We start from the raw sequence: 174,217 nt of genomic DNA, 5'->3' as shown, positions 1-174,217 counted from the left end.
AGCTTCACAGGTCCCTGAGCCGTCCGGATCTTGCGGATCTCGAAGTCCATCGCATCCCCTGAACTGGGGTGTTGCAACGACTCCTAGAACCCAAGCGACTGCGCGGCGGCCCTTTCAGCACTCCCAGGACTCTCAGGCGTCGAGGACCTGGCCCTCGCGCTTCACGACGGGCGGCTCGACCGACCACGGGAAGTTGATCCACTCGTCGGTCTTCTTCCACACGTACTCGCACTTCACGAGCGAGTGGGACTTCTCGTAGATGACGGCGGACCGCACCTCGGCGACGTGGCCGAGGCAGAAGTCGTGGACGAGCTTCAGGGTCTTGCCGGTGTCGGCCACGTCATCGGCGATGAGGACCTTCTTGTTCGTGAAGTCGATCGCCTCGGGGACGGGTGCCAGCATGACCGGCATCTCCAAGGTGGTGCCCACACCGGTATAGAACTCGACGTTCACCAAGTGGATGTTCTTGCAGTCGAGCGCGTACGCCAGCCCGCCGGCGACGAACACCCCGCCGCGGGCGATGCTCAGGATGATGTCGGGCTCGTAGCCGTCGTCGGCGATGGTCTGCGCGAGCTGCCGCACGGCCCGCCCGAACCCCTCGTAGTCAAGGTTCTCGCGCACTACGTCACTCATGCCTCGTGCCTCACCTGGGTGCGGTGGAAGTTCTGGAAGGAGCGCGAGGCGGTCGGCCCGCGCTGACCCTGGTACCGGGACCCGTACCGCTCGCTGCCGTACGGGAACTCCGCCGGCGAGCTGAGCCGGAACATGCACAGCTGCCCGATCTTCATGCCCGGCCAGAGCTTGATCGGCAGCGTGGCGAGGTTCGACAGCTCCAGGGTCACGTGGCCCGAGAATCCGGGGTCGATGAACCCGGCCGTCGAATGCGTCACCAGACCGAGGCGGCCCAGGCTGGACTTCCCCTCCAGTCTGGAGGCGATGTCGTCGGGCAGCGAGATGACCTCGTACGTGGAGGCGAGCACGAACTCACCGGGGTGCAGGATGAAGGCCTCGTCCCCGTCCGGCTCGACCATCCGGGTCAGGTCCGCCTGCTCGATCGCCGGGTCGATGTGGGCGTACCGGTGGTTCTCGAACACCCGGAAGAACCGGTCGAGGCGTACGTCGATGCTGGAGGGCTGCACCATCGACTCCTCGAACGGGTCGATGCGAACCCGTCCGCTGTCGATCTCGGCCCGGATGTCTTTGTCAGAGAGAAGCACGTCCCGAGGATACGCAGAGCGCGCGGGCCACCCCCAATCGAGAGCGCGCCCGCGCGCCCGCGCCGACCGGGCCTAACGCCTGACGGCACCGCCCACGGGCACGGCCTGCCTCAGCCGCGCGCACCGCGGACACCGCAACAGCCGCCCGGGCCCGATCCGGCCGGCACCGAGGTGCTGCAGCGGGAAGGAGGCGGTACTGAAAACGTGCCCTTCGGCACAACGGACGACGGTGTGCTCCATCGAGTCCCTTTCCCCAATGAGCTGTACTGCGACGAATCGCCACATTAGGGGATGATCGCGACCCACTCCAGCCGCCGCTCCGGACCCCACCGTACGCCCCAACTCCCGCGCACACACGCCCCCGTGCACACCACACATGACAACGACCCCGCGGCAGATTCACCGGGGGGCGATCATGAGGTAGAGTGAACGACGATACCGCTCCAGGCAACTGGAACGCTGTGCGGATGTAGTTTAATGGTAGAACATGAGCTTCCCAAGCTTATAGCGCGGGTTCGATTCCCGTCATCCGCTCTTGCGAGAAGGCCCAGGTCAGCGACCTGGGCCTTCTTTGTTGTCTAGACCTCTCGGGGGCCCGCGTGCCCGTCGCGTGCCGCAAGTGCCCTCATCGAAGGCCGCGTTGAGCCCGGATCGCTGCTCTAAGACGCCCGGCAGAAGGGTGGATCCGAACCTCACCGTCGGCGTTTCAGCGCCCTTGCCAGGCGGGGGAGCTCGTCGTGGAGCAGCCGGCCGGCCAGGGCGCCGCCGAACACGACGACGCCCACGCCGACCAGCCAGGACTGGATGACCAGGACGGTCCCGAACGGGCCGTAGGTGACGGCGCTGGATGCGATCAGCGGTGAGAAGACGAGCCCGGAGAACAGCCTGAGGCCGAGCAGCCCGAGCATGGTGGCGACCGCCCCCGGCAGCAGCGTGGCCCAGGTGACCCGGCCGCCCAGCAGCAGCCGCTGGGACCACCAGAAGAACAGGGTGCCGCTGACCACCGTCAGCGCCCCCCGTGCCGAGGAATCCCGCCACAGGGGTGTGAGCGCGGACAGGAAGAGGACGCCGATGAGGACGGCGAGCCACAGCACGTGCCGCCACCTGGCCCACCAGCGGGCCGGGGGCAGATCCCAGACCTTCTCGTAGCCGCTCTGCACCGCCGCCCCGAACGACAGACCGAATACGGCGAGGACGGCGAGGCCGAACGCCGTCGTGGTCCGCCACGCCTGGCCCGGCAGGGCGAACAACCGCTCGATCTCCCCCCTGGCGGACTTCGAGACGCCGAGCCCGTCTCCCAGCCACTGCGCGAACCCCCGTCCGCTCGCCGGATCGGCCGCGGACACGACGATCAGCAGGGGCACCAGCGTCAGGAAGCCGAGCGCCGCGAAACCCAGTGAACGCTGCCACACGTCGACATCGCTGCCCCACCCCCACCTGCGTCCGGCCCGCGAGCGGCGGATCCCGCTGCGCAAGCGCCCGAACGCAGACGAGCGGCCCGCGGCATCGGACATGCCCTCGCCAGGGCGCACTTGGGCTCTTCTCCGCGAACGGACGCAGCGTCTCGCCCAGGCTCGCGGGCCCGGCCGGCCCCGCGACGACACGCCGCGCCGGCCCGCTCATCTCGCGGTCGGCCTCCTCGCCGCGCCGACCCTCATCCGTGGCCACCCTTCGTACGTCGTGCGCCGGTATGCATGGGGCGGCCTACCGGGGCTCCGATCGGTGCTTGAACGGGTTGAGGCCCCTGCGGTGCTCGCCCTCCGGGTTGGGCTCCTCGCCCCCACCCGTTTCCTCCGGGCGGGCGGTGCCGCGCCGGCCCACGACGTCTGCGCGGTCGCTGTCGGCGGCGGCTGTCCCCCGGCGCGCCGCGCGTCCGGGGCGTGCCTCACGGCTGCGGTAAGAGGTACGGCGGGCACCGGCCACAACGAGGCTCAGCCCGAGCAGGGCCACTGCCCCGACGACGATGCCGTAGAGGAAGAGGGTGCCGGTGGATCCGGTGACGTGGTAGTCGAATACGGAGAATCCGCCGGTCAGCTGGTGGGCGGCGCCGTCGTTGGTGAGGACGCCGGCCACACCCACGACCAGCGCGGCAATCAGGAGGACGAGTCCGAAGAGGATGACGAACATGGCGCGCTCCAGAGGTCTGGTCGCTCTTTCTCCACGGTAGGACCGTCCTGCCCGGGAAGCCACGGCCGGAGGGCGGATCTACCCTGGGGACAGGGGCCTCGCCCCATCCCGTGAGATCGGCGGACATCATGATCGTCCTCGGAATCGTTCTCCTGGTCGTCGGCTACGTGGTCGGCATCTCCATCCTGTGGACCATCGGGATCATCCTGGTCGTCATCGGCGTCATCCTGTGGATCCTGGGGTCCGTCGGACACGCGGTCGGCGGACGACGGCACTACTGGTAGCCGCCTGCCCCGGCATGGGCACGTGGGGGGCACCCGCGTGCACACACCCCCGTGCCGAGGACGCGTACGAGCACCCTGGCGCGCCTCCGGCACGTGCACGCCCGCCGGACGGCGCCTGGGTGGCCCTCCCCTCACGTGCTGCGCTGGTCGTGGGTGTCCTGGCGGAGCCGGTCGGTGTGGCGGGTGAGGGCGTCGATGGACTCGGCGAGGTGGGCATCCTCGGGCCGCAGGTGGGCGCGGGTGTCGGCCAGGGGGCGGACGAGGCGGGCGGCGTCGTGGTGGGCGAGGGCCTCGTTCAGGTCGCGGACGGCGCCGACGGGCAGGCCGGTGAGAGCGGTGATCTGACCGGCGAGGCGGCGCAGGTCGGCGGCGTTGTCGCGGGCCCAGGCGGTGACCGTGCGGTCGGCGGCGCGGGCGTCGCGGGTCGCCTGGACGCGCTCCTCGCCTGTACTTCCGGCCCTGCCGGGGCGCATCCGGAGGTAGCGGCGTTCGGCGGCCTGGCGGCTGGCGACTCCGAGGGGACCGGCGAGGTCGGCCCAGCTGGCGCCCTGGCCGCGGGCGGTTTCGATCAGACCCGTTTCCCAGCCGGCGAGCTGCTCGCGGACCTCGCGCAGCGTCAGCAGTGCGGCCAGAGCCGGGTGCGGCCCTGCGTCCGGCGCCGACATCGCGGTCGGCGTGCTCGCGGAGGCCTGCTGCGCGTCCTTGACGGCCTGGTTGATGGCCTCCAGTGCCGCGGCGGCGGCGATGAAGGGGACGGGGGTGGTCGGCTCTGCGGCCTCGGTCATGACGGTCTCCAGGGTCTGTCATCCTCCAGATGACTTCTTGCTTGTCGTCGTTTGGATGACATGTTACAACGGGAGCACCTTGAAGCGCATGGGCAGTTTCCCCTGAACCCACTGGAGGTGTTTCGCGATGTTGATGCGCACCGACCCGTTCCGCGAGATGGACCGGATCAGCCAGCAGCTTCCGGGCGCGGCGGGCACGTGGTCGAAGCCGTCCGTCATGCCCATGGACGCCTACCGCGACGGCGACGCGTACGTGATCGCCTTCGACCTCCCCGGTGTCGGCACCGAGGCGATCGACATCGACGTCGAGCGGAACATGATGACCGTCAAGGCCGAGCGCCGGCCCGCGGAGGCGGCCGACGGCGTGCAGAGGGAACTCTCCGAGCGACCCTTCGGTGTCTTCTCCCGCCAGGTCATGCTGGCCGACACCCTGGACACCGAGCGCATCGAGGCCGACTACGAGGCCGGTGTCCTCACGCTGCGGATCCCGATCGCCGAGCGCGCCAAGCCGCGGAAGATCGTCATCGGCGGCGGCTCCGGCCGCCGCAAGCAGATCTCCGGCTGACCGGGCTGGTACGAGCGGCGGAGACGGGGCTCCCGAGACCTGCGCCCTGATCCTCCTCCGAGGCCCCGCTCCCGCTCCCGCTTCCGCTCCCGCCCGGCTACGGCCTCCTCTTCGGCCACCCCAGCCCACCGGTCCGGCCCGCCGCCGGCCGCATTCCGAACCAGCGAAGAGAAAGGCAACCACGGCACCATGCACGACCAGCCTCGACCGGCCCCGGCCCAGCCCGCCATGACGTTCGAGCAGATGCTGGAACGCGTGCGCTACGAAGGCGCCTACCCCACCCGCGAACGCGCCGAAGAAGCCGTTCGCACCGTCCTGGCCGCCCTCGGCCGGCAGCTCGTCGGAGACGAACGCGTCGACCTCGCCCAGGCCCTGCCCGTCGAAGCCGCCCTCGTCCTGGCCGCCCAGATCCCCGCCACCGAACAACTCACCGGCTGGGGCTTCGTCAAGGACCTCGCCACCCGCACCGGCACCACCCCGGCCATCGCCCGCTGGGACACCGGCGCCGTCCTCGCCGCCGTCACCCGCCTCGCCGGACCCGACCTCCTCGCCCGGATCCTCGACCGGCTCCCGGGCGGCTACGCCCTCCTCTTCGGCCAGGCAGAACTGCGGCAGCATCAGCCCGCCGCCTGACCAGGTCGCGTTCGAGCCCGATTACCTCCTTACCGAACACGCGAAAATCTATGGCGGCTGGAGTAGATATTCGGTGCCGGGATGGCTATGGTTTCTCTCGTAGCCGAGATCGAAGCAAGGCCCGGAGGGACGAACTGCCGGGCAATCAGTACACGCAGTGCGCAGGACGGTCCGGTGGTGGAGTTCCGAAGCCAGGGTTGTCGCAGGACGGCGACGGAGCTGACGACCGGAGCGGGTGGCCCGCAGCACAGGGGCCGCCGTGAGCAGTAACGCAGTACCAGTTCGGCAAGTGCGGTTCGCAGTACCAGCAGTACCAGCAGTACCAGCAGTACGCAGTACCAGCAGTACGCAGTCCCCCGCTTGGCAAGTGATCGGTTCAGAGGGAAGAACGGAGGAGTTGACCGCCATCAGGATCGCCCGGGACGAAAGCCTGAACCCGGGTACCGCAGGACATCGATAGCGAGGTGGTCTCCGGTCAAGCAACCGCGATCCCCGCGCCCCCGGCCGAGTTCGGGCCAGGTCCGCGGAAACAGAAGGCCGACGCAGTATTAGGGTCGGCAGATGGTGAAGCAGTTCCTTCGGGGCCCTGGTGCCGTACGGCACCAGGGCCCCTCCACGCGTTCCAGAGAGAGGTGCAGATGACAGCACACAACTCGTTCGACGATCGTCTCGACGACGACGACTACCCCGCCTACACGATGGGCCGGGCCGCCGCCATGCTCGGCACCACCCAGGGCTTCCTCCGCGCCATCGGCGAAGCCCGCCTCATCACCCCGCTGCGTTCCGAGGGCGGACACCGCCGCTACTCCCGCTACCAGCTGCGCATCGCCGCCCGAGCCCGGGAACTGGTCGACCGGGGCACACCCATCGAGGCCGCCTGCCGCATCATCATCCTCGAGGACCAGCTCGAAGAAGCCCAGCGCATCAACGCCGAATACCGCCGCACCGCCCAGGCATCCGATCCACCAGCAGCAGTGTGACGACCACGCCTGCCAGGCGCGGTACGCGGTGGCGCCGCCCGCGTGGACACGGTGCGCTCTAGGCCCGCGCACTCCTGGCGTCGCGCCGCCGCGCCACGTAGCGGAGCAGGGCCCAGATCGCCGCGGCGTTGACCAGGGCGCCGACCAGGACCGGAGCGTAGAAGCCGAGTCCGTCCATCATGTCGAGCTTGGTGTCCACGGAGGTGTCCGGGACCCAGTCCGCGGGGAGCGGGTCCGACTCCGAGGGGTAGTCCGTGGGCAGCTTCGTGGGCGGCTCAGAGCCGTACTGGGGATGGGGATCCATGGGCGGGGCCGCGTCCACGGCGTCCGACGCGGGCCCGAAGGACATCAGCAGCCAGAGGCTGACCGGCGCCGTGGCCAGGATCGGCCAGGCTCCGAAGAACCCGATGTCCCCGATCCGGCTGCCGACCGCGACGTAGACCAGCATCGCGACCACCAGCGCCAGGTACGCGCCGGGCACCCACATCTCAGCCTTCGACCAGCGCCGCACCATGACGTTCCCCGTTCCGTTCCGCTTCGCTCAACCTGCACCCAGTCTCGAAGCTGCGAAGGCCCGCCACGTGAGTACGCCTACTCATCCAGGTAGGCCCCGAGTACCTGTTCAGAGCCGTGCAGCTCCGCGGCCGGCGCCTGTGCGGTCGTGCCGCCGGCCCGCCAGCGGTCCTCCGCTCCCCCTTCGGACGTCTCGGACGTCTCGGACGTCTCGGACGTCTCGGACGTCTCGGACGTCGTGAAGATCCGGTCCAGGTGGTGGCGGAGCACCGCGATCGTGGACTCCGGACTCCGCTGGCCCACGAGGATGCTGGTGCCCATGGTCGCCGCCATCGCGAGCAGGCTGATCGCCTCCGTGCGCGCATCGGCGTCCGGGTCGGCGAGGCCTGCCTTCTGCGCCTGCTCGAGGAGTCCGGTCAGGGCGTTCTCCGCGGCGTCGGGGTTGTCGATGAAGGGCTGCGCGGCCAGCGCCCCGTCGGTCACGGACAGGATCGCGTAGGAGCTGTACAGCAGGTGGAACGTACGGCTCTCCTCGTCGGTCGGAAGCGAGGCGAACAGCAGCGCCTCCACCGTGGCGCGCGGGCCCGGGTCCGGGCCGGCCGCGGCCAGGCGGGCAGCCACCCTCGCGGTGAAGCGGTCGGTCAGGTGCCGCAGGCCGTAGAAGAGCAGTTTCTCCTTGGTCTCGAAGTAGTACTGCACGAGCCGGAGCGACACACCGGCCTCCGCGGCCACGTCGCGCATGCCGACCGCATGCAGCCCCCGCCGCCCCGCGACCTGAATGAGCGCCTCGGCGATCTGGGCGCGCCGCTCCTCGTGATCCACGCGCTTCGGCATGTCCCGTGTCTCCGCCTGTCGATGGTGGGTTCGCGCTCGGCTCACCCGAACCCTTTCATGATACTGATGTACCACATTGATGGTACGGTCGTACCACGAAGAACGGATCCCCCCAGGAGGTGCCACCGTGCCCGAGAACACCGCCCGCGTACGCCGCGACGTCGGCCGCTACGTCAACGACACTCTGCGCGACCGCTACTTCGCCGCCGAGGACGTGCTCTACGCGATGGGGGCACCCGTCCGCTCCGAGACGGACGTCGAGACGAGCTTCGGCACCACCCACGTCTACCGGTACGGACCCACGGACCCCGCGGCCGAATCCCGGACCCCGATCGTCCTGATCCACGGCTCGGGCTACAGCTCGGCGATGTGGTATCCCAACACCCCCGGGCTCAGCCTCGACCGCCCCGTCTACGCCCTCGACACCCCGGGCGACGCGAACCGCAGCATCCACCGCGAGCCCATGTGGCAGCCCGAGCGCGCCGCCCAGTGGATGGACGAGGCCCTCGACGCGCTCGGCCTCGACCGGGTCCACCTCGTCGGCGCCTCCTACGGCGGCTGGCTCGTCCTCAACCAGGCCCACCGGCGGCCCGGACGGCTCGCCTCGGTCACCGCACTCGACCCGGGCGGCCTGGAGAAGGTCGGCCTGCGCTTCTTCGCCTGGGTCTTCGTGAGCCTGTTCGCCACCCTCGCCCCGAAGGCACTGCGCCCCCGGCTCGCCACGTGGCTGGACCAGCCGGTCATCGCCGTCCCCGAGATGCGCAAGTGGATCCAGCTCGGCGCCCGCGCGTACCGGATCCGCCGTCCCGCACCCCTGCCGCTGGCCGAGGACGCGCTGCGGTCCATCCGGACCCCGCTCTACGTGATCATGGGCAAGCACAGTCTGCTCGTACACCCCAAGCGGCAGCTGGAACGCGTACCGCGCCTCGTCCCCGGAGCCCGCGCCGAGATCATCACCGCGACCGGGCACGGCCCGCAGATCGACCACCCCGACCTCGTCAACTCCCGGATGCTGTCCTTCATGGAGGACGTCGACTCCCTCGGCCCCGGCGCCCGAGCGTGAAGCCGTATCAGAAGGCAGCCATGCCGGGCACCTTGGGGGCGGGGCACTGACAGCCACCCGAAAAAAGTGTCCGGTTCTCGGCAACCCTTTGCGGGGCCCGCGACCACAAGGAGTCGGATCCGCCACTGAGCGTGGATCCACCTTTCTCTGGTGAACGGCGCGCAAGGAGAACACCCCCCATGAACAACCTCACGCACCGCGGGCGCCGCGGGCGTCACCGGCGTCGCTGGACCGCGACCGGTCTCATGCTCGGCGTCCCCGCCATCGTCGTGCCGTACCTCCTGTTCGCGCAGGAGGACTCACAGGCCGCGACGGTCGACGGCAACGCCTACTACCGGCTGGTCTCCGTGCACAGCGGCAAGGTGCTGGACGTCAACGGCTTCTCCACCGCCGACGGCACCCGCATCCAGCAGTGGACCGACCAGAACACCGCCAACCAGCAGTGGCGGCTGAAGCCCACCGGGGACGGCTACTACGAGCTGGTGAACCGCAACAGCGGCAAAGTCCTCGGCATATCCGGCGACTCGACCGACGAGAGCGCGGCCGCCGAGCAGCAGACCGACAGTTCCTCCCCCTCCCAGGAGTGGCGGATCGACGACGTGAGCGGTTCCGGCGCGGTCACCTTCACCTCCCGCAAGAGCGGCCGGGTCCTGGACGTCTTCGGAGCCTCCACCGCCGACGGGGCGGCAGTCATCCAGTACCACGGCAAGGGCAGCGGCAACCAGCACTGGAAGCTGGTGAAGTCGGCCGAGGACAAGACGGCCGCGGCCGGACCGTACGTATGGAAGAACGCCCAGGTGGTGGGCGGTGGTTACGTCACCGGGCTGGTGTTCAACCCGCGCGCGCAGGGCCTGTTGTACGCGCGCACCGACATGGGCGGCGCCTACCGCTGGGACGTCGCCGCCGAGCAGTGGATCCCGCTGACCGACTGGGCCGGCGAGAAGGACTGGAACCTGCTGGGCATCGATGCGCTGGCCACCGACCCCGTCGACCCCGACCGGCTCTACCTCGCGGCCGGGACCTACACCAACAACTGGGCCGGCAACGGCGCGATCCTGCGCTCCAAGGACCGGGGCCGCACCTTCCAGCGCACCGATCTGCCCTTCAAGCTGGGCGCCAACGAGGACGGCCGCGGAGCGGGCGAACGCCTGGCGATCGACCCCTCGAACAACGGCACCCTGCTGCTGGGCACCCGCAAGAACGGCCTGTGGCGCAGCACCGACCACGGCACGACATGGAGCCAGGTCCCCTCGTTCCCCGTCAAGGACGGGGCGGGCAGCGGCGCGGGCATCTCCTTCGTGACGTACGGCCCCGCCGGAAGCAAGACGGTCTACGCCGGCGTCGCCGACAAGTCCACCTCCCTGTACCGCTCCACCGACGGCGGCACCACCTGGCAGGCCGTCCCCGGACAGCCCACCGGCCAGATGCCGCAGCACGGCGTGCTCTCCGGTGACGGCTCGCTGTACCTGACGTACACCAACGCCCTCGGGCCCAACGGCGTGACGGGCGGCTCGGTGTGGAAGTACGCGCCCGCCGCAGGGGCGTGGAAGAACGTCTCCCCGTCCCAGGGCAGCTACGGGTTCTCCGGTCTGGCCGTCGACCCGCAGAAGCCGTCCACGGTGATGGTCACCACCCTCAACCGCTGGTGGCCCGAGGACGAGGTCTACCGGACCACCGACGGCGGTACGACCTGGAAGGCGCTGGCCGATCAATCGGTACGGGACGCCTCCGCCGCTCCGTACGTCGGAACCGGCACCGGGCACTGGATGACCGCCCTGGCCATCGACCCGTTCAGCTCCGGGCACGTGCTGTACGGCACCGGCAGCGGCATCTGGCGCAGCAAGGACGCCAACGCCACCGACGGCGGCGGCACCAGCCACTGGACCGTCGGGTCCCGGGGGCTGGAGGAGACCGCACTGCTCGACGCGGTCGCCCCGCCCGGCGGCGCCGCCGTCGTCACCGCCATGGGTGACCTGGGCGGTTTCCGCCACGACTCGCTGTCCGAGGTGCCCGACGGGCGGCTGAAGAACCCGATGATGACCAACAGCACCGACATCGACTTCGCCCAGAACAACCCCGCGCTGATGGTTCGCGTCGGCCGCGGCGGCGAGCAGGACGGCGCCTACTCCACCGACGGCGGCAGCACGTGGACCGGCTTCGCGTCGGAGCCGGTGGCCGGCTCCGACACCGGCCATGTCGCGCTCGCCGCGGACGGCTCCGCCATCGTCTGGACCCAAGCCGGTCAGGTCCCGTACCGCTCGACCGACAAGGGGAAGAGCTGGTCGAAGGTCAGCGGCCTGGGCACTGGCGCCGTGGTCGTCGCCGACCGCTCCGCGGCCAAGACCTTCTACTCCCTGGCCGGCGGCACGCTCTACGCCAGCACCGACGACGGCGCGACCTTCACCGCCCGCGCCACCGGCCTGCCCGCCGGCCGGCTCGCGGCCGTCCCCGGCATCGCCGGAGACCTGTGGATCTCCGGCGGCGGCGAGGGGCTGCGGCACTCCACCGACGGCGGCCGCACCTTCACCACGCTCACGACGGTGCAGTCCGCCTCCGCCCTCGGCTTCGGCAAGGCCGCACCGCGCACCGACTATCAGGCCCTGTACCTGATCGGCACCGTCAAGGACGTCACCGGCGTCTTCCGCTCCACCGACAAGGGCGCCACCTGGCTCCGCGTCAACGACGACGCCCACCAGTGGGGCAGCATCGGCGGCGTCGGCGTCATCACCGGCGACCCCGACACCTACGGCCGCGTTTATGTCGGCACCAACGGGCGCGGCCTCCAGTACGGCGACCCGTCCTGACCCCGACGCCCGGGCGGGGCTGCGGGCACGGCGCCCTGCGGCCCCGCCCGGGCACGCGCCTCGCCCCGCCGGCCCGCGTTCAGCGCAGGGTGAGGGGGGTTTCCGATGCGGCGCGGGTCAGTTTGTGGGGGTTGCGGACGTAGTAGAGGCCCGTGATGCGGGCGGCTTCGACGCGGATCGCCATGATGCCGTCCAGTTCCCCGTCCAGGTGGACGACGAGGGCCGGGCTGCCGTTGACCGTGGTCGGGCCGACCGTGAGCGGGCGGTCGTTCTTGCCGAGGCCGCCGACCATGAAACGGGCCACCTTGCCGGCGCCCGACACCGGGTGCCGCGCGGCCTGTTTGATGCCGCCGCCGTCGCTCAGCAGGACGACCTCGGGGGCGAGCACGTCGAGCAGGGCCTGGAGGTCGCCGGTGGCGAGCGCGCGCTGGAACGACTCCAGGGCCGCCCGGGTCTCGGCCGGGGAGGCGACCTCGCGGGGGCGGCGGGCATCGACGTGCCGGCGGGCGCGGTGCGCGATCTGGCGGACGGCCGCGTTGCTCTTGTCGACGGCGGCCGCGATCTCCTCGTAGCCGAGGTCGAAGACCTCCCGCAGCACGAACACGGCGCGCTCGGTCGGCGACAGCGTCTCGAGGACGAGCATCAGCGCCATCGACACGCTTTCGGCGAGCTCCACGTCCTGGGCCACGTCCGGCGCCGTGAGCAGCGGCTCGGGCAGCCAGGGGCCGACGTACGACTCCTTGCGGCGGGTCATGGCGCGCAGCCGGTTGAGCGACTGGCGGGTGGTGATCCGGACCAGGTAGGCGCGCTCGTCGCGTACCTGGTCCAGGTCGACCCCGACCCACCGCAGCCAGGTCTCCTGCAGGACGTCCTCCGCGTCGGCCGCCGAGCCGAGCATCTCGTAGGCGACGGTGAAGAGCAGGTTGCGGTGCGCCACGAAGCTGTCGGTCGCGAGGTCCGCGGCCGGGCCGGTGGCCGGGTCCGCGGCCGGGCCGGTGGCCGGGTCCGCGGCCGGGCCGGTCATGCCCGGACCTCCTCAAGGGCCGAAGCCCCGTCGCGCCGGGCCCGCAGGAGCTGCGCGCGCGTGGCGTCCTTGGCCCACCACTTCCGGGCGCCGGGCTTGCGCGCCTCGTACGCCAGCTGCCAGGGGATGCCCTTGCAGATGAACTCCTTGACCGTCGCGGCCGGGCGGCCGCCGAAGGAGAACTTCTTCGCGCTGTCGTCCTTGGCGGTGAGCTGGAGGATGCCGCCGCGACGGCCAAGGCTGAGGCACTGGCTGACGAACCCCACCTGGACGGGCGCGGGCTGCGCACCGGCGAGCCGGCTGAGCACCGTCTCGGCGGCCTGCGGGCCCAGCTGGACCGCGGCCTGGCAGCTCATCCGGAACGGCAGGTCGGACGGCGCCGCCGAATCCCCGGCCGCGACGATGCGCGGGTCGTCCACGCTGGTCAGCGTCTCGTCGGTGAGCAGGCGGCCCAGGGCGTCGGTGCTCAGACCGCTGCGGGCGGCCAGGTCCGGCACGCCGAATCCGGCGGTCCAGATCGTCACCGCGCTCCGCAGCTCGCGGCCGCCGCCGAGCCGCACGGCGTCCCGCGTCACGGCCGTCACCTGCGCGTCGGGCCCTTCGAGCACGGTCACGGCGAGGTCCGCGAGCCGCTCGGCCACCCGGCGGCGGCCCCGCGGGTGCAGGGACGGGCCGAGCGCCCCGCCGCACACCAGGGTCACGGCGCGGCCCTGCTCGGCCAGTTCGGCGGCGACCTCGATGCCGGTCAGGCCGCCTCCGACCACCGTCACCGGGGCCGTCGCGGGCGCGGCGTCGAGGACCGGGCGCAGCCGCTGCGCCTCCTCCAGGCCGGCGATCGGGTAGGCGTACTCGGCCGCTCCGGGGACGCCCGGGTCGGCGCTGCCGCTGCCGACCGCGTAGACCAGGTAGTCGTAGCCGACGGTGCCGCCGGCCGCCAGTGTCACGCTGCGCCCGGCCGCGTCGATCCGGGTGACGGTGTCGACCACCAGGCCGACGCCCTCGGCCAGGACCTTGCGGTAGTCGACGACCGCGTCATGGGACCCGCCCACCAGCTGGTGCAGGCGGATCCGCTCGACGAAGGACGGGCGCGGGTTGACCAGGGTCACGTTCACGTCCGCGCGCTGCGTCAGCCGGTTGGCGGCCATGACGCCGGCGTACCCGCCGCCGATCACGACGACCTCGGTGTGCACGGCGTGTCCGGTGCGTCCGGCGTGTCCGGTGTTTCCGGTGTACTCGCTCACGGTGTCTCCTCGGTCTCCAGGGGTTCGACCTGAAGACACCGCAGGGCCGGTCGTTGTGACAGCGTGTGTGCCAGATCACATGGAGCGGTCCGGCGGCGGTTCGGACGGCGTCGGCGGCTCCGTCGGGGAAGGGGGCGGCGTGGCGGGCGGGGTGGGTTCGCGGGTCGGCCGCGGGGCGTGGGGGTCCGGCGGGAAGGGGTGCGCGGGGCGTGCGGGGCGGGGATGCCCGTACGGGTCCGGCGGGAAGGGAGGGGTCTGCGGGGTGGGCTTCGTGTTCGTCATCGGGACTCCCGTTGCTTCGTACGTGCGGAGGCGGACGGCCGGGCGAGGTCGGCGCGGACCAGGGCCGCCGCCAGTCTCGGGAGGTCGTCGGCGCCGACGAGGCCGGCCAGCTCTGCCGGTGAGGCCGGCAGGCCCAGGCCGGCGGCGGCGCGGCGGGCCCGGCGGTCGAAGGACGGGCGCAGTTCGGGCCACAGGCCCTGCGCCTCACGGCAGAAGATGTCCGCTCCGACCGGGCCGATCCTCGGAATCTCGCGAAGCAGCTCGCGGATCCGCTCCGGGTCCCCGGCGGCCTCCTCGCGCAGCCGCCGCAGGTCTCCGCGGTAGCGGTCGAGCAGGAACCGGGCCCCGTCGCCGAGTGCGGTGGCCGTGCTCTCGTCGTAGCGGACGTAGTGGGCCCGTCCCAGCGCGTCCACCAGGTCCTGCAAGTCGGCCGCGGCCATGGCCCGGGGCGTGCGCAGTCCGGCCGCGAAGAGCTCCCGGGCCGCGGCCACCGCGATGTCGGCCTTGATGCGCACGGCGAACAGGACGCACAGCGTCAGCAGCCGGTAGAGCGGCGCCGGGGTGTTCCGGAGCCGGATTCCCGCCTCCTCCGCGTGTGTCTGCCCGTACTCCTCGAGCAGCTGCCGTACGGCCTCGCGGCGGGGCATGGCGGCACGGCCCTACGGCCGCAGCTGGCTGAAGCCGACCTCGAAGCGTTCGACCGAGACGATCTGCTGGCCCTCGCGGCGGGCCGTCTCCTCGCGGATCTCGGCGGCCCGCTCCTCGCTCTCCCGCATGGTCCGCTCGTCCTCCCAGAGGGTCAGCGAGGTCGCCTTGCCCGAGGCGCGGTCGACGAGGTAGTACACGCCCCGGAAGCCGGGGAGGTCCTGGACCTGTCGGACGATCTCCTCCGAATGGGCGCTCAGGTCCCCCTCCGCGGGAACCGGTGATCCCTGGTAGGTGCTCAGCCTCGCGAACATCTGCCGCAGTCCTTTCCTCGAGCCCCAGGACCAGCCTGCTCCGGCAGGTCACGCGCCGCACGCCGAGCGGCGTGACAATGGTGGGGAAGACAGCGTCTGCCGTTGCGGAGAGCCGAGGGCCGAGGGCGGAGAGGCGGGGCGTCGAGGTGCCGTACATAGCCGTGACCGCACTGAGCCATCCCGGGCTCGTCCGCGATCACAACGAGGACAGCCTGGTCATCGGACCGTGGACGCTGTGCGGGACCTCGACGGAGAGCCCCCAGACGCTCGTGTTCCCCCTCGGCAGACCGCTCGTCGTCGCGGTCGCCGACGGGCTCGGCGGGCAGCCGGCCGGCGAGGTGGCCAGTGAGCTGGTCGTCCGCGAGCTCTCCGTGCTGGGCCCCACGCTGGACGGGGACCAGGCCGTCCGCGAGGCGCTCGAGGTCTGCAACCGCGCGGTGTACGCGGCCGCCGAGGGCCGTCCGGACCTGACCTCCATGGGCACCACGGTCGCCGGCACGCTCGTACTGGAGGAGTCGCTGCTGGCCTTCAACGTGGGCGACAGCAAGGTGTTCCGGGCGACCGCGGACGGGCTGCGCCAGCTCAGCGTGGACGACAGCCCGCCGCCGGCGCCGGGGCACCGCACCACGTCGGCCGTCACCCAGGTGCTCGGCGGCAGCCGCGGGCACAGCGCGATCACTCCCCACCTGGCGGACGTCGCGCTGTCCCTGGGCGACCGCTACCTGCTGTGCAGCGACGGGCTGACCGACCCGGTGCCCGACGAGGCCATCGACGACGTGCTGCGGGTGCACGACGACGGGAAGGCCGCCTTCGAGCTGTGGAAGGCGGCCATCGAAGCCGGGGGGCCGGACAACATCACCCTCGCGCTGGTGCGCATCGGCGAGTAGCGACCGCCCGACCACGCCCCCCTTCCCGCCGCCGTCAGGGCTTGGCGCCCCGGGGCACGGCGAGCTCGGTCAGCCGGGCGGCGCCCGCCGCGAGGGAGGCCCAGGGGCCGGGCACCTCCAGCACGGCGATCGCCGACGTGGGGAACTTCGTACGGGCCTGCTCCAGCGCCTGGGCGTCGCCCTCGCCGGCGAGCAGCAGCACCAGCTCCTGCGCGCCCGGGTTGTGCCCGACCAGCAGCAGCGTCCGCACCTGCGCGGGGGTCTCCCGTACGAGGTCCAGCAGCTCCTCGGCGCTCGCCCCGTAGAGGCGTTCCTCGTACGTCACCGGGGTCGTGATCCCGGACTCGGCCGCGACCAGGTCCCAGGTCTGGCGGGTGCGGCGGGCGGGCGAGCACAGGACCCGGTCGGGTACGGGGCCCGCCTCGCGCAGCCGGCGGCCGGCGGCCGGGGCGTCGCGCAGGCCGCGCGGGCCGAGGGGCCGCTCGGCGTCGGGCACGTCCGGCGGCCAGGCGGACTTGGCGTGCCGCAGGACGACCAGGCGCCGGACCGGACCGGCCGTCACGGCGCCCTCACGTGTGCAGGCGGCTGTTGGGGCCGTCCTGGTCGCCGGCGCTCTCGTCGTTGAACCAGTAGTCGCCGGCGGCCAGGTACCGGAAGGAATGCGCGCTCTCGCTCGGCAGCTCGACCGTGACGGCCCGCTTCCCGTCCTTGCGCGGCCTCAGGGTGTGCGTTCCGGGCTGCCAGTCGTTGAAGTCGCCGACCACGCTCACCGGTCCGGGCGGCGTGTCCGCCGGAAGGACGAACGTGACTTCGGTGCGGTCCTTGCGCAGCTTGCGCTCCAGCATGGGAAACAGCTCCTGACTGCGGAGGGGGACGGGTCGCGCCCATCCTGGGGGCCGCGCGGGCGGCCCGCAATGCCGAAGCCTCCGCCCGCGCCGGGGTGTCACCCGTCCACCACGGTCCGCGGCATGGCGCCGCGTATCGCCTGGGGCTGCGGGCCGTTCTCCTGAAGCCATGGAGGGCAACGCAGCCCCGCACCGTCGTCACGCTCGTGGCCGGCCTGGGGCTGTTCGGGTGGCCGGCCGCCTGGCAGGTGGAGGCGGGGGACGGACGAGGGGCCCGGCACGTGGAGCCGCGCGGATATCGGGGTCAGGAGCCGATAAACGCGAATTCGCTTATATGACTTTCCCGTACGATTACCGGTTCCCGTCGACGAGGAATGGAAATTACCTGCCCACCACAGCCCCTGTGTTACGGTTCCCTCAATTGAAGTTGTGGTTCCCGAAATACTTCCGATGTACCGGTGAGCTTTCCGGCGGGGCGTTTCCGGGCACTGCCCCAAAGGAGAATCAATATGGCATCCGGCACCGTGAAGTGGTTCAACGCAGAAAAGGGCTTCGGCTTCATCGAGCAGGAGGGCGGCGGCGCCGACGTGTTCGCCCACTACTCGAACATCTCCTCCTCCGGCTTCCGTGAGCTCCAGGAAGGCCAGAAGGTCACCTTCGACGTCACGCAGGGCCAGAAGGGCCCGCAGGCCGAGAACATCGTTCCCGCCTGACGCCGGCCGACGCCCACGCATCACTGCCGGGGTCCGCACCATGGGGGTGCGGACCCCGGCGGCTTGCTAGAGTCCCGCCCATGTCGACCCCTGACGACCTGCTCATCGATCTCGCTGCCATGGTCGAGTCGGAGCAAACCAATCAGATGTCCCTGACCGTCGTGGTCCACGGCGCCGTCATCACCGGCCGTCTCGCCCCCGAGAGCGTCTGGCGCCAGCGCGTCGCCGAGGTCCTCCAGGACTCCGACCAGCTGACCCGGTTCGCCGAGGTCTTCAGAACCTCCGGGCCCATGGGCCGCCCCTCGCACCTGCACTTCCACGTGGCGCGCATCCTCCAGGGCACCCTGGGCATCCCCGAGACCGGCGGCATGTACCGCATCGCCGTCAAGGACGTCAGCGCCTGGACCGTCGGCGACTTCAGCTACTCCGACAAATAGGCGCGGGCCGCCTTCCCGGCCGCGCCGGCCAGGCCGTGCCCGGCGGCGCGCACCTGGCCGCAGGCGGGCGTTCTGGTGGGGTACGCGTTGGTTCGGACGGGTATATCCCCTGAGACTGGAACGTGAGACAGCGCCGAACAGCGCGACGACGCACCCCGGCAACCACCGGGGCCGCCCGTCCGAGGAGCGCAGCGCCATGCACCGTACAGACCTCACAGACGTCGCCACCCACGAGGCCAGGGCACTGTCCGTGTCCCTGTTCCGGCGGCTGGCCGAGCTGGAGGAGGGCAGCGCGGAGTTCAGTTACGTCCGCAACACCCTCGTCGAGCTGAACCTCAGCCTGGTGAAGTACGCCGCCCGGCGGTTCCGCGGCCGCAGCGAGCCGATGGAGGACATCGTCCAGGTCGGGACGGTCGGCCTGATCAAGGCCATCAACCGGTTCGACCCGGAGCGGGGGGTGGAGTTCACCTCCTTCGCCCTGCCGACGATCACCGGGGAGATCAAGCGGTTCTTCCGGGACACCAGCTGGGCCGTCAAGGTTCCGCGCAGGCTCCAGGAGCTGCGGATCGACGCGGCCAAGGCGCACGACGCCCTGGAGCAGGAGCTCGGCCGGGAGCCCACGGACTCCGAGCTCGCCGGACAGCTGCACGTGACGCCCGAGGAGCTGGCGGAGGGCCGCAAGGCCGCGTCCGCGTACTCCGTGCGCTCCCTGGACGCGCCCGCCCAGGAGGAGGGAGACCGGGACCCCGGCGCCGACCGGCCGTCCCTCGGCGAGGAGGAGCCGGCGTACGACCGCATCGAATGCCTGGAATCGCTCAAGCCGATGCTGGCCTGCCTGCCCGAGCGCGAGCGCATCCTGCTCTCCCTGCGGTTCGGGCAGGAGCTGACGCAATCCGAGATCGGCGACCGGCTGGGCCTGTCCCAGATGCACGTGTCCCGCCTGCTGACCCGCACCCTGGAGCGGCTGCGCACCGGGCTGCTCACCGACCCGGACGAGGCGGACGGCGAGGCGGACGAGGAAGTCTCCGCGGCCTAGTGCGCGATCCCGGCCGGCTGCGCTATCCCGGCCGCTGCGCGATGCCGGCTAGCGGGCCGGCCGGGGCGGGTCCTGGAGCCGTCCGCGGGCCGGGACCTCCAGCCAGACGGTCTTGCCCGGCCGGCCGTCCTCCGACGGGACCCAGCCCCAGCTGCGCGCGAGCCGTTCCAGCACGATCAGCCCGTGTCCGCCGGGCAGGGCGCGGTCGCCGGGCGGCCGGCGCCTCGGGGGCTCGCCGCTGTCGTCGCTGACCTCCACGCGCAGCCGCTCCGAGGTGTGCCGCAGGACCAGCTCCCGCGGGCCGCCCCCGTGCAGGCAGGCGTTGGTGACCACCTCGGAGACCAGGAGCAGCACGTCCTCCACGGACTCCGCCTCGCCCGGCCAGGCCCAGTCGGCCAGCGCCTTGCGCGTGAAGTCGCGGCACCGGCCCACGACTCCGGTCGTGGCGCCGCCGAGAACGAGCCTCCGCGTCTGCTCGGCCACAGGGCCTCCGTTCTCCGCGCCTCTCCGCGCCGCATGTACCCCTACCCGGGGCTGTCAATCCTAGGGCGGCCGGCAACCCCCGACCTCCTCTCAAATTTCACATCTCGGAAAACAGATTCCGTCATGCGATAACCTAGGATTCCCTCTGCTCGACCCGGAAACCAGCGGAACCCAGGAGGCACGCATGACCGAGAGCCGCGTCGCCCTGATCACCGGATCCTCTTCCGGGATCGGCGCAGCCGTCGCCCGCAGGCTGAGCGCGGAGGGCATCCGCGTCGTCGTCAACTCGGCCCGCAGCGAGAGCGCCGGAAAGGCGCTGGCCGCAGAGCTGCCGGGCGCCGTGTACGTGCGCGGCGACGTCGCCGACGCGGCGGATGCCCGGCGGATCGTGCAGAGCGCCGTCGACGCCCACGGACGGCTCGACATCCTGGTCAACAACGCGGGCGTCACCCGGTTCATCCCCCTGGACGACCTGGAGGCCGCGGACGCCGACGCCTGGCGCGAGATCTTCGACGTCAACGTGATCGGCGCCTGGCAGATGGTCACCGCCGCCGCCCCCCACCTGCGCGCCTCCGGGGCGGGCTCGGTCGTCAACATCTCCTCGGTCTCCGCCACCCGGGCGCTGGGCAGCTCCGTGCCGTACGCCGTCAGCAAGGCGGCGGTGAACCACATGACCCGCCTGCTCGCCTCCCAGCTCGGCCCGGCCGTCCGGGTCAACGCCATCGCCCCCGGCCTCATCGACACCCCCTGGTACGAGGGCGCCGAACAGGTCTGGGAGAGCTCGCGGGAATGGATCACCGAGAACACCCCGCTGCGCCGGGTCGGCACCCCCGAGGACGTGGCCGAGGCCGCGCTCTACCTGGTGAACGCCGCCTACACGACGGGGGACGTCCTGACCGTCGACGGCGGCCGGCACGTGGTCTGAGCGGCCCGGAGCCGCAGCCGCCCCCGATTCCACATCGTGGACAACTACTCTCGTTTCATGAATGCAGAAGCCCACGACCTCGCCGCCGCGAAGGACGCCGTCAAGGACGCTGTGAAGGACGCCGACCGGAAACACGTCTTCCACTCCTGGTCGGCGCAGGAGCTCATCGACCCGCTCGCCGTCGCCGGGGCCGAGGGCTCCTACTTCTGGGACTACGACGGCAACCGGTTCCTCGACTTCTCCAGTGCCCTCGTCTACACGAACATCGGGTACCAGCACCCGAAGGTCGCCGCGGCCATCCAGGAGCAGGCGGCGCGGCTCTGCACGGTCGCGCCCGGTTTCGCCGTGGACGTCCGCTCCGAAGCGGCGCGGCTGATCGCCGAGCGCACCCCGGGCGACCTCGACAAGATCTTCTTCACCAACGCCGGGGCCGAGGCCGTCGAGAACGCCGTCCGCATGGCCCGGCTGCACACCGGCCGGCCCAAGGTGCTGTCCGCGTACCGCTCGTACCACGGCGCCACCTCCACCGCGATCAACCTGACCGGTGACGCCCGGCGCTTCGGCAACGACACCGCGACCGCCGGCGTCGTGCACTTCTGGGGCCCCTTCGCCTACCGTTCGCCCTTCTACGCGGCCACCGAGGCCGAGGAGTGCGAGCGGGCCCTGCGCCACCTCGAGGACACCATCGTCTTCGAGGGCCCGCAGTCCATCGCCGCGATCATCCTGGAGACCGTCGGCGGCGCCCCGGGCGTCCTGGTGCCCCCGGCCGGCTACCTGCCCGGCGTGCGCGCGCTCTGCGACCGCTACGGCATCGTCCTCATCCTCGACGAGATCATGGTCGGCTTCGGGCGCACCGGCCGGTGGTTCGCCGCCGAGCACTGGGACGTCGTCCCCGACCTGCTGTGCTTCGCCAAGGGCGTGACCAGCGGATACGTGCCGCTCGGCGGGGTCGCCATCTCGGCCGCCATCGCCGAGACCTTCGCCCGCCGGCCCTACCCGGGCGGGCTGACGTACTCCGGGCACGTGCTGGCCTGCGCTGCCGCCGTCGCCACGATCAACGTCATGGAGGAGGAGGGCGTCGTCGAGCGGTCCGCCCGCACCGGCACCGAGCTGCTCGGCCCCGGGCTGCGCGCGCTCGCCGAGCGGCACCCCTCGGTCGGGGAGGTCCGCGGGCTCGGCACCTTCTGGGCCCTGGAACTCGTACGGGACAGGGCGACGCGCGAGCCGCTGGTGCCCTACAACGCCTCCGGGGCGGACAACGCGCCGATGGCCGCCTTCGGGGCCGCCTGCAAGAAGGGCGGGCTCTGGCCGCTGATCGCCGGCAACCGCATCCACGTCGCGCCGCCGTGCACCATCTCGCCCGAGGACGTGGCCAAGGGCCTGGCGATCCTCGGCGAAGCCCTGTCGGTCGCCGACGCTCACACCGCCTGACCTGCACGGACGTACGGTCGCCCAATCCGTGGGTGCCGCTCTCGGAGGATCCGCGCCATTACGAACGGCCCGTGAACGTGCTGAAATCCGAAAGAGCACCTACGGACCGGGATGCACGTCAGTCCCGGGGCGGTCCTCCGTGACCGAACGGCGGGGAGCGGGCCGACCGCTGGACGCCGGGCGTACGGGATCCCCTCAACCGGACTCCGTGTACCCGAAGGAAGACAGGCATGAGCAAGCACGTCCTCGCGCAGAACCAGTACGGCAAGGCCGAGAACCGCATCGTCAAGGTCACCCGCAAGGGCAGCGACGGCTCGTGGCACGAGATCCGCGACCTGAACGTGTCGGTCGCGCTGCGCGGCGAGTTCCGCGACGTCCACCTGACCGGCGACAACGCCAACTGCCTGCCCACCGACACCACCAAGAACACGGTGTACGCCTTCGGCAAGGAACACGGGATCGACTCCCCCGAGGCCTTCGGCATCCTGCTCGCCAAGCACTTCGTCTCCTCCCAGTCGCCGATCCGCGAAGCGCAGATCCGCATCGAGGAGTACGCGTGGGACCGCATTCCGGTCCCGACGCGCAAGGAGCAGCACTCCTTCGTCCGCAAGGGCCAGGAGGTGCGCACCGCGCAGATCACGTACAGCGAGACGACCGGGCTGCAGGTCATCTCGGGCCTGAAGGACCTGACCGTGATGAACTCGACCAACTCCGAGTTCCACGGCTACATCAAGGACAAGTACACGACCCTCCAGGAGGCGTACGACCGCATCCTGGCGACCAAGGTCACCGCGCGCTGGGCGCACTCGGCGCTGGCGGCCGACGACGCCTCGTACGACTGGGACCAGTCGTACAAGAAGGTCCGCAAGAACATGCTGGAAGCCTTCGCGGAGACGTACTCGTACTCGCTGCAGCAGACCCTGAACCAGATGGCCGAGCTCGTCCTCGACAGCTGCCCCAAGGTCAACGAGGTGCGCCTGAACCTCCCCAACAAGCACCACTTCCTCGTGGACCTGGAGCCCTTCGGCCTCAAGAACGACAACGAGGTCTATTTCGCGGCGGACCGGATGTACGGCCTCATCGAGGGAACCGTCCACCGCGACGGCGTCCAGCCGGTGATCGCGACCTCCGACTGGATCGTCGCGTAACCCCTTCCGCTTACCGCTCCGTTCGGCCCGGACCGCTCCGCGGGGTCCGGGCCGTTCGCTGGGGTGGACGAGTTCCAGCCGTGGTTCCGGTTCGGTAGCCGAAACGGACCCTTGTGCCGATCGCCGTACGCAACGAGGCTGTTCAGCCGGTGAGTTGACGACGAGTGGGCGAGGGGGCCGGTAGTTCATGCCGACGGCGATCAGGGAGTGGCGGGGCTGGACGGGCGCCGCCCCCTTCTGGCTGAACTCCTTCCTGCTGCTCCTGGCCCCCTTCACGGCCGTCACCCTGTTCGGCCAGCTCGGTGTGATCGCGGCCCTGGCCGCGCTGGGCGGCCTGGCGCGGCACCTGTGGTCCGGGGACTACGGCCACCCGGCGGTCCACCTCGCCGCGGTGCTGATGGGCGTGGCGACGGCGACTCTGGTGACGACCTGACTCACCCGTTCGGGCGTACGACGCCCCACCCGGGGCGGGGGCGGCCCGACCGTGTCCCAGCTGGGAAAACGGCCGCATCGCGCGGCGACACGCCCGTGACGTTCCGTCAGTCTCCCGTGTTTCACCGGGTGCCGGAGGGCAGAGGAGGTATCCACTGCTCATATGACCCGGCCGCCCGAGCCGGACCGGAGGGACCCGCATGCCCCGCGCCAAGTCGGTCGTCGCCGCGCTGACGGTGGTTCTGCTGGCCACCGGGATCGGTGTGCTGCAGCGCACCGAGGGCGCCGGCCCCGCGGCCGCGAACACCGACGACGCCCTGCCCTCGCGGGCGCTGGGACTGTCCGACCACCGGCGCCTGGCCCGGCAGCGGGAGTACTCCGGTGAGCACCTTCCCGCGCACGGCGCACGTGCGCCGAGGACGGCCGCGGGCCCGTTGCGGCCGGTCACGGAAGCGCTGCCGGCCGCACGGCCGGTGCGGCTGCGCGTGCCGAGCCTGGGCATCGACGTACCGCTGACCGGCGGGCCCGACGGCGCCGGCGGCGCCGGTGGGACCGGCGCTCGTGGCGGAGTCTTCTGGCAGGCCGACGGTCCGGCGCCCGGGTCGGCCGGCACCGCCGTGGTCGGCGGAGCGGGCCTGGACCTCTCCGGGCTGCAGCGGGGCCGCACCGTCGAGATCACCCGCGCCGACGGCCGGACCGCCGTGTTCACCGTGGTCCGGCTCCTCCCCGGCGGGTCCGGCGGGTCCGGCGGCTCCGGCGTCCCTGCGGACCGGGACCGTGCGGGGCGCTCCCACCTGCGGCTGGCCGGCGGGGACACCGCCGCGCTGGCCCGGCTGACGGGCCAGCGCAGGGGCCGCTGACCGGTCCCCCTCCGTCATCCGTGCGGGGCACTTCGTTCCGCCGGTCGGGGGCTTCTGGGGACCCGGCCGGGAGCCGCCCGGCGTGTCGGGGCACACCCCTCGCATGAGCGGGAGTCGGCACGTGCGCGCCGCCGTGACCAGGGCCCTGACCAAGGTCCTGACGGCGGCCTGCGTCGTGCTGCTGTGCGTGTTCGGCGCAGGTCCGGCCGCGGCGACGGTCGCCGAGTCCCGGCCCGCGTCCACCGCCCCCGCGGAGCCCACCGAGGGACAGTCCGATCCGGCCGCCGAACCCGAGGCGCGGGCCGCCGTACGGTCGCTGTCGCGCGCGGTGCCCGGCGTACGGCGCACCCCGCTGCCGGTGTTTCACGTGAAACACGAGCCGGACCAGCCCCCCGTGGCGGCGCCCGTGCGGCGGACGGCCCAGCCGGCGCAACCGGCCCTGTCCGCGCGGACGGTGCGGAGTGTGGTCCTGCGCTGCTGAGCGGGCCGAGGCCCCCAGCGACACAGTCCCCCACACACCCCCCAACACCGTGAGGTTCCGCCATGCCCATCGACGCCTACGCCGCCCTGAACGCCATGCTCCGCGCCGAGGCCGCCCGGTTCACGCCGCCGGTACGCCAGAGCGCCGACCCGGCCGCTGCGCACAAGACCCCGGCCCCGTCCCCCGAACCGGAGAGGGAACCGCAGCAGACCGCCCCCGCGGACTCCTCCGCGTAGACCTGCCGCGCCGGATGGAGGAGCACCGGTTCCCGCGCCCCTCGGCAGCGGAGCGTGGTCACGTGAGGTTCGACCACGGGCACGGGAACCGGGCCCACCCCCCCCCGATCCTGCGAAAGGACCGGGGGACGGCTACGTGCGGTTGTAGAGCCGCATCGTGACGGGCCCGAAGACCAGGACCAGGAGGCCCGCCCACCCCAGCGACCAGGCGATCTCGGTCGCCGGCCACTCCCCCGCCATCAGACCGCGCACCGCGGTGGTCAGGTGGGTGACCGGGCTGTTGTTGACGAAGGCCTGCAGCCAGCCCGGCATCGTCCTCGGGTCCACGAAGATGTTGCTGAGGAACGTGAGCGGGAACAGCACCATCATGCTCACGCCCATGACGGACTTCTCGCTGCGCAGCAGCAGCCCGAACATCGTCCACACCCACGAGAAGGCGAAGGAGAAGACGATCAGCAGCGCCACGCCGGCCAGCACCCCCATGGCCCCGCCCGCCGGACGGAAGTCCAGGATCAGGCCGACGGCCAGCATCACGGCGGACGCGATCGTGTAGCGCAGCATGTCGCCGAGCAGGTAGCCGACCATCGTCGAGGGCCGCCAGATGGGGAGCGTGCGGAAGCGGTCGAAGACGCCCTTCTCGATGTCGGTGTTGACGGAGACCCCCGTGTACATCGTGATCATCACGATCGACATGACGAGGATGCCGGGCAGCAGGGTCTGGATGTACGTCCCCGGGGAGCCGGCCAGCGCACCACCGAAGAGGTACGTGTACATCAGCACCATCATGATCGGGAAGGCGGTCACGTCGAAGAGTTGCTCGGGCACGTGCTTGATCTTCAGGACGGCCCGCCAGCCGAAGGTCAGCGAGGTCGCGAGCGCGCTCGGGCGGGGCGGGCGGCGGCCGGAGACCAGGAGGGCGGCGAGCTGATCGGCGCGCGGGGCGACGAACTCCAGCTCCGAGGTGACCGTTCCGGCGCTCCCGGCGGACCCGGCGGACCCGTTGATGCCGGTCCCGTCGGCCCCGGTCCCGTCGGCCCCGGTCTCGTCGGTCTCGACGCTCATGTCGTCACCCCCTTGTCGTCGGTGAGCGCGAGGAAGACCTCGTCCAGGCTGGGCTGGCCCAGCGCGAAGGTGTCGACGACGATCCCGGCCCGGGCCAGCTCGGCCAGGGCCGCGGCGGCGGACCGGGCGTCGTCGACGCGGGCGGTCAGCGCGACCGGATCCGGATCCGGCGTGACGGACTCGTCGAGTACGGCGGCCAGCAGGCGCACGGCTTCGTCCCGTTGGGCCGCATCCCGCAGGCGGACGTGCACGCTGCCCGAGCCGACCGAGGCCTTCAGCTCGCCCTTCGTGCCCTCGGCGATCACCTTGCCGTGGTCGATGACGGCGATCCGGGAGGCCAGGTGATCGGCCTCGTCGAGGTACTGGGTGGTGAGCAGGACCGTGGTGCCCTGCGCGACGACGGCCCGCACGATCTCCCAGACCTGGTTGCGGCTGCGCGGGTCGAGGCCGGTGGTCGGCTCGTCGAGGAAGAGCAGGTCGGGGGTGTTGAGGATGGAGGCGGCGATGTCGATGCGGCGCCGCATCCCGCCGGAGTACTGCTTGACCTGGCGGCCGGCCGCGGCCGAGAGCCCGAAGGCCTCCAGCAGCTGGGCGGCGCGCTCCCGGGAGGCGGGCCGGGAATGCCCCAGCAGCCGTGCGAGCAGCACCAGGTTCTCCGTACCGGTCAGGTCCTCGTCGACGGAGGCGTACTGGCCGGTGAGGCTGACCCGGCTGCGCACGGCGTCCGGTTCGCGGGTGACGTCCTTGCCGAAGACGCGGGCCTCCCCGCCGTCCGGGCGCAGCAGGGTGGCCAGCACCTTCACCACGGTGGTCTTGCCGGCCCCGTTGGGGCCGAGGACCCCGTAGACGGTTCCCTCCGGCACGGCGAGGTCCACCCCGTCGACGGCCCGGGTGTCCCCGAAGACCTTGACGAGGCCGGCGGTCTCGATGGCGTGGCCGGCGGGAGCCGTGGGACTCAGTCCTCGCGCGTGTAGTAGCGGTAGAACGCCACCCCTCCGACGCCCAGGCCGGAGAACAGGCCGATCACGGCGGCGCTGAGCACGCTGGAGCCGGTGAGGCTGTGCAGGTAGCCCACGGCGACGCCCGCGAAGACGCCGTACGCGGCGGCGTGCGCCTCGCGCTTCAGCCGGGGGCCGACCCGGTTGAGGCCGAACATGACGGCGGCGAACAGCGCGCCGCACAGGATTCCGTAGAACACGTTGCCCGCGTCCACCGGGCCCATCTGGCGCTGGAGGAAAGCGGCCCAGACTCCGTAGACGAGTCCCATGAGCAGGGCGCGCGTGAGGGCGTTCTTGGCGAGGTGGTCCGAGTCCGCCGTCCGTCGGATGTGGTGCCGCCGGTGGACGGTGGGTGCCGCATGTGCCATGACGGGCTCCTCTCTCCCATCCTCCAGGGCACACCCGCCGCCCCCGAGCGGCAAGTGGATCAACCGCGTCAACCACGTACCGCCACGGCGTCGATCTCGAAGAGCATGCCGGGCAGGGCGAGCGCGGCCACCCCGATCAGGGTCTGCGCGGGCAGCTCGGTGCCCCAGGTGGCCCGCAGCTCCTTGAGCAGGACGGCCAGCTTCTCCTCGTCGTGACCGACGACGTAGGTGCCGATGCGGACCACGTCGGCGGGGCCGAGACCGACGGCTGCCAAAGCGGTACGGAGGTTGGCGAAGGCCTGAGCCACCTGGTCGGCGAAGTCCTCGGAGACCACCTGACCGCTCTCGTCGGAGCCGTACTGGCCGGCTATGAACACCTGCTCGCCGCGGGCGGACACGATGTGGCTGTAGCCGTAGCCGGTCGGGGTGTGCAGTCCTGCGGGGTTGACGATGCTGCGCGTCATGCCGAGCTCCCTGGTTCCGTGTCCGTACGTGCGGGGGGGTGTGACTACTGCGCGGCCAGCCAGGCGCGGAGCCGCTCCGGGGCCTCGGGGGCCTGCCGCTCGGCCTGCCGCCGGACCTCCTCGAGGTCCTGCGCCGCCAGGGCCGTGCGCCAGGCCAGCTCGGCCCGGGACATGGCGTGCGCGATGGCGCAGCCGGGCGCACCGGCGGCCCCCTGGTCCGAACGCCCGGGCCCCTGGCGGCGGATCTCCGTGCACCGGAACGCCTCCTCGGGTCCCTCGACGGCGGCGACCACGTCCATGAGCGAGATGGCGGCGAGCGGGCGGGCCAGCCGGAATCCGCCGCGGGGGCCGGACACGGAGGTGACGATGCCCGCCCGGGCCAGCGCCTGGAGCTGCTTGTTCAGATAGGCGGCGGGCAGGTCGTGCCACGCGGCCAGCCGCGCCGCCGGCACGGCACGGTCCGGCCCGATCCACGCCAGGTTGACGCAGCTGTGCAGCGCCCACTCGACGCCCTCGCTCATCCTCATATCCTGGATATTACATATCCAGAATGTTGGCCCGCAAGGGCGCCGCGCCACCCGCCCGCAGCAACACCGCTCGCGCCCGGTCCCGCCCCGGCATTCCCTGGTGACGTGCGCACCATCCTGTCGGCGGTACTGATCGCGCTCGTGGCCCTCCTGGTACCCGCGAGCGCCGTCGCGTACTGGGCCGACCGCGAACTGGGCAACGCCGACCGCTACACCGCCGCCATGTCCCCGCTCGCGGGGAACCCCGCCGTCCAGGGCGTCGTCGTCACCCAGGTCACCCGCGCCCTCGCCGGCCAGATCGACGCGGGCCCCTTCCAGAGCGGGGTCGACGCCCTGCTCGGCGAAGCCCTGGGCTCCTTCGCCGGCACGCCGGCCTACCGCACCGCCTGGGACGCGGCCAACCGGGCGGCCCACGCCGCCTTCCTCGAGGCGCTCACCACCGGCCACGGCGACGCCGTCACCATCGACCTCGCGCCCGTCATCGCCCAGGTCAAGGCCGAACTCGTCGACGACGGCGTGCCGTTCGCCGACCGCATCCCGGTGACCCGCCTCTCGGTCAAGGTCATGGAGTACGACAACCTCGGTGCGCTCCGGAAGGGTTTCCACATGCTCCAGATCGCGGGCGTCTGGCTCCCCCTGCTGACCGTGGTGCTGGCCGCGGCGGCCATCGCGGTCGCCGTCCGCCGCCGCCGGGCCGTGATGGCCACCGGGCTGGGACTCGCCGCGGGCGCCGCGCTGCTGTGGATCGCCGTGAGCGTCTGCCGCCGGATCACGCTGGACGACCTGCCGGCCGACATCGACCGGCAGGCCGCCGGAGCGGTCTACGACGCCCTCACCGCGTTCCTGCGCACCACCGCCTGGGTGGTGCTGGCCGTCGGGCTCGCCGCCGCGCTGGGCGCCTGGGTGACGGGCCGACTGCGCCGCACCCCATAAGCTCGGAAGGTACCAACGCACGCAGAACGACGCAGAAGAGCCCAGAAGAACCGATTCGCAAGCGGCGGCACGGAAGCGGAATGAGCACCGAACGCACCGAACACATAGCGGCCGGGCGAGGCCGGAGCCATCCGCTGGCACCGCCCTCCTGGCTGCTGGGCGGACTCCGGCCGAGCACCGCACCCATCCCGTGGGCCGCCGTGGCACGCGCGGGTGCCGCGCTCGCCACCCCGCTCGCCGTCGGATTCGCCCTCGGCGAGCCCGAGTACGGCGCCCTCGTCTCCATGGGCGCCCTGTCCGGAGTCATCGGCGACACCGCCGACGCCTACCGCATGCGGATCCTCAACATCGGCGTCCCGCAGCTCTTCGGCGCCGTGGGCATGGCGCTGGGCACCCTGGTCTTCGGGCACGGCTGGCTGGCCGTCGGCGCCCTCACCCTCGTCGCCCTGATCTCCGGGATGATCTCCTCGATCGGCACGATCGCCTCCGTCTCCGGTCTGCTGCTCCTGCTCAACGCCGTGATCGGCGCCGGTCTGCCGCTGCCGCAGCCCTGGTGGACGGCCCCCCTGCTGCTGAGCGCGGGCGGGCTGTTCGTGCTCGCGCTGACCCTGCTGGGCTGGCCGCTGCGCGGCCGCCGGCCCGAACGCACGGCCGTCGCCGCCACCTACCGGGCGCTGGCCGACACCCTCGAGGCGGCGGGCGGCCCGGAGTACGAGGAGCGCCGCCAGCAGCTCACCCAGGCCCTGAACCAGGCCTACGACCTGGTCCTGGGCCGCCGGGCCCGGGTGCACGGGCGCAGCCCCTCCCTGGTGCGGATGCTGGCCCAGCTGAACGTGGTCATCCCGCTGGTGGAGGCCGCCCCCGCCGCCCACCTGCGCGGCCGTCCGCTGCCGCCCGGGATCCCGGCGGCCGTACGGGAGCTGGCCGACGCCGTCGAAGAGGAGCGCACCGGATCCCCCGTACTCGACCTGCCCGCCCCGCACACCCCGGCCGACCGGGCCATCGACTCGGCCCTGCGGCACGCGGCGGCCCTCGTGCACCGCACCGGACCGGACCCCTCCCCGGGCCGTGGCGGCCCGGCGGGGTCCCCGCGCGTCGACGACCGGCTCGGGCGGCCCGCCGCCCTGCGGGTCCGGGTCCGGAGCGCGGTGCGGGACATGATGCTGTCCGGAGCGTCCTGGCGGTACGGACTGCGCCTCGCCCTGTGCATCGGGCTCGCCCAGTGCCTGGTCTCCCTCATCGAGGTGGAGCGGTCCTACTGGGTCGCGCTGACGGTCACCTTCGTCCTCAAGCCCGACTTCGGCTCGGTGTTCTCGCGGGCCGTGCTGCGCGCGCTGGGCACCGCGGCCGGGCTGGTCGTCGCCGCCGCCGTACTGGCCGAGGTACCGCGCGGCTGGTGGGACGTGCCGGTGATGGTGGTGCTCGGCGCGCTGATCCCGGCCTTCTCGGCCAAGGGGTACGCCTTCCAGACCGCCGCCATCACCCCGGTGATCCTGCTGCTCTCGGACCAGCTCAACCACCAGGGCTTCGACCTGATCCGGCCGCGCCTGCTGGACAGCCTGATCGGCTGCGCCATCACCCTCGTCGCGGGCTACCTGCTGTGGCCCGAGAGCTGGCACACCCGGATCGGGGACCGGCTGGCCGACGCCGTGGACGACGCCGCCCGGTACCTCGAGCGGGCCTTCGCGCCGGTCCCGGACGAGGCCGCGCGCGCGGCGGCGCGCACCGCCCGCCTGCAGACCAGGCGGCGGATCTACCGGGACCTGTCGGACGTGCGCAGCGAGTTCCAGCGCGCCCTGACCGAGCCCCCGCCGACGGGCCCCCGGGCCGCCGCCTGGTGGCCCCTGGTGGTGGCCGTCGAACGCATCGTGGACGCGACCACCGCCGCCCGCGTCCGCGTCAACCACGGGGCCGAGCCGCCCGCGTCGGCCGAGGTGGAGGCGCTCGCGGGCCAGTTGCACGCACTGGCGGAGCGCGTCCGCAGCAGTACGACCCCGGTCCGGGTCGACGCGGAGCCGCCGGCCGACGGGGCGGGAGTCCTGTCCCCGGTCCGCCAGGAAGTGGCGGCGGCCCGCGCCCTCGCCCGTCCGGGTGACTGACCGCCGGGAGGACGCGCACCGCATCGCCCCGTCCGCTCCCCCGAACGGCCCCGAGCCCAGGCCGGGAGCCACCGGGCGGGAGAACCTGGGGGCATGCACCGCGCCCCGGCCCTACCGGTCCTCGCCGTCCTCGTGGCGGCCGCGGCCGGGTGCGCCGATGTGGAAGGACTGCGCAGCCAGGGCGACCTCGGTACGGTGCACGCCCCGAAGAGCCTGTGGAAGGACGTCCGCCCCTCCCCGCCCGGCCCCGGCCAGCAGCCGGGGACGGCCGCCGTGGTGCCCGGCCTCCCCAAGGCGGCCGCGCTGAGCATGCGCGGTGTGAACGCGCTGGACGTCGTACGCGCCGACATCACCTCCGCCACCGCACAGGACGGCGGGACGGGCCGGCTCGTCGACCCCCGGGCGGTGCAGCGGCTCGCGCTCTGCACCGGGGCCGCGGACGGCGGACCCGACTGCCCGGTGCGCCCGGGCGTGCTGCACGACCTCACGGGCAACGGCCGGGAAGAGCTGATTACCGCCCTGGACATCGACGGCCGGCTCAGCGAACTGCGCGTCTACACCGTCCGGGACGACGGCTCCATCACCCGGGTGCTGGCCCGGCGGGCGGTGCTGGAGGGCGTGGAGGTCGCCGCCGAGCACCTGGCCGTGCGCGAGCCCACCTCGAACCCGGCGTACGTGGCCGTCTCCGACTACGAGTGGGACCCCGCGGCCGGGGTCATGAACCTGTCGCAGCTCACCCTCGACGAGTGCCCGTCCCTCACGGACCTCCCGCTGGGCGGGGACGGGTCGCGATGCGCGCGCTGAGCAGCCTGCGCTGGAAGATCGCCCTGACCACCACGGCCGTGTGCTGCATGGTCGCCGCCGCGCTCGGGATCCTCGTGCACAACGTGGTCGCCCGGCAGATCGTCGGGGAGGTCCGCACGAAAGCGGAAGCGGACCTGGACCACGCCCTCGGCCACTACGAGTACGGCACGTCCCACGGCGACGTGGACGTCGCCCTGGACCCGCCCGGCCTGCCGAAGCCGCTGCGCGAGCTGGTCGCGCGCGGGCACACCGGCAGCATGGTCGGCCGCCGGGGGGACGAGCCCGTCATGTGGGCGGCCGGACCGGCCGACGAGCACGCCCTCGCGATCTGGATCCCGTACGGGAGCACCCGCGCCCGGCTGCGGGACATCGACGCGGCGATCCTCGCGTCCGCAGGTCTGGCGGCCGGGGTGGTCGCGCTGGCCGGCCTGTTCCTCGCCGGGCGGATCAGCCGGCGGCTCGTGACCACGGCCGCCGTGGCCCGCCGGATCAGCTCCGGGGACCTGGACGCGCGGGTCGGCTTCCCGGCCGACGGCGGAGGCGGCCGAGGCGGCGGAGGCGGCAGCGGCGGCGGAGGCGGCAGCGGCGGCCGGGGCGGCGACGGGGACGACGGGGCCGGGGACGGCCGGCGGCCCGCCCGCTCCCGGGACGAAGTACGGGACGTGGCGCAGGCGCTGGACTCGATGGCCGGGTCGCTCCAGGGCCGGCTGGAGGCGGAGAAGCGGTTCACCGCGGACGTCGCGCACGAACTGCGCACCCCGCTGACGGGCTCGCTGGCCGCGGCGGCGCTGCTGCCGGAGGGCCGCCCCAAGGAAATGATCAACGACCGGCTCAAGGCCCTGCACCTGCTCACCGAGGACCTGCTGGAGATCTCCCGGCTGGACTCGGGGGTCGAACGGGCCGAACTCGCCCGGGTCGAGCTGGGCCGGGCGGTACGGCGCGCGGTCACCGGGAGCGGGCGGGAGGCGACGGTCCGGGTCGTCCGGGACGCGGAGGTGCTCACCGACCGGCGCCGGCTGGACCGGATCCTGGCCAACCTGCTGGTCAACTCGCACAAGCACGGCCGGCCGCCGGTCGAGGTGACGGTGGAGGGGCCGGTGGTGGTGGTGCGCGACCACGGCCCCGGATATCCGCCCGAGCTGATCGAGCAGGGCCCCCGGCGGTTCCGCACCGGGGATCCGGGGCGCGGGCGGGGCCACGGGCTCGGGCTGACGATCGTGGCCGGCCAGGCGGCCGTGCTGGAGATCGAGCTGACCTTCGCCAACGCACCCGACGGGGGTGCGGTGACCACCCTCAGGCTGCCGGTCGGACGGCTGCCGGAGGCGGGCTGAGGGTGGTCGCCCGGCGTCGGGATCAGACGCCGATGTTCTTGCCGTCCTTGCGCCAGACCGAGACGACGGCCGGGCGGACGAGCTTGCCGGGACCGTCGGGCCACGCGGACTGCGGGTTCTCGACGGAGGCCCCGTCGAGCTCGCCCGGGTGCTGCACGGCCACCAGGACGCGCTTGTCCTGGATGATCGGGCCGCAGGTCTCGGCGCCGCGCGGGACGGTCAGGAACTGCTTCAGCTCGCCGCGGCGCTCACCTGAGGTCGCCACGCCGAACAGGCCGTCGTGGGAGCCGAGCTGGTTGCCGTCGGTGGAGATCCACAGGTTGCCGTGCGGGTCGAAGGCCACGTTGTCCGGGCAGGAGATCGGGCTGACCTTGTCCTTCGGGAAGCCGGCGAAGTAGGTCGCCGGGTCGTTCGGGTCACCGGCGACCAGGAACAGCCGCCAGGCGAATCCGTCGCCGGCCGGGTCGTCGAAGTTCTCGGCGAGCTCCAGGATCTGGCCGTGCTTGTTGCCGTTGCGCGGGTTGGCCTCGTCCGCCCCGGCCTTGCCCGCCTTGCCGCGGTCCTTGTTGTTGGTCAGCGCGACGTACACGCGGCCGGTGCGCGGCGAGGGCTCCACGTCCTCGGGGCGGTCCATCTTGGTCGCGCCCACCTTGTCGGCGGCCTCACGCGTGAAGACGTACACCTCCTCGGCGGTCATGCCGGGCACGTGGGAGGTGGTGCCGGTGGCCAGCGGGATCCACACGCCGACGCCGTCGAACTCGCCGTCCGCGGGGTACGTGCCGGAGCCGTCGATCTCGGCGGCCGGGGAGTCGCCGGTCAGCTTGGCGACGTAGAGGGTGCCCTCGTCGAGCAGCGTGAGGTTGTGCTCCTTCGCCGCGCGCGAATTGCCCTTCTTCATCCGCTTCGACGAGACGAACTTGTAGAAGTAGTCGAAGCGCTCGTCGTCGCCCATGTAGACGACCGGGCGGCCGTCCTCGGTCAGGCGGGGCTGCGCGGCCTCGTGCTTGAAGCGGCCGAGGGCGGTGTGCTTGCGCGGGACGGAGTCCGGGTCGTACGGGTCCAGCTCGACGACCCAGCCGAAGCGGTGGGCCTCGTGGGGCTCCCGGGCCACGTCGAAGCGCTTGTCGAACCGCTCCCACTTGCGCTCGGAGGCGGCGCCGGTGATGCCGTAGCGCTTCAGGCGCGCGGCCTGGACGGGCTCGGTGACGCTGTCGCCGTTGGCGAAGTACTGGTTGAAGTTCTCCTCGCCGGACAGGATCGTGCCCCACGGGGTGGTGCCGCCGGCGCAGTTGTTGAGGGTGCCGAGCACCTTGGTGCCGGTGGGGTCGGCGGAGGTCTTCAGCAGGGCGCTGCCCGCGGCCGGGCCGGCCAGCTTGAACTCGCTGGTGGCGGTCAGACGGCGGTTGAGGTGGTGGCGGGAGACCGCGGTCAGCTTGCCGCTGCGGTGGTCCTCCTGGACGACGACCACGGACAGGCCGTGCGCGGCCCAGGCGATCTCGGCCTGCTCGCGGGTCGGGTTGGCCGGGTCGTACCCCTTGAACATGAGGTTTTCGTCGGTGTACTCGTGATTGGCCACCAGGAGCTGCCGGCGCTCGTACGCGTCGCCGAGGGGGAGCAGGCTCAGGAAGTCGTTGTTGTAGCCGAACTGGCCGGCCTGGGCGGCGGCGGTCTGCTGGTCCGGGTTGAAGCCCGGGGCGCCCTTGAGGATCGGGTCGCCCCAGCGGATGACCACGTTCTGCTCGTGGCCCTCGGGGACGGTGACCTGGTCGGCGGTGTTCGGCGCGACGGCCTTGAAGCGCAGACCGCGGGCGGCCTCGCCGCTCTTGCCCGCACCGGCGGCCTCGGCCTCGCCGGCCGGGGCGGCGTTGGCGGACTGGCCGGGGCCGGCGAGGGCGACGGCGGTGCCACCGGCGGCGGCGACCGTCACGACGGCGGCGGTACGCAGCATCGAGCGGCGGGAGTACGCGCGGGCTATGACATCGCCGGCGTACTCGTTGTCGCTGGTGTTGGGCACCTCGTGGAAGCATGCGTCGCCACAGCGGTAGCGGCAGGTGAGAGCGGAACGGCCGCCCCCATGCGGGTTGCCGATGAACGGCAGGAGCTTGCGCACGAGTTTCCTCCGAGTAGCTGCGTGGGCGCCGACAACCTGTCGGAACGATCCAGCGGTGACGCTAGGCCCGGGTGGCGCCGAAGCGGCGGCGCGGGGATGAACGATCGGTGAACCCGGCACGTCGGGGCGGGAGTTCGGACGGGGTGTGCGCGCGGATCGGAGCCGGACGCCACGAAAGGCGCCCCTGCCGAAGTTCCAGCCGGGCGGCCGATAACCTTACGTGTCCACTCTGGGCAGGGATCATCCGCGCAGCACGGACAAATGACGCACGCACTCATGCGAAAGGCCTGGCCCATGGGTATTCGGAGCTTGTTGCGCAAGGTGTTCGGTCGGTCTGCGGAACCGGTACCGGAACCGTCGGGCACGCCTTCGGCGGCCCTCCCGAGCCAGTCGGAGCGCACCCCCCTGGACGCGGCGGCCGAGCTGGTGGCCGCCTCGTTCGACAACCCCACCGTTCCGCCGCAGTCCGCACCGCGGGACCGCGAGCCGGGGACCGTCCTGACGGCCCCGGCCCCGGACCCCTCCCCGGTCGCCGACCCCACGGTCCCGGAAGCCCGCCGGGCGCCTGCGGCAGCTCAGCAGGACCCCGCCCCGGCGGGCGGCGCCCCGACCCCGGAGGCCGCCGAGCCCGTCGCGGAGGCGGAGCCGGAGCCCGTGGCCGCGGAGGTGGCCGAGGTCGTGGCGGAGCCCGTCGCGGAAGCGGAGCCCGTGGCCGCCGAGCCCGTGGCGGAGCCCGTCGCCGTCGCGGAGCCCGTAGCCGCCGAACCCGAGGCGGAGCCCGTCGCGGAGGCGGAGCCCGTAGCCACCGTGGCCGAGCCCGTCGCGGAGCCCGAGCCCGTCGCCGCCGAGGCCGAGCCCGAGCCCGTCGCCGAGGCAGAGCCCGTAGCCACCGCGGCCGAGCCCGTCGCCGAGGCAGAGCCCGTCGCCGCCGAACCCGAGGCCGAGTCCGCCGTGGAGGCCGAGCCCGAGCCCGTCGCCGTCGCGGAGCCCGTCGCCGCCGAGGCCGTGGCGGAGCCCGAGCCGGTGGCCGCCGAGCCCGAGGCCGTCGCCGACGGCCCCGCGCATGCCGCGGCCGCGGTGCGGCGGCGGGCGCCCGGGGTGGCCGGGGCCTACAAGGCGGCCGGTCAGGTGCTCAAGAGCAAGGGCAAGGCCGGGGCGCGCGCCAAGGTGTACCTGGTCCTGGACCGGTCCGGCTCCATGCGCGGCTTCTACAAGGACGGCAGCGCCCAGCACCTCGCCGACCACGCCCTCGCCCTCGCCGCGCACCTCGACGACGAGGCCACCGTCCACACGGTGTTCTTCTCCACGGAGCTGGACGGCACCGCCGACCTGGCCCTCGACACCCACGACGAGGCCTGGGTCGAGGCCCGCCACGCCGAGCTCGGCCGGATGGGCCGCACCAGCTACCACGTCGCCGTCGAGGCCGTCGTCGAGCGCTACCGCAAGGACGGCGGCGAGGGCCCGGCCCTGGTCGTCTTCCAGACCGACGGCGCCCCCGACAACGTCCGCCCCGCCCGCCAGGCGATCGCCGACGCGGCCACCGCCGCCCCCGGCATCCACTGGCAGTTCGTCGCGTTCGGCGACCACGACGCCAAGGCCTTCGACTTCCTGCGCAAGCTGGACGCCGAGAACGCCGGCTTCTTCCACGCCGGGCCCGCCCCGCGCGAGCTGACCTCCACCGCGCTCCTCAAGGGCCTCCTCGAGCGGTTCTGACCGGAACGCGGCGGTACGGCGAAGGGCCCGGGATCATCCGATCCCGGGCCCTTCGTCACACCTGGTACGACTACCGCGCGGCGTCCGGGTGGACGGCCTCGGTGATCGGCTTGGCGTCGGCGGGCTTCGTCTCCACCGGCTTGCGCAGGGCGATGTTCAGCTCGCGCAGGCGGGACTCCTCCAGCACCGTCGGCGCGCCCATCATCAGGTCCTGCGCGTTGCCGTTCAGCGGGAAGGCGATGGTCTCGCGGATGTTCGGCTCGTCGGCCAGCAGCATCACGATGCGGTCCACGCCCGGGGCGATGCCGCCGTGCGGCGGGGCGCCGAGCCGGAAGGCGCGCAGCATGCCGGCGAACTCGCGCTCGACGGTCTCGGCCTCGTAGCCCGCGATCTCGAAGGCCTTCAGCATGACCTCGGGCTCGTGGTTGCGGATGGCGCCGGAGGACAGCTCGATGCCGTTGCAGACGATGTCGTACTGCCACGCCAGGATGTCCAGCGGGTCCTTCTCCTCCAGGTCCTTCATCCCGCCCTGCGGCATGGAGAAGGGGTTGTGGGAGAAGTCGATCTTGCCGGTCTCCTCGTCCTTCTCGTACATCGGGAAGTCGACGATCCAGCAGAAGCGGAAGACGTTCTCCTCGAACTGGCCCGCGCGCTTGGCCGCCTCGACGCGGACGCCGGACATGATCTTGGAGACCTCGTCGAACTCGCCCGCGCCGAAGAACACGGCGTGGCCGGCGGCCAGCCCCAGGCGCTCGGTGAGGACCTTGACGTTCTCCTCGGTGAGGAACTTGGCGATCGGGCCGGTCAGGGCGCCGTCCTCGCCGACGCGGACCCAGGCCAGGCCCTTGGCGCCCAGCGAGATCGCGTACTCGCCGAGGCCGTCGAAGAACTTGCGCGGCTGCGCGGCGGTGTCCGGGACGGCCAGCGCGCGCACGTGCTTGCCGGCGAACGCCTTGAACTCCGAACCCTCGAACACGTCGGTGATGTCGACGAGTTCCAGCTTGGCGCGCAGGTCGGGCTTGTCGTTGCCGTACTTCAGCATCGACTCGCGGAACGGGATCCGCGGGAACGGCGAGGTGACCTCGCGGCCGCCGCCGAACTCGGTGAAGAGCTCGGTCATCAGGCGCTCGATCGGCTGGAAGACGTCCTCCTGCTCGACGAAGGACATCTCCACGTCGAGCTGGTAGAACTCGCCCGGCGAGCGGTCGGCGCGGGCGTCCTCGTCGCGGAAGCAGGGCGCGATCTGGAAGTACCGGTCGAAGCCGGAGATCATCAGCAGCTGCTTGAACTGCTGGGGGGCCTGCGGCAGGGCGTAGAACTTGCCCGGGTTCAGGCGGGACGGGACGACGAAGTCACGGGCGCCCTCGGGGGAGGTCGCGGTGAGGATCGGGGTGGCCATCTCGTTGAAGCCGAGGGCCACCATCTTCGAACGGATCGAGGCGATGACCGCCGAGCGCAGCATGATGTTGCGGTGCATGCGCTCGCGGCGCAGGTCGAGGAAGCGGTACTCCAGGCGCCGCTCCTCGTTCACCCCGTCGTCGGTGTTGATGGTGAAGGGGAGCGGGGCGGCCGCGCCGAGCACCTCGACCTCGGCGGCCTCGATCTCGATCTCACCGGTCGGCAGCTCGGGGTTGATGTTCTCGGCACCGCGCGAGACGACCTTGCCGTCGACCCGGATCACGGTCTCCTTGGAGAGCTTGTCCAGGACGGCGGCGGCGGCGGTGCCGGGACGGGCCACGAGCTGCGTGATGCCGTAGTGGTCACGCAGATCGATGAAGAGGATGCCGCCCAGGTCTCGACGGTTGTGCAGCCAGCCGCTCAGCCGGACGTCGGCGTTGACGTCAGAGGCGCGGAGCTCGCCGCAGGTGTGGGACCTGTACCGATGCATCAGTCATCCAGTTCTTCGCGATACCAGGGTGGATTCAACCCTCACAAGGTTACCGTCCGGGCGGGGGGCGGGTCGGGCACGCCCGGCGGGGGTCGGGCGAACGCGGCAGGTGCACCGGCCGAACAGGCACGCGGGACGGATGACCTGTAAAGATGACCGGGTGCGCACCGAGGACGTCCTGGCCGCCATCGCGACCGGCCTGTGGCGATGGGACAACGCCTCCGGGACGGTCACCCTCGACGGCGAGGCCGCCCGGCTCCTCGGGCTGCCCGCGGATCCGGTGGTGCTGCCGGAGGTCGCCGTGCGGTCGCGGTTCCACCCGGTGGACTGGAACGAGATCAACGGCATCGTGACGCTGGCCGTCGCGGAGGGCACGCTCGCCGAGGCCCGTCTGCGGATCATGGACGAGGACGGGCGGGTCCTGCGGACCGTGCGCAGCCGCTCCAAGCCGGTGGAGAACCGCACCACGGACGGGCGCGTCGACTACGAGCTGATCGGCACCATCCAGGAGATCGCCGAGCCGCAGCCCGGCACCACCGCCGTGCACACCCCGATCACGGGCGACTGGCGGCGTTCCCGCGAGGCCTTCCTGCTGGACGCGGGGCGGGCGCTGGCGGAGGCCCTCTCCACGGCGGAGGTGCTGCGGGTCGCGGCCTCCCTGTCGATGCCCGGTTTCAGCCCGGACGGGCTGGCCGTCTTCGGGGTGGCCGGCGACCGGCTGTCGATCATCGGGCACCACGGGCACGACGTCGGCGACGAGGCGCCCTTCGCGGACATGCGGCTGGAGACGGACTACCCGGCCGCGGAGGTGGTCCGCACCGGACGGGCGATCTACCTGCCCAGCCCGGAGGACTACAAGCGGCGCTTTCCGGCCACCTGGCCGCTCGCCCAGCGCTTCGGGCGGGTCTCCTGGGCCTTCCTGCCGCTGATCGTCGCCGGACGCACCATGGGCGCCTGGATGGCCGCCTTCAAGCACCCGGTGTCCTTCTCCCCCGACGAGCGGTCGGTCCTGACCACCGTGGCCCGGATGCTCGCCCAGGCCCTCCAGCGGGCCGGGGTGGCCGAATCGGAGCGGGAACTCACCACCGGCCTCCAGCGGTCGATGATGCCGCAGCTCGGCCCGGAGATCCCCGGCATGCGGATCGCCGCCCGGTACGTGCCGACCGGCGGCGGGCTCCAGGTCGGCGGCGACTGGTACGACATGATCCCGCTGCCCTCGGGACGGTTCGCGCTGGTCATCGGGGACGTCCAGGGCCACGACGTGCGCGCGGCCGGGCTGATGGGCCAGCTGCGGATCGCGGTGCGGGCGTACGCCTCGGAGGGCCACCGGCCCGACGCGGTGCTCTCCCGCGCCTCCCGGTTCCTCGCCGGGCTCGGCTCCGCGCAGGACTCCGACGCGGACGGGGACCCGGAGGACCCGGATTTCCAGAGCCCCCGGTTCGCGACCTGCCTGTACGTGGAGTGCGACCCGCGGACCGGCGTACTGGAGGTGGCCCGCGCCGGCCACCCCGACCCGGCGATCCGGATGCCCGACGGCACCGTCCTGATGCGCCCCACCGCGGGCGGCCTGCCCCTCGGCATCGTCCCGGACACCGACTACCCCACGACCCGGTTCACCCTGGAGCGCGGCGAGACGATGATGCTGTGCACGGACGGGCTCATCGAGACCGGCGGGCACGACCTCGACACCGGCTGGGCGCGGCTGCGCGCGATCCTGGAGTCCGACACGCACGGGGCCGAGTCGCTGGAGAAGCTCGCCGACCTGCTGGTCCAGGCCGTGCACGGGCCGTCCTCGCACCACACCACCGGCCCGCTGGCCGACCGCCGCGAGGACGACATAGCCGTCGTGCTGCTGTGCCGCGAGGGAGAGGGCTGCGGCTGCGGCCCGGCGCTCGCGCACCCGGTCCGCCCGGCACGCCGCACGATGCTGACCGTGGCCCAGGCCGAACCGGAGCGGATCGCGGGCGCCCGGCAGCAGATCCGCGAGCTGCTGCACGACTGGGCCGACGGCGAGCAGGTGGACTCGGCGGTGCTCATGGTCTCCGAGATGGTGACCAACGTGCTCATGCACACCGACGGCGACGCCCTGCTGGTCGCCGAGGCCGTGGGCGAGCTGGGCGAGCGCCGGCTGCGCGTGGAGGTCGCCGACGGGAGCGACGAGCTCCCGCACAAGCGGCATCCGGGGGAGATGGCGTCCAGCGGCCGCGGCGTCCTGCTGACGGAGATGCTGGCCGACGCCTGGGGCGTGGACCCGCGCGGTGAGGGCAAGTCCATCTGGTTCGAGCTGTACGAGCGCTCCAAGCAGCCCGACGCCTGATCCGGCCGGGCCCCCTAACCCCGGGCGTACGAGCCGAGACCGACCAGGCAGTAGACGTACTCGTTGATGACGGCGCCGTTGAGCGTGTAGCGGTGGGAGAAGGCGTACTGCGTCTTCGGATACGCGTCGCAGCGGTCCATGTCGGAGGTCATCGGGATGCTGCCGATCACCCGGTAGTGCGCGTCGGAGGCCGAGCAGGGCACTTCCTCCACGTCGTCGACGCGCTGCGCCGTCGTCGAGTCCGGCAGGGTGCCGTTGAGGCAGGTGCCCTTGTCGTACGGGGTGGGGGCCGCCTCCTCGGTCGGTTCGGGCTCCTCGGTCGGCTCGGTCGTGGCCGGGGGCGTGGGTGAGGCCGGGGCGGCGGACGGGCTGGAGGAGGGGCTGTAGGACGGGCTGGAGGACGAGGACGACGGCTCGGGGCCGGCCGAGTAGGTGGGCGTCGCGGAGCCGGACGCCTTGCTGTCGCCGCCGTCGCCGGAGCCGGCCGCGATGACGGCGATGAGCAGGGCCGCGACGAGGCCGCCCCCGACCAGCCATCCGACGACGGGCTTGCCGCCCCGGCGCGGCGCGGCCGGCGGCGGCGTCGCGAAGGGGTTGCCTCCGCCCGGCTGCGAGGGCTGCGGCGTCGCGAAGGGGTTGCCTCCGCCCGACTGTGAGGGCCGCGGCGTCGCGAACGGGTTCCCGCCGCCCGGCTGGGCCGGTACCTGCTGCGTCGGCGCGGACGGGGGAACGGGCTGCGCCGGGGCGGGCCCGGCGCTCGCCGGCCGGGCGGGGGACGGGGAGCCGGACACCCGGACCCGCGCGAGCACCTCGCCACCGCCGACGCGGACCCGGACGAGCTCGCCGTCCCGGGTGCCGGACGGGATGCGCAGGCGGGCCGGCCCGGTCGGGAGCGTAACGGTCAGGATCACCCCGTGGGCGGCCTGCTGCGGAGTGATCGTTACATCGACTTCCTGCGACGACACCAGCTGCTCCTCAGGGCTCGTGGCGTGATGCCGCCGGGACGGGTCTCCTCGGAGTGTGACGCGCCCATGCCTGCGGACGCAGCCGTTCCGTCAAGCCGCCCCCACCCGGCCGTGGTTGGATGACGGCGTGTCGAACCCCCTGCTTCCCGAGCCCGTGCGGCGGCTCGCCGCCTGGTGCGCCGTCGTCCTCGTCGTGACCGCCGTGCTCGCCGTCGTCGGCGGGGCCTCGTACGTGGTCGTGCTCGCGCTCATCGAGACCGGCGACCAGATCGTGGACGCGCTGCGGCGGGCCGGCCAGAGCCTCTCGGAGCACTTCGGGGCGCTCGGCACCTCGCTCGAGGACGTGGCGAAGAACTCCAAGGACCTGCTGGCCAAGTTCGGCGGCACGGCCGCCTCCGGCGTCGTCGCCGGGCTCAGCGTGGTGGGCACGATGCTCGCCACCGCCCTGCTGGCCCTGGTGCTGATCTTCTTCTTCCTGCGCGACTCCGACCAGGCCGTGGGAACGCTGCGCTCCCTGGTCCCGACCCGCTCCGGCGACCTGATGGAGGCGATGGGGCGGCGCGCCTTCGAGGCCGTCGAGGGCTTCATGCGCGGGACCACCTTCATCGCCCTGGTCGACGCCGTGCTGATCGGCGTGGGGCTGCTGGTGCTCGACGTGCCGGGCGCGCTGGGCCTGGCGGCCCTGGTGTTCGTGACCGCCTACATCCCCTACCTCGGAGCCTTCCTGTCGGGCGCCGTGGCGGTCCTCGTCGCCCTCGCCGACCGGGGCTGGGCCGTCGGCCTGTGGGCGCTGGGCCTGGTGCTGGCGGTCCAGATGATCGAGGGGTACGTACTCCAGCCGATGGTGCAGAGCCGGACGGTGCAGATGCATCCGGCCGTCGTCATGCTGGCCATCACGGCCGGGGCGAGCGTCGCCGGCATCCTGGGGATGCTGCTCGCGGTCCCGTTGACCGCGGCTGCCTTCGGGGTGGTCTCGGAGCTGCGGGCCCTGTACGCGGAGCCGGTGGGAGACGCGGGTGCGGGCGGCGCCGAGGGTGCGGAGCGCGCCGGGTAGCGCACAGATCCGGCCAACCCCCAAGCGGTCCCTGATCATCCGTTCGCGGAGGATCAGGGGCTTTCGCCTATCCAAAGGGCGCTCTCCTGCGATGACCGCGTAATGGATCACCACGCTTGTGAACGTCTGCGCGAGCGAGGGAAGAAGAATTCCGGCCTCTCTCGGCCGGACCCCCGATATCCCCTGGCGCGACATATGTGTTCGTGCCATCGTCTGTCTCCGGACCGGGGGGATCCGAACGCTGGAATTCCTCTCGGGCTGCAGCAAGACGTGTCCGATCATCAAGAGGAGACAGCGTGCGCAAGGCAGCAAAGCTCAGCGCGGTGGCGCTTTCCACCGTCGCGATCGTCATGGGGTCGGTCACCGCCGCCCACGCCGGCGACTACACCGAGGACGGGGTGCGGATCCGCTCCAACTCCTCCACCACGTCCACCGTTCTCGGCCTCGGCTACCGGAGCCACACCATCACGCCCATCTGCTACAAGGCGGGCACCGTCATCAACGGCAACAAGTGGTGGGACAAGCACCGGAACAACAACACCAGCGTGACCGGCTACACCTCGATGACCCTGCTCACCAAGTGGGCCAAGACCCCCTGCTGATCAGGCGCCCGCGCGTACCCGGGGCCGGGACCGCTGGAATCGGTCCCGGCCCCGGGCGCGCCGGGCAGTGTACGGCCCCCGTCCCACCACGGAAAGGCTGATCGTGCTCCACGCGCGCCAACGGCTGCCCCTGCTGATCGCCGGCGCCGTCGCGGCCGCGGCCCTCAGCGCCTGCACCGCCGGTCCGGCGGGCCCGGAACAGGGCGCGGCGGCCGGCCCCTCGGGCGAACCCCAGGTGACCGTCACCCCGCAGCCGGACCCCGCGAACGCCGCGCTCCCCCTCGACGCCTACTCCTTCGACAAGGCGCAGCAGAAGGTGATGGAGCAAGCGCAGGACATCCTCACCGAATCCTGTATGCGTCGCGTCGGATTCGCCTCCTTCAAGAATTCGAGTACGTACGCCAAGACCACGGCAAAGCCGGCCACCAGCGGAATCGGCCTGGTGGACGCGGAATCCGCGAAGAAATACGGATACCGCTCCGGCGCATTACCGGACCGCGGTGCGCAGGCCGGGACAGCACGCGACCCGAACGAGACGGCCGCGCTCTTCGGTCCGCAGGACGGGGCGGCGCCGCACCCCGGAGCCCCGGAAGGGGGCTGCTCGGGCGAGGCCACCCGCAAGCTGTATCCGAAGAGCAGCGAGAGCGGCACCAAACTGCTCGACGAACTCGTCCAGCAGGCCGGTGACCGGGCTCGGGGCGACAGCCGGATCACCGCCGGCATCGCCCAGTGGAGCAGCTGCATGCGCGAGGCGGGCTTCCAGGTGGGCACTCCCTGGGAGCTCCAGCAGATGGAGGGCACCCGGTGGACCGGGACGGTCACCTCCGAGGAGATCACCGCCGCCACGACGGACGTGTCCTGCAAGCAGCGGACCAAGCTCACCGACACCTGGACCGCCGTCCTCACCGCCTACCAGAACGGCCTGGTCGAACGCCACAAGGAGGGCCTGGACCAGGAGAAGAAGCGCCTGGGCGAGCAGATCAGGTTCGCCCAGAAGGTCCTCCAGGACGGTTCCGCGTGAGGGCGCCGGCAGCGGTGGTGCCCGCGTCGCTGCTGGTCCTGGTCCTGGGACTGACTCTGGCGACCGGGTGTACCACGGCCGCCTCCGGTACCTCCGGGGCGGAGGGCTCGCCCAGCTCCTCGGCCGGGCCGCCGAGCCCGGACGTGGCGCAGGCGTACGACACGTACTGGAGCACCTGGCTCGCCGCGAACCGGACCCCGGACCCTCAGGATCCGGGCCTGGAACAGGTGGCCACCGGCGGCCAGCTGCGGGAGCTGCGCGACAACCTCGCCCAGTCGAAGGAGGCGGGGCAGGTCCTGCTCGGCGAGGTCGGCCACCGCGTCACCGGCATGGAGACCACCGGAGAGCACACCCGGGTGCTGCACGACTGCGTCGACCTGGACCGCTGGCTGATCCACGACACCGCGACCGGCCGGCCCGTCGACCAGCTGGAGGACAAGCCCTCCCAGCAGGGCGCCTTCACCCTGATCCGCGAACGCGAGGGCGCCCCCTGGAAGGTCGGCGCCGTCGACGTCATCGGCGAGAACTGTTGAAACGAGAAGTGGGTTTCACGTGAAACATGAAGAGCCCACCGCTCCCGGGGAGGCCGACGCTCCCGGAGCGCCGGACGCGCCGTCCTCACTCGGCAGCCGCCGCCGCATCCTGACGTGGGTCGTCGCCGGCGCGGTCGTGCTCACCACGGCCGGGATCGTCGTGGCCACCACGATCCGCTCCCCCGCGCAGGTCGCCGCCGACGCCGCGCCGCCGCCCGCCTCGGTGCTCGCCGACCGGGTGGAACGGCGGGTCCTCACCTCGTCGGTGGTCGTACGCGGCACCGTGACCGCCGAGCAGACCCTGACCGTCACGCCCGGCGCGGGCGCAGGGGCGGCCGCGGGTGCGAAGCCCGTGGTCACCCGGGTGAACAAGCAGCCCGGGACGTCCGTACAGGCCGGCGAGGTGCTCCTCGAGGTCTCGGGGCGGCCCGTGTTCGCGCTGGCCGGGGCGCTGCCCGTGTACCGGGACCTGAAGCCGGGTGCCACCGGCAAGGACGTGGGACAGCTCCAGCAGGGGCTGAAGGCGTTGGGGCACTCGACCGGCGCGGACCCGGCCGGCACGTACGGCGCCGGGACGAAGGCGGCCGTCACCGCCTTCTACACCGCGCTCGGATACGCCCCGCGGCCCTCCGATCCGGCCGACGCGGAGAACGTACGGGTGGCCGAGGACGCGGCGGACGCGGCCGCGCGGCAGGTCACCACGGCGAAGAACGCCCTGAAGAAGGCCAAGGAGGGCGGTGGTGGGGGTGGGGACGCCTCGGAGGCGCAGCTGCAGCTCACCTTCGCCCAGCAGGACCTGGCCAAGGCGAAGTCCCGGCTGGACGCGGCCCGGGCGGCGGCCGGTCCCATGGTCCCGGCCGACGAACTGCTCTTCGTGAAGGGTTTCCCCGCCCGGGTGGACGCGGTGAAGGCCTCGGTCGGCGAGGCCGTCCCGGAGGCCCTGCTGAGCGTCTCGGCGGGCGCCCCCGTCGTCCGGGCCTCCCTCCCGGCCCACCAGAAGGACCTCGTGAAACCGGGGATGAAGGTCCAGCTGCTGTCCGAGGCCACCGGCCTGAGCGCGACCGCGACCGTCGAAGCGGTGGCTGCCGATCCCACCCCGGCGGCGGCGGGGCCCGCCCCGGCGGGCGGCGGCGGCTCCGGCCAGGCCGCCCCGGACTCCCCGCAGAACCCCGGCGGTTACGCCCTGACGGTCACGCCCGACCAGGCCCTCGACCCCCAGCTCACGGGGCAGGGCGTACGGCTCACCGTGACCGCCGCCTCCTCGGGGGAGCCGGTGCTGATCGTGCCGCTGTCGGCCGTGTCGGCGGGCGCGGACGGCCGGACCACCGTCACGGTGCTCGGCAAGGACCCGCAGGCGCAGGGGGACCGGCGCCGGGTCGAGGTCCGGGCCGGGATGTCCGCCGACGGGATGGTCCAGGTCGATCCGATCGGCGGGGGCGCGCTCGCCGACGGCGACCGGGTGCTGGTCGCCCAGGCGAAGCCGTGACCGGGGCCGGCATCCCCCCGGTGGTCCGCTTCGAGGGCGTCGGACTGACCTATCCCGGACCACCGCCCGTCCACGCGCTGCGGCCCTGCGAACTGACCGTGGAGCGCGGCGAGTACGTCACCGTCGTCGGCCCCTCCGGCTCCGGGAAGTCGACCTTCCTGAACGTCGCCGGGCTCATCGACGCCCCGACCGGCGGCCGCTACCTCCTCGACGGCATCGACACCGGCGCCCTGCGCGACCGCGACCGGACCGCCCTGCGCGGGCAGCGCATCGGCTTCGTCTTCCAGTCGTTCCACCTGCTGCCCCACCGCAGCGCCCTGGAGAACGTGCTCCTCGCGATGGTCTACAACGGCGTCCCGCGAGCGGAGCGCGCCGAGCGGGCCCGCAGCGCACTCGACCGGGTCGGCCTCGGACACCGCACCGGCCACCTGCCGACCCGGATGTCCGGTGGTGAGCGCCAGCGCGTGGCCATCGCCCGGGCCCTGGTCGCGGAGCCGTCGCTGCTGCTGTGCGACGAGCCGACCGGCAACCTGGACACCGCCACGGCCGACTCCGTACTGGCCCTGCTGGACGAACTGCACGCCGACGGGCTGACCCTGCTGGTCATCACGCACGATCCGCGGGTGGCCGGGCGGGGCCGGCGGACCGTGTCCATCCGCGACGGAATGCTGGGCGAGGTCGTACGCACATGACGACGCAGGGATGGACATCGTGAGGTGGAAGGCGAGGTGGAGCGTGGGGCGGGGACGGAAGGACACCGCGGCCGGCATCACGCCCTCCCGGTTCTCGCCGCGCGACGTGCTCGCGGAGGCACTCGCCGGAATGCTCCAGCGCCCCGCCCGCTCCGCCCTCACGGGCCTGGGCACGGTGCTGGGCGTGGGCACCTTCGTGGCGATCCTGGGCCTGACGGGCACCGCGTCCTCGCAGATCGACAGCCGGTTCAACGCGATGACGGCCACGGAGGTCGGGGTCGAGGACACCGCCGGCCGCGGCGATCCACAGCTCGCGCAGCAGGTGCCGAACGCCTTCCCCGCCGACGCCGACGCCCGCGCGGAAGCCCTGAACGGGGTCACGGCCGCAGGGGTGTTCTGGCCTGTGCCGCTCGGCGGGACCACCGTGCGGTCGGCCCCGGTGGCCGGGGCCGCGGGCGAGCGGATCCCCGTGGTCGCCGCGTCCCCCGGGATGCTGCGCGCGGCCGGGCTGACCCTCGGCTCCGGCCGGGGCTTCGACGGCTTCCACGACGGGCGCGGCGAACAGGTGGCGGTGGTCGGTTCGGCGATGGCCGCCCGCCTGGGCATCACCACGCTGGAGAGCCGCCCCGCGGTGTTCATCGGCGACCATCCGTTCACCGTGATCGGCATCGCCACGGGCGCCGACCGCAAGGCGGACCTGCTGCTGTCGGTGGTCGTGCCCCGGCGGACCGCCGAGAAGCTGTGGGGGCCGCCGGACAACGCCCAGCGGGCCCGGATGCTGGTGGTGACCGAGCTGGGCGCGGCCCGCCAGGTGGCAGGGGAGCTGCCGCCCGCCCTGCGCCCGGACCATCCCGACTGGCTGGGGCCCGTCCCGCCGCCCGATCCGCGGAGCCTGCGGGCGGGGGTCACCACCGACCTGGACCAGCTGTTCCTGCTGCTCGCGGCGATCTGTCTGGTCATCGGCGCGGTGGGGATCGCGAACACCACGCTGGTGGCGGTACTGGAGCGGACCGGGGAGATCGGGCTGCGCCGGGCCCTCGGCGCGCGCGGGCGCCACATCATGGTCCAGTTCCTGGCCGAATCCGCGGCCCAGGGCGCCGTGGGCGGCCTGGTCGGCACCTCGCTCGGCACGCTCACCGTGGTCGCGGTGTCGGCCCTGCGCGACTGGACCCCGGTGATGTCGCCCGTCACGGTCGCCGTGGCGCCGCTGATCGGGCTGGTCACCGGGGTCCTGGCCGGGCTCTATCCGGCGTGGCGGGCCTCGCGTACCGAACCGGCGGAGGCCCTGCGCCGCTGACTCCTGCCTAGGAGTGCTGCTCCGCCGACTTGGTGCGCTCCCGGGCGGTGGTCGGGATGGTGCCCAGCCGGCCGGCCTGGAAGTCGTCGAAAGCCTGCTGGAGCTCGTGCTTGCTGTTCATGACGAACGGCCCGTAGTGCGCCATCGGCTCGCGGATCGGACGCCCGCCGAGGAGGACGACCTCGAGGTCCGGAGCGTTGGAGTCCTGGGATTCGTCCGCCCGCACCGTGAGCGAGCCGCCCTCGCCGAAGACGGCCGTCTGCCCGGTGTGGACCGGCCGGCGGTCCTCGCCGACCGAGCCGCGCCCGGCCATGACGTAGGCGAGGGCGTTGAAGTCCTCGCGCCACGGCAGGGTGATCTGCGCGCCCGGGGTGACGGTCGCGTGGATCATCGTGATCGGGGTGTGGGTGATGCCCGGTCCCTGGTGGCCGTCCAGCTCGCCGGCGATCACGCGGAGCAGCGCGCCGCCGTCCGGGGTGGTCAGCAGCTGGACCTGGCCGCCGCCGATGTCCTGGTAGCGCGGGGGCATCATCTTGTCGGAGGCCGGGAGGTTCACCCACAGCTGGAGGCCGTGGAACAGCCCGCCGGACACGACCAGGGACTCCGGCGGGGCCTCGATGTGCAGCAGGCCCGAACCGGCGGTCATCCACTGCGTGTCACCGCCGTTGATGACTCCGCCGCCGCCGTTGCTGTCCTGGTGGACGAAGGTTCCGTCGATCAGGTACGTGACGGTCTCGAAGCCGCGGTGCGGGTGCCACGGGGTGCCCTTGGGCTCGCCCGGGGCGTACTCCACCTCACCCATCTGGTCCATCATGATGAACGGGTCGAGGTACGGGTAGTTGATGCCGGCGAACGCGCGGCGCACCGGGAATCCCTCGCCCTCGAACCCACCGGGAGCGGTCACGACGGCCAGCACCTTGCGCGGGGCGACCGCGGTCGGCTCGGCCACGCGGGGGAGCGTCAACGGGTTCTCAACAGTCACTGCGGGCATGGTCAGGACCTCCTTCTGCGTCGAGTTTAGTTGAAACTCGAACTTTCTGCCACACCCGACAGAACGCGACGGCCCCCGGGGGCATTCCCCCGGGGGCCGTACGTGCATATGCGCAGGTCAGGTCAGCAGTGGTCGAGCCCGTACCAGTCCGGGTGCGCGTCGAACTCCGACGAGGTGTTCACGTACTGGGCGGGAACGAACCCGAAGGCACCCCGCACGTCGCCGCGTGCGCCGTACCAGGTGGAGTTGCCGCCGCCGTGCCAGTCGCCCCTGGTCCAGCAGTCGAACGCGCTCGGGTTCGTCTTCAGCGTGTCCGCGTACGGCGCGCTGAAGCTCGCCCACCGGTACATGTCGATGTTCGGGGTGTTGCCGCAGTACAGCGTCCCCCCGCTCACCCCGCACCCTGCGGCCTGCGCCGGTGCCGCCGCCAGGACCCCCGTGCCCAGCGCCAGCATCCCCGCGGCCGCGACCGCGGCGAGCTTCGTTCGGATCGGCGTACGAGCCATCACTGCCTCCTCGTGGTGGTGCGGGCGGAGACCCCCCGTGGATTCCCCCCGCAGCACCGATACTCGGCAGCCGCCGCAGCGCACGCGATCCTTTCGGGCACCCCCGAAACGTACGGGGCTAGCCGTACATGCGGCGCATGGCGAAGTCGACCATCTGCTCGACCGCCTTGGCGTCGAAGACCATCCGGTGGTCGCCCTCCATGTCGAGGACGAAGCCGTACCCGGTGGGCAGCAGGTCGATCACCTCGGCGCCGGTGATCACGAAGTACTTGGACTCCTTGCCGGCGTACCGGCGCAGCTCCTTGAGCGTGGTGAACATCGGGATGACCGGCTGCTGCGTGTTGTGCAGCGCCAGGAAGCCCGGGGTCTCGCCGCGCGGGCAGTACACCTTCGAGGTGGCGAAGATCTGCTGGAAGTCCTCGGCGGACAGGGACCCGGTGGTGAAGGCCCGCACCGCGTCCGCGAGGGAGGGCGGGGACGGCTCGGGGTACAGCGGCTGCTCGCCGTAGCCCATCTGCTGGGGCGCGGCGTAGCCCTGCTGGGCACCCTGGTTCTGGTCGTAGCCGTACATGGCCGACAGCCTACCGAGGCGGGGCCGCCTTTAGGGCGGCAAGGAACGGCACCCATGCGGTCGCGCTGACGATCAGCGCGGGCCCGCCGGGCCTCTTGGAGTCCCGAACCGGGACGATCCCGACGAGGCCGTCGGCGACCTCGACGCAGAGGCCCTCAGTAGCCGTGCTGTAGCTGCTCCTCCGCCAGGCGGCTGCGCTCTCGTCGACGTGCATGGGTGCCATTGCCGTAGTCCTCCGCTGCTGCCTCGATCATCTTCAGAGAAGCCTCCGGCGGCAGAGCGGCCGCCCGAAGGCGGTTGTACGCCTGCTGGTACTGCCTCACGATGCCCGGATCGTCGATGATCTGGCCGCTGTACATGCCCTCCGTGTACATGACGGGCGAGGCGTCGCTGAAGCTCATGAGGAACGTCGACCCCATCATGAACGGGTGCGCCCCGGCGTTACACGGAAGGATCTGTGGAATGTAGCGACGGCGGCGCGCAACAGCCGCCACGTGGGCCAATTGCTCCGCCATGACCTGGTCTCCGACGATGGGCTGTCGAAGGATCGACTCGTGGAAGACGACCCACGACGCGGGACCCTCGGGCTCCTCGAATACCCAGGCGCGGGCACGCCGCGCGGCGACCTTCCGCTGGACCTCCGCCTCATCGTCCGAGGGGTTGAAAGTATGGACGAGCTGCCGGATATAGGGCTCCAGTTGGAGGGGACCGGGGATGAGCATGGGAGACCATTCCTCGAGGTCCCGGGCGTGCGCCTCCATTTCCACGGCGTCCGCGAAGTACGGCGCGTACAGGCTGGTACGGGCATTGCGGACGTCCTCGCAACGTCGCGCGAAGAAGCCGTCGGTCTTCAGCACCCGGTCGACGTGCCGGGCCAGCTCCAGCGGCATGCGTCGATGACCGCGCTCGATCTCGCTGAGGTAGCTGCCGCCGTAGAAGCAGCCCTCCACCGTTTGCTGGAGCGTGAGGCCCGCCGCCTCCCGCTTCCAGCGCAGCTCCTTGCCGTAGAAGGCAGGGACGCTCGCCGATCCGTCAATCTCCTTGCGTGCGGCCACTAACGCCCGCCCTTCCACACCTCGTTCTGTGGAACAGAAACCCTTCCCACGGTACGCCGCCCCCCGCCAGGCTGTGAGCGCTTCGTCACAGTCCGCACAGGAAGGCCGTCCCCCCATGAGCGACCCCGCCAACGACCGCGAGGCCATCGCGGCCCTCGCAGAGCTCCGCGCCGCGCTCGCCGCGCACGGCGTCACGCTGCCCTCCCTCGCCCTGCACCTCCCCTCCTACGCCAGCGCCTACCGCACGCCGCCCCTCATCGCCCTCGGCAACTGCAACGCCGCCACCGCCCAGCGCCTCGCCGACGTCCTGCGCACCCCCCGGTGAACGCCCTCACCATCCGACTGCTCGCCGTCCCCACGGCCGTGCCGATGCTGCGCCACGCCGTGCGCGAGCACCTCGGGAGCGCGGCGGCCTGCCGCGACGCCGAGCTGTGCGTCAGCGAGCTGATGGGCAACGTGATCACCCACCTCGGCGAGGGCACGCCGGTCACCCTGCGGATCACCGGAAGGGCAACCCGTACGCGGGTCGAGCTCACCGATCCCGGTCCGCGCGCGTGGCCCGTACCGCGGAACGCGACCGGCACCGAGGAGTCCGGCCGCGGTCTGGCCCTGCTCGAGGCCGTGTCCCTACGGTGGGGAGTCACCCAGAGCCACGGCAGCAAGACGGTCTGGTGCGAGCTTTGACCCTGGTCACAGTCGGCGCGGAAGGGTTGCCGTTATTACCGGTGGGTAGCATCATGTTGTTACCGATTGGTATGTACGAGGAACCTGTCTCCCCGAGCCTTAACGGAGCCGTCGCCATGGGGCACTACAAGTCGAATCTCCGCGACATCGAGTTCAACCTCTTCGAGGTGCTCGGCCGCGACAAGCTGTACGGCACCGGTCCGTTCGAGGAGATGGACACCGAGACCGCCAAGAGCGTCCTCTCCGAGCTCACCCGCCTCGCCGAGAACGAGCTGGCCGCCTCCTTCGAGGACGCGGACCGCAACCCGCCGGTCTTCGACCCGGCCACCAACACCGCGCCGGTCCCGGCCTCCTTCAAGAAGAGCTACGAAGCCTTCATGGACTCGGAGTACTGGCGCCTGGGCCTGCCCGAGGAGATCGGCGGCACCACCTCGCCCCGTTCCCTCATCTGGGCGTACGCGGAGCTGCTGCTCGGCTCGAACCCGGCCATCTGGATGTACTCCTCCGGCCCGGCGTTCGCCGGCATCCTCCACGAGGAGGGCAACGAGGCGCAGAAGAAGATCGCCCAGATAGCCGTCGAGAAGCGCTGGGGCTCCACCATGGTCCTCACCGAGCCGGACGCCGGCTCGGACGTGGGCGCCGGCCGCACCAAGGCGATCCAGCAGGCCGACGGCTCCTGGCACATCGAGGGCGTGAAGCGCTTCATCACCTCCGGTGAGCACGACATGGAGGAGAACATCCTCCACTACGTCCTCGCCCGCCCCGAGGGCCACGGCCCGGGCACCAAGGGCCTGTCCCTCTTCCTCGTCCCGAAGTTCCACTTCGACTGGGAGACCGGCGAGCTGGGCGAGCGCAACGGCGTCTACGCCACGAACGTCGAGCACAAGATGGGCCTCAAGGCCTCCAACACGTGCGAGATGACCTTCGGCGACCAGCACCCCGCCAAGGGCTGGCTGATCGGTGACAAGCACGACGGCATCCGCCAGATGTTCATGATCATCGAGTTCGCCCGCATGATGGTCGGCACGAAGGCCATCGCGACGCTCTCGACGGGCTACCTGAACGCGCTGGAGTACGCCAAGGAGCGCGTGCAGGGCCCGGACCTGGCCAACTTCATGGACAAGACCGCGCCCAAGGTCACCATCACGCACCACCCCGACGTGCGCCGCTCGCTCATGACGCAGAAGGCGTACGCGGAGGGCATGCGCGCCCTGGTGCTGTACACCGCCTCCGTCCAGGACGCGATCCAGGTCAAGCAGGCCGCGGGCGAGGACGCCTCCGCCGAGATCGGCCTGAACGACCTGCTCCTGCCGATCGTCAAGGGCTACGGCTCGGAGAAGTCCTACGAGCTGCTCGCCCAGTCGCTGCAGACCTTCGGCGGTTCCGGTTACCTCCAGGAATACCCGATCGAGCAGTACATCCGGGACGCCAAGATCGACACCCTCTACGAGGGCACCACGGCGATCCAGGGCCAGGACTTCTTCTTCCGGAAGATCGTCCGCGACCAGGGTGCCTCGCTGAACGTCCTCTCCGAGACGATCAAGAAGTTCCTGGCCGAGGCCGTCGGCGGCGAGGAGCTGGCCGGCGCCCGCGACGCGCTCGCCAAGGCCGCCGTCGACCTCGAGGCCATCGTCGGCCAGATGATCGTCGACCTCACCGCCACCGGCGAGGACGTCAAGAACATCTACAAGGTCGGCCAGAACACCACCCGCCTGCTGATGGCCTCCGGTGACGTCGTCGTCGGATACCTGCTGCTCAAGGGTGCCGCCGTGGCCGCCGAGAAGCTGGCAGGCGCCTCCGCCAAGGACGTGCCGTTCTACACCGGCAAGATCGCCGCCGCGAAGTTCTTCGCGTCCCAGGTCCTGCCCGGCGTCTCGGTCGCCCGCTCGCTCGCCGAGGCCGTCGACAACTCCCTGATGGAGCTCGACGAGGCCGCCTTCTAAGCAGCGCTCGCCGCACCTCCGCGCCGTCCGGCCGGGCCCCCTTCCGCGGGGGCCCGGCCGCTCGCTTACCAGCGCGTTCTTCCGTTGTCGGTCGTTCATGGGACGCTCATACGCATGAGTCCACAGGAGCAGCAGCACAGCAGGGGGTACTCCGTCCCGACCGGGCGGCCGTACGCCCTCAAGGAGCTGCAGGCGAGCCTGGGCAGCCTCGGCGACCACCTCCGGGAGCTGTACGACGGCGCGCACCCCGCCGAGTACGAGGGCATGGCCGACGCGCTGTACGTGGCCTTCCAGACGGCCGCCGGACTGGCGCCCGCCAGGAGCTACACCGGCTGTCCCGAGCACCCCAACGGCGCCCTCGACCCCGAGGCCCCCGACGGCTGGGGCCGCTGCCTCATCTGCAACGACCGGCGCCGCCTCGGGCGGCGGCTGCAGGGCGCCCGGGCGGCCGGCCCCGCACCGGCCGCGGAGCAGCGGCGCCTGGGCTACCCCGTGCCGGAGGGCCCGTACACCCTCGAGCGGCTGCGCGCGTGCCTGCGCACCGTCGAGGACCAGCGCTTCCACCTCGCCCTGTCCTCGCCCGCGGAGGACTTCGTCCGCATCGCCGACGACCTCCACCGCGCCTTCATCGTCGCCCGCGAGCTGTCCCGGCCGCGCAACGCGTCCGGCTGCTCCGAGCACCCCGGGGCGCCCATCGACCCCGACGCACCCCCGGGTGAGGGCTGCATCTTCTGCGCCGGACGCAAACGACGCGCGCAGCGCTCCCCGCAGACCCCCGAGATGCTCCCGCGCATCCGCCGGGGCGAGCGCAGACAGCTACAGCGCCGATTCGAGCGCCCGCCGGGCTGAGAACCCCGGGACCGCAGATCACACCCCCTGCGTCGCCGGCCTCTCGGCTGTCAGCCGTCGTCCGGAGAGGGTGAACGCTCCCGTTAAGGTGAACCACTCCCGTCGAGGTCTGACACCCGTTCCACAGGCAGTCGAGATACGCACACCAGCACAGGTCACAGCATCACGCGACGGCACACCGCCGCCGCGCGGCTCCGAGCCATGGATGCGTTTCCTCCCCCGGCGGAAGCCGGCGATATCCACGCAAGGAGATTGGGATGAGCTCTCCCGCCCGCTTCGACCGCGGCCACACCGACGATCTGATGACCTATCTGACGGCCAGTCCGTCGCCGTACCACGCCGTCGCCAACGCGGCCGAGCGGCTGGAGAAGGCAGGCTTCAGGCAGTTGTCGGAGACGGACGCCTGGGATGCGAGCACCGGAGGCAAGTTCGTGCTCCGCGGCGGCGCGCTCATCGCCTGGTACGTCCCCGAAGGGGCCGCGGCGCACACCCCGTTCCGCATCATCGGCGCGCACACCGACTCCCCGAACCTGCGGGTCAAGCCGCTGCCGGACACCGGCTCCCAGGGCTGGCGGCAGATCGCCGTCGAGATCTACGGCGGGACCCTGCTCAACACCTGGCTCGACCGCGACCTGGGCCTGGCCGGGCGGCTGACCCTGCGCGACGGCACCGAGCGCCTGGTGAACGTGGACCGCGCGCTCATGCGCGTGCCCCAACTGGCCGTGCACCTGGACCGGTCGGTGAACACGGACGGCCTCAAACTCGACAAGCAGCGGCACATGCAGCCGATCTGGGGTCTGGGCGAGGTCCAGGAGGGCGACCTGATCGCCTTCCTGGAGGAGGAAGAGGGCCTGGAGCAGGGCTCGGTGGCCGGCTGGGACCTGATGGTCCACTCGATCGAGCCGCCCGCCTACCTCGGCCGCGACCGCGAGCTGCTGGCCGGCCCGCGCATGGACAACCTGCTGTCGGTGCACGCGGGCATCGCGGCGCTGGCGGCGGTCTCCTCCGGGAAGCTGGAGTACATCCCGGTGCTGGCCGCCTTCGACCACGAGGAGAACGGCTCGCAGTCGGACACCGGCGCGGACGGGCCGCTGCTGGGGAACGTGCTGGAACGTTCAGTCTTCGCGCGCGGCGGCTCGTACGAAGACCGCGCGCGGGCCTTCGCGGGCACCATCTGCCTGTCCTCGGACACCGGTCACGCCGTGCACCCCAACTACGGGGAGCGGCACGACCCGACGCACCACCCGCGGGCCAACGGCGGACCGATCCTGAAGGTCAACGTCAACCAGCGGTACGCGACGGACGGCAGCGGGCGCGCGGTGTTCGCGAGCGCCTGCGAGCGGGCCGGCGTGCCGTGGCAGACCTTCGTCTCCAACAACTCCATGCCGTGCGGCACGACGATCGGCCCGATCACGGCCGCCCGCCACGGCATCCAGACCGTCGACATCGGCGTCGCGATCCTCTCCATGCACAGCGCCCGCGAACTGTGCGGCGCGGACGACCCGTACCTCCTCGCCAACGCCCTGGTGGCCTTCCTGGAGGGCTGAGCCCCCAGGAAGGCGCCGCGTCCTACCCCTCGTCCTGCCCTTCGTCCTGCCCTTCGTCCTGCCGCTCGTCCATCCCGGCGAGGACGAGGGGCAGCCGGGCGGCCCCGCCGTCGGCAACGCGGACGGGCACGCCCCAGTCCTGCTGGTGGACGTGGCAGGCCGGGTACTCGTTGTCGGGGTCGTCGTCGCAGGACGCCGCCATCGCGGAGACGTGCAGGACGCCCTCGGTGACGTCCGGGTTCAGCGCGAGCTCGCGGAACAGGTCGGTCCCCGCGCCCTCGCCCGCCGCGAGCAGCTCGGGCGGCGTCGAGGAGACCAGCAGCCGGGTGGACGGCCCGTAGCGGGTGTCGAGCTTCTGACCGCTCGGCGCCTGGAACACCACGTCGAGGCGGAGCGTGCCGGGCGCCACCTCGGTCGCGGCGCGCTGCGTCCGGTGGGCGACCGCGTCCACGCGTACGGCGTCCTCCGGGAGCCGCAGCCGGGTCAGCCGGTGCCGGGCGGACTCGACGACCACGACGTCCTCGCCGGCCAGGACGGCGGCGCTGGGCTCGCGCAGATCGGTGGCGAGGGTGGACACCTGCCCGGTCGCCGGGTCGAACCGCCGCAGCGCGTGGTTGTACGTGTCGCACACCGCGACCGAACCGTCGGGCAGGGCGGTGACCCCCAGCGGGTGCTGGAGCAGGGCCTGGCCGGCGTCGCCGTCCCGGTGCCCGAAGTCGAACAGCCCGGTGCCGACGGCGGTCGTGACGGCGTAGCCGTCCTCGGTGGGGTGGACGTACCGCAGCGCGCTGGTCTCGGAGTCGGCGATCCACAGCCGGTCCCCCGCGGCCGCGAGCCCGGAGGGCTGGGCGAACCAGGCCTCGGCGGCCGGCCCGTCGTGCAGCCCCTCGTTGGTCGTACCGGCGGCGGCCTCCACGAGGTCCGTCTCCGGGTCCCACGTCCACAGCTGGTGCACGCCCGCCATGGCGATCCACACCTTGCCCTGCCACCAGGCCACGTCCCACGGCGAGGACAGGTCCACCTCGAGGGCCGGCCCGGAGGTGGGCGAGCCCTGCCACCACTGGCGGCCGGTGCCGGCGACGGTCTCGACGGCCCCGCTCTCCAGGTCGAGGACGCGCAGGGCGTGGTTGACGGTGTCGGCGACCACGACCCTCCCGTCGGGCAGCAGCGCCAGCCCCTGCGGCTCGCTGAAGCTGTCGCCGCCGAAGCCGCGCTCCCCGCTCCCGATGCGCCGTACGACGGTTTCCGCGTCGGGGGCCAGCTCCACCAGCTGGTGCCGGGTCGAGTCCGACACCAGCAGGTTCCCGCCGGGCAGCACCAGGGCCTTGCCGGGGAACCTCAGGTCGCTCGCCACCGGCTCCGGCGCCACGTACGGCCCGTCGCCGCGCCGCAGCGTCCCCTTGGCCCCGTGAGCGGCCTCCAGCTCCTCGACGAGCCGCTCGATGGCGTGCGCGTGCCCCTCACCGGCGTGCTGCGCGACGATGTACCCCTCGGGGTCGATCACCACGAGCGTGGGCCAGGCCCGGACGGCGTACTGCTTCCAGGTCGCGAGCTCCGGATCGTCCAGCACCGGGTGGTGCACCTCGTACCGCTCGACGGCGTCGACGACGGCGGCGTGCTCGGCCTCGTGCACGAACTTCGGCGAGTGCACCCCGATGATCACGACGGTGTCGCGGTGCTTCTCCTCCAGCTCGCGCAGCTCGTCGAGGACGTGCAGGCAGTTGATGCAGCAGAAGGTCCAGAAATCCAGGATCACGATCCGCCCCCGCAGGTCGGCGAGGGTGTACTGCTTCCCACCGGTGTTCAGCCAGCCCCCCTTCCCGACCAGCTCGGGAGCACGGACACGGGCACGTCGGGGCGCGGGCGCGGCAGAGTTCATGGCTCAAGGGTGCCACCCCCCGGCCTGTGCACCCGTGCGGGCTCTAAGAGGGTGTCTCCTGGTCGAAGAGGGCGCTCAGGCGGGGGAGGCGGGCCGTGGTCTGCTCCGTGTCGTCGAAGTCGAAGTCCCAGGCTGCTGGCGGAGTCCTACCGCAGCCCCCTCTGGGCCGCGGCCTACGTGATCAACGGCGGCTGCTCGGACGACGGCTTCGACTACTTCCGCGGCTGGCTCCTCACCAGGTCCCACAGCACCTGCTGGGCCCCGGCTATCTCCGCCTCCGGAAGGCGTGCGAGCAGCGCCGCCGCACGCTCCGCCACCAGGTCCTGCGCCGCCTCCGCGCGGGCCGTGCCGATCAGCTGCCAGAACGTCTGCTTGTCCATGGACAGAGCCTCGCACCCGGGTCTGACATCAGGTGAGGAAGGAGCGGAGAGATCCCGTGAGCGAGGTGACGAAGGCGTCCTGCACCGCGGGCGGGACCAGGTCCAGGGACAGGTACGGGTTCAGGTCCTCCAGCTCCACGAGGAGGAGTTCGCCCGAAGGCGCCCGGCAGGCGTCCACCCGCTGGATGCCGTGGGAGAGGGTGTTCCACTCGACGAAGACGCGGGCGAAGTCCAGGTCTGCGCCCGTGGGTTCGTAGGGCCGCAGCTCCCAGCGGCGGTCCGGGTCGGGGGCGTACAGCGCGTACTGGAAGGTGTCGTCGACGAAGTAGAAGGACACCTCGTACGCGAAGTCGACGCGCGGCTGGATGAGGATCTCTCCCGCCGTCCCGGACGGGTCCGCGGTGAAGGTGAGGCCGATGGAGTCGGCGCCCTGCTTGGGCTTGACCGCGTACTGGGGCACCTGCGGCAGTTCCGACAGCCGGGCCGGGTCGTCGACGGTCGGGATGACCGGGTAGCCGGCGGCCGTGAGGTCGAGCAGGTACTGCTTGCCCGCCATGTCGCCGCGGCCCGTGAGGGGGTTGTAGACCGGCGTGCCGGAGGCGAGCGCGGCGGCGCGGAAGGCGTCGTAGGCCTCCTGGTGGTGCAGGACCGGCCCGCTGTTGCGGACGATCACGGCGTCGAAGCCGGGCATCAGGCGCTGCGCGTCGCGCGGATGGCACAGGGCCAGCGCGAAGTGCTCGCGCAGCCGGGCGGTGAGGAATATGTCCTCGTCGCCGTAGCGGCGGCCGCGCGCCGGGTACGCCAGGTCGGTCACGTAGAGCAGGGGCATGGGAGCAACCTATCGCGGGCACGGATCAGCGCATGAAATACCTCGTACGGGACAAAATGCTGGCCATCGGGGACGACTACTGGATCGAGGACGAGGACGGCCGCCACGCCTTCCTCGTCGACGGCAAGGCGCTGGCGGTCCGCGACACCCTGGAGCTCAAGGATCCGGACGGCCGGATCCTGATCACCCTGCGGGAGAAGATGCTCTCCTTCCGCGACGCGATGACCCTGGAGCGGGACGGCCTGCGGCTGGCGGTGATCCGCAGGAAACGGCTGTCCCTGCTGCGCAACCACTACCGCGTGACCCTGGCCGAGGGGACCGGGCTCGACGTCAGCGGGCGGATCCTGGACCGCGAGTTCAAGGTCGAGTACGAGGGTGAGCTGCTCGCCCTGATCTCGCGTCAGTGGTACCGGCTCCGCGACACGTACGCGGTGGACGTGGTCCGCGAGGACGCGGACGCGGCGCTGCTGGTCGCGGTGGCGGTGTGCGTGATCCGGATGGCCGAGAAGGAGCGCGAGGACGGGTAGCCGCGGCGGGGCCGGTGGTCATCGGGCGGCCGGGGGGCGAAGGCCCAGCACGCGGTCCTTGAGGGCCGGGAACCGGTCGCGGGTGTCGGGGACCTGCGCCGGGTCGAGGTCGACGGTGAGGACGTCCTCGGCGGGCCCGGCCTCGGCCAGGACCTCGCCCCAGGGGTCCACCACCAGGCTGTGGCCCGCCTGTTCGACGCCCGCGTGGGTGCCGGCGAGCCCGCACGCCAGGACGTACGACTGGTCCTCGACCGCCCGTGCCCGGTTCAGCAGCGTCCAGTGCGACCGGCGCCGTGCGGGCCACCCGGCGGCCACGACCATCGTGGTGGCCCCCGCGTCGACCAGGCCGCGGAACATCTCGGGGAAGCGCAGGTCGTAGCAGGTGGCGATGCCGAGGGTCTGCTCCGGCAGCTCCACCGTGGTCAGGGTGTCGCCCGCCGCCATGAGCACCGCCTCGCCCTGGTCGAAGCCGAAGCGGTGGATCTTGCGGTAGGTGGCGGCCAGCTCGCCCTCCGGGGAGAGCACGAGGGTGGTGTTGTACAGCGAGCCGTCGCCCGCGCGCTCCACGACCGAGCCCGCGTGCAGCCAGACCCGGGCGTCGCGGGCGGCCCCGGCCATGGCCGCGTAGGTCGGGCCGTCCAGCGGTTCCGCCTCGGTCTCGAACTGCTCGTACGCGAAGGCCCCGACCGTCCACAGCTCGGGCAGGACGACGAGATCCGAGCCGGCCTGCTCGCGTACGAGATCGGCCACCCGGGCACGCCGGGAATCAACCGACTCGCCCTCGTTCACGGCGATTTGAATCAGCGAGGCGCGCACATTACCACCGTCCTGGCCTTCCGGCCGACAACTCGGGCCTACGATCGTCACACGAAAGCACTGCCGGGGTGCTCACCGGCAGCGTAGTTTTGGAAACCGAGTCTGATGTCCAGAGCTTCCAGAACGCGCCACTGAACAGCACCGCGAGGGGTCCCGTTGACCGTCCATCCCAGCCTTCAGCCCTATGCCGACGCGTGGACGCACTCCATCGAGGCGATATCCGAGCTGGTCCTTCCGCTGACGGAGGGCGAGTGGAACCGGGCGACACCGTGCCCGGGCTGGTCGGTCCGTGACGTCGTGTCACACATCATCGGCATCGAATGCGAGCAGCTCGGAGACCCGCGGCCGATCCACACCGTGGCCCGCGACCTGCGGCACGTGGTGGACGAGTTCAGCCGGTACATGGAAGTGCAGGTCGACGTACGGCGCCACCACACCGCGCCGGAGATGACCTCGGAGCTCGAGTACACCGTCATCCGGCGCGCGCGGCAGCTGCGCAACGAGAAGCGGGATCCGGCCACGATGGTGCGGGGGCCGCTGGGCGACCAGGTGACGCTGGAGCAGGCGCTGCGGCTGCGGGCGTTCGACGTGTGGGTCCACGAGCAGGACCTGCGGGCGGCACTGGGCGTGCCGGGGAACTGGGACTCCCCGGGCGCGTACGTGGCGCGGGACCTCCTCCTCGCCGGGCTGCCGAAGGTGGTCGCGAAGCGGGCGGGGGCGCCGGCGAACTCGGCGGTGGTGATCGACGTGCACGGTCAGCTGGAGTTCATGCGGACGGTACGGGTCGACGCGGAGGGGCGCGGGACCGTGGACAAGGCCCCGTCGCTGGGACCTGCCGTGACGCTCACGATGGACTGGGAGACGTACGTCCGCCTGGCCGCGGGACGGGTCCGCGCGCGCTCCGTCGCCGACCGGGTGAAGGTGGAGGGCGACACGGAGCTGGCGGACGCCATCCTGGCGGGCTTCGCGGTCACGCCGTAGCCGGGGCTGCCCCGCCGTTCCGCTGCACGGAAGATCAACAGATCGTGCGCGCACGGCACACGCCCCGTGCCCGTCCGTCCCTAGTCTCGACCTCGTTGAGCGCGTCCGGGCGGGGTGGGACGGGGGTCCGCCCCGCCCGGTGGCTCGGCCTTCAGCGCGGTACGCCGGCCCCGGCCCCAGTCGGGGCCGTCGCGGCCGCGCGGCGGAACTCGGTGGGGCTGAGCGCGTACGCGGCGCGGAACGCGCGGCTGAAGGCCGGGGCGTTGGTGAAGCCCCAGCGGCCCGCGATCTCGTGCACGGGCCGGCCGGCCAGCTCGGGGCGGGCCAGGTCGGCGCGGGCCCGCTCCAGGCGCCGTCGCCGGACGGCGGCCGAGACGCTCTCCTGCCGGCCACGGAAGAGCGCGTGCAGGCTCCGTACGGAGATGCCGTGCGCGGCGGCGATCATGCCCGGGGCGAGTGCCGGATCCCCGAGGTGGTCGGCGATGAACGCGTCGATCCGCTCGCGCAGGGCCCGCTCGCGGGCCTCGGTGGGGAGCTCCCCGTAGGCGTCGAGGCGGTGGGCGAGGCAGGCGGCGGCCAGGTCGACCGCCACCGAGCCCAGTCGGCGCAGCTCCTGCGGCTCGCACGCGGAGCCGTGCTCGCCGAGCGAGGAGATGAACTGCGCCAGGACCGCCGCCATGCCGCTGTCCGTGGGGATGCGCCGGCCGAGCAGCCCGCCGAGCCGGTCCGGGCGCAGCGGCAGGACCTCCTTCGGCAGGTGGAGGATGATCGACCGGTTCGGGCCGTCCCCGGGGTGGGCGACGGCGTCCTGGGGACGCGAGGTGTCCCAGAGGATCATGTCGCCGACGCCGAACTCCTCGTCGCCGCCCTGATGGGCCATCCACCACCGGCCGCCGGTGATCAGCGCCAGCTGGTACTGCTCGGGGTCCCCGCGCCGGATCAGGGCGGGCGTGCGGCGCGAGCTCAGGGGAGAGTGCGCGAAGGTGGACACCTGGATGGCGCCGAGGTCCAGCATCGCCGCCTCGGCCTGGAAGTCGGCGCACCGCTCGCTCTTGATGGCCGTCGGTATCAGGGCGGAGGCGACGAGGTCGTTGAACCACTCGAACCTGTCCGCCACCGGCACGGCAGCGGCGGACACACTGGTCCACATGCGGGTACGTCCTCCTCGGCCCATGCCGTCGACCGCCGACGGCGGGCCTACTGTGACCCGCTCCCCGACGTCTCCGGAAGGGGACACGCGCGGGGAACCTCCTCCGGTTGCGCGGCCCGGTCCTGTGGCCGGTCCTGTGGCCGGACCTGCGGCGCGGGGACCACGGGGCGGCCGCCGGCGGCTTCGCGGGACAGGGCACGGCCGCGCAGCCGCAGGATCTGGCTGATGCCGAGCGCCTGCACGGCGAACACCGTCGAGAACGCGATGCGGTAGTCGTCGCCGGTGGCGTCCAGCAGGACGCCCACCGCCAGCAGGGTGGTCATCGAGGCGATGAATCCGCCCATGTTCGTGATCCCCGAGGCGGTGCCCTGGCGCTCCGCCGGGTTGGCCGGGCGGGCGAAGTCGAAGCCGATCATCGACGCCGGCCCGCAGGAGCCCAGCACCAGGCACAGGGTGACCAGCAGCCACATCGGGGCCCGCTCGCCCGGGTGGACGAGGACCGCCGCCCACAGCAGGGCCGTCACGCCCACCGTGCCCAGGGCGAGCGGTATCCGCGCGGCCTGGGCGCGGCCCACGATCTGCCCGTAGACCAGGCCGAGCGCCATGTTGGAGGCGACGACCAGCGTCAGCAGTCCGCCCGCGGTGGTCCGGGACAGCCCCTGCGCCTCGACCAGGAACGGCATGCCCCACAGCAGCAGGAACACCATCGCCGGGAACTGCGTGGTGAAGTGCACCCACAGGCCCAGCCGGGTGCCCGGCTCGCTCCAGGACTCACGGATCTGCCGGCGGACGAAGCCCCCGCCCGCGCCGCGCACCACCGGCGGCGGCGCATGCCCCTCCGGGTGGTCGCGCAGGAACAGCACCAGCGGGACCAGCACGACCAGCCCCGCCGCCGCGCTCCCCGCGAAGGCCGGCACCCAGCCGGCCCCGTGCAGGACGGGCGCCAGCACCAGCGTGGAGACCAGGTTGCCGGCCATGCCGACCAGCCCGGCCAGCTGCGCCATCAGCGGGCCGCGCCGGGCCGGGAACCACCGGGTGCCGAGCCGCAGCACGGAGATGAAGGTCATGGCGTCGCCGCAGCCCAGCAGGGCCCGGGCGGCCATCGCCATCTCGTACGAGGGGGACAGCGCGAAGCCGAGCTGTCCGGCGGTGAACAGGACGGCCCCGAGCGTCAGCACCCGCTTGGTGCCGAGCCGGTCCACCATCAGCCCCACCGGTATCTGCATCCCCGCGTACACCAGCAGCTGGAGCAGCGAGAAGGTCGCCAGCGCCGAGGCGTTGACGTGGAAGCGGTCGGCGGCGTCGAGTCCGGCCACGCCCAGGCTGGTCCGGAAGATCACCGCCACGAAGTAGACGGCGACGCCGATGGACCAGACGGCGACGGCCCTGCGCCCGCCGGGCGGGTCGAGGGCGCTCACCGGGCGTCGCCGCGCATCAGGGTTCCGACCCGGCCCAGGTGCGCCCGTACGCGGGCCGCCGCCCGGTCCGCGTCGCCCGCCCGCAGGGCCGCCAGGATCTCGCGGTGTTCGACGAGGTTCTGTGCGACCCGGTCCGGGTGGGCGTGCATCACGGCGATGCCCATCCGCAGCTGTCGGTCGCGCAGTTGGCCGTAGAGACGGGACAGGATCTGGTTGCCGGCGTGCCGGACGATCTCGGCGTGGAAGCAGCGGTCCTCGACCGCGAAGGCCGCCAGGTCGCCGCTGTCCGCGTGCCGCTCCTGCGCGCGCAGCAGCTCCTCCAGCCGCTCGAGCAGCGCGGGCGGGGCCGGGACGGCCCGGCGCACGGTGAACTCCTCGACCAGCAGCCGCGTTTCGACCACGTCCGCGATTTCCTGCGCCGACACGGGCAGGACCAGCGCGCCCTTCTTGGGGTAGAGCCGGATCAGCCCCTCGGTCTCCAGCCGCAGCAGTGCCTCGCGCACCGGTGTGCGGGACACGCCCACGGCCTCGGCGACCTCCCCCTCGGTGAGCAGCGTGCCGCCCTCGTACCGGCGGTCGAGCACGCCCTGCTTGATGTGCCGGTAGACGCGGTCGGCGGCGGGCGCGGGCGCGAGGGAGGGCGAGGGCGAGGGCGAGGGAGACGGCATGGGCACAGCATAGATACATGCCGTGTACAGCCTCGTGGTGTCTCGGCATCCAAGACCGCCCCGGGGACTGCATCGAAGGATGTACCGCCGGTTCGTCCACCGGCACGACGTACGGAGCCCCGCGCACCGGGACGCTGAAGTCATGGCCGACACCCTGACCACCGTCCCGGCGAACCGGACGACCGCCCGGCTCCCCCTCCTCGACGTCCTGCGCGGCGCCGCGATCCTCGGCACGCTCATGACCAACGTCTGGATCTTCGCCTCGCCCGGCTCGGAGTGGGGCGTGCTCACCGGCGGGCTCACCACCCCCGACCCCGTCACCGACCCCTCGGCCGCGAACATCGCCGAGAGCGTCTTCCGCTTCCTCGCGGACGGCAAGTTCCTGGCGCTGCTGACGGTCCTGTTCGGGGTGGGCCTGGCCATCCAGTACGACTCCGCCGCCCGGCGCGGCGAGCCGTGGCCCGGCCGCTACCCGCGGCGCGCGGCGTTCCTGTTCCTCGAGGGCACCGTCCACTTCGTCCTCGTCTTCGCCTGGGACGTGCTGATGGGCTACGCCGTCACCGCCCTCCTCGTCGCCTGGCTGCTCGCCCGCTCCGAGAAGGTCCGCCGGCGGGCGATGTGGACGGCCGCCTGCGTCCACCTGACCCTGGTCGCCCTGCTGACGCTCGCCGGCCTGGCCACCGCGGACGGCACGCCGAAGGGGCCGGATCCGGCCGCCGTCGAGCTGTACGCGCACGGCGGCTACGCCGACCAGATCGCCTTCCGGCTGGAGAACGCCCTGGCCCTGCGCATCGAGCCCGTCTTCTCCTTCGGGCTGCTGGTGTTCCTCTTCCTCCTCGGCGTCCGCCTGCACCGCGCCGGTGCCTTCACCGCCACCGCGGAAGGCCGCCGCATCCGGACCCGGATGGCCGCCTGGGGCCTCGGCCTCGGGCTGCCCCTGAACGCGGCGACCGCGCTGGGCGGCGACGCCTTCTTCCTCCTGGGCCGCTACGGGGCCGCGCCGCTCGTCGCCGTCGGCTACATCGGCCTGATCGGCATCGCCCTGGACCGGCTGTGGATCCCCCGGCCGGTCACCACCGCCCTCGGCTCGATCGGCCGCACCGCCCTGACCTGCTACGTCGCCCAGAACCTGCTGTGCATGCTGCTCTGCTACGGCTTCGGAGCCGGCCTGGCCGAACGGTTCGCCGGGACGGGCCCCTGGTGGGTCATGGGCCTGTGGGCGGCCGTCGGGCTCGCGCTGGCCGCCGGGTCGTGGCTGTGGCTGCGCCGCTTCGACCGGGGCCCGCTGGAATCCGTACAGCGGTGGGCGCTCAGGTGACCTCGACGTCCAGGACGAACTCGTCGTACGGGGCCTCGTCCGGGTAGGGCGGCCGGATCTGCGCGAACCGGATCCGGGCCCGGCCGCCGCCCGGGGGACGGCCCCGTACGACGTACGTGCGCTCCACCACCGCCCCCGGGGCCGGGCGGCCCTCCCCGGAGGCCGTCGGGCCCTCCGACACCGCCACCGCGTCCGTGTCCCCGGTGACCTGCCAGGTCCACACGTACCCGCGCGCCCCGCGCCCGGTCAGCCGCAGCTCGTACGGCTCACCGGGGCTCAGCACGACGCTCCGTACCTCCACGCGCCTCGGTCCTCTCAGCCGGGGCCGATGACCTGCCCCTCGTGCCAGCCGGCGCTGTCCCGCCAGTAGTGCTGGAGCAGGCGGTCGGTGCGCAGGACGATCACTTCCAGGTTGAACCCGAAACTGCCCTGGAGCATCCCGGTGACCGCCCGTACGCCGTGCCCGAAGACCGCGCTGCGGCTCCAGGGCGAGCCGCTCGCGTTGCCCCGCCACCAGTGCTCGACGCGGCCGTCGGCAACGGCCACGCACAGCTCGTAGTTCCCGGCGGTGTCCTCGTCCACGGCCCCGTACTGCCCCTCGATCAGGCAGGGCGCGGAGACCGCCCCCTCGCCGAAGACCTCCCCGGCCCGCCACACGAAGCCGCTCCCGTCGTCGCGCCACCACAGCTGCATCCGGCCGTCGGCGCGGGCGGCGACGAGGTCGAGGCGGCGGTCGCGGGTCTGGACGAGGGCGGGGCCGTAGTGGGCGATGCCGGAGGCGAAACGGCCGCCGTCGTTCCAGGTCCAGGGGGCGCCGTTGATCCGCCACCAGTGGTTCAGGCGGCCGTCCGCGGTCCGTACGACCGCCTCGAAGTTGCCCGGCTTACCGTAGTCGCTTTGGATGAAGGCGGGGGTCGAGCCGATGGCCGCGTCGCCCGGGCCGAAGGCGCCGCCGTCGCGCCAGACGCGGGCGGACTGCTCGTAGTACCAGTGGCGCAGCCGGCCGCCGGTGGTCACGTGCAGGGACTCCATGTTGCGGTTGTAGGTGGTGCCGGTGAAGGCGGGCGGGCCCGAGGCGTCGTTCGCGAAGGTGCCCGCGCGGGCCCACGCATAGGGCGCGTCACCCTCGCGCCACCAGTGCTGGAGGCGTCCGCCGCCGGCCCGCGCGAGCAGCTCGAAATTGCGGTGGGCGCGGCCGTTGCCGCTCTCGTAGACGTTGCCGGTGTGCAGGCGGCGCTTGCTCCACGGGTCGATGTTGGTGCCGCGCAGGCCGCACTTGGCCCAGTAGTCGATGTTGACCTCGCCGTAGGCGATCCGGCCGTGGCCGCCGACGTGATAGCCGGTGCCCCAGGAGTTCTTGAACAGCCAGCAGCCCGCCGCGTCGTCGTAGCCGGTGATCAGCACGCAGTGGCCGCCCGCGAGCCGGCCGCCGGTGCGGTGGTAGACCCCGGCGCCGAGGGCGAAGAAGTCGTCGTACACGTCGAAGCAGGCGGTCAGCGGGCCGACCGTGTCCAGCCACACCTTCTGCTGCTCGACGTCGGCGAGGCGGACGTAGTCGCCGATCCGCACGGTCCGGCCCGACCGGTCCCAGCTGGGCGTGTACTCGGCCCGCCAGGCGTCGCGCCGGGCCGCGGGCAGACCGGCGGGCGGGGTGCTGTAGGGCCGGCAGTCCGGGTCGGCGAGCCCGCCGTTGGTCCTGATCCAGTCCAGGGCGGTCTCGGGGTTGCTGCCCTGCCCGCAGCTGAACCTGAGCCCGTCGTGGACGTCCCCCTCGGAGCGCTCCGCCCACACGCAGTGCTCTATGCGGGCCATGGACTCCACCAGACCTGCGGCGGCGAACGCCCAGCAGGAGCCGCACGGGTTCTGGTCCTTCACCTTGGTGATCCAGGACGTGCCCCAGCGGCTGCGCCAGTCGACGGCGGCGGGCCGGACGCCCGCGCGGGTGCCGGGAAGCAGCCCGTGGGCGGCCCGGCGCCGGGTGAGGTGCGGATTGCCGCTCTCGTGCCCGATGAGCGCCCGCAGGTCGGCGACCCCGACCGCCTCGGCGGGGGTCAGGTTCGTCCCGGGCTCCAGACCGAGCGAGGGCCGCGGCACCGGATCCTCGTCGGCCAGGTGCTCCAGGACCGACCACCGCGCCCCGCGCGCCGCGAGCCGTGCCCGCAACTCCCCCGCTGTCTGGACAGACTCCTCCGGCATGGCGGCCCCCCAGCTGCACCCGTTCGGATCCCGACGTGGGAGCGTCTCCCCGCGCCCGGGCCCCGTCAAGGGGGTCCGTGAGGTCGCGCGGTGGCACGAGGGGGGCTCCCCCCGGCGCCTCCTGCCGGCGCCTCCTGCCGGGCACCCGAAGACGGGCGATGCTCTCGGTGGCGTGACCGCGGCGCAGCCGCGCGCAGACTTCGTGTAGTCGATGAGCCGAAAAAGTCACCGCCAACTAGCCTGGCGCACATGACTGTTGAGCTGAACGAGACCGTGCGCGGGCTGCTGGACGCCCCGCATCCCGCCGTCCTGTCGACGATCAACCCCGACGGAAGTCCGCAGAGTTCCGTGGTCTGGGTGTCCCGCGAAGGCGGCGATCTGCTGATCTCCACCGAGCAGGGCCGCCGCAAGGAGCGCAACATCGGCCGTGACGCGCGGGTCGGCCTGACCGTCTTCGACCTGGCCAATCCCTTCCTCTACGCCGAGATCCGCGGCACGGCCACCGTCACCGAGGACGCGGGGCGGGCGGTGGCCGTCCGCATCGCCGAGGAGTACCTCGGCCCGGGCGCCGGCAAGGAGTACCAGGACGCCCCGGCCGAACAGGTCCGCGTCGTCGTCCGCATCACCCCGACCAAGGTCCTCGGCAACGCGGCGCGCGCCGCCGCCGCCGAGGGCTGAGCGGCGCAGCACAGCCGGGAGCCCCGGCCTCCGCGCGGTGCGTCGCGGGGGCCGGGGCTCCGGTCCGTGCAGCGTGGTGCGTGCGGTCAGCCCAACGTGAAGTAGCCGAGCAGGTCGGTGATCACGTGGTTGCTGCCGCCCCAGCTGTTGAAGACGCTGACCTTGCCGTCCCCGACCGGGGTCGTGACGTGGTTCGGGACGGTCAGGCCGGGCAGCGTGTTGAGGCTGCTCGCGTCCGTACGGGCGGTTCCGTACCCGTGGACGGTCAGGAAGCCGGGGCCGGTGGTCTCGGTCGCGGTCACGTTCAGCACCGCGCCGACCGCGTGCGCGGGGAGACCGGCCACCGTCGTCGTGGCGCCCGGGGCGAGCTTGCCGGTCGTACGGGTGTCGGCGAGGCGCTTGGGCACCACCGGGTGGAACAGGGCCTTGCCGTCCTTGCCGTAGTAGCCGACCGCGTCGACGACCAGGTGGGTGGCACCGGAGTTGGTGAACAGGGTGATGGTGCCGTTCGGCCCGACCGGGACGATCGCCTGGTTGGACTTGTCCTTGCCCGGCTCCACGTTCAGGTTCGACGTCGTCGGACGCTTCGCCGGGTCCGGGTAGGCGATGACGTGCGCCTGCTCGGTCGCACCGGTACCGGTCAGGTTCAGCGCGACCGCAGTGGCGTCGGCCGGGATGCCGTTCACACCGGCGACCTTCACCGTGCGGGTCTGGCCACCGCCCAGCGCCCCACCGCTCGTGCGGGTGTCGACGACCCGGGTCGGGGTGACCGGGCTGAAGCGCTGCCCGATGTTGGGCTGGTAGTAGCCGACGAAGTCGACGATGAGCGCGGCCTTGCCGGAGTTGAGCTGCGCGGAGACCTTTCCATCGGCGCCCACCGGCACGGTGACCGTGTTCGACGAGGTACCGCCCGCCTTGACGTTGACGTTCGAGGTGACCGGGCGGGGCTGACCCGAGGGCCAGACGCTGAGGTGGGTGTCCTCGGTGGCCCCCGTGACGGTCACGTTGAGGACCGCCGCCGCCATGCTTCCGGAGAGCTCGTGACCCGGCACGGCGAGGCCGACGGGCAGGACCACGGGAGTGACCGCCCCGCCCTGGACGGGCGCGTTGGTGGCACGCGTGTCCAACAGCCGGAAGGGCGCCGTCGCCACATACCCGGACGCCGCGTAGTCGACGCGGACGTTCTGGCTGACGCTGGACGTGCCGCTCTTCGCGTCGTAGAGGGTGAACGTCACCTTGTAGTCGCCGGGCTGACGGTAGGTGTGCCGGTAGGCGCGGTCCATGTGGTCGCTGTGTTCGGAGGTACCGTCACCGAAGTCCACGTACACGTCCGTCACCGGCCACGGCGCCGCGGTGGCGGGCCGGGGATCGAACGACATGGTCAGCGGGGCGCCGCTGCCGATCGGGCTGTCCGAGGTCGGCAGTACCGGCGTGGCGGTGAAGCCCGCCGTCAGCGGACCCGGTGCGGTCACCTTGGTCGTCTGCGGCTCGGCGGAGACCTTCTTCCCCACTGCGTTGACCGCCGTCACATTGACCACGTAGTCGCCCGGCTTGCCGTAGGCGTGCGCGGCGCTGCGCTCCTTGGTTATGACCGGAGCCGTCCCGTCACCGAAGTCGTAGTGGTAGGTCAGGGCCGCGGACCACGTGCTGTTCGGGAAGGCCTTGGCCGTCACCGTGGTGCCGGCCGGAGCCCAGAGCGGATCGAGCTGCATCGAGACGCCGCGCAGGTCGTCCTGGGTCTCGCGGGCCCCGCGGTCGATGAAGCCGCCGTCCTTGCCCGTGTTGGGCACGCGCGGGTCGTCCGCTGTCGGGAAGAACCGGTTGTCCGAGGGCAGCACGCCCGGCGCCGTCGCATCACCGGAGTCGACGGCCATGGAGCCCTGGTCCCCGTGGATGGTGCCGGGGGCGGACGGGGTCACGATGTCGTGCGCACCCTGCCCGGTCGCGGCCTGGAACGCCGCGGCGGTCTCGTAGGCGGTACCGGCCCAGTTGTAGGCGTTCAGCTGGCTCCCGGCTCCGTCGACCAGCAGGTTGGAGCCGGCACGCGTACCCGCGGCGGCGCTTTCCGACACCACGATGCCGCTGTGCGCACTGCCGGACGGACAGGCGGTGAAGTCCACCGGGTGGATCACGTTGTTGAACACCGCGGACCCGGTGGAGGCACCACTGAGGGAAAGGGCTGCCACGCAGTCGAGGAGGAAGGTGTTGTTGGTGACCACCGTCCCAGGCGCGTCCACCGCCGTGACCAGCGTCTCGGTGGAGCTCCTGATGTAGTTGCGGCCGAGGAGCGTGCCCCGGGCACCGCCTTCGATCCGGACGCGGTACGCCTCGCTCCGGGTGAGGCGTACGTCGGTGCTCGCGTCGCCGACCACGACGCCGTCGTCGCCCTCCACGTCCATCCAGTCGAGTTCGACATCCGTGGAACCGCCGACCCGGACGGGACCGGTCGTGACCAGCCCGCGGAGCACCACGTGGGAAGCGCCGCTGACGGTCACGGAGCCCGCACCGAGTGACACCCTGGCCGGGAGTCCGACCTCATCGCGGCCTTCGGCGACGAGGGTGATCGGCTTGCCGGGCTCACCGGAGCGGTTGACGGTGAGGGACTCGTCGTACCTGTTCCCCGGCTTGATCAGGACGGTCTGGCCCGGCTGGACGGCCTTGGCCGCCGCCGAGATCGTGCAGAACGGGGCCGCCTGCGTGCCGGATCCGGCGTCGGAGCAGTTGGCACCGGCCTGATTGCTCACGTAGAGGTTGGCCGGGGTCTCGGCGGCCGCGGCGGCCGGAGCGCCGAAGAGGGTGACGAGGCCCGCGGTGAGCAGGACCGTCGTGCGAGTGGGACGCACCAGGAGGGTTTCCTTCGCGAAAGAGGACTGCGTGGAGTCACGAAGGATGCAGCGGCGCCGCACGGCTGGCAGGCCTTGCGTTCCCCCAGCGCACGTCAGGCGCACGCGTCCCCCCGCGCACTGCACCCATCATCACATTGTCCGAAAGTCGATGTCACCCCCATTGCCGCCCCTTGCCGTGCGGACCTACGGCAGCTGCGGACGCACCGCCGTCCACGCGTCCACCTCGGCCGCCAAGGGGTCGCCGTCCCCGAGGTACGGGCGTACGACGGCCAGCCACGGCAGCAGGTTCTTGACGCGGCGCAGGTGCACGATGCGCGGGCGCGGCAGGTCGCGCCAGGTGCGGGCCTGTGCCGCCGCCTCCACCGGGGTCAGGTCGATCAGGGCCAGCAGCTCCCGGCACAGGGCGGCCGGGTCGCCGCCGCGGTCCGGGCCGAACTCCCGGATCAGGTAGCCCCGTACGGCGGCCAGCTCGGCCCCCCGGGCCAGCTCGCCCGTCCCCTCGGCCTCCGCGCAGCGGTACGTCGCGGCGAGCGCCACCCGGCCCCAGCGCAGCCGGATCCCGTCCGGCGCCGCGTCGTCCTGCATCCGCCCGACCGCCAGGCTGCGCAGGGTCCGCGGAGGCGGCTCGTCGCCCAGCGGCGGGCCGGTGGCCAGCCACTCCTCCAGCTCCTGAAGCGAGCGCCCGTCCGGCGGCACGGAGGTCAGCACCTGCCCGCGGCTGAGCAACGCGACCACGGCGCCCGTGAGATGGACCCTGGCGACGTGCCCGGCATCGCAGAAGCCGACGGTGCGCCCGTACCGCTCGATGCGGCGCAGCCCGAGCCGCAACTCCCCCGCCGCGTACACCTGTCCGGCGCGCGCCACCCCGCCGATGCAGCGGACCACGCACACGCCGCCCGTGACGTCGGCCTCCTCCACGGAGTACACCTGCAACTCGGCTATCGGCACGCCGGGAGGCTACCGCCTCTGTCCCGTACGCAGGGCTCACCCCGTTGCCGGGGCGCGAGGGGGGCGATCTAGCATGAGCCGGCGGTCAGACCGACCGCCTGACTTTCCGGGGGGAACTTTCCATGCGCGCATCATCCCGTGCCGCGGCCGCGGCCGCCCTTGTCCTCGCCGCCTGCGCCGTCCTGCCCGCCGGCAGCGCGACCGCCGCAGACGCTCCGCAGGTGGGCCCGGCCAGCACCTACTTCTCCGTGTCGAACTACCGCCTGGTGGACACCCGGGTCGGAAACGGAGCCCCGTCGGGCAAGGTCGGCCCGGGCAGCGTCACCAAGATCGACATCTCCAAGAGGCTCGGCCTCACGAGCGGTGCCGTCCCGACCGCCGTGGTGATGAACGTGACGGTCGTCGACCCGACCATCGACAGCTTCGTGACGGCGTACCCGGACGGCAACGGCGTTCCCGCGGTCTCCAGCATCAACTTCACCGCCGGCCGCGGTGTGACCACCAATCGCGTGACGGTGCAGGTCGGCGCCAACGGCGTGGTCGACCTCTACAACAACACCGGGAACGCCCACCTGGTCGTCGACCTCCAGGGCTTCTACACCGCCAAGGGCGCCCACAGCTACCCGGGTACCACCTTCACCATCGGTACGCCGACCCGCCTGCTGGACACGCGCACCACGATCGGCGACCGCCAGGGCCGGGTGGGCGCCGGCGAGCAGAACGCGATCGCCGCGGACGTCTCCTCGGTCCTCGACCCCAACCAGCCGTACACCACGCTCGCCCTCCAGGTCACGGCCACCCAGCCGACCGAGGCGAGCCATGTCACCGTCTACCCCGCCTCCCAGAACGTCTGGAAGACCTCCGACCTCAACTTCGGTGCCGGCCAGACGGTCACCAACATCTCCTACATGGGCATCGGCAGCGGCGGCCTCGGCCTCTACAACAACGCCGGCCAGGTCGACCTGGTCGTCGACTACGTCGGCAGGTTCCGCCAGCACAGCGGGGACGTCGGCACCAGCGGCCTGTTCGTCCCCGCCACCCCGACCCGCGTCCTGGACACCCGCAGCGGTCTCGGTGGCCGGGCCGGGCAGGCCGGGCCGGGGTCCAGCACCCGGGTGAAGGTGACCGGGCTGAACGGCGTGCCGGAGGGCGTCGCGGCCGTGGTGATCAACACGACCTCCACCAACGCGAGCGAGGACGGCCACATCACGGCGCACGCCGCCGGCACCGCCGTCCCCGCCACGTCCAGCCTCAACTACCGGGCCGGCAAGGACGTCGCCTCGATGACCATCGTCGCGGTCAGCGCGGACGGTTACATCGAGCTGTACAACCCGCACGGCCGTACCGACCTGGTCGTCGACGTCCAGGGCTACTACACCGGCTGACGCCGGCCCCCGCCGGACGGATACGAGGTCACGCCGTAGGCGCCTCCAGGACGAGGCGGATCTCCGTCACCTCGTATCCGGCCCGGTCGAAGGCGGCCGCCATCGGGACGTTGACGGTGTCCGTGGTCGCGGTGATGCGCTCGGCGCCCGCGGCCGCGTGGAAGCGGGTGATCTCGGCCAGGATCTCGTCGATCAGGCCCCGGCCGCGCTGCTCCGGTACGACGCCCAGGTATCCGACATTGCGGTGGTACGGGGTCGCCGAGGGGATGGCCAGGCCGGCGAGGGTGCCGTCCGGGAGCTCGGCGAGGCGCCACCAGGAGCGCTCGCCGGGGCAGTCGCGGTAGAACGCGACGTCCTCACGGGCGAGTTGCTCCGCGTCCATCGACTTCAGCTCGGTCTGCGTGTGCAGGTCGAGGCTGCCGGCCGAGAGGCGTACGAAGGCGTCGAGGAACTCCTCGTCGGTGCCCTCGCGGAAGACCAGCCGCCCGCTCGGCCCGGCCGGCGTCCCCGCGGCCGCCGTCCCCGCGGCCGCCGTCCCCGCGGCCGGCGTCCACTCGTAGCGCAGGCGCTCGATCTCGCGCGTCAGGCCGGCCTCGTGGGCCGCCTCCTGGCGCCAGGCGACCGCCGCGGCCAGCTCGGGATCGGCCCGCCAGTCGCGCGGCAGCGACAGGTTGTAGTCCGGGAGCTTCCCGAAAGCGGCGTGCCCGGCGGCGAGCAGCCCGGCGGCCACGGCGCCCGGATCGGCCACCGAGGACCGCACCTGGAGGCAGTCGAGCGCGAGGGGCCGCTCGCTGTCGCCGCGCCCCCACCACAACGCCCGCGCGAGCACCTGCCCGTCCTCGTCCTCGGCGAACCAGATCCACTCGGGCCGGAACTGGTTCCCGGCGAGCTCCTCACGGATCCGCTCGGCGGTCAGGGCGGGGACGGGGCCGTCGGCCGGGTAGGCGAGGGCGAGGTCCAGATCGGCGGGGTCCGCGGTGGCGGGTCGAAAGCGCATCCGGCGATGATCACACGAAGTGACCGCCCCGACCAGGGAATTCGTGCACGGCCGAAGGCCGGCCCCCGCGTCGCGGTGGCCGGCCTTCGGGAGGTGCTTCCCGCCCGCTACGCCCAGGTGATCAGGCGGCGGGGGTGTTCCAGGACCGCCGCGATGTCGGCGAGGAACTTGGAGCCGAGTTCGCCGTCGATGAGACGGTGGTCGAACGACAGGGCCAGCGTGGTGACCTGGCGCGGCTTCACCTTGCCCTTGTGGACCCACGGCTGGAGCTTGATCGCGCCGACCGCGAGGATCGCGGACTCGCCCGGGTTCAGGATGGGCGTACCGGTGTCGACGCCGAAGACGCCGACGTTGGTGATGGTGATGGTGCCGTTCTGCATGTCGGCCGGGGAGGTCTTGCCCTCGCGGGCCGTGGCGACCAGCGAGGAGAGGGACTCCGAGAGCTCGCCGAGCGTCTTGGCGTGGGCGTCCTTGATGTTCGGGACGATCAGCCCGCGCGGGGTGGCCGCCGCGATGCCCAGGTTGACGTAGTGCTTGAGCACGATCTCCTGGGCCGCCTCGTCCCAGGACGCGTTGACGTCCGGGTTGCGGCGGATGGCCACCAGGACGGCCTTGGCGATGAGGAGCAGCGGGTTGATCCGCAGCCCCGCCAGGTCCGGGTCGTCCTTGAGCTCCTGGACCAGCTTCATCGTGCGGGTCACGTCGAGCGTGATGAACTCGGTGACGTGGGGCGCGGTGAAGGCGGATCCGACCATGGCCTGGGCGGTGACCTTGCGGACGCCCTTGACCGGGATGCGGGTCTCGCGCGCCGACGCAGCCTCGGCGGCAACCGCCGCGGCCGGAGCCGCGGCCGGAACCGGAGCCGGGGCCTGCTCGGGCGCCGCGGCCGGCGCCGCCTGCGGGGTGAGCGCCGCGGCGGCCGCCGCGTGGACGTCCTCCCGGGTCACGACCCCGCCGTCGCCGGTGGGAACGACCGAGGCCAGGTCGATGCCGAGGTCCTTGGCGAGCTTGCGCACCGGCGGCTTGGCGAGCGGGCGCTCGCCGGCCGGCTGGGCCGGGACCGCGGGAAGCACCGGAGCCGCGGGAGCGGCCGGGGCCGCCGGAGCGGCGGCGACGGCGGCCGGAGCCGCCGTGCCGTTCTGCGCGGCCACGGCGGGCGCCGGGGCGGCCTTGCGCGGGCGGCGCTTGGTGGAGGCCTCGGAGACGCCGTAGCCCACCAGGACCGGCTGGCGGGCCGCGGGGGCCGCTTCCCCGGCGGCGGCGGCAGCGGCGGCAGCGGCCGGAGCCGCTTCCTGGACCGGGGCCTCGGCGGCGTCGCCGGAGCCGGTCTGCACCGAGATGATCACCTGGCCGACGTCGACCGTGGTGCCCTCCTCGAAGAGCAGCGCGTGCACGACACCGTCGAACGGGATCGGCAGTTCCACGGCGGCCTTGGCCGTCTCGACCTCGCAGACGACCTGGCCGTCGGTGACCGTGTCACCCGGCTGGACGTACCACTTGAGGATCTCGGCCTCGGTGAGGCCCTCGCCCACGTCGGGCATCTTGAATTCGCGGATGGTCATGAACGTGGCTCCTCAGAACGCCAGCGAGCGGTCGACGGCGTCGAGCACCCTGTCCAGGCCCGGCAGGTACTCGTCCTCCAGGCGGGCCGGCGGGTACGGGGCGTGGAAGCCGCCCACGCGCAGGACCGGCGCCTCCAGGTGGTAGAAGCACCGCTCCGTGATGCGAGCGGCGATCTCCGAGCCCATGCCGAGGAAGGTCGGCGCCTCGTGGACGACCACGAGCCGGCGGGTCTTCTCCACCGACGCCTGGATCCCGTCGAAGTCGACCGGGGACATCGACCGCACGTCGACGACCTCCACCGACTTGCCCTCCTCGGCGGCCGCGGCCGCCGCCTCCAGGCACACCTTCACCATCGGACCGTACGCGGCCAGGGTGATGTCGGAGCCCTCGCGCGCCACCCGCGCCTTGTGCAGCTCGTAGGGGATGGCCTCGACGTCGACCTCGCCCTTGTCCCAGTAGCGGCGCTTCGGCTCGAAGAAGATCACCGGGTCGTCGCTGAGGATCGCCTGCTGGAGCATCCAGTAGGCGTCGCTCGCATTGGACGGGGAGACCACCTTGAGGCCCGGCACGTGCGCGAAGAGCGCCTCGGGGGACTCGCTGTGGTGCTCGACCGCGCCGATGCCGCCCGCGTACGGGATGCGCACGACGACCGGCATCTTGACCTTGCCCAGGGCGCGGGCGTGCATCTTCGCGAGCTGCGTGACGATCTGGTCGTACGCGGGGAAGACGAACCCGTCGAACTGGATCTCCACGACCGGCCGGTAGCCGCGCAGCGCGAGGCCGATGGCCGTGCCGACGATGCCCGACTCGGCGAGCGGGGTGTCGATGACCCGCTCCTCGCCGAAGTCCTTCTGCAGCCCGTCGGTGATCCGGAAGACGCCGCCCAGCTTGCCGACGTCCTCGCCCATGATCAGGACCTTGGGGTCCGTGTCCAGGGCCTTGCGCAGCGACTCGTTGAGCGCCTTCGCGATCGACATCTTCTCGATGGCCATGGTGGTCACTCCCCACCCTCGAAGGACGCGAGGTAGGCGGCGAACTGCGCGCGCTCCTCGTCGACGAGCGCGTGCCCGTCCGCGTAGACGTTCTCGAAGATCGCCATGGTGTCGGGGTCGGGCATGGCGCGCACGGCCTCGCGCACGCGCTTGCCCATCGCCTCGCTCTCCGCCTCCAGCTCGGCGAAGAAGGCCTCGTCGGCGCCGCCGGAGGCGAGCAGGTGGGCCTTCAGGCGCAGGATCGGGTCCTTGGCCTCCCACGCCGCCGTCTCCTCGTCCCGCCGGTACTTCGTCGGGTCGTCGGAGGTGGTGTGGGCGCCCATCCGGTACGTGAACGCCTCGACCAGGGTCGGGCCCTCGCCGCGGCGCGCCCGGTCCAGGGCCCAGCGGGTCACGGCCAGGCAGGCCAGCACGTCGTTGCCGTCGACGCGGACGCCCGGGAAGCCGAAGCCCTGGGCGCGCTGGTAGAGCGGCACGCGCATCTGGCGCTCGGTCGGCTCGGAGATCGCCCACTGGTTGTTCTGGCAGAAGAACACCACGGGCGAGTTGTAGACGGCGGAGAAGTTGAAGGCCTCCATCACGTCGCCCTGGCTGGACGCGCCGTCGCCGAAGTAGGCGATGACCGCGGAGTCCGCGCCGTCCTTGGCCACGCCCATCGCGTAACCGGTCGCGTGGAGCGTCTGCGAGCCGATGACGATCGTGTAGAGGTGGAAGTTGTTGGTGTTGGGGTCCCAGCCGCCGTGGTTCACACCGCGGAACATGCCGAGCAGGTTGGTCGGGTCGACCCCGCGGCACCAGGCCACACCGTGCTCGCGGTAGGTCGGGAAGACGTAGTCCTCGTCGTTCAGGGCCCGGCCGGAGCCGATCTGGGCAGCCTCCTGCCCGAGCAGCGAGGCCCACAGGCCCAGCTCGCCCTGGCGCTGCAGGGCGGTCGCCTCCCCGTCGAAGCGGCGGGTCAGGACCATGTCGCGGTACAGCCCGCGCAGGTCCTCGGTGGTGATGTCGGCGACGAAGGGGGCGAACTCCGCGTTTTCCGCGTTGTCGACCCGATCCCCTTCGGGCGTCAGCAGCTGTACCAGCTGGGGTTCGGCGTTCTGCGTCTGCGCGGTGGCAGCGGTGGGCTTGGCGGCGTTGGCCGCGCCTGCCGCCCGCTTGGTGCCGCTGCTGCGTCGCGGCTTGCGCGCGGCAGTGCTCTCCACGGTCACGTGTGCTCCTCCGTCGGTCCGGCACCCGGGTTCTCCGGGGTCCAGTGCGGCTCACCTGAACCTGTACCCGCGCACGGGGTGGGTGCGCGCTGTGTACGGGATTCAGGCGTGACAGGTGCCCCGGCGAGTGCCCTGCGCAATGCACGTTACCCAGTGCGCCGCATATCTGCGAAACCCCGTTTGACCTGGGATTTTGCTTGGATTTCCAAGTAAATCCGCCGGCGCGGGAACAACCACTGGTCACAGCCTTGCAGGGGCCGGGAACAACGGCACGTTATCCCGGGTAACTCCGGCAGGGAAGGGGTGAGTGTGTGAAACTGACGTCGTGCGCGAAGACGGAAAAATCAAGGTATTCCTCTTGGACGACCACGAAGTGGTACGTCGGGGGGTCCATGAGCTGTTGTCGGTCGAAGAGGACATCGAGATCGTCGGCGAGGCGGGTACGGCAGCCGACGCCCTGGTCCGCATTCCCGCCACGCGCCCCGACGTCGCCGTCCTCGACGTGCGCCTGCCGGACGGCAGCGGCGTGGAGGTGTGCCGCGAGGTCCGCTCCCGGAACGAGGACGTCAAATGCCTGATGCTGACCTCGTTCGCCGACGACGAGGCACTGTTCGACGCGATCATGGCCGGCGCCTCGGGCTACGTGCTCAAGGCGATCCGCGGCAATGAGCTGCTGAGCGCCGTACGGGACGTGGCGGCGGGCAAGTCGCTGCTGGACCCGGTGGCCACCGCGCGGGTGCTGGAGCGGCTGCGCGACGGCAAGAACGGCAAGGGCGACGACCGGCTCTCGAACCTCACCGAGCAGGAGCGCAAGATCCTCGACCTGATCGGCGAGGGCCTGACCAACCGCGTCATCGGCGAGCGGCTCCACCTGGCCGAGAAGACGATCAAGAACTACGTGTCGAGCCTGCTCTCCAAGCTGGGCATGGAGCGCCGCTCGCAGGCCGCCGCCTACGTGGCCCGGCTGCAGGCCGAGAAGCGCCACTGAGGGGAGGCGGTTCCCTTCGGGACCAACGTCCCCGATCATCGGGGCGGGCTCCCCTTACCCGACCGCTCGTCGGCACCGGAGAGTGGAGGCATGTCCCCAGAGGAACTCCACGCCATCGAACTGCTGCGCCGGGTGCCGTACGGCCGGGTGGCCACCAGCATGCGCGCGCTCCCCTTCCTCGCCCTCGCCCGCCACATCGTGGTGGACGGCGAGGTCCTGCTGAGAATGCACTCCGGTTTCGGCTACCACCAGGCGTGCAACGGCAGCGTGGTCGCCTACGGGGCCGACAACTTCCCTTCGCGGGACGCCCGGCTGTGGTCCGTCCAGTTCACCGGAACCGCACGAATCGTCGAACCGTCCCACGCGGAACTGGAGCTTTTCGGGCCCGGTCCGCATTTCATCGACGGAGCGGTCTTCGACCCGGTCTACATGCGGATCGAACCGCAGTTCGCCACCGTCCACTCCCTTGCGGGGAATCCGGATGCCGGGAATCCGGATGCCGGAGATCCGGATGCCGGGAATCCGGAACGGCAGTACCAGCACGCCCTCTGACGGGATGAGACGGGAACGGGCCCGGCGGAATTGATTCCGCCGGGCCCGTTCGCGCGTTCCGCGTACGCGGGCCGGGTCCGGGTCACTCCTCGAAGAGGCCGCCGCCGCCCGTCTCCACGGGCTTGGACGGCGTCGCCGACGGGGTCTTCGACGGCGTGGAGGACGGGGACCTGGAGGTCGACGGAGACGTCGACGGGGAGGTCGAGGGCGAGCTCGACGGCGTGGGCGACTGGCTGAAGCTCGGCGTCCGGCTGCGGCTCGGCGTGAACGAGGGCTCGCTCTGCGAGGGGGTGTTGTCCGGGGTCGGCTGCGACGGGGTGTTCTGCGGCGTGCCGGACGTGCTCGGCTGGCTGGAGGAACTCGTGATCGGCGCCGTCGGACCGTTGTCGCCGGTCTTCTTGCCCACGCTGCTGACGGCGTACGCCACGCCGCCCGCCACCGCGATGACCGCGAGCACCGCGAACAGCCACATCTTCCAGCGGCTGCCGCCGCGGTCCTCGTACCCGTCGTAGCCGCCGCCGTGGCCGCCCTGGCCGTGCCCGCCGCCGCCCGGGAAGGCGGACCCGTCGTCCGGGTTCAGCGGCGGCACCATCGGCTGGTTGAACTGCGAGGTCGAGGCGTTCGCGGCGTACTGCGGCTGCCTGCCGCTGCCGCCCACGGGCATGGCCGTGGTGGCCGCCGCCCCGCCGCGTCCGTGCGGCAGCGCCATGGTGACCGGGCCGGTGTTCCAGGTACCGGTGTTCGGCCCCTGGTCGTGCAGCATCTGCAGCGCGTACTGGACCAGCCCGCGCATCTCCTCCGCGCTCTGGAACCGGTCGTCCGGGTCCTTGGCCAGCGACCGCATGACCAGACCGTCGAGCTCCTGCGGGATCTGGTGGCCCTCCGGCAGCTGCGAGGGCGGCACGGGTGCGTCCTGGACGTGCTGGTAGACCACCGACAGCGGGGTCTCACCGGTGAACGGGGGACGCAGCGCGAGCAGTTCGTACAGCAGGCAGCCGGTGGCGTACAGGTCCGAGCGGTGGTCCACGGCCTTGCCGAGGGCCTGCTCGGGCGACAGGTACTGCGGGGTGCCCATGACCATGCCGGTCTGGGTCATCGTCGACTGGACGCCGTGCAGGGCGCGGGCGATGCCGAAGTCCATCACCTTCACCGCGCCGGTGTCCGTGATGATGACGTTCGCCGGTTTGATGTCGCGGTGCACGATGCCGTGCTGGTGCGAGTACGCGAGCGCCTCGAGCACGCCTGAGGTGATGATCAGCGCCTGCTCGGGGCCCGGTGCCTCCGCGCTCATGAGGAGGTCGCGGATGGTGCGGCCCTCGACCAGCTCCATGACGATGTACGGGACGGTGTTCGGGCCGACCCGGTCCTCGCCCGAGTCGTACACCGCGACGACCGCGTGGTGGTTCAGTCCGGCGACGGACTGCGCCTCGCGGGTGAAGCGGGCCTTGGACACCGGGTCCTCGGCCAGGTCGGCGCGGAGCAGCTTCACCGCCACGGTGCGGCCCAGGCGCACGTCCTCGGCCGCGAACACCTCGGCCATGCCGCCGCGTCCGAGCCGGTGTGTCAGCCGGTAACGGCCGTCTCCCACCAGGCCGCCGGCGCCCCAGTGCTCAGGACCATCGGCCATCCCGGCGCCGTTTCCCTCGGGTTCGGGTGCCATCAGTCCTCGCCGTCGTCTCTCTCGGCCGCCGCTCAGCGGTGTCCTCTGCTCTGGTGCTCCGATGAACGCTACAGCCTCGGAACCGGTCACCGTTCGGACAAGGGCGAGCGTGGCCGTGTGGTCACGGAACGGGTACCTGGCTTGACGTGTGCTTGCCCTCCGGCAGACTGGGCGCGACATGCGCTCAGCCAGAGGCGTAGGGACACATCCCGAGGGGAAGCAACAGTCATGAGCCAGGACGGCACTCAGGGCCAGTACGCGGGCGGCTCTCTGGCCGGTGGCCGTTACCAGCTAAGGGACTTGCTGGGTGCCGGCGGCATGGCCTCCGTGTACCTGGCGTACGACTCGGCGCTCGACCGGCAGGTCGCCATCAAGACCCTGCACAGCGATCTCGGCCGCGAGGCGTCCTTCCGCGAGCGTTTCCGCCGCGAGGCCCAGGCTGTAGCCAAACTGTCGCACACGAACATCGTCTCGGTATTCGATACCGGTGAGGGCGAAGTGACGTTCGGCTCGGGCGGCGGCGACGGCGCGGTGATGCCGTACATCGTCATGGAGTACGTGGAGGGGCGGCCGCTGGGCTCGGTGCTCGACGCGGACATCCGGCAGTACGGGGCCATGCCGGCGGACAAGGCGCTGAAGGTGACGGCCGATGTGCTGGCCGCGCTGGAGACCAGCCACGAGATGGGCCTGGTCCACCGCGACATCAAGCCGGGCAACGTCATGGTGAACAAGCGCGGCGTGGTCAAGGTGATGGACTTCGGCATCGCCCGCGCCATGCAGTCGGGCGTCACGTCCATGACGCAGACCGGCATGGTCGTCGGCACCCCGCAGTACCTCTCGCCCGAGCAGGCGCTGGGCCGCGGGGTCGACGCGCGCTCCGACCTGTACTCGGTCGGCATCATGCTGTTCCAGCTGCTGACCGGCCGGATCCCGTTCGACGCCGACTCGCCGCTGGCCATCGCCTACGCCCACGTGCAGGAGGAGCCGGTCGCCCCCTCCTCCATCAACCGGTCGGTGACCCCGGCGATGGACGCGCTGGTGGCGCGGGCCCTGAAGAAGAACCCGAACGAGCGCTTCCCCACGGCCGCGGCCATGGCCGACGAGGTCGCGCGCGTGCTGGGCTCGGGACAGACCGGGGCTCCGGCCATCGTCCACGGCGCCACGACCGGCGGCAGCGGCGCGGGCGTGGCCTCGGCCGTGTTCCCGCCGGTGGACTCCGGCTTCCAGGCGCCGCCGCAGTCCGTGCAGCACCCGTACCAGGCCCCGCACACGCCGGCGCCGTCCCCGTACGCGCCGACGCCCGCCCCGCAGCCGCACGCCCAGGGCGGCTACGCGTATCCGCACACGACCGCGCCGCAGCAGCAGTACGCGCCGCAGACCCCGCCGCCGTACACGATCTCCCCGGCGAGCGCCCCGGCCTCGGCCGGGAACGGCGGCAAGCGGAACATGCCGGTGGTCGCGGGCGCGATCGCGGTGGCCCTGCTGGCGGTCGGCGGCCTCATCACCGCGATCGTGATGAACGGCGACGACGACAAGAAGGACGACCAGGCCGGTCCGGGCGCCTCCACGTCGGCGAGCGCCTCCGCCAAGGCCGGGTTCAAGGGGCCGGACCCCACGCGCACGATCGACCCGAAGAAGTGCAAGGAGCCGACCAAGCACTACAGCGAGGCGGGCAAGTACCAGGCGCCCGACCTGCGCTACAAGAACCTGCTCTCCGTGAAGGAGTGCATCCAGGCCTCGGGCGGCAAGTACAAGATCGTCGAGAAGGACGAGGCCGTGTACGGCAAGGACATGGTGCTGGAGCAGAACCCCGCGCCCGACGACAAGATCGACAAGGAGGGCACGGAGTACACGCTGACCGTGTCCACCGGCAACCCGGGCTAGGCCCGACCGACGCGGCCGCTCCGCCCCGCACGACACACCGGCATCCCGGGCCCCTCGATGAGGCGCCCGGGATGCCGCTTTTGCCCCACTATGTAAACCTGAGCGCGAGACATCCTGGCTTCCCCCAGACTGCGTCCGGGGGCCTCACGGGACGGGAGGGGCACCCCGTGATCCACGGCTTCCGTCCGCCGCGCTGGCTCGCCTGTGCCGCACTGGCCGCCGCCACGCTCAGCTCCGCCGCCCCCGCGCACGCCCGGGCCCTGGCACCGGCCCCCGGCGCCGCACGCGCGGTTCCGCTCACCCCCGCCCACGCAGCCGCCCCCGCAGCCGTACGCGCGCCACAGGCCCGGGAGCCCCGCCCGGCCGAACCGACGGCGGTCCCGGAAGGCCCGCGGGAGGGACTGGCCGGCAGCGCCGCCGGGGCCGGGCGGCCGCGGCCCGGCAGGCCCGTCACCGAGCCCGCCAATCCGGAGATGCTGGTGGCCTCCCGCCCGCTGCCGGTACGGCCGCGCCCCGAGGCCCCCGAGCCGCCCAAGCCGCCGCCGGCCGTGGCGATCCCGCCCTCGTCGGTCGGCGCCCTCGGCACCGAACCGAACGAGCGGGCCGCCGACCTGGCCGCCCACATACTGCCGCTGGGCACCGGATTCGCCCTGATGGGAGTGGGTCTGGGCTACCTCGGCATGCGGCTGCGCAAGGGCCTCTAGGAGGCGTCCGGGGGGCGCCGTCCCCCTTCCGGCGTACGACTCGAGATGGTTGCCGGGAGGGAACATACTCGGTATACATACTCGGTATGTCGATCCGTCACGGGCTTCTCGCCCTGCTGGAACGGGGTCCTCGGTACGGCTCCCAGCTGCGCACCGAGTTCGAATCCCGCACCGGCTCCACCTGGCCGCTCAACGTCGGGCAGGTCTACACCACCCTCGCCCGGCTGGAACGCGACGGACTGGTCGCACCCGGCGGCGAGGACGCCGCCGGCCACACCCTTTACGCCATCACCGACGACGGCCGCTCCGAACTGCGCCAGTGGTACGAGCGTCCCGTCGACCGCGCCAACCCGCCCCGTGACGAGCTGTCCATCAAGCTCGCCATGGCGGTGGGCGCCCCCGGCGTGGACATCCGGGCCGTCATCCAGTCCCAGCGGCACGCCACGATCAAGGCGATGCAGGACTACACCCGGCTCAAGGCCAGGGCGCTCGCCGCGATCGAGAGCGGGGAGTTCCACGAACGCGACGACGTGGCCTGGCTGCTGGTGCTGGAACAGCTGATCTTCCAGACCGAAGCCGAGGCGCGCTGGCTCGACCACTGCGAAGCCCGGCTCGTCCGGCTCTCCCGGACGGCCGACGGGAGAGCCGACGAGCCCGTACCGCCTCCGGCCGCCTCGGGAGCCGCGGCTCCCGCTCCGACCACCACCGACCGACCCCGCACCGCCCGCACGCGGCGGAGCTGAACGACCGTCCCAGGGGGGACCCTTCATGCCTGACCAGCACCAGCGCTCACAACCCGTACTCCAGTTGGACCAGCTCGTACGCACCCACGGCAGCGGCGCCACCGAGGTGCACGCCCTGCGCGGCATCAACCTCTCCGTCCACCCCGGCGAACTCGTCGCCGTCATGGGCCCGTCCGGCTCCGGCAAGTCCACGCTGCTCACCCTGGCCGGCGGACTCGACACCCCGAGCAGCGGCCGGGTCGTCGTCGAGGGCACCGACATCACCACGGCGAGCCGGGCGCAGCTGGCCGCGCTGCGCCGCCGCAGCATCGGGTACGTCTTCCAGGACTACAACCTGATCCCGGCCCTCACCGCCGCCGAGAACGTGGCCCTGCCCCGTGAACTCGACGGCGTCTCGGCCCGCAAGGCCCGGACCTCCGCCCTCGCCGCGCTGGAGGAGATGGGGCTGGGCCGGCTCGCCGACCGCTTCCCCGACGAGATGTCCGGCGGCCAGCAGCAGCGCGTGGCGATAGCCCGCGCCCTCGTCGGCGACCGCCGCCTGGTCCTCGCCGACGAACCCACCGGCGCACTCGACTCCGAGACCGGCGAGTCCGTCCTCGCCCTGCTGCGCTCCCGCTGCGACGCGGGCGCCGCCGGGGTCCTGGTCACCCACGAACCGCGGTTCGCCGCCTGGGCGGACCGCGTGGTCTTCCTGCGCGACGGCAGCGTGGTCGACGAGACCCTGCGCAGCCACGCCGACTCCCTCCTCTCGGGGCGGGCGGCCGGCCAGTGATCTCCTCGCTCCAAGGCTGGTACCACTCCTGGATCGCGGCCCTGCGCATCGCGCGCCGCGACGCCTGGCGCGCGAAGGGCCGCAGCGCCCTGGTCCTGTCGATGATCGCCCTGCCCATCGTGGGGGTGAGCGCCGCCGACCTGACCTTCCGCAGCGGCCAGCTGACCGTGGAACAGCAGGTGACCCGCAAGGTGGGCAGCGCCGACGCCCGGCTGGAGCCGGCCCACCTGGGCACGGCCATCTACCAGGAGCCCGTGGGCAACGGATACGCGCCCGTCGGCGGCTTCGACGCCCACACGCCGCCGTCCCGGGGGAAGGACGCGGACGAGCAGGCGCTCACCTCGGCGATCCCGCCGGGCGGCCAGTCCGTCAAGGAAAGCCGGAGCCACGCCAAGGTCCACACCGCCCACGGGGTGCTCGGCATCGAGCTCCGCGAACTCGACGTGCACAGCCCGCTGACCGCGGGCCTGATCACCCTCGACCGCGGCCGGCTGCCGGAGGGCGCGGGCGAGGTCATCGCCACCAACGCCTTCCTGGAGCACTCCGGCCGGTTCGTCGGCTCCTCGGTCACCCCGCGCGGCGGCACCGCCTCGTACAAGATCGTCGGTGCCTACGAGGTGCCCTCCGCCCTCAAGAGGGACGAGCTCATCGCCCCGCCGGGGACCCTGCTCGGCCCGCTCGACGCGGCCCTGCAGGCCGCCGGCGCGAACGGGCTGCGCGTCCAGGACTCCTACCTCGTCAAGGTCGGCGGCGAAGGTTTCACGTGGAACATGGTCAAGGAGGCCAACACCAAGGGCGTGCAGGTCCTCTCCCGCGCCGTGCTGCTCGACCCGCCGGCCGACTCCGAGGTGCCGCTCTACCAGCAGCAGCCCAAGGAGCGGTTCAACGTCTCCGGTTCCACCCGGGCGACCGAACTGGCCGTACTGGCCACCGTCGTCGGCCTCGCCATGCTGGAGATCTGCCTGCTCGCCGGACCGGCCTTCGCCGTGGGCGCCCGCCGCTCGCGCCGCCAGCTCGGCCTGGTCGGGGCCAACGGCGGTGACCGGCGGCACATCCGCGCCATCGTGCTCTCCGGAGGCCTGGTCATCGGCGCCGCGGCCGCCGTCATCGGCACCGCCGTCGGGGTGGCCCTCACTGTCGGACTGCGCCCGCTGCTGGAGCAGTCCATCGGCGAGCGCTTCGGCGGCTTCGAGGTCCGGCCGCTGGAACTGGCCGCCATCGCCCTGCTCGCCGTCCTGACCGGCCTGCTGTCCGCGATCGTACCGGCGATCACCGCGTCCCGGCAGACCGTGCTGGCCTCCCTGACCGGCCGCCGCGGGGTCCGCCGCGCCAACCGGATCCTGCCCGTCTTCGGCCTGCTCGCCTTCGCGGGCGGCGCCGTCATCGCCCTGTACGGCGCGGCCTCGGGGATGGGTTCCACCGTCGTGGCGGGCGGCAGCGCCCTCGCCGAGCTCGGCATCGTCGCCCTCACCCCGGTCCTGGTCGGCCTGTTCGGGCGGCTCGGGCGGTGGCTCCCGCTGTCTCCGCGGCTCGCCCTGCGCGACGCCGTGCGCAACCGGGGGCGTACGGCACCGGCCGTGGCCGCCGTGCTGGCCGCCGTCGCCGGAACCGTCGCGGTGGCCACGTACGAGCACAGCCGGGACGTGCAGAACCGGCACGAGTACGTCGCCTCCTTCCCGTTCGGCTCCGGACTGGCGATGGTCACCGACAACACCGACCACAAGGACGTGCCCGCGGTACGCGACGCGCTCGCCAAGGAACTCCCGCTGGCTGTGCGGGCGGACGTGGACCGGCTCGTGGTGGGCAGGCCCGGCTGCGACGGTTACTCCGTGGAAGAGGGCTGCGGACGGGCCGAACTCATCACGCCCAAGGAGCACCGCTGCCCCCTCTACGAGGCGCCCAACGGGCCCGCGTCCTTCACCGTGGAGCAGGCCCGGGTACTGCGCAACGACTGGCGGTGCGCGGAAGCCCGGTTCGGCCGGGCACACGACACGGTCGTCGCCGACGAGAAGCTGCTGACCGCGCTGGCCGTCACCGACCCCGGTGCGGTCGCCGCCCTCAACGCGGGCAAGGCGGTCTCCTTCGACAAGCGCAACGTCAAGGACGACAAGGTCACCGTCCGCCTGATCACCGACCCGGAGAAGGCCCAGAGCGTCAAGTCCGGCGAGGATCCGCCGGGCGAGGACAAGGTCCTCGCCGCCTACCAGGTGCCCGACGGCGTCAGCGGCTATGGCCTCGCGCTGGTGCTGACGCCCGAGACGGCCAGGAAGGCCGGGCTGGCGACCGAACCGTTCGGCTCGTACTTCACCCTCGACGCAGCGGCCTCCACCGAGCAGCGGCAGCGGCTCGACGGCACCCTCGACCGGATGGGGGTGGACGCCTCCGTGGAGATCGAGGCGGGCTACCAGGGCGACACCGACCTCGTCCTGCTCCTGCTGACCGTCTTCGCGGGCCTGGTCACCATCGGTGCGGCCGGCATCGCCACCGGCCTCGCCCAGGCCGACGCGGAGGCCGACCTGAAGACGCTTGCGGCGGTCGGCGCGGCCCCGCGGGTCCGGCGGACGCTCAGCGGCTTCCAGTGCGCGGTCGTGGCCCTGATGGGGGTCGTGCTCGGATCGGCGGCCGGGGTGCTGCCTGCGGTCGGCCTGCGGCTCCTGGAGCGGCAGGACATGGAGCGCCTCTACACGTACGGCATCACCCACGGCACCGTCGGCTCGGACACGGCCGGGGCCTACGTCCCGATCGCCGTGCCCTGGGAGACCCTCGGCGCGCTGATCGTCCTCGTCCCGCTGGGCGCGGGGCTGCTGGCGGCCCTGGTGACCCGCTCGGGCGGGGCGCTCGCGCGACGCGCCGCCGGCTAGCACACGCGGAGTGACAACGTGCCTCCGTACAGGGTGGATCACGCCTGTACGGGGGCACACCGTGTGAGTACGGAGGTGTGCGAGAGAATGACGGCATGGAGATGCCGAGGAGTGAACGGTCGCAGGACAGCCCCCCGCACGTCCTGATCGTGGGACAGGACGGGATGGCGGTCGGCGGCGCCGATGACGAGTCGCGCGAGGTCCCGGTGACGGAGATGGTCGAACAGCCCGCCAAGGTCATGCGCATTGGCAGCATGATCAAGCAACTCCTGGAAGAGGTACGCGCCGCGCCTCTCGACGAGGCGAGCCGGGTCCGGCTCAAGGACATCCATGCCGCCTCGGTGAAGGAGCTGGAGGACGGTCTGGCCCCCGAACTCGTGGAGGAACTGGAGCGCCTGTCCCTCCCGTTCACCGAGGAGGCCATCCCCTCCGAGGCCGAGCTGCGCATCGCCCAGGCACAGTTGGTGGGCTGGCTGGAGGGCCTCTTCCACGGCATCCAGACGGCCCTGTTCGCCCAGCAGATGGCGGCGCGGGCCCAGCTCGAACAGATGCGCCGCGCCCTCCCGCCGGGCGCCCCCACCGACGACGACGATGACGGCCACCACGGAGCCATCCGCTCGGGCCCCTACCTCTAGTGCCGCTGGTGCCGTGACCGGACGGCGGGCCGGGACGCGCGCCCCGCGCGCATCCCGGCCCGCCGGCACGTTCCGGATCAGCCGCAGCCAAGCGGGGGTCCCCGCCGGGGACATGCCCGACGCATACTCAGGGGCATGAGCTACGACGCCATCGTCCTGGCAGGCGGCACGGCGCAGCGCCTCGGCGGGGCGGACAAGCCCGCGCTGAGCGTCGGCGGCCGCCCCCTCCTGGACCGGGTCCTCGACGCGTGCGCCGACGCCCGCACCACCATCGTGGTCGGCGGGCGCCGCCCCACCGCCCGCCCGGTGCGCTGGACCAGGGAGGATCCGCCCGGCGGCGGGCCCGTGGCCGCGCTGGACGCCGGACTGCGGCAGACCACCGCCGGACTGGTCCTCGTACTCTCCGCGGACCTGCCCTTCCTGGACCGGGAGACCGTACGGACCCTGCTGACCGCAACCGGCGGAACCGGGGCCGGACAGGGCGGGCACGGCGGACAGGGCGGGCACGGCGTTGGCGGTCAGGGCGGGGACGGGCACGAGGGCGCCCTGCTGCGCGACCCGGACGGCCGGGACCAGCCGCTCATCGCCGCCTACCGCGGCGAGCCGCTCCGCCGCGAGCTGGCCCTCCTCGCCGCCGAACACGGCAGCCTCGCCGGGCTCCCGCTGCGCGCGCTCACCGCCGAACTCGACCTCGTCCGTGTCACGGCGCCGCCGTTCGCCTCCTTCGACTGCGACACCTGGGACGATCTCGCCGCCGCCCGCGCCCGGATCAGGGAGCATGGAACCGTGCTGGACCAATGGATCACCGCCGTCAAGACCGAGCTCGCCATCGACCTCCCCGTGGACGTCAAGGCCCTGCTCGACCTCGCCCGCGACGCCGCCCACGGCGTCGACCGGCCCGCCGCACCGCTGACCACCTTCCTGGTCGGCTACGCCGCGGCACGGGCCGAGGCCGCCGGGGCCGACCCCGCCCAGGCCGTCGCCGAAGCCTCCCGCAAGGCCGCGGACCTGGCGCTGCGCTGGGCCGCCGAGGCGAAGGCCGCCGACTCCCCCGACGCCTCCCACGAGAACGGCTCCGGATGACCCCCGCGAACTCCGCCGAACAGGCCCTCGACGAGGCCCTGGCCCTGGTCAGCCGCACCCCCGACGGCGGCAGCGCCTCCGGCGGCCCCGGCGGCTCCGGCGGCCCCGGCGGCCCCGGCGGCTCCGGCGGCCCCGGCCACCGCGCCTGCGCCTGGACGCGGGCCCGCGACACCGCCGCCCGCGCCGGTGCCGGGGTGCGCCCCCGCACCCGCCGGGTCCCCCTCGCGGACGCCCTCGGCGAGGTGCTGGCCGAGCCCCTGGACGCCCTGACCGACCTGCCGTCCTTCGACACCTCGGCCATGGACGGCTGGGCCGTCGCCGGTCCCGGCCCGTGGAGCGTCCGTGCCGGTGCCGGGGTGCTGGCCGGCTCCGACCGGCCCGAGCCCCTCGCCGACGGGGAGGCCGTACGGATCGCCACCGGCGCCCGGATCCCCGCCGAGACGACCGCGGTCATCCGCAGCGAGCACTGCCGTGAGAGCGGTACGCAGCTCTTCGCCGACCGGCCCGTCCTCACCGGCCAGGACATCCGCCCCCGCGGCCAGGAGTGCCGCTCCGGCGACCTGCTGCTGCCCGCGGGATCTCTGGTTACCCCCGCCGTACTGGGCCTCGCCGCGGCCGCCGGGTACGACGGGCTGACCACCCGGCCCCGCCCCCGCGTGGAGGTCCTGGTGCTCGGCGACGAGCTCCTCACGGAAGGCCGCCCGCACGACGGTCTGATCCGGGACGCCCTGAGCCCCATGCTCGGGCCCTGGCTCACCCGGCTCGGCGCCGAGGTCATCGGCACGCGGCGGCTCGGCGACGACCCCGCCGGAGCCGAAGCCCTCCTCCAGGCCGTCACCGGCTCCGCCGCCGATGTGGTCGTCACCACCGGCGGCACCGCCTCCGGGCCCGTCGACCACGTGCACCCCGTACTGCGCCGCGCCGGAGCGGAACTCCTGGTCGACGGCGTCGCGGTACGCCCCGGCCACCCGATGCTGCTGGCCAGGCTCGGCGACCGGGCCGACGGCCGGCACCTGGTCGGGCTGCCGGGCAACCCCCTCGCCGCCGTCTCCGGGCTGCTGACACTGGCCGAACCGCTGCTGCGCGCCCTCGCCGGCCGCCGCCCGCGCCCCCGCTACACCGCGACGGTCCAGGGCGACGTACCGGGCCACCCGCACGACACCCGGCTGGTCCCCGTCCTGCTGACCGGCGAGCAGGCACAGCCGCTGCGCTACAACGGTCCCGCGATGCTGCGCGGCCTGGCCGCCGCCGACGCGCTGGCCGTCGTACCCCCGCACGGCGCGCGGTCCGGGCAGGAGCTGGAGATCCTCGATCTGCCCTGGGCGTCGGGGGGATGTTTCACGTGAAACTTCACGCACGCGACGCCATGGCCCGGGGCGCCGACGAGAAACTCGTCTCACGGCGCATCAAGCTTCCCCGGCGGATCATCGAGAAACCGCTGCAACAGGTCGCCAAGCGCGTGCTGATGGCCCTGTTCGTGCTGTTCCTGACGGTCATGATCGTGTGGCTGGACCGCAAGGGCTACCACGACAACGCCAACGAGACGGTCGACTTCCTCGACTGCTTCTACTACGCGACCGTGACGCTGTCGACGACCGGCTACGGCGACATCGTCCCGCACAGCGACAGCGCGCGGCTGGTGAACGTCCTGCTGATCACCCCGCTGCGCATCCTGTTCCTGATCATCCTGGTCGGTACCACCCTGGAAGTGCTCACCGAGCGCACGAGGGAAGAGTGGCGGCTGAGCCGCTGGAGGAAGAACTTGCGTGAGCACACGGTGGTCGTCGGATTCGGCACCAAGGGCCGTTCGGCCCTCCAGACGCTGCTGGCCACCGGTCTCTCCCGGGACCAGGTCGTCATCGTCGACCCGAGCGCCAAGGTGATCGACACGGCCAACGCCGAGGGCTTCACCGGCGTGGTCGGCGACGCCACCCGCTCCGACGTCCTGCTGCGGGCCGAGGTCCAGAAGGCCCGGCGGATCATCGTCGCCACCCAGCGCGACGACACGGCGGTACTGGTCACGCTCACCGCCCGGCAGCTCAACCGGGGCGCGAAGATCGTCGCCGCCGTGCGCGAGGAGGAGAACGCCCCGCTGCTGCGCCAGTCGGGTGCCGACGCGGTCATCACCAGCGCGAGCGCGGCGGGCCGGCTGCTGGGCCTCTCGGTCCTCAGCCCCAGCGCGGGCACCGTGATGGAGGACCTGATCCAGCAGGGGAGCGGCCTCGACATCATCGAACGGCCCGCCAACCGGTCCGAGGTCGGCAAATCGGTGCGCGAGACGGACGACCTGGTCGTGAGCGTCCTGCGCGGCCACCGGCTGCTGCCGTACCACGATCCGCACGCCAGCCCGATCCAGCTGACGGACCGTCTCATCACCATCGTCCGGGCGGCGCCGCCGGCTTCGCCACCGTTGACGCTGCCGTCCGCCGATTAGATCGCGTAGCCTCCGGGCCATGCATGCGATCACCATCGAACAGCCCGGCGGTCCCGAGGCCCTCCTCTGGACCGAGGCACCCGATCCGGTGCCGGGCGAGGGCGAGGTCCTCGTCGAGGTCGCGGCGAGCGCCGTGAACCGTGCCGACGTCCTGCAGCGCCAGGGGTTCTACGATCCGCCGCCCGGCGCCTCGCGCCACCCCGGACTGGAGTGCTCGGGGCGGATCTCGGCGATGGGGCCGGGGGTGTCCGGCTGGTCGGTGGGCGACGAGGTGTGCGCCCTGCTGGCGGGCGGCGGATACGCGCAGAAGACGGTCGTCCCGATGGGCCAGCTGCTGCCCGTCCCGGCGGGCGTGGACCTGGTGACGGCGGCCGCGCTGCCCGAGGTCGTCGCGACCGTGTGGTCCAACGTGTTCATGGTGGCGGGACTGCGGCCCGGCGAGACGCTGCTCGTGCACGGCGGTGCCAGCGGGATCGGGACGATGGCCGTCCAGCTGGCGAAGGCGGTGGGCGCGACGGTCGCGGTGACGGCCGGCGGCCCGGAGAAGCTGGCCCGCTGCAAGGAGCTGGGCGCCGACATCCTGATCGACTACCGCGAGCAGGACTTCGTGGCCGAGCTGCGGGCGGCGACGGGCGGAGCCGGGGCGGACGTGATCCTGGACATCATGGGCGCCAAGTACCTGTCCCGGAACGTGGACGCCCTCGCCGTGAACGGGCGCCTGGCAGTCATCGGCCTCCAGGGCGGGGTGAAGGCCGAACTGAACCTGGGCGCACTGCTGGCCAAGCGGGCGGCGATCACCGCCACCTCGCTGCGGGCGCGTCCGCTGGAGGAGAAGGCGGCGATCATCGCGGCGGTACGGGAGCACGTGTGGCCGCTGGTGGAGGCGGGCCGCGTACGCCCCGTGGTCCACGCGACGTTCCCGATGGCCGAGGCCGCCGAGGCGCACCGGGTGCTGGAGTCCGGCAGCCACGTGGGCAAACTCCTGCTCACGGCCTGAGCGCAGCGGCGACCGCTCCTGGGGCTCCGCCCCAGACCCTCCCCCAGACTCCGTCCGGGGGGACCCCCCACGCCTCACACGCCGGCGGGGCTGATCTTCAGCCTCGCCGGCGTGTGAGGCGCGGGTCCGGGCCGAGCCCGGGACGAGCTACAGGCTGCGCAGCAGCACCGCCGGGGATTCCACGCAGTCGGCGACGTAGCGCAGGAACCCGCCCGCCGTGCCCCCGTCACAGACCCGGTGGTCGAAGGTCAGGGACAACTGCACGACCTGCCGAACGGCCAGTTCACCGTTGTGCACCCACGGCTTGGCGATGATCCGCCCGACACCGAGCATCGCCGCCTCGGGGTGGTTGATGATCGGCGTGGAGCCGTCGACACCGAACACCCCGTAGTTGTTCAGGGTGAACGTCCCGCCCGTCAGGTCCGCCGGCGCCAGCTTCCCGGCGCGCGCCAGCTCCGTCAGCCGGGCGAACTCCGCCGACAGCGACTCCGGGTTGCGGTTCTGCGCGTCCCGGACCACCGGGACCATCAGGCCCCGCTCGGTCTGCGCGGCGAAGGACAGGTGCACGGACGGCAGCCGGACGATCTCGCCCGCCGCCATGTCCACCATGGAGTTGAGCTCCGGATAGCGGGCCAGCGCGGCCGTGCAGATCCGGGCCAGCAGCGCGAGCACCGAGATCTTGGGCCCGCCCACCGCGTTCATCGCCGCGCGGGCAGCCATCAGCTCCGTGGCGTCCGCGTCGACCCAGCAGGTCGCGTCCGGGATCTCCCGGCGGCTGCGCGACAGCTTCTCGGCGACCGCCCCGCGCACCCCCTTGAGCGGGATCCGCTCGCCCTGCGCCGCCACGGCCACGGGGGCCGCGACCGGGGCCGCGAGGGGCGCGGCGACGGGCTGCGGCGCGCGGAGCGCGGACAGCGCCGCCTCGACGTCCGCGCGCAGGATCAGCCCTTCCGGGCCCGACCCGCGCAGCGCGCGCAGGTCGACCCCGTGGTCCTTGGCCAGCTTCCGTACCAGCGGCGAGATCACCGGTACGGGCCCGGCGGCCTGGGCCACCGGCGCCGAGACCGCGGCGGTGACGGGTCGCACCCGTCGCCGACGGGCCGGACGCGAATGGTCCGTGCCGTAGCCGACCAGGACGTTCCCGGAACCGGAGGCCTCGGCCGCGGGCTCCGCGGGAGCCGCCGCGGCGGGCGCCTCCGCCCCCACCGCCACGGTGATCAGCGGGGCCCCGACGGGTAGCTCCTGGCCCTCCTCCCCGAAACGGGCGGTGACCACGCCGCCGTAGGGACAGGGCACTTCCACCATGGCCTTGGCCGTTTCGACCTCGACCACGGGCTGGTCGATGGCGACGACATCGCCCACCGCGACCAGCCAGCGCACGATCTCGGCCTCCGTCAGGCCCTCACCGAGATCCGGCAGCTTGAATTCCATGACCTGCGGCATCAGTTCTCCCACTGCAGGCGGGCCAAGGTGTCCAGGATCCGGTCCACACCGGGCAGGTGGTGCTTCTCGAGCATCGGCGGCGGGTACGGGATGTCGAAGCCCGTGACCCGCAGCACCGGCGCCTCCAGGTGGTGGAAGCAGCGCTCGGTCACCCGGGCGGCGATCTCCGCGCCCGGTCCGCCGAAGCCGGCGGCCTCGTGGACCACCACCGCGCGCCCGGTGCGGCGTACGGATTCCACGACCGTGTCCTCGTCGAACGGGACCAGCGAGCGCAGGTCCACGACCTCCAGGTCCCAGCCCTCCTCGCGCGCCGCCTCGGCCGCCTCCAGACACACCGGCAGCGAAGGCCCGTACGTGATCAGCGTCGCGCTCGTGCCGGTCCGCCGGACCAGGGCCTTGCCGATGCCCGGCACCGCGGCCGGGGCCTGCGGCGACCAGTCGGACTTCGACCAGTAGAGCCGCTTCGGCTCCAGGAAGACCACCGGGTCGTCGCTCGCGATGGACGCGCGCAGCAGCCCGTACGCGTCCTCGACCGTCGCCGGGGTCACCACGTGCAGGCCGGGCGTGGCCAGGTAGTACGCCTCGGAGGAGTCGCAGTGGTGCTCGACGCCGCCGATCCCGCCGCCGTACGGCACGCGGATGGTGATCGGCAGCGGCATCGCGCCCCGCGTGCGGTTGCGCATCTTGGCCACGTGCGAGATCAGCTGCTCGAAGGCCGGGTACGCGAACGCGTCGAACTGCATCTCCACGACGGGCCGCAGCCCGTACATGGCCATGCCGACCGCCGCGCCCAGGATGCCGGCCTCCGCGAGCGGGGTGTCCGTGCAGCGGTCCTCGCCGAACTCCTTCGCGAGGCCGTCCGTGATCCGGAAGACGCCGCCCAGCGTCCCGACGTCCTCGCCCATGACGTGGACCGTCGGGTCCTCGGCCATCGCGTCGCGCATCGCGCGCGTCAGGGCCTGGGCCATCGTCGCGGGCTTGGCCCCCGACTTCGCCGCCTTCGCCGCCACCGTGGTCATGCGTCTCCCTCCGCGTCCAGCTCGGCGCGCAGCTGGGCCGCCTGCTCGCGCAGCCGGCCGGTCTGCTCCGCGTACACGTGCGCGAAGAGGTCCATCGGGTCCAGCACCGGATCCGCGTTCATCCCCTCGCGCAGCGAGGCGGCCATGGTCTCGGCGGCGTCGCGCGCCTCCTGGATGCCCGCTTCGTCGAGGATCCCGCGCGCGGTCAGCTCGCGCTCCAGCAGCTCGACCGGGTCGTGCGCCTTCCAGGCCTCGACCTCGGCGTCCCCGCGGTAGCGGGTGGCGTCGTCCGCGTTCGTGTGGGCCTCCATCCGGTACGTGACGGCCTCGATCAGGGTCGGACCGCCGCCGGCCCGGGCCCGCCGGACGGCCTCGGTCAGCACCTCGTGCATCGCGGCCACGTCGTTGCCGTCGACCAGCCGGCCGGGCATCCCGTAGCCCACGGCCTTGTGGGCCAGCGTCGGGGCGGCGGTCTGCTTGGCGAGCGGGACGGAGATCGCGAAGCCGTTGTTCTGGACGAGGAAGACCACCGGCGCCTGCCAGACGGCGGCGAAGTTGAGGGCCTCGTGGAAGTCGCCCTCGCTGGTCCCGCCGTCGCCGACCATGGCCAGGGCCACGACGTCGTCGCCGCGCAGCCGGGCCGCGTGGGCCAGGCCCACGGCGTGCGGCAGCTGGGTGGCGAGGGGGGTGCTCAGCGGGGCTATCCGGTGCTCGCGCGGGTCGTACCCGGTGTGCCAGTCGCCGCGCAGCAGGGTCAGCGCCTGTACCGGGTCCAGTCCGCGCGCCACGGCCGCGAGGGTGTCGCGGTAGCTCGGGAACAGCCAGTCCTGGTCCTCGAGGACCATCGCGGCCGCGATCTCGCAGGCCTCCTGGCCGACGGTGGACGGGTAGACGGCGAGCCGCCCCTGCCTGGTCAGCGCGGTGGCCTGCGCGTTGTAGCGGCGGCCGCGCACCAGCTCGGCGTAGCAGCGGCGCATCAGCGCGGGGTCGAGCCGGTCCGCCGCCGGCGTACCGAGGACCCGGTAGGGCTCGGCGTCCGGGAGCAGCGGAGCGGCGTCCGTACGGGGCCTCCAGGCGGGCGGCGGGGTGGGTCGGTGGGACGCACCGGCACCGGGCAGCTCTTGGACCGTCATGGCGGCGTACACCTCCTCGTGGGAAGCGGGCTGGGGCACCCCCGGCGGTGGCCGGGGGAGACGACGGCTCTGGTGTGAGGCGCCTCACCTACCGATTGTTCGGTTGTCCGCGCAATTTGGCTACAGGCGGCTCCAGGCTGTGGACAAACTGGCGTCTGGGCCCTGGGATGGATGCAGGACGTCCAGGAGAGGGAGGCATCGGGCAATGCCGGATGAACAAATGGCCGGAGCGGGTTCCGCACCGGTCCCGCCGGGGGGCGCCCCGGTTACCCCATCGGTGTCTTCCGTCCCACCCCGCCCCCTGGATCCGATCGACCGGTCGATCATGCGGCTGCTCCAGGCGGACGGCCGCGCGTCGATACGCTCGGTCGCCGAACAGGTCCACGTATCGCGCGCCAACGCCTACGCCCGCATCAACCGGCTCATCGACGACGGGGTGATCCGGGGCTTCACGGCCCGCGTCAACCACGAGCGGGCAGGGCAGGGCGCCTCCGCCTACATCACCCTGAAGATCGTCCAGAATTCCTGGCGGACGGTGCGCGAAAAGCTCCGGGAGCTCCCCGGCGCCGCGCACATCGCCCTGGTCAGCGGCGACTTCGACGTCCTGCTGCTGGTCCACACCCCGGACAACCGGACCCTGCGCGAACTGGTGCTGACCCGTCTCCAGTCCATCCCGGAGGTGCTGTCCACGCGCACGCTGCTGGTGTTCGAGGAAACGGATCTGCTGGACTCGGGCCCGGGGCCGTCCGGGCCTCCGTCGCTCACCGAGGAGTAGGCGCGGTTGCGGGGCGGGGGCGGTCCCGGCGGTCGGCGGTCAGCGGACCGTCCGCAGCCCGTCGAAGGCCATGTGCACCACCGCGTCGGCCAGTTGGTCCGGTCCCGTGCCCGGGTGCGGGCGGTACCACTCGACCAGGGAGTTGACCATGCCGAAGAGGAGCCGGGTGGCGAGCCGGATGTCCACGTCCGCCCGCAGGTCCCCGTCGGCGGCGGCCGCCTTGAGCAGGTCGGCGACCTGGTGGTCGAACTCGCGGCGGCGTTCCAGGGCCCAGCGCTCGGTCCGGGTGTTGCCGCGCACGCGCAGCAGCAGGGTCACGTACGGCAGCTCGCCGACGAGCACCTCCACCGTGCGGCGCGTGACGTACTCGACGCGCTCGACCGCCCGCCCCCGTACCGCGCCGGGCTCCTCCAGGATGGCGAAGAGCCCGTCGAGGGCGCGGCTCACGGCGCGGCGCAGCAGCTCCTCCTTGCTCGTCACGTGGTGGTAGATCGAGGACTTCGAGATGCCCGCGGCCTTGGAGAGGTGCTCCATCGAGGTGCCGTCGTAGCCGCGCTCGTTGAAGACCTGGACGGCGACCGACAACAGCGTCTCGGGGGTGTAGGTGTCCCGCTTCGCCGTCGTCATTCGCTCTCCCCCGTCTCGTCTTCTTCCCCTGCGGGTTGCCCCGCGTAGCCCAGCCGGAACAGCGCCAGCGAGGGCGCGTACCGCCCGCCGGGGCAGCGCTCGTCGAGGTGGTGCAGCAGGTCGTAGGCCCAGTCCCGGCCCAGCCGGTCGTGCCATTCGGACGGGCCCAGCGGGTAGTTGACGCCGAGCCGCATCGCCGTGTCGATGTCCTCGGCGGTGGCCACGCCGCGCGCGACGGCGTCGGCCGTCAGGTCGATCAGCATCGCGACCGTCCGGGCGACGATCATGCCGGGGACGTCCCCGATGACGGAGACCTTCTTGCCCAGCTTCTGGAACAGGCCGACGGCCTCCGCCAGCGTCCGCTCGCTCGTGTCCTCGCCGGCGGAGAGCGCGATCCGGGTGGCACCCCGGTAGTCGAGCGCGAGGTCGAAGTAGACGACGTCCGCGAACTCGACCGAGGTCTTCCCGTCCGCGAGCACCAGCTGGCCCTCGCCGGGCAGCTGGATGTACGGGCCCCCGTGCCCGGTGGCGGTGACCGCGATCCCGGCCTCCTCCAGCAGGTCGGCGAGCTCGGCGGCGGGCCCGAGGTCGCCGACCACGGTGACCTTGGCCGGGGCTTCCTCGGGGGCGGCGGTGTGCGGCTCCGGGGCGGTGGCGTCCGGACCGTACGGGTACCAGCCGTGCCCCGACTTGCGGCCGAGGCGGCCCGACTGGACCAGCCGGCGCTGCGCCAGGGACGGGGTGAACTTGGGGCTGCGGAAGAAGGACTCCCACACCGAGCGGGTCACGGCCTCGTTGACGTCCTGGCCGATGAGGTCGGTCAGCTGGAACGGGCCCATCTTGAAGCCGCCGCTCTCGCGGAGGACGGCGTCGATGGTGGCCGGGTCGGCGCCCTGCTCCTCGTACACCGAGAAGGCCTCGGCGTAGAAGGGGCGGGCGATCCGGTTGACGATGAAGCCGGGGGTGTCGGCGCAGCGGACCGGCGTCTTCCCCCAGCCGAGTACGGTGCGGTACGCGCGCTCGGCGGCGGCCGGATCGGTCGCGAAACCGCTGATCACCTCGACGAGGGGGAGCAGCGGGGCCGGGTTGAAGAAGTGCAGGCCGACGAAGCGGCCGGGGTGCGCGAGACCGGCGGCGAGCTCGGTGACGGAGAGGGAGGAGGTGTTGGTGGCCAGCAGCGCGTCCGGCGAAACCACCTCTTCGAGTGCGGCGAAGAGCGTCTGCTTGACGCTGACGTTCTCGACCACCGCCTCGATGACCAGGGCGGCATCGGCGAGGTCCGCGAGGACGCCCGCCGAACCGATTCGGCCGATCGCGTCCTCGGCCTCGGCACGGTCCAGGCGGCCCTTGGCGGCCATCCGCTCGAGGCGGTCCTGCACGAAGCCGACGCCGTCGGCGGCGAGGGACGCGTCGATGTCGTAGATCAGCACGCGGTGACCTGCGAGAAGGGCGACCTGGGCGATGCCCTGGCCCATGGTGCCCGCGCCGATGACCGCCACAGTGCGGGACCGCTCGATTGCTGTCATGTCCTGATCCTCCCGCACCGACTTATCCACAGGTCTGCCGGGCCCTCTTGTCCCGACCGATCGTTCGGTTACTCTAACTCCAGTCTGCTCTCCTTCGCCCGGCTCAACGAGGAGTTGGTCCCTGATGGCCGCCGAGCTCACCGTCCCCCAGCTGTCCGCCAAGCACCGGCCCACCCTGGACCAGGCCCTGTCGGCGATCCGCAGCCGCGCCTACTGGTCCCCGCATCCCGAACACCCCAAGGCGTACGGCGAAACCGCCCCCGCCGACGGGCTCGCCGCCTTCGAGGCCGTCCGCGGCACCCGGCTGGACCTGGGACAGCCCGGCACCGACGGCTGGACGGGCGGCGAGGTCTCCCCGTACGGCCCGGAGCTGGGCGTCGAGTACCCGCACGTGGACCCGGACGTCCTGCTGCCCGCGATGCAGGCGGGCATGGCCGCCTTCCGCGACGCGGGCCCCGAGGCGCGCGCCCTGGTCTGCATCGAGATCCTGGCCCGCATCGGCGCCCGGACGCACGAGTTTGCGCACGCCGTCATGCACACCAGCGGCCAGGCGTTCATGATGGCGTTCCAGGCCGGCGGACCGCACGCGCAGGACCGCGGCCTGGAGGCGGTGGCCTACGCGTACGAGGAGCAGACCCGGGTCCCGGGCCAGGCCGACTGGTCGAAGCCCCAGGGCAAGCGCGACCCGCTGGAGCTGGGCAAGACCTTCACGGCGGTCCCGCGCGGCATCTCCCTGATGATCGGCTGCAACACCTTCCCCACCTGGAACGGCTACCCGGGCCTGTTCGCCTCCCTGGCCACCGGAAACGCGGTGCTGGTCAAGCCGCACCCGAGGGCCGTCCTCCCGCTGGCGCTCACGGTCAAGGTGGCCCGCGAGGTCCTCGCCGAGGCCGGCTTCGACCCGAACCTGGTGGCGCTGGCGGTGGAGCGGCCGGGCGAGGGCATCGCCAAGACCCTCGCGCTGCGTCCCGAGGTCAAGCTCATCGACTACACCGGGTCCACCGAGTTCGGCGACTGGCTGGAGACCCATGCCCGCCAGGCGCAGGTCTACACGGAGAAGGCCGGCGTCAACACGGTGGTCGTGGACTCCACGGACAACTACAAGGGCATGCTGGCGAACCTCGCGTTCTCCCTGTCCCTCTACAGCGGCCAGATGTGCACCACCCCGCAGAACCTGCTGATCCCGCGCGACGGCATCGCCACGGACGCCGGGCACAAGACGTACGACGAGGTGGTCGCCGACCTCGCCGCCTCGGTCGACGGCCTGCTGGGCGACGACGCGCGGGCCAACGCCCTGCTCGGCGCCCTGGTCAACCCGGGCGTCAAGGCGCGGCTGGAGGCGGCGGCCGGATTCGGCGAGGTCGCGCTGGCCTCCCGCGAGATCGTCAACCCGGAGTTCCCGGACGCGGTGGTCCGCACCCCGGTGATGGTCAAGCTGGACGCCTCCAAGCCCGACCCGGATGCGGCGTACCTCTCGGAGTGCTTCGGCCCGGTCTCCTTCGCCGTGGCCGTGGACTCCACGGCGGACGCGCTGGAGCTGCTGCGCCGCACGGTGCGCGAGAAGGGCGCGATGACGGTGGGCGCCTACACGACGTCCGCCGACACCGAGCGGGCCATCGAGGAGGTCTGCCTGGAGGAGTCCGCGCAGCTCTCGCTGAACCTGACCGGCGGGGTGTACGTCAACCAGACCGCGGCGTTCTCCGACTTCCACGGCTCGGGCGGCAACCCGGCGGCCAACGCGGCGCTGTGCGACGGCGCGTTCGTCTCCAACCGCTTCCGCGTGGTGGAGGTCCGCCGCCAGGCCTAGGCCTTCTCCCTGGGCCCGCCCCAGTGGAACAGGGTCATGGCCACGCTGGTGGCCAGGTTGTAGCTGGACACCTGCGGCCGCATCGGAAGCGCGACCAGGTGGTCGGCTCGCTCCCGCAGCTCGGGGGAGATGCCGTGGCGCTCCGAGCCGAAGGCGAGCAGCGCGTCGTCCGGGAGGGTGAGGGCACGGATGTCCTCGCCCTCCGGGTCGAGCGCGTAGAGCGGCCCGGGCGGCAGCGTCTCGAGCGTGATCCGCTCGACGGTGGTGGCGTAGTGCAGTCCCGCCCCGGCGCGGACCACGTTCGGGTGCCAGGGGTCGAGGTCGCCGCGGGTGACCACGCCGGTGGCGCCGAAGCCCGCGGCGAGGCGGACGACGGCTCCGACGTTGCCGAGGTTGCGGGGGTTGTCGAGCACGACGACGGGCGCGGGGCGCGGCAGCCGCCCCAGGGCCGCCAGGCCCGCCTCCCGGCCGGGCCGTACGGCCAGCGCGGCGACGCCGGTGGGGTGCACGCGGGGCAGCAGCCCCCGCAGCGGAGCCTGCCGCGTCCGCCGGGCCACGTCGGCCTCGACGTCCGGAGCCAGCTCGGCGGCGAGCGCCCGTACGCGGTCGGGGTCCTCGGCGAGGACCATCCGTACCTCGGCCCCGAACCGCAGCGCGTGCTTCAGCGCGTGAAACCCGTCCAACACGACGAGATCCCCCTGCTCGGCGGCGTCCCGCCACTGCCGCACCGTCTCGTCCCCGCCCGCCTGCTCACTCATACCCCGACCCTACGGTCCGCCCCACGGCCTGCCGCTGCGCGGGGCGATTCCCCCGCCCCGCCCCTTCCCGAAACCGGGCTATGCCCGGCTGACAGCATCAGCCGAAATCCAGCCCCGCCGGCGTTTGAGGCGCGGGGTCTGGGGCGGAGCCCCAGGACGCGGCGCCGCGCGGACCCTCAGCGGGGCAGGGGGCTCGGCTCGGCAGCCACGCCCACAGGCTCCGCAGCCACCCCCATCCGGCCGGGCCTCAGCGCGGCGACCCTGGCGCCCAGCCAGACCAAGAACCCCGTCGGCAGGAACACCGCGTCGGCGGCGATCATCGCCAGGGAGAAGAACGGCAGGCCCAGCAGCACCGCGATCCCGGCGTGCTCCAGCACCATCACGGCCAGCAGCACGTTCTTGATCCGCCGGTTGAACACCGTGAACGGAAACGCCACCTGCACCGCCACCGTCCCGTACGACAGCAGCATCACCAGGGTTCCGCTGCCGGCGAGCAGCGCGGACAGCCCCGGCCACGGGGTGAAGTAGTCCAGCCCGAGCGGGTAGTACAGGGCCGTCCCGTCCTGCCACCGCGATCCCTGGATCTTGTACCAGCCCGCCGTCGCGTAGATCAGGCAGACCTCCGCCATGATCACCAGCATCCCGGCGTTGTGCAGCACGTTGGCCAGCACGTCCAGCGTCGCCCGGCCCTCCCCCTCCGGCTCGTGCCGGCCGGCCAGCCACCACAGCCCGCAGGCCACCCACGCCGCCGCGAAGGCCGCCAGCCAGCCGTTGCCGAACCGCCCGGTCACCGTCCCGTACGCGAGCACCGAGCCCAGCACGCCCCACAGCACGGGCCCGGCGGCTCCCGCCGAGGCCGACCCGCGCAGCCGGACCCGCCGCGCGTCCAGGGACCACACCTGCGCGCACCGGGTCAGCACCAGGTACACGGCCATCAGGTGGATGACGTTGTCCCCGCCGTCGCCCATGAACACGCTGCGGTTCTGCAGCGAGAGCACCCCGACCATGAACAGCACGGACGTGGCCCGCGTCCGCCACCCCAGCAGCAGCCCGACGCTCGCCAGCACGGCCAGCGCGTAGACGATCTCGAACCAGACCGTCGAGTCCGACCACATCAGGACGGTGAAGGCCCCGTTCGAGTCGATCAGACGCTCCGCCAGCGTCCAGCTCCACGGCCCGTCCGGTCCGTACAGCTCGTGGCGGTGCGGGAACTCGCGCAGCAGGAAGAAGAGCCAGGTCCCGGCGAAACCGATGCGGATGACGGCGCTCTGGTAGGGGCCCATGGCCTGCCCGGTGACCTTCGCCAGCGCGGTCGCCAGGCCGGTTCTCACACCGTCCACCACGGCAGCTCCCGGTAGTACGTCTCGGTGTCGGTCGTCTCGTCGCTCCACTTCGGCGCGGGCACGGCCGTCGTCGCCGAGCGCAGCTGGATCCGCAGGAGGCGCCCTCCGGCGTGGTCGGGGGTGAGCCGGTTCACGGCGATCCGCCGCAGGTACTGCTCGGACAGTTCGCCGCGCTCGCCGTTGGGCTTGTTCTCCTCGTCGTGGGAGCCGGTGAAGAAGTCCCAGGCCCGGCGGAGCTCGTTCTGCTCCGTGTGGCTGGGCAGCAGGCTGTGGCGGATGGCCGCGCCGTCCTCGGCGCTCAGGTTCCGCCAGTCCGTGGTGACGAGCTCGCCGCCGGCCGTCCGCACCTGCGCGCGCACCTCCACCGCGATGTTCTGCTGGAGCGGGTTGGGCGCGAAGAGCTTCCAGTTCTGTTCGAACTCGGGGTAGATCCAGCCGTCGACCGTCCGGGCGTGCTGCTTGCTGACGGTGTTGGACGGGGCGACGTGCAGGAACACGAGGGCCAGATGGGTGCAGGCGGCCACGGCCACGGCGCCCAGGGCGAGCGCGGCGACCACCCGGTAGGGGGAGGACAGACCGGCGATTCCGGGGGGCCGCGGGGGCGGCGGAGCGGCCGCTGCGGCGGGCTCCCGCTCGTTCGAATCCATCCCGCCCCGATCGTCCGGCATCCACAGGGTTGACCTCAGAGGTTGACACCCTACGGGCCGCCGACCCACCATTGAAGAGGATGAACCGAACGATCGGTCGGTCGGGTGGACAGACGGCCGGCCGACACACGCTGACAGGGGACCGGGATGGTGGCAGTGACCCCGGAGACGGGGCCGGAAACGGCCCTCGGGACAGACGGGACGGACGGCACCGGCATGGCTGCTGACCTGGGCGCACAGCTCGCGGCGGCCTTCGACGCGGCGGTCGCGGCGGAGGAGCGCGTGGAGCCGCGCGACTGGATGCCCGAGGAATACCGCGCCTCCCTCGTGCGTCAGATGGCCCAGCACGCCCACTCCGAGATCATCGGCATGCAGCCCGAGGCCAACTGGATCACGCGTGCGCCCTCGCTGCGCCGCAAGGCGATCCTGATGGCCAAGGTGCAGGACGAGGCGGGCCACGGCCTCTACCTCTACAGCGCCGCCGAGACCCTGGGCACCAGCCGCGACGAGCTGCTCGACAAGCTCCACGCGGGCAAGCAGAAGTACTCCTCGATCTTCAACTACCCCACCCTGACCTGGGCCGACGTCGGTGCCATCGGCTGGCTGGTGGACGGCGCGGCGATCACCAACCAGGTGCCGATCTGCCGCTGCTCCTACGGGCCGTACGCGCGCGCCATGGTCCGCATCTGCAAGGAGGAGTCCTTCCACCAGCGCCAGGGCTTCGAGCTCCTCATGACCCTGTCCAAGGGCACCGAGGCACAGCACGCCATGGCCCAGGACGCGGTCGACCGCTGGTGGTGGCCCTCGCTGATGATGTTCGGCCCGCCCGACGACGAGTCCGCGCACTCGGCGCAGTCGATGGCCTGGCGGATCAAGCGGCACTCGAACGACGAGCTGCGCCAGCGGTTCGTGGACATCGCCGTCCCGCAGGCGGAGGCCCTCGGCCTGACGCTGCCCGACCCGGACCTGAAGTGGAACGAGGAGCGCGGGCACCACGACTTCGGCGCCATCGACTGGGCGGAGTTCTGGAACGTGCTCAAGGGCAACGGCCCGTGCAACGAGCAGCGCCTGAGCCAGCGGCGCAGGGCGCACGAGGAAGGCGCCTGGGTGCGCGACGCGGCCGCGGCGTACGCGGAGAAGCAGGCGGCACACGCCGCACAGAACGAGGAGGCACGGGTATGACGCAGAACTGGCCCCTGTGGGAGGTGTTCGTGCGCTCGCGCCGCGGCCTCTCGCACACGCACGCGGGAAGCCTGCACGCCCCCGACGCGGAGATGGCCCTGCGCAACGCCCGCGACCTCTACACCCGGCGCAGCGAGGGCGTCTCGATCTGGGTGGTGCCCTCCACCGAGATCACCGCCTCCTCACCGGACGAGCGCGACCCCTTCTTCGCCCCGTCCGCCGACAAGCCCTACCGGCACCCGACCTTCTACGACATCCCGGAGGGGGTGAGCCACCTGTGACCGGCACCGACACCACGAACACCGAGGTCACGGCGGCCGCCCTCGCCCTCGGTGACGACGCCCTGATCCTCTCCCACCGCCTCGGCGAGTGGGCGGGCCACGCGCCCGTGCTGGAGGAGGAGGTCGCGCTCGCCAACATCGCCCTCGACCTGCTCGGCCAGGCCCGCGTCCTGCTGACCATGGTCGGCGACGAGGACGAGCTGGCGTTCCTGCGCGAGGAGCGGTCCTTCCGCAACCTCCAGCTGGTCGAGCAGCCGAACGGCGACTTCGCCCACACCATCGCCCGCCAGCTCTTCTTCTCCTTCTACCAGCACGAGCTCTACGGGGAACTGGCACGCGGGGACGGCCCGTTCGCGCCGCTCGCGGCCAAGGCCGTCAAGGAGACCGCCTACCACCGCGACCACGCCGAGCAGTGGACCCTGCGGCTCGGCGACGGCACGGAGGAAAGCCGGGGCCGCATGCGCGCCGCCCTGGACGCCCTGTGGAAGTACACCGGCGAGATGTTCCAGCCGGTGGACGGCCTCGAGGGGCTGGACTGGTCCGCGCTGGAAGGGCGTTGGCTGACCGCGGTGAGCGGGGTACTGGAGCGGGCCGGGCTCGCGCTGCCCGAGGGCCCGCGCACCGGCGCCTGGGCGGCCGGAGCCGGGCGCCAGGGGCTGCACACGGAGTCCTTCGGCCGGCTGCTCGCCGAAATGCAGCACCTGCACCGCAGCCACCCGGGGGCGTCATGGTGACCGCCCACGCCGGCACGACCCGCCTGGAGGCGGAGCTGACCGAGCTGGCCGGCTCCGTCCCGGACCCCGAGCTGCCTGTGCTCACCCTCGGCGAGCTCGGCGTGGTGCGCGGCGTGAAGGTGCGCGAGGACGGCGGCGCCGAGGTCGTCCTCACCCCCACCTACACCGGCTGCCCGGCCATCGAGGCCATGTCCGCCGACATCGAGCGGGTCCTCACCGGCCACGGCATACCCGATGTACGGGTGACCACCGTGCTGGCCCCCGCCTGGTCCACCGACGACATCAGCGCCGAAGGCCGCCGCAAGCTGGCCGAGTTCGGCATCGCCCCGCCGCGCCCGCACGCGGCCGGCGGGCCGGTCCCGCTGACCCTGTCGGTCCGCTGCCCGAACTGCGGGTCCACCGACACCGAGCTGCTCAGCCGGTTCTCCTCCACCGCCTGCAAGGCGCTGCGCCGCTGCACCGCCTGCCGCGAACCGTTCGACCACTTCAAGGAGCTGTAGATGGCCGCACCCCGCCACGGCGCGTTCCACCCGCTGACGGTGGCTGCGGTCGACCGGCTCACCGACGACTCGGTGGCTCTGACCCTCCGGGTCCCGCAGGAGCTGCGCGAGGAGTACCGGCACGCCCCCGGCCAGCACCTCACCCTGCGCCGCGCCGCCCCCGAGGGCGAGGAGATCCGGCGCACCTACTCGATCTGCTCCCCCGCCCCGGCGCCCGACGGCCCGGGCCCGGCGGAGCTGCGGGTCGGCGTGCGGCTGGTGGAGGGCGGGGAGTTCTCCACCTTCGCCCACAAGGAGATCGCCGCCGGGGACGTGCTGGACGTGATGGTCCCGGCCGGCCGCTTCGTCCTGGACCCGGCCGCCGCCCCCGCCGCCGCGCACTACGCGGCGATCGTCGGCGGCAGCGGGATCACCCCCGTGCTGTCGATCGCCGCGAGCCTGCTGGCCGCCCGCCCCGACGCCCGGTTCTGCCTGGTGCGCAGCGACCGTACGGCGGCGTCGACGATGTTCCTGGAGGAGGTCGCCGACCTCAAGGACCGCTATCCGGCACGGTTCCAGCTGGTCACGGTCCTGTCCCGGGAGGAGCAGGAGGCCGGGCTGCCCTCCGGCCGCCTGGATGAGGAGCGGCTGGCCGCCCTGCTGCCCGCACTGCTTCCGGTGGCGGACGTGACGGGCTGGTTCCTGTGCGGCCCCTACGGCCTGGTGCAGGGGGCGGAGCGCACCCTGGGCGCGCTCGGCGTGGCCCGGACCAGGGTGCACGAGGAGATCTTCCACGTCGAGGACAGCACGGCGCCGGTCCGCGCCGGCGCCGCCCCGGCAGCCTCCCACGGCCGGGTCACCGCGCGCCTCGACGGCCGTTCGGGCACCTGGCCGGTCCGCGACGGGGAATCGCTGCTGGACGCGGTGCTCCGCAACCGCGCGGACGCCCCGTACGCCTGCAAGGGCGGGGTCTGCGGCACCTGCCGGGCGTTCCTGGTGACGGGCGAGGTCCGGATGGACCGGAACTTCGCGCTGGAGGCCGAGGAGACGGACGCCGGATTCGTCCTGGCCTGCCAGTCGCACCCGGTGACGGAGGAAGTGGAGATCGACTTCGACCGCTGACCCGGCGTCCTGCCGCTCCCCGGGGCCTGTCCTTTTCCCAGAGCCTGTTCTATCTTGACGCACCGTCAGATCCGAACGGGAGGACCGGCAGTGGACTTCACCTTCACCGAGGAGCAGCAGGCGGCCGTCGAGGCGGCGAAGGCCGTCTTCGCGGACGTCGCGCCCGACGGGGTGCCCAGCCCCGCGCTCACCCCCGGGGCCGTCGCCGACGACTTCGACCGCCCGCTGTGGGCCAGGCTCGCCGGATCCGACCTGCTGAGCCTGGTCCTCGCCGAGGAGCACGGCGGCGCCGGCCTCGACACCATCGCCCTGTGCCTGGTGCTGCGCGAGGCCGCGAAGGTGCTGGCCCGGGTACCGCTGCTGGAACACTGCGCCACCGCCATGGCCGTACAGGCCCACGGCAGTCCCGAACTGGCCGCGGCCCTGCTGCCCGGCGCCGGGCGCGGCAGCCTCGTCCTGACCGCCGCCGCCCACGGCCGCTCCGGCCACGACCCGGCCGAACTCGCCGTCCTCGCCCGCCGCGAGGGCGACGGCTGGATCCTGGACGGCACGCAGACCGCCGTCGCCTGGGCGCAGAGCGCCGACTGGATCGCCGTACCGGCCCACACCGGCGAGGGCGAGGCCGTCCTCGCGCTCGTCCCGCGCACCGCCGAGGGCCTCGCCCTCGCCGACCAGGTCTCCACCAGCGGGGAGCGGCTCGCCGAACTCGCCCTGGACGGCGTACGAGTGGCCCCGACCCACCTCATCGACGACCCGGACGCCTGGGAGCGGCTGCGCCAGCTCCTCGCCACCGGAACCTGCGCCCTCGCCCTCGGCCTCGGCGAGGGCGTCCTCGCCATGACCAGCCAGTACACGAGCAAGCGCGAGCAGTTCGGCTTCCCGGTGGCCACCTTCCAGGCCGTCGCCGTGCAGGCCGCCGACCGCTACATCGACCTGCGCGCCATGGAGGCCACCCTCTGGCAGGCCGCCTGGCGGCTCGACGCCGCGACCGGCGGCGCCGGCGGACCGCTGCCGAGCTCCGGGGACGTCGCGGTCGCCAAGATCTGGGCCTCGGAGGGCGTGCGCCGGGTCGTGCAGACCGCCCAGCACCTGCACGGCGGTTTCGGCGCCGACACCGACTACCCGCTGCACCGGTACCACGCGTGGGCCAAGCAGCTGGAACTCCAGCTCGGCCCGGCCGCCGCCCACGAGGAGGCCCTGGGAGACCTGCTGGCCGCCCACCCGCTCGCCTGAGGGCTCCCGCGCCTGAGGAGCCCCTCGGCCTGAGGGGCCCGCGCGGGCTACAGCACGAAGGCCGGGTTCCCGCTGTCCGTCACCATCGGGCGCCCGGCCCGTTCCCAGGCCTGCATCCCGCCGTCGATGTTCACGGCGTCGATCTCCTGGCGCACCAGGTACTGGGTCACCTGCGCGGAGCGCCCGCCGACCCGGCACATCACGTGGACCCGGCGACCGTCCTCGACGGCCTCGGTCAGCTCGCCGAAGCGGGCCACGAAGTCACTCATCGGAATGTGCAGAGCGCCCTCGACGTGCCCGGCCGCCCATTCGTCGTCCTCGCGGACGTCCAGCACAAAACCTTCGGAGGGCACCGCGGCGGCGTCCACCGAGGGAAGCGGTCCGAAGTTCATACGTCGCCTTCTCTCATCACAGGTCCGGCTTCCAACCTATCCGACGGTGCCGCCCGTCCAGGCGTCCGTCCAGCCCGGACTCGGCCCGTGGCGAGCGCTCAGCCCGTGGCGAGCGCCTCGGCGAGCTCCGCCTCGCGTGCGGCGACCTGCGCGAGCAGCTGCTCCGCGATCTCCTCCAGCAGCCGGTCCGGGTCGTCGGGAGCCATCCTCAGCATCGACCCGATCGCACTGTCCTCCAGCTCCTTGGCCACGAGCGCCAGCAGCTCCTTGCGGCGCGCCAGCCACTCCAGCCGGGCGTACAGCTCCCCGCTCTCCTCGGGCTCCGCCCGCTCCGGCGCGGGACCGGCCGCCCACTCCTCGGCCAGCTCGCGCAGCAGCCCTTCCTCGCCCCGCCCGTACGCGGCGTTGACCCGCGCGATGAACGCGTCGCGGCGCACCCGCTCGGCCTCGTCCTGCGCGAGGTCGGGGTGGGCCTGGCGGACCAGCTCGCGGTAGAGGCGGCGCACCTCCTCCGAGGGCCGCACCCGCTCCGGCGGCCGCACGGGCCGCTCGGTGAGCATGGCGCCCGCGTCGTCGGAGATCCCGTCCGAGTCCATCCAGTCGTGGAACAGCTCGTCCACTCCGGGCATCGGCATGACCAGCGAGCGCGCGTCGCGCGCCCGCCGCAGGTCCTCCGGGTCCCCGGTGCGGGCCGCCTTCGCCTCGGCGATCAGTGCGTCGAGTTCGTCGAGCCGCGCGTACATCGGGCCGAGCTTCTGGTGGTGCAGGCGGGAGAAGTTCTCCACCTCGACCCGGAAGGTCTCCACCGCGATCTCGAACTCGATCAGCGCCTGCTCGGCGGCCCGCACGGCCCGCTCCAGGCGCGCCTCGGGACGTTCGTCGTCGGGAACCGTGTGTTCGGTCTGCTCGCTCACCCGGCCAGCCTACGGCCCGGCGGCCCGGGCACCCCGCGCACACCGGACCGCGCACACCGGACCGCGCGGGCCGGACCGCTCAGACCCCCGACTCCGCCGCGATCCGCCCCGCCCGTACCGCCGCCACCAGATCGGCGTGGTCGGCCTCCGTCCGGTCCGCGTAGGCCACCGCGAACGCGGCCATCGCCTCGTCCAGCTCCTCGTTCTTCCCGCAGTACCCGGACAGCAGCCGCGGATCGGCGCTGTGCGCGTGCGCGCGGGCCAGCAGGGCCCCGGTCATCCGCCCGTAGTCGTCGAGCTGGTCGGCGGTCAGCGCAGCCGGATCCACACTGCCCTTGCGGTTGCGGAACTGGCGCACCTGGAAGGGCCGCCCCTCCACCGTGGTCCAGCCCAGCATGATGTCCGACACCACCTGCATCCGCTTCTGCCCGGCCACCACCCGGCGCCCCTCGTGCTCCTCCGGCGGCGGGGCGAAGCCCAGCGCGGGCAGGTGCGGCAGCAGTACCGAGGGCCGCGCCTCCTTCACCTGGAGCACCAGCGGCTCGCCCCGGTGGTCCAGCAGCAGCACCACGTACGAGCGCGTGCCGACGCTCCCCGTCCCCACCACGCGGAAGGCCACGTCGTGGATCGCGTACCGGGCCATCAGCGGCAGCCGGTCGGGCGGGAGGGTCTGCAGGTACGGGCCCAGGGAGGCGGCCACGGCCGCGGCCTCCGCGTCCCCGACCCGGCGCAGCACGGGCAGCGCGTCCACGAAGCGCCGCCCCGCGGCCGCGCTCCCGCCGGTCCTGCCGGTCCCGCCGCCGTCCGGTACGGCCTCGGTCGACTTCGCGGCGAACCGCGCGGAGGTGTTGTTGCGGGCCTTCTCCGCGACCTGCTCCAGCGTGCCCAGCAGGTCCCGGGCATCGGTGTGCGAGACCAGCTCCTCGTCGGCGATGGCGTTCCACGCGTCCATGGCCGGCAGCCGCGACAGCAGCCGCATGGTCCGCCGGTAGGCGCCCACCGCGTCCAGCGCGGCCGCCCGGCTGGCGTCCTCGCCCGCGCCCGACACCCGCCCGGCCAGCACCAGCGAGGTCGCCAGCCGCTTCACGTCCCACTCCCACGGGCCGAAGACGGTCTCGTCGAAGTCGTTCAGGTCGATGACCAGCCGGTTGCGCGCGTCCCCGTACAGCCCGAAGTTCGCCGCGTGCGCGTCGCCGCAGATCTGCGCGCCGATCCCGGTCACGGGCCCGCCGGACAGGTCGTGGGCCATCAGCCCGGCCGCCCCCCGCAGGAACGCGAAGGGGTTCGCCGCCATCCGGCCCACGCGTATCGGCGTCAGCTCCGGGACGCGGCCGGCGTTGGAGTCCTCCACCGCCCGCACCGCGTCCGGGCGGTCGGCCGGCGCCGCGAAGGCGGCGTGCGCCGCCCGCGGCACGCGCTGGCGCAGCGCCCGGCCCTCCTGCTTGGGCGATCCGTCCGCCACCCGCGGCGCGAAGCCCGCCACCTCCGGGATCCGCTGTCCCACTACCGCCGCCATGCGCGCCGCCCCCACCCCGTACGTTGATCGCGTTCGAACGCGCTGACCGTATCTACAGCCCGGCGTCCCTGGCCAGCAAGGCGGCCTGCACGCGGTTCTCGCAGCCGAGCTTCGCCAGGATCCGGCTCACGTACGTCTTCACGGTCGCCTCGCTCATGTGCAGCCGGCGCCCCGCGTCGGCGTTCGACAGCCCCTCCCCCAACAGTGCGAGGACCCCCCGCTCGCGGTCGCTCAGCTCCGCGACCTTTTCCCTCGCTTCCGCCGGGGAGATCCCGTGCCGGGCGCCTGCGCCCCGGACCGCGGCCTTCCCCGACGCCAGCTGGTCGACCACGTGCCGGGTCGCCGCCGGCGAGAGGTACGCGTCGCCCGCGGCGGCCGCCCGTACCGCGCCGATCAGCTCGCCCGGCGCCGAGTCCTTCAGCAGGAACCCCGCACCGCCCTCGCCCAGCGCCCGCAGCACGTTCTCCTTCTCCCCGAAGGTGGTCAGGATCAGCGCCCGCACCTCCGGCGCGGCCCGCCCCAGCTCGCCCAGCGCCGTCAGCCCGTCCATCACCGGCATCTGGATGTCCAGCAGCATCACGTCCGGGGCGTGCGCCCGGGCCAGGTCCACCGCCTCCCGGCCGTTCGCCGCCTCCGCCACGACCGCGATGTCCGGCGCCGAGGTCAGGATCATCCTGATCCCCGCCCGGATCAGCGGCTCGTCGTCGGCGATCACCACGCGGATCACTTCGGCTGTCACCCGTGCTCCTACTGCTTGACCTCGTAAGCCTGCTTGTCCACGAGTTGCCCGTCCTTGAAACAGAACCGGTAGATCCGGTCCGTCCCCAGCGCCTCCGGCTGGTCCTCCGCCAGCAGCGCCAGACAGTCCGAACCCTCGGGCCGCGGCGGACCCTTGCGCTCCGCCCCGGCCGTCAGGAAATTGTCGCCGCTCGGCAGCCGGTCCCGTACGGCCTGCTCCGACTCTCCCACCTGCACCGCGTCGAAAGCGTCCCGGTCCAGCACCGAGTCGCTCATCGAGCCCACCACCAGGAGCACCCCCGCCCCGAGCACGACCACCAGCAGCACCACCGCGGCGAAGGCGATGCCGCAGCCCAGCGCGAAGCCGCCGGCCCGGCTGCGCCCCCGTACGGCCAGCTCCCGGTCCACCGCCGCCCAGTCCATCGGCGGCGCCCCCGGCAGCCCCCGGGCCTGCGCCCGCTGCCCGAAGTCGTCCGCCACGTCCTCCACGCCGGCCGGCTCCGCCCCGTACGGCAGCACCCCCGCCACCCGGAAGCCGCCGTCCTCGGTCGCGCCCGCGTGCACCATCCCGCCGACCAGCCGCGCCCGCTCGCGCAGCCCCGTCAGCCCCTGCCCGCCGGACACCACCTCGCCGGCCCCGGGACCGGCCGACGGACCGTTGGCGATCTCCACCACCAGCGAGTCGTCCTCGTACCGCAGTTCCACCGTGATCGGCGCCCCCGGAGCGTGCTTGTAGGCGTTCGTCAGCGCCTCCTGCACGATCCGGTACGCCGCGTGGTCGCAGGCCGCGACCAGCGGCCGCGCCTGGCCGGAGGTGGACATCCGTACGTCGGTCCCCGCGCGCTGCGCCGCTTCCACGACCCCGGCGATCCCGGCCACCCCGCGCGCCGCGGGCTGCGCCGCCTCCTCCACCGGGACGGGCGCCTCGACCCCGTCCCGCAGGATCCCGACGACTTCGCGCAGCTCGTGCATCGCGGCCACCGAGGCCTGCCGCAGCACGCCGACCGCTTCCCGCTGACGGTCGGTGAGGTCCGCGTCCACCTCCAGCGCACCGGTGTGCACCGAGATCAGCGCCAGCTGGTGGCCGAGGCTGTCGTGCATGTCCTGGGCGATCCGCTGCCGCTCGCGCAGCCGCGCCTGCCCGGCGACCATCGCCCGCTCGCGCATCAGCTGCCCGTTGCGCTCCTGGAGCGCGCGCAGCAGCGTACGGCGCTGCGACCAGTAACGGCTGGCCAGGCCGGGCATCACGGTCGTCGCCAGGAACATCAGCGTGGAGAACACGATCACGAGCAGCGGCCGCATCTGGTCCCACTCGTGCAGCACGCCGAGCCCGAGCGCCGCGGCGAACGCCAGCGTGAACGCGGCCGCCGCCCGTCCCACGCCGACGATCCGGCGCCCCGCCGACCAGCCGAGCAGGCTCGTGACCAGGAACGACCCGGGCAGGAACACGCTCACGGCCGAACCCGCGACCAGCGTCGCCGCCGGCAGCCTGCGCCGCAGCAGGGTGAGCAGCACCACGACCGCGGCGCTCGCGGCCATCCGGCGCCCGGACCCGTTGTCGAGTTCCTCGACGCCCATGCCGAGCAGCGCCAGCACCGCGGCGATCGCCAGGTCGCCCGCGAGCATCCGCCGGGTCCAGGGCTCCGGCCCTTTGAGCCAGTCCCGGCCCGCACGCGTCATCGCCTTCGCATCCACGCGACCGACCCTAGACACCCGGGCACACCGCCGGCCGCTCTCTTTCGTCGCTCACCGCGCGACGAAAGTCGGACGGGCGGCCGCGAACAACGTGTCCTGGATCACTCCTTGGCCCTGCGGGGGCCGGACGGCCGCTCCGGCCACGCCAGTTGGTCTCCGGAAACAGCGGAAACCCCCGGAAACCGCGGAAACACGAAACGGCCGTCACCGCTTCCGCGATGACGACCGTTTCGTCGATGTGGGCGAGGGGGGATTTGAACCCCCACGTCCCGAAGGACACTGGCACCTGAAGCCAGCGCGTCTGCCGTTCCGCCACTCGCCCGAGCAGCGTCCCAGTGGTTCTTCCCTTTCGGGCCGTTCCCCTGGCGACGTCGAAACATTAGCACGTCGGACGGGGTGGAATCACATCGCTTTCCGCGCACCCCCCGCCCCCGCCGCGGACGGCCCCTCCCGCACTCCGGTCCCGGTGCGGGACACTGGTCCCGAGGCCCCCCTACGATCCCTGTGAGGACCAACACTCGTCCTCACAGGACCGATGGGGAACCACCCGAATCCGCCACGCGTGGATACGATCAGTAAGCAGTACAGGGCGACAACGACGGAGGAGGTGCCCCATGGGAGTTCTGAAGCGGTTCGAGCAGCGACTCGAAGGTCTGGTGAACGGCACCTTCGCCAAGGTGTTCAAGTCCGAGGTCCAGCCGGTGGAGATCGCCGGAGCCCTCCAGCGGGAGTGCGACAACAACGCCACCATCTGGAACCGCGAGCGGACCGTCGTCCCCAACGACTTCATCGTGGAGCTCAGCGCCGGCGACTACGACCGCCTGAGCCCGTACTCCGGGCAGCTCGGCGACGAGCTCGCGGGCCTCGTCCGCGACTACGCCAAGCAGCAGCGCTACAGCTTCATGGGCCCCATCAAGGTCCACCTGGAGAAGGCCGACGACCTCGACACCGGGCTCTACCGGGTCCGCAGCCGCACCCTGGCCGCCAGCACCTCCCAGCCGCAGGCCCCCCAGGGCCGGCCGCAGGGCGGGCCGGCCGCCCAGGGCGGCTACGGCTACCCGCCGGTCGCCGCCCCGCCCATGCCCAGCGCCCCGCCCCCCGGCGGACCCGGCGCCCGGCGGCCCGCGGGCGGACCCGGCCCGGGCGCACCCGTACCGGCCTCCGGCGCCCCGCGGCGCCACTGGATCGAGATCAACGGCACCCGCCACCAGATCTCGCGCCCCACGCTCGTACTCGGCCGAAGCACCGAAGCCGACGTGCGGATCGACGACCCCGGCGTATCGCGCCGGCACTGTGAGATCCGGACCGGAACGCCCTCGACGATCCAGGATCTCGGGTCCACCAACGGCATCGTGGTGGACGGGCAGCACACCACCCGCGCTACGCTCCGCGACGGCTCGCGGATCGTCGTGGGCAGCACGACCATCATTTACCGGCAAGCCGAAGGGTGAAGCGGGGGCAATGTCAGAGCTGACCCTGACGGTCATGCGGCTGGGTTTCCTAGCCGTTCTGTGGCTGTTCGTCATCGTGGCCGTCCAGGTCATCCGCAGCGACCTCTTCGGGACGAGAGTCACGCAGCGCGGCTCACGCCGCGGCGGCGCGGGCACCGCCCCGCAGCAGGCCGGCCGGCAGGCCGCGCCTCCGCAGCAGCGCCAGCGCCGTGGTGCGCCCACCAAGCTCGTCGTCTCCGAGGGCACCCTCACGGGAACCACGGTGGCCCTCGCCGGCCAGACGATCACCCTGGGCCGCGCCCACGACTCCACGATCGTGCTGGACGACGACTACGCGTCCAGCCGCCATGCCAGGATCTACCCCGACCGTGACGGCCAGTGGATCGTCGAGGATCTCGGGTCCACCAACGGCACGTATCTCGACCGGACCCGGCTGACCACCCCGACGCCCATTCCGCCGGGCGCCCCGATCCGCATCGGCAAGACCGTCATCGAGCTGCGGAAGTAGTACGAGAATGAGCGAGCGGAGCGAGCACGCGGCGGTGATCCGTCCCATCGAGGACACGGACACGCGCGCGCTCCCGACCGGAGGGTGGGCAGTGTGGCTCGAGACCGGTTGTACCCGGAGCCGACCGGCGAGGTGCGCATGAGTCTGTCCCTGCGGTTCGCCGCCGGATCGCACAAAGGCATGATCCGGGAGGGCAACGAGGACTCCGGCTACGCCGGGCCCCGCCTCCTCGCGATCGCCGACGGCATGGGAGGCCAGGCCGCCGGCGAGGTCGCCAGCTCCGAGGTGATCTCCACCCTCGTGCAGCTCGACGACGACGTCCCGGGCTCCGACATCCTCACCTCCCTCGCGACGGCCGTGCAGCGCGCCAACGACCAGCTGCGCGTCATGGTCGAGGAGGACCCCCAGCTCGAGGGCATGGGCACCACGCTCACCGCCCTGCTGTGGACCGGACAGCGCCTCGGCCTCGTCCACGTCGGCGACTCCCGCGCCTACCTGCTCCGCGACGGCGTCCTCACGCAGATCACCCAGGACCACACCTGGGTGCAGCGCCTCGTCGACGAGGGCCGGATCACCGAAGAGGAAGCCACCACCCACCCGCAGCGCTCCCTGCTGATGCGGGCGCTCGGCAGCGGCGACATCGTCGAACCCGACCTCTCCATCCGCGAGGTCCGCGCCGGCGACCGCTACCTCATCTGCTCCGACGGACTCTCCGGCGTGGTCTCCCACCAGACCCTCGAAGAGACCCTCGCCGACTACCACGGCCCCCGCGAGACCGTGCAGTCGCTCATCCAGCTCGCCCTGCGCGGCGGCGGGCCGGACAACATCACCTGCATCGTCGCCGACGTCCTCGACACCGACAGCGGGGACACCCTCGCCGCCCAGGTCAACGACACCCCCGTCGTCGTCGGCGCGGTCGCCGAGAACCAGCACCAGCTCTTCGACGGCGGCAACGCCATGCAGACCCCGGCCGGCCGCGCCTCGGGCCTCGGCCGCCAGGCCGCCCCGCCCGCCGGCTCCTTCGGCCCCCCCGGCAGCGGGGAGCAGGGCGGTTACGGGTACGGCGAGCAGGGCCAGGGCGGCGGCGCCTACGGAAGCTTCGGCGAAGCCGAGGCCTATGACGGCGGCTCCGCCTACGAGGACACGTACGACCACCCCCGCAGGCACCGCGGCAAAGGGCGCAAGTGGGCCACCCGCACGCTGACCCTGCTCCTGGTCGCCGGCGTCGTCGGCGGCGGCCTCTACGCGGGCTGGCGCTGGACCCAGACCCAGTACTACGTCGGCGTCAAGGGCGATCACGTCGCGCTCTTCCGCGGCATCAGCCAGAAGCTCGGGCCGCTGGAGCTCTCCACGGTGGAGACCGACCGCCCCGACATCGAACTGAAGTACCTCCCGCCCTTCAAGCGCAAGCAGGTCGAGGCCACCATCAGCGAAGGCAGCCTCGACGGCGCCCGCGAGAAGCTCGACGACCTCGGCGTCCAGGTCTCCGCCTGCAAGAAGGACGAGGAACGCCGCAACGCCGAGGCGCAGAACCAGACACCCGGCTCCACTCTGACTCCCGCGGAGCAGCAAGTGGTCAGCCTGTGCGGAAAGCAGTAGACACCCGCGGGCACAGGGGGCCTGCCACACCATGAGCGTTGTCACCAACACGACCACCATCGGCGCCATCGAGCTGCCGAGCCGGCGGAACACCGAGCTGATGCTGCTCGGCTTCGCCGTGGTCATCCCGATGTTCGCCTACGCCAACGTGGGTCTCGCGATCAACGGCAGCCTGCCCCCCGGCATGCTGCTCTACGGCCTGGGCCTGGGCGCCCTCGCCGGGATCGCGCACCTCGTCGTACGCCGGTACGCCAAGTACGCCGACCCGCTGCTGCTGCCGCTGGCCACCCTCCTCAACGGGCTCGGCCTGGTGCTGATCTGGCGGCTCGACCAGTCCGAGCGGCTGCAGAACCTCGCCAAGCGCTCCTTCGGTGCCTTCACCCCCTCCGCACCGCGCCAGATGATGTACACGGCGCTCGCCATCGCCCTGTTCGCGGCGGTCCTGCTGATCCTCAAGGACCACCGCGTCCTGCAGCGGTTCACGTACATCTCGATGGTCGCGGCCCTGGTGCTGCTCCTCCTGCCGCTCGTCCCCGGTCTCGGCGCCGATGTCTTCGGCGCCAAGATCTGGATCCGCGTCGCCGGCTTCTCCATCCAGCCCGGCGAGTTCGCGAAGATCGTCCTCGCCGTCTTCTTCGCCGGCTACCTGATGGTCAAACGCGATGCCCTGGCCCTGGCCTCCCGCCGGTTCATGGGCCTCTACCTGCCGCGCGGCCGCGACCTCGGCCCGATCCTGGTGATCTGGGCGATGAGCCTGCTCATCCTGATCTTCGAGAACGACCTCGGCTCCTCACTGCTGTTCTTCGGCATGTTCGTGATCATGCTGTACGTCGCCACCGAGCGGACCAGCTGGATCGTGATCGGCCTGCTGATGTCGGTCGGCGGCGCCGTCGTGGTCGCTTCCTTCTCCAGCCACGTCGGAGCCCGGGTCAGCGCCTGGCTGGACCCCTTCGGCTGCTGGCAGCGGCGTGGCGCCGACGCCGGCGCCTGCGAGCAGATCGCCCAGTCGATCATGAGCTTCGGCTCCGGCGGCGTCCTCGGCTCCGGATGGGGCCAGGGCAACTCCGACCTCATCGGCTTCGCCGCCAACTCCGACTTCATCTTCTCCACCGTCGGCGAGGAACTCGGGCTCACCGGTGTGATGGCCTTCCTCCTGCTCTACGGCCTCATCATCGAGCGGGGCATCCGCACCGCCCTCGCCGCCCGCGACCCCTTCGGCAAGCTCTTCGCCATCGGCCTGTCCGGCGCCTTCGCCCTCCAGGTCTTCGTCGTCGCCGGCGGAGTCATGGGCCTCATCCCCCTCACCGGCATGACGATGCCCTTCCTCGCGTCCGGCGGCTCCTCCGTCCTCGCGAACTGGATCCTCATCGCCGTCCTCATCCGGATCAGCGACACCGCACGCCGACCTGCCCCGGCCCCCGCCCCGTCCCCCGACTCCGAGATGACCCAGGTGGTCCGCCCGTCATGAACAAGCCCCTGCGCCGCATCTCGCTGTTCTGCGGGCTGCTCGTCCTCGCGCTGCTGATCCGGACCAACTGGCTGCAGTACGTCCAGGCCGAGGAACTCAGCACCCGCAAGGAGAACCGCCGGGTCCAGATCGCCCAGTACGCCACCGAACGCGGCAACATCATCGTGGCGGGCGAGCCGATCACCGGCTCCGTGGTCACCGACGGCAGCGACTACAAGTTCAAGCGCACCTACAAGGACGGCCCCCTGTGGGCGCCCATCACCGGGTACGCCTCTCAGGCCTTCGGCTCCACCCAGCTCGAGTCCCTCGAGGACGGCATCCTCACCGGCAACGACGACCGGCTGTTCTTCGACCGCACCATCGGCATGTTCACCGGGGAGAAGAAGCAGGGCGGCAACGTCGTCACCACGCTCAACCCCGCCGCCCAGAAGGCGGCCTTCGACAACCTCGGCACCAAGAAGGGCGCCGTCGCCGCGATCGACCCGCGCACCGGCGCCATCCTCGCCCTCGTCTCCACGCCGTCGTACGACCCCTCCACCTTCGCGGGCAACTCCAAGGCCGACGAGAAGGCCTGGGTCGAACTGAAGGACAGCGAGGACAAGAAGCTCGTCAACCGCGCCCTGCGCGAGACCTACCCGCCGGGCTCCACCTTCAAGGTCGTCACCGCCGCCGCCGCCCTCGAGCACGGCGTCGTCCAGGACATCAACGCCCCGACGGACACCCCCGAGCCGTACATCCTCCCGGGCACCAGCACGAAGCTGCCCAACTCGCACAACATGAACTGCGAGAAGTTCAGCCTCAACAAGGCCCTCGAGGTCTCCTGCAACTCCGTCTTCGCCAACATGGGCGACAAGGTGACGCGGGACAAGATGGTCGAGACGGCGCAGAAGTTCGGCTTCAACAACGACAAGATCGACACCCCGGTCCGCGCCTTCGCCAGCGTCTACGACAAGACCATGGGCAAGGACGGCAACGCCCAGAGCGCCATCGGCCAGTTCAACACCGCGGCCACCCCGCTCCAGATGGCCATGGTCACCGCCGCGATCGCCAATGACGGCAAGCTCATGAAGCCGTACATGGTCGACCACCTCACCGCTCCCAACCTCGACATCATCGAGAAGCACGAGCCGCAGGAAATGAGCCGGCCCCTCTCCGCCGCCAACGCGCAGAAGGTCCAGCAGATGATGGTCAACGTCGTCGAGAACGGCACGGGCAAGCCGGCCAGGATCCCCGGCGTCACCGTCGGCGGCAAGACCGGCACCGCCCAGCACGGCGAGAAGAACGCCAAGAAGCCGTACGCCTGGTTCATCTCCTACGCCAAGACCGACAAGGGCTCCCCCGTCGCCGTCGCCGTCGTCATCGAGGACAGCAACGCCGACCGCGAGGACATCAGCGGCGGCGGCCTCGCCGCCCCGGTCGCGAAGGCCGTCATGGACGCCGTACTGAAGAGCCAGGGATAGGCCAACGATGACGGACCGGCCGGAATCACGTGATCCGCGTCACTGATCCCGGCCGGGTCCGAGCGTACGGTACCGGTCCTGTATCAGCCTGTGGCCGCGAACCGATCACAGACGATCGGCCGGTAGCCTTTGCGCGAACAGCACACCGCCGGACCACACACAGGTGCGGTCGGGACTGACGGAGAGGGCTGCAACGTTATGGAAGAGCCGCGTCGCCTCGGCGGCCGGTACGAGCTGAGCCACGTGCTCGGCCGCGGTGGCATGGCCGAGGTCTACCTCGCCCACGACACCCGGCTCGGCCGTACCGTCGCCGTCAAGACCCTGCGCGCCGATCTCGCCCGCGACCCGTCCTTCCAGGCCCGGTTCCGGCGCGAGGCCCAGTCGGCCGCGTCGCTGAACCATCCGGCGATCGTCGCCGTCTACGACACCGGCGAGGACTACGTCGACAACATCTCCATCCCGTACATCGTGATGGAGTACGTCGACGGGTCCACCCTGCGCGAGCTGCTGCACTCCGGGCGCAAGCTGCTGCCCGAGCGCACCCTGGAAATGACCATCGGCATCCTCCAGGCCCTCGAGTACTCGCACCGCGCCGGCATCGTGCACCGCGACATCAAGCCCGCCAACGTGATGCTGACCCGCACCGGCCAGGTCAAGGTCATGGACTTCGGCATCGCCCGCGCCATGGGCGACTCCGGCATGACCATGACGCAGACGGCCGCCGTCATCGGCACCGCCCAGTACCTCTCCCCGGAGCAGGCCAAGGGCGAGCAGGTCGACGCGCGCTCCGACCTCTACTCCGCCGGCTGCCTGCTCTACGAGCTCCTCAGCGTGCGGCCCCCCTTCGTCGGCGACTCCCCCGTGGCCGTCGCCTACCAGCACGTACGGGAAGAGCCGCAGCCGCCGTCGAACTTCGACCCCGAGATCACGCCCGAAATGGACGCGATCGTGTTGAAGGCGCTGGTCAAGGACCCCGACTACCGCTACCAGTCCGCGGACGAGATGCGCGCCGACATCGAGGCCTGCCTCGACGGCCAGCCCGTCGCCGCCACCGCCGCCATGGGCGCGGCCGGCTACGGCTACCCGCACGACCAGAGCGGCTACGGACACCAGGGCTACGACCAGCCCACCACCGCCCTGCGCACCGCCGACGCCGGCCAGACCTCGATGATGCCGCCGATGCCCCCGGGCGAGGGCGGCTACGGGTACGGGGACCAGGGCCACGGCGGCTACGACCAGGGGCCCCACCGCCGCCAGAAGAAGAGCAAGGCCTCGACGATCCTGCTCGTGGCGGCCGGCGTCCTCGTCCTGGTCGGCGCGATCCTGATCGGCCGCTCCCTCTTCAGCAGCACCGCCGACAACCGGCCCAGCGTGCCCAAGTTCATCGGCTCGACCCTCGAACAGGCCCAGCGGAGCGGCGAGAACGTCGGCATCAAGGTGGTCAAGGGCGCCGAGGAGCCCTGCGAGAACCAGCCCAAGGGCAACGTCTGCAAGCAGGACAAGGACCCCGACACCAAGGTCGACAAGGGCTCCACCGTCACGGTGACGATCTCGACCGGCGCGCCCAAGGTGGCGATCCCCAGCGTGGTCAACCTCACCTACGAACAGGCCGAGGCAGCGCTGAAGGAGAAGGGCTTCCAGGTCGACCGCAAGGCCGAGGAGTCCACGCGGCCGCCGGGAACGGTCCTCGACCAGAACCCGAAGGCGGGCGGTGAGGCGGAGAAGAACTCCGTCGTCACGGTGACGGTCGCCAAGGAACAGTCGAAGGCGATCGTCCCGGACCTCAAGGGCAAGACCAAGGACGACGCGGAGAAGGCCCTCAAGGCCGTCAACCTCAAGCTCGGCAGCGTCACCGAGGTCGACGCCCCCGGGGCCGCGCCGAAGACGGTCATCGACCAGCAGCCCCAGGCGGGATCGCAGCTCGAGGTCGGCAAGACGGTCAACGTGACCATCGCCAAGGCCGCGCAGCAGGTCCAGGTCCCGAACCTGATGGGCAAGACCGTCGCCCAGGCCAAGGGCGAACTCGCCGCCCGGGGCCTGGTCTTCGGCGCCGTGCTCTCCGGCCCGACGGACGACAACGCCCGCGTCCTGTCCTCGGACCCGGCGGCCGGCCGCCCGGTCCCGACGGGCACGGTGATCAATGTGATGACCATGGACGGCGGCGGTAACAACGGCGGTAACAACGGCGGCAACGGCGGCTTCTTCGGAGGCCTCGGCGGCTGACCGCCCGCAGCAACGGGTCCGGCCCTTCTCCCCCGGGGAGAGGGGCCGGACCCATGTCGTACGTGTCTTCATATGTACGAAATCCGTTAACCCGGACGGGGGTGGGGCATGGGGCTCCGCCCGGGAGGGACGGATCATGATCAACGAATCGGTACTGCTGGAGTCCCGGACCCTGCGCACGAGCGTCCTGGAGCGGACGCACGTGCTGGACAAGGTGAAGACGCTGTCACTGCTGCCGGACGGGCTGCATGTGACGACGGCGATGGTGGCGGCGTATTACGAGGTCAGCATCAAGACCATCCGGTCACTCGTCCTCGACCACCGCGAGGAGCTTGACGCCAGCGGATACCGGGTTTTGACAGGTACAGAACTGAGCTCCTTTAAGGAGCTCAGTTACATTCAGTCACAGGCTTCGTCACTCGCGGTATTCCCTCGACGGGCCATCCTGAACGCCGGAATGCTGCTCCGGGACAGCGAAGTCGCACGTCAGGTGCGTACGTACCTCCTCGACGCCGAGTACGAGGTCCGCACACGCCCTGTGGATAACTTTGTCCACAGCCCCCGCTGGGACGTACTCAGCAGGACAGTCGTGCCGATGCTGAACGTGCTCATCGAGACGTCCGGCGAGCAGCGCCGCGAGCTGATCGCCCTCCGGGAGGACGTCGAGCAGATCCAGATGAAGCTCGTGGAGCACGACCTCCAGATCAGCCGTCTCCAGCGCGGCCAGGACGTGAAGGCCCTCACCGGGGTCATCGGGACCATCGACGCCATGACCTGGAAAGAGTTCGAGCTGCACGTCGCCAGCCTGCTGCGCCGGGACGGGTGCACCGACGTCGAGGTGTACGGCGGGCACGGCGGCAACCGCGGCGTCGACATCACCGCCCGCACCGCCGACGGCCGGTCCGTCGCCGTCCAGTGCAAGAACTTCGCCCCGTTCCGGCACGTGCTCAGCGGCGAGATGCAGAAGTTCCTCGGCGCGTCGAAAGTGCTCCACCAGGCCGATGTGGCCCTCTACGTGGCCACCTGCGCCTTCACCCGTGAAGCCTTGGCCATCGCCACCCAGGGAGGCGTCACAGCCGTCCACAGGGGCCTCCTGGAGGCCTGGAGCGCGGGAGTGCAGCTCCAGGTGCTGCGTTAGTGAGAGCTGCTTGAAGCAACTCAGTCACCCCCCTTATCCACAGCCGCGTGACTGACCTCCTCAAAGCAGGTCAGTCAGCGAAGCTCCGCCGGTGGTGTCCGCTTCGCGTCCACCTTCTCCGTGCGGACCAGCTCGCCCCACACGATGTACCGGTACTTCGACGTGTACACCGGTGTGCACGTCGTCAGCGTGATGTAGCGGCCCGGGGCCGTCCTGCCCGATTCCTTCGGGACCGGGCTGATCACGTCCACGTTGTACTTCGACGTCTGGCGCAGCTCCGCGAAGACCTTGTACACGTACCAGGTGTCCTTGGTCTCGAAGACGATCGCGTCGCCGTTGTCGAGCTTGTCGATGTTGTGGAACTTCGCGCCGTGGCCGTCGCGGTGCGCGGCGAGGGAGAAGTTGCCCTTCGCGTCCCACGGCAGGGCCGACTTCACCGGCTGCGTGTAGTAGCCCGCCACACCGTCGTCGAGGATGTCCGGGTCCGTGCCCGGCTTGACCAGCACCTCGCCGTTCTTCATCGCCGGTACGTGCAGGAACCCGATGCCGTCCTGGGTGTCCAGCGCGCCCGGGGCCGCCGGCTGGGCCGGGCTCTGCGCCTGCCACTGCTGGCGGATCTCATCGCCCCGCGCGGACGCCTGCCGGTCCGCGAGGACGTTCGTCCACCACAGCGAGTAGGCCACGAACAGGCCCAGTACCAGGCCCACCGTGATCAGGAGCTCGCCCAGCAGGCTCAGGAACCCGGCGAGCACGCTGCGGCGGCCGGCGGACTTTGCCGCGGCGCGGCGGCGGGCACGAGACACTGCTGATTCGTCCTTAACTGGTCAGCGCGGGCGGAGCACCCTGGCTGCGGGGGCGTTCGTCGACCATCCTGCCCCATACGATCATCCGGTAGGTGCTGGTGAACTCCGGCGTGCAGGTCGTCAGCGTGATGTAGCGGCCGGGTCCGGTGAACCCCGAACCCTCCGGGACCGGTTTGATCACCGCCACGTTCGTGGGCGGGGTCTGCGCCAGCGCCGAGGTCATCTCGTACGTGTAGTACGCGTCGCGCGTCTCGACCACCACGGGATCCCCCGGCACCAGCCGGTTGATGTAGCGGAAGGGCTCCCCGTGGGTGTTGCGGTGGCCCGCCACCGCGAAGTTGCCCTCTTTGTCCGCCGGCATCGCCGTCTTCAGCGCGCCCTCGCCGTAGTGCCCGACCATCCCCCGGTCCAGCACCTTCGGCTTGCTGATCCCCTCCGCCACCGGAACCTTCACGTCCAGCTTGGGGATGTGCAGGATCGCGAAGCCCTGTCCGGGCTCGAAGGCCGTCACGGGCGGCGCGGCCGCCCCGCCCGCGTCCGTGCCCGCGTCCCGCAGCCACGTCTGCTGGAGGGTGCCCGCGGCCCCGTCCGCCGTGCGCTCCGCGACGATGTTCGTGTACCAGAGCTGGTAGGCGACGAACAGCAGCATCACCAGGCCCGTCGTGATGAACAGCTCCCCGCCCAGCCGGCTCGCGACGACCAGCGGCCCGCCCGACGCCGGCCGCCTGCGCCGCCGCCCGCCCCGCCTCCGGGAGTTCCGGGCGGCCCGCTTCGCGGCCTCTTGTGCCGCCCTGCGCCGCGCGGCCCGGCCCCCGGTGGGCGCGGACGGCGCGAGCGCGGTCACGCGACGGCCTTGCCCACCACCGGAGCCAGCCCCACCGACCGCTCCACGGCACCCGCGTCGCCGCACCGCACCAGCCAGTTCGCGAGCATCCGGTGACCCCACTCGGTGAGCACCGACTCGGGGTGGAACTGCACGCCCTCGACGTCGTGCTCCCGGTGGCGCAGGCCCATGATGATCCCGTCCTGCGTGCGCGCCGTGACCTCCAGCGCCTCGGGCAGGGTCTCGGGCGCGGCGGCCAGGGAGTGGTACCGGGTGGCGGTGAAGGGGGACGGCAGGCCCTCGAAGACGCCCAGGCCCTCGTGGACCACCGGCGAGGTCTTGCCGTGCAGCAGCTCGGGCGCCCGGCCCACGACCCCTCCGTACGCGACCGCCATCGACTGCATGCCGAGGCACACCCCGAAGACGGGCACGCCCGTCTCCGCGCAGTGGCGGACCATGTCGACGCAGACCCCCGCCTCCTCCGGCGTCCCCGGCCCGGGGGAGAGCAGGACGCCGTCGAAGCCGTCCTGCGCGTGCGAGAGCTCGACCTCGTCGTTGCGCAGCACCTCGCACTCGGCGCCGAGCTGGTAGAGGTACTGGACCAGGTTGAAGACAAAGCTGTCGTAGTTGTCCACAACCAGAATGCGCGCGCTCACGGAGTGGCTCCCGATCCCTCGTCCACGGTCACATCGTTGAACGGCAGGAGCGGCTCGGCCCACGGGAAGACGTACTGGAACAGCACGAACACCACCGCGAGGACCAGTACGAGTGAGATCAGCGCGCGTACCCACGCGTTGCCCGGCAGATGCCGCCAGATCCAGCCGTACATGCCGCCTGTTTCCTTTTCGTCCACGTTCGTCCACGCACCGCAGGGGCGGTACGCCAACAGACTAAAGGCAGCGGCCGGGCAGGGTGGGTCAGCCCGCCAAACCCTCCGGCCGGCCCTGCCCCACGGCGCGCGTGCCGGTCAGTTCCGCCCAGACGACCAGCCGGTGGCTGTGGCCCCACTCGGGGTCGCAGGTCGTCAGCGTCAGGTACCGGCCGGGCGTGGTGAACGGCGATTTCCGGGGCACCGGGTCGACCACTCCGATGTCCGTGGGCAGGGTGCGCAGCGGCCCGCCGCGCACCGTGTACGTGTACCAGGCGGTCGCGTCCTTGAGGATCACGGCGTCCCCGGGGCGCAGCTCGGGGAAGTCCTTGAAGGGGTCTCCGTACGTGCGCCGGTGGCCCGCCACCGAGAAGTTCCCGGTGGCGCCGAGCGCGGCGGTGCCGGGGTAGTGGCCCAGGCCCTTCTTCAGCAGCTCGGTGCCGGTGCCTTCCAGGACGGGCTTGTTCCAGTCTTTGCCGAAGCGCGGGACGTACATCTCGGCGAAGGCCCGGCCCGCGGGGTAGCCGCCCGGCCGGGCGGGCTCGGGCGTCGGCGAGGGCGCCGCCGGCGGCGCCGGCGAAGGTGCCGCGGCCTGTGCCTGTGCCGCTCCCGCCGCCGCGGCCCAGTCGTCGCGCAGCCGGGTCATCTCGCCGTCCATGGCCCGGTCGGCCTTGACCCCGGTCCACAGCAGGACGTAGGCGACGAAGAGCACGATGAGGGTGCCCGCCGTCAGGCACACCTCGCTGAACGTCCGTACCACCAGGCGCAGTACGACGTCGGGCCGCCATGCCTCAGGACGAGGCCTCCACCGGCTTCGCATAGTGGAGGTCCACTGTGCCGGAGTAGCCGGGAAGTGTCAGCGCCTTGTGCTCGTCCACTTTCCAGCCGAGCCCGTACGCGTTCACGTACAGCTGGTAGTTCTGCAGGGCCGGGGAGGCCGCGAGGGCCTTGCGCAGCGCGCCCGGGTCGCCGACCGCCGAGACCTTGTACGGCGGCGAGTAGACCCGGCCCTGGAGGATCAGGGTGTTGCCGACGCAGCGGACCGCGCTGGTGGAGATGAGCCGCTGGTCCATGACCTGGATGCCCTGGGCCCCGCCCTGCCAGAGGGCGTTCACCACGGCCTGCAGGTCCTGCTGGTGGATCACCAGGTCGTTGGGCTGGGGCTCGGGGACGTTGGGGATGCGGGCGGTGGCGTTGGGCGGGGCGTCGTTGAGGGTGACGCTCAGGCCCTTGCCGGACAGCTCCTCGGTGCCCGAGGCCACGCGCAGGGCGGCCAGCTTGGCGTCCTCCGCTTTGGTGCTGCCGTCGTCGCGCTCGGCGAGCGCGTCGACGCGGCGGCGCACCGGTCCGAGGCTCTCCTCCAGCGCCGCGTTGCTCTGACTTCGCTCCTCGATGAGGTCCGAGAGTTTCAGGAGCGATGCGTCGGTCCGGATGTTCGTACCCTTGGAGGTGTTGAAACTGGTGACGAAGAGCAGCCCGGCCAGGGCGAAGACGGCGGCCGTCAGCAGCCGGACCGGTCTGGCCCGGCGACGGGGACCCGCGGAGGAGTCGTCGGAATTGCTCAACGTACCCTTCTCCTTCAACGCCACAGGTCCACTACGCTAACGGACGCCCGGGGCAGGCAAGGTCCCCAGCGCATCGACAGGAGAGCCCCTCGTGCCGAAGTCACGTATCCGCAAGAAGGACGACTACACGCCGCCGCCCACGCGGCAGCCGCAGGCCATCAGGCTGACCAACCGCAGCTGGGTCGCCCCGGTCATGCTGGCACTTTTCCTGATCGGACTCGCGTGGATCGTCGTCTTCTACGTGACCGAGACCCAGCTGCCGATCGAGTCGCTGGGCAATTGGAACATTGTGGTCGGTTTCGGCTTCATCGCGGCGGGCTTCGGCGTCTCCACCCAGTGGAAGTAGCACTAAACCTTCCCTGAGGAAAGCTCTCCCCATGAGTTATCCACAGCGTCATCCACACCTGAGGAAAAGACAGAAGATCTGTGGATAACTCTGTGGAGAGTTGACGCCGGTGTGATCAGGTGAGTTCCGCGGTCCGGATCAGGACCACCGCCGCCGCCAGCAGGAACACCACCGCACAGGTTCCCCACTGGAGCAGCATGCGGTTCCTGCCGGCGGCGGGCCGGAGCATGCCCGCGCCCACCAGCGCGCCCGTGACCAGGCCGCCCACGTGCGCCTGCCAGGACACGTTGAGGCTGCCGCCGAGCGGTACGAAGGTCAGGAACAGCATCAGGACGACCATCACGATCACCGGCCGCATCTCGTAGCGCAGCCGGCGCGCCAGGACGACGGTGGCGCCGAGCAGGCCGAAGACCGCGCCGGACGCGCCGAGGGTCGGGGTGTTCGGCTCGGTCAGCAGATAGACCAGGGCGCTGCCGCCGAGCCCCGAGAGCAGGTAGACGGCGAGATAGCGGGAGCGGCCCAGCGCCGCTTCCAGCGGGCCGCCGATCACCCACAGGCCGATCATGTTGCCGATGATGTGCCACCACTCGACGTGCAGGAACACCGAGGTCAGGAGGCGGTGGTACTGGCCGGTGGAGACTCCTTCGACGGGGGCGCCGAGGTATTCCACATACCGGCCGAGCAGTTCCAGCTGCACCACGAGCGCCGGCGCCGCCAGACCCGCGAGGAACACGGCCGCGTTGAGGCCGATCAGGATCTTGGTGACCAGCTGGGGGTCGGCGGCGACCACCCCGCCCGCGAGGGTGCGCGGCGCGTTCGCGGTCGGCCGGTGGCCGGTGCCGGAGCCCTCGCGGACGCATTCGGGGCACTGGAAGCCGACCGAGGCACTGATCATGCACTCGGGGCAGATGGGGCGCTCGCAGCGGGTGCAGCTGATCCCCGTGTCGCGGTCCGGGTGGCGGTAGCAGCCCGGCAGACGGTCGGTGTCCATCGGTCCCCTCGATCGGCGGCGGGGCAGGAGAACGCCCCGCCGGTCCGTATGACCCCACCCTGCGTATGCAGGAAGGACGGACGGGCAGGGCGGAAAGGTTCCCGGCGGCCCGGCGCCGGGCGGCGGGCGGGCGGCGGGCGCGCGGCGTCAGCGCTTCTCGATGACGACCGACTTGATGATCACGTCCTCCAGCGGGCGCTCGGTGCGCGCGTTGGTGGGGAGCGAGGCGATCTTGTCCACGACCGTCCTGCTGGCCTTGTCGGCCACCTCGCCGAAGATGGTGTGCTTGCGGGTCAGCCAGGCGGTGGGCGCGACCGTGATGAAGAACTGCGAGCCGTTGGTGCCCGGCCCGGCGTTGGCCATGGCGAGCACGTAGGGCTTGGTGAAGGCCAGGTCGGGGTGGAACTCGTCGGCGAACTGGTAGCCCGGACCGCCGGTGCCGTTCCCCAGCGGGTCACCGCCCTGGATCATGAAACCACTGATGACGCGGTGGAAGACGGTGCCGTCGTACAGCGGGTCCGTGGTCTTCTGGCCGTCGGTGGGACGGGTCCACTCACGGGCGCCGGTGGCCAGCTCGACGAAGTTCCGGACGGTCTTCGGAGCGAAATTCGGCAGCAGCTCGATCTCGATGTCGCCGTGGCTGGTCTTCAAGGTGGCGTAGAGCTTCTCGGCCACAGATCTGCCTTCCCTAGTCATCACTGTCGGTCCCGATCCTCCCACGGAGGGAAGCGGGCACAGAAAATGCTCCACCCGTATGCCCTGTCACGCATGCCCGGCGGCGTGATGCCAGGCATGATCCGACAAAGGGTGGAAAGGTGAACTGTGTCCGCCACCGAGAAGGAGGAATCCTGTGACCCGCAAGGACAGCGTGCGCGCGGCAGCGGAAAGCGCAAGGGAGACCGCGCGGCACGCGTCGGAAGTGGTGGCACCGTACGCAGGGACCGCCAAGGACGCCATGGCGCACTACGCGCATGAGGCGAATCAACTGCTCGCGCCGAAGGTGTCGCACGCGGCCAACGAGGCCGCGCGGCAGGCGCGTACGACGTACGACACCCATCTGCACCCGCGGATGAGGGCGGCGCGTGCGCACGTGCCGCCGCATGTGGACCGGGCGGCGACGAAGGCGGTGAAGCAGACGCGCCGGGCGGCGCGGCAGGCGGCCGACTACACGCAGCCGAGGATCGAGAGCGCGATCGCGGCGGCCACGCCGGTGGCCGAGGAGGCCGCCTCGCGGTCGGCGGCCGCGTTCGCGGCGCTGCGCGGCCAGGTGACGCCCCAGGAGATCCAGCGGCTCGTGCGGCGCCACGAGCGGCGGGCGCGCTTCGGCCGCGCCCTGCGCGGGGTCGCCGTGGTCGGTGTCCTGGCGGGCGCCGCCTTCGCGGCGTGGCGGTGGTGGGACCAGCAGTCGAACCCGGACTGGCTCGTCGAGCCGCCGGCGGCCACGGAGGTGCCGGCGGCGGACGCGGAAGTCGCGAGCTTCGACGACGAGCTGGCGGCGAAGGAGCGCGAGACGGGCTCGGCAGCCGACGACAAGCAGGGCTGACCCGCACGGGAACGGCCGGCGGAAGGGCCCGGATCCAGGTTGGTGGATCCGGGCCCTTCCGCTTTCCGCGTCCGGTGTCAGCGGGGGAGCGTCAGCACCATGCCGGGGCGGATGTGGTCGGGGTGGGAGCCGATGACGCCCCGGTTCATGGCGTAGAGCTCGCGCCAGCGGTCCTCGTTGCCCAGCTCGCGGCGGGCGATCGAGGAGAGCGAGTCGCCGGGCTCGACCGTGTACGTGCGCTGCGCGGTGGGCGCCGGCTTCGGCGCCGCCGGAACCGCCTTGTGCGCGGCCGAGGCGGGCGTCGGGGTGTGCGCGGCGCCCGGCGCGGCCGCGGCCGGCGACCCGGGCTTGGGCATCGGGGCGGGCTTGGGGGGCGCGGGAACGGCCTTGTGCGCGGCCGAGGCGGGGGTCGGGGTCGCAGGCGCGGGCCGGGGCGGCGCGGCGGCGGCCGCCCGGCTCGTGGAGGGCGCCGCCGGCCCTCGCTGCCGGACCTGCTCCTTCGCCTTCTCGGCGGCCTCGTGTGCCTTCTTCTTGTCGGACTTCAGGAAGTCGAAGAGTCCCATGTCTGTACGCCTCCGGCGTGGTGTGTCCCCCTGGGCGGCGCCTCGGGGGCGCGGCGCCTTCCCCCACTGTCGGCCACGGGGCGCCGGGCGGCCCCGCGGCGGGGCCGTCCGGGGGACCCCGTCCGGGCTGTCGGGCGGCCGCCCGCGAACAGCCCGGCTGATAGCGTCCGGAGCATGTTCGAGCTGATCCCGCCCACCCCCCGGCTGCACTCCTCCTGGCTCGCGGCCCGTGAGGAATGGGGCGACGAGGACCCCCTGGACGGGGCCGGCCTCGGCTCGGACGACGACGTGGACAGCCCCGGGGGCTTCGCCGCCTGGGTCGACGCGCTGCACCGCCGCGCGGACCGGACGGTGCCGGTCGAGCAGGGCCGGGTGCACGCGACGTACTGGTGGATCGCCGACGGCGACACGTACCTGGGCGCCATAGACCTGCGCCACCACCTGAACGCGTTCCTCCTCGACGCCGGCGGCCACATCGGCTACAGCGTGCGGCCCTCGGCGCGGGGGCGCGGCCTGGCCGGGCTGGCCCTGCGATCGGTGCTCCACGAGGCGCGGGTGATGGGCATGGACCGGGTCCTGCTGACCTGCGACCCCGGCAACACCGCGTCCGTCCGCACGATCGAGCGGGGCGGCGGCGTACTCGAAGACGTCCGCGACACCCTGATCGGGCCCAAGCGGCGCTACTGGATCGACCTCTAGCCGACAGCGTCCCTCACCACGGCGGGGTGGCGGGGTGCGTCCGGGACTCCGGGGCGCCGGAGGGATTCCATCTCCTTGCGCAGCACCGGCACGACCTCCGTGCCGAGGATCTCGATCTGCTCCAGGGCGGCCTCCAGCGGCAGGCCCGCGTGGTCCACGTGGAAGAGCTGGCGGTGGTAGTCGCCGTAGAGCTCGTGGAAGGACAGCGTCTTCTCGATCGCCTGCTGCGGGCTGCCGACGGTCAGCGGGGTCTGCGCGGCGACGTCCTCCAGTGAGGCGCCGCCGCCGTAGACCGGCGAGCGGTTGAAGTACGGGCGGAAGCCGCGGAAGGCGTCCTGGGAACGCGGCTTCAGGAAGGTCTGGCCGCCCAGGCCGACGATGGCCTGTTCCGGGGTGCCGTGACCGTGGTGGGCGAACCGCTCGCGGTAGAACTCCACCAGCTTCCGGTAGTGGCCCGTCGGCGCGAAGATGTTGTTGGCGAAGAACCCGTCGCCGTGGAACGCGGCCAGTTCCGCGACCTCGGCGGAGCGGACCGAGCCGTGCCAGACGAAGGGCGGCACGCCGTCCAGCGGGCGCGGCGTGGAGGTGAACTGCTGCAGCGGGGTGCGGAACCTGCCCTCCCAGGTCACCCGCTCCTTCCTCCACAGGGTGTGGAGGAGTTCGTAGTTCTCGACGGCGAGGGGTATCGCCTGGCGCTGGTCCTTGCCGAACCACGGGTAGACGGCAGGGGTGTTGCCCCGCCCCAGCATCAGGTCCGTCCGGCCGTCGGCCAGGTGCTGGAGCATCGCGTAGTCCTCCGCGATCTTCACCGGGTCGTTGGTGGTGATCAGCGTGGTGGACGTGGAGAGGATCAGCCGCTCGGTGCGCGCCGCGATCCAGGCGAGCAGCGTCGTCGGGGAGGAGGGGACGAACGGCGGATTGTGGTGCTCCCCGGTGGCGAAGACATCGAGCCCGACCTCCTCCGCCTTGACGGCCATGGCGGTCATCGCCTTGATCCGCTCGTGCTCGGTCGGCGGCCGCCCGGTGGCCGGATCGGGCGTGACGTCTCCGATCGTGAAGATCCCGAACTGGATTGCGCTCATCTGTCCTCCAAGGTGTGTGTGTTCACGGGGTCCGGGCCGGGCCCGTCGTCATGCGACCGCCGCGGCCAGCGCCGCCGCGCCCGCCGCGCGCATCGCCCCCAGCGGGGCCCGGCTGTGGCCCGTCATCAGCTCCACCTGCCGTGCCGCCTGGTGGACCAGCAGGTCGAGACCGCCGAGCACCGGTCCGCCGCGGCCCGCCCAGGCCGCCGCGAGGGCGGTGGGCCACGGGTCGTACACCACGTCGAACAGGACCCCGGGGGCGGCGGGCACGGCTCCCGCGAGGCCGTCCGCGGCCCCCTTGGGGGTGGAGGCGATCACGAGCGGGGCGGACAGGGCGTGCCGGGCCTGCTCCCACCTCGCCGTTCTGACGTCCACGCCGAGCCGTTCGCCCCAGCCGCGCAGTTCGGCGGCGCGCCCGGGGACCCGGGCGAAGACGGTGACCGGTCCGGAGCAGATCTGGGCGAGGGCGGCGATCGCGGAGGCCGCGGTCGCCCCGGCGCCGAGGACGGTGGCGGACTCGACGTGGGTCACGCCCTTGGCCCGCAGGGCCTCGACCATGCCGGGGATGTCGGTGTTGTCGCCGGTCAGCCGTCCGTCGGGGGTCCGGATCACGGTGTTGACGGCCTCGACGGAGGCCGCCCTGTCGGTGATCTCGTCCAGCAGGGGGATGACGGCCCGCTTGAGCGGCATGGTCAGCGACAGGCCGGCCCACTCGGAGCCGGACCGGCCGCCGAGCCGGGCCACGAAGCCCGGCAGGCCCCGCTCGTCCACTTCGAAGCGGCCGTAGGACCAGCCGTCCAGACCGAGCGCGCAGTACGCGGCGCTGTGCAGCAGCGGTGAGAGCGAATGGGCGATGGGGGAGCCCAGCACGGCGGCCCTGCGCCGTCCTTCGCCCGCGGGATCCCGGTCAGCCGGCACGGAACTCACCCGGCCCGCCGTTCTCCGCGGCCAGTGCGCGCAGCGCCAGCCGGTAGGACTCTATGCCCAGCCCGGCGATGGTGCCGCTGGCGACCGGGGAGATCACCGAGAGGTGCCGGAAGTCCTCGCGCGCCTGCGGGTTGGACAGGTGGACCTCGATGAGCGGGGCGGTGCGCTGTGCGGCCGCGTCCCGCACCGCGTGGGAGTAGTGGGTGAAGGCCGCCGGGTTGAGGACGACGGGCAGCGCGAAGTCGGCGGCTTCGTGCAGCCAGTGGATCAGTTCGGCCTCGTCGTCGGTCTGGCGCGCCTCGACGTCGAGCCCGAGTTCGCCGCCGAGGGTCCGGCAGGCCTCGACGAGCCCGGCGTAGGAGGTGGTGCCGTAGATGCCGGGTTCGCGGCAGCCGAGGCGGCCCAGGTTGGGGCCGTTGAGTACGAGCACCCGACGGCGGGCCGGGGTGCCCGCCGACAGGGGGGCGGCGATCTTCGCGAAGGCGGCGGCCAGGGTGTCCGGGCCGGGGCCCTCCAGTACCGCGGGGCGGCCGATGGCGTCGAGGACGATGAAGCGGAGCCGGTCGCCGCGGGTCTTCTTGTCCACCCGCATGGCGTCCAGCAGCGCGGGCCAGTGATCGTCGCGGTAGCCGGTCGGCAGACCCACGGAGGCCAGTACGGTGCGGTGGCGCCGCACGTCGGCCTCGGACAGCCGGCCGTCGAGGCGGGCGAGTTCGGCGGCGTAGACCATGCCGACGGCGACGGCCTCGCCGTGGCGCCAGGTGTAGTCCTCGTTCTTCTCGATGGCGTGCGCGAGGGTGTGCCCGTAGTTGAGGATCTCCCGGCGGCCGGCTTCCCGCAGGTCGCCGGAGACCACCTCGGCCTTGACCCGGATGGCGCGCTCGATGAGCTCGGGCAGGTGCGGGCCGCCGGGGGTGCGGGCGGCGTCCGGGTCCTGCTCGATGAGGTCGAGGATCACCGGGTCGGCGATGAAGCCCGCCTTGATGATCTCGGCGAGGCCGCTGACGTGGTCGGCCTGCGGCAGGGTGTCCAGGGCCGCCAGGTCGCAGAGGACCCCGGCAGGGGGGTGGAAGGCGCCGACGAGGTTCTTGCCCTCGGCCGTGTTGATGCCCGTCTTGCCCCCCACGGCCGCGTCGACCATGGCGAGCACGGTGGTGGGAACGGCGATCCAGCGCACTCCGCGCAGCCAGCTCGCCGCGACGAAGCCCGCCAGGTCGGTGGTGGCGCCGCCGCCGACGCCGATCACCACGTCGGTGCGGGTGAACCCGGCCCGGCCCAGCGACTGCCAGCAGTCCGCCGCCGTCCCGGCGGTCTTCGCCGCCTCCGCGTCCGGCACGCGCAGGGCGACCGTCTGGTAGCCGAGCTCCCCGGCCAGGGCCCGCAGCGCGTCGGCCGTGGCGGTCAGCGCCTGCGGGTGGATCACGGCGACCCGCCGGGCGGCCGGACCGATCAGCCGGTGCAGCGCGGCCCGGTCGTCCAGGACGCCCCGCCCGACCAGGACTTCGTACGGTTCCGTGCCGGCTCCCGCACCGACCCGGATCCGTGTCACAGACTGCCCGGTCATGCTCGTGTCAGCTCCAATGCCTCGATGACCGCCCCCGCCACCCGCTCGGGCGTGCGGCCGTGCGTCGGTACGACGACCCGTGCGACGTCGAGGTACAAGTGACGTCGCTCTTCCAGTAGTTCCTGCCAGCGCCGGGCCGGGTCCGCGGCGAGCAGCGGCCGCCCGGCTCCCGTCCCGACGCGCCTCACGGCCTCGTCGGCAGGGACGTCGAGAAAGGCCACGGGGAGCCCGCCCAGCAGCGCCCGGGTGCCCGCGTGCAGGACCGCGCCCCCGCCGAGGGCGAGGACACCCCCGTCCTCGGCGACCGCGCGCGCCACCGCCAGGTGCTCCAGCTCGCGGAACCTCCGTTCCCCGTCCCCGGCGATGATCTCCGCGACCGTCCGGCCGGCGCCGCTCTCCACGTCCTGGTCGGTGTCGCGGAAGGGGGCACCGAGCCGTTCGGCCAGCAGGGCGCCCACCGTGGACTTGCCGACGCCCATCGGGCCCACCAGGACGATCAGCGGTCCGCCGGTCACCGGATGTGCAGGTGGTCGAGGTACGAGCGGACGTTGCGGCGGGTCTCGGGCACCGAGTCGCCGCCGAACTTCTCGACGACGGCGTCCGCGAGGACCAGGGCCACCATCGCCTCGGCGACGATGCCGGCGGCCGGGACGGCGCACACGTCGGAGCGCTGGTGGTGCGCGACGGCCGCCTCGCCGGTGGCCACGTCGACGGTGGCCAGGGCCCGCGGCACGGTCGCGATCGGCTTCATCGCGGCGCGCACGCGCAGCAGTTCACCGGTGGTGAGCCCGCCCTCGGTCCCTCCGGAGCGGCCGGAGGTGCGGCGGATGCCGTCTTCGGTCGCCGCCATCTCGTCGTGGGCCTTCGACCCGGGCACACGGGCCAGCTCGAAGCCGTCGCCGACCTCGACGCCCTTGATCGCCTGGATGCCCATCAGCGCAGCGGCCAGACGTGCGTCCAGGCGCCGGTCCCAGTGGACGTGCGAGCCGAGTCCGACCGGGACCCCGTAGGCGAGGACCTCGACCACACCGCCCAGGGTGTCGCCGTTCTTCTGGGCCCGCTCGATCTCCGCCACCATCGCCTTCGAGGCCTCGGCGTCGAGGCAGCGCACCGGATCCGCATCCAGCTCCTCCACATCCGCGGGGGTCGGGTAGACGCCGTGGGGGGCCCTGGCGGCCGCCAGTTCGACCACGTGCGAGACGATCTCGATGCCGGCGACCTCCTTGATGAAGGAGCGGGCGATGGCGCCGAGGGCGACGCGGGCCGCGGTCTCGCGGGCGCTGGCGCGCTCCAGGACCGGCCGGGCCTCGTCGAATCCGTACTTCTGCATGCCGGCGAGGTCGGCGTGCCCGGGGCGCGGACGCGTCAGCGGCGCGTTGCGGCCGGTGTCCTTCAGCAGCGAGGGATCGACCGGGTCGGCCGACATCACGGTCTGCCACTTCGGCCATTCACTGTTGCCGATCATGACCGCGACGGGGGATCCCAGCGACAGCCCGTGCCGGACGCCGCCCAGGAACGTCACCTCGTCCTGCTCGAACTTCATCCGGGCACCGCGCCCGTGCCCGAGCCGGCGCCGGGCCAGGTGGTCCGCGACCATCGCGGTGTCGACCGGAACACCTGCCGGAAGCCCCTCCAGGGTGGCCACCAGCGCGGGTCCGTGGGACTCGCCTGCGGTCAGCCAGCGCAACCTGCTCAGCACTCTCTCACTGCTCCTTGTCGCAAATCCGGACTGTGGATTCAGACCACGGTCTTCTTGTCCAGCACCAGGTCGTGGCCGACGACGAAGGAAGCCTCGTCCGAACACAGCCACACCACCGTCTCGGCGACCTCCTCGGCGGTGGCGCCGTCGGCTTCCCCGGCTCCCGCCTCGTGCGCGGGCCCCGGGCTGATCGCGTTGATCCTGATGCCCTTGCCGATGTACTCGTGGGCGGCGGTACGCGTCAGCGTGCTCAGAGCGGCTTTGGAGGCGGCGTACGCCCCCATGCCGAGCAGCCGGCCGGTGCTCGCCATGTTGCAGGCGGTGTTGACGATCACCCCGCCGCCGTGCGGCTCCATCCGGGCGAGCTCGTGCTTCATCGCCATCCACACACCGGTGAGGTTCGCGGCGAGGGTCTCCGCCCAGACGACCTCGCAGATGTCGGCCACGTTGCGGTGGGGTCCGGTGACGGTCGCGTTGTTGAACGCGATGTCCAGGGCGCCGAACCGCTCCACCGTTGCCGCCACCATGCGGACGGCCGCGTCCGAACCGCCCCGGGTCATGTCCGCCACGACCGAGTCGGCCTCCCCGCCCGCGTCACGGATCAGCTTGACCGTGCCCGCCAGCTCCTCGGGGTCCGGTCCCGCGACCATGACGGTGGCACCCTCGCGGGCGAACGCGACGGCCGTCGCCCGGCAGATGCCGTCGCCCGCTCCGGCGACCAGTGCGACCCTTCCAGCGAATCGTGCGGACATCGTCCAAGCCTCTCTCTCTAGCCTTCTCGGTGAATCGTGTCGAGCAGTTCGTCGGCCCAGTCCTGGCTGTAGCCGTCCAGCCGGGGAAGGCCGCCCTCGTACGGGGAACCCGTCCACGTGAACGCGGCACCGGGGTTGTGGGCCGCGTACCCTCCGGCGGCGAAGAGGTGCGGGCTGCCCTGGACCTCCGGCCCTTCGGCCGTGCGCCACTGCGCGTAGACCTCGGCCCGCCCGGTCCCCCGGGCCAGGGCCCCCGCCAGCCCCTCGGCGTCGACGTGCTCGCACTGCCGGGCGGTGTCGAGGATCACCGCGTGGACGCTGATGCACTTGCTGTCGGCGTAGAACGCCCGGCGCAGCGCCTCGTCCAGCTCGTCGCTCCCCCGCAGCCCGCCGATCGCGGGATCCTTCGCGGCCTGGACCGCTTCGAGCGCCGGCAGGGTCGTCACCGGGTAGGCGGACGCCGGGCCGTTCCACAGCCGCCAGCCGAGCTCGGGCAGCCGGGCGGCGATCGCCATGATCTCGGGGTCCACGATGAACTTCGGGGTGGGTTCCCCGTTGAACAGCTCCAGCGGGAACGCCCGGTGGTCGATGAGCAGCGGCACGCCCCGGCGCCTCGCCGCGGCGCGCAGGGTGTGCAGGGCGAGGCTCGCCCAGGGGCAGCCGATGTCCGACCAGACGGTCACCGTCGGCGTGCTGGATTGTGTCGCCATGTCCGATCCTCCTGGGGTGGGGGCGCACGCGCCCGGCCGCCGCCGGGCGGCCGGGCACACCTCGGTCAGAGCTCGACGCGGACGCCGTACTCGGTGACCCACGTGTTGAACTCGATGAGCCGCTCCAGCACCGCGCGGGCACTCCACGGCCCGCCGACGCCGTACGAGCCCTCCGGCACGTCGAGCAGCTTGCGGATGTCCGCCTCGGAGACCAGCTGGAAGACCGGGGCCCCCTCGGTGAGGATGGCCTCGACCTGCTCGCGCAGGGCCAGTTCGTACTTGCGGTCCTGGGTGGACGGGTACGGGTTCTTCTTGCGGTCGAGGACCGAGTCGGGCAGCAGACCCCGCATGGAGGCGCGCAGCAGGCTCTTCTCGCGGCCGTCGAAGGTCTTCATCGCCCACGGGGTGTTGTAGACGTACTCGACCAGGCGGTGGTCGGTGAACGGAACGCGGACCTCGAGGCTGACCGCCATGCTGATGCGGTCCTTGCGGTCCAGCAGGAAGTTCTCCCAGCGGGTGAGGTTGAGGTACGTGACCTCGCGCATCCGCGCCTCCAGGCCGGTCTCGCCGTCCAGCCGGGGGACCTCCTCCAGGGCCTCGGTGTAGCGCTCCTTGACGTACTCGGTCAGGCCGAGCTTGTCCCACAGCCCGACCGTGCGCAGGGCGCCGATGCCGCCGGCCTTCTCGAAGGGGTGGTGCCAGGGGAAGTTGTCCGACTCGACGGCTTCCTTGTCGTGGAACCAGGTGTAGCCGCCGAACAGCTCGTCGGCCGCCTCGCCGGACAGCGCGACGGTCATCTGCTCCTTCAGCGCGCGGCACAGGATGAGCAGGGAGTACTCCATGTCGCCGGTGGAGACCGGCAGGTCCTGGGCCCGCAGGACGGTGCTGCGCACCTCGGGGTCGAGGATGTCCTCGTTGTCGAGCTCGACGATGATGTGCTCGGCGCCGACCCGCTGGGCGACCTCGACCGCGAACGGGGTGTCGGGGTCGGCCCACTGCACGTTGGCCTCGAACCGCTCGTCGTGGCCGGTGAAGTCCACGGAGAAGGCGCGGATCGGCTCCGTCACGCCCTGCTTGGTGAGCGCCTTGGCGGCGAGCGCGGTGACCGCGCTGGAGTCCAGGCCGCCGGAGAGCAGGGTGCCGACGGTGACGTCGGCGACGAGCTGGCGCTCCACGATGTCCTCGAGGAGATCGCGCACGGTGGCGATCGTCGAGTCGAGGTCGTCGGTGTGCGGCTTCGCCTCGAGCTGCCAGTACTTCGTCTCGGTCTTGCCCTCGCGGGTGAAGCGGACGATCGTGGCGGGGCGGACCTCGTACATGCCCTTGTAGACGGCGTGCCCGGGGGTCTTGACGATGCTGAAGATCTCCCGGAGACCGTCGGCGTCGACGACGGCCTCGGCGTCGTCGTGCGCGAGGATCGCCTTCGGCTCGGAGCCGAAGAGCACGCCGTCGGCGGTCGGGTAGTAGTAGAGCGGCTTCACACCCATCCGGTCGCGGATCAGGAGGAGTTCCTCGCTGCGCGGGTCCCAGATCGCGAAGGCGTAGATGCCGTTCAGGCGGTCCGCGAAGTCCGCGCCCCACTCCAGGTAGGAGCGCAGGACGACCTCGGTGTCGCTGGAGGTGCGGAACACGTGGCCGAGGGCGCGCAGTTCCTCGCGCAGCTCCTGGAAGTTGTAGACCTCGCCGGTGTAGGTGATGACGGGCTGCGTGTCGTCGTTCTCGACGGCGGCCATGGGCTGCCGGCCGCCCTCGAGGTCGATGATCGCCAGCCGGCGGTGTCCGAGGATCGCGCGGGGCGAGGTCCACAGCCCGCCCGCGTCCGGGCCGCGGCACTCCATGGTGCCCGTCATGGCCGACGCGATGTCCGTGTGCGCCGTCAGATCGCGCTGAAAGCTGACCCATCCGGCAAGGCCGCACATAGGTGATCGATTCCTCTCGGTAAGGGGGATGACCAGGTGACCAGGTGTCCTTGGCCGACTTCCCAGAGTGTTGGGCCCGCCCGAATCCCCGGTCCATCGGCGCCGGTTCACTTCGTCAGGTGACGGTGACTTCTTGAGGTCCGCGCCGGCGGGGACCGGCCTCGCGGACCTGACACAGTGCACCCCCGGGCCATTGCCGCGACCGGTGCCCGGACGCACATTCCCTCTGGTGACATCACCCTCTCTCGACACCGATACCCGGGCCGTGAGGCCTCTCGTGCGCGCGCCCGGACGCCCTTCTCCCCTCCTGGTGACCGCCGGTTACGAGTTCGCGCTCACCACCGGCACCCTGTTCACCGTGGTCACGGCCGTCCGCTGGATGGCGGCGCCCGACTCCCCCCTGGCGGACCTGCTGCCGACCCTGCGCGCCCAACTGGTGGCGATGGGGCTGCTGGTCGGCGCCATCGTCACCGCCGTGCTCGGGCCCTCCATGCGGCGGGAGACCGCCGGCCATCTCAACCCGGCGGTCACCATCGGGCTGTGGCTCCTGCGGGTCTTCCCCGGCAAAGCGGTGGCGCCCTTCGTCGTCGCGCAGCTGGCCGGCTCCCTGTGCGGCGTGGCCCTGGCACGCCTCGTGTGGGGCGATGCGGCCGCTGCGGTGGGCGACGCCGCACTGGCCGCCGGTCCCGGCTGGGGCGCCGGGTCCGTGTTCGCGGCCGAGGCGGCGGCCATGGCCGCGATCATGCTGATCACGGCCTTCTTCGGGAGCCGCCCGCCGCTGCTGCGGTACCTTCCGCCGGTCGTCGGCTGCTGTGTCGCCGCCGTCATCGTGTTCCTCGGACCGCTCTCCGGAGGCGGCGCGAACCCGGCGCGCCAGTTCGGGCCGGCCCTCGTCTCCGGTACGACCGGCCTGCTGTGGGTCTACCTGCTCGCGCCCGTCGCCGGATCGCTGGCCGCGGGGGCGGTGGCCGCGCTGCCGCGGTGGCGCTCCGCCGCCCGGCGAGACGCCTGAGCCCGCGAAGCAGCACGCGAAGCAGCCCGCGAAGCGCGAGGGGGCGGTACCCGGATCCGGTCCGGGTACCGCCCCCTCGGCGTGCGCGGGGCGCGTGCGTGCGGTCAGTTCCGGGCCGGCCGGGAGGAGATCTCAACCCTGCCCACCTGCAGCTGGACGCCCTGGCCCCACAGCCGGCTGGCGGGGCTGCTCGCGTCGTCCAGGAAGCCCTGCTCGTGCGGTGCGCCGCGGGCCGGGTCGACGTAGTAGCCGGGGCGGTCGCTGAGCCTCACCAGGCCGCGGCCGTCCCCGCCCCGGGCGTCGAGGAGCGTGAACATGCCGATGCCGCAGGACAGTTGCCGCGGCGAGACCGGCTCCTGCGTACCTCCGTGGTCGAGGATCAGGTGCGTACGGTCCGCCGGGAGGTGGCCGACACGGTCGGTGCTCAGCACCTCCCGCCCGTCCAGCCGCCATACGGCCTTCCCGGCGGACTTGTCGAAGGAGATCTCGAGGTCGTGCTCCTGGCCCGGTCTGCGGGTGGCGACCGGCAGGGCGTAGGAGAACGCGGCGTACGAGGCTCCCGGCTTCGGCAGCCGCTCGTAGAAGGCGTAGACGCGCTCGTCGGTGAGGAAGAAGTCGAAGACGACATTGGTCTCGAAGTCGATGACGGACAGGGCGCCCGCACCCAGTCTCAGGTCCGTCCCGGGGTCGGCGACCGCGGAGCCGAAGGGATGGTCCTCGGTACCGAAGGTCCGCGCGGCCATCCGGGCCCCGCAGGTCAGCGTCTGCCCGGGCACCGCGTCGAAGCCGGTGATGCCCGTCGAGGCCTTGTGGTGGGCCACGGCGTACCACTTGAGGTGGTCCCGGTCGCCGCCCCCGCCGTCGGCCTCCTGGCCCGTCGTGAAGGCGAACGCCGGCCTGCCGGTCGCCGCGTTGGTGCCGGTGGGCACGACGCTCAGCCCGTTCGCCGAGGTCGAGGGCTTCCCGTCCCCGTGGGGCAGGTCCCCGGTCGCGCTCAGGAGCCACTTCGCATCGTCACCGGTGTGGTCGAAACCCGACCGGAAGTCGTCCCAGGTGATGTCGTACCCGTGTCCGGCGCCGGGACCACCGGCCGGCCCCGCGGCGCTCGCGGGGGCGGCCATCGCCGTGAGCGCCACCGTGAGGGCGAGCGCGCAGCGCATGGATGTCCGTCTCATGTCCGTCCTCTGTCGCATGTCGCATGTCGTATGTGCCGGGAAATGCGTCAGGGGACCGGGGCGGTGCGCCCCGGTCCCCTGGCACCGGTGTGCCGAGCCGGTCAGGCGGCCAGGAACCCGCGGCCGAGCGCGGCCGCGATCTCCACGGCGCGGCGCGCCTGGAACTCGACGGAGCCGAGGTTCACGTCCGCCACGTTGTCGGGGGAGTTGCCGGAGACACTGCTCGCCCCGTACGGGTTGCCGTTGGCCGGGTCGAACTGGACCGGGTCGGCGAAACCGGGCGGGACGATGATCGAGCCCCAGTGGTAGAAGGTGTTGTTCAGCGCCAGCAGGGTGCTCTCCTGGCCGCCGTGGGCGGTCGAGGTGGAGGTGAACGAGGAGACGACCTTGTTCACCAGCTTGCCCTGGAACCACAGCCCGCCCGTGGTGTCGATGAACTGCTTGAGCTGCGCGGCGGGCAGCCCGTAGCGGGTCGGGGTGCCGAAGAGGATCACGTCGGCCCACTCCAGGTCGGCCAGGGTCGCCTCGGCCACGTCCGCGGTGGCCGCGGCGTGGTCCGCCCACGCCTGGTTGCCGGCGATCACCGACGCGGGGGCGAGCTCGGCGACCTTGAGCAGGCGCACCTCGGCGCCTGCCTTCGCGGCCGACTCGGCGGCCGCCTTGGCCATCGTGTGGACGTTTCCGGTGGAGGAATAGTAGATAACGGCAACATTGGTCATGCGGATACAACTCCCTTGTCATTGCGGTGGACCGACTGGCCGGGGAACCGGTCCAGACGGACGAGCACGGTGCGGCGCACCCGCGCCGCCAGCCGGCGGAGCCCGCTCAACGCAGCTCCGCCCCGTGGAGCCAGGCGACCTTGTCGTACATGTCGTCGGCCGAGAGGCCCGACAGCATCGCGTTGCGCTCGCGCGCCGCGTCGCCCGCCGGGTGGTACAGCTGCCGGCCCAGCTCGCGGGCGACCAACTGGATGCGGGCCGTGCGTTCCCGGCGCTCCGCGCCGTACTTCTCCAGGCGCTGCACGACGGCGTCCCCGGTGCAGTCCAGCAGTTCGGCGATGACCACGGCGTCCTCGAGCGCCTGGCAGGCGCCCTGGGCGGCGTACTGGAGCATCGGGTGGGCGGCATCGCCCAGCAGCGCCACGCGCCCGTCGGTCCACCGGTCGACCGGGTCGCGGTCGCACAGCACCCACGCCTTCCAGTCCAGGCCGAGTTCCAGCAGCCGCCGGGCGGTGTCGCCCAGTTCGGGGAACTCGTTCAGCACGTGGTCGCGCGCGGTCGGCTTCCCGACGACGGCTTCCCGCGCGGCGTCGTCCCGGGTCGCGGCCAGGTTCAGGAAGGCACCGCCGCCGATCGGGTAGTGGACGAAGTGCCACTTGGGGCCCGCCCACAGGGTCACGGTGTTCCACCGCAGTTCCTCGGGCACCTGCTCCATGGGGATCACCGAGCGGTAGATCGTGTGCCCGGACACCCGCGGGTCCCCGTCCCCGACCAGCTGGCGCCGTACCGCCGAGCGGATGCCGTCGGCCCCGATGAGCGCGGCGCCGCTGAGCCGCTCGCCACTGCTCAGCACGGCGGTCACCTCGCCCGAGCCCTGACCGCCCTGCTCGTACGACACGACGCCGCTGCTGCCGCGCAGCTCGATCAGCGGGTGGGCCAGGCAGCCCTCCAGCAGCGGCTGGTACAGGTCGGAGCGCTGCACGACCGCGTACGGGTTCCCGAAGCGCGCACGGTAGGCGCCGGTCAGCGGCATCGAGGCGACCCGCTCGCCGGTGGTGCCGTCCATGAACCGCAGCTCGTCGATGTAGACCGCCCGGTCGCGGACCTTTCCGCCCACCCCGAGCAGGTCGAGCGCGTGGAAGGCGTTGGGGCCGAGCTGGATGCCGGCGCCGAGTTCGGCGAAGGTGTCCCTGCGCTCCAGTACGGTCACCCGGTGCCCGCGGCCCGCGATGCCGAGCGCCGCGGCGAGTCCGCCGATGCCTCCGCCGGCGATGAGTATGTTCGCCATCTGTGGTTCAAGTCCCTTGTGGTGTCGGATGGTCGGGGAAGAGTCGGCGCAGTTCGCCGTGGAAGCCGGGGAAGGTCTTGCCGACACAGGCCGGATCGTCGAGCGTGATGCCGCCGGTGCGCAGTCCGAGGACGGAGAAGGCCATCGCGATCCGGTGGTCGCGGTAGCAGGCGATCTCGGCGCCGCCCGGCGTGCCCGGGTGGATGGTGATCCGGTCGGGGCCTTCGTTCGTGCGGATCCCCAGGGCCCGCAGGTTCCTGGCGACCGCCTCGATCCGGTCGGACTCCTTGAGCCGTGCGTGGGCGATTCCGTGGATCGTGATCGGGGCGTCGGCGAGCGGCGCGATGGCCGCCAGGGTCATGAAGGTGTCCGAGATGTCGCCCATGTCGACGTCGAACCCGCCCGTGAGGCCGCCGTCGCGGCGGCCGGTCACCGTGGTCCCGGAGGCGGTGGTCTCCACGTGTGCGCCGGTGCGGCGCAGCACCTCGACGAAGCGGAGGTCCCCCTGGGAGCTGTGGCTGCCCAGGCCCGGCACGGTGACGCCGCGTCCGGTCACGGCGGCCGCCGCGAAGACGTACGACGCGGTGGAGGCGTCCGGTTCGATCGTCAGGTCCGCCGCGGTGTACCCGCCGGGCAGCACCGTGACCGTGCCGTCGCCGTCCTGCCGGGTGCGCGCCCCGAAGTGGTGCATCAGCGCCCGGGTCATGTCGATGTACGGACGGCTGACCAGGCTCGTCGCCCGGACGGTCAGCGCCGCGCGCATCAGTGGCGCCGACAGCAGCAGCCCGGTGAGGTACTGGCTGCTGAAGGACGAGTCGAGGGTGATCTCGCCGCCGTCCAGACCGCTCGCGGTGACCGCCAGCGGCAGCGCTCCCCCGGGCCCGGAGACCGTCTTCGCACCCAGGGCGGTGAGGGCGTCCACGAGCGGGCCCAGCGGGCGGGCCCGGAGCTGGTCGCTCCCGTCGAAGACGAACTCCCCCCGGCCGGCAGCGGCGAAGGGCGGCAGGAAACGCGCGGCGGTTCCCGCGTCGGCGCACCACACGCGGGCGGTGCCGACGGGTCCGGCTCCCGTACCGGTGACCTCCCAGACCTCGTCCGTGCCCGAGACGCGGACGCCCAGGCCGGTGAGGGCGGTACGGAAGGCGAGGGTGTCGTCACTGATCAGCGGTGCGCGCAGCCGGGTCACCCCGTCCGCGGCGGCGGCCAGCAGCAGGGCCCGGTTGGTGATGCTCTTGGAACCGGGGATCCGGGCGGTCAGCGGGGCCGGCCGGGTCGTCATGACCGGCTCCTGGCCCGGGCCACGCTGGCCCGGGCGGCGGCCGCCACGCGCTCGGCCGTCAGGCCGTACTGCTCGTACAGCGCCTGGTACGGGGCCGAGGCGCCGAACCCGTCCAGGCCCACCGCCTGTCCGGCGTCACCGACCAGCGCGTGCCAGCCGAGCGCGGAGCCGGCCTCCACCGACACCCGGGCCCGCACCTGCGGCGGCAGCACCAGGTCCTGGTACTCCTGGCTCTGCTCGGCGAACCACTCCAGGCAGGGCAGGGACACCACCCGGGTGCGGATGCCGTCGCGCTGGAGGATCCGCCGGGCGTCGAGCGCGATGTGCACCTCGCTGCCGGTGGCGAGCAGTACGGCGTCGGGGTCGCCGCCCGTGGCTTCCGCCAGGATGTAGCCGCCCCGCGCGGCGCCCTGCGCGGACTCGATGTCCGACTGCGGCGAGCGGTCCAGGACGGGCAGGTTCTGCCGGGACAGGCACAGGCCCGCGGGCCGGTCGGTACGCCGCAGGACGGAGGCCCAGACGGCCGCCGTCTCGTTGGCGTCGGCGGGGCGTACGACATCGAGACCGGGGATGAGGCGCAGCGACCAGAGGTGCTCCACCGGCTGGTGGGTGGGGCCGTCCTCACCGAGGCCGATCGAGTCGTGCGTCCAGACGTAGGTGACGGGCAGCCGCATCATCGCGGCGAGCCGCACCGCGGGCCGCATGTAGTCGGAGAAGACCAGGAAGGTGCCGCCGTAGGGGCGGGTGCCGCCGTGCAGGGCGATGCCGTTGAGGATCGCTCCCATGGCGTGCTCGCGGATGCCGAAGTGCAGCGTGCGGCCGTAGCGGTGGCCGGTGAAGGCGCCGGTCGACAGCTCCTCGGGGATGAAGGACGGCTCGCCCTGCATGGTGGTGTTGTTGCTCTCCGCCAGGTCGGCGGATCCGCCCCACAGTTCGGGCAGTGCCGCCGCGAGGGAGTTCAGGACCTCGCCCGATGCCTTGCGGGTGGCGACCTGCCGGCCCGCCTCGAAGACGGGGAGCGCCTCCTCCCAGCCCTCGGGGAGTTCGCGCGCCGAGATCCGGTCGAACTCGGCGGCGCGTTCGGGGGAGCCGGCGCGCCAGTCCCGCTCGCGCTTGTCCCACTCCGCCCGGTCCCGGCGCGCCCGCTCGCCCACCCGGCGGGCGTGCGCGAGGACCTCGGCCGGGACCTGGAAGCGCAGCTGCGGATCGAGCCCCATCGCCTCCTTGGTGGCGGCGGCCTCCTCCGCGCCCAGCGCGGCGCCGTGGATCTTGCCGGTGTTCTGCTTGCCGGGCGAGGGCCAGCCGATGACGGTGCGCAGCGCGACGAGGGAAGGACGGTCGGTCTCCTCGCGGGCGGCGCTCAGCGCGGCGTACAGCGCGGCCACGTCTTCCACGTAGGAGCCGGTCGCGGTCCAGTCGACCTGCTGCACGTGCCAGCCGTAGGCGCGGTAGCGCGCCGCCACGTCCTCGGACTGGGCGATCTGGGTGTCGTCCTCGATGGAGATGTGGTTGTCGTCGTAGAGGACGACCAGGTTGCCGAGCTTCTGGTGGCCGGCCAGGGAGCTCGCCTCGTGGCTGATGCCCTCCTCCACGTCGCCGTCGGAGGCGATGACCCAGACCGTGTGGTCGAAGGGGCTCTCGCCGGGGGCGGCCCCGGGGTCGAACAGACCGCGCTCGCGGCGGGCGGCCATGGCCATGCCGACGGCGTTGGCGAGGCCCTGGCCGAGGGGGCCGGTGGTGGTCTCCACCCCGGGGGTGTGCCCGTACTCGGGGTGCGCGGGGGTCAGGCTGCCGGCCGTCCGCAGCGCCTTGATGTCGTCGAGCTCCAGGCCGTAGCCGCAGAGGTAGAGCTGGTTGTACAGGGTGAGACTCGAGTGACCGCAGGACAGCACGAAGCGGTCGCGGCCCGCCCACCGCGGGTCGGCGGGGTCGTGCCGCAGCAGCCGCTGGAAGAGCAGGTACGCGGCCGGAGCCAGGCTCATGGCGGTGCCGGGGTGGCCGTGGCCGGCCTCTTCGACGGCGTCGACGGCCAGGGCACGGGCGACGTCCACGGCACGCCGGTCCAGTTCGCTCCATTCGAAGCGTCCGGTCGCACTCTTCGGTGGGGTCCTCACGGTTCTGCTCAGGGCTCCTTGACTGATGGTCGGAACGGGTGGAAGAGCCGCTCCCAGGCCACCTTGCAGTGGGGGGAGCGGGGGTGCGCAGGAGGCCGGGAGCACTTCGTCAGGTGGCCCGGACTCCGTCATACGGCGCGCGGTACGGCGCTCCCCGGAGTCGTCCCGGACAGCGCCGTACCGCGGCCGGGCCGGTCATTCGCCCGGCCGGTGCCCCAGTGCCAGCCCCAGACCGGACAGGCCCGGAACGGCGTACAGCCCCTCCACCGTCGCCTCGACGTCGAAGAGCGTGCGCTGCACGGGCGGGCGTCCGATGAGTTCGGCCGCCCGCGCGGGCAGCGGCCTGGCGGCGGCCTCGGCGGACTCCCAGAGCAGTACCGCGCCCCACCGTTCGGTCGGCGGGTCCGAGATCCAGAACTTCAGGCGCAGGCCCTCGATCCCGGCGAACCGGTCGACGGCCTCCTCGCGGAGGAAGTCGCGCATCGACTCGATGGACCGCCCCGAACCGGCCAGGTCCCACCACACGACGGCGGCCTTCATACGGGACCCTCCTCGAGCAGCGCGCACAGGGCCTCTCCCACGATGCGCACCCCGTCCTCGGTGAGCACCGACTCGGGGTGGAACTGCATGGAGCGGAAACCGGGGCCGCGCAGCGCGTGGACCTCTCCGGTCTGCGGATCCCTGCTCACCTCGAACACACCGACATCGGGGCATTCCCCCTTGTCCTCGGCGCTGTGCGCGGCGAACGTGTTGTAGAAGCCGACCCGTTCCGGCCTGCCGAACAGGTCGATCCGGCGCTGCACGCCCTGGTTGGGCCGTTCCCTGCGCAGCAGGCCGAGACCCAGCCGGGCGCTGAGCACCTGGTGGCTCAGGCACACCGCGAGGAACGGCCTGCCCTCGGTGAGCAGGGTGTCGATCGCCCCCCGCAGATGTGCGATTTTCGGGTGGGCGGCATCCTGCGGGTCGCCGGGGCCGGGCCCCATCACGACCAGGTCGTACGGGGCGAAGTCGTACGGCTCGTCGAAGCGCCGTACCGTCACCTCGGCTCCCGCTGACCGCAGTTGGAGGGCGATCATCGCCGTGAAGGTGTCCTCGGCGTCGACGACCAGCACGCTGCGGCCCGCGAGGCCGGGGATCGGGCGGACCCGGCCGGCGTCGTCCGCCAGCCAGAAGGCGGAGATGCCCTCGTTGCGCCGGGCCAGCGCGGCGCGCACGCCGGGGTGGCCGGCGAAGCGGGCCGGGCCGCCGTCGCCGAGTACGGCCAGTAGCCCCGCGGCCTTGGCCCTGGTCTCGGCGACCTCGGAGAGCGGGTCGGAGTGGCGGACCAGCGTGGCACCGACCCCCAGCCGCATCCGGCCGGCCCCGTCGATGTCCGCGGTGCGGATGAGGATCGCGGAATCCAGGGTGCGCGCACCCTGCCCGTCCTGGCCGATGACCGCGAGCACGCCGCTGTAGTAGCCGCGCCCCTGGGGTTCGTACCGCTTGATCACCCGGCCGGCGCTCTCCAGCGGAGACCCGGTGACGGTCGGCGCGAACAGCGTCTCGTGCAGGATCTCGCGCGGGTCCCGGGTGGTCTCGCCCTCGATGAAGTACTCGGTGTGCGCGAGCCGGGCCATCTCCTTGAGATAGGGGCCGACGACCCGTCCGCCCCCGTCGCAGATCCGGGCCATCATCTTCAGTTCCTCGTCGACGACCATGTACAGCTCGTCGGACTCCTTGCCGTCGGCGAGGAAGTCCATGACGCCGGAGAGGGAGGGACCGGAGGCGGGGTACCGGTAGGTGCCGCTGATGGGGTTCATCACGGCCCGGCCGCCCGCGACGCTCACGTGCCGCTCGGGGGAGGCGCCGACCAGGGTGCGCTCGCCGGTGTGCACCACGAACGTCCAGTACGCACCGCTCTCGCGCTCCAGGAGGCGGCGGAAGAAGCGCAGCGCGGAGCCGGTGTCGTAGTCGGTGATGTCCGCGACGAAGGAACGCTTGATGACGAAGTTCGCGCCCGCGCCGGTGCCGATCTCCTCCGTGATGACCTGCCGGACGGTCGCCGCGTAGGCCTCGTCGTCGATGTCGAAGCCGCCGCCCTCCGCCAGCCGCACGGGCGCGTCCGGGATCCGGCGCAGCACCTCCTCCAGGGGCACCGTCCCCTGCTCCGCGATGGTCATCGCGAGCAGCGGCGCACCGTCGTCGGGAGCCTCGTAGCCGCGTTCGGCGATCTGCCGGTACGGCACCAGTGCCAGCACGTCCTGGCGCGGGACCGCGGATCCGGTGGGGCCGGGCAGCGCGATGTCGGCCAGGGCCGCGACCTCGGTCATCTCGCCGGCGAACAGGTCGACGCGGTCGGCCCCGCCGGTCTCGGGCCGGTGCACGAGCGCGAAGGCGGGGACCCGGCCGGCCAGCACCGCGCCCAGCAGGTCGTCCGTCATGACGCGTCCTCCCCCGGGCCCGTGGCCGGCCGGGACGTCGCGAGCCCTTCGAGGAGCTCCTTGGTGGCGGTGACGGAGGCACAGCGGGCCGCCGCGTACTCCAGCGCCATCCGGTGGTCCTTCCAGCTGAAGTCGGCGATGGCGTCGCCGACGAGGAAGGGCTGGATGTCGTGGCTGAAGGCGTCGACGGCCGTCATCAGCACGCCGACGTGGGCGTAGACGCCGCAGATGATCAGCTGGTCCCGCCCCGCGGCCCGCATGCGCTCCAGCAGGCCGGTGCGGTGGAAGGCGCTGTAGCGCCACTTGGTGAACACCCAGTCGCCCTCGGCGGGTGCCACCGGCTCCACGACCTGCCGGTGCTCGGGGCTCGGCGTCATACCGGGGCCCCAGAAATCCTTCAGCAGCCCCCGCTCCCGCGGGGTCATGCCGCCGGGCTGCGCGGTGTACGCCACCGGTATGCCGAGCGCCGCGCACCGGTCGCGCAGCTGCGCGGCGTGGTCCACCAGGGTGGTGACGGGCTGCTCGCCGGCCGGGAAGGGCGCCAGGAAGAACTTCTGCATGTCGTGGAGGAGCAGCACCGCCCGGCCGGGATCGACCGACCAGCGGACGGGACCGGCGGGCAGATCACCGGCCGAGGGCATCGGGTACGCGCTGATCGCGGGAATGGACCTAGACACCGAGCGCCGCACCCCCGTCCACGGTGAGGTCGTGCATGGTGATGTGCGAGGCCTGGTCGGACAGCAGGAACACCACCGCGTCGGCGACGTCCTGGGGCCGGGCGAGCTTGCCCAGGGGGATGCCGACCCGGTACGCGTCGGGGTTGCCGTCGATCGAGACCTGGGCGCTGGAGCTGCTCTGCCACATCGAGGTGAGCATCGGCGTGTCGGTGGATCCCGGCGCCACGAGGTTGGCCCGGATGCCGTACTTGGCGACCTCCAGGCCGAGGCACTTGGTGAACATGGTCGCGGCGGCCTTGGAGGCGGCGTACGCGGACATCTCGGTGCGGGCCGTGCCGGCGGCGTTCGAGGCCACGGTGACGATCGCGCCGCGCTGCCGCGGGACCATGCGGTTGACGACGGCGCGCGACACGAAGAAGACGCCGGTGGTGTTGACGGCGAAGGTGGTGGCCCATTCCTCGTCGGTGAGGGCTCGCGCCTCCGCCAGGCGCAGCACGCCCGCGGCGTTGACGAGGAAGTCGAGCGGCCCGAAGGCCGATTCGATCTCGGCCACGAGCTCGTCGACGTCGGAGCTCACGGTGACGTCGGCGGGGAACGCGGCGATGTCGAGTCCCTCCTCCACGGCGGACTTCACGGTCTCGCGCAGCCGGCCGGCGTCACGGTCGACGGCCGCGACCCGCACCCCCTTGGCCGCCAGCGCACGCGCGACGGCCTCCCCGATGCCGCCGGCGGCGCCGGTGACCAGAGCGGTCTTTCCTTGCATGATCGATGAACTCCTCTCTCAGCCGCGCCAGGCAGAGGCGACTTCGATCGCCTGCTGAGGATTGAGCCTGGGGTCGCAGAAGCTCGTGTACTTCTCGCCCAATTCCCCGATCCGGGATCCGTCGGCAACACATTCGTGGACGTTTTCCGGAGTGGTTTCCATATGCAGGCCCGCCGCGACTCCACCGTTGTCGCAGACCGCGTCCTGGAATTCCTCGACCTCCCGCACGACCGTTTCGATATAGCGGGTTTTGAATCCGCCCGGCGCATTCACGGTGTTGCCGTGCATCGGGTCGCACAGCCAGATGACGGGGAATCCCGCCGCCCGCACCGCACGCACCAGCTCCGGCAGCTTCTCGGCGGCGGTGCCGGCGCCCATGCGGGAGATCAGCGTCAGCCGGCCCGGCTCGCGCCGCGGATCCAGCACTTCGCACAGTTCCAGCAGCTCGGCCGGGGTGGTCTTCGGGCCGACCTTGGTGGCGACCGGGTTGGCCAGCGAGGCGAAGAACGCGACGTGCGCGCCGTCGATCTGCCGCGTCCGCTCGCCGATCCACGGCCAGTGCGTCGAGGTGAGCAGGGTGGAGCCGTCGGGCTGCGTGCGCAGCATCGGGCCCTCGTAGTCGAGCAGCAGGGCCTCGTGACTCGTCCACACCGGCGCCTCGGCCGCGCTGGGCCGCCGCTCGCCGTGCCAGCCGAGCAGCTCCATGACCTCGGCGGCCGCCCGGTAGCCCGAGAGCAGCCGGTACGGGTCGGGGCGGCGCAGCTCGGGGTCGGGTTCCGGGCTGTTGACCATGTGGCCGCGGTACGAGGCGAGTTCGACACCGTTGATGATCTCGGTGGAGCTCGAGCGCGGCTTGCCGAACTGGCCGGCGAGCCGGCCCACGCGCAGCACCGGCTTGTGCGAGCGCGTCTTCATGACGCCCGCCAGCATGTCCAGGAGCGCCGCCTTGCGCGCCACGTGGCCGCGGGTGGACTCGGACGGGTCCTCCGCACAGTCCCCGCTCTGCACCACCTGGATCTCTCCGGCCGCGACCCTGGCCAGCAGGGAGCGCAATGCGCGTACGTCCTCACCACGCACCAGGGCGGGCGCGTTCGACAGTTCCTCGCGCACCGTGCCGAGGACCGTCTCGTCCGGCCAGTCCGGCTGTTGGCCTGCGTCTAGCGATTTCCAGGGTGCGATCTCACGCACGCGGTACCTCCCAGTGCTCAACCTGCTGACATGGCGATGCACGAGGATTCTGTGAACACCGCAGACGGGGGTACCAAGAAGGGATTCCCACTTCGTCAGGTGGCCGGCACTTGGTCAAGTCCCTTCTTTTTCCGCACACATGGCGGGGACACCGCACTGCGCGGGACGTGCGTCATCCGAATACGTCAGCGGCATCCAGGCACACGGGTGGACGCGCAGGCACGGACGCGGGCACGGACGCGTGCACGGCCGCGGCCACGCGCGGCGGACCTGACAATGCCGCAGGCCGATCGTGTTACCCGCCGGTCCGACCGGCCTAGGGTCGGACCATGTTGAGCCAACCGGCTATCGCGCTGCTGCGGCAGTTGGCGTCCGAGGGCGTATCGCCCTGGCTGGCCGTCACGAGCGAGGAGGAGTTCCTCCCCGGCCCGCCGTCCCACCCCGCACGCAGCGGGCTCGTGCACGGCGTGGTGGCACCGGCCCTCGGCCCGGCCCTCGCTCCGGCCGTGGTCCGCCGGGCGTGTGACGCCCTGTGGGACGCCTTCCTCACGAGCGGGGGCCGGTACGGGCGGGTGTCCGTACCGGTGGATCCGCGGCTCGCCCATGACGCGCAGGCCCTGGTGGCGGCGGCCCGCCGGATGCACGCCGAGGTGGGGCGGCCGAACCTGCTGGCGCGCATTCCGGCGACCCCGGCCGGGCTGGCCGCGCTCGAGGACTGCCTCGCCCTGGGCATCAGTGTCGACGTGGACCTGGTCTTCTCGGCCGAGAGGTACGACGAGGTACTGGGCGCCTTCCTCGCCGGGACGGAGCGTGCGCTCGCGGCCGGACTGGAGCTCCAGCAGGTCACGGCCACGGCCTCGGTGCCGGTGGGCACGCTCGACGCGGAGGTCGACACCCGGCTGGCGGCGCTGTCCGCACCCGCCCTCCCCGTGTCCCGGGTCCGCGGCACGGCGGCCGTGGCGGTCGCCCGTCAGATGTACCGGGTGCGGGAGCGGCGGCTCGGAAGCGGCTGGTGGCGGGTGCTCACGGCGGCGGGGGCCATGCCTCCGGCGCTGGTGTGGACCGCGGTCGAGCCCCGGCACGTCAGCGCCCTGATCGGCTGGAACACCGCCCAGGCGGCCTCTCTGGAGGTGCTGGAGTCGGCGGCGGCGCACGAGGAGCTGTGCGGAGACACGCTGCTGGGCGCGCACGAGGAAGGACGCCGTGCGCTGGACCTCCTCGAACGGCTCGGGATCCGCATCCCCGAGGTCGCGGGGGCGCTGGAGACGAGGCAGCTCGCCCGTCTCCAGCACGCCTGGACGCTCAGGTGCTGAGCTTCTCCCCGCGCCTGCCCGGGAAGCGCGCCCCGGCCATCAGCAGCAGCGGCCTGGCCTTGACCGCGGTCTCCTCGAACTCGGCCTCCGGGTCGGAGAGCGCGATGACGGCCCCGCCCACGCCGTAGCGGACGCGGTCCTCGGTGACCAGGGCGGTACGGATCACGATGCTCAGGTCGGCGGCGCCGGAGAGCGAGAAGTAGCCGATGGCACCGGAGTACACCCCGCGCGCGCCTCCTTCGAGACGGTCGATGATCTGCATCGTCCGCACCTTGGGCGCCCCCGTCATCGAGCCTCCGGGGAACGCCGCGCGGACGCAGTCCACGGCACTGACGCCGGGCCGCAGCCGCGCCCGCACGGTGCTCACCAGCTGGTGGACGCCGGCGTAGCTCTCGACCCGGAAGATCTCGTCGGCCTCCACGGAGCCCGGCTCGGCGCAGCGCCCCAGATCGTTGCGGACCAGGTCCACGATCATCAGGTTCTCGGCGCGGTCCTTCTCGTTGGCCAGCAGGTCCGCCACCAGCGCGGCGTCTTCGGCGGGGGTGGCGCCGCGGGGGCGCGTTCCCTTGATCGGCTTCGATTCGGCCGTGCCGGCGCGGGAGATCCGCAGGAACCGCTCGGGTGAGGCGCTCAGCACGCTGAGGCCGTCGAACTGGAGCAGTGCGCCGAACGGTGCCGGGCTGGCACGGCGCAGCCGCAGGTACCCGGACCAGGGGTCCAGGGAGCCGCTCAGTTCGGCCATGTTGGTGAGGCAGACCTCGTAGGTCTCGCCGGCCGCTATCTGCTCCTGGCAGTCGGCGATGAGGCCGAGATAGGCGTCGCGGTCGTGGCGCAGCCGGAGCTCGCCCAGGGGCGCGGCCCCGACCGTCTCCGCGGGCGCGGGCGCCGGGCCCGGTCTTCCCCGGTGCGGCTCCGCGAGCCGCCGCGCCATGCCGTCCAGCCGGCTCCGCGCCACGGCTTCCGACCCGTCCGCGCCCTCCTCCATCAGCGTCAGCAGGTGCGTGCTGCCGGTGACGTGGTCGAGCACCAGCGCCCTGTCGACGAAGACCATCGTCGCGTCGGGGTCCTCCGACCGGTGCGCGAGCTCGCCGCCGCACTCGGCCTTGAGCTCGTAGCCGAGGTAGCCCGTCCACCCGAGGGCGAAGTCGAAGGGCAGCTCGGGGATGTCCGTGGTGATGCCGCGCAGGTCCTGGTCGATCCAGTCCAGGAAGGGGCCCGCCATGATGTCGCTGCCCGCCGCGGAGTCCACGCGGACGGTGCCGCTCCACACGTCGGCGCGGGCCACCCGTGCCAGCGGCCCGGACGCGTCGCCCATCACCGAGAAGCGGCCGGCGCCGGCGTCCGGACTGCTGCTGTCCAGCCAGAAGGCGTACGGATTGCCCCGGAAGAGGCGGTCGTAGGCCGTCTCCGCGTCCCAGCCGGTGGGCAGTTCCTCCGTGAGCACCCGGAGCCGGCGCACGGGGCGGGGGAGGGGCCCAGCCGCGGCCGGCCGCGGCGGCGCGGACCGCGCCCTGCGCCGCGACCCGCTCAGCCCGGCGAAATTGCGCAGGAGTTCCACGCCGTACTCGGAACAGATCGACTCCGGGTGGAACTGCACGCCCCACAGCGGCCGGTCCCGGTGCCGCAGCCCCATCAGGACCCCGTCCGCCGTCCAGGCCGTGGCCTCCAGCTCGGGCGGCAGATCGGTCACCGCGAGCGAGTGGTAGCGGACGGCCCGCATCGGTGAGGGGATCGACCTGAACAGGCCCTCGCCGTCGTGCAGTACGGCGGAGACCCTCCCGTGCCGTGGCTCCGGCGCCCTGCCCACCCTGGCACCGTGCAGTAACCCGATCGCCTGATGGCCGAGGCAGATGCCCAGCAGCGGCACGGTTCCGTGCTCGATGATCCCGCGGGAGATACCGAGGTCGGCCGTCCGGTGCGGGGTTCCGGGGCCCGGCGAGATGATGACGTTGTCGAACTCCCGGAGCCGCTCGGGCCGCCAGTGCGGGTCGTCGTTGCGGACGACCTCCGGCTCCCGGCCGTTGACCTCGGTGATCTGGTGGAAGAGGTTGTAGGTGAACGAGTCGTAGTTGTCGATCAGGAGCGTGCGCACGTCGGCCTCTCCTCACTCCGCCCGCAGCGGCACGATCTCGAGCAGCATGTGCTCGACCACGTCGTCGCCGTATTCGCCCTCGTGCACCCGGACGGTGCGCCGGGTGCGCAGCTGCCGGCCGCACTCCTGCGCGATCCGGTGGAGGGCCGGCACGTCGCCCCGGTCGCTGAAGTGCAGCAGCGCCGACCCGCCCGGGGCGAGCCAGCGGGGCGCCTGCTCCAGATAGCGGCGGTGGGCCCGGTAGCCGGCGTCGACGTAGGCGCGCTCGTGGACCGACTTGTACTCGTAGGACTCCGGTGCCAGCACGTAGTTGGAGCTCCAGAAGACGGTGTCGAACCGCTCGTTGTCGGTCAGACCGGAGAACAGGTCGCTGTGCACGGCGCTCAACCGGTCGGTCACCCCGTGCCGTTCGGCGTTGACCGCCGCGTTCTCCACCGCCCGCGGGCTGATGTCCGAGGCGACGACGCGCTCGTGACCGGCGAGGGCGGCCATGACTGCCGTCACCCCGGTGCCGCATCCGACCTCCAGGAAGGACCCGGTGCGCGGGGGTACCGGCGACTGGTTCAGACCCAGGAAGTCCAGCGCGACATCGGTCGACGGGGAGAACACGGGCGCGAACACCTCGTCCAGCAGGTCCCACTCCCGTCCGCACAGGGAGAAGACCTTCGGCCTGTCGTCCCTGGTCAACGACATGCGACTGCGGTGGAGCGAGCGTTCGAAACTCCGGACCTGCGACATGGGACCCCCCTCGTCGTAACGGAAACCACGGCACCTGGTCATGGCGCCGGGTAAAGGTTCACTCAAGGAGCGCTCGCGCCAGAAGGTGGCCAGGCAACACCGTCATTCACGAAGAGTGGTGACCCAGCCACACTCCGCCTCCCTGACCTGGCATTATGACTTCAACAAAATGTTGACCACGCCCGCTCGGCCGCACTACGTTCGCCACGCGGGCGTGCCGGAACCGCAGGCCGAGGGGGACGGAAGCAATGCCGGAGAGACGACAGCCTCACGCGGACGTGGCCGAGATGCTGGAGCTGCTGGCCCGGGAGGCACCCACCGACGAGTTCGAGCACCTCGTGCGCACGGCCCGCGACAGCGGAGCCTCCGAGGAGGACCTCATCCGGCTGACCCGGGCCAAGGACCTCTCCCTGAGCATCCGCGGGCTCTTCGCCCGCCGCCAGCAGCGCGAGGCCGGACTGAGCGCCCTGGTCGACACCGCCCGGGACCTGACCCTCCCGTACAACCTGGACACGCTGCTCAAGGTCATCACCCGGCGGGCCCGGCTGCTCCTGGGGCTGGACATGTCCTGGGTGACCTTCCACGCCTTCGACGAGGGCCGCTCGTACGTCCGCGCCGCGGACGGCCACACCTCGGCGATCACCGTCGGCTTCGGCGTCCCGATGACCGGCGGCGTCGGCAGGCAGGCACGGCAGCGCTCCGCCCCCTTCTGGACGGCCGACTACCTCCAGGACACCTCCTTCGTCCACTCCGATGTGATCGACAACGTGGTGCGGGCCGAAGGCCTCCACGCGCTGATGGCGGTCCCCCTCCGCCACGAGGACTCCGACCTCGGCAACCTGTACGTCGCGGGCCGGCGCATCCGCCACTTCGACCCGGACGAGATCTCGCTGATGAGCTCGCTCGCCGACCTCGCCGCGGTGGCCATCGAGAAGACCCGCCTGCTGGACCGGGTCCGGGACGAGGTCGCGGGCCTGGAGCTCAACACCTCCCGCGCCATGGACTCCTCCGCCGCCGCCCACCGCCTCCGCGACACCCACAGCCGCCTGATCGAGCTGGTCCTGGGGGGCGGCAGTCTGCACACCCTGGCCTCCGAGGCGTCCACCCTGCTCGGCGGCACCCTGCTGATCCGCGACCAGGCGGGGCGCTACCTCAACGCCCCCGCGGACCTCCCCGAGTTGGACGAGAACGAGATCCGCGCGGTCTCGCTCGACGCCCACACCGAGCGCCGCCCGGTCCGGTCGGCGAGCGGCCTCTGGATGGCCCCGGCCGTCGCGGGCCAGGAGATGCTCGGCACCCTCCTCCTGGTCCCGTACGCGCGCACGGAGGAGGAGGTGTCCGACACGGCCCACCGGATCCAGCTCCTGGCCCTGGTCGCCCAGGTCACCGCCCTCCTGCTGATGATGCAGCGCAGCGCCGCCGCGGCCGAGGGCCAGGTCCGCGACGAACTGTTCAACGCCCTGCTCAAGGGGAAGGGCGGCGAGCTCCAGAACGCCAAACTCGCCGAACGGGCCCGGCGTCTCGGCGTCGACCTGGACGGCCCCCACGTCGTCGTGGTGGCCCGTCCCGAAGGCGGCTCCCTGGGACGGGCGGTCATCTGGGCGTCCTCGTACGCGCACCAGCAATCCGGCCTCAAGAGCGTCGACGAGGGCTCCATCATCCTGATGCTGCCCGGAACCGACCCGGCAGCGGCGGCGCGGGCCGTGTCGGAGGAACTGTCCTCGGCGCTCAACCACCCGGTGACCGCAGGCACGTCGGGGCCGGTCACCGAGCTGTCGGCCATCGGCCGCACCTACCAGGAGGCACGGTGCTGCCTGGACGCCCTGACCGCGCTGGGCGGCACCGGCGGCACCGCCTCACCCCGCGAGCTGGGCTTCCTCGGCCTCCTGCTGTCCGACAGCCCGAACACGGGCGACTTCGTCAACAGCACCATCGGCCCCGTCCTGGACTACGACGCCCAGCAGCGCACCGACCTGGCCCGGACCCTGGAGGCGTACTTCGCCTCCGCCGGCAGCCCGACCCGTGCGGCGGAAACCCTGCACGTCCACCCCAACACCGTCTCGCGCCGGCTGGAGCGCATCAGCGAACTGCTGGGGCCCGACTGGCTGGAGCCCCAGCAGGCACTGGAAGTCCAGCTGGCCCTCCAGATGCAACGCACCCGGCGGGCGCTGATGCGGGGACGCCGCGATCAGGCGGGCCGGGCCACCGGCTGACGCCGACGACCGCCGGTCAGCGCCTGCACGGCATGCGCGGCCGAGGCGAGCGTCGTGTGCCGGTGCCAGCCGCCGAAGGACCGGCCCTCGAACTCCACCATCCCCACCTCCGCGGAGATCTCGGCGAAGTCGGCGGCCACCCGCCCCGTCAGCTTCGCCAGCCGCAGCAGCGCGCCCCAGGACGCGTCGGTCAGGTCCGTGAGCCAGCACTGCTCCGGCCAGCCCCCCGGCCCGCTCCACTCGCCCAGCAGCAGCAGGTTCCGGTGGGTGCCCGCGAGCCGCACCGGGACGGCGGCCACCAGGCTCGTACGGGTTCCCGTGCCGGCCGGATCCGTCCAGGTCACGGGCCGCCGCAGGGTGCGGACCATGCGCAGGAGCTGGTGCGCCTGGGTCTCCCGGCCGTCATGGCCCAGCAGGGCGGGGGCCGCCGGAGTCACCCTCGCCGAGCCGCGCACCGCCGCCACGAAGGGCATGCCGGCGGCGCCGAAGCGCCGGGCGACCGCCGCCGGATCGCTGTCGGGGAGGTCGAGGACGACCGTGCGCGGCCCGCCCCCCGTCCAGGACTGCGCCTCGGAGGCGGCTCCGGCCACGCACTCCAGCGAGGTCCCGGCCAGGCTCGACCCCGACAGCCGCGGGTGTCCGAGCCGGGGCATGTCCCGCCAGTCGTCGGAGAGCGCGAGCCGCCAGTTGACCGGGCTGCTCGTCTCCTCGTCGGCGGCCCAGATGCCGAACGCCTCCTGGCTGTTGACCACGTGGCCGAGGCTGGGCACGAACCGGCGGCCGACCCCCACCGAGTGCCGCCCCGCCTTGGGGATGATCACCGGATGGGCCACCCAGGCACGCGGGCGCAGCGAGCGCTCCAGGTACCGGCAGAGCGCCGCGCGCACCGGTTCCCACTCCCAGGTGGAGGAGGAGATGAAGTGGTGCAGGCTCTGCTCGGCCGCCCGGTCGCCCACGCACGCCGCGATGTTCCGGATCGACTTGCGGCCCCCGGCGGACAGCAGCCCGCGCAGGTACATCTCGCCCTTGCGGCGCTGATCGTTGCGCGGCAGCGGCGCGAAGATCTCCGCACACAGTTCACCCAGCGCGCTGTCCGGCACCCGGTGACTGCTCTGGACTTTCCCCACGAGGTGCATCCCCACGTCTCCCCCAACCCTCGGCGGCCCGCTGCTTTCCGCGGGCTCCACCACCCTGCGGGCCGGGGCCGGGGCCTGCCCAGGTGCGCCCGTCACACACCTGGGACGGCGGGTGCGCGCCGGGCTACCCGTGCGCCGGGCGGCGCATCGTTCAAGGGGAGGCGGTGGCTCCCGGGACGGCCCCGGCGGGGGGATGCCGGGCGGCCGGCGGGGCGAAGGCGTCCCGCCGGCCCGCCGCCGGTGTGACCGGCCGACCGGCGCGGCCCCTCCCGTGGTGGCGGGACCACCACCGGCCCACGGCGCCCTCGTCGGCCCCCGCGCACAAAAAAGACCCCCCTTGACCGCGTATTCGCAGGTCAAGGGGGGTCCTGAGTGGAGCCTAGGAGATTCGAACTCCTGACATCTGCCTTGCAAAGGCAGCGCTCTACCAACTGAGCTAAGGCCCCCTGGATCAGGGCACGCCTCTCCCCTTCCGAGGAGTGGGTGTTCCGCAGAACAGAGTACCGGGTGTACCCCCTCATCTCGCAAAATAATAGGGACTCCCGCCCCGCGACCACGCTCCGTAAGATGCTCGCGAGGTTCGCACCAGCGAAGGGGAGTAGGAAGAGTGGACGCAGTACAGCAAGAGGCCACGGCCAGAGCCAGAGAGCTTCAGCGCAGTTGGTACGGGGAGCCGCTCGGGGCGCTCTTCCGCCGGCTCATAGATGACCTCGGCCTCAACCAGGCTCGCCTCGCTGCCGTCCTCGGACTGTCGGCGCCCATGCTGTCCCAGCTGATGAGCGGCCAGCGGGCCAAGATCGGCAACCCTGCCGTGGTGCAGCGCGTCCAGGCCCTCCAGGACCTCGCCGGCCAGGTGGCCGACGGAAGCGTCAGTGCGGCCGAGGCCACCGACCGGATGGATGAGATCAAGAAGACCCAGGGAGGCTCCGTCCTCAGCAACAGCGGCCAGACGGCCGTCGGTTCGGGCGCGCCCACCGTCAAGCGCGTCGTCCGTGAGATCCAGTCGCTGCTGCGCTCGGTCTCCGCGGCGGGCGACATCATCGACGCCGCGGACTCGCTCGCCCCCAGCCACCCGGAACTGGCAGAGTTCCTCCGGGTGTACGGCGCGGGCCGCACCGCCGACGCGGTGGCCCACTACGAGGCCCACCAGAACTGACCCGCACGCGGGCGGACGACGGGCGGGGACGACTAAGGGTGACGGGGGACGGGCACAGCGATGGGTGAGGTCTTCGCCGGCCGGTACGAGTTGGTCGATCCGATCGGGCGCGGTGGCGCGGGCGCCGTGTGGCGTTCCTGGGACCACCGGCGCCGCCGGTACGTCGCCGCGAAGGTGCTCCTTCAGAGCGATGCGCACACGCTCCTGCGGTTCGTACGGGAACAGGCGCTGCGGATCGACCACCCGCACGTCCTGGCCCCGGCCAGCTGGGCGGCCGACGACGACAAGGTCCTGTTCACGATGGACCTGGTCAGCGGCGGCTCGCTCGCCCACGTGATCGGGGACTACGGTCCCCTCCCGCCCCGTTTCGTGTGCACGCTGCTCGACCAGCTCCTGTCGGGGCTGGCCGCGGTGCACGCGGAAGGCGTGGTCCACCGCGACATCAAACCGGCCAACATCCTGATGGAGGCCACCGGAACCGGGCGGCCGCACCTGCGGCTGTCCGACTTCGGCATCTCCATGCGCAAGGGCGAGCCGCGGCTGACCGAGACCGACTACGTGGTGGGCACCCCGGGTTACTTCGCCCCCGAGCAGCTGACGGGCGCCGAGCCGGACTTCCCCGCCGACCTCTTCGCGGTCGGCCTGGTCGCCCTCTACCTGCTCAAGGGCCGCAAGCCCGACTCCCGGGCCCTGGTGGAGCACTTCCTCGCGCACGGCACCCCGGGCGCACCCGAAGGCGTCCCCGCGCCGCTGTGGGACGTCATCGCCAATCTGCTGCAGCCGGACCCGAACAGCCGGTTCAAGACGGCCACGGGGGCGCGCAAGGCCCTTGCCGAGGCCGTGGAGCTGCTGCCGCCGCCCGCGCCGGACGAGGTGTCGGTGGAGGTGTTCGACCAACTCGGCCCGCTCCCGGCCGGTTTCGGACCCCAGGGACCGTCGACCGCGGCGGCGGACCCGTCAGGCGACACCGAGCCGTCCACGACGCCCGCGGCTCCGGCCGGCACCGCCACCGCGCCCACGACCCCGTACGCGACGCCCACGACCCCGTACGCGACGCCCGCGTCCCCGTACGCGACGCCCGCGTCCCCGTACGGGCCCCAGCAGGCCTCCCCGTACGCCACCCCGGCCACGGTCGCGGAGGCCTCCCGCACCGCCCCCGCGGCCGCGTACGGGCCCCTGGAGACGGGAAGTTTCCACCTCGCGCCGCCGACGCCCCAGGTCCCGCCCGCCCCATCCGCCCCATCCGCCCCGCCCGCGCGGACCGGCGGCGGGATCGCCCCGCCCCCCGCCGGGGTGAAGGCCGGGCTCCTCGCCGTGGCGCTGCTCTGCTTCGCCGTCGGGGTGTGGGCCCTCACCCGGCTGTAGCGGCGCCCCGGCCCCGCCGGGCGAGCAGGATCCAGCCGCCCAGTACGAGCAGCAGCAGGGTCCCGGTCCCGAACCCGGCGCCCGCCACCACCCGCATGACCGAGCCGTTCCTGGCGGCCTCGGCGGCCTCCGGGGCGGTGAGCCCCTCCTTGGCGGCGGCCCGGTCGCCGGCCCCGACCCCGAATCCGCCGGCGGCCGGGCTCTGCGCGTAGGCGGGCCCCTTCACCGGGGTCCCGGACACCTCGGTGCGCAGGGTCAGCGGCACGGGCGTCGCGTCCTCGGTGAAGTCGGCGACCTTCGCCCCCATGGTCACGGCGATGTAGTACCAGCCCGCGATCCCCACGGACCGGACGTCCTTGTCGTCGGCGTAGCGGTTCTCGTAGGCGACCGGAGGGGTCTTCGCCAGCGTGGCCCCGGCCTGCTTGCCGTCGTAGGAGACGCCCTCGTACGAGACCAGCCCCCGGTAGGGGTTGTAGAGCGAGACGGTGAGGCCGTTGGAGGCGGAGCCGTACTGCTTGGTCAGCTTCGCGGCGGCCAGTTCGGCGCTGAGGCCCAGCTGCTGCCCCCAGTCCAGCGGCACCCGGTAGAAGCGGGTCTGCCCGGGCCGCAGTTCGTCGCGCCACACGCCGCCGCCCAGCGCGCGGGCGTCGTTGAAGCCGGTGCCGCCGGTGCGGGGGACCGCCTCGGTGCCCGGCAGGGACGGGGCGCCCGAGGGCCAGCCGCTGGGCGCCGTGGTGGGTGCCCCCGCACCCCCGCGGCCGGGCTCGCGCTGCACGGTGAGCTCCATCGGCCAGGGGCTCTGGTCGGAGCCCTTGGCGGCCGTGCGGGTGACCTTGACGTAGTAGACGCCGCCCGGCGCGCAGTCCTTGTCCTCCGCGCCCCAGCGGGCGCCGACCGCGCTGAGGGGCACGGGGTCGTAGCCGAAGCTCGCGTGTCCCCTGCTGCCGGGGCAGGACGAGCCCGCGGTGGTCATGACCTCCACCTCGATGCTGTCGCTGCCCGTGACCTTGGCGGCCGGCCCGGGGCGGACCACGGCGGCGACGTAGACGTTCGACCCGTCCTTCTCCAGGACGAGCCGGTAGACGCGCTCCCCGGGGGAGATCTCGTCGGCGTAGACGTTCCCCGCCTCCAGGAGCGGGGCGTCCGCCGTGGAGGGCTTGCCCGCCACGGCCTTGGCGCCGTCCGCCGCGCGGTACGTCGGGAGCGGCTGCGGCGCCGTCCCCTCCGCGTGGGCGGCCCCCGGCAGGCCTGCCGCCATGGCCAGGACCGCCGCCCCCGCCACGGCTCCCGCCCGCACCGTCGTCCGTACCCGACCCATCACGCCCACCCCGAGTTTGCTAGCGCAAGCCAAATCTTTGCATAACGTAACTTTTTGTCACAGAACAGCACAAAGCCCCGGCCGCAGCGGCAGCCGGGGCTTCATGAGATCAGCTTTCGGTCTCACACACCGGAACCAGAAGGCACGGAGTCGGTTGCCTCCGTCCACAGGTCCTGCTCGGCGCGGTCCGCCTGGATCTGGCGGTACACGAGGAGCCCGCCGATGGCGGCCAGTGCGACCAGGAGCAGCTTCTTCACCGCGCGACCTCGTCTTTCGTTGACGTAGGGGACTTCTGGCAGCCAACAATACACACCGACCGATACCGATCGGTTATCTGGGAACCCGCCAACTGGCCCTACGACAAAGACCCCCGGGCCTTGGGCCTGGGGGTCTTCGACACTGTGGGGCTAACAGGATTTGAACCTGTGGCCTCATCCTTATCAGGGATGCGCTCTAACCAACTGAGCTATAGCCCCATCCGCGCTGCGCGCTGACTCCTGAAGATTAGCGCACGGAGGCGGTAGCTCCAAAATCGGTTGTTCGCCGACGTCTGCGCAGGTCACTCGTCCTCGGCGAGCGTGAGCTCCACACCGCCGACGAAGCCCGCCGACAGGTTGTAGATGAACGCGCCCAGCGTCGCCAGCGCCGTCGCCAGCACCACGTCGATCACCGCGATGACCGACGTGAAGATCAGCACGCGCGGCAGCGACAGGAACGACTGGAGGTCGAAGCCGTTGCTCTCGTTCGAGCCGGTCGCCTCGCTGATCGTGCCGCCGACGGTCGAGAAGACGCCCATCGCGTCCATGACCATCCACAGCACCGCCGCCGCCACGATCGTGCAGATGCCCAGCGCGATCGACAGCAGGAAGCTGACCTTCATCACCGACCAGGGGTCGGCCTTGGCCACCCGCAGCCGCGCCTTGCGCGTCCTGGGCGCCATACGGGCCCCCGTACGCGGCTTGCGCTGCGCGCCGCCCGCCCCGCCGGTCCGCGGCGCACCCGGGCCCGGAGGCGCCGTGTAGGCCTGCGGCGGGTGGTACGGCTGCGCGGGGGCCGCGCCGGCCTGCGGCTGCGGCTGCGGTTCTCGGGTATCCGTCACAGTCCTCCCCCTGCCTTCGGCGGGGGTGCCCCCGCCCTGGGAGTCCGCGGCAGGGCCACGGGCACCGTTCTCTCCAGTCATGGCCGGTCCGGCGCCCGTGGCTCCACTCACGACTTACTCCTCGTGCTCCCCAGCCGAAGGCTGCGTGCCCTCGGCGGCCTCGGCGGCCTGTCCGTCGGCCGCCTCGGTTCCGATCTCGATCTCGTCGCCGTCGACCTCGTCAGCTTCCTGACCGGCCTCGGCGTTGCGAGCGATGCCCACCACGGCATCGCGCTTGCCCAGGTTGATCAGCTGAACGCCCATGGTGTCACGGCCGGTCTCCCTGACTTCGTTGACGCGCGTACGAATCACACCACCGCCGAGCGTGATGGCGAGAATCTCGTCCGTTTCGTCCACCACGAGTGCCCCGACGAGCGACCCGCGGTCCTCCACGATCTTGGCGGCCTTGATGCCCAGACCGCCACGACCCTGGACGCGGTACTCGTCGACCGGCGTCCGCTTGGCGTAGCCGCCGTCGGTCGCGGTGAAGACGAACGTACCCGGCCTCACGACGCTCATGGAGAGCAGTTCGTCACCTTCGCGGAAACTCATGCCCTTCACGCCCGACGTGGCACGGCCCATCGGCCGCAGCGCTTCATCGGTCGCCGTGAAGCGGATCGACTGCGCCTTCTTGCTGATCAACAGCAGGTCGTCCTCGGCGGACACGAGCTCCGCACCGATCAGCTCGTCATCGCTGCCGTCCTCCGTCTCCCGGAGGTTGATCGCGATGACACCACCCGAACGGGGCGAGTCGTAGTCCTTCAGCGCCGTCTTCTTCACCAGGCCGCCCTTGGTGGCCAGGATCAGGTACGGCGCCGCCTCGTAGTCGCGGATGGCGAGGATCTGCGCGATCTTCTCGTCCGGCTGGAACGCCAGCAGGTTCGCCACGTGCTGCCCGCGCGCGTCCCGGCCCGCGTCCGGGAGCTCGTAGGCCTTGGAGCGGTAGACCCGGCCCTTGTTCGTGAAAAACAGCAGCCAGTGGTGCGTGGTGGAGACGAAGAAGTGGTCGACCAGGTCGTCCTGCTTCAGCTTCGTACCGCGCACGCCCTTGCCGCCGCGCTTCTGCGAGCGGTAGTCCTCGGTCTTGGTGCGCTTGACGTAGCCGCCGTGCGTGATCGTGACGACGATGTCCTCTTCGGCGATCAGGTCCTCCATGGACATGTCGCCGTCGAAGGGCACCAGCTTGGAACGCCGGTCGTCGCCGAACTTCTCGACGATCGCCGCCAGCTCCTCGCTGACGATCGAACGCTGCTTCTCCGGCGAGGCCAGGATCGCGTTGTACTCGTTGATCTTGGCCTGGAGCTCGTCGTGCTCGGCGACGATCTTCTGCCGCTCCAGCGCCGCCAGGCGCCGCAGCTGCATCTCCAGGATCGCGTTCGCCTGGATCTCGTCGATCTCCAGCAGGCCCATCAGGCCCTCGCGCGCGATCTCGACCGTGTTGCTGCGCCGGATCAGCGCGATGACCTCGTCGATCGCGTCCAGCGCCTTGAGCAGACCGCGCAGGATGTGCGCGCGCTCCTCCGCCTTGCGCAGGCGGAAGCGCGTACGGCGGACGATGACCTCGATCTGGTGCTGCACCCAGTGGCGGATGAACGCGTCGATCGACAGGGTGCGCGGCACGCCGTCCACCAGCGCCAGCATGTTCGCGCCGAAGTTCGTCTGCAGGTCGGTGTGCTTGTACAGGTTGTTCAGCACGACCTTCGCGACGGCGTCGCGCTTCAGGACGATCACCAGGCGCTGGCCGGTCCGCGACGAGGTCTCGTCACGGACGTCGGCGATGCCGCCGATCTTCCCGTCCTTCACCAGGTCCGCGATCTTCTGCGCCAGGTTGTCGGGGTTGGTCTGGTACGGAAGCTCCGTCACCACCAGGCACTGGCGGTTCTGGATCTCCTCGACCTCCACCACCGCGCGCATCGTGATGGAGCCGCGACCGGTCCGGTACGCCTCCTCGATGCCCTTGCGGCCCACCACCAGGGCGCCCGACGGGAAGTCCGGCCCCTTGATCCGCTCGAGGAGCGCGTCCAGCAGCTCCTCGTGCGAGGCCTCCGGGTGCTCCAGCGCCCACTGCGCACCGGCCGCGACCTCGCGCAGGTTGTGCGGCGGGATGTTGGTGGCCATGCCGACCGCGATACCGGCGCTGCCGTTGACCAGCAGGTTCGGGAAGCGCGCCGGCAGGACCGTCGGCTCCTGGTTGCGGCCGTCGTAGTTGTCCGTGAAGTCGACGGTCTCCTCGTCGATGTCCCGGAGCATCTCCATGGCCAGCGGCATCAGCTTGCACTCGGTGTAGCGCATCGCGGCCGCCGGGTCGTTGCCCGGGGAACCGAAGTTGCCGTTGCTGTCCACCAGCGGCATGCGCATCGACCACGGCTGGGCCAGGCGGACCAGGGCGTCGTAGATCGAGGAGTCACCGTGCGGGTGGTAGGTGCCCATGACGTCACCGACGACGCGGGCGCACTTGTAGAAGCCCTTCTCGGGCCGGTAGCCGCCGTCGTACATCGCGTACAGCACACGGCGGTGCACCGGCTTGAGGCCGTCCCGTACGTCGGGCAGCGCACGCGAGACGATGACGGACATCGCGTAGTCGAGGTAGGAGCGCTGCATCTCCGTCTCGAGCCCGACGGGCTCGATCCGCAGCACGGGCTGGTCCTCCGCGGGCATCTCTGCGGTGGGGGTGGTTTCGTCGGCCATTGCTGGTCAGAAGTCCTTTCAGGCGGTCAGCTGAGACCGACTCAGATGTCGAGGAACCGAACGTCCTTGGCGTTGCGCTGGATGAAGGAGCGCCGGGCCTCGACGTCCTCACCCATCAGCACCGAGAAGAGGTCGTCGGCCTGCGCCGCGTCGTCCAGGGTGACCTGGCCGAGCACGCGGTGGTCCACGTCCATGGTGGTGACGCGCAGCTCCTCGGCGTTCATCTCGCCCAGACCCTTGAAGCGCTGGATCGAGTCTTCCTTGATCCGCTTGCCGTTCTGCTTGCCGAGCTCGACCAGGGCGTCGCGCTCACGGTCCGAGTAGGCGTACTCGAAGTCGTCCCGGCCCCACTTGATCTTGTACAGCGGCGGGCGGGACAGGTACACGTGACCCGCCTCCACCAGCGGCCGCATGAAGCGGAACAGGAAGGTCAGCAGCAGGGTGTTGATGTGCTGGCCGTCGACGTCGGCGTCCGCCATCAGGATGATCTTGTGATAGCGGAGCTTCTCGATGTCGAAGTCCTCGTGCACACCCGTACCGAAGGCACTGATCAGCGCCTGGACCTCGGTGTTCTGCAGGATCTTGTCGATGCGCGCCTTCTCGACGTTCAGGATCTTGCCGCGGATCGGCAGGATGGCCTGGTACATCGGGTTGCGGCCGGACTTCGCCGAACCGCCGGCGGAGTCGCCCTCGACGATGAAGATCTCGCACTTCGTCGGGTCGTTCGACTGGCAGTCGGACAGCTTGCCCGGCAGCGAGGCGCTCTCCAGCAGACCCTTGCGACGGGTCAGGTCGCGGGCCTTGCGGGCCGCGACGCGGGCCGTGGCCGCCTGGATCGACTTGCGGACGATGTCCGCCGCCTCGACCGGGTTGCGGTCGAACCAGTCGTTGAGGTGCTCGTGCACGACCTTCTGCACGAAGGTCTTCGCCTCCGTGTTGCCCAGCTTGGTCTTCGTCTGGCCCTCGAACTGCGGCTCGCCCAGCTTGATCGAGATGATCGCCGTCAGACCCTCGCGGATGTCCTCGCCCGCGAGGTTGTCGTCCTTCTCGCGCAGCAGCTTCTTGTCGCGCGCGTACCGGTTGACCAGACCCGTCAGAGCCGCACGGAAGCCCTCCTCGTGCGTACCGCCCTCGTGCGTGTGGATCGTGTTCGCGAAGGAGTAGACACCCTCCGTGTACTGCGAGTTCCACTGCATCGCGATCTCGACCGAGAGCATCCGCTCCTTGTCCTCGGCCTCGACGTCGATGACGGTCGGGTGGATCATCTCGCCCTTGCGCGAGTTGAGGTACTTCACGAAGTCGACGATGCCGCCCTCGTAGTGGTACTTCACCGTGCGCGCGGCGGGCTCGGACGCCTCCGCGTCCGGGTCGTCGGCGCCGACCGTGGCCTTCGCCGACTCGCGCTCGTCGGTCAGCGTCAGGGTCAGGCCCTTGTTCAGGAAGGCCATCTCCTGGAAGCGCCGCGAGAGCGTCTCGAAGGAGTAGTCGGTCGTCTCGAAGATGTCGGGGTCGGCCCAGAACGTCACGGTCGTACCGTGATCGCCGGTCTCCTCGTTCTTCGCCAGCGGGGCCGTCGGCACGCCGAGCTTGTAGTCCTGGGTCCAGCGGTAGCCGTCGCGCTTGACCTCGACCGCGACCTTCGTCGACAGCGCGTTCACCACGGACACACCCACACCGTGCAGACCGCCGGAGACCGCGTAACCGCCGCCGCCGAACTTGCCGCCCGCGTGCAGGACCGTGAGGACGACCTCGACCGCGGGCTTGCCCTCGGACGGCACGATGTCGACCGGGATGCCGCGGCCGTTGTCGACGACGCGCACGCCGCCGTCGGCCAGGATCGTCACGTCGATCGTGTCCGCGTGCCCGGCCATGGCCTCGTCGACGGAGTTGTCCACGACCTCCTGCACGAGGTGGTGCAGGCCGCGCTCACCGGTCGAGCCGATGTACATACCCGGCCGCTTGCGGACCGCATCCAGGCCCTCGAGGACCTGGATGGCACTGGCGTCGTAATTCTTCTCGTTGGAGTCGCCGGAATCGGCCACGAAGCGCCCTTTCTGGCACAGCGCAGCCCGTACTCCGGACCAGCGTGTGCGCCGGAGGAGCGGCCGCGTCGATCTGCGTTGTCTGCGTGATCCCGCGATCGGGCGGGATTTCCTTCAGTCTACCGGTACCACCGACATGAATGGGGGTTTGCCGGTACCTGAGTCCGCATGTGCCGCCCTGAACCTCCACCTTCCGACTCCCCATATCCGGGACGGGGCTCAAAGAGGCTCACACGGGCATCCAGCGCTTCGGCCTGTCAACCTCCCACTACCGTGAGGGACACCACCCGCCCAACCCAGCCCCACCGACCCAAACCCAGCCACCGCCAGGCCCGAACCCAGCCCCCGCCGGCCCGAACCCAGCCCCGCCGGCCCGAACCCAGCCCCGTCGGCGTTTGAGGCGCGGGGCCCGGGGCGGAGCCCCGATCTTTGACCCCCGCCCGGCAATCCACACCAGCCGGACCGATCCAGCCCCGCCAGCACCAATCCAGCCCCGCCGGCGTTTGAGGCGCGGGGTCCGGGGCGGAGCCCCGATCTTTGACCCCCGCCCGGCAATCCACACCAGCCGGACCGATCCAGCCCCGCCAGCACCAA

166 protein-coding genes, 4 tRNA genes and 4 pseudogenes are annotated in these 174,217 nt (G+C 72.2%); 77 read left to right on the top strand and 97 right to left on the bottom strand.

The features are described 5' to 3' along the window. Nucleotides 1-132 precede the first annotated feature (132 nt). From ACZ6I1_RS08000 to ACZ6I1_RS07990, 3 genes are all read right to left on the bottom strand, one after another. Nucleotides 133-633, bottom strand: coding sequence for a phosphoribosyltransferase (locus ACZ6I1_RS08000; protein ID WP_362811234.1), 501 nt, complete (start codon nt 631-633; stop codon nt 133-135). Next, nucleotides 630-1,217, bottom strand: a complete 588-nt coding sequence (dcd, locus tag ACZ6I1_RS07995; protein WP_446590662.1) for a dCTP deaminase — start codon at nt 1,215-1,217, stop codon at nt 630-632. Before dcd ends, ACZ6I1_RS08000 begins: the two co-directional genes overlap by 4 nt. 72 nt (nt 1,218-1,289) lie before the next feature. Further along, nucleotides 1,290-1,502, bottom strand: a complete 213-nt coding sequence (locus ACZ6I1_RS07990) for a hypothetical protein (protein WP_469284374.1) — start codon at nt 1,500-1,502, stop codon at nt 1,290-1,292. Nucleotides 1,503-1,680: 178 nt separating this feature from the next. On the opposite strand from ACZ6I1_RS07990, the gene ACZ6I1_RS07985 reads away from it, so the two are divergent. Beyond that, nucleotides 1,681-1,751: transfer RNA gene (locus ACZ6I1_RS07985), tRNA-Gly, on the top strand. A gap of 158 nt (nt 1,752-1,909) precedes the next feature. Here the strand turns inward: ACZ6I1_RS07985 and ACZ6I1_RS07980 are convergent. After that, nucleotides 1,910-2,731 carry a YhjD/YihY/BrkB family envelope integrity protein gene (locus tag ACZ6I1_RS07980; RefSeq protein WP_469284372.1) on the bottom strand — a complete coding sequence of 274 codons (822 nt, stop codon included), beginning with the start codon at nt 2,729-2,731 and terminating at the stop codon, nt 1,910-1,912. A gap of 190 nt (nt 2,732-2,921) precedes the next feature. Continuing rightward, nucleotides 2,922-3,344, bottom strand: a complete 423-nt coding sequence (locus ACZ6I1_RS07975) for a hypothetical protein (RefSeq protein WP_469284370.1) — start codon at nt 3,342-3,344, stop codon at nt 2,922-2,924. A gap of 128 nt (nt 3,345-3,472) precedes the next feature. Here ACZ6I1_RS07975 and ACZ6I1_RS07970 point away from each other — a divergent pair, with 128 nt between their 5' ends. Continuing rightward, entirely contained in the window at nt 3,473-3,628 is a 156-nt protein-coding gene (locus ACZ6I1_RS07970; protein WP_469284368.1) for a DUF6131 family protein, read from the top strand. A gap of 131 nt (nt 3,629-3,759) precedes the next feature. Here the strand turns inward: ACZ6I1_RS07970 and ACZ6I1_RS07965 are convergent, their stop codons facing one another. Continuing rightward, a complete protein-coding gene (locus ACZ6I1_RS07965; RefSeq protein ID WP_469284366.1) occupies nt 3,760-4,413 on the bottom strand; it encodes an HSP18 transcriptional regulator in 654 nt (217 codons plus the stop codon). A gap of 127 nt (nt 4,414-4,540) precedes the next feature. Between ACZ6I1_RS07965 and ACZ6I1_RS07960 the strand changes: the two genes are divergently transcribed. The 3 genes from ACZ6I1_RS07960 to ACZ6I1_RS07950 all read left to right on the top strand — a co-directional run bounded on the left by ACZ6I1_RS07960 (nt 4,541) and on the right by ACZ6I1_RS07950 (nt 6,591). Further along, on the top strand, nt 4,541-4,978 hold the full coding sequence (locus tag ACZ6I1_RS07960) for an Hsp20/alpha crystallin family protein (protein ID WP_469284364.1): 438 nt from the start codon (nt 4,541-4,543) through the stop codon (nt 4,976-4,978). Between the two features lie 189 nt (nt 4,979-5,167). After that, nucleotides 5,168-5,611: a DUF2267 domain-containing protein gene (locus ACZ6I1_RS07955; RefSeq protein WP_469284362.1), complete on the top strand. Its 444-nt coding sequence runs from the start codon at nt 5,168-5,170 to the stop codon at nt 5,609-5,611. Between the two features lie 638 nt (nt 5,612-6,249). Then, nucleotides 6,250-6,591 (top strand): MerR family transcriptional regulator, encoded by a 342-nt coding sequence (locus ACZ6I1_RS07950; protein ID WP_469284360.1) that lies wholly within the window; start codon nt 6,250-6,252, stop codon nt 6,589-6,591. 58 nt (nt 6,592-6,649) lie between these two features. Here ACZ6I1_RS07950 and ACZ6I1_RS07945 read toward each other — a convergent pair whose 3' ends face one another. Both ACZ6I1_RS07945 and ACZ6I1_RS07940 read right to left on the bottom strand, forming a co-directional pair. Next, nucleotides 6,650-7,105, bottom strand: coding sequence for an SCO4225 family membrane protein (locus ACZ6I1_RS07945; RefSeq protein ID WP_469284359.1), 456 nt, complete (start codon nt 7,103-7,105; stop codon nt 6,650-6,652). A gap of 224 nt (nt 7,106-7,329) precedes the next feature. Next, a pseudogene (locus tag ACZ6I1_RS07940) lies at nt 7,330-7,938 on the bottom strand (TetR/AcrR family transcriptional regulator); the annotation flags it as partial. A 127-nt stretch (nt 7,939-8,065) separates the two neighbouring features. Between ACZ6I1_RS07940 and ACZ6I1_RS07935 the strand changes: the two are divergent. Together ACZ6I1_RS07935 and ACZ6I1_RS07930 are read left to right on the top strand one after the other, a co-directional pair. Then, a complete protein-coding gene (locus tag ACZ6I1_RS07935; RefSeq protein WP_469284357.1) occupies nt 8,066-9,001 on the top strand; it encodes an alpha/beta fold hydrolase in 936 nt (311 codons plus the stop codon). Nucleotides 9,002-9,180: 179 nt separating this feature from the next. Continuing rightward, on the top strand, nt 9,181-11,805 hold the full coding sequence (locus tag ACZ6I1_RS07930) for an RICIN domain-containing protein (RefSeq protein ID WP_469284356.1): 2,625 nt from the start codon (nt 9,181-9,183) through the stop codon (nt 11,803-11,805). A gap of 79 nt (nt 11,806-11,884) precedes the next feature. On the opposite strand, the gene ACZ6I1_RS07925 is transcribed toward ACZ6I1_RS07930, so the two are convergent. The 5 genes from ACZ6I1_RS07925 to ACZ6I1_RS07905 form a co-directional block, all read right to left on the bottom strand. Next, nucleotides 11,885-12,829: an RNA polymerase sigma-70 factor gene (locus ACZ6I1_RS07925; RefSeq protein WP_469284353.1), complete on the bottom strand. Its 945-nt coding sequence runs from the start codon at nt 12,827-12,829 to the stop codon at nt 11,885-11,887. Further along, nucleotides 12,826-13,974 carry an NAD(P)/FAD-dependent oxidoreductase gene (locus tag ACZ6I1_RS07920; RefSeq protein WP_469284409.1) on the bottom strand — a complete coding sequence of 383 codons (1,149 nt, stop codon included), beginning with the start codon at nt 13,972-13,974 and terminating at the stop codon, nt 12,826-12,828. Before ACZ6I1_RS07920 ends, ACZ6I1_RS07925 begins: the two co-directional genes overlap by 4 nt. Nucleotides 13,975-14,145: 171 nt before the next feature. Then, the gene (locus ACZ6I1_RS07915) at nt 14,146-14,352 is read right to left on the bottom strand and encodes a hypothetical protein (RefSeq protein ID WP_469284351.1); all 207 of its coding nucleotides are present in this window, start codon (nt 14,350-14,352) and stop codon (nt 14,146-14,148) included. After that, nucleotides 14,349-14,999, bottom strand: coding sequence for an endonuclease (locus tag ACZ6I1_RS07910; protein WP_469284349.1), 651 nt, complete (start codon nt 14,997-14,999; stop codon nt 14,349-14,351). Before ACZ6I1_RS07910 ends, ACZ6I1_RS07915 begins: the two co-directional genes overlap by 4 nt. Nucleotides 15,000-15,011: 12 nt before the next feature. Next, on the bottom strand, nt 15,012-15,311 hold the full coding sequence (locus ACZ6I1_RS07905) for a hypothetical protein (RefSeq protein WP_469284347.1): 300 nt from the start codon (nt 15,309-15,311) through the stop codon (nt 15,012-15,014). A 146-nt stretch (nt 15,312-15,457) separates the two neighbouring features. Here ACZ6I1_RS07905 and ACZ6I1_RS07900 point away from each other — a divergent pair, with 146 nt between their 5' ends. Beyond that, nucleotides 15,458-16,198: a PP2C family protein-serine/threonine phosphatase gene (locus ACZ6I1_RS07900; RefSeq protein WP_469284345.1), complete on the top strand. Its 741-nt coding sequence runs from the start codon at nt 15,458-15,460 to the stop codon at nt 16,196-16,198. Nucleotides 16,199-16,232: 34 nt separating this feature from the next. On the opposite strand, the gene ACZ6I1_RS07895 is transcribed toward ACZ6I1_RS07900, so the two are convergent. Both ACZ6I1_RS07895 and ACZ6I1_RS07890 read right to left on the bottom strand, forming a co-directional pair. Further along, complete coding sequence (locus ACZ6I1_RS07895; RefSeq protein ID WP_469284344.1) at nt 16,233-16,760, bottom strand: SixA phosphatase family protein; 528 nt, start codon at nt 16,758-16,760, stop codon at nt 16,233-16,235. Between the two features lie 7 nt (nt 16,761-16,767). Next, nucleotides 16,768-17,043, bottom strand: a complete 276-nt coding sequence (locus tag ACZ6I1_RS07890; protein WP_469284343.1) for an isoamylase early set domain-containing protein — start codon at nt 17,041-17,043, stop codon at nt 16,768-16,770. 509 nt (nt 17,044-17,552) lie between these two features. Here ACZ6I1_RS07890 and ACZ6I1_RS07885 point away from each other — a divergent pair. From ACZ6I1_RS07885 to ACZ6I1_RS07875, 3 genes are all read left to right on the top strand, one after another. Next, nucleotides 17,553-17,756 carry a cold-shock protein gene (locus tag ACZ6I1_RS07885; RefSeq protein ID WP_469284341.1) on the top strand — a complete coding sequence of 68 codons (204 nt, stop codon included), beginning with the start codon at nt 17,553-17,555 and terminating at the stop codon, nt 17,754-17,756. 80 nt (nt 17,757-17,836) lie between these two features. After that, the gene (locus tag ACZ6I1_RS07880; protein WP_469284339.1) at nt 17,837-18,193 is read left to right on the top strand and encodes a hypothetical protein; all 357 of its coding nucleotides are present in this window, start codon (nt 17,837-17,839) and stop codon (nt 18,191-18,193) included. Between the two features lie 196 nt (nt 18,194-18,389). Next, nucleotides 18,390-19,229: a SigB/SigF/SigG family RNA polymerase sigma factor gene (locus ACZ6I1_RS07875; RefSeq protein WP_469284337.1), complete on the top strand. Its 840-nt coding sequence runs from the start codon at nt 18,390-18,392 to the stop codon at nt 19,227-19,229. A gap of 48 nt (nt 19,230-19,277) precedes the next feature. Here ACZ6I1_RS07875 and ACZ6I1_RS07870 read toward each other — a convergent pair whose 3' ends face one another. After that, nucleotides 19,278-19,712 (bottom strand): ATP-binding protein, encoded by a 435-nt coding sequence (locus tag ACZ6I1_RS07870; RefSeq protein WP_469284335.1) that lies wholly within the window; start codon nt 19,710-19,712, stop codon nt 19,278-19,280. A 184-nt stretch (nt 19,713-19,896) separates the two neighbouring features. Between ACZ6I1_RS07870 and ACZ6I1_RS07865 the strand changes: the two genes are divergently transcribed. The 7 genes from ACZ6I1_RS07865 (at nt 19,897) to ACZ6I1_RS07835 (ending at nt 25,225) form a co-directional block, all read left to right on the top strand. Then, nucleotides 19,897-20,637, top strand: a complete 741-nt coding sequence (locus tag ACZ6I1_RS07865) for an SDR family NAD(P)-dependent oxidoreductase (RefSeq protein ID WP_469284333.1) — start codon at nt 19,897-19,899, stop codon at nt 20,635-20,637. A 57-nt stretch (nt 20,638-20,694) separates the two neighbouring features. After that, nucleotides 20,695-22,068 carry an aminotransferase class III-fold pyridoxal phosphate-dependent enzyme gene (locus tag ACZ6I1_RS07860; protein WP_469284331.1) on the top strand — a complete coding sequence of 458 codons (1,374 nt, stop codon included), beginning with the start codon at nt 20,695-20,697 and terminating at the stop codon, nt 22,066-22,068. A gap of 230 nt (nt 22,069-22,298) precedes the next feature. Further along, nucleotides 22,299-23,216: a factor-independent urate hydroxylase gene (pucL, locus tag ACZ6I1_RS07855; protein ID WP_469284329.1), complete on the top strand. Its 918-nt coding sequence runs from the start codon at nt 22,299-22,301 to the stop codon at nt 23,214-23,216. Between the two features lie 187 nt (nt 23,217-23,403). After that, nucleotides 23,404-23,649, top strand: coding sequence for a hypothetical protein (locus ACZ6I1_RS07850; protein WP_069920976.1), 246 nt, complete (start codon nt 23,404-23,406; stop codon nt 23,647-23,649). Between the two features lie 199 nt (nt 23,650-23,848). Next, nucleotides 23,849-24,508 (top strand): class F sortase, encoded by a 660-nt coding sequence (locus tag ACZ6I1_RS07845; protein WP_469284327.1) that lies wholly within the window; start codon nt 23,849-23,851, stop codon nt 24,506-24,508. 103 nt (nt 24,509-24,611) lie between these two features. Beyond that, on the top strand, nt 24,612-24,989 hold the full coding sequence (locus ACZ6I1_RS07840; RefSeq protein ID WP_469284326.1) for a hypothetical protein: 378 nt from the start codon (nt 24,612-24,614) through the stop codon (nt 24,987-24,989). A gap of 62 nt (nt 24,990-25,051) precedes the next feature. Further along, complete coding sequence (locus tag ACZ6I1_RS07835; protein ID WP_469284324.1) at nt 25,052-25,225, top strand: hypothetical protein; 174 nt, start codon at nt 25,052-25,054, stop codon at nt 25,223-25,225. 132 nt (nt 25,226-25,357) lie between these two features. Here ACZ6I1_RS07835 and ACZ6I1_RS07830 read toward each other — a convergent pair whose 3' ends face one another. The 5 genes from ACZ6I1_RS07830 to ACZ6I1_RS07810 all read right to left on the bottom strand — a co-directional run bounded on the left by ACZ6I1_RS07830 (nt 25,358) and on the right by ACZ6I1_RS07810 (nt 28,638). Then, nucleotides 25,358-26,287 (bottom strand): ABC transporter permease, encoded by a 930-nt coding sequence (locus ACZ6I1_RS07830; protein WP_469284322.1) that lies wholly within the window; start codon nt 26,285-26,287, stop codon nt 25,358-25,360. After that, nucleotides 26,284-27,246 (bottom strand): ATP-binding cassette domain-containing protein, encoded by a 963-nt coding sequence (locus ACZ6I1_RS07825; protein ID WP_469284408.1) that lies wholly within the window; start codon nt 27,244-27,246, stop codon nt 26,284-26,286. Before ACZ6I1_RS07825 ends, ACZ6I1_RS07830 begins: the two co-directional genes overlap by 4 nt. Continuing rightward, on the bottom strand, nt 27,243-27,653 hold the full coding sequence (locus ACZ6I1_RS07820) for a hypothetical protein (RefSeq protein WP_469284319.1): 411 nt from the start codon (nt 27,651-27,653) through the stop codon (nt 27,243-27,245). Before ACZ6I1_RS07820 ends, ACZ6I1_RS07825 begins: the two co-directional genes overlap by 4 nt. A 68-nt stretch (nt 27,654-27,721) precedes the next feature. Beyond that, nucleotides 27,722-28,117 carry a RidA family protein gene (locus ACZ6I1_RS07815; RefSeq protein ID WP_469284317.1) on the bottom strand — a complete coding sequence of 132 codons (396 nt, stop codon included), beginning with the start codon at nt 28,115-28,117 and terminating at the stop codon, nt 27,722-27,724. Between the two features lie 44 nt (nt 28,118-28,161). Then, entirely contained in the window at nt 28,162-28,638 is a 477-nt protein-coding gene (locus tag ACZ6I1_RS07810) for an RrF2 family transcriptional regulator (RefSeq protein ID WP_469284314.1), read from the bottom strand. Between the two features lie 111 nt (nt 28,639-28,749). Here ACZ6I1_RS07810 and ACZ6I1_RS07805 point away from each other — a divergent pair, with 111 nt between their 5' ends. The 4 genes from ACZ6I1_RS07805 to ACZ6I1_RS07790 all read left to right on the top strand — a co-directional run bounded on the left by ACZ6I1_RS07805 (nt 28,750) and on the right by ACZ6I1_RS07790 (nt 33,811). Continuing rightward, nucleotides 28,750-29,577 carry a hypothetical protein gene (locus ACZ6I1_RS07805; RefSeq protein WP_469284310.1) on the top strand — a complete coding sequence of 276 codons (828 nt, stop codon included), beginning with the start codon at nt 28,750-28,752 and terminating at the stop codon, nt 29,575-29,577. 80 nt (nt 29,578-29,657) lie between these two features. Beyond that, a complete protein-coding gene (locus tag ACZ6I1_RS07800; RefSeq protein WP_469284307.1) occupies nt 29,658-31,676 on the top strand; it encodes an FUSC family protein in 2,019 nt (672 codons plus the stop codon). Nucleotides 31,677-31,769: 93 nt separating this feature from the next. Continuing rightward, nucleotides 31,770-32,480, top strand: coding sequence for a hypothetical protein (locus ACZ6I1_RS07795; protein ID WP_469284304.1), 711 nt, complete (start codon nt 31,770-31,772; stop codon nt 32,478-32,480). Then, nucleotides 32,468-33,811, top strand: coding sequence for a sensor histidine kinase (locus tag ACZ6I1_RS07790; protein WP_469284301.1), 1,344 nt, complete (start codon nt 32,468-32,470; stop codon nt 33,809-33,811). The genes ACZ6I1_RS07795 and ACZ6I1_RS07790 overlap by 13 nt, the downstream gene beginning before the upstream one ends. A 22-nt stretch (nt 33,812-33,833) precedes the next feature. Here ACZ6I1_RS07790 and ACZ6I1_RS07785 read toward each other — a convergent pair whose 3' ends face one another. Then, nucleotides 33,834-35,921 (bottom strand): PhoX family protein, encoded by a 2,088-nt coding sequence (locus ACZ6I1_RS07785; protein ID WP_469284300.1) that lies wholly within the window; start codon nt 35,919-35,921, stop codon nt 33,834-33,836. A 294-nt stretch (nt 35,922-36,215) separates the two neighbouring features. Between ACZ6I1_RS07785 and ACZ6I1_RS07780 the strand changes: the two genes are divergently transcribed. Further along, complete coding sequence (locus tag ACZ6I1_RS07780) at nt 36,216-37,634, top strand: VWA domain-containing protein (RefSeq protein WP_469284298.1); 1,419 nt, start codon at nt 36,216-36,218, stop codon at nt 37,632-37,634. A 70-nt stretch (nt 37,635-37,704) separates the two neighbouring features. Here ACZ6I1_RS07780 and aspS read toward each other — a convergent pair whose 3' ends face one another. Further along, nucleotides 37,705-39,522, bottom strand: a complete 1,818-nt coding sequence (gene aspS / locus ACZ6I1_RS07775; RefSeq protein ID WP_469284295.1) for an aspartate--tRNA ligase — start codon at nt 39,520-39,522, stop codon at nt 37,705-37,707. A gap of 160 nt (nt 39,523-39,682) precedes the next feature. Between aspS and ACZ6I1_RS07770 the strand changes: the two genes are divergently transcribed. Further along, the gene (locus ACZ6I1_RS07770; protein WP_469284407.1) at nt 39,683-41,839 is read left to right on the top strand and encodes a SpoIIE family protein phosphatase; all 2,157 of its coding nucleotides are present in this window, start codon (nt 39,683-39,685) and stop codon (nt 41,837-41,839) included. A 14-nt stretch (nt 41,840-41,853) separates the two neighbouring features. Here the strand turns inward: ACZ6I1_RS07770 and ACZ6I1_RS07765 are convergent, their stop codons facing one another. Next, complete coding sequence (locus ACZ6I1_RS07765) at nt 41,854-42,804, bottom strand: LppU/SCO3897 family protein (protein WP_469284293.1); 951 nt, start codon at nt 42,802-42,804, stop codon at nt 41,854-41,856. Between the two features lie 127 nt (nt 42,805-42,931). On the opposite strand from ACZ6I1_RS07765, the gene ACZ6I1_RS07760 reads away from it, so the two are divergent. From ACZ6I1_RS07760 to ACZ6I1_RS07730, 7 genes are all read left to right on the top strand, one after another. Then, nucleotides 42,932-43,858 carry an AI-2E family transporter gene (locus ACZ6I1_RS07760; protein WP_469284290.1) on the top strand — a complete coding sequence of 309 codons (927 nt, stop codon included), beginning with the start codon at nt 42,932-42,934 and terminating at the stop codon, nt 43,856-43,858. A 296-nt stretch (nt 43,859-44,154) separates the two neighbouring features. Beyond that, nucleotides 44,155-44,460 (top strand): hypothetical protein, encoded by a 306-nt coding sequence (locus tag ACZ6I1_RS07755; protein WP_469284288.1) that lies wholly within the window; start codon nt 44,155-44,157, stop codon nt 44,458-44,460. A 103-nt stretch (nt 44,461-44,563) separates the two neighbouring features. After that, nucleotides 44,564-45,481: a hypothetical protein gene (locus ACZ6I1_RS07750; RefSeq protein ID WP_469284286.1), complete on the top strand. Its 918-nt coding sequence runs from the start codon at nt 44,564-44,566 to the stop codon at nt 45,479-45,481. Next, on the top strand, nt 45,478-46,014 hold the full coding sequence (locus ACZ6I1_RS07745) for a hypothetical protein (protein ID WP_469284284.1): 537 nt from the start codon (nt 45,478-45,480) through the stop codon (nt 46,012-46,014). The genes ACZ6I1_RS07750 and ACZ6I1_RS07745 overlap by 4 nt, the downstream gene beginning before the upstream one ends. Before the next feature lie 19 nt (nt 46,015-46,033). Next, on the top strand, nt 46,034-47,500 hold the full coding sequence (locus tag ACZ6I1_RS07740; protein WP_469284282.1) for a peptidoglycan-binding protein: 1,467 nt from the start codon (nt 46,034-46,036) through the stop codon (nt 47,498-47,500). Further along, on the top strand, nt 47,497-48,192 hold the full coding sequence (locus ACZ6I1_RS07735) for an ABC transporter ATP-binding protein (RefSeq protein ID WP_469284280.1): 696 nt from the start codon (nt 47,497-47,499) through the stop codon (nt 48,190-48,192). The genes ACZ6I1_RS07740 and ACZ6I1_RS07735 overlap by 4 nt, the downstream gene beginning before the upstream one ends. A gap of 10 nt (nt 48,193-48,202) precedes the next feature. After that, complete coding sequence (locus tag ACZ6I1_RS07730; RefSeq protein ID WP_469284278.1) at nt 48,203-49,489, top strand: ABC transporter permease; 1,287 nt, start codon at nt 48,203-48,205, stop codon at nt 49,487-49,489. A gap of 7 nt (nt 49,490-49,496) precedes the next feature. Here ACZ6I1_RS07730 and ACZ6I1_RS07725 read toward each other — a convergent pair whose 3' ends face one another. The 5 genes from ACZ6I1_RS07725 to ACZ6I1_RS07705 all read right to left on the bottom strand — a co-directional run bounded on the left by ACZ6I1_RS07725 (nt 49,497) and on the right by ACZ6I1_RS07705 (nt 52,612). After that, a complete protein-coding gene (locus ACZ6I1_RS07725) occupies nt 49,497-50,480 on the bottom strand; it encodes a pirin family protein (RefSeq protein WP_469284276.1) in 984 nt (327 codons plus the stop codon). 122 nt (nt 50,481-50,602) lie between these two features. Next, on the bottom strand, nt 50,603-50,986 hold the full coding sequence (locus tag ACZ6I1_RS07720) for a hypothetical protein (protein WP_469284273.1): 384 nt from the start codon (nt 50,984-50,986) through the stop codon (nt 50,603-50,605). 118 nt (nt 50,987-51,104) lie between these two features. After that, nucleotides 51,105-51,557 carry an SseB family protein gene (locus ACZ6I1_RS07715; protein WP_469284271.1) on the bottom strand — a complete coding sequence of 151 codons (453 nt, stop codon included), beginning with the start codon at nt 51,555-51,557 and terminating at the stop codon, nt 51,105-51,107. Nucleotides 51,558-51,567: 10 nt separating this feature from the next. Continuing rightward, the gene (locus tag ACZ6I1_RS07710) at nt 51,568-51,771 is read right to left on the bottom strand and encodes a DUF397 domain-containing protein (RefSeq protein ID WP_469284405.1); all 204 of its coding nucleotides are present in this window, start codon (nt 51,769-51,771) and stop codon (nt 51,568-51,570) included. Then, nucleotides 51,713-52,612, bottom strand: coding sequence for a helix-turn-helix domain-containing protein (locus tag ACZ6I1_RS07705; RefSeq protein ID WP_469284269.1), 900 nt, complete (start codon nt 52,610-52,612; stop codon nt 51,713-51,715). The genes ACZ6I1_RS07710 and ACZ6I1_RS07705 overlap by 59 nt, the downstream gene beginning before the upstream one ends. A 115-nt stretch (nt 52,613-52,727) precedes the next feature. Between ACZ6I1_RS07705 and ACZ6I1_RS07700 the strand changes: the two genes are divergently transcribed. The 5 genes from ACZ6I1_RS07700 (at nt 52,728) to ACZ6I1_RS07680 (ending at nt 57,635) form a co-directional block, all read left to right on the top strand. Beyond that, nucleotides 52,728-52,937, top strand: coding sequence for a hypothetical protein (locus tag ACZ6I1_RS07700; protein ID WP_469284266.1), 210 nt, complete (start codon nt 52,728-52,730; stop codon nt 52,935-52,937). Then, nucleotides 52,934-53,296 carry an ATP-binding protein gene (locus ACZ6I1_RS07695; RefSeq protein WP_469284264.1) on the top strand — a complete coding sequence of 121 codons (363 nt, stop codon included), beginning with the start codon at nt 52,934-52,936 and terminating at the stop codon, nt 53,294-53,296. The genes ACZ6I1_RS07700 and ACZ6I1_RS07695 overlap by 4 nt, the downstream gene beginning before the upstream one ends. 116 nt (nt 53,297-53,412) lie before the next feature. Then, a complete protein-coding gene (locus tag ACZ6I1_RS07690) occupies nt 53,413-55,239 on the top strand; it encodes an acyl-CoA dehydrogenase (RefSeq protein WP_469284403.1) in 1,827 nt (608 codons plus the stop codon). A gap of 114 nt (nt 55,240-55,353) precedes the next feature. Beyond that, nucleotides 55,354-56,088, top strand: a complete 735-nt coding sequence (locus ACZ6I1_RS07685) for a hypothetical protein (protein WP_469284260.1) — start codon at nt 55,354-55,356, stop codon at nt 56,086-56,088. 257 nt (nt 56,089-56,345) lie between these two features. Beyond that, nucleotides 56,346-57,635, top strand: a complete 1,290-nt coding sequence (locus ACZ6I1_RS07680) for a M18 family aminopeptidase (RefSeq protein WP_469284256.1) — start codon at nt 56,346-56,348, stop codon at nt 57,633-57,635. Nucleotides 57,636-57,657: 22 nt separating this feature from the next. Here ACZ6I1_RS07680 and ACZ6I1_RS07675 read toward each other — a convergent pair whose 3' ends face one another. Continuing rightward, nucleotides 57,658-59,514 carry an NHL domain-containing thioredoxin family protein gene (locus ACZ6I1_RS07675; protein WP_469284253.1) on the bottom strand — a complete coding sequence of 619 codons (1,857 nt, stop codon included), beginning with the start codon at nt 59,512-59,514 and terminating at the stop codon, nt 57,658-57,660. A 132-nt stretch (nt 59,515-59,646) separates the two neighbouring features. Between ACZ6I1_RS07675 and ACZ6I1_RS07670 the strand changes: the two are divergent. Next, nucleotides 59,647-59,754, top strand: a pseudogene (locus tag ACZ6I1_RS07670) (DUF4240 domain-containing protein); the annotation flags it as partial. On the opposite strand, the gene ACZ6I1_RS07665 reads toward ACZ6I1_RS07670, so the two are convergent. Both ACZ6I1_RS07665 and ACZ6I1_RS07660 read right to left on the bottom strand, forming a co-directional pair. Further along, nucleotides 59,727-59,894, bottom strand: a complete 168-nt coding sequence (locus ACZ6I1_RS07665; RefSeq protein WP_469284250.1) for a DUF4240 domain-containing protein — start codon at nt 59,892-59,894, stop codon at nt 59,727-59,729. The pseudogene ACZ6I1_RS07670 and the gene ACZ6I1_RS07665 sit on opposite strands and share 28 nt — an antisense overlap. Nucleotides 59,895-59,922: 28 nt before the next feature. Continuing rightward, nucleotides 59,923-60,723 (bottom strand): ATP-grasp domain-containing protein, encoded by an 801-nt coding sequence (locus ACZ6I1_RS07660; RefSeq protein WP_469284247.1) that lies wholly within the window; start codon nt 60,721-60,723, stop codon nt 59,923-59,925. A 32-nt stretch (nt 60,724-60,755) separates the two neighbouring features. Between ACZ6I1_RS07660 and ACZ6I1_RS07655 the strand changes: the two genes are divergently transcribed. After that, entirely contained in the window at nt 60,756-61,250 is a 495-nt protein-coding gene (locus ACZ6I1_RS07655; RefSeq protein ID WP_469284245.1) for an LURP-one-related/scramblase family protein, read from the top strand. An 18-nt stretch (nt 61,251-61,268) separates the two neighbouring features. Here ACZ6I1_RS07655 and ACZ6I1_RS07650 read toward each other — a convergent pair whose 3' ends face one another. Beyond that, nucleotides 61,269-62,066, bottom strand: coding sequence for a carbon-nitrogen family hydrolase (locus ACZ6I1_RS07650; RefSeq protein ID WP_469284242.1), 798 nt, complete (start codon nt 62,064-62,066; stop codon nt 61,269-61,271). 156 nt (nt 62,067-62,222) lie between these two features. Here ACZ6I1_RS07650 and ACZ6I1_RS07645 point away from each other — a divergent pair, with 156 nt between their 5' ends. Beyond that, on the top strand, nt 62,223-63,047 hold the full coding sequence (locus ACZ6I1_RS07645; protein WP_469284240.1) for a maleylpyruvate isomerase family mycothiol-dependent enzyme: 825 nt from the start codon (nt 62,223-62,225) through the stop codon (nt 63,045-63,047). 151 nt (nt 63,048-63,198) lie between these two features. Here ACZ6I1_RS07645 and ACZ6I1_RS07640 read toward each other — a convergent pair whose 3' ends face one another. From ACZ6I1_RS07640 to ACZ6I1_RS07630, 3 genes are read right to left on the bottom strand one after another with little or no spacing between them, the layout of a single operon-like run. After that, complete coding sequence (locus tag ACZ6I1_RS07640; RefSeq protein WP_469284238.1) at nt 63,199-64,197, bottom strand: AraC-like ligand-binding domain-containing protein; 999 nt, start codon at nt 64,195-64,197, stop codon at nt 63,199-63,201. Nucleotides 64,198-64,244: 47 nt separating this feature from the next. Then, nucleotides 64,245-65,615 carry an MFS transporter gene (locus ACZ6I1_RS07635; protein WP_469284236.1) on the bottom strand — a complete coding sequence of 457 codons (1,371 nt, stop codon included), beginning with the start codon at nt 65,613-65,615 and terminating at the stop codon, nt 64,245-64,247. After that, complete coding sequence (locus tag ACZ6I1_RS07630) at nt 65,612-66,283, bottom strand: GntR family transcriptional regulator (protein WP_469284235.1); 672 nt, start codon at nt 66,281-66,283, stop codon at nt 65,612-65,614. Before ACZ6I1_RS07630 ends, ACZ6I1_RS07635 begins: the two co-directional genes overlap by 4 nt. Before the next feature lie 142 nt (nt 66,284-66,425). Here ACZ6I1_RS07630 and ACZ6I1_RS07625 point away from each other — a divergent pair, with 142 nt between their 5' ends. Next, nucleotides 66,426-67,601: a DUF418 domain-containing protein gene (locus ACZ6I1_RS07625; RefSeq protein ID WP_469284233.1), complete on the top strand. Its 1,176-nt coding sequence runs from the start codon at nt 66,426-66,428 to the stop codon at nt 67,599-67,601. Here the strand turns inward: ACZ6I1_RS07625 and ACZ6I1_RS07620 are convergent. Both ACZ6I1_RS07620 and ACZ6I1_RS07615 read right to left on the bottom strand, forming a co-directional pair. Further along, on the bottom strand, nt 67,594-67,902 hold the full coding sequence (locus ACZ6I1_RS07620) for a protease inhibitor I42 family protein (protein ID WP_469284231.1): 309 nt from the start codon (nt 67,900-67,902) through the stop codon (nt 67,594-67,596). The genes ACZ6I1_RS07625 and ACZ6I1_RS07620 overlap by 8 nt on opposite strands. A 14-nt stretch (nt 67,903-67,916) precedes the next feature. Then, the gene (locus tag ACZ6I1_RS07615; protein ID WP_469284228.1) at nt 67,917-69,797 is read right to left on the bottom strand and encodes a C1 family peptidase; all 1,881 of its coding nucleotides are present in this window, start codon (nt 69,795-69,797) and stop codon (nt 67,917-67,919) included. A gap of 249 nt (nt 69,798-70,046) precedes the next feature. Here ACZ6I1_RS07615 and ACZ6I1_RS07610 point away from each other — a divergent pair, with 249 nt between their 5' ends. Continuing rightward, nucleotides 70,047-70,475, top strand: coding sequence for a PPOX class F420-dependent oxidoreductase (locus tag ACZ6I1_RS07610; protein ID WP_469284226.1), 429 nt, complete (start codon nt 70,047-70,049; stop codon nt 70,473-70,475). Nucleotides 70,476-70,561: 86 nt separating this feature from the next. Here ACZ6I1_RS07610 and ACZ6I1_RS07605 read toward each other — a convergent pair whose 3' ends face one another. Next, nucleotides 70,562-73,318, bottom strand: a complete 2,757-nt coding sequence (locus ACZ6I1_RS07605; protein ID WP_469284224.1) for a PKD domain-containing protein — start codon at nt 73,316-73,318, stop codon at nt 70,562-70,564. 186 nt (nt 73,319-73,504) lie between these two features. After that, on the bottom strand, nt 73,505-74,269 hold the full coding sequence (locus ACZ6I1_RS07600) for a hypothetical protein (RefSeq protein WP_469284221.1): 765 nt from the start codon (nt 74,267-74,269) through the stop codon (nt 73,505-73,507). A 122-nt stretch (nt 74,270-74,391) separates the two neighbouring features. Between ACZ6I1_RS07600 and ACZ6I1_RS07595 the strand changes: the two genes are divergently transcribed. Then, a complete protein-coding gene (locus ACZ6I1_RS07595; RefSeq protein WP_469284220.1) occupies nt 74,392-75,654 on the top strand; it encodes a hypothetical protein in 1,263 nt (420 codons plus the stop codon). 28 nt (nt 75,655-75,682) lie between these two features. On the opposite strand, the gene ACZ6I1_RS07590 is transcribed toward ACZ6I1_RS07595, so the two are convergent. The 4 genes from ACZ6I1_RS07590 to pdhA (ACZ6I1_RS07575) all read right to left on the bottom strand — a co-directional run bounded on the left by ACZ6I1_RS07590 (nt 75,683) and on the right by pdhA (ACZ6I1_RS07575) (nt 80,411). Beyond that, nucleotides 75,683-76,651, bottom strand: a complete 969-nt coding sequence (locus tag ACZ6I1_RS07590; protein ID WP_469284218.1) for a GNAT family N-acetyltransferase — start codon at nt 76,649-76,651, stop codon at nt 75,683-75,685. A 107-nt stretch (nt 76,652-76,758) separates the two neighbouring features. Beyond that, nucleotides 76,759-78,213, bottom strand: coding sequence for a dihydrolipoamide acetyltransferase family protein (locus ACZ6I1_RS07585; RefSeq protein ID WP_469284216.1), 1,455 nt, complete (start codon nt 78,211-78,213; stop codon nt 76,759-76,761). A 12-nt stretch (nt 78,214-78,225) separates the two neighbouring features. Further along, nucleotides 78,226-79,206: an alpha-ketoacid dehydrogenase subunit beta gene (locus ACZ6I1_RS07580; RefSeq protein WP_469284214.1), complete on the bottom strand. Its 981-nt coding sequence runs from the start codon at nt 79,204-79,206 to the stop codon at nt 78,226-78,228. A 5-nt stretch (nt 79,207-79,211) separates the two neighbouring features. Further along, nucleotides 79,212-80,411, bottom strand: coding sequence for a pyruvate dehydrogenase (acetyl-transferring) E1 component subunit alpha (pdhA, locus tag ACZ6I1_RS07575; RefSeq protein ID WP_469284211.1), 1,200 nt, complete (start codon nt 80,409-80,411; stop codon nt 79,212-79,214). 325 nt (nt 80,412-80,736) lie between these two features. On the opposite strand from pdhA (ACZ6I1_RS07575), the gene ACZ6I1_RS07570 reads away from it, so the two are divergent. Together ACZ6I1_RS07570 and ACZ6I1_RS07565 are read left to right on the top strand one after the other, a co-directional pair. Then, a complete protein-coding gene (locus ACZ6I1_RS07570) occupies nt 80,737-81,399 on the top strand; it encodes a response regulator (RefSeq protein WP_469284209.1) in 663 nt (220 codons plus the stop codon). 90 nt (nt 81,400-81,489) lie between these two features. Continuing rightward, nucleotides 81,490-81,951, top strand: coding sequence for a pyridoxamine 5'-phosphate oxidase family protein (locus ACZ6I1_RS07565; protein ID WP_469284206.1), 462 nt, complete (start codon nt 81,490-81,492; stop codon nt 81,949-81,951). Nucleotides 81,952-82,033: 82 nt separating this feature from the next. On the opposite strand, the gene ACZ6I1_RS07560 is transcribed toward ACZ6I1_RS07565, so the two are convergent. Then, nucleotides 82,034-83,578, bottom strand: a complete 1,545-nt coding sequence (locus ACZ6I1_RS07560) for a protein kinase domain-containing protein (RefSeq protein ID WP_469284205.1) — start codon at nt 83,576-83,578, stop codon at nt 82,034-82,036. A 261-nt stretch (nt 83,579-83,839) separates the two neighbouring features. Between ACZ6I1_RS07560 and ACZ6I1_RS07555 the strand changes: the two genes are divergently transcribed. The 10 genes from ACZ6I1_RS07555 (at nt 83,840) to ACZ6I1_RS07510 (ending at nt 95,724) form a co-directional block, all read left to right on the top strand. Beyond that, nucleotides 83,840-85,495 carry a protein kinase domain-containing protein gene (locus ACZ6I1_RS07555; RefSeq protein WP_469284200.1) on the top strand — a complete coding sequence of 552 codons (1,656 nt, stop codon included), beginning with the start codon at nt 83,840-83,842 and terminating at the stop codon, nt 85,493-85,495. Between the two features lie 167 nt (nt 85,496-85,662). After that, complete coding sequence (locus ACZ6I1_RS07550) at nt 85,663-86,199, top strand: hypothetical protein (protein WP_469284196.1); 537 nt, start codon at nt 85,663-85,665, stop codon at nt 86,197-86,199. A gap of 86 nt (nt 86,200-86,285) precedes the next feature. Then, the gene (locus ACZ6I1_RS07545) at nt 86,286-86,942 is read left to right on the top strand and encodes a PadR family transcriptional regulator (protein WP_469284192.1); all 657 of its coding nucleotides are present in this window, start codon (nt 86,286-86,288) and stop codon (nt 86,940-86,942) included. Between the two features lie 25 nt (nt 86,943-86,967). Beyond that, nucleotides 86,968-87,714 (top strand): ABC transporter ATP-binding protein, encoded by a 747-nt coding sequence (locus ACZ6I1_RS07540; RefSeq protein ID WP_469284190.1) that lies wholly within the window; start codon nt 86,968-86,970, stop codon nt 87,712-87,714. 101 nt (nt 87,715-87,815) lie between these two features. Then, the gene (locus ACZ6I1_RS07535) at nt 87,816-90,575 is read left to right on the top strand and encodes an FtsX-like permease family protein (RefSeq protein ID WP_469284401.1); all 2,760 of its coding nucleotides are present in this window, start codon (nt 87,816-87,818) and stop codon (nt 90,573-90,575) included. A gap of 95 nt (nt 90,576-90,670) precedes the next feature. Further along, on the top strand, nt 90,671-91,210 hold the full coding sequence (locus ACZ6I1_RS07530) for a bacterial proteasome activator family protein (RefSeq protein ID WP_469284188.1): 540 nt from the start codon (nt 90,671-90,673) through the stop codon (nt 91,208-91,210). Nucleotides 91,211-91,345: 135 nt separating this feature from the next. After that, entirely contained in the window at nt 91,346-92,293 is a 948-nt protein-coding gene (locus ACZ6I1_RS07525) for an NTP transferase domain-containing protein (protein WP_469284186.1), read from the top strand. Then, nucleotides 92,290-93,639, top strand: a complete 1,350-nt coding sequence (locus ACZ6I1_RS07520; RefSeq protein WP_469284184.1) for a molybdopterin molybdotransferase MoeA — start codon at nt 92,290-92,292, stop codon at nt 93,637-93,639. The genes ACZ6I1_RS07525 and ACZ6I1_RS07520 overlap by 4 nt, the downstream gene beginning before the upstream one ends. Then, nucleotides 93,627-94,727, top strand: a complete 1,101-nt coding sequence (locus tag ACZ6I1_RS07515; RefSeq protein WP_469284182.1) for a potassium channel family protein — start codon at nt 93,627-93,629, stop codon at nt 94,725-94,727. Before ACZ6I1_RS07520 ends, ACZ6I1_RS07515 begins: the two co-directional genes overlap by 13 nt. 19 nt (nt 94,728-94,746) lie before the next feature. Next, nucleotides 94,747-95,724 (top strand): NAD(P)H-quinone oxidoreductase, encoded by a 978-nt coding sequence (locus ACZ6I1_RS07510; RefSeq protein ID WP_469284180.1) that lies wholly within the window; start codon nt 94,747-94,749, stop codon nt 95,722-95,724. A 147-nt stretch (nt 95,725-95,871) separates the two neighbouring features. Here the strand turns inward: ACZ6I1_RS07510 and ACZ6I1_RS07505 are convergent, their stop codons facing one another. Genes ACZ6I1_RS07505 through pdhA (ACZ6I1_RS07495) form a run of 3 tightly spaced genes read right to left on the bottom strand, consistent with a single transcriptional unit; the run spans nt 95,872 to nt 99,319 of the window. Beyond that, entirely contained in the window at nt 95,872-97,167 is a 1,296-nt protein-coding gene (locus ACZ6I1_RS07505) for a dihydrolipoamide acetyltransferase family protein (protein ID WP_469284178.1), read from the bottom strand. Beyond that, a complete protein-coding gene (locus ACZ6I1_RS07500; protein ID WP_469284176.1) occupies nt 97,167-98,186 on the bottom strand; it encodes an alpha-ketoacid dehydrogenase subunit beta in 1,020 nt (339 codons plus the stop codon). Before ACZ6I1_RS07500 ends, ACZ6I1_RS07505 begins: the two co-directional genes overlap by 1 nt. Beyond that, nucleotides 98,183-99,319, bottom strand: a complete 1,137-nt coding sequence (pdhA, locus tag ACZ6I1_RS07495) for a pyruvate dehydrogenase (acetyl-transferring) E1 component subunit alpha (protein ID WP_469284174.1) — start codon at nt 99,317-99,319, stop codon at nt 98,183-98,185. The genes ACZ6I1_RS07500 and pdhA (ACZ6I1_RS07495) overlap by 4 nt, the downstream gene beginning before the upstream one ends. A gap of 205 nt (nt 99,320-99,524) precedes the next feature. On the opposite strand from pdhA (ACZ6I1_RS07495), the gene ACZ6I1_RS07490 reads away from it, so the two are divergent. After that, complete coding sequence (locus ACZ6I1_RS07490; RefSeq protein ID WP_469284171.1) at nt 99,525-100,094, top strand: Lrp/AsnC family transcriptional regulator; 570 nt, start codon at nt 99,525-99,527, stop codon at nt 100,092-100,094. Nucleotides 100,095-100,133: 39 nt separating this feature from the next. Here the strand turns inward: ACZ6I1_RS07490 and ACZ6I1_RS07485 are convergent, their stop codons facing one another. Both ACZ6I1_RS07485 and ACZ6I1_RS07480 read right to left on the bottom strand, forming a co-directional pair. Then, complete coding sequence (locus ACZ6I1_RS07485; RefSeq protein ID WP_469284169.1) at nt 100,134-100,721, bottom strand: TetR/AcrR family transcriptional regulator; 588 nt, start codon at nt 100,719-100,721, stop codon at nt 100,134-100,136. Continuing rightward, nucleotides 100,718-102,247 carry a 3-hydroxyacyl-CoA dehydrogenase gene (locus ACZ6I1_RS07480; protein ID WP_469284167.1) on the bottom strand — a complete coding sequence of 510 codons (1,530 nt, stop codon included), beginning with the start codon at nt 102,245-102,247 and terminating at the stop codon, nt 100,718-100,720. Before ACZ6I1_RS07480 ends, ACZ6I1_RS07485 begins: the two co-directional genes overlap by 4 nt. 124 nt (nt 102,248-102,371) lie before the next feature. On the opposite strand from ACZ6I1_RS07480, the gene paaN reads away from it, so the two are divergent. Further along, nucleotides 102,372-104,054, top strand: coding sequence for a phenylacetic acid degradation protein PaaN (gene paaN / locus ACZ6I1_RS07475; RefSeq protein WP_469284165.1), 1,683 nt, complete (start codon nt 102,372-102,374; stop codon nt 104,052-104,054). On the opposite strand, the gene ACZ6I1_RS07470 is transcribed toward paaN, so the two are convergent. The 3 genes from ACZ6I1_RS07470 to ACZ6I1_RS07460 all read right to left on the bottom strand — a co-directional run bounded on the left by ACZ6I1_RS07470 (nt 104,051) and on the right by ACZ6I1_RS07460 (nt 106,802). Further along, nucleotides 104,051-104,812, bottom strand: a complete 762-nt coding sequence (locus ACZ6I1_RS07470) for a TrmH family RNA methyltransferase (protein WP_469284163.1) — start codon at nt 104,810-104,812, stop codon at nt 104,051-104,053. The two genes, paaN and ACZ6I1_RS07470, sit on opposite strands and share 4 nt — an antisense overlap. A 176-nt stretch (nt 104,813-104,988) precedes the next feature. After that, on the bottom strand, nt 104,989-106,095 hold the full coding sequence (locus tag ACZ6I1_RS07465; RefSeq protein WP_469284399.1) for an HTTM domain-containing protein: 1,107 nt from the start codon (nt 106,093-106,095) through the stop codon (nt 104,989-104,991). A gap of 44 nt (nt 106,096-106,139) precedes the next feature. Beyond that, nucleotides 106,140-106,802: a DUF5819 family protein gene (locus tag ACZ6I1_RS07460; protein WP_469284161.1), complete on the bottom strand. Its 663-nt coding sequence runs from the start codon at nt 106,800-106,802 to the stop codon at nt 106,140-106,142. Between the two features lie 147 nt (nt 106,803-106,949). On the opposite strand from ACZ6I1_RS07460, the gene paaA reads away from it, so the two are divergent. The 6 genes from paaA to ACZ6I1_RS07430 all read left to right on the top strand — a co-directional run bounded on the left by paaA (nt 106,950) and on the right by ACZ6I1_RS07430 (nt 111,833). Continuing rightward, the gene (paaA, locus tag ACZ6I1_RS07455; protein ID WP_469284159.1) at nt 106,950-107,984 is read left to right on the top strand and encodes a 1,2-phenylacetyl-CoA epoxidase subunit PaaA; all 1,035 of its coding nucleotides are present in this window, start codon (nt 106,950-106,952) and stop codon (nt 107,982-107,984) included. After that, complete coding sequence (gene paaB, locus ACZ6I1_RS07450; RefSeq protein ID WP_384757985.1) at nt 107,981-108,265, top strand: 1,2-phenylacetyl-CoA epoxidase subunit PaaB; 285 nt, start codon at nt 107,981-107,983, stop codon at nt 108,263-108,265. The genes paaA and paaB overlap by 4 nt, the downstream gene beginning before the upstream one ends. Continuing rightward, a complete protein-coding gene (paaC, locus tag ACZ6I1_RS07445) occupies nt 108,262-108,999 on the top strand; it encodes a 1,2-phenylacetyl-CoA epoxidase subunit PaaC (protein ID WP_469284155.1) in 738 nt (245 codons plus the stop codon). Before paaB ends, paaC begins: the two co-directional genes overlap by 4 nt. Then, nucleotides 108,993-109,499, top strand: coding sequence for a 1,2-phenylacetyl-CoA epoxidase subunit PaaD (gene paaD, locus ACZ6I1_RS07440; RefSeq protein WP_469284153.1), 507 nt, complete (start codon nt 108,993-108,995; stop codon nt 109,497-109,499). Before paaC ends, paaD begins: the two co-directional genes overlap by 7 nt. After that, nucleotides 109,500-110,600, top strand: a complete 1,101-nt coding sequence (locus ACZ6I1_RS07435) for a 2Fe-2S iron-sulfur cluster-binding protein (RefSeq protein ID WP_469284149.1) — start codon at nt 109,500-109,502, stop codon at nt 110,598-110,600. A 90-nt stretch (nt 110,601-110,690) separates the two neighbouring features. Then, the gene (locus tag ACZ6I1_RS07430; protein WP_469284147.1) at nt 110,691-111,833 is read left to right on the top strand and encodes an acyl-CoA dehydrogenase family protein; all 1,143 of its coding nucleotides are present in this window, start codon (nt 110,691-110,693) and stop codon (nt 111,831-111,833) included. 47 nt (nt 111,834-111,880) lie between these two features. On the opposite strand, the gene ACZ6I1_RS07425 is transcribed toward ACZ6I1_RS07430, so the two are convergent. From ACZ6I1_RS07425 to ACZ6I1_RS07400, 6 genes are all read right to left on the bottom strand, one after another. Then, the gene (locus tag ACZ6I1_RS07425; protein WP_469284144.1) at nt 111,881-112,225 is read right to left on the bottom strand and encodes a rhodanese-like domain-containing protein; all 345 of its coding nucleotides are present in this window, start codon (nt 112,223-112,225) and stop codon (nt 111,881-111,883) included. A 98-nt stretch (nt 112,226-112,323) separates the two neighbouring features. Continuing rightward, a complete protein-coding gene (locus tag ACZ6I1_RS07420; RefSeq protein ID WP_469284143.1) occupies nt 112,324-113,139 on the bottom strand; it encodes a J domain-containing protein in 816 nt (271 codons plus the stop codon). Between the two features lie 79 nt (nt 113,140-113,218). After that, nucleotides 113,219-114,655 (bottom strand): DUF2252 domain-containing protein, encoded by a 1,437-nt coding sequence (locus ACZ6I1_RS07415; RefSeq protein WP_469284142.1) that lies wholly within the window; start codon nt 114,653-114,655, stop codon nt 113,219-113,221. A 52-nt stretch (nt 114,656-114,707) separates the two neighbouring features. After that, nucleotides 114,708-115,394 (bottom strand): response regulator, encoded by a 687-nt coding sequence (locus ACZ6I1_RS07410; protein WP_469284139.1) that lies wholly within the window; start codon nt 115,392-115,394, stop codon nt 114,708-114,710. 8 nt (nt 115,395-115,402) lie between these two features. Then, on the bottom strand, nt 115,403-117,073 hold the full coding sequence (locus tag ACZ6I1_RS07405; RefSeq protein ID WP_469284396.1) for a sensor histidine kinase: 1,671 nt from the start codon (nt 117,071-117,073) through the stop codon (nt 115,403-115,405). Nucleotides 117,074-117,327: 254 nt separating this feature from the next. Beyond that, a tRNA-Leu gene (locus ACZ6I1_RS07400) sits at nt 117,328-117,410 on the bottom strand. A 292-nt stretch (nt 117,411-117,702) separates the two neighbouring features. Between ACZ6I1_RS07400 and ACZ6I1_RS07395 the strand changes: the two genes are divergently transcribed. The 7 genes from ACZ6I1_RS07395 to ACZ6I1_RS07365 all read left to right on the top strand — a co-directional run bounded on the left by ACZ6I1_RS07395 (nt 117,703) and on the right by ACZ6I1_RS07365 (nt 126,935). Then, complete coding sequence (locus ACZ6I1_RS07395) at nt 117,703-118,539, top strand: FhaA domain-containing protein (protein ID WP_469284137.1); 837 nt, start codon at nt 117,703-117,705, stop codon at nt 118,537-118,539. A 10-nt stretch (nt 118,540-118,549) separates the two neighbouring features. Next, nucleotides 118,550-119,047 carry an FHA domain-containing protein FhaB/FipA gene (locus ACZ6I1_RS07390; RefSeq protein WP_215145016.1) on the top strand — a complete coding sequence of 166 codons (498 nt, stop codon included), beginning with the start codon at nt 118,550-118,552 and terminating at the stop codon, nt 119,045-119,047. Between the two features lie 138 nt (nt 119,048-119,185). Then, nucleotides 119,186-120,646 carry a PP2C family protein-serine/threonine phosphatase gene (locus ACZ6I1_RS07385; protein ID WP_469284135.1) on the top strand — a complete coding sequence of 487 codons (1,461 nt, stop codon included), beginning with the start codon at nt 119,186-119,188 and terminating at the stop codon, nt 120,644-120,646. A gap of 31 nt (nt 120,647-120,677) precedes the next feature. Further along, the gene (locus ACZ6I1_RS07380) at nt 120,678-122,114 is read left to right on the top strand and encodes an FtsW/RodA/SpoVE family cell cycle protein (protein WP_469284134.1); all 1,437 of its coding nucleotides are present in this window, start codon (nt 120,678-120,680) and stop codon (nt 122,112-122,114) included. Further along, nucleotides 122,111-123,574 (top strand): peptidoglycan D,D-transpeptidase FtsI family protein, encoded by a 1,464-nt coding sequence (locus tag ACZ6I1_RS07375; RefSeq protein ID WP_469284132.1) that lies wholly within the window; start codon nt 122,111-122,113, stop codon nt 123,572-123,574. The genes ACZ6I1_RS07380 and ACZ6I1_RS07375 overlap by 4 nt, the downstream gene beginning before the upstream one ends. Nucleotides 123,575-123,772: 198 nt before the next feature. Then, nucleotides 123,773-125,797 carry a Stk1 family PASTA domain-containing Ser/Thr kinase gene (pknB, locus tag ACZ6I1_RS07370; protein WP_469284130.1) on the top strand — a complete coding sequence of 675 codons (2,025 nt, stop codon included), beginning with the start codon at nt 123,773-123,775 and terminating at the stop codon, nt 125,795-125,797. A 136-nt stretch (nt 125,798-125,933) separates the two neighbouring features. After that, the gene (locus tag ACZ6I1_RS07365; protein WP_469284128.1) at nt 125,934-126,935 is read left to right on the top strand and encodes a restriction endonuclease; all 1,002 of its coding nucleotides are present in this window, start codon (nt 125,934-125,936) and stop codon (nt 126,933-126,935) included. Nucleotides 126,936-127,009: 74 nt separating this feature from the next. On the opposite strand, the gene ACZ6I1_RS07360 is transcribed toward ACZ6I1_RS07365, so the two are convergent. The 6 genes and pseudogenes from ACZ6I1_RS07360 to ACZ6I1_RS07335 form a co-directional block, all read right to left on the bottom strand. Next, a complete protein-coding gene (locus ACZ6I1_RS07360) occupies nt 127,010-127,738 on the bottom strand; it encodes a class E sortase (RefSeq protein WP_469284126.1) in 729 nt (242 codons plus the stop codon). A gap of 13 nt (nt 127,739-127,751) precedes the next feature. After that, nucleotides 127,752-128,597 (bottom strand): annotated as a pseudogene (locus ACZ6I1_RS07355) (class E sortase); the annotation flags it as partial. Beyond that, on the bottom strand, nt 128,579-129,217 hold the full coding sequence (locus ACZ6I1_RS07350; protein ID WP_469284124.1) for an aminodeoxychorismate/anthranilate synthase component II: 639 nt from the start codon (nt 129,215-129,217) through the stop codon (nt 128,579-128,581). The pseudogene ACZ6I1_RS07355 and the gene ACZ6I1_RS07350, both read right to left, overlap by 19 nt. Beyond that, nucleotides 129,214-129,390: a hypothetical protein gene (locus ACZ6I1_RS07345; protein ID WP_030011120.1), complete on the bottom strand. Its 177-nt coding sequence runs from the start codon at nt 129,388-129,390 to the stop codon at nt 129,214-129,216. Before ACZ6I1_RS07345 ends, ACZ6I1_RS07350 begins: the two co-directional genes overlap by 4 nt. Before the next feature lie 88 nt (nt 129,391-129,478). Beyond that, complete coding sequence (locus ACZ6I1_RS07340; RefSeq protein WP_469284122.1) at nt 129,479-130,249, bottom strand: class E sortase; 771 nt, start codon at nt 130,247-130,249, stop codon at nt 129,479-129,481. After that, a complete protein-coding gene (locus ACZ6I1_RS07335; protein WP_469284120.1) occupies nt 130,221-130,994 on the bottom strand; it encodes a DUF881 domain-containing protein in 774 nt (257 codons plus the stop codon). Before ACZ6I1_RS07335 ends, ACZ6I1_RS07340 begins: the two co-directional genes overlap by 29 nt. Before the next feature lie 91 nt (nt 130,995-131,085). On the opposite strand from ACZ6I1_RS07335, the gene crgA reads away from it, so the two are divergent. After that, nucleotides 131,086-131,340 carry a cell division protein CrgA gene (gene crgA, locus ACZ6I1_RS07330; protein ID WP_257555397.1) on the top strand — a complete coding sequence of 85 codons (255 nt, stop codon included), beginning with the start codon at nt 131,086-131,088 and terminating at the stop codon, nt 131,338-131,340. A 115-nt stretch (nt 131,341-131,455) separates the two neighbouring features. Here the strand turns inward: crgA and ACZ6I1_RS07325 are convergent, their stop codons facing one another. Continuing rightward, complete coding sequence (locus ACZ6I1_RS07325; protein ID WP_469284112.1) at nt 131,456-132,331, bottom strand: rhomboid family intramembrane serine protease; 876 nt, start codon at nt 132,329-132,331, stop codon at nt 131,456-131,458. A 147-nt stretch (nt 132,332-132,478) separates the two neighbouring features. After that, on the bottom strand, nt 132,479-133,006 hold the full coding sequence (locus ACZ6I1_RS07320) for a peptidylprolyl isomerase (protein WP_469284108.1): 528 nt from the start codon (nt 133,004-133,006) through the stop codon (nt 132,479-132,481). A 175-nt stretch (nt 133,007-133,181) separates the two neighbouring features. Between ACZ6I1_RS07320 and ACZ6I1_RS07315 the strand changes: the two genes are divergently transcribed. Then, on the top strand, nt 133,182-133,874 hold the full coding sequence (locus ACZ6I1_RS07315) for a DUF5324 family protein (protein ID WP_469284106.1): 693 nt from the start codon (nt 133,182-133,184) through the stop codon (nt 133,872-133,874). 77 nt (nt 133,875-133,951) lie between these two features. Here the strand turns inward: ACZ6I1_RS07315 and ACZ6I1_RS07310 are convergent, their stop codons facing one another. Next, nucleotides 133,952-134,437 (bottom strand): LysM peptidoglycan-binding domain-containing protein, encoded by a 486-nt coding sequence (locus ACZ6I1_RS07310; RefSeq protein ID WP_469284103.1) that lies wholly within the window; start codon nt 134,435-134,437, stop codon nt 133,952-133,954. 174 nt (nt 134,438-134,611) lie between these two features. Between ACZ6I1_RS07310 and ACZ6I1_RS07305 the strand changes: the two genes are divergently transcribed. Then, the gene (locus ACZ6I1_RS07305) at nt 134,612-135,136 is read left to right on the top strand and encodes a GNAT family N-acetyltransferase (protein WP_469284100.1); all 525 of its coding nucleotides are present in this window, start codon (nt 134,612-134,614) and stop codon (nt 135,134-135,136) included. Here ACZ6I1_RS07305 and ACZ6I1_RS07300 read toward each other — a convergent pair. The 9 genes and pseudogenes from ACZ6I1_RS07300 to asnB form a co-directional block, all read right to left on the bottom strand. After that, the gene (locus ACZ6I1_RS07300) at nt 135,133-136,209 is read right to left on the bottom strand and encodes a CE1758 family FMN-dependent luciferase-like monooxygenase (protein WP_469284394.1); all 1,077 of its coding nucleotides are present in this window, start codon (nt 136,207-136,209) and stop codon (nt 135,133-135,135) included. The genes ACZ6I1_RS07305 and ACZ6I1_RS07300 overlap by 4 nt on opposite strands. Nucleotides 136,210-136,266: 57 nt before the next feature. Further along, complete coding sequence (locus ACZ6I1_RS07295; RefSeq protein ID WP_469284098.1) at nt 136,267-137,136, bottom strand: shikimate dehydrogenase; 870 nt, start codon at nt 137,134-137,136, stop codon at nt 136,267-136,269. Beyond that, nucleotides 137,126-137,575: a type II 3-dehydroquinate dehydratase gene (aroQ, locus tag ACZ6I1_RS07290; RefSeq protein WP_469284391.1), complete on the bottom strand. Its 450-nt coding sequence runs from the start codon at nt 137,573-137,575 to the stop codon at nt 137,126-137,128. Before aroQ ends, ACZ6I1_RS07295 begins: the two co-directional genes overlap by 11 nt. A gap of 33 nt (nt 137,576-137,608) precedes the next feature. Beyond that, a pseudogene (gene aroB, locus ACZ6I1_RS07285) lies at nt 137,609-138,709 on the bottom strand (3-dehydroquinate synthase); the annotation flags it as partial. Then, nucleotides 138,706-139,224 carry a shikimate kinase gene (locus tag ACZ6I1_RS07280; protein ID WP_469284095.1) on the bottom strand — a complete coding sequence of 173 codons (519 nt, stop codon included), beginning with the start codon at nt 139,222-139,224 and terminating at the stop codon, nt 138,706-138,708. The pseudogene aroB and the gene ACZ6I1_RS07280, both read right to left, overlap by 4 nt. Then, entirely contained in the window at nt 139,221-140,405 is a 1,185-nt protein-coding gene (aroC, locus tag ACZ6I1_RS07275) for a chorismate synthase (protein ID WP_469284389.1), read from the bottom strand. The genes ACZ6I1_RS07280 and aroC overlap by 4 nt, the downstream gene beginning before the upstream one ends. 41 nt (nt 140,406-140,446) lie before the next feature. Beyond that, nucleotides 140,447-141,160, bottom strand: a complete 714-nt coding sequence (locus tag ACZ6I1_RS07270) for an SDR family oxidoreductase (RefSeq protein ID WP_469284091.1) — start codon at nt 141,158-141,160, stop codon at nt 140,447-140,449. A gap of 17 nt (nt 141,161-141,177) precedes the next feature. Further along, on the bottom strand, nt 141,178-141,870 hold the full coding sequence (locus ACZ6I1_RS07265) for a DsbA family oxidoreductase (protein ID WP_469284088.1): 693 nt from the start codon (nt 141,868-141,870) through the stop codon (nt 141,178-141,180). Between the two features lie 65 nt (nt 141,871-141,935). Further along, on the bottom strand, nt 141,936-143,789 hold the full coding sequence (gene asnB, locus ACZ6I1_RS07260; protein WP_469284085.1) for an asparagine synthase (glutamine-hydrolyzing): 1,854 nt from the start codon (nt 143,787-143,789) through the stop codon (nt 141,936-141,938). Nucleotides 143,790-144,054: 265 nt separating this feature from the next. On the opposite strand from asnB, the gene ACZ6I1_RS07255 reads away from it, so the two are divergent. Beyond that, nucleotides 144,055-144,801: an aquaporin gene (locus ACZ6I1_RS07255; protein WP_469284084.1), complete on the top strand. Its 747-nt coding sequence runs from the start codon at nt 144,055-144,057 to the stop codon at nt 144,799-144,801. Nucleotides 144,802-144,905: 104 nt separating this feature from the next. On the opposite strand, the gene ACZ6I1_RS07250 is transcribed toward ACZ6I1_RS07255, so the two are convergent. The 10 genes from ACZ6I1_RS07250 to ACZ6I1_RS07205 form a co-directional block, all read right to left on the bottom strand. Then, a complete protein-coding gene (locus ACZ6I1_RS07250; RefSeq protein ID WP_469284082.1) occupies nt 144,906-145,976 on the bottom strand; it encodes a DUF6081 family protein in 1,071 nt (356 codons plus the stop codon). A gap of 101 nt (nt 145,977-146,077) precedes the next feature. Then, on the bottom strand, nt 146,078-146,695 hold the full coding sequence (gene wrbA, locus ACZ6I1_RS07245; protein WP_469284079.1) for an NAD(P)H:quinone oxidoreductase: 618 nt from the start codon (nt 146,693-146,695) through the stop codon (nt 146,078-146,080). Nucleotides 146,696-146,801: 106 nt separating this feature from the next. Continuing rightward, on the bottom strand, nt 146,802-147,983 hold the full coding sequence (locus ACZ6I1_RS07240; protein ID WP_469284077.1) for a 3-hydroxybenzoate 6-monooxygenase: 1,182 nt from the start codon (nt 147,981-147,983) through the stop codon (nt 146,802-146,804). A gap of 7 nt (nt 147,984-147,990) precedes the next feature. Further along, nucleotides 147,991-149,262: a 3-phosphoshikimate 1-carboxyvinyltransferase gene (aroA, locus tag ACZ6I1_RS07235; RefSeq protein WP_469284076.1), complete on the bottom strand. Its 1,272-nt coding sequence runs from the start codon at nt 149,260-149,262 to the stop codon at nt 147,991-147,993. Continuing rightward, on the bottom strand, nt 149,259-151,376 hold the full coding sequence (gene tkt / locus ACZ6I1_RS07230; RefSeq protein WP_469284075.1) for a transketolase: 2,118 nt from the start codon (nt 151,374-151,376) through the stop codon (nt 149,259-149,261). The genes aroA and tkt overlap by 4 nt, the downstream gene beginning before the upstream one ends. Before the next feature lie 195 nt (nt 151,377-151,571). Further along, entirely contained in the window at nt 151,572-151,916 is a 345-nt protein-coding gene (locus ACZ6I1_RS07225; RefSeq protein WP_469284074.1) for a hypothetical protein, read from the bottom strand. Further along, a complete protein-coding gene (locus tag ACZ6I1_RS07220; RefSeq protein WP_469284072.1) occupies nt 151,913-153,796 on the bottom strand; it encodes an anthranilate synthase family protein in 1,884 nt (627 codons plus the stop codon). Before ACZ6I1_RS07220 ends, ACZ6I1_RS07225 begins: the two co-directional genes overlap by 4 nt. Next, nucleotides 153,793-154,437 carry an isochorismatase family protein gene (locus ACZ6I1_RS07215; protein WP_469284386.1) on the bottom strand — a complete coding sequence of 215 codons (645 nt, stop codon included), beginning with the start codon at nt 154,435-154,437 and terminating at the stop codon, nt 153,793-153,795. Before ACZ6I1_RS07215 ends, ACZ6I1_RS07220 begins: the two co-directional genes overlap by 4 nt. A gap of 28 nt (nt 154,438-154,465) precedes the next feature. Continuing rightward, nucleotides 154,466-155,236: a 2,3-dihydro-2,3-dihydroxybenzoate dehydrogenase gene (locus ACZ6I1_RS07210; RefSeq protein WP_469284070.1), complete on the bottom strand. Its 771-nt coding sequence runs from the start codon at nt 155,234-155,236 to the stop codon at nt 154,466-154,468. Nucleotides 155,237-155,254: 18 nt separating this feature from the next. Further along, on the bottom strand, nt 155,255-156,424 hold the full coding sequence (locus ACZ6I1_RS07205) for a 3-deoxy-7-phosphoheptulonate synthase (RefSeq protein WP_469284068.1): 1,170 nt from the start codon (nt 156,422-156,424) through the stop codon (nt 155,255-155,257). Between the two features lie 329 nt (nt 156,425-156,753). Between ACZ6I1_RS07205 and ACZ6I1_RS07200 the strand changes: the two genes are divergently transcribed. Then, complete coding sequence (locus ACZ6I1_RS07200) at nt 156,754-157,737, top strand: transaldolase family protein (protein WP_469284067.1); 984 nt, start codon at nt 156,754-156,756, stop codon at nt 157,735-157,737. On the opposite strand, the gene pabB is transcribed toward ACZ6I1_RS07200, so the two are convergent. Together pabB and ACZ6I1_RS07190 are read right to left on the bottom strand one after the other, a co-directional pair. Beyond that, on the bottom strand, nt 157,727-159,829 hold the full coding sequence (pabB, locus tag ACZ6I1_RS07195) for an aminodeoxychorismate synthase component I (RefSeq protein ID WP_469284065.1): 2,103 nt from the start codon (nt 159,827-159,829) through the stop codon (nt 157,727-157,729). The genes ACZ6I1_RS07200 and pabB overlap by 11 nt on opposite strands. Before the next feature lie 12 nt (nt 159,830-159,841). Beyond that, the gene (locus ACZ6I1_RS07190) at nt 159,842-160,522 is read right to left on the bottom strand and encodes a methyltransferase domain-containing protein (RefSeq protein ID WP_469284063.1); all 681 of its coding nucleotides are present in this window, start codon (nt 160,520-160,522) and stop codon (nt 159,842-159,844) included. Nucleotides 160,523-160,854: 332 nt separating this feature from the next. On the opposite strand from ACZ6I1_RS07190, the gene ACZ6I1_RS07185 reads away from it, so the two are divergent. After that, on the top strand, nt 160,855-162,780 hold the full coding sequence (locus tag ACZ6I1_RS07185; RefSeq protein ID WP_469284384.1) for a helix-turn-helix domain-containing protein: 1,926 nt from the start codon (nt 160,855-160,857) through the stop codon (nt 162,778-162,780). On the opposite strand, the gene ACZ6I1_RS07180 is transcribed toward ACZ6I1_RS07185, so the two are convergent. Both ACZ6I1_RS07180 and ACZ6I1_RS07175 read right to left on the bottom strand, forming a co-directional pair. Continuing rightward, the gene (locus ACZ6I1_RS07180; RefSeq protein WP_469284061.1) at nt 162,756-163,907 is read right to left on the bottom strand and encodes an IS701 family transposase; all 1,152 of its coding nucleotides are present in this window, start codon (nt 163,905-163,907) and stop codon (nt 162,756-162,758) included. The two genes, ACZ6I1_RS07185 and ACZ6I1_RS07180, sit on opposite strands and share 25 nt — an antisense overlap. 382 nt (nt 163,908-164,289) lie before the next feature. After that, nucleotides 164,290-164,362, bottom strand: a tRNA-Ala gene (locus tag ACZ6I1_RS07175). Between the two features lie 161 nt (nt 164,363-164,523). Between ACZ6I1_RS07175 and ACZ6I1_RS07170 the strand changes: the two genes are divergently transcribed. Beyond that, a complete protein-coding gene (locus ACZ6I1_RS07170) occupies nt 164,524-165,072 on the top strand; it encodes a helix-turn-helix domain-containing protein (RefSeq protein WP_469284059.1) in 549 nt (182 codons plus the stop codon). 60 nt (nt 165,073-165,132) lie between these two features. After that, nucleotides 165,133-166,437, top strand: coding sequence for a serine/threonine-protein kinase (locus ACZ6I1_RS07165; protein ID WP_469284055.1), 1,305 nt, complete (start codon nt 165,133-165,135; stop codon nt 166,435-166,437). Here the strand turns inward: ACZ6I1_RS07165 and ACZ6I1_RS07160 are convergent. From ACZ6I1_RS07160 to gyrB, 6 genes are all read right to left on the bottom strand, one after another. Continuing rightward, nucleotides 166,424-167,755: a hypothetical protein gene (locus tag ACZ6I1_RS07160; protein WP_469284053.1), complete on the bottom strand. Its 1,332-nt coding sequence runs from the start codon at nt 167,753-167,755 to the stop codon at nt 166,424-166,426. The genes ACZ6I1_RS07165 and ACZ6I1_RS07160 overlap by 14 nt on opposite strands. Before the next feature lie 122 nt (nt 167,756-167,877). Beyond that, nucleotides 167,878-168,012: a DLW-39 family protein gene (locus tag ACZ6I1_RS07155; RefSeq protein WP_208809277.1), complete on the bottom strand. Its 135-nt coding sequence runs from the start codon at nt 168,010-168,012 to the stop codon at nt 167,878-167,880. A gap of 145 nt (nt 168,013-168,157) precedes the next feature. Continuing rightward, nucleotides 168,158-168,231, bottom strand: a tRNA-Ile gene (locus ACZ6I1_RS07150). 83 nt (nt 168,232-168,314) lie between these two features. Further along, entirely contained in the window at nt 168,315-168,854 is a 540-nt protein-coding gene (locus ACZ6I1_RS07145) for a DUF3566 domain-containing protein (RefSeq protein WP_469284051.1), read from the bottom strand. 114 nt (nt 168,855-168,968) lie between these two features. Then, a complete protein-coding gene (gyrA, locus tag ACZ6I1_RS07140; protein WP_469284049.1) occupies nt 168,969-171,581 on the bottom strand; it encodes a DNA gyrase subunit A in 2,613 nt (870 codons plus the stop codon). A gap of 41 nt (nt 171,582-171,622) precedes the next feature. Further along, nucleotides 171,623-173,644 carry a DNA topoisomerase (ATP-hydrolyzing) subunit B gene (gene gyrB, locus ACZ6I1_RS07135; protein ID WP_469284381.1) on the bottom strand — a complete coding sequence of 674 codons (2,022 nt, stop codon included), beginning with the start codon at nt 173,642-173,644 and terminating at the stop codon, nt 171,623-171,625. Between the last annotated feature and the right edge of the window lie 573 nt (nt 173,645-174,217).

This window comes from Streptomyces sp. NPDC046303 (assembly GCF_055588085.1).
This window is presented reverse-complemented; position numbering and strand designations above follow the sequence as displayed.

What these genes read in the sequence shown, in the direction of transcription:
- ACZ6I1_RS07485 (WP_469284169.1), bottom strand. Translation starts at nt 100,721, where the DNA reads ATGACGACGGCGAAGCGGGACACCTACACCCCCGAGACGCTGTTGTCG.
- ACZ6I1_RS07385 (WP_469284135.1), top strand. Translation starts at nt 119,186, where the DNA reads ATGAGTCTGTCCCTGCGGTTCGCCGCCGGATCGCACAAAGGCATGATC.
- ACZ6I1_RS07885 (WP_469284341.1), top strand. Translation starts at nt 17,553, where the DNA reads ATGGCATCCGGCACCGTGAAGTGGTTCAACGCAGAAAAGGGCTTCGGC.
- ACZ6I1_RS07710 (WP_469284405.1), bottom strand. Translation starts at nt 51,771, where the DNA reads ATGCACGTCGACGAGAGCGCAGCCGCCTGGCGGAGGAGCAGCTACAGC.
- ACZ6I1_RS07720 (WP_469284273.1), bottom strand. Translation starts at nt 50,986, where the DNA reads ATGGCTCGTACGCCGATCCGAACGAAGCTCGCCGCGGTCGCGGCCGCG.
- ACZ6I1_RS07405 (WP_469284396.1), bottom strand. Translation starts at nt 117,073, where the DNA reads ATGACGCGTGCGGGCCGGGACTGGCTCAAAGGGCCGGAGCCCTGGACC.
- ACZ6I1_RS07875 (WP_469284337.1), top strand. Translation starts at nt 18,390, where the DNA reads ATGCACCGTACAGACCTCACAGACGTCGCCACCCACGAGGCCAGGGCA.
- ACZ6I1_RS07185 (WP_469284384.1), top strand. Translation starts at nt 160,855, where the DNA reads ATGCTGGAGCTGCTGGCCCGGGAGGCACCCACCGACGAGTTCGAGCAC.
- ACZ6I1_RS07655 (WP_469284245.1), top strand. Translation starts at nt 60,756, where the DNA reads ATGAAATACCTCGTACGGGACAAAATGCTGGCCATCGGGGACGACTAC.
- ACZ6I1_RS07270 (WP_469284091.1), bottom strand. Translation starts at nt 141,160, where the DNA reads ATGTCCGCACGATTCGCTGGAAGGGTCGCACTGGTCGCCGGAGCGGGC.
- ACZ6I1_RS07480 (WP_469284167.1), bottom strand. Translation starts at nt 102,247, where the DNA reads ATGACAGCAATCGAGCGGTCCCGCACTGTGGCGGTCATCGGCGCGGGC.
- ACZ6I1_RS07665 (WP_469284250.1), bottom strand. Translation starts at nt 59,894, where the DNA reads ATGGACAAGCAGACGTTCTGGCAGCTGATCGGCACGGCCCGCGCGGAG.
- ACZ6I1_RS07780 (WP_469284298.1), top strand. Translation starts at nt 36,216, where the DNA reads ATGGGTATTCGGAGCTTGTTGCGCAAGGTGTTCGGTCGGTCTGCGGAA.
- ACZ6I1_RS07910 (WP_469284349.1), bottom strand. Translation starts at nt 14,999, where the DNA reads ATGCCCCGCCGCGAGGCCGTACGGCAGCTGCTCGAGGAGTACGGGCAG.
- ACZ6I1_RS07675 (WP_469284253.1), bottom strand. Translation starts at nt 59,514, where the DNA reads ATGAACTCTGCCGCGCCCGCGCCCCGACGTGCCCGTGTCCGTGCTCCC.
- ACZ6I1_RS07955 (WP_469284362.1), top strand. Translation starts at nt 5,168, where the DNA reads ATGCACGACCAGCCTCGACCGGCCCCGGCCCAGCCCGCCATGACGTTC.
- ACZ6I1_RS07250 (WP_469284082.1), bottom strand. Translation starts at nt 145,976, where the DNA reads ATGAGACGGACATCCATGCGCTGCGCGCTCGCCCTCACGGTGGCGCTC.
- aroA (WP_469284076.1), bottom strand. Translation starts at nt 149,262, where the DNA reads ATGACGACCCGGCCGGCCCCGCTGACCGCCCGGATCCCCGGTTCCAAG.
- ACZ6I1_RS07660 (WP_469284247.1), bottom strand. Translation starts at nt 60,723, where the DNA reads ATGCCCCTGCTCTACGTGACCGACCTGGCGTACCCGGCGCGCGGCCGC.
- ACZ6I1_RS07630 (WP_469284235.1), bottom strand. Translation starts at nt 66,283, where the DNA reads ATGCCGTCTCCCTCGCCCTCGCCCTCGCCCTCCCTCGCGCCCGCGCCC.
- ACZ6I1_RS07820 (WP_469284319.1), bottom strand. Translation starts at nt 27,653, where the DNA reads ATGGCACATGCGGCACCCACCGTCCACCGGCGGCACCACATCCGACGG.
- ACZ6I1_RS07540 (WP_469284190.1), top strand. Translation starts at nt 86,968, where the DNA reads ATGCCTGACCAGCACCAGCGCTCACAACCCGTACTCCAGTTGGACCAG.
- ACZ6I1_RS07990 (WP_469284374.1), bottom strand. Translation starts at nt 1,502, where the DNA reads ATGTGGCGATTCGTCGCAGTACAGCTCATTGGGGAAAGGGACTCGATG.
- ACZ6I1_RS07795 (WP_469284304.1), top strand. Translation starts at nt 31,770, where the DNA reads ATGCACCGCGCCCCGGCCCTACCGGTCCTCGCCGTCCTCGTGGCGGCC.
- ACZ6I1_RS07815 (WP_469284317.1), bottom strand. Translation starts at nt 28,117, where the DNA reads ATGACGCGCAGCATCGTCAACCCCGCAGGACTGCACACCCCGACCGGC.
- ACZ6I1_RS07465 (WP_469284399.1), bottom strand. Translation starts at nt 106,095, where the DNA reads ATGGGCCCCTACCAGAGCGCCGTCATCCGCATCGGTTTCGCCGGGACC.
- ACZ6I1_RS07880 (WP_469284339.1), top strand. Translation starts at nt 17,837, where the DNA reads ATGTCGACCCCTGACGACCTGCTCATCGATCTCGCTGCCATGGTCGAG.
- pknB (WP_469284130.1), top strand. Translation starts at nt 123,773, where the DNA reads ATGGAAGAGCCGCGTCGCCTCGGCGGCCGGTACGAGCTGAGCCACGTG.
- ACZ6I1_RS07915 (WP_469284351.1), bottom strand. Translation starts at nt 14,352, where the DNA reads ATGACGAACACGAAGCCCACCCCGCAGACCCCTCCCTTCCCGCCGGAC.
- ACZ6I1_RS07210 (WP_469284070.1), bottom strand. Translation starts at nt 155,236, where the DNA reads ATGCAAGGAAAGACCGCTCTGGTCACCGGCGCCGCCGGCGGCATCGGG.
- ACZ6I1_RS07725 (WP_469284276.1), bottom strand. Translation starts at nt 50,480, where the DNA reads ATGCCCGCAGTGACTGTTGAGAACCCGTTGACGCTCCCCCGCGTGGCC.
- ACZ6I1_RS07905 (WP_469284347.1), bottom strand. Translation starts at nt 15,311, where the DNA reads ATGTTCGCGAGGCTGAGCACCTACCAGGGATCACCGGTTCCCGCGGAG.
- asnB (WP_469284085.1), bottom strand. Translation starts at nt 143,789, where the DNA reads ATGTGCGGCCTTGCCGGATGGGTCAGCTTTCAGCGCGATCTGACGGCG.
- ACZ6I1_RS07545 (WP_469284192.1), top strand. Translation starts at nt 86,286, where the DNA reads ATGTCGATCCGTCACGGGCTTCTCGCCCTGCTGGAACGGGGTCCTCGG.
- pdhA (WP_469284174.1), bottom strand. Translation starts at nt 99,319, where the DNA reads ATGACGGTCCAAGAGCTGCCCGGTGCCGGTGCGTCCCACCGACCCACC.
- ACZ6I1_RS07435 (WP_469284149.1), top strand. Translation starts at nt 109,500, where the DNA reads ATGGCCGCACCCCGCCACGGCGCGTTCCACCCGCTGACGGTGGCTGCG.
- ACZ6I1_RS07595 (WP_469284220.1), top strand. Translation starts at nt 74,392, where the DNA reads ATGCGCGCATCATCCCGTGCCGCGGCCGCGGCCGCCCTTGTCCTCGCC.
- ACZ6I1_RS07980 (WP_469284372.1), bottom strand. Translation starts at nt 2,731, where the DNA reads ATGTCCGATGCCGCGGGCCGCTCGTCTGCGTTCGGGCGCTTGCGCAGC.
- paaN (WP_469284165.1), top strand. Translation starts at nt 102,372, where the DNA reads ATGGCCGCCGAGCTCACCGTCCCCCAGCTGTCCGCCAAGCACCGGCCC.
- ACZ6I1_RS07240 (WP_469284077.1), bottom strand. Translation starts at nt 147,983, where the DNA reads ATGGCGAACATACTCATCGCCGGCGGAGGCATCGGCGGACTCGCCGCG.
- ACZ6I1_RS07340 (WP_469284122.1), bottom strand. Translation starts at nt 130,249, where the DNA reads ATGCGAAGCCGGTGGAGGCCTCGTCCTGAGGCATGGCGGCCCGACGTC.
- ACZ6I1_RS07690 (WP_469284403.1), top strand. Translation starts at nt 53,413, where the DNA reads ATGGGGCACTACAAGTCGAATCTCCGCGACATCGAGTTCAACCTCTTC.
- ACZ6I1_RS07920 (WP_469284409.1), bottom strand. Translation starts at nt 13,974, where the DNA reads ATGGCCGCCAACCGGCTGACGCAGCGCGCGGACGTGAACGTGACCCTG.
- ACZ6I1_RS07845 (WP_469284327.1), top strand. Translation starts at nt 23,849, where the DNA reads ATGCCCCGCGCCAAGTCGGTCGTCGCCGCGCTGACGGTGGTTCTGCTG.
- ACZ6I1_RS07460 (WP_469284161.1), bottom strand. Translation starts at nt 106,802, where the DNA reads ATGGATTCGAACGAGCGGGAGCCCGCCGCAGCGGCCGCTCCGCCGCCC.
- ACZ6I1_RS07325 (WP_469284112.1), bottom strand. Translation starts at nt 132,331, where the DNA reads ATGGACACCGACCGTCTGCCGGGCTGCTACCGCCACCCGGACCGCGAC.
- ACZ6I1_RS07515 (WP_469284182.1), top strand. Translation starts at nt 93,627, where the DNA reads ATGTTTCACGTGAAACTTCACGCACGCGACGCCATGGCCCGGGGCGCC.
- ACZ6I1_RS07890 (WP_469284343.1), bottom strand. Translation starts at nt 17,043, where the DNA reads ATGCTGGAGCGCAAGCTGCGCAAGGACCGCACCGAAGTCACGTTCGTC.
- ACZ6I1_RS07425 (WP_469284144.1), bottom strand. Translation starts at nt 112,225, where the DNA reads ATGAACTTCGGACCGCTTCCCTCGGTGGACGCCGCCGCGGTGCCCTCC.
- ACZ6I1_RS07530 (WP_469284188.1), top strand. Translation starts at nt 90,671, where the DNA reads ATGGAGATGCCGAGGAGTGAACGGTCGCAGGACAGCCCCCCGCACGTC.
- ACZ6I1_RS07415 (WP_469284142.1), bottom strand. Translation starts at nt 114,655, where the DNA reads ATGGCGGCGGTAGTGGGACAGCGGATCCCGGAGGTGGCGGGCTTCGCG.
- ACZ6I1_RS07390 (WP_215145016.1), top strand. Translation starts at nt 118,550, where the DNA reads ATGTCAGAGCTGACCCTGACGGTCATGCGGCTGGGTTTCCTAGCCGTT.
- ACZ6I1_RS07585 (WP_469284216.1), bottom strand. Translation starts at nt 78,213, where the DNA reads ATGACCATCCGCGAATTCAAGATGCCCGACGTGGGCGAGGGCCTCACC.
- ACZ6I1_RS07220 (WP_469284072.1), bottom strand. Translation starts at nt 153,796, where the DNA reads ATGACGGACGACCTGCTGGGCGCGGTGCTGGCCGGCCGGGTCCCCGCC.
- ACZ6I1_RS07305 (WP_469284100.1), top strand. Translation starts at nt 134,612, where the DNA reads ATGTTCGAGCTGATCCCGCCCACCCCCCGGCTGCACTCCTCCTGGCTC.
- ACZ6I1_RS07950 (WP_469284360.1), top strand. Translation starts at nt 6,250, where the DNA reads ATGACAGCACACAACTCGTTCGACGATCGTCTCGACGACGACGACTAC.
- ACZ6I1_RS07505 (WP_469284178.1), bottom strand. Translation starts at nt 97,167, where the DNA reads ATGCCGCAGGTCATGGAATTCAAGCTGCCGGATCTCGGTGAGGGCCTG.
- ACZ6I1_RS07840 (WP_469284326.1), top strand. Translation starts at nt 24,612, where the DNA reads ATGAGCGGGAGTCGGCACGTGCGCGCCGCCGTGACCAGGGCCCTGACC.
- aspS (WP_469284295.1), bottom strand. Translation starts at nt 39,522, where the DNA reads ATGCATCGGTACAGGTCCCACACCTGCGGCGAGCTCCGCGCCTCTGAC.
- ACZ6I1_RS07510 (WP_469284180.1), top strand. Translation starts at nt 94,747, where the DNA reads ATGCATGCGATCACCATCGAACAGCCCGGCGGTCCCGAGGCCCTCCTC.
- ACZ6I1_RS07525 (WP_469284186.1), top strand. Translation starts at nt 91,346, where the DNA reads ATGAGCTACGACGCCATCGTCCTGGCAGGCGGCACGGCGCAGCGCCTC.
- ACZ6I1_RS07560 (WP_469284205.1), bottom strand. Translation starts at nt 83,578, where the DNA reads ATGGCCGATGGTCCTGAGCACTGGGGCGCCGGCGGCCTGGTGGGAGAC.
- ACZ6I1_RS07215 (WP_469284386.1), bottom strand. Translation starts at nt 154,437, where the DNA reads ATGCCCTCGGCCGGTGATCTGCCCGCCGGTCCCGTCCGCTGGTCGGTC.
- ACZ6I1_RS07380 (WP_469284134.1), top strand. Translation starts at nt 120,678, where the DNA reads ATGAGCGTTGTCACCAACACGACCACCATCGGCGCCATCGAGCTGCCG.
- ACZ6I1_RS07265 (WP_469284088.1), bottom strand. Translation starts at nt 141,870, where the DNA reads ATGGCGACACAATCCAGCACGCCGACGGTGACCGTCTGGTCGGACATC.
- ACZ6I1_RS07715 (WP_469284271.1), bottom strand. Translation starts at nt 51,557, where the DNA reads ATGTACGGCTACGACCAGAACCAGGGTGCCCAGCAGGGCTACGCCGCG.
- ACZ6I1_RS07850 (WP_069920976.1), top strand. Translation starts at nt 23,404, where the DNA reads ATGCCGACGGCGATCAGGGAGTGGCGGGGCTGGACGGGCGCCGCCCCC.
- ACZ6I1_RS07830 (WP_469284322.1), bottom strand. Translation starts at nt 26,287, where the DNA reads ATGAGCGTCGAGACCGACGAGACCGGGGCCGACGGGACCGGGGCCGAC.
- ACZ6I1_RS08000 (WP_362811234.1), bottom strand. Translation starts at nt 633, where the DNA reads ATGAGTGACGTAGTGCGCGAGAACCTTGACTACGAGGGGTTCGGGCGG.
- ACZ6I1_RS07960 (WP_469284364.1), top strand. Translation starts at nt 4,541, where the DNA reads ATGTTGATGCGCACCGACCCGTTCCGCGAGATGGACCGGATCAGCCAG.
- ACZ6I1_RS07610 (WP_469284226.1), top strand. Translation starts at nt 70,047, where the DNA reads ATGACTGTTGAGCTGAACGAGACCGTGCGCGGGCTGCTGGACGCCCCG.
- ACZ6I1_RS07520 (WP_469284184.1), top strand. Translation starts at nt 92,290, where the DNA reads ATGACCCCCGCGAACTCCGCCGAACAGGCCCTCGACGAGGCCCTGGCC.
- ACZ6I1_RS07860 (WP_469284331.1), top strand. Translation starts at nt 20,695, where the DNA reads ATGAATGCAGAAGCCCACGACCTCGCCGCCGCGAAGGACGCCGTCAAG.
- ACZ6I1_RS07925 (WP_469284353.1), bottom strand. Translation starts at nt 12,829, where the DNA reads ATGACCGGCCCGGCCGCGGACCCGGCCACCGGCCCGGCCGCGGACCCG.
- ACZ6I1_RS07700 (WP_469284266.1), top strand. Translation starts at nt 52,728, where the DNA reads ATGAGCGACCCCGCCAACGACCGCGAGGCCATCGCGGCCCTCGCAGAG.
- paaA (WP_469284159.1), top strand. Translation starts at nt 106,950, where the DNA reads ATGGTGGCAGTGACCCCGGAGACGGGGCCGGAAACGGCCCTCGGGACA.
- ACZ6I1_RS07490 (WP_469284171.1), top strand. Translation starts at nt 99,525, where the DNA reads ATGCCGGATGAACAAATGGCCGGAGCGGGTTCCGCACCGGTCCCGCCG.
- ACZ6I1_RS07365 (WP_469284128.1), top strand. Translation starts at nt 125,934, where the DNA reads ATGATCAACGAATCGGTACTGCTGGAGTCCCGGACCCTGCGCACGAGC.
- ACZ6I1_RS07615 (WP_469284228.1), bottom strand. Translation starts at nt 69,797, where the DNA reads ATGCCGGAGGAGTCTGTCCAGACAGCGGGGGAGTTGCGGGCACGGCTC.
- ACZ6I1_RS07200 (WP_469284067.1), top strand. Translation starts at nt 156,754, where the DNA reads ATGTTGAGCCAACCGGCTATCGCGCTGCTGCGGCAGTTGGCGTCCGAG.
- ACZ6I1_RS07965 (WP_469284366.1), bottom strand. Translation starts at nt 4,413, where the DNA reads ATGACCGAGGCCGCAGAGCCGACCACCCCCGTCCCCTTCATCGCCGCC.
- paaD (WP_469284153.1), top strand. Translation starts at nt 108,993, where the DNA reads ATGGTGACCGCCCACGCCGGCACGACCCGCCTGGAGGCGGAGCTGACC.
- ACZ6I1_RS07945 (WP_469284359.1), bottom strand. Translation starts at nt 7,105, where the DNA reads ATGGTGCGGCGCTGGTCGAAGGCTGAGATGTGGGTGCCCGGCGCGTAC.
- ACZ6I1_RS07930 (WP_469284356.1), top strand. Translation starts at nt 9,181, where the DNA reads ATGAACAACCTCACGCACCGCGGGCGCCGCGGGCGTCACCGGCGTCGC.
- ACZ6I1_RS07835 (WP_469284324.1), top strand. Translation starts at nt 25,052, where the DNA reads ATGCCCATCGACGCCTACGCCGCCCTGAACGCCATGCTCCGCGCCGAG.
- pucL (WP_469284329.1), top strand. Translation starts at nt 22,299, where the DNA reads ATGAGCAAGCACGTCCTCGCGCAGAACCAGTACGGCAAGGCCGAGAAC.
- ACZ6I1_RS07680 (WP_469284256.1), top strand. Translation starts at nt 56,346, where the DNA reads ATGAGCTCTCCCGCCCGCTTCGACCGCGGCCACACCGACGATCTGATG.
- gyrA (WP_469284049.1), bottom strand. Translation starts at nt 171,581, where the DNA reads ATGGCCGACGAAACCACCCCCACCGCAGAGATGCCCGCGGAGGACCAG.
- ACZ6I1_RS07310 (WP_469284103.1), bottom strand. Translation starts at nt 134,437, where the DNA reads ATGGGACTCTTCGACTTCCTGAAGTCCGACAAGAAGAAGGCACACGAG.
- ACZ6I1_RS07165 (WP_469284055.1), top strand. Translation starts at nt 165,133, where the DNA reads ATGGGTGAGGTCTTCGCCGGCCGGTACGAGTTGGTCGATCCGATCGGG.
- ACZ6I1_RS07500 (WP_469284176.1), bottom strand. Translation starts at nt 98,186, where the DNA reads ATGACCACGGTGGCGGCGAAGGCGGCGAAGTCGGGGGCCAAGCCCGCG.
- ACZ6I1_RS07810 (WP_469284314.1), bottom strand. Translation starts at nt 28,638, where the DNA reads ATGAGCGAGGGCGTCGAGTGGGCGCTGCACAGCTGCGTCAACCTGGCG.
- ACZ6I1_RS07975 (WP_469284370.1), bottom strand. Translation starts at nt 3,344, where the DNA reads ATGTTCGTCATCCTCTTCGGACTCGTCCTCCTGATTGCCGCGCTGGTC.
- wrbA (WP_469284079.1), bottom strand. Translation starts at nt 146,695, where the DNA reads ATGACCAATGTTGCCGTTATCTACTATTCCTCCACCGGAAACGTCCAC.
- ACZ6I1_RS07800 (WP_469284307.1), top strand. Translation starts at nt 29,658, where the DNA reads ATGAGCACCGAACGCACCGAACACATAGCGGCCGGGCGAGGCCGGAGC.
- paaB (WP_384757985.1), top strand. Translation starts at nt 107,981, where the DNA reads ATGACGCAGAACTGGCCCCTGTGGGAGGTGTTCGTGCGCTCGCGCCGC.
- ACZ6I1_RS07190 (WP_469284063.1), bottom strand. Translation starts at nt 160,522, where the DNA reads ATGTCGTTGACCAGGGACGACAGGCCGAAGGTCTTCTCCCTGTGCGGA.
- ACZ6I1_RS07375 (WP_469284132.1), top strand. Translation starts at nt 122,111, where the DNA reads ATGAACAAGCCCCTGCGCCGCATCTCGCTGTTCTGCGGGCTGCTCGTC.
- ACZ6I1_RS07625 (WP_469284233.1), top strand. Translation starts at nt 66,426, where the DNA reads ATGGCCGACACCCTGACCACCGTCCCGGCGAACCGGACGACCGCCCGG.
- ACZ6I1_RS07685 (WP_469284260.1), top strand. Translation starts at nt 55,354, where the DNA reads ATGAGTCCACAGGAGCAGCAGCACAGCAGGGGGTACTCCGTCCCGACC.
- ACZ6I1_RS07535 (WP_469284401.1), top strand. Translation starts at nt 87,816, where the DNA reads ATGATCGCCCTGCCCATCGTGGGGGTGAGCGCCGCCGACCTGACCTTC.
- ACZ6I1_RS07470 (WP_469284163.1), bottom strand. Translation starts at nt 104,812, where the DNA reads ATGAGTGAGCAGGCGGGCGGGGACGAGACGGTGCGGCAGTGGCGGGAC.
- ACZ6I1_RS07865 (WP_469284333.1), top strand. Translation starts at nt 19,897, where the DNA reads ATGACCGAGAGCCGCGTCGCCCTGATCACCGGATCCTCTTCCGGGATC.
- ACZ6I1_RS07640 (WP_469284238.1), bottom strand. Translation starts at nt 64,197, where the DNA reads ATGTGGACCAGTGTGTCCGCCGCTGCCGTGCCGGTGGCGGACAGGTTC.
- ACZ6I1_RS07225 (WP_469284074.1), bottom strand. Translation starts at nt 151,916, where the DNA reads ATGAAGGCCGCCGTCGTGTGGTGGGACCTGGCCGGTTCGGGGCGGTCC.
- ACZ6I1_RS07345 (WP_030011120.1), bottom strand. Translation starts at nt 129,390, where the DNA reads ATGTACGGCTGGATCTGGCGGCATCTGCCGGGCAACGCGTGGGTACGC.
- ACZ6I1_RS07730 (WP_469284278.1), top strand. Translation starts at nt 48,203, where the DNA reads ATGGACATCGTGAGGTGGAAGGCGAGGTGGAGCGTGGGGCGGGGACGG.
- ACZ6I1_RS07580 (WP_469284214.1), bottom strand. Translation starts at nt 79,206, where the DNA reads ATGGCCATCGAGAAGATGTCGATCGCGAAGGCGCTCAACGAGTCGCTG.
- ACZ6I1_RS07590 (WP_469284218.1), bottom strand. Translation starts at nt 76,651, where the DNA reads ATGCGCTTTCGACCCGCCACCGCGGACCCCGCCGATCTGGACCTCGCC.
- ACZ6I1_RS07160 (WP_469284053.1), bottom strand. Translation starts at nt 167,755, where the DNA reads ATGGGTCGGGTACGGACGACGGTGCGGGCGGGAGCCGTGGCGGGGGCG.
- ACZ6I1_RS07970 (WP_469284368.1), top strand. Translation starts at nt 3,473, where the DNA reads ATGATCGTCCTCGGAATCGTTCTCCTGGTCGTCGGCTACGTGGTCGGC.
- ACZ6I1_RS07565 (WP_469284206.1), top strand. Translation starts at nt 81,490, where the DNA reads ATGTCCCCAGAGGAACTCCACGCCATCGAACTGCTGCGCCGGGTGCCG.
- ACZ6I1_RS07555 (WP_469284200.1), top strand. Translation starts at nt 83,840, where the DNA reads ATGAGCCAGGACGGCACTCAGGGCCAGTACGCGGGCGGCTCTCTGGCC.
- ACZ6I1_RS07790 (WP_469284301.1), top strand. Translation starts at nt 32,468, where the DNA reads ATGCGCGCGCTGAGCAGCCTGCGCTGGAAGATCGCCCTGACCACCACG.
- ACZ6I1_RS07395 (WP_469284137.1), top strand. Translation starts at nt 117,703, where the DNA reads ATGGGAGTTCTGAAGCGGTTCGAGCAGCGACTCGAAGGTCTGGTGAAC.